Genomic DNA, 180993 nt, shown 5'->3' with positions numbered 1-180993 from the left:
CACCGATGGTCTCGATACGCAGGAGCACCACTCGTTCCTCGCCGCTCCCACTACTCGACCAGCATCACGTCGAACCACGAGCCCCCGAACCCAGCGATCGAGTAGCCCGACCCGCGAGGAACGAACAGCTCCGACGATCGAGTAGTCCGACCCGCGAGGAACGAGCAGGGGCGGACGTATCGAGATCAGATCTCCACTCGTCGACTCACTCCCGCCATGGGGTCGCGTCGCGGTGCATGAAGTCCTTGCGGCCCAAGGTCGAGATGAGGTCCCAGTCACCCTTGATCAGCGCCTCACGCTTTGCACGCGACCACCCCTGGACGCGCTTCTCCGCGGCGAACGCGTCGCTTACTCGGGCGAAGGCGTGGGCATAGACCAGCTCGACCGGCCGTCGGCGCCTGGTGTACTCCGAGCCGTCACCGGCCCGGTGCTGGTGGAGCCGGGCGTCGAGGTTGCGGGTGCTGCCGACGTAGTAGCTGCCGTCCGAGCACCTGAGGATGTAGAGGTAGGCCATGTGGTCAGTGCAACGGTACTGGCGTTCGACGTCGACCGACGGTCCACAGGCCAGCTCGTGGTCTCGATACGCAGCCACGACGCTCGTTCCTCTCGCGCGGCCGCTACTCGACCAGCGGAAGCTCGCGATGGTGCGGCCCTGCGGGCACACGCCCTGCGACGGCGGTGCAACACCGGGCGTTGCATGATGGGCGTGACCCGCGTCATACGCTCTGGAGGCCCTCGTGATCGTCCCGTTCAGCATCCGCGACTTCCTCGACCGCGCCGTCACGGTCTACCCCGACCGGGTGGCGGTCGTCGACGAGCCCGACCAGCCTGCGGCGTCATGGGGTGAGCTGACGTACGCCGAGGTGATGCGGCTCGCGCAGGCGCAGGCCGCGCGGCTCGACGAGCTCGACGTCCCGGTGGGTGGTCGCGTGGCGATGGTGTCGCAGAACGCCGCCCGGCTGTACACGTCGTTCTTCGGCGTCTCGGGCTGGGGACGCGTGTTCGTGCCGGTGAACTTCCGTCTCGCACCGGCGGAGGTCGAGTACATCGTCCAGCACAGCGGTGCCGAGGTCGTGATCCTCGACCCGGGCCTGGAGCACCTGCGCGACGCCTGCTCCGCGGCCAAGCACGTGTTCATGGTCGGCGAGGACGACGAGGCGGTCTGGGGCTGGAGCCCCGCCCCCGGCGGGGGTGCCGGGCAGCGGGCGGCGGAAGGTACCGGGCAGCGGCCGGAGCACGGCGCCGAGCCCCGCGCGTGGGAGCCCGACGAGAACGCCACCGCCACGATCAACTACACGTCGGGCACCACGGCACGGCCCAAGGGCGTGCAGCAGACGCACCGCGCCCTCTGGACGAACGCCACCGTGTTCGGCTGGCAGGCCTCCGTCAGCGACCGCGACGTCTACCTCCACACGCTGCCGATGTTCCACTGCAACGGATGGGGCCAGGTGTACGGCGTCACCGGCATGGGCGCCAAGCACGTGGTGCTCCGCCAGGTCGACGGCGCCGAGATCCTGCGCCGCATCGAGGACCACCAGGTCACCTACCTGTGCTGCGCCCCCGCCGTGCTCTCCGCGGTGCTCGACGCCCTGAAGGACTGGGACGGTCCCACGGGGCGCGACCGCGTGCGCTGCGTGGTGGCCGGCGCTCCGCCACCCACCCGCACGATCGAGCGCGTGCGCGAGGAGCTGGGCTGGGAGTTCATCCAGATCTACGGCCTCACCGAGACCGCGCCACTGCTCACGATGAGCCGGATGCGCGAGGAGTGGGACGACCTCGATCCCACCGAGCAGGCCCGCAACCTCGGTCGCGCCGGTGCCCCCGCGCTGTCGACGTCGATCCGCGTCGACGACTCCGGCGAGCTGCTCGCCCGCAGCAACACCGTGCTGGAGGGCTACTGGGAGAACCCCGACGCCTCCGCGGAGTCGCTCGCCGGCGGGTGGTTCCACACCGGTGACGGCGGCGCGTTCGAGGACGGCTACGTGACGATCGCCGACCGCAAGAAGGACGTCATCATCTCCGGCGGCGAGAACGTCTCCTCGATCGAGGTCGAGGACGCCCTCGCCTCCCACCCCGCCGTGCGTGAGGTGGCCGTGATCGGCATCCCCGACGAGAAGTGGGGCGAGCTGGTGACCGCCCTGGTGGTGGTCGATCCCGACGCCGACGTCGACGAGGCCGGACTCATCGCCCACACGCGCGAGCACCTGGCCGGCTACAAGTGCCCCAAGCGCATCGAGTTCCGCGAGGAGCTGGCCCGCACCGCCACCGGCAAGCTGCAGAAGTTCAAGCTGCGAGCCGAGTTCTGGGAGGGTCAGGAACGCCAGGTCAACTGACGTCCGGCGGACCGCCGGCCGCGAGCCGGCGCAGGTCCACCGGGCCCCATGCCTGCTCGACCCACAGTCCGACGAACACCGCCCGCACGAGCGCGACCGTGGCTCCGGCCAGCCGGTCGAACTCGCCGTCCTCGACGTCGCCGAACGTCAGGGTGATGAGCACGTCATCGATGGCGCCGATGATGCGCAGTGCCGTCTCCTCGTCGAGGTCGACCATCCCGGTGCGGTCACCGCCACCTGCGAGCCGCTGCAGCATCGCGGCGTAGCGGTGCTTCATCTCACGACGCAGCGCCACGGCATCGGCTCCCAGACCGTAGAGGTCGACCAGGTGCGCCCGGGCGAGCAACGGCCGATCATGCACGTTCTTCAAGAAGACCCGCAGAGCAACCTCGGCGCCCGCGAGCCGGTCCGGAGCCGCCAGGACCTCCTGCTCCAGCTCCAGCACCCACCGAGCGTGGAACCGGTCGGCGTGGTCCATGAGGCACGCCGCCTTGTGCGGGTAGACCTCGTAGAAGGCTCGCTTGGACATGCCGGCCGAGGCCACGATGTCGGCCACGGCGATCTCGCCGAAGGGCCGCCGGGCGAGCACGTCCTCGAGACCGGCGAGGATCCGTTGCCTGATGTCGGCCGTCCTCGCGAGGCTCGCGTCCTGGTCCTGCACCGTTCCCCCACCCGCTCTTCCTGGAAGTCCGCTTGACATCGGTACACGCGCGTACCATCCTGGGTACGCAAGCGTACCAAGAGTTCGCCCCGACGTGCGTGGCGTGCGACTCGAGTCCAGGGGCGAGTCGCGCGCCGGCCGGTTCGGTGAATTCTTCTCGTTCGCCGGACTGGCACCAAACTTGCGCATAGGCTCCTCACGCCCGCCGATCGTCGGGCACCACCCGACATCCAGGGGCCCCCTTGTCCAGCTCGTCGCGTCCTGCCCTGCACCTGTTCGGCCGCATCGGGGTGACCGCGGTCGCCGCGTTCGCCACCGTCGCCACCTCCGCGCCAGCGGCCCTGGCCGCCGAGGGCGACCTGGCCCCGGAGACCTCCGAGCCGACGTCGACCGACGCGCCCACAGATGTCGAGATCGCCCCGGTCGAGCAGGACGACGCCCCGGCCGAGGAGACCCCCTCCGAGGAGCAGACCGCCGAGGAGACCCCCGCCGAGCAGTCGGCCGAGGAGCAGCCCGCGGCGTCGGCCGACGAGCAGGCCGAGGACGTCGACCCCGCTCCCACGGACGAACCGTCGGCCGCGGAGGAGGTGGAGTACGGCGCGCAGTCCTTCACCGTCACCTTCACCCTCGACCCCGACGGCTACCACAAGCCCCAGACCGGCCGGGGTGCCGACATCGGGATCTACGAGGGCGACGTCTACCTGCGCACCCTCTCGTGCCTTGTCTACCTCGACGCGGCCGACGCCGGCAAGAAGGCCACCTGCCTCGCCGACGACGGCTCGAGCACGTTCGAGCTGGGCCCCGGCGAGCGGGCGGAGGTCACCGGGTACGAGGACGATGGAACGTCGCGCACGATGACCGTCGAACCCTGCCCGGCCGCCGAGTGCTCCGCCGAGCCCACGTCGGTCGACTTCCTGGTCCAGGGACCGGCGCCCATCGCTCAGAACCGCTCCCTGCAGGCTCGCCCCGGCGAGCCGGTGACGCTCGACGTGTTGTCCTTCGACAACACCGGCGACCCCGACACCGTGGTGACCGTCTCCCAGCCCGGCCACGGCTCGGTGCGCGTGACCGACGACGAGCTCCAGCGCCTGGTCTACACGGCGGCGGAGGACTACTCCGGGCCCGACTCCTTCGCCTACACGCTGACCAACACCAACGGCAGCAGCACGGGCGAGGTGACGATCGCGGTGTCCGAGGACGCGGTGACGCCGGACTTCGGCACGCGCAAGTACCGCATCGGCACCCAGGTCGCGAGCGGCGCCTTCGTCCCGGAGGGCACCACCACCGTGGGCAGCACGATCACCATCACCACCTACCCCGCCGGCGGTGGCGCACCCGAGGTCGAGACGTGCACGACCTCGACCGGCTCGACCGGACCGTTCATCCCGACCGACGGGCCGTTCTTCCCGCCGTTCGAGCTCGCCGCGGTGGCCGAGGGCCCCACCGGCCTCAGCTCGTGCCCGGGCGACATCACCGGAATCGGGTCGTTCCTGCGCCTCTACACCGCTCCTGCCGGGGCCCGCGTCGAGATCACGCAGTCGGCCGTCCCCGACGGCCAGGCGCTGCTGCCCGACCCGCGCACGGTCGTCATCGAGCCGTGCGACCTGAACCTGACGCCCAGCTGCGGCACCGAGGAGGTGACGTTCACGGCGACCGGCTCCATCCTGCCGGTGACGCGCCCCGACACGGCCACCGCCGAGCAGGGCGGCCCCGCCATCGAGGTGGACGTCCTGGCCAACGACGACAGCGAGGACCCGGACACCGGTCTCGAGGTCACCCCGCTGCCCGAGGGCCGCGGCACGGTCGAGGTCGTGGGCGCGGCCGAGACGCCCGTGCCCGAGCCGACCGACGGCGTCGGCACCCTGGCCGTCCCCTCCGCCGGCACGCTGCGCCTGCGCTACACCCCGCCGACGGGATTCAGTGGGACGGTGCCGGTGCAGTACGCCGTGACGAACTCCAACGGGTCCACGACGGGCACCCTGACGATCACCGTCGAGGCGACCGAGCCGGTCGACCCCGGACCCGTCGACCCGGGCCCCGTCGACCCGGACCCCGTCGACCCCGATCCCGTCGATCCCGGCACCGACGGTGGCGACACCGGCAGTGGCGACACCGACGGTGGCGACGTCGCACCGGCCGCGGCAGCTCGCGACGACGCGAGCAGCACGACCGCCTCACGGACCGGCGTGCTGCCGCGCACCGGAGGACCCGATGCGGCCCTCGCGCCCCTGGGTGCCCTGCTGGTCGCCGCCGGTGCCGCCGCACTGACCCGGGCCCGCCGCCGACCTGCCGCCTCGCGTGGCCACTGAGGGGCCGCCACCGGGAGAGCCGGCGTGGCCGTACTGGTACGTCCGTGCCCTCGGTCCGGGCTCTGCGCCGCTGTGGTCCGCCGTGCTGCAGTCGGGGCGGCACGGCGACGGGACGCGCCTCGCGCTGCCGGAGGACGAGGCGCTCGCCGAGATCGAGGGTGAGCCGCTCGTCGCGAGGGCCCAGCACGGTCCCGCCGGGACGGTCGAAGCCATCGAGGTCACCGCGGAGGCCGCACCCAAGGCACCTCCGCTGTGGTTCGCCGAGCTTCCTGAGCCGAGCAGCAAGCCGCCCGCCACGGTCCTGCTCGCCTTCACCGGCCACGGCGTCCCACCCGGCGGCCTCCTCGACCGACAGGCTCTCCGCCGAGTCGACGTGACGAGCGAGGACCAGCTCGGGGCCTACCGCTGGTACCCGTCGTCGGGCTTCGTCGACCAGATCTACGTGACCCCTCGGTGGCGGCGCCGCAGCATCGGGACGGCTCTCGTCGCCGCCGCCTCGAGCCTGGTGCTCGCACGCGAGTGGCCGCGCATGTGGAGCGACGGCCAGCGGACGGCGGACGGCGACCGGATGCGGGCCGCCTCGCGCTGGACCGACCGGACGGACGATCTCACCCACCTGATGCCGCCGATGACCCCGTTCGACGAACGCTGACGGCGGCGGCCGCACGCCCTGCTGCGCGTGGGGGCCTGTGGTCGGCCGCGCTCAGACGACGAGACGCAGTCGTCGCGACGACCGGCCGACCGTGAGCCGCTGGCCGAACGACAGCGTCACTGCATCGGCCTCGATGCCGTCGCCGAAGCACACCAGCGCGTCCGACTCGACCGTGACGACGAGCGATCCCTCCGCCTCGAGGACACCCTCGGTCACCGTGACCCCCGTGGCCGGCGACGGCCACGCCTCCCGGACGAACCAGCACAGCCTGGCGTCGGTCGCCGACGGCAGGTCGAGCGGGCTGCGGCGCTCCTCCCACGCCGAGCGCAGCCAGCCGGTGGCCCCCGTCCCGGTGCCGACGAGGATGCCCGACGACGACTGCCGCTCCACCTGGTCGCCGCACTGCAGCACGTAGCGCGCCGACTGGTGGCCTGCGTGCCCGACGAACACCTCGTTGAGGGCCGAGATCATCTGTCCGTCGTCGGTCCGGGCCTGCACCATCGTGCGTTCCTGGACCTGCCGGTCCGCGCGCGCGAGGGCCGCCAGCACGGTCACGACGTCCTCGGGCCGGTGCGGGACGAGGACGCCAGGGTTCCAGGCGGGTTCGGGGTTGACGCCCACGACCGGCTGCCCGTCGAGGTACTTGGCCGCGTTCGCCACGAGCCCGTCCTGGCCGACGGCGACCACCACGTCCTCGGGGCCGAAGACGAACCGGTCGAGCTCGCCGCGCTCCACCTCCGCACGCCGCCAGTGCAGCGGGATGGCCGCCGAGACGGCCGAGCGCGCCCGGGCGAGGGCCTCGTGGCGGTGCTCCACCTCGACGATGTCGCGGTCGCGGGAGGCCAGGAAGAAGGCCGCCTGCTCCCGCGTGGCGTGACGTGCCACGAGCTCGTCGAGCTCGGACCGCCGGTGGACGACGACGGCCCTGGGCCGCAGCGTCACGCCGGACCGGGCTCCTCGGCCGCCGCCCGGTCGTCACCGTCGCGGTCACCGAGCCGGTCCAGCAGCGGCGCGAGCAGCTCGGGCGTGACGGTCAGGTGGGTGAGCGGCGGCAAGTTGCCCGCGAGCTCACGCGCGGCGATCGCGAGGATCCGACCCTGGTCGATCTGCGCGTACGACGCGAACGCGGCGGACTCCGCCTCGGCGCGCGCCTCGCCCACGGTGCGCTCCTGGTCGGCCTCGGCACGGGCGAGGACGCCCTGGCGCTCGGCCTGGGCGGCCGCCGTGATGCGGTCGGACTCGGCCTGCTCGGTGGCGCGCCTGCGCTCGTTCTGCCCGCGCTGGGCCACGAGCTCCTCCTCGCGGCGGGCCAGCTCGATCTGGTTGGTCAGCTCGTTCTCGGCGATCGCGCGTTCCTTCTCCACCGCCATGGCGCGCCGCTCGAAGGTGGCTCGGTCGGCCTGCTGCTGCACCGCCTCGCGGGTGGGCGTCTGGAGGGCGCGCTCGAGGTCGGCCTCCGCACGGATGGCGACGACGCGGACGTCGGTGACCGCCAGGCCGCGCTCGACCAGGCGCTGGTCGCCGGCCAGCTCGTCGGCCACGCGCTGACGCACCGGGGAGATGCCGTGCGAGAGCGCGTCGGTCAGCGAGGTGCTCGCCAGGTGGTCGAGCGCCGGCTGCTGCGCCAGCTCGGTGAGCAGACCGCCCAGGCGCTCGAGGGGGCGCGCGTTCCAGGCACCGGTGCGCGGATCGATGCCGAAGTCGATGCGGGTCGCGGCCACGGCCGGGTCGACCACGCGGTAGGTCACCGTCGCCTGCACCGAGACCACCTGGAAGTCACTGGTCCGGGCGGTGAACTGCAGCGCCTGCTCGCGGTCGTCGAGCGGCACCTCGGCGAGCGCGGCGGTGCTCGGACGGAACCAGAAGGAGATGCCGGCTCCGGACTTCGTCGGTCGTCCCCCGCTCAGCTTGAGCACGAACGACGTCGGGTCCGACCTCAGGTGGTTCAGGAACGGACGTCGGGTGATGTCGGCCATGGGTGCCCCTCGCTGTCGGCTCGACTCGGCGCGCCCAGTCTGCCGCACCCGGTCCTGGGCGATGCTCCCGGTTCAGAGAGGGCGCAGGCTGGTGACCTGCCAGGACCCGGAGTCCGACCTCTTCGCCGTGACGGCGAGCTGGGCGGCCGACACGTTCGCCTGGTCCTCGCCGGCCCGGCGGCTCGACTGGTCGACGTAGACGAGCAGGCTCGCCCGGTCCCCCTCGAGCTCGGTGACCCCGGCGGCGCTGACCTTGGCGGTGAGCACCAGCTTCTGCCCCGGCGCCTGCTTCTGCAGGGCGGCGAAGAGCGTCTCGTACTCGCTGCGCGCCTTGCCCGCGAGCATGGTCCTCGCCGACTCCTCCGTCGGCGTCGGGTCGGCGTGGTCGTAGGTGAGCACCCGCTCGAGCGCGACCGCGACCTGCGACTGGACCTCCGTCGTGCCCTTCTCGTCGACGAGGGCGGCGTTGTCCCCCGCCGGGCCCGACGTCAGGTCGACGTACTGCCACCACCCGACACCGCCCGCCACGAGCGCGAGGACGGCCACGGCGACCACGACGACCCGCTGCGCGCCCCTCATGAGACGTCCACCGCGAGCTGCTGGAGGTCGCTGACCTTCCACGTGCCGCCGGAGCGCTGGAGCGTGGCGGTGAAGCGGTTGCGCTTGACGACCGGCTCGGCGTCGACGTCCGCGCCGTCGCGGACGGTGGTCTCGACCGACGCGATGACCTCGGCGGTGGCACCGTCGACGTCGAGCACCGCTGCCTCCACCACGCGACCCTTCGAGATCTTGCGCTGGTCGGCGAGCAGCTCACGGTCCTTGGCGTCCAGCCCGGCGAACTGGTCGTGGAGCGTGCCGGTGGTGACGGCCTTCCAGCCGTCGAGGCCGGCCTGGACGTCGCGGTAGTCGAGGCTGTTGAGAATGGCGACGTCGCTCGTGGTCGCGATCAGCACCGCGTCCCGCGTGCGCGCCAGCTGCAGGTCCTCGCTGTGCGCGGCGGTCCACCACGCCACCGACCCGCTCAGGGCGACGACCAGGCCCAGCGCCACCAGCACCCAGCCGAGGACCCACGGCTCCCGCTTCTGCGTCCCCGGTGCCGGCGGGCCGACCTCGTCCGGCGGCACGGCGTCGTCCGTCATCGACTGCTCCCCCACGTCCTCGCGCTCGGCGAGCGCGTCCTTCGTGATCATCGTGCACCACCCATCAGGTCGGACAGCGAGTCGGCCATGCGGACGTCGGCCGTGACGGCCGGGCCGTCGGGTGCGGTCGCCACCGACGCCAGGCGTCGGGGCGTGCCCTTCGGTCCGCGGACGTTGGAGGCCTTCGCCGACGAGCGGCAGCCGGCCTGCAGGTTGAAGGAGGAGCCACCCGACGTCTGCGACCCCGGCCGCGGCGTGGTGCCCCCGTAGCCCGTGGTGCACGGCAGCGGCGAGAAGTACGACTGCGAGAGCGCGAGGTTGATCCCCCGCGAGCCGGTGACCGTCCACCCGATGCTGAACGCCTTGGGTGCGGTCACCAGCGCGTCCTGGACGCCCCCGGCGTTGATCCCGAACACCTGCGCGGGGGTCACCAGGTTGGCGAGCACGACTCCGAGCGGTCGGCCGACCTCCTGGAACAGCACGTCGATCTCGCGAGCCGCGGCGGGCGTGTTGTCGATGAGCCGACGCAGGTCCCCGTCGGAGGACTCGAGCGTGGAGGCGATGGTGGCGAGGTCCGCGCTGAACGAGCGGATGCTCTGCGACGACGCCTCCTGCGTGCGGAGCACCCGGTCGGAGTTCTCGATCAGGCCCCGCGTGGCGACGAAGTTCCGGTCGGCCGCCGCCTGGAACTCCTGCGAGCTCTCGAGCAGCGAGCCGAAGTCGAGCGCGACGCCCTGGGAGGCGTCGTAGCCCTCGTCGATCACCGACGTCAGCGCCTCCTCGGGCACCGAGGACACGAACTTCTCCCCGGACCGCAGCACCCGGTCGATGCCCGGAGGCTGGGACTCCTCGCCCGCCGACAGCCGGTCGCCGTCCGCCAGGGCGGCTCCCCCTGTGGTCCCGCCCTGCAGGTCCACGTACTGCTCGCCGATGGCGGAGCGGTTGACGACCTTGGGTGCGGCGTCGGCCGGGATCCGCGGGGCGTCGCCGTCGATGGACATCGTGATGCGCACGCCCTCGTCGGTGGCCTCGAGGCTGTCGACGCGGCCGACAGGCACCCCTCGGTAGGTGACCTGGCCGTTCTCGAAGGCACCTCCTGCGGAGGGCAGGGCCGCCGTCACGGTGTAGCCGGTGGAGAACGGGTTGATGCCCACGTACGTGGCGCCGAGGTAGGAGGTGGCGACCAGCCCGAGGACCACGAAGGCCACGATCTGGGCTCTGATGCGTCCGGTCAGCATCACTGCTCACCCTCTCGAGGAGTCGTGGTCGGATCGACCGAGGGCGACGGGGAGGGCGACGGGCTCGGCGAGCCGTCGGGGGTGGGCACCGTGGCGCTCGGCACGGGGATCGTCGGTGCGGGTGACCCCGGGGCCGGGGACGACGTGGGCGGCAGCAGGCTCGGCGGCACGTCCTGCTCGTCCTCGGCCCCCTCGAGCCGCTCCTCCAGCAACGCCTTCGGATCGAGTCCCTTGCGACGCACGCCGCTCATCGGGTCGTCCGGGTAGTTCGGGTCCTCGACCTGCGCCCAGGCGCACCCCGCCGCCTCGCATCCCGCGGGCAGGGTCCGGAAGTTCGTCTCGATGAAGGCGTTCACGTAGTCGCCCTCGATGGCCCCCATGACCGAGTCCGGGAAGGGGTACGTCAGCAGGATCTCGAGCGACTCCGGGAGGTCGCGCCCGGCACGTGCCAGGTTCTCCAGGATCGGGTCGAGCGCCTTCAGGTCGGCGACGATGTCGTCCTGCGAGGCGTCCAGCGTCTTGACCGTCACCGTCGAGAGCCGGTCGAGGGCCGACAGCATGGCCACGAGGTCCTCGCGCTGGTCGACGAGCACCTGCATGCCGGGCGACAGTCCCTCGAGGGCCGAGACGATCTTGTCCTGGTCGGCCTCCAGGTTCTCCGACAACCGGGCGAGCCCGTCGATGGCCGCGGTGATCGACTCCTTGCGGTCGTCGAGCGTGGTGACGAACGTGTCCATCTCCCGGAGGAACCCCCTGATCTCCTCCGGACGACCCGTCGACACCTCCTGCAGCTCGCGCGAGATCTCCTGGAACTGGCCGATGCCGCCACCGTTCAGCACCATCGACAGCGACCCGAGCACCTGCTCGACCTCCGCCGCCTGGGACGTGTCGGCCAGACCGAGCCGGGTCCCGTCGGCGATCGGCTGGCCGGCCTGGGGCGTCTGCGGCCGGACCAGGGCGACGTACTTCTCACCGAGCAGCGACGTCTGCTGCAGACGGGCGACCGTGCCGGCCGGAAGCTGCGCGTCGCGGTTGACGAGCAGCGTCACCCGGGCGCTGCGTCCGTCCGGGTTGAGCCGGATGCGGTCGACGCGGCCGACCGCCACGTCGTCGACCTTGACGCTGGACTGGGGCACGAGGTCGAGCACGTCGTCGAAGTCGGCCGTGATGCGGATCGGCTCGGAGCCGACGTCGACGCCGCCGGGCAGCGGCGTGTCGTAGACCCCGCCGCCGAGCACGCCACAGCCGGACAGCGCGGCGAGACCGGCCACCACCGCGGCCACCAGCAGGCGCCTCATCGGCCCTCCCCTCATCGGTTCACCTCCGGGAGCAGGGCGGGTGCGTCGCCGCCGTCCTTCCAGATCGAGGCCTCGTTGAGGTTGCCGCGACCGGTGAGCGCCTTGAGGTCCGGGTCGTACGCCCGCAGGAAGTTCTGCAGGACGAGCGGGACCAGCCGGACGGTCTCCTCCAACGCCTCGCGCTGGTTGACGAGCACCCGGGTCGGACCCTGCAGGTTCTCGACGCTGGTCCTCAGCGCGCCGCGGTTGTCGCGGATGAAGTCGTCGACCAGGGCGAGCGCCTCACCGAGGTTGTCGATCGCTCCTGCCAGGTCCCCGCTGCTGTCGGCCAGGTAGTCGTTGACCTCGGCGAACTGCCGGTTCACGTCGGCCACGGCGTCGTCGTTCTCCACGAGCATGTCGTTGAACTCCCTGACGTTCGAGATCGTGGCGAACAGGTCGTCGCTGGAGTCCGCGAGGGTTCCCGAGGCGTCGCCGAAGTCGCCGATCAGCTGGTTGATCTTGACGCCCTGGCCCCGCAGGTTGCGGTCGGCCACGTCGAGGAAGCGCGACAGCGCGCCGTCGCGGTTGGCGCCGTCGGGACCGAGCTTCTCGCTCACGTCGGTGAGGCTCGCGTAGAGGTCGTCGATCTCGACCGGCACCGCGGTGCGCTCCATCGGCAGCACGGCGCCGTCCTCCAGCGTCGGGCCGCTCGTGTGCGGCTTCGTCAGCTGCACGAAGCGGTCGGACACGAGCGTCGGCGCGACGATGACCGCGGCCGTGTCGGCGGCTGCGGCCTGGCCCGGGTCGAGGCGCATGGTCACGGTCACGCCGGCGGGGCCGGGCGCGACGTCGGTGACCGTGCCGACGGGCACGCCGAGCATCTGCACGTCGGAGCCGGCGTAGAGACCCACGCTGGACTCGAAGACGGCCTGCACGGTGGTGCGGTCGCGCGCAGCGGTCGCGCGCCAGCCGACGACCGCCACGACGGCGAGCGCGGCCACGAGGGCGATGACGAGGGTCCGGCGTCTCACTGGCCCCCTCCCTTCTTCGGTGCGCAGTCACGGGCGACGTCGTTGCGCAGCTCGGGTGCGCCGCTGGCGTCGAACAGTCCGCAGATGTAGGCGTCGACCCACGGGCCGTTGCCGGTAGCCGACGCGAGCGTGCGGTAGTACGGACCGAGGCGCCGCAAGGAGGCCTCGAGCTTGCTCTGGTTGGCCTGGAGGATCTCGGCCACGTCGTCGAGCTTGGCGAGGGCCGGCCGCAGCTGCTCCTCGTTGTCGCGCACCAAACCGGTGAGCTGGGTGCCCAGCCGCTCGGTGCCGTCGAGCAGCGCCTGCACCGTCTCGCGACGGGACGCGAGCTCCTCGAGCAGGCTGCTGCCGTCCTGCAGGAGCTTCGCGAACTCGGCGTTGCGGTCCTTGAGGGTGCCGCTGACCTCACGCGTGGAGGCCAGCAGCGCGGCGAGCTCGTCGTCGCGCTTGGCCACGACGCGCGAGAGGTCGGTCAGCCCGGCGACGGACTCGCGCACCGCCTTCGGCGTGTCCTCGAAGGTGTCGGACAGGACCTCGAGGCTGGTCTCGAGCTGGTCGGTGTCGATCTCGCCGATCGTGTCGGAGAGGTCGGAGAACGCCGCGTTGACGTCGTACGGCGTGCTCGTGCGCTGCAACGGGATGGGCCCGTCGATCTCGCCGGCCCCGAGCGGGTCGACGGCCAGGAACTTCTGGCCCAGCGTGGTCTTGACCTTGATCGCCGCCCGCGACTGCGGTCCGACCCGCACGTCCTTGGCGCGGAAGGTCACGACCACCGTGTCGCCGTCGAGCTCCAGCCCCGTCACCTCGCCGACCTTGACCCCGGCCACGCGGACCTCGTTGCCCGGCTTGAGCCCACCGGCCTCGGCGAACTGCGCCTGGTAGGTGCTTCCGCCGCCGATGATCGGCAGGGCCTGGGCGTTGAAGGCGAGCAGGAAGACGATGGCCATGGTCAGCAGCCCGACGACGGCGATCACGACGCGGTTGCGCTCCGCGAACGCCGTCGGGAAGCGGGGAGCCTTGCGTGTCCGGGTCATGCGGTGCACCTCTTCGCGACGGGCTGGGCACCGAGGTCGCCGAAGTAGCCCTCGGGACGCGGGATGACACCCGTGATCTCGCACTCGTAGAAGTTGATCCAGGACCCGTACGACGCCGTGCGTCCGATGCGGTCGAGCTTGCCCGGCAGCGTGTCGAAGAAGCGGTTCAGCACGTCCTCGGCGTCGGCCAGCTCCCCGGACAGCGAGCCGAGCGAGGCGATGGAGTCCTTGAGCGGGCGGCGGCCCTCCTCCAGGAGGTCGGCGACGCTGCTCGTGAGCCGGCCCATGCCGTCGAGGGTGTCGCCGATGGTCTCGCGGTCCTCGGCGAGACCCGAGACGAGCTGCTGCAGCGTGATGATGGTCCGGTCGAGCTCGTCGGACCGCCCGTTCACCGTGGTGAGCACCGACGTGAGGTTGTCGATCAGCTCGCCGATGACCTGGTCCTTCTCGGCCAGGGTCGACGTGAGGCTGGCTGTGCTGGAGAGCAGCCCCTCGACGGTGGCGCCCTCGCCCTGGAACACGGCGATGATCTGCCCGCTGAGGGCGTTGACGTCCTTGGGGTCGAGGAACTGCATGAGCGGCTGGAAGCCGTTGAACAGCATGGTCAGGTCGAGGGCCGGCCGCGTCTCCTCCAGGCCGAACGTGTGACCGGTCGGCAGCGTGTCGGTGTCCGCGACCTCCGGCGGCTCGAGCGAGATGTACCGCTGCCCGACGAGGTTGCGGAAGCGCAGCTGGGCGGTGGTCCCTCGGGGCAGCCGCACGGCGTCCTGGACGGTGAACTCGACCCCGGCCACGCGGTTGTCGTGCACGGCCACCTCGGTCACCGTGCCGACCTTCACCCCGGCCATGCGGATGTCGTCGCCGCGGTTCAGGCTCGTGGCGTCGGAGAACAGCGCCGTGTAGCTGCTCGACGAGCCGGGCGTCGAGTTGCGGATGGTCCCGGCCAGCGCCACGGTCGCGAGCACGGTGACGACCGTGAACACCAGGCTCTTGAGGACGAGCGTCTTCATCGCAGCTCCACCTTCGTGCCGCGCAGCGTCGGACCGACGAGCAGGCTCGCCCAGCGCGGGTAGTCCTGGGGGCTCATGCCCTGGCTCGGCGCGACCAGCTCGGCGATGAGCTGGTTCTCGGCCGGTGAGTTCGCCTCGCCCAGGCCCGCCGACGCGACCGCGGACCCGCGCGGGTCGTAGGCGGGCGGCTGGATCGCCTCGGGCTCGGACGCGGTGGTCGCGGACGACGCCCGCGCGGCGGCTCCGGTGGGGACGTAGGGGCACGACGGCTTGCCGCCGCCGCTGAACGAGGGGGTGTCGCGCCCGGGCTGGTAGCCGCTGCGCGGCGGGCTGACGTTCAGCACCACCTTCAGACCGGGCTGGTCCGTGCCCTTGCCGAGCACCCGGTCCATCCGCGGGATGAACTGACGCGCCGACCGCAGCAGGCACGGGAACGTGCGGGCGTAGGGTGCCGCGGCCTCGAGCGCCTTGCGACTGTCCTCGGCCAGGATCTCGATGGTGCTCGCGTTGCCGGCCACCCAGCCACGGCTCTCGTCGGCCGACGCGATGACCCGCTCGTACACCTCGGTGAGCGCCTGGCCCTTGGCCACGAGGGTGCCCGAGGTGGTCGTGAGGTCGTCGAGCGCCGTGAGCAGGTCGGGAGCGGCGTCGGCATAGGTCTCGGCCACGGTGCCGAGCCGGTCGAGGTCCTCGGCCAGCAGCGGCACGCTCGGCTGCAGCCGCTGCACGTACTCGCCCCACGCCTGCAGCGTGTCGCCCAGCTCGCCACCGCGGCCGCGCAGCATCGTCGCGAGCTCGTTGAGGGTGGACTGCAGCTTCTCGGGCTGGATGGACTGCAGCAGCGGGAGCAGCTCGTCGAGCACCTTCTGCAGCTCGATCGCCTCCGCCGACGCGTCCTGCTCGATGACCGCACCCGCCTGCAGGTGGCCGCCGGCCGGGGCCGTGGTCTGCAGCTCGACGTAGCGCTCGCCGAACAACGTCTTGGGCAGCAGCCGGCCTGTGGTGTCGGGCGCCAGCCGCTCCAGGACCTCGGGCTGGAGCGCGAGCGTGAGGACGGCTCCGTCGTCGGCCGTGGTGATCTTCGAGACCTCGCCCACCGGGACGCCGTGCAGCTTCACGTCCGATCCCTTCTGCAGGGCGTTGCCGATCGCGTCGGTGCGCAGCTCCACGTCGGAGCTCGGCACGAACGCCCTGTTGTAGGCGAGCACCGCGCCCCCGACGAGCGCCACGACGACGAGCCCGTAGCCCAGGCCGAGCAGCACGTCGACCCAGCGCGGAGCGCCCCGGCGCGCGCTCATCCGGCGATCCGCACGGTCGTGGTGGTGCCCCACAGGGCCATCGACAGGACGAGGTCGAGCACCGCGACGGTGACGATGCTGCGGCGCACGGCCGTGCCGACCGCGATGCCGACGCCGGCAGGCCCGCCCTGCGCCATGAACCCGAGCCGGCAGTGGATGAGGATGATGAGGACGGCGAAGACCAGCACCTTGGCGAACGACAGCAGGATGTCGATCGGCGGCAGGAACAGCGAGAAGTAGTGGTCGTACGTGCCGGCCGACTGCCCGTACAGGTGGACGGTGACCATCCGGGCGCCGAAGTACGACGTGAGCAGGCCGATCACGTACAGCGGGATGATCGCGACGAAGCCGGCGACCACGCGGGTGGTGACGAGGTAGGGCACGCTCGGCACCGCCATGACCGTGAGGGCGTCGACCTCCTCGTTGATCTTCATGGCACCCAGCTGCGCGGTGAAGCCCGAGCCGACCGTGGCCGACAGCGCGAGCGCGGCCACGAGCGGCGCGATCTCGCGGGTGTTGAAGTAGGCGGAGATGAAGCCGTTCAGGGCCGACGTGCCGATCTGGTCGAGGGCCGCGTAGCCCTGCATGCCGACCACGCTGCCGACGAAGAGCGTCATGCCGAGCATCACGCCGATGGTGCCGCCGATGACCGCGAGAGCCCCCGAGCCGAAGCTGACCTCCGACAGCAGCCGGAGGATGTCGCGCGGGTAGCGCCGGACGGTGGCCGGGATCCAGGCCAGCACGCGTCCGTAGAAGCGCAGCTCGGCGCCGGCCGCGGCGACGGCGTCGATCGGCCGGTCCCACCAGCGGGCGGGTCGGTCGTCGATGCCGAGCTCCTCGGGCGTCGGCTCGGGCCGGGGCGTGCGCCCTCCGGCTCCGGGCCCCTGGGGCGGTGCGACCGTCATGTCAGGCTCCCTTGCCCGGGACGAGCTGCAGGTACAGCGTGGTGATCACGAAGTTGACGAAGAACAGCAGCAGGAACGTGATGACCACCGACTGGTTCACCGAGTCGCCCACGCCCTTCGGGCCGGGAGCGGTGTTGAGCCCCCGGTGGCAGGCCACGATGCCGGCAATGAAGCCGAACACCACGGCCTTGAGCTCGCCGACCCACAGGTCCGAGATCTGCGCCAGTGCCGTGAAGCTGGACAGGTAGGCGCCGGGCGTGCCGCCCTGCACCATGACGTTGAAGACGTAGCCGCCGACGACGCCGACCACCGACACCAGGCCGTTGAGCAGGATGGCGGCACCGATGCAGGCGAGCACGCGCGGCACCACGAGGCGTTGCACGGGGTTCACGCCGATCACCCGCATCGCGTCGATCTCGTCGCGGATGCGGCGCGAGCCGAGGTCGGCGCAGATGGCTGCACCACCCGCCCCGGCGATCACGAGGCTCGTGACGATCGGAGCCGCCTGCTGGACGACCGCGAGCACGCTCGCCGCACCCGTGAACGACTGGGCGCCGACCTGCACCGTGAGCGTGCCGAGCTGGAGGGCGATGACCGCCCCGAACGGGATCGCGACGAGGATCGCGGGGATCCACGAGACGCTCACGACGAACCAGAACTGCTCGAGCGCCTCGCGCGCGGCGAAGGGCCGGCGGAACGTGGCGCGGGTGGTGTCGAGGGCGAGGGCGAAGACGTCGCCCGTGGCGGTCAGCGACCGCGCGACGGCACCCGGCGTCGGGTTCGGCGGGACTCGGTGGGTGTCGTCGTCGTCGGCCACGTAGAGCGGTGCGTTGCCCGCGCTGACCCGCTCACGGTGACGCACGGAGCTGGGTCGAGCACCCCCCGAGCGGGGCTCGAGCTGGCGGGGCAGCACCTCGATCGCGCGGGCTCCGCCGTGGCGCAGGGGGCCACCCGTGCCGTAGTCCACCGGCTCGTCGAAGAGGTCGATCGTGCGGTGGTCGTTCTCCTCGCTCATGCCGATCGGACCCTCTGGGTCGCCGCTCATGAACTGGCTGACGACCGGGTGGTCGGTGAGCAGGAACTCCTCGCGCGGACCGAACATGACGAGCTCGCAGCGGTAGAGCATGCCGAGGTTGTCGGGCAGCGTGCGCGCCAGCTCGATGTTGTGGGTGACCACGAGCATCGTGGCGTCGGTGGCGGTGTTCACGTCCACGAGCAGCTGGGCGAGGTTGGAGGTGCGCACCGGGTCGAGGCCGGAGTCGGGCTCGTCGATGAGGATGATCTCGGGGTCGGTCACGAGCGCGCGGGCCAGGCCGGCCCGCTTCTTCATGCCGCCGGAGATCTCGCCGGGCACCTTGTGCTCGGTACCGAGCAGGCCCACCATGTCGAGCCGGTCGAGGACGACCTGGCGGATCTCCTCCTCGCTCATGCGGGTGTGCTCGCGCAGCGGGAAGGCGACGTTGTCGTACACGTTCATCGAGCCGAAGAGCGCACCGTCCTGGAACAGCACGCCGAACTTCTTGCGCAGCTCGAGGCGGTGGCCCTCCTTGACCGACACCATGTCGACGCCGTCGATCAGCACCTCGCCGCGCTCGGGGTCCACGATGCCCATGAGGGACTTGAGGAAGACGGACTTGCCGGTTCCCGAGGGCCCGAGCAGCGCGGTGATCTCCCCCGGCGGCAACGTGAGGGTGACGTCGTGCCAGATGTTCTGGCGCCCGAAGGACTTGGTCAGTCCCCGCACCTCGACGCTTCCGCCCATGCTCTTCGCCCCTCCGTCGTCCTGCAGGCCCGACGCATCCTGGGTGCGTCACGACCGTGGCCGACCGTAGGTGTGTCGCAGGCCACGCCGCCAGGCCCAGGGCCACAGAGAGTGCCTGCCGGTCATTTCTTGTCAGCCGCGTGACAACTTTCGGCGGGCCCGCGCGGCGGCGGCCCGCGAGACGTCGCGCCGCTACCGATGAGTCGCACCCTGGGAGCCGGGCACGAGCGCACGACCCGTGTCCGGAGCGCGCCCTAGCGTGGGCTGGACACCCCGTTCCGGGCGCAACGACGAAGGGACCCTGCATGGACGGTGACCACGCCCGACCCCGCTGGCTGCACGAGCCGTGCCCGTCCTGGTGCGCCTCGACGCACCGGGAGGACGACGCACCGGAGGATCGTCACCACGAGGGCACGCCCCACTACCTGCCCGTCGTGCTCGGCGTGCGGGAGCAGGGCAGTGCCCGACCGCGTCCGCTGGCCACCGACCTGCTGGTCGTGCGCACCCGGCGCTGCGGGGAGCCCGAGGAGTGGGTCTTCGTCGGCGAGCCCGACCAGCAGCGTCAGCACCTGGTGCTCGCCCCGGACAGTGCGCGACGGGTCGCGACGGCTCTCCAGGCCCAGCTCGACCGGTGACCGGAGGGACCGCCGGATGCTACTCATCGGTCTGTCGACCGATGAGTCGCACTGCGCCACGCTGCACGCGTGAGTCAGCCACTGCAGCAGATCCTCGGCCAACGCCTGCGCCGGCACCGTGAGTCCCTCGGCCTGAGCCAGGAGAAGTTCGCCGAGCAGCTCGGCTACCACCGCACCTACCTCGGATCGGTCGAGCGCGGCGAGCGGAACCTGACGCTCGTCAGCCTCGAGCACCTGGCCGCGCGCCTCGACGTCGACCCGTTGGACCTGCTGCGCCCCTGACCGGCTCCCCGACCCGCGCAGGAAGTTGTTACCCGCGTCACAAGTTCCCGATCGATTCCGTGCCGTCGGTACGTCCAGCCTGGACGCGCCCCGCACCCGATCGTTGACTGTGCTCGAGGGAACGTCCGCGCGGCCTCGGGCTCGCGGCACGAGCAAGGGGGAGACACATGACTGCAGTGGCACACGAGCGCGACGCCCGTCCGACGGAGTCCGGCCGGGACCGCCAGCTGCTGCGGGAGGTCCTGGGCCTACCGCAGATCGACGCCGCGGTCGTGGCCGGCTACCGACCGCGCTCGGTGGAGCTGACCCGACGCATCGTCAGCCGCATCCGGGAGGAGGTCGCAGGGTTCTCGGCCGACGCCGATCCCGTGATCCACAAGGGCATCGACGAGGCGATCACCCGCGCGGTGGCCGTCTTCGTCGACACCGTCGCCGGAGCGCCCACCTACGGCACCGAGATCTACACCTTCTACCGCTGGCTCGGCAGCTACCAGGCGGCGGCCGGCCTCAACCTCGACGCGATGCGCGCCGCCCACCACATCGCCACCCAGGAGTCGTGGACGGACGTGCGGCTCGCGGCCACGGCGCTCGGGCAGTCGGCCGAGGTCGTGGGGGCGCTCGGCGACGGCCTCATCGCGTACCAGAAGGCGCTGTTCGAGCACGCCTTCACGGGGTTCGTGGAGACGAGGGCCCGCGCGACTCAGGCGCGCGAGCAGGGTCGCGCGGCCATGCTCGTGGCCCTGCTCGACGGCACAGGTCCCGACGGCCTGCGCGAGGTCGCGGACCGATGTTCCTGGGTCCTGCCCGAGCAGGTCGTGGTGGCCGTGACCGCTCACGACACCGTGTCGACGTCGTTGGTCTCGGCGTGCCAGGAGGCGCTGTCGGGCGTGCGCCAGGACCGCCTCATCGTGGTGGCCGATCCCGCCACCACGACGCGTCTGGCCCGGACGCTGGCCGATCGCACCGGGCACGACGTCTCGCTCTCGTGGGCGGTGGCGCCCGACGAGGTGCACCGCGCCGTCCGCTGGACGAGCCGCGGGCTGTCGCTGCTCGAGGACGGCGTGATCGAGCCGCCGGCCGACCACGTGCTCGACTGCGAGCAGCACCAGTCACGCCTGTGCGAGCACGCCGACCCGACCCTGCGGCGGCTCGCCGACGAGAAGGTGCTCGCCCCACTGCTGGGCCAGTCGCCGAAGCGTCGCATCGCGCTGGCCGAGACGATGCTGCTGTGGCTGCAGACCCGCGACAGCGCCCCGGCCCTCGCGGCCCGGTTGGGCGTGCACGACCAGACGGTCCGGCACCGCCTGCGCCGGCTGCACGCGCTCTTCGGCTCGCGCCTGGACGAGCCGACCCAGACCCTCGCCCTGCTGTCGGCCCTGGAGTCGAGCATCGTGGCGTGGCGGCGCGCGGTGTAGCTGCTGAGTGCATCTCCAGCGCGCGAGGTGGCGCGAGCCCCGGAGGCTGTCGTCTCGGCAGATCGGATGGCGTTCCCGGGCTCGCGCCACCTTCATGATACCGATCGGTAGCGGCCTGGGAAGGGCTTCGTCCCCAGGCCGCCCCGCGTCCTCGTCAGCTGATGTTGATCGCACCGTCGGGTGAGGTGAGCTGGAGGTTCATGGTCAGGTTCATCGCCTGGCCGTTCTGCACCCACCCGAGGCATCCTCGGACCTTCGACACCGTGAGGTTGCCGGTGAACCCGGTCTCCTCGATGGCGAGGCGCTGCGTTCCCTCGTCGAAAGTGAACCGTGCCGAACCGGTCACGGTGTACTCGCAGACCGCGTACGACGACACGATCGTGACGTCGTCGAGGCGGCCGCGCACCTGGTCGGTGGAGCCGGACGTGGCTGATCCCGTCACATGCAGTGTCGCTGGTGCCGTCAGCCTCGTGTTCATGGCGCCGAGGGGCCACGTGCATCCCTGGAACGACATGGCTCGAACGGTGAGGACATCGGTGACGCCCGTCCCGCCATGCACCTCGGAGACCGGACTCGACGGGATCTTCGCACTGGTACAGCCCCACGCGAGCGCAGGCGCCGCCCACGAGACGGACCCCTGAGTCGTCGCGCTGAACGGGTGAGCACTGGGAGCACTGGTGCCTCCGACGGCGACTGTCACGCTGTTCCCCGTCGCTCCGGCCGGGCCGACGCCGACGGCCAGGCACAGGGCTGCGGCGGTGCCGGCGAGGAGCCGGCGCACAGTGATGTTCCTCATGGTTCTCCTTCGATGCGTGGGCGATGCACGTCGGCCCCGCGCCCAGGGGGACGCGGGGCCGACGAGGTCAGGGCGTCACTCCGCGACGACGCCGTTCGTCACGGTGATGTCGACGGTGTTGCCGGAACCGGGCACGAGGCTGTTGATCAGCGGCGTGTTGATGCCGCAGTTCTCGAACTTGCCGATCGTGTAGGTGCCGACGAGCTCACCGCCGTTGATGAGGTCGAAGCCCTCGTCCGGACGCGTGCCGACCGGGATGGACACGGGCGCCTTCGTCTTGCACTTGCTGCCCGCGAAGGTCGGGAACCCGGCGACCTTGATGTCCGACAGCTTCACGTAGTAGGTCGCCGTGGAGCTCACCTGGGCCTGCGTCTGGGTCAGGTTGATGTGGCCGGTGAGTGGGGCCGCCTCGATGAAGTCGACCTTGGCCTTCACCGGGAGGAAGCCGGCGATCTTGAACTCCGTCGACGTGCCCGGCAGCGGCAGCGATCCGGTGAAGTCGCCGGTGTCGATGTCGAGGTCGGTGCGCAGCGTGGTGGGGCCGAGGGCGACGTCGGAGTTCGTCTTGGCGATGTGGGAGGTGCCCTGGGCGTCGTAGGTGATCGTGACGATGGTGGCCGCGTGAGCCGCGACGGGGACGAGCGCGACGGCGGCGCCGGCAGCGGCCACGGCGGCGCGCTTGCGCCAGCGGGGCGCGAGGGTGATGGACATGGGTGCTCCTTGAGGACTGGTGGTGCGAGGGGTGGTCGTTCGGGTGAGGTCAGGGACGGGTGGGGCCGAGCGTGGGCTCGGCCCCACCCGTGATGGCCCGCCGTGTGGTGCAGCAGGCCGGGACGCGTCAGCTGACGTTGATCGCGCCGTCGGGCGACGTCACGTTGAACGTGCCCGTGAAGTTGGCCGCCTGGCCGTTCTGGACCTGCCCGAGGCAGCCGACCACGTTCGACACGCGGAGGTTGCCGGTGAAGCCCGTCTCGCTGACCTGCAGACGCTGCGTCGACTCGCTGAACGTGCCGTTGGCCTTGCCGGTCACCGTGAAGCGGCAGACGGCGTTGGCGACGTTGGCCGTGATGTTGTCCACGTGGCCGGCGACGACGTCGGAGGTGCCGGACGTGGCCGCGCCCGTCCCGTGCAGCTTCCACGAGCCCACCGTGGTGACCGTGAGCGTGCCGCCGGGACCGGTGCAGCCCGCGAAGTTGATCTTGTTGATCGCGGCGATGTCGACGATGCCGGTGCCGCTCGCGACGCTCGAGACCGGCGAGGTCGGCACGTTGGCGCTCGCGCAGCCCATGGAGAGCGTCGGCACCGCGAAGCTGAGGGCACCGGACGAGGCTGCCGTGATGGTGTGCGTCCCCGAGGCCGAGCTGCCGCCGACGGCGACGGTGTAGGAGCTGCCGGTGGCGAGGGCCGGGCCGGCCGCCGCCACTGCGGCGAGGGCAAGGGCTGCGCCCCCGATGGCTGCGTTCTTGATCTTCATGTCGTGCTCCGATCTGCCGAAAGGTTGAGTGACGTGCGTCACCGCCTCAGTAGGCCCCTCGCCACCCCCTGTCCAGCAAGCCACCGCGGTCGGCACCGGTCACATCGAGCCCGAAATTGTCACTCGCATGACAATTTCGTCCGTCGTGCGATGGGCTCCCTCCTCCTGGACATGGGGTCAGCACCCGTCGCCTGTCGATGTCCGCCACGGAACTCTTGTCATGTCGGTGACAAGTTCCGACGGCGGCCGGCCTTCGATCCGTCAGGGCCTTGACCGCCGACGACGAGGCGATCGACGCTGCTCTCCATGACCACTCGGCGCAGACTTCGCGGCTCCGTCCTGATCGTGACGTCCTGCCTGCTGCTCCTGCTGTGCGCCGTCGTGGGGGCGGACGCGGAACCGCAGCGCGAGGGACAGCAGCCGGGCCTGCCGTTCGTGCCGTGCGAGGACATGCCCGAGAACCCGTGCCCGTCGGAGGACTTCGCCGACACCTACCAGTGGATCAACTTCGTGCAGCTGGGCATGACCGGATCTCCGAAGGCGCGGCAGTGGGCACGCATCCCCCTGGCGGTCATGGGCAACGTCGCACTGCTCGGCTACGGCCAGAACCTCTCCAATCCACCTGAGTACTACTCGGGAACCGACTTCTTCTTCGAGCTTCGTACCTTCTTCGTCTCTCCCCCTGGAAGCGAGCACAACTACGGACTCTCGCCTCTCATCCCGGTCCGCACGGTCGCGTTCGGGTCGATCCCGGTGCAGATCGACCTGCAGATCGAGCAGCGGCGCGACGCGAACGGCCTTCCGTACCCGCTGAAGGCGTCGGCGAAGGACAACATCCGCTACGGGCTGGGCGATCCGTCCGGACCGACGCGCATCGAGGTGTTCCCGGCGAGGCTGGAGGACAGCGTCCTCGTGCGGGTGCGAAGGGTGCAGGTGGACGGTGTCGACATCAGACTCGGGTCCACCTGCCGGACCTCCTCGCCGGCCCGGCTCAAGATCGAGAGCGAGTACATCGAGGACGTCTCGGCCGACGGCGCCTTCCAGTTCGAGCGCTTCGACCCGAAGGACGGCTTCTACGGTCTCGCCGGTGGCACCCTCGCGGGCGCCATCGACATCCCGTCCTTCACGGGGTGCGGCACTGATGGGCAGGACGACCTGTCGCCGTTGTTGACGTCGGCGATCTCCGGTCCGGGCAACCCGGTCGAGGTCGTGGTCGGCGAGATGTCGTGCATTCAACCGTCCGAGGACGGCTCGCGCCTCATGCCCCCGGCACCCGGGGCGACGACGCCGGAGTCGATCAACTGCCAGAAGTTCAGCCCGAACCCCAACGTCAAGCCCGTTCCCGACGAGCTGCCGTTCCCGGCCGAGGCGCCTCGGATCACCGGAGGATAGGCGTCGGCGAGGGCACCTGGACGCCACCCCGTCGTGACATGGTCGCGCGGCACGCTGCGGACGCCGGGTCCCCGCCATGACGTTGCGCCGGGACGACTGCGCCGCCAGTCCGAGCGAGGGCGCACGCCTCGTCATTTCTTGTCACGCGCATGACAAGAACGGGACGTGCGCGGGCCGGCGGCTCGTCCAGGAGGCCCGGCGTGCGGCACAGTCGCGGCGGGGGCGCGGTCCGCGGTGGACCGATCGACGCACGACGGGAGGGTCGAGACCTGCGCATCGCGACGCACCACTTCGTGCTGCTCCGCTCGCTGCCCACGGACGTTGACGCCGACCCGGCAGCGGGGTAGAACTCGGTGCAGCCACACGAGTCATCGGATCGGGGAGCCGGCGATGGAACCTGGACCGCACGGGTCCGCGCGATGACGCTGTTCGCGGACCGTTCCACGTCCGACCTCGTCGCCGCCCACGCACGCCGCGTGCGTCGCGTCGTCCCGACCCTCACCACCGAGATCATCGACGCCGTGTGCGAGCGCGTGCCGCAGTTCGCGCGCCCGACGAGCCGCGCCGTGGCCGCCGAGGCGGTCTCGACCGCACTGCACCGCTTCCTCGACGAGCTCGACGGCGCCCCCCACCGCGACCGGGGCGTGGACGACGTCTTCCGCTCCCTCGGGCGGCGGGAGGCCCGGGCGGAGCGGACGCTCGACGAGTTCCAGGTCGGGCTGGCCGTCGCCGTGCGCATCGGCTGGGCACGCTTCCAGGAGCTGGCCGAGGACGGGACGACGTCGGCCCTCGTCTCCGACGGGCTGCTGGCGTTCGTCGGCCACCTGCAGCGGCAGGTCGAGGCCGGGCACGAGGAGGCACGTCGACAGCGGGCTGCCGACCCGAACCGCGCCCGAGCGGCGCTGGCCGAGCAGCTGCTCACCGGGACCGTCCAGCCCGGGACCGACGAGGTCTGGCCGATCCCGGCCTCCATCGTGCTGGCCGTCGCCGAGCTCGGTGGCGAGCGTCCCGACCTGACGGTCCTCGCGCAGCGCGCCCTCCTGGTGCGTCACGACGAGACCGTCGTGGCGATGGTCGACTCCGCCGACCGCGCCTGCATGACCAGCGCCCTGGTGGACGCCGGCGTCACGCGGGTGGCCGTGGGCTGGGAGGTCGAGCCCGCGGACGTCCCGTCGGCGTTCCGGTGGGCCCGGCGTGCACTCGACCTCGTGCGCCGCGGCGTCGTCCCCGACGCGCAGGTGGTCGACTGCCGGGAGCATCGCACCCAGATCTGGCTGCACGCCGAGCCGACCCTGCGCCAGCAGCTGGGCCAGGAGCTGCTCCGTCCCCTCTTCGCGGAGACCCCCAACTCCCGCGAGATCCTCTCCGAGACCCTGCTCGTCTGGCTCGAGACCCGCGACAGCGCGCCCGCCATCGCCGCCCGCCTCGGCGTCCACCCCCAGACCGTCCGCTACCGCTGGAAGCGCATCAACGAGCTGTTCGGCGAGGCCATGCACGACACCGAGTTCCTCGTGCAGCTGACCATGCTCCTCAAGGCCAGCGTGCCGCTGTGGAAGGCCGGCGACCAGAGCGACTTCGAGCGGTTCCGGGCGGAGGACGCGTCGTGACCGCGCACGCGGCAGCCGCCTCGTTCTCCGCGCAGGCGTCGCGTCGTTGCCTGGTGCTCACGTTCGCCGTCGGCCTGGTGCTGACCGCAGGCACGGTCGGCGTCTCGATGGTCCCCGACCTGCGCTTCCAGGGCTGGCCGTGGACGCTCGTCGGGGTCGCCGCCCTCGCCTTCGTCCTGGCCGCGCCCGTGCACCAGCGGTCCCTGGCCGAGCTGGCGAGCCGGCGACCCGGGGCTGCCACGCTCGGCAGCCTCGGCCTGGTCGTCGCGCTCGTCGTCACCCTGTACGAGGCGCTGGCCGAGGAGCGGCCCACCACGGCGATCGCCGTCGTCGCCTCCGCAGCGCTGCTCAGCCTCGTGTCGCTGTGGCGAGGCGACGAGAGCATCGTGGACGCACCCGCCTGGTTCGTCCTGTCCGTCGTCGCCGCGGCCACGGTGGCCGCCGCGGTCTGGGCGGTGGTCGAGACGCCCGGTCGTGGTATCCAGGTCGCCGCCCTCGTGCTCGTGTCCGCCGGACCGGCCGGTCTGGTCGCTGCCGGGCCGGCGGCCCTGCGGGTCGCGCGCCGCCGCATGGCCCCGCACGACGTCACCTTCCCCCACCCGGCGGCGCTTCCCCAGGTGGCGGCCGCCGACGTCGCCCTCCTCGACAAGGACGGCACCGTGACCACCGGTGCCCTGCGGGTGACCTCGATCGATCCCGTGGAGCCCGACCACGAGCGCAACCTGCGCTGGTTCGCCGGCGCCCTCGAGCACGAGCAGGAGGGGCGCGTGGCACGCGCCGTCTCGCGACTCTCCGGTCGCGGTCGGGTCACCGAGCTGCAGCGCCACGGCGACGTCGGCGTGTCGGGCCGGGTCGACCGACACCCCGTGCGCGTCGGTGATCTGCCCTGGCTCGGCCTGCCGGCCCAGGAGGGCGTCTGGACCACCGTGGGCGTCGAGGTCGACGCACGCGTCCTCGGCACGCTGACCGTGGGTGACGACGTCCGGGCCGACGCCACCGAGGGCGTCCAGGCCCTGCGCGACCTCGGCCTCGAGATCGCCCTCCGATCCCCTGACACCGACGCCCGCACGCGCGAGGTGGCCGCGCAGGTGGGCATCGACGACGCCGCCGGTGACGTGGACGCCGACGGCCAGCGCGCCACCGTCGCCGCGTGGACGGACGCCGGTCGACGGGTGCTGCACGTGAGCACCGGCTCGACCCTCACGTCCGACCTGGGTCTGGCCGACCTCGACGTCGGCCGGGTGGCGCGGGCCGTGGGGGCCGCCCGCGGCGCGGTCGAGGCGGCTCGTCGTGGTCAGTCCGTCGCCCTGGCCTGGAGCGTGCTGGCCGGCGCGGTCGCGGCCGCAGGGCTGCTCGGTCCCGGTCTGGCCGGCATCGCCGCCGGCGTCGGCGTCGCCGCCACCGTGGTCGTGGCAGGCGGTTGAACCTCGACGGGTCTTGTCATGCGCGTGACAAGAATCGGCCGTGTTGGCGGCACCGGTGCCGTCGTGCGTTGACGCGGTGCATGGACCGCTGTGACGGTGCAGCCATGGCGTCGACGGGAGCGGTGCGACCCTCCCTCCCGCACCACCCGTCGAGTGGCCTCCCTGACGGGGCGGGGTTGCGCGGCCGGCTCGAGAAGCTGGTGCGCAGCTCCGTCCCGCGCGCGACCGACGCGTGGGTGGACCTCGCTCTCGCCTGCGCCGACGCCTTCGTCACGCACGGCGGCGACCCGGTGACCGCCGGTCGCAGCGTCGCCGCCCGCTGCCTCCACTTCGGCGAGACCCAGGCCCAGGCCGGGATGACCGACGACGAGCTGACCGCCGTCGTCCAGGCCGTCGGACGTGGCCTGCGGCGACACGTCATCCCGGCCGTGGTCCGCGAGCAGGACCTCCCCGACGTCGAGACGTTGTCGCGCGCCGTGCAGGAGCTGCTGCTGCGCATCGTCGGCCACGTCCGCCGGGGCATGCAGGCGGTGCTGCGCCTCCACGCCCTCAGCCCGGCCCACCGTCGGCGAGCCCTCACCTCCGCGCTCTTCGGCGGGTCCGACGGACCGGGCCTGCGCGGCCTGGCCATCGCCTGCGGCATCGACCCGACCGCCCGCCTGACTCCCGTCGTCGCGACGGCCTCGGGCGCGGTCCTCGACGCCGAGCTGCGCGGACACGACGACGTCCTCGCCGCCCCTCGACCCGAGGAGGCAGCCGTGCCGGCGGCGTGGTCCGACGACCGGGTCCGCAGCCTCGCCGGCGTCGACGTCGCCCGGGGACCATCGGTCGACCTCGTCTCACTGCCCGAGGCGGTCCGGCTGGCCCGCGCCACGGCCGCCGTCGCCGAGCCGGGTAGGCCAGTGACCGCGTCGGTCGACGTGCTCGCCCGGCTCGTCGTGGCGTCGTCGCCGGTGCTCGTCGACCTGCTCGTCGACAGGCGGCTGGCCGCGTTGGCGGACCTGCCCGCGTCGCGTCGGATCTCCCTCGCGAGCACCCTGCTCACCTGGCTGGAGCACGGCCGCCCGGCCAACGAGGTCGCCCGCCTCATGGGCGTGCCGGCCCAGACGGTGCACACGCGGCTGGGCACCGCCAAGCGTCTGCTCGGCGACCCGCTCACCGACCCCGACGTCCGTCTCGAGCTGCTGATCGCGCTCCGCGCGGCCGTCCCCCGGTGGGAGCTCGAGGCCCGCTGACCCGACCGCTCAGCGAGCGGGGCGGCGCCAGATCGAGATCTGCGCCTGCTGCGCCAGCACCGGCAGGTTCTGCACGGTGCCGAGCGCGTGGTGCGCCGCGGCGAGCTCGGTCTGCAGCTCGGCCACCTTCTGCTGGAGGGCCATCACCTGGTTCTCCAGGGCGATGACCCGCTTGACGCCCTCGAGGCCGAGGCCCTCGGCGCTCAGCTGGGCGACGGTGCGCAGCAGCTCGATGTCACGCAGCGAGTAGCGGCGGCCGCCGCCGCCGGTGCGGCCGGCCTCGACGATGCCGAGCCGGTCGTAGGTGCGCAAGGTCTGCGGGTGCAGGCCCGAGAGCTCTGCCGCGACGCTGATGACGAAGACCTTCGCCTCGGGGCCGGGTGGGACGAACGGGCTTCCCGTCATGAGCTGGGCACCTCCTCGAACAGGCCGTCACGCGGGGTGGCGGCGCCGCGCGCCTCACGCAAGGCCTCGACCGCCGCGCGCTGGGCGTCGTCGAGGCTGGTGGGAACCTGCACCTCGACGGTGACCAGGAGGTCGCCGCGTGTGCCGGCCTTGGTGGTCGCGCCCTTGCCCTTGGCGCGGAACGTGCGACCGGTGGGCGTGCCCTCGGGCACCTTCAGGCGCACGGGCGGGCCGTCGAGCGTCGGCACGCTGATCTGCGCGCCGAGCACGGCCTCGTCGAACGCGATCGGCACCGTGATCGTCAGGTTGTCGCCCTTGCGGCCGAACATGGTGTGCGGCTCCACGTGCACGACGAGGAACAGGTCGCCGTCGGGAGCACCGCCCTCGCCACGACCGCCCTTGCCCTTGAGCCGGATCTTCTGGCCGTCCTTCACGCCTGCCGGGACGCGCACCTGCAGGGTGCGGCTCGACGGCGCGCGGCCGCTCCCACGGCAGGTGGTGCACTCGTGCTCCACGACCAGGCCGCGTCCGCGGCACTGCGAGCACGGCTCGGTCATCGCGAAGACGCCGCCGGAGGCCCCGGTCTGCATGCCGCTGCCCTGGCACTTGGTGCACACCTTCGGCACCGTGCCGGGCTTGGCGCCCGTGCCGTGGCACGTGGGGCACGCCTCGTCGCTGGTCATGCGCAGCGGGAGCGTGGCGCCCTCGACCGCCTGGGCGAAGGTGATGGTGGCCTCGGTCTCGAGGTCGTCGCCCCGACGGCCCTGCGGCTGCCGACGTCGGCCGCCGCGCGACCCGCCACCGCCGAAGATGCCGCCCAGCAGGTCGCTCAGGTCGAAGTCGGCGGTGGTACCGCCGCCGCCGTAGGTACCTCCGGGCTGGCCGAAGCCGCCGCCACCGAAGCCGCCCTTGAACTGGCCGAACAGGGTGCGCTGCTCGTCGTACTGCTTGCGCTTCTCGGCGTTCGACAGCACGGCGTAGGCCTCGGAGACCTCCTTGAAGCGCTCCTCGGCGGCCTTGTTGCCGGGGTTGGAGTCGGGGTGGTTCTCGCGCGCGAGCTTGCGGTAGGCCTTCTTCACGTCGGCGGTCGACGCGTCCTTCGACACGCCCAGCGCCTTGTAGAAGTCCTTGCTCGCCCAGTCACTCGGGTTGCTCACGGCTCACCCCTTCCTCTCCTGATCGATCGGTGGTCCGGTCGGGCAGCAGCACACGGCTGCTGCCCGACCGCCTTCACTCGTCCTCGTCGCTCGCCGGCGGCGCCTCGCCCGAAGCGGGCTCGACCACGCCGACCTGCGCGTGGCGCAGGACCTCGTCGCCCATCCGGTAGCCCGTGCGGACCACGGGACCGACCGACGTGACCTGCACGTCGGGCGACTCGCCGGCTGCGAAGAGCGCCTCGTGCAGACGGGGGTCGAACACGTCGCCCTCGGCACCGAAGCCCTCCAGCTTGTGCGCCTTGAGCGCCTGGTGGAGCGCGTCGGCGACGGCCTTGAAGCCGCCCGTCAGCTCACCGTGCTGCTCGGCCCGACCGATGTCGTCGAGCACCGTGAGCAGCGAGCGGAGCACCGCGGCCTCGCCCTGCTGGCGCGACTGCGCGCGATCGCGCTCGACCCGCCTGCGGTAGTTGACGTACTCGGCCTGCAGCCGCTGCAGGTCCGCGGTGCGCTCGGCCAGCTGCTGCTCCGGCGTGGGCTCCGCAGCCTGCTCGGGCTCGGTCGGCTCCTCGGCTGCTGCCTCGTCCACGACCTCCTGCTCGTCCGCGGGGACCTCGACGGCCTCGTCGACAGCCTCGTCGACGGGGGCCTCCCCGGAGGTCTCCTGCGAGACCTCCGGGTCAGCGCCCTCGGCGGGGCCGTCGGGCCCAGCCGTCACTTCTTCTCCTCGTCGTCGACGATCTCGGCGTCGACGACGTCGTCGTCGGAGTCGGTGCCGGCGTCGGCGTCACCCGTGGGTGCGTCGGTGCCGGCGGCCTGCTGCTCCGCGGCGGCCGCGGCGTACATCGCCTCGCCCATCTTGGAGCTGGACTCGCCGAGCTTGGTGACGGCGGCCTGGACGGCGTCGTTGTCGTCACCCTCGAGCGCCGCCTTGAGCGCGTCGACGTCGGCCTGGACCTCGCCCTTGACGTCGTCGCCCACCTTGTCGCCGTTCTCGGCGAGGAACTTCTCGGTGGTGTGCACGAGCGCCTCGGCCTGGTTGCGCGTCTCGACGGACTCGCGACGCTTGCGGTCCTCCTCGGCGTACTGCTCGGCGTCCTTGACCATCTTGTCGATGTCGTCCTTGGACAGCGCGCTGCCGCCCGTGATGGTCATGGACTGCTCCTTGCCGGTGCCGCGGTCCTTGGCCGACACGTTCACGATGCCGTTGGCGTCGATGTCGAACGTGACCTCGATCTGCGGGACGCCACGCGGCGCCGGGGGCAGGCCGGTGAGCTCGAACGTGGCCAGCAGCTGGTTGCCCGCCGCCATCTCGCGCTCGCCCTGGTACACCTGGATCGCCACGGACGGCTGGTTGTCGTCGGCCGTCGTGAAGACCTCGCTGCGCTTGGTCGGGATCGTCGTGTTGCGCTCGATGAGCTTGGTCATGACGCCGCCCTTGGTCTCGATGCCGAGGCTCAGGGGGGTGACGTCGAGCAGGAGCACGTCCTTGACCTCGCCCTTGAGCACGCCGGCCTGGAGCGCGGCGCCCACGGCGACGACCTCGTCGGGGTTGACGCCCTTGTTGGGCTCCTTGCCGCCGGTGAGCGTCTTGACGAGCTCGCTCACGGCGGGCATGCGGGTGGAGCCACCCACGAGGACGACGTGGTCGATCTGGTTCACAGAGATGCCGGCGTCCTTGACGACGTTGTTGAACGGCGCCTTGGTGCGCTCGAGCAGGTCGGCCGTGATCTTCTCGAACTCGCTGCGGGACAGCGTCTCGTCGAGGAAGACGGGGCTGCCGTCCTGCACGGTGATGTAGGGCAGGTTGATCGACGTCGAGGACGAGCTGGACAGCTCGATCTTCGCGCGCTCGGCGGCCTCGCGGATGCGCGGCATGGCCATCTTGTCCTTGGTCAGGTCGATGCCCGTCTTGGACTTGAAGGTGCTGACGATCCAGTCGACGACCGCGTTGTCCCAGTCGTCACCACCGAGGTTGTTGTCGCCGCTCGTGGCCTTGACCTCGATGACGCCGTCGCCGATCTCCAGCAGGGACACGTCGAACGTGCCGCCGCCGAGGTCGAAGACGAGGATGGTCTGCTCGTCGCCCTTGTCGAGGCCGTACGCGAGTGCGGCAGCGGTGGGCTCGTTGATGATGCGGCTGACGTTGAGGCCGGCGATCTCACCGGCCTCCTTGGTGGCCTGGCGCTGGTGGTCGTTGAAGTACGCGGGCACGGTGATGACCGCGTCGGTGACCGTCTCGCCCAGGTAGGCCTCGGCGTCGCGCTTCAGCTTCTGCAGGATGAAGGCGCTGATCTGCTGGGGGTTGAACGACTTGCCGTCGACCTCGGTCTTCCAGTCGGTGCCGACGTGGCGCTTGACCGAGCGGATCGTGCGGTCGACGTTCGTGACGCCCTGGCGCTTGGCGACCTCGCCGGCCAGGACCTCGCCGTCCTTCGCGAACGCGACGACGGACGGGGTGGTGCGAGCGCCCTCGGCGTTCGCGATGACGGTGGGCTCTCCGCCCTCCAGGACGGCGACGACGGAGTTCGTCGTTCCGAGGTCGATTCCGACGGCTCGTGCCATGGGGGTTCCTCCTGCTGATCGGGTGCTGCTGCGGGGTTCGTGAGCTCGGGGATTCGTTGCCGAAGTGCTGGCAACTGACTTGAGTCTGATCGTATCAACCTTGGTGGAGCCCGCAGTATTCCGCCCTCACCCACCCATCGCGCGGCCTCTCCTCGCCGGTCGAGTAGCCACCATCGCGAGGAACGAGCAGGTGGTGGCGTATCGAGACCACCCGGCAACGACTCGACGTCACCCACAACCACGGGGAGCAGCGCCGAGGCGCCGACTCAGAGCTCGACGTCGACCGCCGCCACGACGTCGGCGACGCGGTCGGGGCCGCCCTGGAACTGCCAGTAGAGGTTCGTGTGCGCCACGACCTCGGCGGGAGAGGGCGCTCCGTACGCGGTGAGGTCCTCTGTGGTGTGGGCGTCGGAGACGAGCGTGACGTCGTAGCCGCGAACGAACGCGCCGTGCAACGTGGCCCGGATGCACGCATCGGTCTGGGCGCCGGTGACGACGACCCGTCCCGCGCCGCGTTCGGCCAGGACAGTCTCGAGCTCGGTGGCCTCGAAGGCGTCGCCGTAGTCCTTGTGCACCACCGGCTCGCCGGCGCGTGGCTCGAGCTCGGGGACGATCTTCCACCCCTCGGTGCCGGTGGCAGGACCGTCGTCGTCGGCGAGAGAGTCCTGCACCCACACGACCGGCACGTCGGTGGACCTGGCTCGCTGCACGAGCTCGGCGATCCGCCCGACCACGGCATCACGCTCGTGGGCGTTCTCGACGACGCCGTTCTGCACGTCGACGACGAGGAGGGCGGTGCATGACCTGTCGGGGAACTGGCTCATGTCCCGACGCCAGACCCGCGGGACGACGTTTCGGAGCGCCCGGATGCAGATCAGACCGTGGGTGGAGGCGTGGCGCTGCGGGAGCACCTAGGGTCGGGCGGGTGAGCACGCCAGCGGACCGTCCGGGCGGTCGTCGACCGTGGCGGCTGGGTCCGCGCGCCACCCAGTGGTTCGACGCCGCGCTCGTCGCCGGGCTGCTCCTGCTCGTGGCCGCGACGCTCGGGATCGATCAGCCGCTGTACGTCACCGCGCTCAGCGGGCTGCAGGTGGTGCCGCTCGTCTGGCGTCGCCAGCGCCCGGCCACGGCCTTCGCGCTGGTCTGGGTGTTCAGCGGCGTGCAGGCACTCGTGCACGACTACCCCGCGATCGGGCAGCTCGCCTACCCCGTCGCGCTCTACTCGCTCGCCCGCTTCGGCCGCCCGCGTGACTCGTGGATCGGGCTGGCGCTGAGCGCGGTGGCCACCGGGGTCGCCACGTACGTGTGGGTCATGGCCGGTCGCAACGACCCGGTGCTCATGGAGATCCAGGGGCCTGTCGGCCCGCGCGACTTCGTGCCCTACGCGCTGAGCATCGGGGCGATCGTGATCGCCGCCTGGGCCCTCGGCACGCAGGCTCGCCTGCGACGCGCGTACGAGGCGGCGCTGATGGAGCGCGGTGAGCGGATGGCGGCCGAGGCGGAGGAACGCACGCGCGCCGCGGCCGCCGAGGAACGCACCCGGGTGGCGCGAGAGATGCACGACGTCGTCGCGCACGGCATCACCGGCATGATCGTGCAGGCCGACGGTGCGCGCTACGCGGCGGAGCAGGACCCGGCCGTCGCGGTGCGCACGCTCGGGACCGTGGCGGCGACCGGCCGCGAGGCGCTCACCGAGATGCGACGCCTCCTCGGCCTGCTCCGTGGGACGTCGGACCCCGAGCTCGTCCCGCAGCCGGGCCTGCGCGAGCTGCCCGCCCTTCTGGCCGCCGACGTCGAGGCCGGGCGTGTGCGGGCCACGCTGCCGGACCCGACGCCCACCGTTCCCGACGGCGTGGCGCTGACCGTGTTCCGCGTGGTGCAGGAATCGCTCACCAACGTGCGCAAGCACGCCGGCCCCGACGCGACCGCGGACGTCGAGGTCCGCGAGGACGGTGCCGACCTCGTCGTGACGGTCGCCGACGACGGCCGCGGCGCAGCAGGGTCGCCGACGTCGGGCGGCCTGGGGCTGGTCGGCATGCGGGAGCGTGTGGCGGTGCACGAGGGCACGCTCGACGTCGGCCCGGCGCCCGGCGGCGGCTGGCAGGTGCGTGCGAGGATCCCCCGGTGAGCGACGCGACCGCACCCACCCGCGTGCTGCTCGTCGACGACCAGCAGATGGTGCGTGCCGGGTTCCGGATGCTGGTCGACAGCCAGCCCGACCTCGAGGTCGTGGGCGAGGCGGGCGACGGCCAGGCGGCGCTGGACCTCGTCGGCGAGGTGGCTCCCGACGTCGTGCTGATGGACGTGCGCATGCCGGTGATGGACGGCGTGGAGGCGACGCGTCGGATCCTCCAGGACGACCGCGAGACCGCGCCCCGGGTGATCGTGCTGACCACCTTCGACCTCGACGAGTACGCGTTCGCTGCCCTGCAGGCGGGGGCGTCGGCGTTCCTGCTGAAGGACGCGGCACCCCCGGACCTGCTGGCCGCCATCCGAGCCGTGCAGGCCGGTGACGCGGTCGTAGCGCCGTCGACCACTCGGCGCCTGCTCGACCACTTCGTGCAGCCGTCGGGCTCGCGCAGCGTGGTGAGCGAGGCGACCACCCGGCGGCTCGCGGAGGTGACCGACCGCGAGCGCGAGGTGCTCGGCCTCATCGCCCGCGGCCTGACCAACCCCGAGATCGCCGCGACCCTCGTCGTGTCCGAGGCCACCGTGAAGACCCACGTCGGCCGACTGCTCGCCAAGACCGACTCCCGCGACCGCGTCCAGCTCGTCCTGCTCGCCCTCGAGGCGGGGCTGGGGTAGGCGAGGCCGCCGGGGGACGCACGATTCTGCGTTCGTGCGCAACGGCCCGAACGATGCTGCGTTCACGTCCGGATCCCGTCGCGTACGCAGCATCGTTCGTGTTCTGCCGCGCGAAGGCAGAACCTTGCGTCCTCCTCGAGTAGGGAGGTAGGCCTCGCACCCCACACGGACCCGATGAGGTGCGAGATCTACCGCCGACCCCGCGATTCGGTGCGAGACCTACCTCCGACGGCCGCGACGCGGCCCAGCGTCCACCCACGGGATGACGCCAGGACCATCCCTCGCTCCGACGACTCGGGGGGTGCCTGATCCATAGCGTCGTCGGCATGACGATCACAGCACAGGCAGCCGTCGCGACCGCCGCGTCGGCGCGCGACCTGACCAAGACCTACGGCACCGGCCCGGCGGCCGTGCACGCCCTCGACGGTGTCTCCCTCGACCTCGCGCCCGGACGCTTCACCGCGATCATGGGGCCCTCGGGCTCGGGCAAGTCGACGCTCATGCACTGCCTCGCCGGGCTCGACCGGCCGACGCACGGGACCGTCTCGGTCGACGGCGTCGAGCTGACCAGCCTCGACGACGACCGACTCACCCGGTTCCGCCGCGACCACCTCGGCTTCGTGTTCCAGGCGTTCAACCTTCTGCCGATGCTGACCGCCCGGCAGAACATCGTGCTGCCGTTCGAGCTGGCCGGCCGACGCATCGACGCGAACGTGCAGGACGACATCGACACCGTCGTCGGGGTCCTCGGGCTCGGCGACCGGCTCGACCACCGTCCGAGCGAGCTGTCCGGCGGGCAGCAGCAGCGCGTCGCGATCGCCCGCGCGCTGGTGAGCCAGGCGTCGATCGTGTTCGCCGACGAGCCCACCGGCAACCTCGACAGCAGCGCCTCGGCCGAGGTGCTCGCCTACCTGCGGCGTTCCGTGCGCGAGCTGGGCCGCACGGTCGTGATGGTCACCCACGAGCTCGACGCCGCCGCCTATGCCGACGACGTCGTGGTGCTGGCCGACGGTCGAATCCGCTCCCACCTCGTGGACCCGTCGCGGGCCGAGCTCGCCTCGGTGCTGGCCGCCCGTCCCGACGCCGACCTGACGCGACCCGAGGGAGGCGCCCGATGAGGACCGTGATGCTCGCGTCGCTGCGCACCCACACCCGCCGCTACGTCGCGGCGCTGCTCGCCGTGACCATCGCCGTCGGCTTCGTGGTGGCCACCAACGCGATCGCCTCGGCGGCCAAGTCCGGCCTCTCCGCGGGGATCGACGAGGCCTACCGCGGCGCCGACCTGGTCGTCGGCGACGACTACGGGATCGCCACCGAAGACGTCACCCCCGTCCTGGAGACCGCGGCGCGCCAGGGGGACGCCGCGACGGTCATCGGGTCGTCGTTCGAGCCTGTCACCCACGACGGCATCGGCCTCGGCTCGGACACGTCCATCGGCACGGTGAGCACCGACGAACGGCTGCTGCGCCAGCGCATCGTCAGCGGTCGGGCCCCGACCAGCGACGACCAGGCGCTCGTGGACGAGCGCACCGCCACGGCGGCGCGACTCGGCGTGGGCGACGAGCTGGTCGTGGGCAAGGGCGAGGAGGCGAGCACCGTGACGGTCGTCGGCATCGCGAAGCCGTCGTCGTACCTCGCGGCCGACGTCTACGTCCCGTGGGGCACCCTGTCGAAGCTCCCGTCGGCCTACCCCGACGCCGTCGTCTACGACGTGCGCGGCGGTGACACCGCAGCCGCCACGTCCGCGCTCTCCCGAGCGGTGGACGCGGAGGTGCGCGACCGCGCCGCGTACGTGGACGCGCGCGTGATCGCCGTGAACCAGGGCGTCGACGTGATCAGCTACGTGCTGCTGCTGTTCGCCGCCATCGCCGGCTTCGTGGCGGTCCTGGTCATCGCGAACACCTTCACCATCCTGTTCGCGCAGCGCACCCGCGACCTCGCCCTGCTGCGCTGCGTCGGCGCGACCCGACGCCAGGTCGTCCGCTCGGTCCGCGTCGAGTCCCTCGCCGTGGCGTTGGTCGCGTCGACGGTCGGCGTGCTGGCCGGCGCCGGGGCGGGCTACGGCATCGTCGCCGCGGTGCGCGGGGTGACCGGAGGTCGTCTGCTGGGGACCGTCTCGTTGTCTCCCACCTGGATGGTCGCAGCCTTCGTCGGCGGCATCGTCGTGACGGTCACGGCGGCCTGGCTGCCGACCCGACGCGTGGTGCGGGTCAGCCCGCTCGCCGCGCTCCGGCCGATGGACGCGGACGTCCGCACCCGTGCCGGCAAGGGACGTGTGGCCCTGGGTGTCGCGGCCGTGCTCGCCGGCTCGGCGGCTCTCGCCCTCGCGGTGCAGCAGACGTCCATGCCGCCCCTCCTGGCCGGCGGCATGCTGTCGTTCGTCGGCGTGCTGCTGCTCGGACCCGTGCTCGTGCCGGCGATGCTGGGAGTGGCCGGACGTCTCCTGGGCCGCACCGGTCTCGCCGCCCGCCTCGCCACGGCCAACGCGGTGCGCAACCCGCGCCGCAGCGCCGCCACCACGGCGTCGTTGCTCGTCGGCGTCACCCTGACCACGGCGGTGCTCACCGGCATGGCCAGCGCCCGCGGGGCGATGGACGACGAGATGGAGAAGCAGTACCCGGTCGACGTCGCGCTCACCGGTGACGGACCCGTCTCGGCCGGCACGCTCGAGTCGGTGCGAGCGACTCGCGGCGTCCAGGATGCCGAGGCCGTGCCCGGCGTCCGCGCGACGCTCGACGGTGTCGGGGAGGTTCCCGTGCTCGCGCCCGACGCCGCCGCCTCGTCGGTGGCGCGAGGTCGTGGGTTGGTCGAACCCGGTCGCCTGCAGGTGTTCATCCCGCCGGACGTCTCGGCCGACACCGAGACCGGGTTCCCCGAGACGATGACGCTCGAGCGCGCCGGCCGCACCGTGGACGTCGAGCGGGTGCTCGTGGGCAGCGAGTGGGGGCGGTCCGTCGTGGCCGGGCCCGGCGTGCTGGAGGCCCTCGGCGGCAGCATCGAGCCGCAGGCCGTCTGGGTGCGAGCCGACGACGGCGCGGACGTCGACGAGCTGAGCGGCAGCCTGGGCGCCGTCGCCCGCGACGGTGACCTCGAGCTCACGAGCACCCTGGAACAGCGGGGGTGGGTCGAGAAGCAGCTCGACGTGCTGGTGTGGTCGGTCCTCGGCCTGCTGGCCGTGTCGGTCGGCATCGCCCTGGTGGGCATCGCCAACACCGTCGGCCTGTCGGTCCTGGAACGCGGCCGTGAGCACGCGCTGCTGCGCGCCCTCGGACTCACCAGGCGCCAGCTGCGACGCATGCTCGCTGCCGAAGGTCTACTGCTGGCGCTCGTCGCCGCGGTCCTGGGCACGGCGGTCGGCGTGACCTACGGCTGGCTCGGGACGCTCGCGGTCGTGCGGACGGCCGTCTCCGACGTCTCCCTCGTGACGCCGTGGGACCAGCTGCTGGCCGTGGTGGTCGTGGCCGCCCTGGCGGGCCTCGCCGCCTGCGTCCTGCCCGCCCGACGGGCGTCGCGGGTGGCTCCGGCCGAGGGCCTGACGCTCGAATGAGGCATCGGCGTGACGGAGGTCCCGGAAGGTCCGGGACCTCCGTCACGGATTCGAACGTGTGCTTGTTTCTTGTCTGATCTGTCCTATAGAATGAGGGTAGACCAGCAGGAGGAAGCATGAGCGTCGCCGCACTCGACACCCACCCGGTGCCGGCATGCGTGCGCAACGCCCGCGAGTCGTTCTCCGCCTTGCCCACCGCCGCGTGGGACGGACTCGAGACCGGCGAGGTGCGCCGTCTGATCGGCGAACTGTCCCGGTTGGAGTCTCAGGTCGCGGCGCACAAGATGGCCGCCGCACGGGTGCTCGAGAAAGCCCGCACGGCCGCCCAGAACGGTGACGGCCCTCGAACCGGGACCGGCACGTCGACCGGGGCGACGATCTCGATCGACTTCGGTGGGGACCGCAGTGGCGCCGACGCGCTGGTGAACACCGCCGAACGGATCGAGGAACAGACCACCCTCACCGAAGCCGCCCTCGCGGCAGGCGAGATCACGATGAAGCAGGCCGACATCCTCTCCCGCGCCCTCGCGAAGCTGCCCGAGGACGTCACCAGCGAGCAGCGCCTGATGTGTGAGAAGACCCTGCTCAAGGACGCACAGAAGCTGACCCTGAAGGACCTGCGCCGCAGGGCCGCCCGGATCACCGAGACCTACCGCAAGACCGTCAACGAGGTCGACGCCGACGAGGACGAGATCCTCCGCCGCCGCGAGGATGAGGCCCGCAAGAAGACCAGCTTCTCGATGTGGGACAACAACGACGGCACCGTCACCGGACGTTTCACCCTCCCCGAAGCCCAGGGCGCCATGCTCAAGACCGCGCTCGACGCTTTGGCTGCGCCGCACCAGAAGGTCGGAACCGTCAACGCCGCGACCGGCGAGCACGACGAAGTCGGCTTCGGGCAGACCTACCCTCAGCGCCTCGGGCACGCGTTCGCCACCCTCGTCGAGCACCTCCCCGCCGACCAGCTCCCCAGCAACGGTGGCGTCAGCGCCGTCGTGACGGTGAACCTGGACCTCGACACCCTGGTCGGAGGCGTGAAGGCCGCCGGGCTTTCGGACGGCACCCGGATCAGTGCCGGTGAGGCGAGGCGACTGGCGTGCTCGGCACAGATCGTCCCCATGGTCTTGAATGGCAAGCCGCTCCCGCTCGACCTCGGCTCGGCCAATCGGTACTTCAACCGCAGCTCGCGCCGAGCCATGGAGAAGAGAGACGGCGGATGCACGACACCCGGGTGCGACCGCGACGCCAGGTGGACCGAGGCTCACCACCTGAATCCTCACGCGATCTCCAAGACCACCGACATCCGCGACGGGGCACTGCTCTGCCCGTTCCACCACCACCGAGCCCACGACCAAGGCTGGATCGGACGGATCAACCCCGACGACGGCCACGTCGAGTGGAAGCTCCCCGGCTCCGACACCTGGCAACGCAACACCCGCTGGCGACCCTGAACCCCGTCCCATCACGACACCCCGACCACTGGTCGGGGCATCCGTGCTGCCCGGCTGCCACTAAGCCGCCTGGAGTGGTCTCGATACGCCTCCCCTCGCTGGCGCTCGTGGAGGCACTCGACCATCACCCACCTCGCTGGTCGAGTAGCCGTCCCGGCGAGCGCCAGCGAGCTCGGGACGGCGTATCGAGACCACGCACCAGCGATGTCGACACGCAGGGCGGCTACCGCTGAGCCGCTCAGAGTGGTCTCGATACACCTCCCCTCGCTGACGGTCGTGGAGGCACTCGAACACCACGTGTTGAGCCGCCTGGAGTGTCTCGACTCGACCATCGGCAGCCGGCAGGGTCGGACGAACCCGGTCATCGGTCGAGCTGTGACCACCAGTCCGGCACGAGCCGGCCGTAGATCGCCGTGAACGCCGCCGCGTCCGGGTCGGGCAGGTCGATCCACGACCGGATGACGCCGACCGTCCCGAGCGCGATGAGGCGTAGGGCCGCGTCGGCGACGACGTCCGGGTCGGCGCCGGGGACCTCGGTGGGCAGCGAGAGGCGGCCCTGCTCGAGCAGCTGCCGCGAGGACCCGAGGAAGTGCTCGCCGAGCATGGCGTGCAGACCTCCGGCTCCCGCGTCGTCGGCCAGTCCGCGGCGGTACACGGGCAGGTGCCTCAGGACGTGCTCCAGGACCCGTCGTGTCGTCTCCACCACGGCCGCGTCGGTGCCTCGGCCGGGGTCGTGGAGGAGATCGGCGCGCAGGCCGTCGAGCTCGGCGAGGAGCGCGGCACGCAGCAGTCCGTCCGGCGTGGAAGCGTGCTCGTAGAACGTCGAGCGATGCACGTCGGCACGGCGGGCCACCTCGGTGACGCTCAGCTGCTCGACGGGCGTCTCGGCCGCGAGGGCAAGGACGGCAGCGAACAACCGGTCACGGCTACGTCGGGCTCTCGCGTCCATGGAACCCCTCCTCACCGACGTCGCCGGGACTGCCCCGGTCTCGTTCGTCACACCGCTGGGCAAGTCTATCCGACAGTTGTAGGATGAAATTTGTCCGACAGGTGTCGGACAGAAAGTGAGGACATCATGGCCACCTACGACGTCGCGGACCGTTCCGCGATCGTGACTGGCGCCGGCTCCGGCATCGGCCGGTCCGTGGCCCTGCTGCTCGCCGCGAACGGAGCCTCGGTGCTCGTCCACGACCTGCGACAGGACTCGGCCGACCAGGTCGTGAAGGAGATCGAGACCACCGGCGGCACCGCGCGCGCCTTCGTCGGCGACGCCGCCGACCCCGCGGTCGCCCAGGCCGCCGTCGCGGCAGCCCAGGAGATGGCACCGCTGCGGATCGCCGTCAACAACGCCGGCATCGGCGGTGCCGCCGAGCCCGTCGGCAGCTACCCCGTCGACAGCTGGGAGAAGGTCGTCAGCGTCAACCTCAACGGCGTCTTCTACGGCATGCGCGCACAGATCCCCGCCATCACGGACGCCGGCGGCGGCGCGATCGTCAACATGGGGTCGGTGCTCGGCTCCGTCGGCATCGCCGGCTCCTCGGCCTACGTCACCACGAAGCACGCGCTCGTCGGCCTGACGAAGAACGCAGCACTCGAGCACAGCGCCGACGGGGTCCGCGTGACGGTCGTCGGCCCCGGCTTCATCAGCACCCCGCTGCTCGAGGCCAACCTCGACGACGACGCGCAGGCCGCCCTCGCCGCCAAGCACGCGACAGGCCGCCTCGGCACCCCCGAGGAGGTCGCGTCGCTCGTGGCCTTCCTCGCCTCGGACGCGGCCACGTTCGTGACGGGCAGCTACCACCTGGTCGACGGCGGGTACGCGGCCCAGTAGGCAGCGCTGCCCGGGCCGGCGTCGCACCCTCGACCGGGCCCACGATCGCCGGCACGACGTCTCGTCATCCCCTGGAGAGGCGTCGTGCCGGTCCCGCCGTCACGCGTCGCCGCGTGCTCGCAGGACGTGGACCGCCTTCGCGTCGGAGTCCCAGTGGCGCAGGGCGGCAGGAGCGCCCACCAGCTCGGGCGGGATCCCGGCCAGGAGGTCGAGCGCGTGCGCGAGCTGCTCGTCGTCGAGACGACGGGCGAGCGTGACGTGCGGCGTCCAGCGGCCCGGCAGCGTGAGGTCGGGCCGGCCGGGCGCGTCGGCCATCGCCGCGTCGACGATCGCGTGAGTGGCCAGCAGAGCCGCGCTCGGGATCACCACACGCGAGACCACGGCGGACCGTCGTCCCCTGAACACCAGCAGTCCCCCGAGCCGGATCTCGTCGGGCAGCTCGACGTCGGCAAGGCGCTCGATCGTCGCCTGGCTCAGCGCCGACGCGACACCCAGCGTGACGTGCGGGGCGTTGGTGAGCCCCAGGTGCAGCGCCTGGCTCGGCAGCCCCGCCGCCGACAGCAGGTCCCACTCCCCGCGCACGGCGGCGTCGAGGTCCTCGTCGAGCGTCAGCTCGATGGTCTGTGGCACGGTCCCGTCCTCTCCGGACCGACCGTAGTTCAGCCGGCCCAGAAGCCGCGGCCGGGCCAGCCGCCGAAGCCGCCGTCGAACCCAGCGCCACCGCCAGTGCCACCGCGGCGGGAGCCGAGGTAGGACTCGACGACCGCGACGCCGAGGTCGTCGAGCTCCGGAGCCACGACGGTGCCGTCGACCTTGCGCGCCATCTGGTCGATGAAGCGGGCCAGGCCCGGGTCCTCGCCCAGCCTGAAGAAGGTGGTCTTCGCGCCCAGGCGCATCGACGCCTCCAGCTCGCGGACGCTCAGGGCGATCGTGACCGGGTGGGGCGGGTAGCTGAAGAACACCTCGCCCGACGACTCCAGGTGCGACGTCGGCTCGCCGTCGGTGACGATCAGCAGCACCGGCTGGGCATTCGGGTGCTTGCGGAAGTGTCGGTTGGCGAGCAGCAGGGCGTGGTGCAGGTTCGTGCCCTTGGCGTACTGCGCGTCGAGAGCGGTCAGCTCCTCGATCTGCATCGACTCGGCATGCCGGCCGAACGAGATCAGCTCGAGCGCGTCGCCGCGGAACCGGGTGCTGATGAGGGTGTGCAGCGCCAGCGCCGTGCGCTTCATGGGCACCCAGCGGCCGTCCATGGCCATCGAGAACGACGTGTCCACGAGCAGCGCCACGCAGGCCTGCGTGCGGTCCTCGGTCTCCTGCACCTCGACGTCGCCGATCTGCAGCCGCACGCCGTCGCGGGCCATGGACGCCGCGGTCCCACCCTCGCCGACCGTGCGCACCACGGCGTTCGTGACCGTGCGGGTGACGTCCCACGGCTCCGTGTCGCCGAAGGCCCACTCGCGGGTGGCGCCCGACCGCTCGCCGGCCGCACCGGCATGGCGGGTGTCGCGCTGGCCCTGGCGACCCGACATCGACTCCGCGACGTCGCGCAGCAGCGCCTTGCCCAGCTGGCGCATGGCCTTGGGGGTCAGCCGCAGGGCACCGTCGGTGCCGCGCTGCACCACGCCGGAGTCGCGCAGCGCCTTCTCCAGCTCCTTCAGCGTGCGCAGGTCGACCGATGCCTCGTCGCCGAGCTGGCGCGAGAGCGCGTCGAGGTCGACGTCGTCGAGGTTCGACCCGCGGTAGGACTGGGCCAGCTGCTCGGCCAGGGCGTCGAGGTCGGCGAGGTCCTGGAAGACGCCCGTGCCGTCGCCCAGGCCCACCCCCTGCTCCCCGTCCATGGGGGTGGAGCCACCCCAGTCCTCGCCCGGCCGCAGGGACTGGAGGTTGCCGTCGAGCCGGTCCAGCGCCTCCATCAGCTGGGGCGAGCCGAACGCCTGCGCCGACATCTGCATGAGCTCCTGGCGCTGCTCCGGCGTCATGGAGTTGAGCATGCGCTGGGCCGCGGCGGACCGTTGGGCCATCGTGTCGAGCAGCTCGTCGAGGTTCGACGGGTTCTCCGGGAAGTGCTCGCCGTGGCGCGCCATGAAGTCGTCGAAGTCCTGCTGGGTGTCCACACCCTGCTGACGCTTCTCGAGCAGCCCGTTGAGGTCGTCGAGCATCTCGTTGACGGCCTCGCGGTCGGCGTCGGTGGCGTTCTCGAGCGCGCTCTTCATGCCCGCGAAGCGCTGGTCCAGCAGCTCACGCCCGAGCAGGTCCTTGATGCGTTCGTAGTCCTCGCGGGCCTGCGTGGACTGCCAGTCGTAGCCGTTGAGCTCGCTGACCGCAGCGGCAGGTGAGGGCGGGAGGTTGTCGAGCGTCAGCTCGGCGAGCGCCCGGTCGCCGTCGTCGAGGTCGACGTCGCGGGCCAGCTGCTTGCGTTCCTCGAGGACCGCGCGGTCGAGGAGCTCCTTGACCTCGGCCAGGGTGCCGTCGAGGTTGTGCTTCTGCATGAGCTCGCGCCGCTTCTCGGCCACCCGGCGGGCCAGGTCGTCGAGACCACGCTGGTCGGCGCCTCCACGACGCAGGAACTCCTGCAGGGCGTGGTCGGGCGAGTACCCGGCCATGACGTCCTCGCCGATGGCCTCGAGCGCCTCGCTGAGGTCGACCGGCGGGGCCAGCGGGTCGGGGCCGTCGACGTACGCCCCGTACCGGGAGGCACGGGACAGTCGACGGTTCTGGCGACTCACGCCGTCACCCGTAGACCGTCTCGCCGCCGGCGGTGTCCTTGCTGATGCGGCGGGCCAGGAAGAGTCCCTCGAGGGCCAGCTCGATCGCGCCGGCGCGCTCACCGTCGTTGCCCCCACCCTCGAGCCCTGCGCCGACCCGGTCGCAGACCTGGTCGTAGAGGTCGGACTCGCCCAGCACCGGCAGGCCGGCGAGGAAGTCGCGGGCGCTCACCTGCTCGCCGGTGGCCACCAGCGAACCTCCCTCGAGCGCCTCGACCAGCAGCCCGAAGTCGATGCCCGTGAACAACCCGCGGACGGTCTCCGCGGTGGCGGTGCGCAGGAGGTGGTCGAGGACGAGGTCCTCGCGACCCTCCTCGCCGGACTCGAACTCGATCTTGCCTCCGAGCACGTCGACCGCGGTCTCGAGGTCCACCGGACGGGCCACGGCGTCCGGCTCGCCCTGCCGGGTGGCGCGGTGCAGCGCCGCGGCCGCGATGGTCTCGGCCCCGGCGATGGCGAACCGGGCGCTCACGCCGCTGCGCTGGTCGACCGCCGACGACTCGCGCAGGGCCCGCGTGAAGCGGGCCAGCACCTCGACCAGCTGGTCGGGGACGGTGGCGACGAGATCGGCCTCCTGCTTGATCACGGCGATCTCGTCGACCAGCTGCGTGGGGTAGTGGGTGCGGATCTCGGCACCGAACCGGTCCTTCAGCGGCGTGATGATGCGGCCGCGGTTGGTGTAGTCCTCGGGGTTGGCGCTGGCCACCACCAGGACGTCGAGCGGGAGCCGCAGCACGTAGCCGCGGATCTGGATGTCCCGCTCCTCCATCACGTTGAGCATCGCCACCTGGATGCGCTCGGAGAGGTCGGGCAGCTCGTTGATGGCCACGATGCCGCCGTGGCTGCGCGGGATGAGCCCGAAGTGGATCGTCTCGGGGTCACCGAGGCTGCGCCCCTCGGCCACCTTCATCGGGTCGACGTCGCCGATGAGGTCGGCCACGCTCGTGTCGGGCGTGGCCAGCTTCTCGGCGTAGCGGTCGTCGCGGTGTCGCCACCGGACGGGCAGGTCGTCGCCCAGCTCCTCGGCACGTCGGAGGCTGGCGACGGTGATCGGCTCGTAGGGGTGCTCGCCCAGCTCGGACCCGTCGATGACCGGCGTCCACTCGTCGAGCAGACCGACGAGCGTGCGCAGGATGCGGGTCTTGCCCTGGCCCCGCTCGCCGAGGAGCACGACGTCGTGGCCGGCGATGAGGGCGCGCTCCAGCTGGGGGATGACGCTGTCCTCGAAGCCGTGCAGGCCTGGCCACGGGTCACGACCCTCGGCGAGGGCCGCGAGCAGGTTGTCGCGGATCTCCACGCGCAGCGGCCGGTGCACGTGGCCGGAGGCGCGAAGCGCCCCCACGGTGGTGATGTCGGGGGCGGGGGTGGTGGCAGTCATGGGGTCCTCACGCGTCGATGCTGGACAGGTCGCCGTAGCGGTCGCCCTGGACGGCGTCGCGCGGGACCGCGGACTCCAGGTCGGCCACGACGTCGGGAGTGAGCTCGACCTCGAGCGCGCCCGCGTTCTCCTCGAGGTAGGCCACGCGCTTGGTGCCGGGGATGGGCGCCACGCCCACGCCGTCGCGACCCGAGCGGCTCAGCACCCAGGCGAGCGCCAGCTGGCCCGGCGTGCAGCCCAGCCCCTCGGCGATCTCGCGGATCCTCGCGACGAGCCTCAGGTTGGCCTCGAGGGCCTCGCCCTGGAATCGCGGGAAGTACGACGTGGTGCGCGAGTCGGCCTCCTCGAGGTCGGACTCGGCGGTGATGGCGCCGGTGAGCAGGCCACGGCCGAGCGGCGAGTACGGCACCAGGCCGATGCCGAGCTCGCTCAGCACGCCCCAGATCTCGTCCTCGAGGTGACGCGTGAACAGGGAGTACTCGGTCTGCAGCGCGGTGATGGGGTGCACGGCGTGGGCCCGACGGATGGTCTCGGCCGACGCCTCGGACAGACCGAGGTGGCGCACCTTGCCGGCCTGCACGAGCTCGGCCATGGCGCCGACGGTCTCCTCGATCGGCACGGTCTTGTCGACGCGGTGCTGGTAGTAGAGGTCGATCGTGTCGACGCCGAGCCGCTGGAGCGAGGCGTCGCAGGCGGAGCGCACGTAGTCGGGCTTGCCGTTGACGCCGAGCCGGGTGCCGTCGGGCAGCCGCTCGTTGCCGAACTTGGTGGCGAGCTGGACGGCGTCGCGTCCCTGGGCGCTGGAGGCGATGGCCGCACCGACCAGCTCCTCGTTGACGAACGGGCCGTACATGTCGGCCGTGTCGAGGAAGGTGACACCGAGGTCGAGCGCGCGGTGGATCGTGCGCGTGGCCTCGACCTCGTCGCGGGTGCCGTAGAACTCGCTCATCCCCATGCAGCCGAGTCCGAGCGGGGAGACGTCCAGGGGCGAGGTGGTGCCGAGCGTGGTGTGCGTCGTGGTCATGACACCAGTCAACTCCGCCCGCACAAGGTTGCACCTCGGGACGATCGCGCGCTCAGGCGCGGGACGACCTCATGCCGGCCCGGTGCTCGAGCGCGTCGTCGGCGAGGAATGCGGCGTACTCGGTCGACTCGACCGGGACCAGCGCCACCCGGCCCTCGGCGTCGTGGTGCAGGCCCCACCCGTAGCGCTTGACGAGGGGCGAGGCCCGCAGGCAGGCCTGGCCCTTGGCGAAGAAGGTGTCGCGGTCGATGCCCCGACGCTCGCCCTGCGAGGCGTGCACCACGTCGTCGGACGTGTGCGCGTAGGGGGCGTCGGCGAGCATGTCGTACTGGATGCGGGCGACGCTCGGAGTGGCGCGCTCGGGAGGGACCTCGGCGACCGTGGCCGGGCAGTCGGGCGCGACGGCGATGAAGGTGTCGGTGTAGTTCGTCGTGTGCTGGGCCATGGGGCGCTCCTGGATCGTCCTGCTGCCATCGTGCACCGGCGCGCCGACGGAAATCCAGCGTCGCGGTCAGGCTCGCGCCGAGGGCGCCCAGGCGGGGTCGCGTCCGATGAAGGCGACGAACCGGTCCTGCACCGACGCGTCGTCGGGCACGGGCACGGCCGGGCCGTACTGACCGGACGCGCGCAGCATCTCCTCGATCGGCCGCATGCCGGCGAGCATGGCGGCGCAGCGGTCCGCGTCGAGGTCGACGTCCTGGCCGCTCGCCCGCGCGAGGTCCCAGGTGTGCATGAAGACGTCGGCCGTGTAGAACTGCGCGACCGCCTGGTCGAGCGGATGGGTGCCGGCGTGCGGGTGGGTGAACGGGCGGTCGGCGTCGGGACCGTCCAGCAGGTGCTGCACGGCATCGGCGTGGGCGCGCCAGGCCCCGGCGGGGGTGCCGGGCCGCGGGCGGCGGACAGCACCGGCGGGGGTGCCGGGCCGTGGGCGGCGGACAGCACCACCAGGATCGTCGCTCGGCAGGTCGACGTCGAGCGCGACTCCCCCGCCGGCGAGGAAGGCCGGGAACCAGGTGACGAGGTGGTCGACGACGTCGCGCGCCGCCCACCCCTCCACCGGTGCGGGTGCGTCCCAGTCGGTCACGCCCTCGACGACGGTCGTGAAGTCGGCTGCGACCCGGCGGTGGTCCTCGGCGGGTCCACTCACTCGGGAACCGCTCACCCCAGGGCCCCGTCGGCGAGGAGTGCGTCGAGCTTGGCGTAGCCGTCGTTCACGCCGACGTCCATGCCGCTGCTGAGCATCCCGTCGCGGGCCTCGAAGGAGCCGACGAGGCTGGTGGCGTGCATGCGCGTGCGGCCGTCGCCCAGGTCCTCGAACGTCATGGTGTCGAGCGAGACGCCCTCGGGCATGCCCTCCCAGGTGAACGTCTGGACGAGCCGGTCGTCGGACACGTGGTGGAAGCAGCCGTGGAAGCCCTGTCCGGCGTGCTCGTAGCGGTAGCTGCCGCCGGTGCGCCCGTCCCAGTGGTCGATCGTGGTCACGTAGCCGTTCGGCCCGATCCACCGGACGAACAGCTCCGGGTCGGTGTGTGCCCTGACGAGCTGGGCCGCGGTGGCGGCGAAGTCGCGGGTGATGTGGATGGCCGGGACCGTGGGGTCGGCCTCGATGGCGGCCTCGGCCTGCTGCTGGCGCGTGCTGGTCATGATGCTGCTCCTTCGGTGGTGGTGGTGCCGTCGGTGGCACCGTCCTCGGTGGTCCCGTTCAGGTCGGCGAGCACGGCGTCGAGCCGCTGGTAGCGCTGCTCGGCCTGGCGCCGGTAGCGCTCGATCCACTTCTCCATGAGGTCGAACACCTCCGCCTCCAGTCGGACCGGTCGGGTCTGGGCCGCGCGGCCCTTGGTGACGAGCCCGGCGCCCTCGAGCACCTTGAGGTGCTTGGAGACCGCCTGGAGGCTGACGTCGTAGGGCTCGGCGAGCTCACCCACGGTGGCGTCGGCGACGGCGAGCCGGGCGACGATGTCGCGTCGGGTCGGGTCGGCGAGCGCCGCGAACACCTGCGAGAGCTGGTCGGCCATCGGAGATCCTTTCTCAACCATGTGGTTGATCACAACGTAGACCTGCTCCTCAGCCTTGTCAACCATCCGGTTGATCTCGGGTGCGCGATACTGCCTGCATGAGCCCCGACGACGTCGACCCCCTCCTCGCCGGTCGCGGTGGTCTCTCCTACGCCGAGCTCGACGACTGCGCCCGCCGCCTGCGCGGCCTGCTGGTCGCCACCGCCGAGCGCCAGATCGGTCGCCCGCTCCTGCACGAGTTCGAGATCGACGTCGACACCGACGGCGCCCTGCAGCTGAGCCCGCCCGACGGCTACCGCCGACCGGCAGCGGGCGCGGTCACCGTGCGCGTGGTCGTGCAGTCACGCACCTCCACGGCCGCGCGCCTCGGCCTGCGGGTGACCGTGTGGCCCGCGCTCGGCGGCGCCGACGTCGTGGACCTCCTCGTCGTCCGCGAGGGCGTCGAGTCCATGGAGGGCTCGGCCGAGGGGCACCGGCTCGAGGTCCGCATCGACGAGATCCACCCCGAGCCCACCGAGGCGCTGCAGCGCCGGGTGAACGACTTCGTCGCCCGCCAGGTGGCGCTCGTGGTGAGCGACCTCAACATCGCGATGCAGCGACGTCTGTCGAACCCCGACTGGGACGGTGGCGAGCTCGGCTGAGGCCCGCTCGGGGGCTGGACGTGCGACGCCCCGCGTGCGCGGCTAGGTTCCGGGCATGCGCCGCCTCCAGCCTCACCCCGTCCAGCACCGTCCCGTCCGGTCCGCCCTCGTCGCCTCGGTGGCCGCTCTGGTGCTCGCCGCCTGCGGAGGGGGCGACGGCGGGTCCGACGACCCCGACGCCTCGAGCTCGGCGTCGAGCAGCGACTCGGCCGCCACCTCCGACGTCGAGCCCGCCTCGGGCGACACGATCGAGGCCGACGGCTTCAGCTACACGGTGCCGGAGGGCTGGGAGAAGAACACCGACCTGCAGGGCACCGCGATCACCCTCGCGCTCGACTCCACCGACAAGGACGGCTTCGCCGACAACGTCAACGTGGTCACCGACCCCACCATCACGAGCCTCGAGGGCGACGACCTGGCGGACGCCATCACGAACGCGCTGGAGCAGGCCGACGTCACGGAGATCTCCGTGCGCGAGCCGTTCGTCGTCGACGGCCAGGAGGCCGTGCACACGACGGGCCTGTTCAACCTCAACGGCAACGAGTACCGGGTCGACCAGTACACGCTCACCGTCGACGGGACGGGCTACGTGATCACGTTCTCGCACAACGCGGACCAGTCCGAGTCCGAGCGCGACGACGTCGACCACTCCATCCTGGCGTCCTGGTCCTGGGCCTGACCCTCAGGCGTGCGCGGCGCACCGTGACGAGGCCGCCGCGCACGACGGGCAACGCACCATCTGCCGCACGCAGGCCAGGTCGGCGCAGTCGACGACGTCGCGGCTGGCGGTGCCGCACGTGTCGCAGCGTCCCACCACGGTCGCGTCGGGGCTGAACTCGACCGTGGTGCGCGCGTCGAACACGTACATCGACCCCTCCCACAGACCCCCGTCCCCGAAGGTCTCGCCGTAGCGGTGGATGCCGCCGTCGAGCTGGTACACCTCGCCGAACCCGCGGCTGCGCATGAGCGGGGTGAGGACCTCGCACCGGATGCCGCCCGTGCAGTACGTGACGACCGGGCGGTCCTTCAGGTCGTCGTAGGCGCCGGAGTCGAGCAGCTCCACGAACTCGCGGGTGGTCTCGACGTCGGGTCGGACGGCACCGGCGAACCGGCCCACCTCCGACTCGATCCTGTTGCGTCCGTCGAACAGCACGACGTCGTCGCGCTCGGCCACGAGGTCGTGCAGCTGGGCGGGGGTCAGGTGCGTGCCGCCGCCGACCACACCCTGCGCGTCGACCTGGACCTCGTCGGGGGTTCCGAAGGTGACGACCTCGTCGCGCACCTTGACCGACAGCCGCGGGAAGAGCGCCGTGGTCACGCCGTCGTCGAGCGCGCGTCCGGCCGACCACTTGACGTCGGCTCCACGGAACGGCGCGTAGTCGCGCAGGCCCCGCACGTACCTCTTGAGCACGTCGAGGTCGCCACCGAGCGTCGCGTTGATGCCGTGCGGTGACACGATCACCCGGCCGCGCAGACCGAGCGAGCCCGCGAGCTGGCGCTGCCACACCTGGATCGCCTCGGGGTCGGGCAGCGGCGTGAAGACGTAGAACAGGATCACCTTCGGCACGGCCACGCCGTCGATTGTCCCCGAGCCGATCGACGCGTGGCACGCTGGACGGGTGACCGCGCTGCACGAGCTCGACGCCCACGCCATGGCCGACGCCCTCGCGCGGGGCGAGACCACGTCGCTCGAGCTGGTGGAGCACCACCTGCGCCGCATCGACGACCACGGGGCCGCGCTCGGTGCCTTCGTGACCGTGACCCACGAGCGCGGCCTCCAGGCGGCACGCGACGCCGACGCCACCCGACGTGCGGCGTCGCCCGAGGCCCTGCCGCCGTTCCTCGGCGTGCCGACGGCGTTCAAGGACCTGACGTCGACGGCCGGTGTGCGCACCACGCTCGGCTCGCGGCTCATGGCCGGCCACGTCCCCGACGTCGACGCCCACGTGGTCACGCTCGTGGAGCGGGCCGGGTTCGTCAGCCTGGGCAAGACGAACACTCCCGAGCTGGGTCTCTCCTCCTACACCGACAACGACGTGGTCGGGCCGGCGCGCACGCCGTGGGACCTCGACCGGACGGCCGGCGGGTCCTCCGGTGGGGCGGCAGCGGCGGTCGCCGCCGGGCTCGTCCCGCTGGCCCAGGGCAGCGACGGCGGTGGATCCATCCGCATCCCGTCGAGCTGCTGCGGGGTGTTCGGGTTCAAGCCGAGCCGCGGACGCGTGAGCGCCGGACCCGTCGGCTCGGACTGGAGCGGACTCGCCGGCGACGGCCCGATCGCCCGCACGGTGCGCGACGCGGCGGCCCTGCTCGACGCCATGGCCCACCCGATGCCCGGCGACCTGCGACCGCTCCCCGACCCCGTCGAGCCGTTCGCCGCCTGGGCCGGTCGACGGCCGGGTCGGCTGCGCATCGCTCGCTGGGTCGACCCCTACCTGCCCGGGCTCGAGGCCTCGGCGGGGTCGGTGGCGGCCTGGGAGCACGCCACCGAGGTGCTGCGCGGGCTCGGCCACGAGGTGGTCGACGTCGAGAACCCGTTCCCGCCCGAGCTGGAGCCGCAGTTCAACGTGGTGTGGTCGAGCGGCATGGCGGCGGCCCCGATCCCGGAGGAGGGTCTCGACCTGCTGCGCGGCACCACCCGCTACTGGCTGGAGCGCGGTCGCACGCACAGCGCCGCCGACCTGGCTCGCGCGATGCAGTTCCTGGAGGCCACCACGCGCGACGTCGTCACGTCGATGTCCGGGTTCGACGCCTGGCTCACGCCCACCCTGGCCCTGCCTCCCCAGCCCGTCGCCTGGTTCACCGAGTCCGGCGACCCGGCGGAGGACCACCGTCGCGAGCTGGCCTTCACGCCCTACACGGCCGTCTACAACATGGCCGGGGTCCCCGCAGCGAGCCTGCCGCTCGTCGAGGTCGACGGTCTGCCCGTCGGCGTCATGCTCGCAGGACGCCCCGGCGAGGACGGACCGCTCTTCTCCCTGTGTGCGCAGGTCGAGGAGGCCGACCCGTGGAACCGGCGTCGTCCGCCACGTCCTCCCGTCCACGACTGAGCGAGAGACCGGGCGACGACGTCCTCGCCTGCCCTCCACCGAGGACGGGCCGCCGGCTCACTTCACGGTGGTGGTCCGCGCCGACGTCCTCGTGACCGTCGTGTAGCCGGACTTCCGTCCGGTCACCTTGACGGTGAGCCGCTTGCCCTTCACGCCCCTCGTCGGCACGTAGGTCGACCTCGTCGCCCGGTAGATCGCCTTGCCGTTGGCGTACCAGCGGTAGGAGAACGTGGTTCCGCTCGTCCAGGTCCCGCGGAGGGCGGACAGTCGACGGCCCACCTTCACGGTGCCGGAGATCCTCGGCGTCGAGTGGGTGAGCGTCCCCGGGACCACCGCAGCCGTCGAGGCCGACGTCCGCGAGATCGGGAGCAGCCCGAGGAGCGACCCGGTCACCCGGACCGACACGCGCTTGCCGCGGTGCGACGCGGCCGGGACGAACGTCGGCGCCGTCGCCCCGGTCACGGTCGCACCGTCGAGCCGCCACTGGTAGGCGAACGTGACGCCCGGCGTCCAGGTCCCCGTCCGTCCCGTGAGCCGGGACCCGACCTTGGCGACACCCGAGACGAGCGGCGTCGCGGACACGACCGTTGCGGGAGGAGCCGTGACGCCGTTCGCCACCGTGACGGTGGCGGCGGTCGAGGAGATCGCGTCGACGCGGACCGTCACCGAGCCCGACACGTACGACTGTCCGGCCCTCCACGCGCCCTGGCGCACCGTCCCGTCCAGACGCGGTCGCAAGGACGTCACGCCGGTCCCGTCGGTGGCCCGGGTGCTCACCGTGACCCCGGTGGGGTACTTCCTCGTGCCGCTGACCCACACCGAGCCGGTCGCCTCGCGGGCGTAGTAGCTCGACGCGTCGCGGCCCGTCGCCGGCCGCCACTCCACCCAGTGGCTCGTGCCGCCGGAGCGGACCTCCAGACCTCGCAGGCCGGAGGTCGAACCGCGCGCGGCGAGGGTGCGGGTGACCGCCGTGCCGGACGGAACGACCTCGACCTCGCCGGAGCCCGCCAGTCCGAGCTGGGCGCGGTACTCGGTGTCGAGCGCGGTCGTGCCCGAGCCGGACACGGCGAGCCCCATGGGGCTGTAGAGGTCCCAGTACTCCACGGACTCGAGGTTGGCGTGGCGCAGGCCCAGGTTGTGACCGACCTCGTGCACGAGGGTCGGCGTGAAGACGCGCGAGGACTCCGTGAGGGTCACCAGTCCGCCGTCGGCCACCGATCCGCCGATCGTGCCCACGCCGGTGCCGTCGCACTGGTCGTCGACGACCACCACCAGGTGGTTGCCCTCCGCCGAGAAGTCGACCGTCGGGAACCGCTGCATGGCCTCGCTCCACAGGCCGCTGACGTCGTCGAACCCGCACCGGTCGGCGCGGGCGGACGAGTACCGCACCGTCCCCGCCCGGGAGAAGGTCGCCCCGGCCTCCTGCGACCACCAGGTGAGTCCCGCGGCGATCCTCGACTCGATCGTGCTCGTGGCGTCGACGCTGCCGCTGTTGGCCACGATCGCGACGTAGGCGCGGTGCGCGCCCGTCGTCGCGGTGGTCTCGCTCCGGTCGAACACCGCGGTCGCCACGTCGACCGCCTGCGTGACGGTGCCGTCGAGCGCGGACTCCAGCGAGGCGCTCTCGACCAGCTCGGCGACGACCGGGGCGCCGGCGAGGTCGAGCTCCTCCAGCGCCTCCTCACCGCCCGCGAGGGCCTCGAGGTCGACCGGGACGACCGACCCGTCGTCGGTCACCAGCACCGGCTCGCCGACCTCGGCGCCCACGTGGCCACCCTCCCCGTGGCCGTCGGACTCCGCCCGCTCGACCACGACCTCGCGCAGCACACCCTCGACCGTCGCGGTGGGCTCCCCCTCCAACGCGGGGTCGGTGTACACGACCTCGTCACCGCTCGAGCTGATCGTCGGCTCCTGCGCCGACACGCTCCTCGGTACGGCCACCAGCACGGCGGCGACCAACAGCGCTCCCACAGACATGGCGACACGACGCATCGCGGGGCCCTCCCAAGCTCCCTCGACCTACACTCCCGCCGTCAGCGTAGGACCAAAGTCACACGAACGGAGGGACTTGCGGCGCACTGGGGCGAACGCACCAGTCCCGCGTACGAGCCGTCGCGACGCGCCGCGTCAGTCGCGCGCGGTGAGGATGATCGGGTCGCCCTCGGTGACCGCGATGGTGTGCTCGCTGTGGGCTCCGCGGGAGCCGTCGGCGCTGCGGATGGTCCAGCCGTCGGGGTCCATGACGATCTCGTCGGTGGTCTGCAGGAACCACGGCTCGATCGCGATGACGAGCCCCGGGTCGAGCCTCACGCCGCGCCCCGCCCGGCCGTCGTTGGGCAGGTGGAGGTCGCCGTGCATGGTGCGGCCGACGCTGTGGCCACCGAACTGGGTGTTGACCTTGAGTCCGTGGGAGCGCGCGACGTCGCCGATGGCGGCGCTGATGTCACCCAGCCGGTTGCCGGCGCGGGCCGCGCCGATGCCCGCCTCGAGGGCCTCCTCGGTGGCGGCGATGAGCGCCAGGTCCTCCTCACGCGGGGTGCCGACCACGACGCTCACGGCGGAGTCACCGACCCAGCCGTCGACCGAGACCGCGAAGTCGAACGTGACCAGGTCGCCGTCGCGCAGCCGGTAGCGGTGCGGCAGCCCGTGCAGGACCGCGTCGTTGACCGACGTGCACACGACCTTGCCGAAGGGCCCGCGGCCGAACGAGGGCGCGTAGTCGATGTAGCAGGACTCGGCTCCGCGCTCGCGGATCATGCGGTGCGCGAGCGCGTCGAGGTCGAGCAGGTCGACCCCCACGTCGGCGGCGTCCACGAGGGCCGTGAGGACCTCGCCGACGAAGCGCCCGGCCGCACGCATCTCGTCGACCTGGTCGGGGGTGCGGAGCTCGATCGCCATGGGATCGAGCGTAGTCCGCCGGACCACGGGCCCGGGCCCTAAGTACCGTCACCTCCTGTTCACCCAGGGTCCACGTCGGCGTCCGGCGGCGCTCCTACCGTCATGGCGTCGAAGGGGGGCGGCCCGACGCTCCCCCGCTCTGGAGGACTTCCGTGACGATCACGCCCGAACGCCCCTTGCTCCCCGTCGTGACCCTCCCCACCGAGGGTGCCGCCGGAACCTGCCCGCCCGAGGCGCCCTGCGCGTCCGGACGCGCCGCCCTCACCTGTCGCTACCGCTGCGGCGACGCCTGCGCCCACGACGCGCCCAACACGTCGGACAACGAGACGTTCGCCGACGTGATGGCTCGTGCGGCCAGCCGCCGCGGCGTGCTGCGCGCCGGTGCCGTGATCGGCGCCGCCACGGCCGCCACCGCGGCGTTCGCAGGGCCGGCCGCCGCCGTGCCCACGGCCCCCGCCACCAAGGGCCCCAAGGGCAAGCCCGGCCCCGCCCCCAAGGGCAAGGGTCCGTACGGCCTGCGCTTCGAGCCCGTCGCCCCCAACACCGCCGACGCCGTGACGGTGCCGGCCGGCTACCGCCAGGACGTCGTCATCCGCTGGGGCGACCCGCTGTTCAAGGACTCCCCGCGCTGGTCGGTCGACCGGCAGAGCGCCGCCGCTCAGCGTCGCCAGTTCGGCTTCAACAACGACTTCCTCGCGCTCCTGCCGCTCTCGCGCGGCACGCAGCTGCTGGTCGCCAACCACGAGTACACGAGCGAGGAGCTCATGTACCCCGGCTACGACCCGGCCAACCCGACGCGCGAGCAGGTCGAGACGTCGTGGGCCGCGCACGGCCTGTCCGTGGTGGCGGTCCGGGAGACCCGCAACGGGTCGCTGGAGCCGGTCGTCGGGCACCAGCTGAACCGCCGCTTCCACACCCAGACGGAGTTCCGGCTCACCGGTCCCGTGGCCGGCCACCCGCTCGTGCGCACGAAGGCCGACCCGCGTGGTCGCACCGTGCTCGGCACCCTGAACAACTGCGCCGGCGGCACCACGCCCTGGGGCACGTGGCTGACGGCCGAGGAGAACTTCAACCAGTACTTCGCCAACGCCGCCACGGTGACCGACCCGACGACCGCGGCGCGACTCGCCCGCTACGGCGTCGCCGGCACCGCGAGCGAGCGCCAGTGGGAGAAGTTCGACGACCGCTTCGACCTCGCGAAGGAGCCCAACGAGGTCAACCGCTTCGGCTGGATCGTCGAGGTCGACCCGTACGACCCCCGCGCCGTCCCGCGCAAGCGCACCGCCCTGGGCCGCTTCAAGCACGAGGCCGCCCAGCCCCGCATCACGAAGGACGGACGGGTCGCCGTCTACATGGGCGACGACGAGCGCTTCGACTACCTGTACAAGTTCGTCTCGCGCGACCGCATGAAGAAGGGCCGGTCCGCGTCGGCCAAGCGGCACAACGACACGCTGCTCGACCACGGCACCCTCTACGTCGCGAAGCTGACCGGCGACTCCCCCACGTCGCAGATCGACGGCACGGGCACGCTCCCGAAGGACGGCGAGTTCGACGGCTCGGGCACCTGGATCCCGCTCGTGAGCGGCACGAAGTCGTTCGTGAAGGGCTTCACGGCCGAGGAGGTGCTGCTGTTCACCCGGCAGGCCGCCGACGTCGCGGGCGCCACCAAGATGGACCGCCCCGAGGACGTGGAGCCGAGCCCCGTGAGCGGCAAGGTCTACGTGGCCCTGACCAACAACTCGAACCGAGGTGCGGCGGGCAAGGCCGGTGCCGACGAGGCCAACCCGCGCAACGCCAACAAGAACGGCCACGTGCTCGAGCTGACGGAGCACCGCAACGACAGCGGCGCCACCCGGTTCGCGTGGAGCCTGCTGCTGGTGTGCGGCGACCCGAACGACCCGGCCACGTACTTCGGCGGCTACGACAAGAGCCAGGTCTCGCCGATCTCCTGCCCGGACAACGTGACGTTCGACCGGCACGGCAACCTCTGGGTCTCCACGGACGGCAACGCGCTCGGCTCGAACGACGGGCTGTTCGGCGTGGCGGTGGAGGGTCGCGACCGCGGCCTCACCCGCCAGTTCCTCACCGTCCCGCTCGGGGCCGAGACCTGCGGGCCGGTGGTGCAGAGGCACCGCGTGCTCGTCTGCGTCCAGCACCCGGGCGAGAAGGACGGCGCGTCGGCGGACGCCCCGGCGTCGCACTGGCCCGACGGCGGCTCGTCGGTCCCGCGTCCCTCGGTGGCCGTGGTGTGGCGCAAGGACGGCCGCGAGATCGGCGTCTGACGCACGGCACGACACGCGCACGACGACGGGCCCCGACCATGGCGGTCGGGGCCCGTCGTGGTGCGTGCGTGGGTCAGGACAGGGAGCGGCGCGCCGACGACAGCTGGTGGCACACCACGGCGGCCACGAGCGCGGCCGTCCCGAGCGTGGCCAGCGCGGGGGCGCCGAAGATCCGACCGGCCTCGGCAGCGGTGACCGCGGAGGCGAGGGCGGCGCCGCCGACCAGCGACGCGCCGGCCGAGGCGTGCACGAGCGGGGTCCGCTGCTGCGAGGTCACGCTCGCCCACGCCTGGTAGCAGATCCCGGCGATGACGACGGCGGCGACGACCACGACCACGCGACCGGGCACGACGAAGCCGTCGGGCCAGGCGGCGTCGCCCAGCACGTCGGTCACGTAGAGGGCGAGCAGCACCAGCTCGGCGAGGGCGGGCACCACGAGGCCGGGTCCGATCTTCATGGCCGCGACCCTACCGAGCGACGCCGGCCCACTCCTCCCCTCCCCGCCTTCGCGTTTCGACGCGTTCGCGTCGGTCTCGCGCCGAGGAATCGACGCGAACGCGTCAGAACGCGGGGGCGGGGAGGGACGGGTCAGGCCTCGAGGTGGCGGCGGTAGCGCTGCATGCCGGAGATCCAGCGGTCCGGGTCGGCGGCCTTCTGGGCCCACATGGTGGCGACGTCGGGGTGGGGCAGGGCCTGGAAGCGGCCGGCCTCCACGGCGTCGAGGATCGTCGCCGCGACCTCGGCCGGCTCGAGCGCGTTGCCCGCCGACGTGACCGCGCGCATCCCGAGGGTCGCGTCGGGGTCGTCGCTCGTCTCGCCCGACTCGAGCATGGCCGTGCGCACACCCATGGGGCAGGCGCAGGTGACCTGCACGCCGCGGTCGCCGTAGGTGGCGGCGAGCCACTCGGCGAAGCCGACGGCCGCGTGCTTGGTCACCGAGTAGGTCGGCGAGCCCAGCTGGGTGAGCAGGCCCGCGGCGGACGCGACACTCACGAAGCACCCCGCCGGACCGCTCTCTGCGGTCGCGCCCTCGACCCACCCGGGCACCAGTGCCCGCGCGGCGGCGACGTGGCCCATGACGTTGACGTCCCACGACGCGGCCCAGTCCTCCGGGGAGGCCTCGAGTCCGAAGCCGCGGAACACGCCCGCGTTGGCGACGTAGAGGTCGACCGGCGTCGGGGCGCTCTGCAGCACCGCGTCGACGCCGATCTCGCTCGTCACGTCGGCAGCGCGGCGGTGCACCCGGTCACCGAACTCGTCGACCAGGGCGTCGGCGGCGGCGTCGAGCCGGTCGCCGTCGAGGTCGGCCAGCACGACCGAGCCCGCACCACGCTCGAGCAGGGCCCGGGCCACGGCGAGGCCGATGCCGCCGGCCGCCCCGGTGACGACGGCCGACGCTCCCTCGATCCTCATCGAGCAGTCCTCATCGTGCCGCGTACTTCTTCAGCTCGGCGCGGGCGAGCGAGGCCTTGTGCACCTCGTCGGGTCCGTCGGCGAAGCGCAGGGTGCGGATCCCGGCGAACATCTCCGCGAGCGGGAAGTCCTGGCTGAGCCCACCGGCGCCGTGCACCTGGATGGCCTTGTCGAGGATCCACTCCACCGTCTGCGGGGTGGCGATCTTGATCGCCTGGATCTCCTTGTGGGCGCCGCGGTTGCCCACGGTGTCCATGAGCCAGGCGGTCTTGAGGGTCAGCAGGCGCAGCTGCTCCAGCTTGACGCGCGACTCGGCGATCCAGTCCTGGACCACACCCTGCTGGGCGATCGGCTTGCCGAAGGTGGTGCGGCTGAGCGCACGCTCGCACATGAGCTCGACCGCACGCTCGGCCAGGCCGATCGAGCGCATGCAGTGGTGGATGCGGCCGGGCCCCAGGCGCGCCTGGGCGATGGCGAAGCCCTCGCCCTCGCCGCCGATGAGGTTCGTGGCGGGCACGCGGACGTCGGTGAACCTCAGCTCGGCGTGGCCGCCGTGGTCGCGGTCGTGGAAGCCGAACACGTGCATGCCGCGCACGACCTCGAGCCCGGGGGTGTCGCGGGGGACGAGGATCATCGACTGCTGGCGGTGGCGCTCGGCCGACGTGTCGGTCTTGCCCATGACGATGAAGACCTGGCAGTTCGGGTTCATCGCGCCGGTGATCCACCACTTGCGGCCGTTGATGACGTACTCGTCGCCGTCACGCACGATCGACAGCTCGATGTTGGTGGCGTCCGACGAGGCCACGTCGGGCTCGGTCATGGCGAACGCGGACCGGATCTCGCCGGCGAGCAACGGCTTCAGCCACTGCTCCTTCTGCTCGTCGGTGCCGAACATCGTCAGCACCTCCATGTTGCCCGTGTCGGGCGCGGCGCAGTTGATGGCCGCCGGAGCGAGCTGGATGGACCGGCCGGTGATCTCGGCGAGCGGGGCGTACTGCAGGTTCGTCAGACCGCCCTCCTCCGGGTGGCCGGCGAGGAAGAAGTTCCACAGACCGCGCTCGCGCGCCTCGGTCTTCAGGCCGTCGAGCACGGCCGGCGGGTCCCAGCGGTCCTCGTCGTACAAGGCCTTGATCTGCTGCTCGGCCTCGTGCTCGGCGGGGTAGACCTTCTCGTCCATGAAGGTCTCGAGCTTCTGGATGAGCTCGGTGGTGGTCTCGTCGAAGGCGAAGTGCATCTCAGGCACCGGCCATGACGTAGATGACCTCGGCGATGCATACCGGCTTGTCGGAGCCTTCGCGCTCGACGACCACGTTGACGATGCCCTGGGTGCCGATCGGGATGTCGCGGGTCTCGACGAGGGTCGCGGTGGCCCGCAGCCGTGAGTCGACCGGGACCGGGGCGGGGAAGCGCACCTTGTTCGCGCCGTAGTTCATGCCGAACGCCAGGCCCTGGATCGAGTAGATCTGCTCGACGAAGACCGGCAGCAGCGAGAGCGTGAGGTAGCCGTGCGCGATGGTGCCGCCGAACGGGCCCGACGCGGCGCGCTCGGGGTCGACGTGGATCCACTGGTGGTCGCCGGTGGCGTCGGCGAACGTGTTGATCTGCTCCTGGGTGACGGTGACCCAGTCGCTGGTGCCGAGCTCCTCCCCGGCGGCTGCCTTGAAGGCGTCGAGACTGTCGAACACGCGGACCATGGGGGTACCTCCGGAAGTGGCGTCGGCTAAGCGCTTGCTTAGTTCGCACCCTAGTGCGTGACCCAGGTCCTGGCTAGACCGCCACGAGGAGCACCACCGGGACGGCGGCGAGCAGGGCCCCGCCGACCGCGACGGCCACGTCGAGCCGGGTCCACGGCGCCGGCTCGGCCCACGACCGGCCGTGGGCCGACGCGAAGCCGCGCGCGTCCAGGGCGATGGACTGGCGCGACGCACCGCGCAACGAGGAGACGAGCAGGGCGAAGACCAGGCCGCCGCCGTAGCGGGAGCGGGCGACCGGGCCACCGGCCGGTCCCGCGCCCCGGGCCCGGCGCGCTCGCACGAGCTGCTGCCAGGTGACCAGCAGACCGGCGGCCTGCTGCAGCGCCGACGTCACCGCCACCACGGGCCGCGCCGGCAGCCGGAGGTTCTGCGCCAGGTGGTCGCCGAGCCGGGCCGGGTCGACGAACACCGCCACCACGGCGCCCGGCCAGGCGAGCACCACGATGCGCAGGCCCGCGGTGAGGGCCAGCGTCTCGTCGTGCCCGCCGAGACGCCACGTGGAGTAGGCGACCGTGAGGCCCGCGAAGGCCGCGAGCGCCAGGCACAGCAGCGTGTACCGCACCGACGGCACCACCATCAGGAGCACGACGGCGTAGGCCGCCACGGTCACCAGGGCGATCGGCAGCGTCCGCACGGCGAGCGACCCGGGCACGGCAGCGACGCCCACCACGGCGAGCGCCAGCGGGTTCACGCGCAGCAGGAGCGACCGTCGACCGGTGGGAACGGTCTGCCGGGTCGTCATGCGAGCCGCCCCGCGTCGAGCCGGTGGACCCGGTCGGCGAGCGCCACGAGTTCGGCGTCGTGGCTGGCGGCCGCCGCGACGGCCCCGGCGTCCGCGGCGGCACGCCACCAGCCGGCCACCGCGGCCCAGGTGAGCCGGTCCTGGCCGACGGTCGGCTCGTCGAGCAGCACCGAGCCGGGCCGGTGCGCCAGCGCGGCGGCGAGGGCGAGCCGTCGCTGCTCACCACCGGAGAGCCGGTAGGGGTTCCGGTCCGCGTGGGCACCGAGTCCGAGGTGGTCCAGCACCGCGTCGACGTCGGCGGCTCGGCCGAGCCGGCCCGCGGTGAAGGCGACCTCGTCGCGCACCGTGGTGGTGAGCAGGCCGTGCTCGGGGACCTGCGGCACCCAGCCCGACACGGCCGCCAGTGCCGACGACCGCATCCGGTGCAGCGGCTCGCCCGCGCGCTCGACCGCTCCCGAGGTGGGGGCCTGCAGACCGGCGCACGCCGCGAGCAGCGTGGACTTGCCCGCCCCCGACGGACCGACGACGGCGTGCGCGGCGCCGTCGACCAGGCGCAGGCCGACGTCGTCGAGGGCGCGGGTGCGGGTGGTGCCGCGCCACGAGCGACGCACCAGCTCGACCGTGAGCCGCTCGACGTCGAGCGGCACCGAGCCCTCGTCCGGGGCCACCAGCCCCCGGTCCGGGAGCACCGGGACAGGAGCCGCGAGCCCGGGCATCCAGACCCCGGCCGCGCCGAGGGACTCACGGTGCGCGGCCACGAAGGTGGTCGGGTCCGTGTCGGCGAGCACGCCACCGTCACGGCCGAGGACGACCACCCGGTCCACGAGGTCGAGCCAGGGTCCGATGCGGTGCTCCACCACCACGAGCGTCGCGCCCGTCGACGCCACGGCGTCGGTGACCGCCCGTCGGACCTCGGCGGCCGAGGCCTCGTCGAGCATCGAGGTCGGCTCGTCGAGCAGCAGCAGACCGGGGCGCAGCGCGAGGGCACCGGCCAGGGCCAGACGTTGGGTCTCTCCGCCGGAGAGCGCGTCGGTGGGGTGCTCACGACCGTAGGGCAGGCCGACCGCGTCGAGCGCCGCGTCGACCCGGCGCCACGTCTCGTCGTGGTCGAGACCGAGGTTCTCGGGCCCGAAGGCGACGTCGCGGCCCACGCGGGCCGACACCACGGCGTCGCCGGGCTGCTGCGTCACGAGACCCCGCACGCCCTCGGCGCGGACCGATCCCGAGAGGTCCCCGGGCACGGACTCGCCCAGCGCACCGGCGAGCGCCAGCAGGAGGGTCGACTTCCCGGCGCCACTCGGCCCCGCGAGCAGCACCCGCTGGCCCGCGGGGACGTGCAGGTCGAGGTCGGCCACGACGGGTCGGGCGTGACCCACCGGCCGCCACCCGAACCCGTCGAGGCGGACCTCGACGGGTCGGGTGGTGGTCAGGGCGGTCAGGCCTGCACGCCCTCTCCGGCGGCGTCGCGACCGGCGCCGAAGGAGTCGAGCGCCCCGGTGCCCGCGAGCGAGCGGACGAGCATCCAGCCGAGCAGACCGGCGACGACCGCTCCCGACACGGCGAAGAAGCCGAGGTGGGCGACCTTGTAGGCGAGGCCCCAGTCGACGTAGTAGAAGTTCCACTCGTAGACGGAGGCGAACACGGCCGACAGCACGCCCGCGAGGACGGCCACGCCGAGACCCCACCGGCGGTAGCGACCGAGGGCGAAGCCCAGCTCGGCGCCGGCGCCCTGCACGAGGCCCGAGAGCAGGACGGTGAAGCCCCACTCGGTGCCGCCGAGCACGAACATCGAGATCGCGGCGGCCACCACCTCGGTGCCGAACGCGGCACCCGGCCTGCGGATGACCAGCCCGCCGACGACCCCGGCGAGGAGCCAGCCGCCGCCGAGCAGCGCGCCGGCCGGCGGGTAGCCGATCGTCGCGGCCAGGTCGAGGAGGCCGTAGAGCTTCCCCCAGGCCCAGAAGATGACCCCGAACGCGACACCGAGCGACGCGATCGTGACGAGGTCGATGGTGCGATAGGACAGACGTGCCCGACCCTCGGTCGGTGTACGCGTGGATGCAGAACTCATCGTGACTCCCTTCGCCGGTGCTAACCGGAGCAGGTTCAAGGGTCTGCGGCTGATCCGCACTCTCAGCGCCCTCTGCGGCGGCGCTCCCCTGTCGTGGTGACGCCAGCCTAGCCGTCCACGGGCCACCGCGCCCAGCCCGTCCGGGCCGTGAGCCGGGGTCAGGCCAGGAGGTCCGCGCGTCCGAACATCGCCGCGGTCTCGCGGGCCGTCGGGTGACCGGCGTCCGGGTCGGCGCCGGCCTCGAGCAGGACCCGCACCACCGCGTCCTCACCCTTGAACACCGCACCGGCCAGCGGGCTCTGGCCGCGGTCGTTCAGCGCGTCGACGACGGCGCCGCGGGCGGTGAGCGCGGCCACCGTCCCCGCATGCCCGTGGTAGGCCGCGAGCATGAGCAGCGTGTTGCCCGAGGCATCGGTGAGCTCGACCGGGACGCCCGCGTCGACGTGCTGCACCAACCGCTCGGTGCGACCCTCGCGGGCGTCGTCCAGCAGGTCCTGCGCCAGCGCCACGGCCCGCGGGTCGAGGGCGTCTCGGTCGGGGGCGGTGGGGTCGTCCGACGTGTCCATCCCTCGACCGTAGGGCGGGGTGACGGCCGTCGCAGGTCGGCCTACGCTCGAGGCATGACCGTGGCTCGCGACCTCCTGCTCGTGGCGCTCGACCCGGAGTCGGGCAAGGTACGGCTGCCGTCGATGGCCGCCGAGCCCGCGCTCGGTGGCGCGGCACTCATCGACCTCGTGCTGCTCGGTCGCCTCGAGCTCGTGGGCACGGGACGGAAGGCCCGCGTGGCCGTCGCCGACCGCACACCCGTGGACGATCCCGACCTGCAGGCCGCCTTCGAGCGCGTCTGGCAGAAGGGTCACCAGGCGCCGAAGGCGATCGTGACCCGCCTGGGCAAGAAGCAGCGCAAGGCCGTGCTCGCGTCCCTGGAGGCCGACGGGCTCGTGCGGGACGAGCAGCGCCGCGTGCTGGGCATCCGGCTGGAGCGGTACGAGCTCGTCAGCGTCGCACGACGCGACCAGCTCGTCGGCTCCATGCGGCAGGTGCTCCTGCACGACCAGCCCGCCGACCAGGTCACGGGTCCGCTCGTCGGCCTGCTCCTGGCCGCCGACCAGCTCGGCCTCGTGGTCGAGAAGCGGGAGAGGAAGGCCGCGAAGGCGCGGGCCAAGGTCGTCGCCGACGGCGACTGGGCCAGCGAGGGCGTCCGCAAGGCGATCCAGGACGCCCAGGCCGCCATGACCGCCGCGATGACGGCCAGCATCGCGGCCTCCACCACCGCGTCGAGCTCCTGACGAGGGCCGTCCCGCCGGGGCGACACGGCTCACGCCCACGCGTGAGGGAGGATGAGGCCATGGCGTCCGTCCGCACCCCTGACCCCAATCCCGGCTGGCTCTCCGAGATCGCGCTCGACGAGACCCGCTCGCGCGTGCCGATCCTCTACGTCGAGGGGATCCCCGTCCGGGTGGACGCCCACGGCCAGGTCGAGCACCTGGGTCTGCTGCTGCGTGGTTCACCCACGACCGGGGCCATGACGCGCACCTTCGTCTCCGGACGCGTCACCCACGGCGAGTCGGTGCGCGACGCGCTGCTGCGCAACCTCGAGAAGGACCTCGGTCCCACCGCCTTCCCGCAGCTGTCGGCGTCGATCGTGCCGTTCACGGTGGCCGAGTACTTCCCGCTGCCGGGTGTCACGCCCCTGCACGACCCCCGCCAGCACGCGGTGGCGCTCGTGTACGTCGTGCCGGTCACGGGTGAGTGCAACCCGCGCCAGGACGCCCTCGAGCTCAGCTGGATGACGCCCGAGCAGGCCCTCGACCCGGCCGTCCTCGACGAGATGGAGGGCGGGCGCGGGATGCTCGTCCGGCAGGCCCTCGCCCACGTCGGCGCCCTGGCCTGACCCCCCTGCCGGCACCGGTCGGCACGGGCGGACCATGGTCCGGTGACCACCCCGAACCGATGGTTGATGCTCGCCGTCGGCATGCTCGCGCAGGCGTCGGGGACGGTGGCCGCGAACGCCGCCGTCTTCCTCATCCCCTACCTGCACCTCGAGCGGGGACTCCCCCTCCCGCAGGCCGGCGCGCTGGCGTCCGCCTCGCTGCTCGGCACCACGGTCTCGCTCGTGGCGTGGGGCGTCGTCGTCGACCGGTGGGGTGAGCGACTGACCCTGACGCTCGGTCTGGTGGTCACGACCGGCGGCACCGTCGCCGCCGCGTTCGTGGACGGCTACCCGGCACTGGCGGCGTGCTGGTTCGTCGCCGGGGTGGGCGTGGCCAGCTCCAACGCCGCGAGCGGTCGGCTCGTGGTGGGCTGGTTCCCGCCCGAGCGCCGCGGCACCGCCATGGGGGTGCGCCAGACCGCGCTCCCGCTCGGGGTCGGGGCCGCGGCGGTCTTCGTTCCGACGACGGTGCAGGCCACCGACCTGCGCACGACGCTGCTGTGCATCGCCGCTCTCAACGCGGTGGTCCTCGTGGCCTGCGCCCTGCTGGTGGTCGATCCACCACGACGGTCCCGCGCCGACGCCGACGACGCGGGCGAGACGGGCAGCCCCTACCGGGGCGACGTCACGCTCGTGCGCATCCACGCCGCGTCGGCCCTGCTGGTCGTCCCGCAGTTCACCGTGTGGACCTACATGCTCGTCTGGCTCATCGACGAGCGCGGCTGGGCCGCCGGCGCAGCCGGTGTGCTCGTGGCGTCCACCCAGCTGCTCGGCTCGGCCGGCCGCATCGGGGTGGGCTGGTGGTCCGACCGGGTGGGCAGTCGCATGGGACCCATGCGGATCGTCGCGGTCGGGGCGGCGCTGACGATGCTGGCGCTCGGCGTGCTCGAGCCGACGCCCCTGGCCGTCGTCGTCATCGTCGTGGCCACGGTCGTGACCGTCGCCGACAACGGTCTGGCCTTCACCGCCGTGGCCGAGCGGGCCGGGCCGTGGTGGTCGGGCAAGGCGCTGGGCGTCCAGAACACCGGCCAGTACCTGGTGAGCGCGGCCGTCCCGCCGGTCGTCGGGCTCACCGTGGCCGGGCTGGGCTACGGGTGGGCGTTCGCGCTCGTGGCCCTCTTCCCGCTCGTCGCGATCCCGCTCGTCCCGCGCGACCGATGACGAACGACTCACACCACGCCGACAGGACAAGGCGGCGCCGCCCGGGATAGCCTTTACCTACCCACCGGTAACCGACCGCTGACCTGCCCGACCTTTGGGTGGCCTTACCCCGCGGACCCGCTCGCGAGGGGCTACTGTCAGCCCAACTGTCACGGTCGTCGCCCCAAGGATTGAGGCTCCATGCAGCTCGTCGCGATCATCGTCTCGTTGGCCGTCACGGCCATCACGATCCCCGTCACGGTCGTCGCCGTGCGCCGGATGACCGCCGTCATCCGTGCCGGTGGCCCGGCACCCGGCCGCACGAACGACCCCGCCGCGCGCACGGTGAACATGCTCAAGGAGACGTTCCTCCACACGCGCATGCTCCAGTGGAGCTGGATCGGCGCCCTGCACTGGTTCGTCTACCTCGCGTTCCTGGTGCTCGCGACGGCCGTCGCCCAGGCGTTCTTCCAGCTGTTCGACCCGGAGTTCGTCTGGCCGATCATCGGCCACTTCTTCCTCTACGAGTGGATCAGCGAGGCCATCGGCCTGCTCGGCGCTCTCGCGATCATCCCGCTGGCGGTCTACCGCCAGGTCAAGCACCCCAAGCGCCTCCAGCGCCAGAGCCGGTTCTTCGGCTCGCGGATGGGTCAGGCCTACTTCGTCGAGTTCATGGTCTTCCTCGAGAGTGCCGCGATCCTGTTCATCCGCGGCGCCGAGTACAACCTGCTGCAGGCCCGTGGCGGCGAGGACGCCGAGTACGCCACCGGCTTCCACTTCCCGATCGCCCAGTTCTTCGGCAACCTCTACCCGACGGGCGCCGAGAACATCGACACCCTCGAGAACATCATCGTCGTCATCGCGATGATCAAGGTGACGTCGGCGATGATCTGGCTGCTCGTCATCTCCACCAACCTGACGATGGGCATCGCCTGGCACCGCTTCACCGCCTGGCCGAACATCTGGTTCAAGCGCGAGTCCGACGGTGGCACGGCCCTCGGCGGCCTCGAGCCCATCCGCATCAACGGCAAGGCCCTCGACATGGAGGCCATGGAGGACCTCGAGGAGGAGGACTTCGAGAAGCTCGGCGTCGGCAGGGTCGAGGACTTCTCCTGGAAGGGTCTGCTCGACTTCACGACCTGCACCGAGTGCGGTCGCTGCCAGAGCCAGTGCCCCGCCTGGAACACCGAGAAGCCGCTCAGCCCCAAGCTGCTGGTCATGGGCCTGCGCGAGCACGCCTACGCCAAGATCCCCGCCCTGGCGATCCCCGAGGACGAGCGCACCGAGGAGCAGCAGAAGGAGGTCGAGCGTCCGCTCATCGGCGACGAGGAGATGTACGGCGTCATCGACCCCGACGTCCTGTGGTCGTGCACCAACTGCGGCGCGTGCGTGCAGCAGTGCCCCGTCGACATCGAGCACGTCGACCACATCGACGACATGCGCCGCTTCCAGGTGCTCGTGGAGTCCAACTTCCCGGCCGAGCTCAACAACATCTTCAAGGGCCTGGAGCGCAAGGGGAACCCGTGGGGCATGAACCCCAAGCACCGCATGGACTGGGCCAAGGACCTCGACTTCGAGGTCAAGCAGGTCGGTGTGGACGTGGAGAGCCTCGACGAGGTCGAGTGGCTGTTCTGGGTCGGCTGCGCCGGCGCCTTCGAGGACCGTGCCAAGAAGACCACGCAGGCCGTGGCCGAGCTGCTGAACACCGCCGGCGTCGACTTCGCCGTCCTCGGTGACGGCGAGACCTGCACCGGCGACCCCGCGCGTCGAGCCGGCAACGAGATCGTCTTCATGCAGCTGGCCATGGAGAACGCCGAGGTGCTCAAGGAGACCAAGGCCAAGAAGGTCGTCTCCACCTGCGCCCACTGCTTCAACTCGCTCAAGAACGAGTACGCCGAGTTCGGCGTCGAGCTCGAGGTCGTGCACCACACGCAGCTACTCAACCGCCTCGTGCGCGAGGGCAGGCTGACGCCGGTGGCCGGCAAGGCCGGTGCCGCCGCAGCCGAGCCCGAGAAGACGATCACCTACCACGACCCCTGCTTCCTCGGTCGTCACAACCAGGTCTACGAGGCGCCGCGCGAGCTGCTCAGCGTCATCCCCGGCGCGAAGTTCGCCGAGATGCCGCGCAACTCCGAGCGCTCCTTCTGCTGCGGCGCCGGTGGCGCGCGCATGTGGATGGAGGAGAACCTCGGGTCGCGGATCAACGTGAACCGCACGCAGGAGGCCGTGGCCACCGGTGCCGACCAGATCGCCGTGGGCTGCCCGTTCTGCCGCGTCATGCTGTCGGACGGCCTGACCGCCCAGCAGGCGGCCGGCGAGGCCCGCGAGGAGGTCGAGGTCCTCGACGTCGCACAGATGCTGCTCGCCGCCGTGAAGCGGGCTCCCGAGCCGACGGCCGAGGAGTCCGCCGACGTCGTCGACGAGGCCGAGGCGGCCACCGCCGCGGCCGCGGCGGCCGGGTCCTCCGACCAGGCCACGGACGCCGAGCCCGACGCGACCGACCAGGCCGACGACGCCTCGATCAGCGACACCGAGGACGCCGCGCCGGCCGCGGACGCCCACGAGGAGCCCGAGGCGACCGACGTCCCCGACGACGAGCCGCAGGACGAGCCCGCCACGACGTCGCGCGAGGAGGACGTCGAGGTCGCCGCCAAGCACAACATGGACGTCGACGAGTTGGGTCGGGCCGCGGACACCTCCGGCGACGCCGGCCAGGCACCCGGTGCGGACGAGGCCGAGACGGACGGCGCGAAGGCCTCGACCGAGAGCGACGAGTCCGGGGACGAGACGCCCGCCGCCGAGACGTCGAAGGCCGACGAGACCGGCGCCGACGGTGACGAGTCCGAGACCGAGAAGGACGAGCCCGTCCAGGTCGACGCTCCCCCGCAGCCGGCCAAGCCCGCCACCGACGACAAGGCCGAGGAGGGTGGGGACGAGCCGAAGGCCGAGTCCACCACCTCGTCCGACGGTGCACCCGAGCCCGACCCGGAGCCCGAGCCCGGCGACACGACCGACCCCGAGGTCGAGACCGTCCCGAGCAATGGTGCTGGGGGCGACGACGAGGCCAGCCCGGCCACCGCCGACGAGCCCGCACCCGCCGAGGACGAGCCCGTCGACGGTGGTGTCGTCGAGCAGGGGGCGCGCGAGGAGGAGGCCGACGCTGCCGACGTGGAGGCCAAGGCCGACACCGACGGAGCCGCCGCTGCTTCACCCGAGGCACCGTCGGAGGTCGTCGCCGTCGAGGACGCGCCGAACGCCGACCCGGAGTCCGACGACGTCGCGCCGCTGAGCGACGCGAACCCGTCGGGCACGGACGTCTCGACCGCGGCCACCGACGCGGCCAAGGACGAGGAGCCCCAGGGCGAGGACGAGCCCAAGGCCTGACGCACGACCGATCCCAGCCGAGAGGGCGCCCGCACCACGCGGGCGCCCTCTCGTCGTCTTCGTCCCCGTGCCACGCCCCGACAGGCGGACGGGCGCCTTCGCACGGTGCCGGCCGCGGGAGGTAGGTGGCCCGCGCAACCCCGGCACCCCGAGGTAGGTGACACGCGGATACGCGCCTCCTATCCGCGTGCCACCTACCTCTGACGAGTCGATTCCGCGCGCCACGTACCTCTGACGAGTCAGGGCCGGGGGGCGAGGGCCTGGTCGACGGCGTCGCCCAGGGACCCCTGCCAGGCCGGGCCGTGACCGGGGGCGATGGTGTCGGCGTCGAGGGCGCGCAGCCGCTCCAGCGAGCGCTCCGCCTGCACACCGTCGGCCGTGAAGAAGCCGGGCAGCTGCTGGGGGCCGCGCCGACGCGAGATCGCGTGGCCCGTCACCAGGGCGTCGCCGGTGACCAGCACGCCGGCCGCAGCGAACAGGTACGCCGCGTGGCCGCTGGTGTGGCCCGGCGTGTGCACCGGGACCGGGGCGCCCGGCACGTCGAGCGGCGCACCGTCGGTCCACGCGCGGGCGTGTTCGAAGGTGGGGTGCGACGTCGCGCCCAGCCGAGAGATCCGGGCAGCCCACAGCGCCGTCCGCGGGCGCCAGGCCCGACGCGCGACGTCGAGGGTGGTGGCCGACTCGACCCGCTCCCCCGTCGCGTTCGGCACCTCGTCGGCGTGCATCAGCACCGGCACCCCGTGGTGCTCCCACCAGCGCGCGACGCTGCCGACGTGGTCGACGTGCGCGTGCGTCACCAGCACGGCCGAGACGTCGCCGGGCACGAGTCCGAGCTCCCGCACCGACGCGTCCAGTCGGTCCGCGTCCCCGGGGTAGCCGGTGTCGACGACCGTCAGGGCGTCGCCGTCCTGCACCAGCACCCAGTTGACGTCCGTGCCGCCGGAGAGGTGCACCCCGTCACCGATCTGCGTGAGCATACGCCGACGCTACCCCCGCAGGCGTCAGCCTCGGCAGCCCCGAGTCGGGACCTTCGTCCCCGTGACCCACCTCACGGTTGCTCGTTGCAACCTGTACCCGCGTACCAGTCGAGGAGCCACCGTGCGTCGAGCCGTCCTGACCGCCCTGTCCGCCGCCCTCGTCCTGGCCGGGCTCGCCGCCGCACCCACCGCCACGGCTGCTGCCGCGCCGTACACCGTCACCTCGCTGTGGTTCCGCGTGACCGTCGGGGAGAAGAACGACCAGAAGTGCACCATCGTGGCCGACCAGTACCTGCCCCGCACGGCCACGGCGAGGAAGCCGGTGCCGGCCATCCTCACGACCAACGGCTTCGGCGGGTCCAAGGACGACCAGGCCGGTCTCGGGAAGCTCTTCGCGTCGCGCGGCTACGCCGTGATCAGCTACTCCGGGCTCGGCTTCGGCGGCTCGGGCTGCCCGATCTCCCTCGACGACCCCGCGGTCGACGGCAAGGCCGCCAGCCAGATCATCGGCTACCTCGGCGGCGCCACCGGCACGGCCTACCTCGACGCCGGCCTGACGAAGAAGGCGCCCGCCCTGACGGTCGTGAAGCGCGACGCGAGGAACCAGCTCGGGACGGTCTCGCGGAACGACCCCCGCGTGGGCATGGTCGGCATCTCCTACGGCGGTGGCATCCAGTTCGCCACCGCGGCCATCGACCCGCGCCTCGACACGATCGTCCCCGGCGCCACGTGGAACGACCTCAGCTACTCCCTCTCGCCCAACAACACCTCGCAGACGGGGGTCAGCTCGGCCACTCCCGGTGCGGCCAAGCTCGTCTGGGCGCTCGGCTTCGTCGGCAAGGGCGCGCTCGACGGCTTCACCGGAGCGCCGCAGGACCCCTCACGCATCGCCGGCTGCCCCAACTTCGTGGCGTTCGTGTGCCCGGCCGTGGTCACCGCCGGCGTCACCGGGACGCTCGACCCGGGCACCGTCCAGGAGCTGCGCAGACGCTCCGTGGCCAGCTACGTGAAGCAGGTGCGCATCCCCACGCTCCTGCTGCAGGGTCAGTCGGACACGCTGTTCAACCTCAACGAGGGCACGGCCACCTTCCAGGCGCTCCGGAAGCAGAAGGTGCCCACCAAGCTCGTGTGGATCAACGGCGGCCACTCCGGCCCCAACGCACCCGGCGAGATCGACTTCGACGCCCCGAGCATCGCCGGCCAGCACCTCACCGCGCGCCTCAGCGCCTGGTTCGACCACTACCTCAAGGGTCAGAGGACCGACACCGGGCCGCTGTTCTCCTACTTCCGCGACTGGGTCCCCTACACCGGCAACGCCCGTCCGGCGTACGCGACGAGCTCGACGTTCCCCATCGGCTCACGCACGCCCTTCTACCTCTCCGGCAAGGAGCTCACCCGCTCGAGGGGCGCCGTGGCGAAGGGGGCGCAGACGCTGCTCACGGGACCCGCCGGCGCACCCACCTCCCTCGGCACGATCGACGTCGTCGGCTCACAGCTGCCGATCGCGCTGCCGGAGCTGGACCTGCCCGGGACGTCCGCGAGCTGGACCACCCCCGCCCTCACGGCACCGCTGACGGTCGTGGGCTCCCCCACGCTCGACCTGTCCGTCACGGCTCCCACCGCGGCTCTCACGCAGGCCCTCGACGCCGGCAAGGTCGTGGTCTTCGTGAAGGTCCTCGACGTGGGCCGCGACGGCAAGGGCACCGTCGTGCGCGACCTCGTCGCGCCGGTGCGGGTGCCCGACGCCGGGCAGCCGTTCACCGTGACCCTCCCCGGCATCGCGCACCGCTTCGCGAAGGGTCACGCCCTGCGCCTCGTGGTCGCCGGCGGTTCGGTCAACTACCGCGGCGGCCTCGTCTCGGCGCCGGTGACGATCACGACCGGATCGGCGAACCAGGTGCTCACGCTGCCGCTCGTCTGAGCAGGTCAGGCGCAGCCGACGGCACCGAGCGCGGCGAGTCCCACCCGGTCGCCCGGGCCCCAGGCGTCGCGCGGGCTGCTCGGGTGCATCAGCTCTCCGAGGTCGTCGACGTGGTCGAGGCCGAGCACGTGGGCCAGCTCGTGCATGAGCACCCCGGTCGCGACGTCGCCACCGTTCCCGCGGCGCACCAGGTCGGGGGCGTCGAGCATGATCTCGCCGGTCACGTAGGTGCGCCGGTCGTCCCGCTCGACCCAGGTGCTGCCGCCGAGACCCCCCACGCGACCCTCCAGCTCGGCGACCTCGTCGGCGTCGGTCCAGCTGATCTGCACCGGACGCCAACCCTCCCCGTCCTCGGGATCGTCCTCGTGGGCGAGCGGCGGGTCGGTGGTCGTGCCGACGACCTGCAGGTCGAGCCCGCTGGTGTCCTCCACCTCCGCCACGGCCCTCCGGAGCACCGCGTCGGCGTCGTCGGGGGCGCGTCGCTCGTTGACGACGATCCGCACGGGCGTGCACGGGTCGTAGGCCACCGGCGTCTCACCGTCGGCCTGCGTCTGCAGGAATGCGTACGAACCGCCCCCGGGAGCCGTGCGGGTCTCGCCGGACGTGGCGGAACCCCGGTCGGGGAAGACCGTGCCGGTGGACTCCGGGGCGATCACGATCCACGCCATGAGCACGCCGAGCAGCCCCAGCAGCACGCTCACCGCGAGGACAGCACGCGAACGCGGGTCCCGCCGCCACGAGACGCCCTGTCCTGTCACCCGGACAGGATGACACCGCATGGCCAACGGGTCAGGGCGAGTGGTGGCGAGCGACGCTCAGCGCGGGACGAGCGGCACGCCGTCGGCGCCGGCGACGAAGGTGTAGCCGGAGGCCCCGGGGGAACGCTCGAGGATGCTGACGAACCAGTCACCGGGCCCCGGCGCCGCCACGGTCACCCGGTCCGGAGCAGCGTCGTGGTCGGCGTACGTCGTGACGACACCGCCCCGGAAGTCGCGAGCGTCCTCGGGCGAGCGGTAGTAGGCCACCACGTACACGCGGTGACCGGCCGCGGCCACGTGCTCCGTGCCCTCGACGATCACCCGCCGCCGATCGCGGCGCGAGCGCGGTCCCCGGACGTGGCGGCGTCGAGCCGGCAGCGCGAGCGACATGATCCCCTCCCTCGTGAGGCCGATCCCTGGGCGGTCCCACGGATCGATGAAACCTCAACCATCCGCGTTCTGGCCAGCGATTCTCGAAGATGTGTCACGAAACCGCAATAAATGGCCCGATAGGACTACTGATTCCGCACCTTCCAGGCGAGTTCGCGCCGGATGCTCACTGCGGGGGTCGCGCGCCGAGCGCGGCGATGCACCGCTCCGCGGCCGACCGGCCGGCCTCCAGGGCCGGCACCGGGTCGTGCCGACGCACCCACACCGACAGGAACCCGGCCGCGAAGGCGTCGCCGGCTCCCGTCGTGTCCACGACCGACGTGCGGGGCGCGGTCAGCTGCTCGCGCACGGGTGCACCGTCGACGGACCCGATGAAGGCCGCGCCCATCGAGCCCAGCGTCACCACCACCGCCCCGAAGCGACCCGCCAGGGCGTCGAGGTCGATCTGCGGACCGCGCGCGTCGACGAGGACGCGCGCCTCGTCGATGTTGGGGAACGCGAGGTCGGCGCCGTCGACCCAGTCGAGGAACGTCGCCCCGCCGCACGCCCGCAGGAACGACACCGTGCTGGGGTCGATGCTGACCCCGGCGCCTCGCGCCCTCGCCTGCGCCACGAGCCCGAGGGCCATCGACCGGGTGCCCTCGTCGAAGAACGAGTAGCCGGTGAGGTGCAGCCAGGTCACGCCCTCCCAGACCTCGGGCGGGACGTCGGCCGCCTGCAGCCGCGTGTTCGCACCCCGGTCGACGAACATCGTCCGCTCGCCGACCTCGTCGAGCTGCAGCAGGATGGTGGCGGTCGGCAGCTCGGGGTCGGCCGCCAGGCGGGCATCCACGCCGTGCGCCTGCAGGGCCGCCGCGTGGCGCTCCACCGCGTCGGCGCCGACCCGGCCCACGAACCGCGTCGGGACGCCGAGGCTGCCCAGCCACGCCGCCACGTTGGCCGCCGAGCCGCCGGGTGCCATCCGGATGGTCGCAGGCGTGTCGCTGGCCGGGGTGACCTCGGCGAGCGGCTGCACGCTGATGTCGTCGACCACGTCGCCGACGACCAGGATCGTCATCGGCTACAGCGCGGCCCAGGCCGACGCGATGTCGGCCGCCACCCTGATGTTGTTCTCGACGATCCGCAGGTTCACGGCCAGGCTCTCCCCGTCGGTGAGCTCGACGATGGTCGAGAGCAGGAAGGGGGTGACCTCCTTGCCCTCGATGCCCTTCTCCTCGCAGCGGCGCAACGCCTCGGCGAGCACCCGGTCGTGCAGGTCGGGGTCGAGCTGCTCGGCGACGGGGAGCGGGTTGGCCACGACGATCGCGCTGCACAGCTCCAGCTGCTCGCGCGACTCCATGACCGCGGCGACGGCGGCGCCGTCGGGCACCGTCCAGTCCAGCGGCTCACCGGACGACCGCAGCCAGAAGCTCGGGAACTCCTGCGTGCCGTAGCCGAGCACCGTGATCCCGAGGGACTCCATCCGCTCCAGCGTCGCGCCGATGTCGAGGACCGACTTCACGCCCGCGGAGACGACCGTGATCGGCACCTCCGAGAGCGCCTTCAGGTCGTTGGACTCGTCGAAGGTGCTGCCGGCCCCGCGGTGGACCCCACCCAGACCGCCGGTGGCGAACACCCGGATGCCCGCGTGGTCGGCGATGAACGACGTCGCTGCCACCGTCGTGGCACCGCTGCCACCGCGAGCCAGCACCACGGGCAGGTCGCGCATGCTCAGCTTGGCGACGTCCTCGGAGGCGACCCGCTCCAGCTCGGCGTCGGTCAGCCCGGCCTTCAGCTGGCCGTCGAGCACCGCGATCGTGGCCGGGACGACACCGCGGTCGCGCAGCATCTGCTCGAAGTGCCGTGCGGCCACGAGGTTGTCGGGGCGGGGCAGGCCGTGGGAGATGATCGTCGACTCCAGGGCCACGACCGGACGCCCGGCCGACAGTGCCTCGGAGACCTCGGTGCTGATCGAGAGGGGTAGGGACATGGGGGATCGCCCTCGGCTCTAGATGCGCGTCTGGTGGAAGTTGGCGTGGGACCGCGACGCCGTCGGGCCGCGCTGACCCTGGTAGCGGGACCCGTACTTGGCCGATCCGTACGGGTTCTCGGCCGCCGAGGACAGCCGGAAGAAGCAGAGCTGGCCGATCTTCATGCCCGGGTAGAGCTTGATCGGCAGCGTGGCGACGTTGGCCAGCTCGAGCGTCACGTGGCCCGAGAAGCCAGGGTCGATGAAGCCGGCCGTGGAGTGGGTCAGCAGGCCGAGCCGACCGAGCGACGACTTGCCCTCGAGGCGGGCCGCGACGTCGTCTGGCAGCGTCACGAGCTCGTAGGTGGACCCGAGGACGAACTCGCCCGGGTGCAGGACGAACGTCTCGTCGCCCTCGACCTCGACGGGGCGCGTGAGGTCGGACTGGTCGGCTGCCGGGTCGATGTGCGGGTACTTGTGGTTGTCGAACACCCGGAAGAACTTGTCGAGCCGCACGTCGATGCTCGACGGCTGGATCATGGAGCGCTCGAGCGGGTCCAGGCCCACGCGTCCCGCATCGATCTCGGCCAGGATGTCGCGGTCGCTCAGCAGCACGGCAGCAACGTAACCCATCGCGGGAGCGCGGGCGACCAAGGCGCCCGGTCCCGGACGGGGCGGGGCGACGCGCGGCGTCGTCAGGGCGCGAGGGGCCGCTGCAGCTCGGCGACCCAGCGGCCGTCGGCGCACAGCGTGCGCGTGTGCTGCAGGTGCGCCCGCTGGGCGAGCCAGGGGACGGCGTCCAGACCGACCACGGCCCACGGGAACGGCTCGCCGAGGGTGCCGTCGACGCGCAGGCGGCGCGACTCCTGCAGGATCCCCCCGTGCTCCTCGACCTCGACCAGCACGGTGCCGCCCGGCACGACGAGCTCTCCGACGCGGCGCAGCAGCCGGTCGGGACGGCCGCCGATGCCGATGTTGCCGTCGGCCAGCAGCGCGTGCTGCCAGCCGCCCTCCCCGGGCAGTCGCTCGAACAGGTCGCGCCGCAGCACGAGGGAGCCCCGCGCGCGGGCCAGCCCGATGGCCGAGCGTGAGCTGTCGACCCCGAGCGCGTCGAGGCCCCGGGCCAGCAGCGCCTGCACGAGCCGACCCGGACCGCAGCCGAGGTCGAGCGTGGGTCCGACGCACGGGTCGACGAACAGCGTCAGGTCGGCGGCGTCGGCGTCGGCGGCCCAGCGGTGGACCGCCAGGCGCTCCTCGGCACCGTCGTCGTCGACGAAGTGCGAGTCACCGGACGTGAAGACCAGGTCGAACAGCGAGTCGTCGAGCGTCATGCCACCGCCTCCGCGCAGCGGGCGACGGCCGCGGCGAACCGCGAGCCGGGCACGTCGGCGGCGACGCGCTGGGCGTCGGGCCACTCGTCGACGTCGAGCAGCGGGCGGAGCAGGTGCACGTCGCCGCCCAGCGCCTCGACCGTCCGGGTGCCCGTGTCGTCGCGCGACATCGGCACCGCGCGCAGCGCGTCGGCGTGCGTGGGATCAGGCAGACCGAGAAGCCACCAGCCGCCGTCCTCGGCCGGGCCCAGCACCTGCGTGCCGTCGCGGACGAGCTCGCCCGCGGTGACCAGGTCGTCGGAGGTGACCTGGGGGGTGTCCATGCCGATCTGCACGGTGCCCCACGCGGGACCGGAGGCCGACAGCACGCCGGCGGCGTCGGCGTGGGCGTGGGCCAGGCGGGCACCGAAGTCGTCGCCGCGCTGCAGCACCACGGTCACCCGGGCCAGTGCGTCCTGGACGGCACGCGACCGTGCGGCCTGCTCGAGGTCACCGGTCAGCGCGACCACGACCGGCCAGCCGGTCACGTCGTGGGCGGACGAGACGGCGTCGAGGGTGTCGAGCAGTGCGGCGGCGGCCACGTCGGCGGCCCGCTGCGGGCCGGCCACGCGACCGAGCCGCGTCTTGGCCAGACCCGGCACGGGCGCCTTGGCCACGACGAGCAGCACGGGGACGATCGTTCCGCTGTTCATCGCAGCACCTTCGCGAAGTCCTGCACCACGCGCGCGGTGCCCTTGACGGAGCCCGAGACCTTCGAGCGGGTCCCGGCGGCGCGCGGGCGGTAGTCGATGTCGAGCTCACGGACGGTCCAGCCGGCGCGCGAGGCCTTGACCATCAGCTCGAGCGGGTACCCGAAGCGTCGGTCGCGCACGTCGAGGTCGAGCAGGTCCTGGCGGCGGCACACCCGCATGGGCGCGAGGTCGTGGATGCCGAAGCCACTGGATCGGCGGATCCACGTGGCCAGGACCAACGTGCCGGCACGGGCGTGCCACGGCCACACGCCGCGGGCGACGGGCCGACGTCGGCCCACCGCCATCGTCACGCCGCCGTCACGTACGGCGTCGAGCAGGGGGAGCAGGTCGACGAGCCGCATGGAGTCGTCGCCGTCGATCACGCCGACGTACTCGGCGGTGGCGGCCTCGATGCCCGCGTGGACAGCGGCCCCGTACCCGGGTCGGGGCTCGTGCACGACGCGCGCGCCGAGCTCGCGGGCCACGTCGGCGGTGCCGTCGGTCGAGCCGTTGTCGACCACGATCGGGCGGAGTCCGGCGGGGAGGTCACGCAGCACGAGGGGCAGCGCAGCGGCCTCGTCACGGCACGGGATCACGACGTCGCACGCCCCGAGGTGATCCTGCATCCCCCGAACCTAAGCCGCGCAGGGCCCGCTCGCACGTCAAGGGGTCCTGCGACAGGCGCTCGACCACCTTCCCCCGGGACAGCCATGCGCCCCCTGGGTTCGCCGGATAGCGTGGCGCCATGCTGGCCCGCCCCCGCACGGCCGTGCTCTCGGCACTGGTCGGCCTCGTGCTGGTGACCGCCGCGATGGCGGTCCCGGCCGTCCTCTCCGACGACGTGCGCGTGCACTGGCCCCCGCTCCACGCCTTCTGGGGCCCGCGGTTCGATCCCCTCCTCCTGGTCGCCGTCGCGACGGCCGTGCTGCTCTGGTCGGCGCTGCCCCGGGCGTGCCGCGATCTCCCGTGGCGCGTCGTCGTGGTGCTCGCGACCGTCTCGTCGTGGCTCTGGACGTGCGCGCTCGGGCTCAGCGACGGGCGCTACGGCTTCAGCCGCGTGTACGGGCGCAAGAGCGAGTACCTGCACGACGCGACGGAGGTCCGCGACGTCCCCGCCGCGCTGCACGACTTCGTCGAGCGCATCCCGTCGGCCGCGGTCGACAACTGGCACACGCACGTGGCCGGGCACCCTCCGGGAGCGCTCCTGTCGTTCGTCGCGCTCGACCGCGTCGGGATCGACGACCCCTTCTGGGTCGCCATGGTCGTCGTGACGATCGGCGCCACGTCGGTGGCGGCGGTGCTGCTGACCCTCGACCTGCTCGGCAGCCGCGACCTGGCCAGGCGCGCTGCTCCCTGGCTCGCCCTGGCCCCGTTCGTCGTGTGGGCGGGGGTCAGCGCCGACTACTACTTCGCCGCGGTGGCGGCCTGGGGCCTGTACCTGCTCGCCCGGGCCGCGGTCGCGGTCGGACCCCGGTCCTGGGCGCTCGGGGTCGGGGCGGGGCTGCTGCTCGGGTGGTGCGTGTTCCTGTCGTACGGGCTCGTGCTGCTCGGCATCCTCGCCCTGGCCGTCCTCTGGCTGGCGCACGCCCGCGCCGCGCCGCGCCCGGGTGCGGGCTGGCGGGTGCTGCCGTGGGCCGTCGGCGGGGCGCTCGTCGTGACGGCGGTCTTCTCGGCGTACGGGTTCCACTGGTGGGAGGCCTACCCGGTGCTGCGCGAGCGCTACTACGAGGGCATCGCCTCCGAGCGCGCCTACGGTTACTGGGTCTGGGCCAACCTGGCGGCGTGGACCTTCACCGCGGGTCTCGCCGTGTGGGCCGCGTTCCCTGCCACCGTCGACGCCGCTCGCCGTCGCGTCCCGCTCGCCGTGCTGGCCGGCGCGGGCGTGGCCACGATCGTCGCGGCCACCCTGTCGGGCATGAGCAAGGCCGAGGTCGAGCGCATCTGGCTGCCGTTCACGATCTGGGTCGTCGCGATCCCCGCCCTCCTGCCGGACCGCTGGCAGCGCCCTCTCCTCGCCTCCCAGCTGGTCCTCGCCCTCCTCGCCCAGACCCTGCTCATCACCCGCTGGTGACGGCCGAGCCGTCCCCCGTCTCGGACAGGTGCGGGGCGGTTCGGAGCCCGCGGATGCCCCGCAGGTGTCCGAAACGGGGGGCGTAGACCCTCAGCGGCGACGGAGCGGGTCGGTGGCCAGGCGGGCGATGCCGTCCTCGGGCGCGATCTCGGCGCGGAAGCCGAGACCCTCGGCGGCCTTGTCGGGCGAGGCGAGCACGTGCCGGACGTCGAAGACCCGCGCGTCGCCCGTGACCTCCGGCTCGGGTCCGTCGACGGCGCGCGACAGCACCTGCGCCATCTCGCCGATCGTGAACGGTCGCCCCGACGCCACGTTGTAGGCCGTCACGCCCACCGGGTGCTGCGCCACCTGCTCCACGGCCAGCGCGTTGGCCAGCGCCACGTCGTCGACGTGCACGAAGTCGCGCACCTGGGCGCCGTCCTCGAACACGCGCGGCGCCTCGCCCCGCTCGAGCGCGGAACGGAAGATCGCGGCCACTCCCGAGTACGGGGTGTCCGCGGGCATCCCCGGCCCGTACACGTTGTGGTACCGCAGGGCGACGGCGTGACCGGACTGCAGCGTGCACCACGCGTCGGCGAAGTACTCCTGCGCGATCTTGGACGCCGCGTACGACGTGCGCGGTCGGATGGGCGCGTCCTCGGTGACCCGGCGCCACGTCACGTCACCGCCGCACACGGGGCAGCGCGGGTCGAAGCGGCCGGCCGCCAGGTCGTCCTCGCGGCGCACCGCGGGCGGCACGTCGCCGTGGTCGGGGCAGTCGTAGCGCCCGTCGCCGTAGACGACCATCGACGAGGCGAGCACGAGGTCCTGGACCCCTGCGCGGGCCATGGCGGCGAGCAGGCGTGCCGTGCCGAGGTCGTTGTGCTCGGCGTAGCCGGGCAGGTCCTGGGCGTCCACGCCGTTGCCGACCATGGCCGCCTGGTGGCACACGACGTCGACGTCGGCCAGCACGTCGTCGAGGTCGTCGGTGCGCAGGTCGAGCAGGTGCACGTCGGCGGGCGCGTCGTCCCGGGCGTTCGGTCCGTGCGCCATCGGCAGGTACGCGTCGAGCGCGACGACGTCGTGGCCGCGCTCGGCCAGCCGCAGCGCGATCCGCGACCCGATGAACCCGGCCGCGCCGGTCAGCAGGACCTTCACGGCAGCTCGAAGGGCAGGCTCATGCCGTCCACGGCCGATGCACAGGCGCAGTCACGCTCGCCGATCGAGCCGACGACGCCGGCCAGCGTCGACTTGAGGGTGTCGGTGTGCTCCCGGAACACCTGGAACACCGCTTCCATGCTCACGGAGTCACTCGCGTCGACCCCGGCGTCGTGGTCGGTGACCAGCGCCACCGTGGCGTAGCAGAGCGCCAGCTCACGAGCCAGGATCGCCTCGGGGTGGCCGGTCATGTTGATGACGGCCCAGCCGTTCTCGGCGTACCAGCGCGACTCGGCGCGCGTGGAGAACCGCGGGCCCTCGATCACGACCATCGCGCCGCCGTCGGTGGGGTCGTGGTCGGCGAGACCCTCGAGCAGGTGGCCACGCAGGCGGTCGCAGTAGGGGTCGGCGAAGGAGACGTGCACCGCGCCGGTGTCGTAGTACGTCTGGGTGCGCGCGGTCGTGCGGTCGACCAGCTGGTCGGGGACCACGAAGCTGCCCGGGCCCAGCTCGGGTCGCAGACCGCCCACGGCGCAGGGGGCGAGCACCTGGCGGACGCCCAGCGAGCGCAGCGCCCAGAGGTTCGCGCGGTACGGGACCTGGTGCGCGGGGAAGCGGTGGTCGGCACCGTGTCGCGGCAGGAAGGCGACCGTCCGGTCCCCCACGTGGCCCACCGAGATCGGCGCCGACGGCGCGCCGTAGGGGGTGTCGACCTCGACCTGCTCGGGGTCGTCGAGGAACGTGTAGAAGCCGGAACCGCCGATGACGGCGACGTCGGGTGTGGTCATGGCCCCACCCTTCCAGCGCGCGGCGGCGCACGCACGCGGTGGGGTCGAGGAGGGGCCGTCGGACCCTCGCGGGTCGCGCCGGACCGGACTACCGTGGCGACATGTCAGAGACCCCCGGCCCCGAGAACTCGTCGATCGACGTCACGGTCAAGCCCTCGGGCGCGGGGTGCGTGGAGTGCCTCGCGGAGCCCGACGGGTGGTGGGTGCACCTGCGGCGCTGCGCGCAGTGCGGCCACATCGGCTGCTGCGACAGCTCACCCGCCCAGCACGCCACGGCGCACTTCCGCGAGTCCGGGCACCCGGTCGTGCAGAGCTTCGAGCCCGGCGAGGACTGGTTCTGGGACTACGCGTCCGAGACCGCCGCGCGAGGTCCCCGGCTGGCCGACCCGCAGTCGCACCCCGGCGACCAGACCGCGCCCGGTCCGGCCGACCGCGTGCCCGGCGACTGGCGCGACCGGATCCACTGACGAGTCGACCCCGATCAGTCCGCAGTCGACGGATCCTGAGGGGACTCCGTCGCGGCGGCCCACCGGTCGGCCCACTCGACGAGCGGGTCCGCCAGCCGGAGCAGGTCGACACCGAGAGGCGTGAGCCGGTAGCCGCCGTCCCCCCGCTCGATGAGCTGGGCCTCGCGGAGGTCCGCCAGACGCTGGTTGAGCGTCGAGGGCGAGATCCGCAGGTCGGTCGCCTGGATCTCGCGGAAGGTGCGGGGTCCATCGCGCAGGGCCCACAAGCAGGTGAGTGCCCACCGCCGGCCGACCAGGTCGAACAGAGCCATGACAGGAACACCCGTCGACGACCCCCGGACGGCGCGCCCGGGAACCGGGCGGCGGCTGCCGACGGGGCCGGGCTCGGTGGAGTGAGTCACACCATGACCGTAGAGGATTGCGGCGCTACGTTTTCCGTAGCAGACTGTCGTCATGCCGACTCCGTCCGTCACCGCCGCCCGCACCACCGCCGGACCACCGTCGTCACGCGCCATCCTCTGGACCTTCGTCGCCGGACTCGTCTCGACGGGCATCCACTACACGCACAACTTCCTCTACGCCTCGGACTACCCGCCCGCCGGTCCGTTCGTCAGCGACCTCGCGTACCAAGCCGGCATCCTGCTCTTCTGGCCCACGCTCACGTTGTGGGGCGCCTGGGGGGTGCATCGCTACGGCCAGGGTCGGATCCGCGCCGCACTCGTCCCCCTCGCCGCCTGGACGATGCTGGGAACAACCAGCCCCGGCCACTTCCTCGGCGGCGTCCCGGACATCCCCGCGTACGCGATGTTCACCATCTCCACGGACTTCGCCACCGGCGTGGTCATGCTCGTGCTCGTCGGACAGGCGGCCGGCGCCTTGGTGCGTCGCACCGACGTGCGCGACACGGCGGCATAGGCGCCGGCCGCACGTCGGCGGCACGTCGGCGGCACGTGTCGCGGCGTCAGCGCGTACCGACGCCGCCGATGCTGAGGACCTCGACCGCCGGGGCACCGCAGCATCCGCCGTCGGAGGCTGCCTCGTCGTCGAACGTGCCCGCGCCCCCGCACACCCCGGTGTCCGGGAGCGTCAGCTCGACGCGAGCCGCCGCCTCGTGGTCGCCGGCGAGGGCCGCCGCGACCGACCGGGTCTGCTCGAAGCCGGTGAGCGCCAGGAACGACGTGGCGCGTCCGTAGGACTTCATGCCGACCGGGTAGTACCCGACCTCGGGCTGGGCCAGCTCGGCCACGCCGTGCGGGTAGACGGTGCCGCACGAGTGCTCGTTGGGGTCGATGAGCGGGGCGAGGGCGCGCGGTGCCTGCAGCACGGGGTCGAGGTCGAGGCGCAGCTCGTCGGTCCACCGGAGGTCGGGGCGGAACCCGGTGAGGGCGAGGACCTCGTCGACTCCCGCGACGACCTGCCCGTCGAACGCGACGAGGTCGAGGCGGTCGTCGTCGCGTCGCCGGACCTCGGCGGTGCGGAAGCCGGTGCGGGTGGTGACGGGGCCACGGTCGACGGCGGCCCGGGCCAGCTGCCCGAGGGCGCCGCGCTGGGGCAGCTCGTCCTGGCCCGACCCGGCGAAGGCCGCACCCACGCAGCTGCGGCGCACGAGCCAGGTGATCGTCGTGCCGGGCTCGCTCTCGGCCAGTGCCGTGAGCGCCAGCAGGGCGCCCTTCGCGGAGGCTCCGGTACCGGCGACCACCACGTGCCTCCCGGCGAACCGGGAGCGCTGGACCGCCTGGTCGAGGTCGGGCACGCGGTAGCCGATGCGGTCGGCACTTTCGCGCTCGCCGAGGGCGACCACGCCGTCGCCGCCCAGAGGGTTCGGCGTGCCCCAGGTCCCCGTGGCGTCGACGACGGCTCGGGCCGCCAGGTGCTCGGTGCCGGCGGAGGTGCGCAGGTGGAGGGTGAACGCCGACCGGTCCCGGCCCGAGCTGACGAGGCGGTCGCGACCGTGGCGGGCGACGGCCGTGACCCGGGTCCCGTAGCGCACGGCCGGAGCGAGCACCTCGGCCAGCGGGCGGAGGTAGTCCTCCACCCAGCGGGCGCCCGTCGGGTAGCGGTCGGGGTGCGGCGGCTCCCAGCCCTGCTCGAGCAGGAGCTCGCGGGCGACCGGGTCGACCAGCTCGCGCCAGGGCGAGAACAGCCGCACGTGGCCCCACTCGGCGACCGCGGCGCCGGGGCCCTCGCCGGCCTCGAGCACGAGGTGCGCCACGCCACGACTCCTGAGGTGCGCCGCCGCGGCCAGGCCGATGGGCCCCGCTCCCACGACGACGACGGGCAGGTCGGACGGTGCGGTGCTCATGTGTGCTCCTTCGGCTGTCCATCGACAAGTATCGATGTATAGACCCTACCCATCCATCGATGGATGTCAATGGATGGTGGATCTCTCACGCCAGCGAGGCGATGAGCTCCTCCACGCGGCCACGGATCTCGTCGCGGATGGGTCGCACGGCGTCGATGCCCTGGCCGGCGGGGTCCTCGAGCACCCAGTCCTCGTACCGCTTGCCCGGGAAGTAGGGGCACTCGTCGCCGCAGCCCATCGTGATGACGACGTCGGAGGCCTCGACGGCCGAGTCGGTCAGCTTCTTCGGCTGCTCGCCCGCGATGTCGATGCCGACCTCGGCCATCGCCTCCACGGCCACCGGGTTGATCGCGTCGCCGGGCATCGAGCCGGCCGACAGCACGTCGATGCGGTCGCCGGCGAGGTGGGCGAGGAAGCCGGCAGCCATCTGGGAGCGGCCGGCGTTGTGCACGCAGACGAACAGGACGCTGGGACGTCCGCTGCCGGTCGGGTTCTGGTCGTTCATGGCTGGTCTCCTTCGGAGGTCAGAGGTCGAGGTCGCGCAGGAGCGCGATGATCCGGCGCTGCAGGTCGTCGCGGACGTCCCGGACGGCGTCGAGGGTGGCGCCGTCGGGGTCGGCGACGTCCCAGTCCAGGTACCGCTTGCCGGGCAGGACCGGGCAGGTGTCGCCGCAGCCCATGGTCACGACCACGTCGGCCGCGCGCAGCACCGTGTCGGTGAGCGGCTTCGGATAGGCGGTGCTCAGGTCGATGCCGCGCTCCGCGAGCACGGCGATCGCCTGCGGGTTCAGCTCACCGGTGGGCGCCGAGCCGGCCGAGCGCACGTGCACCCGACCCGGAGCCAGGTGCTCGGCGATCGCCGCGGCCATCTGCGAGCGGCCCGCGTTGTGCACGCAGACGAAGAGCAGCTCGGGGACACCTCTGCTGCTGACGCCGTCGGCCTGGGCCTTCGCGGCCAGCAGCTCGGTGGCGTAGCGGCGCACCAGGATCGGCAGGTAGGTCTGCACCGTCGCGTGCGGCTCGAGCGCCTCCCGGGCCTGTGCGACGGCGGCGGTGACGACGTCGGGGGTGAAGGTGCCGTCGAAGGCGTAGGCCAGGTCGTCGGCGATGGCGGCCGGCGTGGTCTCGTTCATCGGTTCACGTCCTGGGAGGAGAAGAAGCGGCGCGCCCAGAGGGCGACGTAGACGAGGCCGACGAGCACGGGGACCTCGATGAGGGGACCGACGACGCCGGCGAGGGCCTGGCCCGACGTGACCCCGAAGGTGCCGATGGCCACGGCGATCGCCAGCTCGAAGTTGTTGCCGGCGGCGGTGAAGGCGAGGGTCGCGGTCTTGGCGTAGCCGAGGCGCAGCGCGTGGCCCAGCACCATGCCGAGGGCGAAGGTGATCGCGAAGTAGGCCAGCAGCGGCAGGGCGATGCGCACGACGTCGAGCGGGCGGCTCGTGATGGCGTCGCCCTGGAGCGCGAACAGCACGACGATCGTGAACAGCAGGCCGTAGAGGGCCCAGGGGCCGATCCGCGGCAGGAAGGTCGACTCGTACCAGTCGCGGCCCTTCGTCCGTTCGCCGATCGTGCGGGTGGCCCAGCCCGCGACGAGCGGGATGCCGAGGAAGACGAGCACGCTGACGGTGATCGACCAGATGGAGAACTCCGCCGACGTGGTCTCGAGGCCGAGCCAGCCGGGAAGGGTCTGCAGGTAGAACCAGCCGAGGGCGGCGAAGGCGAACACCTGGAAGACGGAGTTGACCGCGACGAGCACGGCCGCCGCCTCGCGGTCGCCGCAGGCCAGGTCGTTCCAGATCAGCACCATGGCGATGCACCGGGCGAGGCCGACGATGATGAGGCCCGTCCGGAACTCGGGCAGGTCGGGGAGCATCAGCCACGCGAGGGCGAACATGAGGGCCGGGCCGACGAGCCAGTTGAGGACGAGGGAGGCCACCAGGAGCCGCTTGTCGCCGGTCACGCGCGAGGTCTCGTCGTAGCGGACCTTCGCCAGCACCGGGTACATCATCACGAGCAGGCCGATCGCGATCGGCAGCGAGACCGAGCCGATCGAGACCGACTCGAGGGCCTCGTCGAGACCGTCGATCGTGCGGCCGAGCACCAGGCCGACGACCATCGCCAGGACGATCCACACCGGCAGGAAGCGGTCGAGCCTCGACAGCCTCGCGATCACGTCCTCGTCGGTCGACGCGTTCTCCATCGCCGTGCGGTCCACTCGCTGCTCCTCGGGTCGGCATCCGACGCAGTCGAACCTGCATCGACGTCGGTCTATGTACAGGTCACCGTAGCGGTCGCTCCATGACGTTGTCAGGCTCGGGGCGGGCCGCGGCGGTGAACATCGGGTGAACGCGCCGAGGGTGCGCGCGGACCGGCCCGGGGTCACCGCGACTGGGGCATACTCGCCTCATGGCCCAGACCCTCCCCGCGCCGCCGAGCGGCTGTGGAACGCCGCTGACGTCGGCACCCATCGAGCGTGACGAGGCCGTCGAGCTGGCCCGCACGTTCAAGGCCCTGGGTGACCCGACGCGAGTGCGACTGCTGTCGCTCGTGGCCGCGCACGAGGGTGGCGAGGCGTGCGTCTGCGACATCACCGAGCCGGTCGGGCTGAGCCAGCCCACCGTCTCGCACCACCTCAAGGTGCTGGTGGAGGCGGGCCTGCTGGCACGCGAGCAGCGCGGCACGTGGGCCTACTACTCGCTCGTGCCGGGTGCGCTCGCGCGCGTGGCCGGCGTGCTCTCCGACGCCGACGTCGACGCGACCGTCTGACCCGCCTCCCCGTGCAGCGCTCGGAGATCACGCTGGTCCCCCTGACGGAGCGCCACTGGCCGCAGGTCGAGAGGATCTACGCCGAGGGCATCGCCGCGGGCAGCGCGACGTTCGAGACCGAGCCGCCGTCGTGGCGGGACTTCGACGCCTCCCGCCTGCCCGGCCATCGGCACGTGGCCCTGCGCGGCGACGATGACGTGGTGGGCTGGGTCGCCTGCTCCCCCGTCTCCACCCGCGCCGTCTACGCCGGCGTGGTGGAGCACTCGGTGTACGTCGCCGCGTCGGCGCGGGGCCTCGGCGTCGGCGGCCTGCTGCTCGGCGCCCTCGTCACCTCGACCGAGGCGGCCGGCATCTGGACCATCCAGTCCAACGTGTTCCCCGAGAACGAGGCCAGCCTCCGGCTGCACGCCGCCCACGGCTTCCGCGTCGTCGGCACCCGCGAACGCATCGGCCGGGCCACGGTCGGCCCGCACGCGGGACGGTGGCGCGACACGGTGCTGATCGAGCGGCGGAGCGGCCGCGACGGAGGCTGAGGGACGTCCGGTCGACCCGGGTCACCACACCCCCGCCGCGGCGCCGGCGGCAGCGGCGGTCCTGCCTACCGTCCCCGGCCGGCAGGCTCCCGCCTGACCACCGGGTACCCGCCCATCCCCAGCGGGCGACTGACCCACCGAGCGAGCACGTAGTGCACCGATGCCGCGACCAGGAACGACGGCACGGAGGCGGTCGTGTAGACGAACAGCGCGCTCGGGACGTAGTCGATCGGGTGCAGGAGCGAGCTGTAGGTGAGCGCGCCGGCGACCACGGCGACGAAGGCCATGACGTTGACGCCGCCCCAGTAGCCGTAGACCGACTCCCCCACCGGTCGGTACAGCTCCCGCACGTCGATGCGGGTGCGCCGCAGGACGAAGTAGTCCACGATCTGCACGCCGCACAGCGGGGCCACGACGATGGCGCCCCAGGACAGGAAGCGTCCGTAGTTGTCGTACACGGTGGCCGGGAAGCACACCAGCACGGCGGCCGGGCCGAGGATCGCGAGCCCCATGACGGGCCACGGCAGGGCCTTGAAGAAGCGCCCGCCCCCCGAGCGCAGCGCCACCATCGACCCGTACCCCTGGGACAGGATGGCGGTGAGGTTGGCCAGGCCGATGGCCACGAGGGCGATCGAGCCCAGGACCACGCCGCCGAGCGGGATCATCCAGTCGGTCGGCTCGGTGCTCTGCAGGCTCAGCGCGGCGAGCACACCCACGACCGCGGCCAGCACGGACGCGAGGAACACCCCGAGCCAGTTCGGCCAGAAGGCCGCACGGGGACCGGTGCTGAGGCGCGCCAGGTTCCCGAGGTTCGGCCACCAGGCGAAGCCGCCGGCGATGCCGAGCTCGATGGCGAGCATGAAGTTCGTGCGACGGTCCGGCTCCTGCCCGAGGGACGGGAGCTCCGAGATCGTCGACCACGGCGTGCGCGTGAGGATGATGACGACCATGCCCACCAGCACGACGATGAGCACGGGCGCCACGACCGCGCTCACCCGCTCGACCGAGACCGGACCGCGGGCGAGGATCGCCCACGCCACCACGATCGCGACCATCGCGGCGACGGTCACCGCAGGTCCGGCGTGTCCCATCGACGTCCCGAGCACCCGGTTCAGGAGGTTGACGACGCCGTGGCCGAGCATGATCGCGAGGACGGCCGCCCAGGCCGCCGCGAAGATGGTGGACACGGCCACCATCACGACTCGCGCGCCGTTCGTGCCGAACACGCTGCGCAGGAGGATGAACTGCTCGATGCCGTACTTGGCGCACGGCAGGACCGGCGCCAGCGACACCAGCAGGATGCTGACCGCGTACCCGACCACGATGCTCGCGATCGCCTCGCGGACGCCCACGTAGTAGGCCACGGCCGCGCCCTGCAGGAACGCCCACGTGGCGATCGCGAGGCCGACGTTGACCCACGTGTACTGCCAGAAGCCCCAGATCCGCTCCGACCGCACGAGCGGCAGGTCGCTGAGGGTGGCGTCCTCGCCCGTGGTCGCGTCGCCGGGCCGGCCGGTCGTGGTGCTCACAGGGCCCACCACAGCAGGAGGGCGGAGACCACGACGCCGACCACGAGCAGCCACACGAGGTCGCTGACGGGCAGGTCGTCCTGGAGCATCTCGTCGGCTCGCGGACCCTCGAGGATCTCGAGCCGGCGCTCCAGCTCGGCTCCCTCGGGCTCGTTCGTTCGTCCCGTGTCGGTCACGTCGTCTCCTCGTGGTCGAGGCGGTGCGGCCGAGGTCGCGTCGCCTGCATGATGGTCCGGGCCGTCTCGCGGCCGGACCGGATGGCCCCGTCGATGTAGCCGTTCCACCGAGCGGACTGCTCGGTGCCGGCGAAGGACACCCGCCCGGCGGGCGAGCGCCAGCCGTCGGCGCCGTGCTCGAACCAGGTCCCGGGCGACGGGACGGCCGCGTACGCACCCTCGGCGAGCTCGTCGTCGGGCCAGCAGGTCGTGAGCACGTCGTCGGGGCGGTCGGCCTCCGGGCCGAGGGCGGCCACGAGCGGCGCCAGGATCGCGGTGCGACGCTCGGGCTCCTGGAGTCGCGACCAGGCACGGTAGGCGTCGCCGTAGACGAAGGCGGCGATGACGCCGCGCGATCCGTCGGCCGGCGAGTTGTCGAACGTGTACGAGACGGGCGACCCGTCGTAGGCGACCAGCTGGCCCGACAGGCCGGCCTCGCGCCAGAACGGCGTCGGGTAGACCACGTGCACCTTGGCGACGTCGCCCATGGGGCTGCGCGCGACCCAGCGTCGGCGCGCGGCCGGCAGCGTCGGGTCGAAGACGATCCGGGCCTGCGCCGCGGTGGTCCCGGTGACGACGACCCGGTCGGCCACGACGTCGCCGCCCGAGGTCCGCACCGTCACCCCGTCGGGACCGTGCGCGATCTCCCGGACCCGGAGGCCGAGCCGCACCCGGTCGCCCAGGTGTGCCGCGACGGCTCGCGCCGGGGCCTGGGCGCCGTCGACGAAGCGGCTGTCCTGGGCGCAGTCGAGGGTGCCCAGCAGCTGGCCGAGCCCACCGGCGGACCGGATGTAGAACAGGACGTGGAACAGCGAGACGTCACGCGGCTCGCAGGCCCACACGCCGCGGAGCACCAGTCGCATCCGGTCGCGCGCCTGCTCCTCGGAGATCTCGTCGCGGATCCAGCTCTCGAAGGTCGTCGCGTCCCAGTCGGGAAGCTCCGGGGTGCCGAGCGGGTCGTCGAGGTCGATCCTCTCCGCCATCGCGTCGAGGCGGGCCTCGGCGTCGGCGTACTCCGCCGCCCCGAACCCGTCGACGTGCTCCTCGGAGGTGAACGGCTCCGCGACGCCGCCGGGCCAGAGCTCGACGTGCCGGCCCTCGTCGTAGGACCGAAAGGTCCCGCAGCCGAAGCGGGCGGCCAGGCCGAGCAGCTCGGTCTGGGTGGGCCCGACCCACTGGCCCCCGTGGTCGATCACGACGGAGTCGTGCTCGCGCGACCACACCCGACCCCCGACCCGGTCGGCCGCCTCGAGGACCTCCACGTCGATGCCCGCGTCCGCGAGCTCGAGCGCGGCCGCGAGCCCGGCGTACCCGGCTCCCACCACGACGACCTTCATGGGCGCTCCTCCTTCGTCGAGCCAGGCTCCGTCGTCGGACCGGTCGTGATCGTGCACGGTCATCCCCTCATCCCACCCGCAGGGCCGGCAAGGTGCCGAGCAGCCCGGTGGCCTCGGCCACGATGGTGTCGACGACCTCGCGGACGGAGGCCACCTCGGTGACCAGGCCCTGGGACTGCCCGGCCCACCACATGCCGCCGTCGAGGTCGCCCTCGCCGAGGACCTCGCGACGCCCCCGGACACCGGACGCGAGCTCGGCCACGTCGTCGAACGTGGCGCCCGGGCGCGACCCGATGGCCCGGATCTCCTCGGACACCGCGTTGCGCGCCACCCGCGCGGTGTTGCGGAGCTCGCGGAACACGAGCACCGTGTCGCGCTCGTCGTTCGCCACGATCTGCCGCTTCACGTTCTCGTGGATCGGCGCCTCGGTGGTGGCCATGAACCGCGTGCCCATGTTCGCCGCGCAGGCGCCCAGCGCGAGGGCCGCGACGAGTCCGGCGCCCGTGGCGAGTCCACCGGAGGCGATCACGGGCACGTCGAGCGCCCTGGCCGCCGCGGGGATGAGCACGAGCCCCGGGACGTCGTCCTCACCCGGGTGCCCGGCGCACTCGAACCCGTCGATGCTGATCGCGTCGACGCCCTTGCGCTGCGCCGACAGCGCGTGCCGCACGCTCGTCGCCTTGTGGATGACCTTGATGCCGGCGGCGTGGAAGTCGGGCAGGTGCGGCTCCGGGGACGAGCCCGCCGTCTCGACGACGGTGATGCCGGACTCGACGATCGCGGCGCGGTACTCGTCGTACGGAACGGGCTCCCGCGTCGGCAGGATCGTCAGGTTCACGCCGAACGGCCCGTCCGTCAGCTCGCGCGTCCGGGCGATCTCGGCGGCGAGCGCCTCCGGCGTCGGCTGCGTCAGCGCGGTCAGGAACCCCAGCGCGCCGGCCTCCGCCACGGGGGCGATGAGCTCGGCGACGCCGAGGCCGGTCATGCCCCCGCAGACGAGGGGGTGCTCGACCCCGAACATCTCGGTGAAGTCGGTGCGGATCATGGGGTTCCTCGTTCCGGTGTCAGAGGTTGCGGGAGATGACGAGGCGCATGATGTCGGAGGTGCCTTCCTCGATCTCCTCCAGCTTCACGTCGCGCATCCACTGCTCCACGGGGTACTCGCGGGAGTAGCCCCAGCCCCCGAGCGTCTGGACGGCGGCGTGGGTCACGAACATCGCGGTCTCGGACGCCTGCAGCTTGGCCATCGCGGCCAGCCCGTTCACGTTCTCGCCGGCGTCGAGGCGCCGGGCGGCGTGGAGGGTCATCAGCCAGGCCGACTCGATGCGCGTGGCCATGTCGGCGAGGCGGAACGCGACCGCCTGGTGCTCGATGATCGGCTTGCCGAACTGGGTGCGCTCGCGGGCGTACGCGAGGGCGTACTCGTAGGCGGCACGGGCCGCACCGGTGGCCGCGGCCGCCAGGACGACACGGGAGACGTCGAAGGTCTCCATGAGGCCGCTGAAGCCCTGTCCCTCCTCGCCGAGCCGGTTCTCCTCGGGCACGAAGGCGTGGTCGAGGAAGACCTCGCGGCAGACGATCGCCCGCTGGCCCATCTTCTTCATGGGCTCGCCGAAGGTCATGCCGGGCGTGTCCTTCTCCATGAGGAACGCCGTGACGCCGCGGGAGCGCAGGGTCGTGTCGGTCTTGGCGAAGACGACGTACTGGTCGGCCAGGCCGGCGTTGGAGATCCATGCCTTCTGGCCGGTGATGGCATAGCCGCCGTCGACCTTCTCGGCGCGCGTGACGATCGACGCGGCGTCGGAGCCGGAGCCCGGCTCGGTCGTCGCGAGCGCGGTGAAGAGCGGCGTCGGGCCCGTGAGGGGGCGGAGCCACCGCTCCTTCTGGTCCTCGCTGCCGAGCGCGAGCAGGGGGTCGGCGAAGAAGCCGTTGGAGCACACGAAGTTGCCGATGCCGGGATCGCCCCAGCACAGTGCCTCCTGCACGAGGCACTGCGTGAACACGTCGGTGTAGCCGCCGCCACCGAACTTCTCCGGGAGCATGAAGTCGGTGATGCCGATCTTCGCCGCCTTCTCGAACACGTCGACCGGCGACTCGGTGTCGGCCTCGTCGACCGCCCGGCCACGGGGGCGGATCTCGTCGGCGGCGAACCTGCTGACGAGCTCGACGATGTCGCGCTGGTCCTGGGTGAGCGGCCAGTACTCGACGGTGGGCTGAGGCATCTCGGAGCTCCTTGTGGTGGTGGGGTCGTGGGTGGGGGTGGCTAGCGCTGGACGGTCGTCAGCTCGGTGAACTCGTGGAGGGCCTCGGGACCCAGCTCGCGCCCGAAGCCCGAGTGCTTCCAGCCGCCGAACGGCGACTCGACGGAGAACTCGGCGTCGTTGACGAGCACCTGTCCGGTCTGGAGCCGGGCGGCGATGGCGAAGGCACGGTCGTCGTCGTCGCACCACACGGCTCCGGACAGGCCGTACCGCGTGGCGTTCGCGAGGGTCACGGCGTCGTCGTCGTCCCTGGTGCCGTGCACGACGAGGACCGGGCCGAAGATCTCCTCGCAGCTCGCGGGGTCGTCCGGGGCGAGGCCGCTCAGCACCACCGGGCGTCGGTAGTGCCCCACGGCGGGGGTCTCGGTGCGCCGTGTGGCGACGTGCGCCCCGCGGGCGACGGCCGCAGCGACCAGCTCGTCGACCCGCTCGAGCTGGGCGGCGCTCACGAGCGGCCCGAGCTCGGTGCCAGGGTCGGTGGGGTCGCCGACCACCATGGCGTCGGCGTGCGCGCCGGCGATGCGCACGGCGTCGTCCAGCCGGTCCGCCGGCACCAGGAGCCGCGTCAGCGCACTGCACGTCTGACCGCTGTTGAGCATGCAGGACTCCACGGTCGCCCGGACCGCGTGCTCCAGGTCGACGTCTTCGGTCACGATGCTGCTCGACTTCCCCCCGAGCTCGAGCGAGACCCGCGCGAGGTTCGCGACGGCCGCTCCGGCGACCTGCCGTCCCACCTCGGTCGAACCGGTGAACGAGACGACGTCGACGCCGGGGTGGGCGACGAGGGGTGCGCCGACGTCCGCACCGGTACCCGGCACGAGGTTGAGCACACCCGCGGGAAGCCCTGCGACGAGCGCTGCCTCGGCCACCGCGTAGGCGCTGAGCGGGGTCAGCTCGGACGGCTTGTGCACCACCGTGCATCCGGCCGCCAGCGCCGGGCCGAGCTTCGTCGCGAGCTGGAACAGCGGATAGTTCCAGGGCGTCACGAGTGCCGCGACGCCGGTGGCTCGTCGCAGCAGGACCGCGCTCCCGCGGCGCTCGTCAGCCAGGAGGCGGGCGTGGTCCGCCACTGAGCGGAGCACGTCGAGCGCGGCGTGGACGTGCCACCGTCGGGCCGTCGTGATCGGTGCGCCGACCTCGGCGACGGTCAGGTCCACGAGTCTCTCGGCGTCGCTCTCGAGCACCTCGACGAGGCGATCGAGGTGGGCGGCGCGCTCGCCAGGCGCCAGCTCCGACCACGCCGGCAACGCCGAACCGGCCGCGGCGACGGCGGCGTCGACGTCGTGGCGAGTCGCGAGCGCCGTCGTGCCGACGACCGAGCCGTCGGCGGGGTTCACCACGTCGGTCGTGGACGAGACCGGGCGCCAGGACCCGCCGATGAGCACGTCGTCGCGCCTCATCGGTGCGCTCCGGGTCGCTCGAGCGTGACGAGCGCGTCGACGGCGACGGCACCCTTGGGCGAGACCCGCAGCGGGTTCACCTCGAGCTCGAGGAGGTCCGGGTCGGCCGCGACGGCCTCCGACACGGCGACGACGACGTCGACGAGGGCGTCGACGGAGGCGGCGGGGCGACCCCGCCAGCCGTCCAGGAGGGCCCGGACCCGCAGCGCGTCGACCATACGGAGGGCCGTGCTGCGGTCGACCGGGGCGAGCTCGGTCGTGACGTCGCGCCAGAGCTCGGCCTCGGTGCCGCCGGCCCCCACGGTGACGACCGGGCCGAAGTCGCGGTCTCGGCGGGCCCCGACGATCATCTCCACGACGTCCGTGGCGCCGTCCATCTGCTCCACGACGTACTCGCCGTCGCCGAGCCGACGGTGCATCCGCTCGAAGGCCACCGCCAGGGCGTCGGCGTCGCCCAGCCCGAGGACGACCCCGCCGTGCTCGGACTTGTGGGCGAGCCACCCGGCCTTCAGCGCACAGGGACCCACCAGGGTCTCGGCGGCGGCGCGCGCGCCGGCGACGTCGGTGACCCGCACCGCGTCGGGGACGGCGACGCCGAGCTCCCGGAGCAGGGTGCGAGCCGCCCAGTACCCGCCGCCCGGGTGCAGCGCACGCGGCGCGACCTGAGGGAGCTCGCGCCCGACGTCGTCGGCCAGGCGGTGCGCGTAGGCCAGCGACCTGACGGCGGGATCAACCGCTCCGTACGTCGGGATGTGGTGCTCCCACATGCGATCGACGGCCACCGAGCCGGCGCTCATGGTGTGCACCACGAGCGGGACCGAGGACCCGTCGACCAGGCGACCGAGACGGTCGACCACGTCGACCTCGGCCGACTCCAGGCTCGGGGTGTCCTGCCCGTAGCACCCGAGGTAGCCCGACAGCACGATCGCGTCGACCTCCCCGGACCGGGCCAGCTGCTCGCAGATCACGGCATACGTCTGCAGGTCCGCCTCGCCCGCGCCGGCCAGGTCGACGGGGTTGGACACCGCGGCACCCGCCGGGAGCAGCGCGGCCAGGGTCTGCTGGAGCTCGTCGCCGAGGACCGGCGTGTCGAGGGAGAGCGAGAAGCAGCGGTCGGCGGCCACGCCGCCCTGTCCCCCGCTGTCGCTGACGACCGCGACCCGCCGGCCCTGTGGCAGCGGGGCCACGCTCAGGTGGCGCGCGGCGTCCACGAGCTCGGTCGGGGTCAGCACGCGCACGGCACCCGCGGCGCGGCACGCGGCGTCGACGAGCTCGAGGGCGGACGTCATGGAGCCGGTGTGGCTGGCGGCGAGCCGTCGGCTGCCCTCGCTCGCACCGGCTGCGAGGACCAGGACGTGCTTGCCCGCGGATCGCAGGCGGCGCATCGTCGCGACGAGGTCCTGCCCGCCCGCGAAGCTCTCGAGGTAGAGGGCGACCGTGCGGGTCTCGGCGTGGGTCGCGAGGTCGCCGAGGAGCTCGCTGGCCGTGACGTCGAGCTGGTTGCCGACGGACACGAAGCGGGAGACCCCGATGCCGGCGCGGGCGGCGAGGTTCGCGATCTCCGAGCCCAGCTGGCCGCTCTGCGAGACGATCGCCAGCGACCCGGCCGTGAAGTGGCCCCAGGCCAGCTGCAGGTCGCTGCCGGCGTCGAAGAGGCCCAGGCTGTTGGGGCCGACCATCCGGGCGCCGTGCGCCTGCAGGGCCGAACGGATCCTGTCGTCGTCGGCCACCCCGGCGGTGATCGCCAGGAAGGCGCGCGAGCCTGCCGCGAGCGCCTCGTCGAGGACGGTGGGCAGCGACGCCGCCGGGACGCAGAGGACCACCAGCTCGGGAGCGGCCGGGAGCGAGGCGACGTCGCGGAACGTCCGCTCGCCCTGGACGACGTCGGACGACCGGTTCACCAGCCACACGTCCCGCCGTGCCCGCCCCTCGAGGGCGCCTCGAGCGAGCCAGTAGCCCCACTTCGCCTGGTCGTCGGAGGCCCCGACGACGGCGACGGATCGCGGGTCGCGGAACGACGACAGGGAGCGGGCGGACGACTCCGGGACGGTGGGCACAGGCACTCCAGCTTCTTCGCGATGCTGCGGCTCGACGAGGAGGTCGGCGCCGCGTGACGTGCGCCACGTTAATAGTTGACTGGCGCGTCAGTCAATAACTTTTCGACAGAAGTTTCCGCCCGCCCAGCACGTGCCGGGCGGGAGGACGCAGGCGCGTCAGCCGGCGGCGAGCAGCAGGTCGACGGTGCGCCGACAGGTCGCGCGCATGTGGTCGACGGTCATCGTGGGCGACCCCATGAGTGCCTGGATGGTGAGTCCGTCGAGCAGCGCCACCAGGACCGTGGCGTGGGACCGGGCCGTGTCGGCGTCGATGCCGTCGACGCGGCCGAACACCGACTGCACCCGCGCCGCCCAGTCCTCGTAGGCGCGGTTGTGCACCTCGGCGAGCTCGTCGTCCCGCAGTGCGGCGGCCCACCACTCGATCCAGACCCGCCACGACTCGGTGGTGGTGTCGTCCGCCGGCAGGTAGGTGTCGACCAGGGCGTGCAGCGTGCTGCGGACGTCGGCGTCCTCGTCGGCGAAGATCGCCGCCCGCCGCTCGAGCGACTGGGCCGCGTTCTCCTCGAAGGCGGCCCGGATGAGGTCGACCTTCGTGTCGAAGTAGTAGTGCACGATGCCGCCGGAGACCCCAGCCCCCTTCGCCACGTCGGAGACCCGCAGCCCCACGACGCCACGCTCGGAGATCTGCTGCAGGGCCGACCGGAGGATCTGCTTCTTGCGGAGCGCCTCGACGTTGGGCCGTGCCATGGGTGTCCCCCTCGGTGGACCGGCGGCGGGTGCCGCCGTGCGTGTCGGGACGACGATAGTGCGCGGAGTACCGCGCGGGTCCGCCAGAGGCGGCGTCAGCGGACGGTCGAGGCCGTTCGGCGCGATGGAGCCGATGACGGGATCCCTCGCGGGGCGCCTTCGGCGCGGAGGGGGGCCCGACTCGATTCCCGTCATCGGCGAGAGGCCGCTCCGCGGCGTGGAGCCGATGACGGGAATCGAACCCGCGTGTCTTGCTTGGGAAGCAAGCGCTCTGCCATTGAGCTACATCGGCCGGTGACGTCAGGGTACCCAACCGACGGGCGAGCGGCGACGATGGGAGCGTGCCCGCCCCGCCGTCAGCCCGCATCCTGGCCGCGGTCGACGCGCTCCGGGTCGAGCCGGGGATGCGGGTGCTCGAGATCGGGTGCGGTCCCGGTGCGGCCGCCCGCGAGGTCGTCCGACGCCTCGGACCCGACGGCTTCGTCCTGGCCACCGACCGCTCCGCGACCGCCGTCGACCAGTGCCGACGTCACGCTGTCGCGGAGGTCGCGGCCGGTCGGCTCGACGTCCGGCAGGTCGCCGTCGAGGACCTTCTGCTCGAACCCGGCGAGGCGCCGTACGACCTCGCGTTCGCGCTGCGGGTGGGCGCCCTCGACGGCCGTCACCCCGCTCTCGCGCCGCGAGCCCTCGCCCGCGTCACGGCCGCCCTCGTGCCTGGCGGACTCCTCCTCGTGGGCGACGGCGCCGACCTGCGCGACCCCCGCGGCTGACGCGTGAGACCGCTCACCTGACCTGCGCGATCACCCGACCGTTGCTTCACTTGGTGATCGTGACGACGTTCGACTACTCCAACCTGAGCGATCGGCCGCCCGGGCCGGTGGTCTCGAAGCTCGCGCTGGTGCTCCCCGGCGTGCGCAGCGTCATGGGCCAGGTGGAGCCCTACGCGCGGTGGTGGGAGGACAACAACCGTCGCGCACTCGGCTCGGGCCGGCCGTTGTGGGTCGCGCTCGGCGACTCCATGACCCAGGGCATCGGCGCCAGTGCTCCGGACCGCGGCTGGGTCGGCCAGATCGCGGCCGACCCGCCCCGGAGGATCCGCGACGCCGCCGTGCTCAACCTCGCGTTCAACGGTGCACGCGTGCTCGACGTGCTCGAGCGGCAGCTCCCGGCGCTGGACCAGGTCCGCGCGCAGGGCCACGAGATCGCCCTCGTCACCCTGCTCATCGGCAACAACGACCTCATGAGCCCCAAGTGGAGCAGGCTGCTGCCCTCGGCGATCGAGACGCTGCTCGACGCCGTGCCGCACGGAACCGTCGTCGCGACCCAGCCCGGTCTGCAGCGCTCCGCCGCACGCTTCAACCGGGCCGTCGACGCCCACGAACGGGCCGGGGAGATCGTGATCGCCGACTTCCGGGTCCCCCACATGCGCGACTGGCGCGGACGCCTCGCCGAGGACCGGTTCCACCCCAACGACCGTGGCTACGCCGGCATGGCCGACGTCATCCGGCACGCTCTCTGAGGCGTCCCGCCGGTACGGTCGCCGCATGTCCTACGTGCTGCTGGAGTCCGACGGTCCGCTGCGGACCATCACGCTGAACGACCCGGAGCGGCTCAACGCGCTCGACTGGCCGCTGCTCGACGAGCTGCGTGAGGCGGTGGCCACCGTGGCCGCCGACGAGGAGGCCCGCGCCCTCCTGGTGACCGGCGCCGGCCGGGCGTTCTGCTCGGGCGCCAACGTGGGCAACCTGTTCGGCGACCGCACCCGGCCCGTCGACGAGCTGCGTGACCACCTGATGAAGGTCTACGCCTCGTTCCTGCCGATCCGTGACCTCACCATCCCGACGATCGCCGCGGTCCACGGGCCGGCCGTCGGCGCGGGCCTCAACATCGCGCTCGCGTGCGACGTGATCGTGGCCGGCCCCAAGGCGGGGTTCGGACCGACCTTCACGCAGATCGGCCTGCACCCCGGCGGCGGCTGCACCTGGATGCTGACCCAGCGCATCGGCTCGGCCAACACGGCCGCCGCGCTCTACGCCGGCGACGTGATCGGGGCCGACGACGCGCTGCGGCTCGGCATCGCCCAGGAGCTCGTGGACGACGCGCCGTCCCGCGCCCGGGAGCTGGCGCTGGGTTGGTGCGAGCGCAACCCCGCGCTCATGGCGCACGTGAAGGAGTCGGTGCGCGTCGCGTCGACGTCGGACCTCGTCGCGTCGCTCGAGGTCGAGGCGCAGTTCCAGGCCGAGTCGCTCTCGAGCCCGGAGTTCGAGCGCTTCGCGGCGCGCTTCGCCAAGGACTGACCTCTCACCACGCCTCACTCACCCTGGTTCTCCCCCACTCACCATGGCGGGCCCGCCATGGTGAGTGGGGGATTCCTGGGGTGAGCTCGCGATTCCCATCACGTGATGGGAATCGCTGATCCGGTGGGGCTCCGGGAATCTGCGATCAGGCGGCGCCGTGGGCGTCGGCGACGAGCCGCGCCTCCTCGCGGAGGGCCTGGACGACGAGGCGGACGGAGGGGCGCTCGAAGCGGTCGGGACGCAGCACGGCGGAGATGTCGCGGCGGGCGCGGACGCCGATGAGCGGGCGGGTGACCAGGCCGTTGCTGTGCTCGCGGGTGGTGAAGCGCGGGAGGATCGCCAGGCCGTGGCCGCCGGCGACCATCGCCTCCACCACCCCGTTGTCGGCGAACCTCTGCGCCACCCGCACCGGCTGGCCGGTGGCGACCACCACCTGCTCCAGCACCCGGTCGAACGGGTAGCCGGGCGGGACCCCGATCCACGTCTCGTCCACCACGTCGCGGGGCGACAGGCTCGCCTTCCGCGCGAGCGGGTGGTCCTCGGGCAGGGCGACGTCGAGCGGCTCGCTCATGAGCGGCACCACCTGCAGACCGCGCTCGTGCCACGTGGCCGAGGTCGTCGGCGCGTCCGACAGCACCACGTCGTGGTCGGCGGTCAGGTCGCCGGCCGCCTCGGGGTCCTCCAGGTCGGTGCACACCAGCTCGACGTCGGGCCGCTCGGCCATGCGGGTCAGCAGACCCGGCAGCAGCATCTCGCCACCCGTCGGGAAGGTCACGAGGGTGACGCGGCCCGCCGGCTGCTCCATGAAGGCGCGCCAGTCCCCCTCGGCGCGCTCGATGGCCACGGCGATGTCGGTGGCCGCTCGGGCCAGCGCCCGCCCCGCCTCCGTCAGGGCGACGCCGCGGCCGGCGGCCTCCACGAGCGGGTAGCCGGCCTCCTTCTCGAGCGCCTTCAGCTGCTGGGAGACCGCCGACGGTGTGACCCTCATCGCGTCGGCGACGGCCCCGACGGAGCCGCGCTCCGACAATTCCCTGAGAACCATGAGGCGTCGCACATCCATGTAGAGATGCTACACGTTACGTGTAGTTCTCTTCGCTTGTCCTTGACGATGAGCAGGGTCATCCTGAGAGGGAAGAACCACCCCCCGACCCTCCCGAGGAGGCCCCCACCATGCTCGCTCTCTCCGTGCTCGGCGCGATCGTCGTCACCATCGGTGTCACCAAGACCGCCTACCTCGTCGCGACCGACGGCTACGGCCGCATCCCGACCATCCGTCGCTTCTGACGTGGTGCCGGTCCGCCGCCCGCGGCCCGGCAACCCCGCCACCCACTTCTGACCGCACGACGTCCGCGGCCGGGTCCCGACGCCCCGGCCCCGCGGCCTGCAGGTCAGCAGCACTCGCAGCCACCGTCCACCCCCGGGACGGTGGCTGCGTAGTCTTCACGGCGTGAGCCGCCTCGTCGTCGGGTTCGACCTCGACATGACGCTCGTCGACTCCCGCCCAGGGATCGGCGCCACCTACCGGGCCCTGGCCGCCGAGACCGGCACCCCCATCGACGTCGACCTCGTGACGTCCCGCCTGGGTCCGCCGCTCGAGCACGAGCTGGCGAACTGGTTCGCGGCCGAGGACGTCCCGGCTGCCGCCGACCGCTACCGCGCCCTCTACCCCGAGCTGGCGATCCCCCGCGTCGAGCTGCTCCCCGGCGCGCGCGAGGCGGTGCAGGCCGTGCTCGACGCCGGCGGCGAGGCGTTCGTCGTCACCGGCAAGAACACCCACAACGCCCGCCTGCACCTGCAGCGCCTCGACGTCGAGCTCGACGTCGTCGGCGACGTGTGGCGCGAGGGCAAGGCCGACGTCTTCCGCGAGCGGGGCGTCGCGGCGTACGTCGGCGACCACGTGCACGACATGGACGCCTGCCGCTCGGCCGACGTCGTCGGCATCGCCGTGCCCACCGGCCCCTGCACCGCCGACGAGCTGCGCGCCGCCGGCGCCACCCACGTCGTGCCCGACCTGCACGGCGTCGTGGACCTGGTGCCGTCGCTCACGGCCTGATCCGCACCGCAGCGCACGTCCGTCCCTCGGGGGCGTGTCCAAGAACATCGTGCGAGGTGGGCCGAATGACTTGTGTCGAGCCCCTGATCTGCGGATACTTAAGTTACCAGCCGGTAGCACTCACGAGTAATCCTCGAGCACCGGACCCCTGAATGCGTGCACCGCACGCGCCCCCGACCCAGGAACAGGCAGTCATGAGCCACTACAAGAGCAACCTGCGTGACGTCGAGTTCAACCTCTTCGAGCTGTTCGACCGCCAGGACGTCCTCGGCGCCGGCGTGTTCGAGGAGATCGACTTCGACACCGCCAAGAGCATCCTCGGCGAGGTCGACCGCCTCGCCCGCGAGGACCTCGCCGCGTCCTTCGACGACGCCGACCGCAACCCGCCGGTCTACGACCCCAGCGCCATGACGGTGACGATGAACCCCGCGTTCGTCAAGAGCTACCAGGCCTGGATGGACGCCGAGTGGTGGCGCCTGCAGGTCCCCGAGGAGCTCGGCGGCCAGCGCACCCCCGCCTCCATCATCTGGGCCACCGCCGAGTTCGTGCTGGGCGCCAACCCGCCCATCTGGATGTACGCCGCCGGCCCCGCCTTCGCGCGGATCGTGTTCGAGAACGGCACGGAGCGGGACAAGAAGATCGCCGGCCACATGGTCGAGCGTCAGTGGGGCGCCACCATGGTGCTCACCGAGCCCGACGCGGGCTCCGACGTCGGCGCCGGCCGCACCAAGGCCTTCCCGAACGAGGACGGCTCCTGGAACATCGAGGGCGTCAAGCGCTTCATCACCTCGGGCGAGCACGACATGAGCGAGAACATCATGCACCTCGTGCTCGCGCGCCCCCAGGGCGTCGAGGGTGCCGGCGGCCCCGGCACCAAGGGTCTGAGCCTGTTCCTCGTGCCCAAGATCCACTTCGACCACGAGACCGGCGACCTGACCGGCGAGCGCAACGGCGTCTACGTCACGAACGTCGAGAAGAAGATGGGCATCAAGGTCTCCACCACGTGCGAGGTCACCTTCGGCGACCCGTCCACCGGTGGCGGCGAGCCGGCGAAGGGCTGGCTGCTCGGCGAGGTGCACAACGGCATCAGCCAGATGTTCCGCGTCATCGAGAACGCCCGCATGATGGTCGGCGCGAAGGCCATCGCCACGCTGTCGTCCGGCTACCTCAACGCGCTCGAGTACGCCAAGGAGCGCGTCCAGGGCGCCGACCTCACGCAGGCCTCCGACAAGACGGCCCCGCGCGTGACGATCACCCACCACCCCGACGTGCGCCGCTCGCTCATGACGCAGAAGGCGTTCGCCGAGGGCCTGCGCTCGCTCGTGTTCTACACGACCACGTGGCAGGACGCGATCATGCAGAAGGAGGAGTCCGGCGAGGACGCCTCCCTCGAGGAGTCGGTCAACGACCTGCTGCTCCCGATCGTCAAGGGCTACGGCTCGGAGCGCTCCTGGGTGCTGCTCGGCACCGAGTCGCTGCAGACGTTCGGCGGCTCGGGCTTCCTGCAGGACTACCCGATCGAGCAGTACGTCCGCGACGCCAAGATCGACACCCTCTACGAGGGCACCACGGCGATCCAGGGCCAGGACCTGTTCTTCCGCAAGATCGTGAAGGACAAGGGTCGTGCGATCGGCTACCTGGCCGAGCAGGTCGGGGAGTTCGTGAAGAGCGAGGCCGGCAACGGTCGCCTCAAGGTCGAGCGCGAGCTGCTCGCGACGGCCCTCGACGACGCCCAGGCCATCCTGGGTGCCGCGTTCACCGACCTCATGGCCAGCAACCCGGCCGACGAGAAGGGTGACGTCAAGAACCTGTACAAGGTCGGCCTGAACACGACGCGCCTCGTGTACGTGCTGGGCGACCTGGTCGTCTCGTGGCTGCTGCTGCGCGGCGCCGAGGTGGCGCTGGCCCGGCTCGACGAGGGCGTCACCGGCTCCGACAAGGCCTTCTACGAGGGCAAGGTCGCCGCGGCGTCGTTCTTCGCGCGCACCGTGCTGCCCCGCCTGACGGCGGAGCGCGCGATGGCCGAGAACGTCGACGCCAGCATCATGGAGCTCGACGAGGCCGCGTTCTGAGCGCCTGAGACTCGACCCGCCTCACGACGAAGCCCCCACCCGGTCCGGGTGGGGGCTTCGTCTGTCCTGTCCGCCGCCCAGGGGCGGCCAGATGCCGTCTCACCAGTTGATGAGCGCACCCGTGATCGTGTACGGCGCGAAGTCCGTCGACAGCAGGACGAACAGCGCGAGCGCGCCGCCGGCGAGCGCGACGTTCTTGTTGAACGCGACCATCTCCATCTGCTTGGCCTGGCCGTCGCTCTCCTTCCAGAACGCGTGCATCAGCACGGCGGTCACGAGGAGCAGCACGGCCAGCCCGAGGGCACCGATGTCGCCCCAGATGCCGAGCAGCACCGACAGGCCGCCGGCGAGCAGCGCGACGCCGCTGATCTGCACGAGCAGCTTGGCGTTGGAGAGACCGCGCGACTCGGCGTAGCCGGCCATCGCGCCGGTGGCCGTCAGGTGGCCGACGCCGGACCCGATGACGAGGTAGGCGAACAGGATGCGGGAGATGAGGAAGACCTCGTCCATGGCGGACTCCTAAAGAAGGTGAATGTTCAACCATCGTCCTCGTTCGACGTGTCGCGGTCAAGCACCGACGCGCGTGGTCACGCCGGCACCTCGCCCGAGGTGTGCCAGAGTGAGCGCGTGCGTCTGACCAACCCGCTCTGGTACCTCGCGGCGCTCTTCGTGGTCCTCGGCGGGTGGATGGTCGGCACGATCGTCGCGGCCGGCTCGTGGGACCACGTGCGCGACGCGACGCTGGAGTCCGTCACCGAGCGCGTCGACGCCGGCGGCGGGTCGCTCGCGGTGTTCACCGACGTCCGCCAGCCCGAGCGCGACGTGACCTGCACGGCCACCCCGCCGGGCAAGAGCGCGAAGCCGGTCGAGCTCGAGAAGGCACCGATCGACCTGACCGTCGCGCGCGACGGCTCCACCTGGTACCTCATCGCGTTCGAGCCCGAGGGCCGTGACGAGGTGGCCGTCCGGTGCACCCCGCGCGACCGCGCCGCCGACGCCGCCACCTACCGGGTGGCCGTCGCCGAGGGCGTTCTCGACCGGGCCCGCCTGGGCGCCGGCCTCACCTGGATCGCCACCGCGGTGGGCGTCGTGCTCGCCGTGCTCACGTGGTGGTCCCGACGCAAGCGCCACCAGGAGGACTGAATGCTCCAGACCTACATCGACGCCTGGCTCGCCAGCGCCCGCGACACCCTCGCCCTGCTCGAGGACCTCGACGACGCGCAGTGGTCGTCGCCCACCGACCTGCCGGGCTGGACGGTCGCCGACGTCGCGGCCCACCTGGCGCACCTCGAGGCGGTGACGGCCGGGCACGTGGTCGACGAGGCGCCGACCACCGCCTCGCCGGGCGGTCTCGCGTCGGCCTACACCGAGGCCGGCGTCGAGGCACGCCGCGGACTCTCCCGCGAGCAGGTGCTGACCGAGCTCCGTGCCGGCATCGACGCGCGGGCCCGGAGCCTGGGCGACGCGCCTCCGACCGACCCCTCGGCCCGCGCCGACCACACGCCGGCCGGCGTCGGCTGGACGTGGGACACGATGCTGCGCAACCGCACGGTCGACATCTGGTGCCACGAGCAGGACGTCCGCCGCGCCGTGGGCCGGCCGGGCAACCTCGACTCGCCCGCCGCGGTCGTCACCACGCACACCTTCTCCTTCGCGATGCCGTACGTGCTGGGCAAGAAGGTCGGTGCCACCGCGGGCACGTCGGTGCTGTGGGACCTCACCGGCCCCCTCGCCATGCAGGTGGGTGCCACGGTCGGCGACGACGGTCGAGCCCGCCCCGGCGTCCCCGGGTCGCCGTCGGCCACCCTGACCCTGTCGTCGGACGCCTTCGCCATCCTGGCGGCGGGCCGACGCGGCCCGGGAGCGGTGGACGTCGGGGTCGCCGGCGACACCGACCTCGCCCACCGCGTGCTGGAGCAGATGGCCGTCACCTTCTGACGCCCGACAGCGTCAGCCGCGCAGCGCGTCGACGTCGTCGAGCAGCTCGCGCCAGCCCAGGCGCAGCCGGTCCCACTCGTCCTCGCAGAGGTCCGCCCGGTCCTGGGTGAGCGGCTCGTCGTCGACCAGGTCCTCCCAGGTGTCCGGGTCGGACCCGTACAGGTAGCAGAGGTAGTTGACCGCCCGCGCGGCGTCGGAGGAGTGCTCGTCGTCGGGGTCGGCCTCGTAGGCCGACGCGAGGATCTCGTACTCGAAGGCCGATGACAGGAGCGCGTCGGTCGACGCCTCGTCGCCGGACTCGGCGAGCCGCCAGGCGGCGAACTGGTCGGCCACGTCCTCCTCGCGCCCCGTGAAGGGCAGGTCGAGCAGGTCGATCAGGGCGTGCCCGGCCTCGTGGAAGAACGTCTCGCGCCAGATGCCCCGGAGCGTCTCGTCCACGTCGTCGGCGTCCGCGTCCTCCAGCTCGTCGCGGCTCGACTTCACGTCCTGCAGGCAGAGCTCGACGAGTGCCTCGCCACGGAGGTAGCCGGTGCCGTCCTTGCAGGACGTCACCTCGACGGTCAGCTCCCGCGGGAGGGCCACGACGGACCGCAGGTCCTCCGCGGCCTCCTCGAGCACTCCGCTCTCGCGCACGTCGTCCTGCCAGCCGCGCCAGGCCTTGGACACGTCGGGATAGGTGACGACGACCCTCGCGCCGGCCCCCGCGTCCCCCACTGGGGCCGACGACACCTCCTCGACGGAGGAGGACCCGAGGACGAACCCTGCGACGGCTGCGACGACCACGGACACGACGACGAGGACCCTGCTCACGAGCGGATCATAGGTCCGGCGCGGCTCGCCGGGGGCCGCTACCGTTCATCCCATGAGCTGGAGCGCGCAGGACATCCCCGACCTCACCGGCACCCGAGCGGTCGTCACCGGCGTCACGGGCGGGCTCGGCTTCCACACGGCCCTCGAGCTGGGCCGCAAGGGCGCCGCCCTCGTGGTGACCGCACGGAACCCGAAGAAGGCCGACGCCACCGTCGCGCGGCTGCGGGCCGAGCTCCCCGACGTCGACCTCGAGACGCTCGCCCTCGATCTGGCCGACCTGGCCGACGTCGAGCGCGCCGCCGACGAGCTCACGTCGCGCCACGACCGAATCGACCTGCTGGTCAACAACGCGGGCATCATGATCCCGCCGAAGAGCGCCACCGCCGACGGCTTCGAGCTGCAGATGGGCACCAACCACCTCGGGCACTTCGCCTGGACCGGGCGCCTGTGGCCCGTGCTGAAGGCCAGCGACGCCCGCGTGGTCACGATCTCCTCCCTCGCCCACACCGGCGCCAAGGGCGTCGACCTGCGAGCCCTCACGCCCGAGGGATCGCCGCGCCGCTACCGCCGCTGGCAGACCTACGCGGAGTCCAAGCTGGCGAACCTGTCGTTCGCCCTCGAACTCGACCGGCGCGCGAAGGCCGCCGGCCTCGGCGTCGTCAGCGTGGCGGCGCACCCCGGCTACGCCAACACCGAGCTCCAGCAGACCGGCCTCAAGATGGGCAACCCGATGCTCGGCTTCGGACTGCACCAGATCAGTCGCGTGGTCGGTCAGTCGGCCGCCGCCGGTGCCCTGCCCTCGCTGAGGGCGGCGACCGACGAGAGCTTTACCGGCGGCGAGTACGTCGGCCCGAACCTGCTCGGTCAGATGCGCGGCAAGCCCGTGCTCGTCGGCATGACCCGCTGGGCACGCGACGAGCAGCTGGCCGACAACCTGTGGACCGCCTCCGAGATCGCCACGGGCGTCCCGTTCGACGTCGCCTGACCGGTTCGGCTAGGCGAGGCCGTCGCGCCAGCGCTCGCGGGCGTCCGGGTCCTCGGCGAGCAGCTCCGCCCGCGTGCGCCGACGGTAGCGCCAGATCTGCACGATGCCGACGGCCCACAGCACGTACTGCACCGACATGGCCCAGCGGAACGACTCGGCCGAGTAGGCCGTGCTGGAACCGGGCGTGCGCCAGTCGAGGACCAGGCCGATGGCCACGACCAGCAGCAACGAGGCGACGAAGCCGCCCTGGTTGATGATGCCCGTCGCGGCGCCCAACCGGTTGGGAGGATTGAACGATCGGCCGAGGTCGAAGCCGATCATCGACGCGGGTCCGCCCACGCCCACCACGACCACGAGCACCACGAGCAGCCAGGCCGGCGCGTCGCCCGGCCACACCAGCACGACCGTCCACACCGCGACGACCGCCCACACGATGCCGAGCACGATGCTCGAGCGCTGCCACGGGTCGCGGGTGATGGCCCAGGCCAGCGTCGGCCCGGCCACCATGACGGCGAGCACCAGGATCGTCAGCAGGGCGCCTGCCTCGGCGGGCGTGCGGCCCTCGCCGCGCACGAAGAACGGGTAGCCCCACAGCAGGCCCAACGTGGTGGCGCTGAACTGGGTCGTGAAGTGCACCCAGAACCCCAGGCGGGTCCCGGGGTGGCGCCACGACGCCGCCAGGCTGGAGCGGACCGTCGTCCACGACAGCGGGGCGCCGAGCACCCGCGGCGAGCCGGGCTCGTCGTGCACCACGAGCAGGAGGGCGGCGAGCAGGACGATGCCGAGCGACGCCGCCGACAGGTAGGTGGTGGTCCAGCCGAGCTCACGCAGCGCCCACGTCATGGGAGCGGCGGCCACGAGAGCTCCCATCTGGCCGAGCACGCCCGTGAGCTGGGTGACGAGCGGGATCCGCCGCGACGGGAACCAGGTGTTCACGAGCCGGAGCACGCACACGAAGGTCATCGCGTCGCCCAGCCCCACGAACACGCGGGCGACGAGCGCCACGGCGAACGTGTCGGCCAGGGCGAAGGTCACCTGCGCCGCGGTGAGCACGAGGACGCCGATGGTGAGGATGCGGCGGGGACCGAACCGGTCGAGCAGCAGACCCACCGGGATCTGCATGCCCGCGTAGACCACCAGCTGCAGCATGACGAACGTCGATAGCTGGGCGGCCGAGATGCCGAACCGCTCGCTCGCGGCGAGTCCCGCCACCGCGAGCGACGAGCGGTGGAAGACGGCGAGGAAGTACAGGGAGAGCCCGACGAGCCAGACCGCCACCGGCCCTCTCCTGCTCGTCGCTCCGCTCACTCGCCCCAGTATGCGCTCGGTGTCGGTCCGCGCCGGGGTCGGCTCGGGCGGTTGCGGATCCGTGCGCGGTCCCTAGCGTGGCTCCCATGCTGACCTTGGTGGACTGGCGGGTGCGCGTGGCCGCGCTCTACGAGCAGGTGCGCGCCGATCCCGACCATGAACGGGGTCATGCGACGTGGCGGAGCGGTCGCGACGAGCTGTTCCGCAGCCACCCCCAGTCGCCGCTGCCGGCGCGCGACCCGCTGCGCGAGACCGGGCTGCCCTACTGGCCCTACGACCCCGCCTGGCGGTTCGAGCTGCCGCTGCTGCCCGCGCCGACCGATGCCGTGGACCCCGACGAGCGGGTCGTCGACGGCGGGGGCGACGGTGACGTGACGATGCGGCGCACCGGGCAGCTGGCCCTGCCGTCGGGCTCGACGCTCGACGTGTGGACGCTCCAGCAGTACGCCGGCGGCATCTTCGTGCCCCTGCGGGACGGCACGTCGGGCCGGGACTCAGGGGCTGGGGCGTCGTACGGTGCGGGCCGCTACCTGCTCGACACCGCCAAGGGCTCCTGGCTCGGCGGGGGTGCCGGGCCACGGGCGGCAGAGGGCGCCGCCGGCGCACCCGACGAGCGTGACGACCACCTCGTGCTCGACCTGAACTTCGCGTACCACCCGTCGTGCCGCTACGACGACCGCTGGCGCTGCCCCCTCGCGTCGCCGGGCAACATGGTCACCGACGTCGTCGAGGCGGGCGAGCGCCTCCCCTGACCCTCGCCCTCAGAACGTGAGGGCGAGGGCGGGGTCGCGCAGGAGCGCGGCGACGTCGGCCAGGAACTGGGAGCCCTGCTGGCCGTCGACGACGCGGTGGTCGAAGCTGACCGCGAGCGTCGTGACCCAGCGCGGCTCGATCCGCTCGTCGGCACCTGTGCTCGACGCCGCCCACGGCCCGGCACCCCCGCCGGGGGTGCCGACCACCCACGGACGACGGTCGATCTGGCCGACGCACAGGATGCCGGTCTCGCCCGGGTTGAGGATGGGCGTGCCCGCATCGACGCCGAACACGCCGACGTTGGTGATCGTGAACGTGCCACCGCTCATCTGCGCCGGCTGGGTGCGGCCGGCACGGGCCGTGGCGGTGAGGTCGCCCAGCGCCTGCGCCAGCTCGACCAGGCTCATCCGGTCGGCGCCCGGGATGTTGGGCACGACTAGACCGCGGTCGGTGGCGGCCGCGACGCCGAGGTTGACCGAGCCCTTGAGCACGATCTCCTGCGCCTGCTCGTCCCAGCTGGCGTTCAGCTCGGGCGTGCGGGCCAGCGCCAGGCAGACGGCCTTGGCCACGACCAGCGTCGGCGAGACCTTGACCTCGCGGAAGCGCCGGTCGGCCTTGAGCCGCTCGACCAGCTCCATCGTGGCGGTCACGTCGAGCGTGACCCACTCGGTGACGTGCGGTGCCGTGAACGCCGAGCTGACCATGGCCTGGGCCGTGGCCTTGCGGACGCCCTTCACGGGGATGCGGGTGTCGCCCTCGGCGGACCTGACGGGTGCCGGCGCGGCGGGTGAGGTCGACGTCGGCACGGTGACCGGCTCCGACCTGCGTCCGGCGATGAACGCCTCCACGTCGGCGCGGGTGACCACGGGGCCGTCGCACGGGACCGTGGTGAGGTCCACGCCGTGGTCCTTGGCCAGCTTGCGCACGGGCGGCTTGGCCAAGGTGCGCATCTCGACCCGCTGCGCAGGGGCCGTGTCATGGCCGGTGGCCGGCTCGGGCGCGTTGGAGGGCGCGGTGGGCACGGCCACGGAGCCGACCGGCTCGGCGTCACCCTTGCGTCGACGTCGGCGCGTGGACGCGGTGCGCACCCCGTAGCCGACGAGCACGGGCTCGCGCTTGTCCTCCACCGCCGGCTCCTCGACGTCGCCCTCGACCGGGCGCTCGTCGGTGAGGTCGCGAGCGTCGTCGGGCACGACGGCTCCCGTCGGGCCACCGATCGCGATGATCGGCGTGCCCACGGGCACGGTCGTCCCCTCGCGCACCAGCAGGGCCGTCACCTCGCCCGCGAACGGGCTGGGCAGCTCCACGACCGACTTCGCGGTCTCGATGTCGACGATCACCTGGTTCACCTCGACGACGTCGCCCACGGCGACGTGCCAGGTGAGCACCTCGGCCTCGGTCAGTCCCTCGCCCACGTCGGGCAGCCTGAACTCACTCATCAGATGTCTCCCGCTCTCAGAACGCCATGGCGCGGTCGACGGCGTCGAGCACACGGTCGAGGTCGGGCAGGAACTCCTCCTCCACCCGACTGGGTGGGTAGGGCATGTCGTAGCCGGTCACGCGCAGCACGGGCGCCTCGAGGGAGTAGAAGCACTCCTCCTGCACGCGGGCCGCGATCTCGGCACCGAGGCCGAGCGTGCGTGACGCCTCGTGCACCACGACGGCGCGGCCCGTGCGACGGACCGACTCGTGCACGGGGCCCAGGTCGAGGGGGCTGAGGGTGCGCAGGTCGATGACCTCCAGGTCCACCCCGTCCTCGGCGGCGGCCTCGGCCGACTCCAGGCACGTGCGCACCATGGGTCCGTAGGCCAGCAGCGTGGCGTGGCGGCCGTCGCGCACGACCTGCGAGGCGTGCAGCGGGGTGCTCTCCTGGCCGACCGGCCCGGCGTCCCAGTAGCGACGCTTGGGCTCCATGAAGACGACGGGATCGTCGCTGGCGATCGCCTGCTGGATCATCCAGTAGGCGTCGTGGGCGTTCGACGGGCTCACCACGCGCAGCCCGGCGGTCAGGCAGAACTGCGCCTCGGGGCTCTCGGAGTGGTGCTCGACCGCGCCGATGCCGCCGCCGAACGGGATGCGGATGACCGCCGGCATCGTCACGACGCCCTGGCTGCGGGCGTGCAGCTTGGCGACCTGGCTGACGATCTGGTCGTAGGCGGGGTACACGAAGCCGTCGAACTGGATCTCCACGACCGGGCGGTAGCCGCGCAGCATCATGCCCACCGCGGCGCCGACGATCCCGGACTCCCCGAGCGGGGTGTCGATCACCCGGTCCTCGCCGAAGTCCTTCTGCAGGCCCTCGGTCACGCGGAAGACGCCGCCGAGCGGGCCGACGTCCTCACCCATGACGACGACCTTGGGGTCGGACTCCATGGCGGCCCGCAGGCCGGCGTTGATGGCCTTGCCGAGGCTGAGCCGCTGGCCGACGGCCGACGTCCTCTGGCTCGTGCTCGTGCTGGTGCTCATGCCGCACCGCCCTCGGTCTCGAACGACGCCCGGTAGGCGAGGTACTCGGCCTTCTGCTCGGCCAGCTCGGGGTGCGCGTCGGCGTAGACGCCGTCGAACAGCGCGCCGAGGTCGGGCTCGGGCAGGGAGCGGCAGGCCTCGCGCAGGTGCGCACCGAGGTCCTCGGCCTCCGTCTGCAGGTCGGTGAAGAACGACTCGGGGGTGTCGACCTCGCGCAGGTACGTCTCCACGCGGGTCAGCGGGTCGCGGTGCTTCCACGCCTCCACCTCGGCGGTGTCGCGGTAGCGGGTGGGGTCGTCCGACGTCGTGTGCGCGCCCATCCGGTAGGTGACCGCCTCGACGAGCGTCGGTCCCTCGCCGTCGCGTGCTCGCTGGAGCGCCGCCTGGGTGACCGCGTGCACGGCCAGCACGTCGTTGCCGTCGACCCGCACGCCACCGAAGCCGTAGCCGGCGGCGCGCTGCACCAGCGGCACGCGGCTCTGGCGGGCCGTCGGCACCGAGATGGCCCAGTGGTTGTTCTGGCAGAAGAAGACGACCGGTGCGTTGAACGACGACGCCCAGACGAACGCCTCGTGCACGTCGCCCTGGCTGCTCGCGCCGTCGCCGAAGTAGGCGAGGGCAGCGGCGTCGCGGGTCTGGTCGCCCGTGCCGACGACGCCGTCGCGCTGCAGGCCCATCGCGTAGCCCGTGGCGTGCATGGTCTGGGCGCCGATGATGATGCTGTAGAGCGCCATGCCGGTCTCGGCGGGGTCCCAGCCGCCGAGCTCGACACCGCGGAACAGGCCGAGCAGCTTGGCCGGGTCGATGCCGCGGCACCACGCCACGCCGTGCTCGCGGTAGGTGGGGAACGCGAAGTCCTGCGGCGCGAGCGCGCGGCCGGAGCCGACCTGCGCGGCCTCCTGCCCGAGGCACTGCGCCCACAGGCCGAGCTCGCCGTGGCGCTGCAGGGCGTGCGCCTCGTGGTCGATGCGGCGGACGAGGAGGAGGTCGCGGTACATCGCGCGGATGCTCTCGTCGTCGCCCTCGAAGGCGTAGCGCTCGTGCTCGACCCGACGACCCTCGGGTGTCAGCAGCTGGACGAGCTCGGTGTCGACGGTCGAGGGCGTGGTCACTCGCCGCGACCCGTCGTCCTTCGTGGACGTGGTCGGGGTGTGCAGGGGTACGGTCATGCGCTGTTCCTCTCGCTGCCGGCGCGGGGTCTCCACGTCGGTGGGGCGGTACGGGACCGCTGACCCGCAGTGGTGGCGCGGGCGTGGCGGTCGGTCGTGGCGTGACCGCAGTCACATCACGACGCCACGGTAACGCGTCGGGCCCACGTCGGCCAAGCCCCGCGGTCCCCGTGGGGCGCACGTTCATCGGATCGTCACCGGACGCGACCGGGGCCTTCCTAGACTTCGGGGGTGGACCACCCCGTGATCCTCCTCGCGAGCAACGACCACGCGTCGCTGCTCGACGACGAGTTCCGCCGCTACCACCGCGACTACGACGTGCGGATCGCTCGCACGTGCGCCGACGCCACCGCCCTGCTCGAGCGGCTGTGCGCCGACGGCCGCCAGGTCGCGCTCGTGGTGCAGGACGCGGCCCTCCCCGACGCCGACGTGTGGACGTCGTTCGCCACCTGGCGTCGGGTGGTGCCCACCGCGCGTCGGCTCGTGACCGTTCCCTGGGACCGCTTCCTCGACGAGGGCGACCGGCTCCGCCCCGGCCTCGCGCACGGCAAGTTCGACGGCTACCTGCTCATGCCACGGGGCCTGCGCGACGAGGAGTTCCACGGCGCCGTCGGGGAGCTGCTGTCGGACTGGGGGTCCACCGTGGCGGCACCGGAGGTCGAGACGATGCGGATCGTCTCGGGCCCGTCCAACCCGCTCACGGCCGCCGTGCGCGACTTCGCCCAACGCATGGGCATCCCCACGGGGGTGCACCACCCCGACAGCGACGTCGGCCGCGCGGTGCTGGCCGAGCTCGTCGAGAACGGCGGCGAGCCCGGGGAGCCGGTGGTCGCCAGCGTGTACCGACCACCCTTCGTGCCGACGTCGGTGCGCGAGGTCGCCCAGGTCATGTACGGCGGACCCGGCGAGACGGTGGTCGACGACGTCGTCGACGTCGCGGTGGTCGGCGCCGGACCGGCAGGCCTGGCCGCCGCCGTGTACGCGGCGAGCGAGGGGCTCAGCACCGTCGTGCTCGAGAGCGAGGCCATCGGCGGGCAGGCCGGCACCAGCTCGATGATCCGCAACTACCTCGGCTTCCCGCGCGGCGTCTCCGGCATGCGGCTGGCGCAGCGCGCGCGGTCGCAGGCGATCCGGTTCGGGGCACGGTTCCTCACCGGGTGGGAGGTCGACGCGCTCCGGCCGTGCGTCCCGTCGGCCCCGCACGCCGAGCGTGAGCACGTCATCACCACGGTGGGCGGCGGACAGGTGCGCGCGCGGTCGGTCGTGATCGCGACGGGCGTCGCCTACCGCCACCTCGACGTCGAGTCCGTGGAGGAGCTCGTGGGTCGCGGGGTGCACTACGGGTCGGCGATGACCGCGGCGCAGGAGGTCGAGGGCCAGCCGGTGGTCGTGGTGGGCGGCGGCAACTCCGCCGGGCAGGCGGCCATCCACCTGGCCCGCTTCGCGTCGTCGGTGACGATCGTCGTGCGCCGCGACCTCGGCGAGACGATGTCGCAGTACCTCGTCGACGAGCTCCGCTGGAACGAGCGCGTCTCGGTCCGGGTCGGCGTGGAGGTCGTCGACGGCGGCGGCGCGGGGCAGCTGGAGTGGCTCGACCTGCGCACCAACGCCACGGGTGAGGTCGAGCGGGTCGTCGCGGCCGGGCTGTTCCTGCTGCTCGGCGCGCGCCCGACGTGCAGCTGGCTGCCGCCCGAGGTCACGCGGGACCCCAACGGCTTCGTGCTCACCGGTCGCGACGTGCCGAAGGAGGCGTGGCTCGGCCCCGGTGGCGTGCCCGGCCCCTGGTCGGCCGAGGCGATCGTCCCTCCGGAGACACTCGCCACCACCGCCCCCGGCGTCTTCGCCGTCGGCGACATCCGCGCCGGGTCGATGAAGCGCGTCGCCGCGGCCAGCGGCGAGGGCTCGTCGGTCGTCCCGCTCATCCACCGCTGGCTGGCGCCGTAGGTCCGGTCGTCGTCCTGCGGCTGGGGCTGGACCTGCGGCTGGGCTGCCTCGGCTGGGGCCGGACCTGCGGCTGCGTCGCTTTCGCTGGGTCTGGTCCTGCGGCTGCGTCGCCTCGGCGGGGTCCGGACCTGCGGCTGCGTCGCCTCGGCTGGGGCTGGACCTGCGGCTGCGTCGCCCCGGCTGGGTCCGGACCTGCGGCTGCGCTGCTCCGGCTGGGTCTCGGCTCGGTCTCCGAAAGGGCCTCGACCGTCGGATGGGCTCCCGCTCGGCCGAGCCCGGGTGCCGCGGCCGGTCCTGGGTCGTCAGAGGTAGGTCTCGCACCGAACCGGGCCGTCAGAGGTAGGTCTCGCACCTCAAACCGCCCGGGTGCGGTGCGTCACCTACCTCCCACTGCCCAGGCCTAGTGAGAGGTAGGTGGCCCGCGGAATCGGCGCGTCAGAGGTAGGTGAGCCGCGGAATCGGCTCGTCAGAGGTAGGTGAGCCGCGGTATGGAGGTCCGTATCCGCGCGCCACCTACCTCCGCCCGGCGGATAACGCGCGCTACCTACCTCTGACGGCCCCGACCGACACACGACGAGGCAACGAGCCGGCCAGGACACCCCGAACGCACCATCGACGTCCCCGTGCCCCGAGCACCCAGGCCGAGCGCGCACCCCACCGCCGGTCGAGGCCCCTTTAGGAGCGCAGGACCACTCACCCCCACAGCAGCGCAGCGATGCGGCCGACACCGACCGCCTCCCGAGAACCTCCGCCAAGCACCCACCCCGCCGCCGGTCGAGGCCCCTCTCGGAGCGCAGGTCGACGCGGAGCCGAGGCAGCGCAGCGGTGCGACCGGCACCGACCGAGCCCCGAGAACCTCCGCCAGGCGCGCACCCCGCCGCCGGTCGAGGCCCCTCTCGGAGCGCAGGTCGACGCGGAGCCGACGCAGCGCAGCCGCAGGGCCAGACCCAGCCGACGCAGCGCAGCCGCAGGACGGGACCCGGCTACCGCCCCGTCAGGTGCCGCGCCGCGGCGTCGAGCAGGCGCTCGTTGGCCGCGTCGGTGCCGACGCTGATCCGCACGCCGCCGCCGTCGGCCACCGGGCCGGGGAAGGGACGGACCGAGACGGGCCACAGGGCCTCGGCGAGGGCGGGCCCGTCGTCGGTGGGCAGCCACACGAAGTTCGCCTCGCTGTCGGGGACCGTCCAGCCCTGGCCGCGCAGGCCGTCGAGCAGCGTCGCACGCCCGGCGACGACCGACTCGACGCGCTCGGCCAGCTCGTCGCGCGCCTCGAGCGACGCGACCGCGGCCGCCTGCGCGACGTCGGTGACGCTGAACGGGGGCGTCGCCTTGCGAGTCGCCGCAGCCACGTCGGCGTGGCCCACGAGGTAGCCGACGCGCAGGCCGGCGAGCCCGTACGCCTTCGAGAAGGTGCGCAGGACCACCACGTTGTCGAACCGAGCCTGCAGCTCCAGACCACGTGCGGCGGCCGGGTCGCGCACGAACTCCAGGTACGCCTCGTCCACGACCACCAGCACCGACGGGGGCAGGGACTCGACGAAGCGCTCCAGCTCGCCATGGCCGACGACCGGGCCGGTCGGGTTGTTCGGCGTGCAGACGACGACGACCTTCGTCCGTTCGGTGACCGCTGCGGCCATGGCGTCGAGGTCGTGCGTGGCGTCCGCGCGCAGCGGCACGCGCACGTGCGTGGCCCCCGTGACGGTGACGGCGATCGGGTACGCCTCGAACGAGCGCCAGGCCGTCACCACCTCGTCGCCCGGACCGCAGTAGGCGTCGAGGAGCGAGAACAGCACGGCCACCGAGCCGGTGCCCGCGGCGAACGCCTCGGTCGGGCGGTCCAGGTGGGCGGCCAGCGCGTCGTGCAGGAGCGCGACGCCGGCGTCGGGGTAGCGGTTGACGCGAGCCAGCTCGGCCGCGGCGCGCTCGACGACGCCCGGCAGCGGCGGGAAGGGGTTCTCGTTGCTCGAGAGCTTCAGCTCGTCGAGCTCGGCGGCGCGGCCGGCCTTGTAGCCGGGGATGGCGTCGACGACGGAGCGCGGCAGCGGGACGGTCATGGGCCGAGGGTAGCCGCGCGCCGCTGGACCGCGATGATGCTGTCGTGACCAGCGCCCGCCTCCCGCAGCCCGTGCGGTCGCCCGTCGTCGGCTACGCGCTGGTCCTCACCGCGGCCGTCCTGTTCGGGCTCAACGCCGGCGCCTCCCGCATCCCCCTGCGCTCGGGCACCGACGAGGCCACGTTCACGACGGTGCGCATCACCGGGGCGCTGCTCGTGCTCGTCGTCATCGCCCTCGTCGTCGACCGGTCCGCCCTCCGCCTGCCCGCCGTGCGCCGCCTGCCGCTGCTGATCGGCCTCGGTGTCGTCGGCATCGCCGGGCTGCAGGGGTTCTACAACGTCGCGATCAACCGGCTGCCGCTCGGCATCGCCCTGCTGCTGGAGTACACCGGCCCGGTGCTCGTGGTGCTGTGGGTGCGCTTCGCCCGACGCGAGCCCGTGCACGCCCGGATGTGGCCGGCTCTGGGGCTCACCCTGGTCGGGCTGGCGGTCGTGAGCCAGGTCTGGTCGGGCCTGGTGTTCGACGGGCTGGGCGTGGTCATGGCGCTGCTGGCGGCGGGCTGCTTCGCCGCCTACTTCCTGCTCGGCGAGGACGGCGGTGTCTCGGCCGAGCCGCTGCACCACATCCTGTGGGCGTTCGCGATGGCCGCGGTCCTCATGAACGTGGTCGCACCCGTCTGGAGGGCCGACGCACTGGGCGCGGACGCGTCGATGCTCGGCCGACTCTCCGACCTCACGGTCCCGGCGTGGGTGGCGATGGGCTGGGTCGTGGTGCTCGGCACCGTCACGCCGTTCTTCCTGCTGCTGCTCGCGCTGCGCGCCCTGCCGGCCACCGTCGTGAGCGTGGTGGCCATGCTCGAGCCCGTCGTCGCGAGCGTCGTCGGATGGGGCTGGTACGCCGAGTCGCTCACCGCCGTGCAGCTGGGCGGCGTCGTGCTGGTGCTGGTCGGGATCGTGCTGGCGCAGACCGCCCGGCGCGACCACCCGGACGAGCTGCCACCCCTGACCTAGCCGCACGGTTCTCCCCGCTCCCGCACGGGAAGCAACCCGTGCAGACGGAGGTTTCCCGTGCGCGGCCGCAGATTCCCAGGTCGACCTGGGAATCTGCGGGACGGGAGGGGCGGAACGCGTTCCGCGGCGAATCGCGCCGGGAGCGGGGCCACTGCCATGATCGACGCATGCTCTCTCGACTTCTCACCTCCTGGGTGCTCGGCGCGGCGGCGCTGGCCACGGCCGCGTGGCTGCTCGGCACGCACATGAGCATCGGCACGGCGAGCGACACGACGTCGGACCGGCTCGTCACGCTCGCGGTCGTCGCGGCCATCTTCGCCGTCGTGAACACGTTCATCGCGCCGATCATCAAGGTGCTGTCGCTGCCGTTCATCATCCTCACGCTGGGGCTGGCGCTCGTGGTCATCAACGCCGGCCTGCTGCTGCTGACGTCGCGCATCGCCGACTCCCTCGACGCCCCGTTCTTCATCGACGGCTTCTGGTGGGCGGTGCTGGCGTCGATCGTGATCTCGATCGTCAACGCCGTCCTCGGCGCCTTCGCGGGTGACTGAGCGCATGAGCGAGCGACCCCTGCGCGTCGAGGTCACCTGCCTGGGCAACATCTGCCGCTCCCCCATGGCGCACGTGGTGCTCGAGCAGCGGCTCGCCGACGCCGGCCTGGCCGACGACGTCGTGGTCACGTCGTCCGGCACCGGTGGGTGGCACGAGGGCGAGCCGATGGACGAGCGCGCCGCCACCGCACTGAGCGCCGCCGGGTACGACCCGACCCGGCACCGCGCCCGCACGTTCACGACCGACACGTACGCCGAGGCAGACCTCATGCTCGCGATGGACGCCCGCAACCACGCCGACATGACCGAGCTCGCCCCCACCGTGGCCGACGCCGAGCGCGTGCGGATGTTCCGCTCGTTCGACCCGGAGGCCGCGCCGGGCGACGACGAGGTCGAGGACCCCTGGTACGGCGGGGCCGAGGGCTTCCAGCAGGTGCTCGCCATGGTCGAACGGACCAGCGACGCCGTCGTGGCCGCCGTACCGCGGCTCCGTGCCGACCTCACCGGGTAACCTCGCGGCCATGGCACGGATGACGGGGACGGCAGCGCGCGCGGAGGCGCTCATCGGGCACGGGGTGGTCGCCACGACCCCCGTGGCGGGTGGCGACATCTGCACGACCACCCGGCTCCGGCTGAGCGACGGCCGCACCGCGGTCATCAAGACCCGCCCGCAGGCCCCCGCCGGGTTCTTCGCCCGCGAGGCCGCCGGGCTGCGCTGGCTGGCCGAGGTGTCCGACGGGGTGAAGGTGCCTGACCTGCTGGGTGCCGACGACGAGTGCGTGGTGCTGGCCTGGGTCGAGCCCGGAAAGCCGACCGTCGAGGCGGCCGAGCGGTTCGGCCGCGCCCTGGCCCGCACCCACGCCGCCGGGGCGCCCACGTTCGGCGCCGACGTCGACGGCTTCATCGGGCTCGCCCCGCTGCCCAACCGTCCGCTCGAGACGTGGCCGGAGTTCTACGCGTCGCGCCGGGTCATGCCCTACGTGCGTGCCGCGGTGCAGCGCAAGGCGCTCACGAAGGAGCAGGCCGGCACCATCGAGCGCACGATGGGCCGCATCCGCGAGATCGCCGGGCCGGCCGAGCCCCCCGCCCGCATCCACGGCGACCTGTGGTCGGGCAACGTCGTGTGGGGCACCGACGGACAGGCCTGGGTCATCGACCCGGCCGCGCACGGCGGGCACCGCGAGACCGACCTCGCCATGCTGGCGCTGTTCGGGCTGCCGCACCTGCAGCGGGTGCTCGAGTCCTACGAGGAGCAGGCCCCGCTCGCCGACGGGTGGCAGGCCCGCGTCCCGCTGCACCAGCTGCACCCGTTGCTCGTGCACGCCGTGCTGTTCGGCGGCACCTACGGCGCCCGCGCCACCGCCGCCGCGCAGGCCGCGCTCCACCCGCCCACCGACTGACCGCACCCGCGGTCCGCCGAAGGACTCGACGGCGAACTCAGCCGATTCTCACCAGGGTTGGGCACACTGGACCCATGCGCATCCTGGTGGTCGACGACGACCGCGCCGTCCGTGACTCGCTGCGGCGCTCGCTGGAGTTCAACGGCTACACCGTCGAGCTCGCCTCCGACGGCGCCGAGGCGCTCGCCGTGGTGCCCCGCACCGACCCCGACATCATCGTCATGGACGTCATGATGCCGCGGCTCGACGGCCTCGAGGCCACCCGCGCGCTGCGCAGCGCGGGCAACGACGTGCCGATCCTCGTGCTCACCGCGCGCGACGCCGTGAGCGACCGCGTCGACGGTCTCGACGCCGGCGCCGACGACTACCTGACCAAGCCGTTCGCCCTCGACGAGCTGCTGGCCCGCGTGCGCGCCCTGCTGCGCCGCTCGGCCCGCCAGGCCGAGCTCGAGGCCGACGAGCAGCCGCTGGAGTTCGCTGACCTGACCCTCGACCCGGTCACCCGCGACGTGACCCGCGGCGAGCGCGCCATCTCCCTGACCCGCACCGAGTTCGCCCTGCTCGAGCTGTTCATGCAGCGCCCGAAGCGCGTGCTGGAGCGGTCGTACATCCTCGAGGAGGTGTGGGGCTTCGACTTCCCCACCACCGCCAACTCGCTCGAGGTCTACGTCGGCTACGTGCGCCGCAAGCTCGAGGCCGAGGGCGAGGCACGACTCCTCCACACGGTGCGCGGCGTGGGCTACGTGCTGCGCGAGACGCCGCCCTGATGACGGCCTCGTCCCCCGACGCCTCCCGTCCCTCCACGACGAGCGTCCGTCCCTCGGGGGCCGGCGCGGCGAGCGGTGACACCTCGCCCGCCGAGGGAACCTCGCGGACGACCGGCGTGGTCGACGCGGCCAGGCGGCGGATCCACCCGTACACCGCGCGGGCGTCGCTGGCCCTGCGCGTCGCTCTGCTCACCACGGGCGCGGTCGCCGCGGTGCTGGCCGTCGCGAGCGCCACGGTCTACATCACGGTGCGGGCCGAGCTGGAGGGCTCGCTCGACGCCTCGTTGGTGAAGCGGGCCGACGCGGCCGTGTCGGCCGGCTACTCCCCGTCGTCGATGTCGGCGGCCGACGTCGACCTGCTCTCGGTGTTCGGGATCCGGTTCATCTCCGTCGAGGGCGGCAAGATCTTCACGGCGCAGACCCGCTCGAACGTGCCCTACGACCAGCGCGAGATCGCCGTGTCGCTGGGCGAGGAGACGACGTCGCAGCGCACGGCCCGCATCGGTGGCGTGCCGTACCGCATCGTGGCCGTCCAGGCCGGTCCCGGGCAGGCCCTGGTGCTGGCGCAGTCGATGGAGTCGACCCAGCGCTCGCTCGACCGGCTGCAGGTGATCCTGCTGCTCACGAGCGCCGTCGGCATCCTCGTGGCCGGCGTGGCGGGCTGGGTGGTGGCCACCAACGGGCTGCGGCCGGTCCGCCGGCTCACCGCCGCCACCGAGCGCGTGGCCCGCACCGCCGAGCTGAAGCCGATCGAGGTCACCGGCTCCGAGCACGACGAGCTGGCCCGGCTCACGTCGTCGTTCAACCAGATGCTCATGGCGCTGGACGCCTCGCAGCAGCGCCAGCGCCAGCTCGTCGCCGACGCGGGCCACGAGCTGCGCACCCCGCTCACGAGCCTGCGCACCAACATCGAGCTGCTGGGCCAGGCCACCGAGCGGCAGGACCGCACCCTCAGCCTGGAGCAGCGTCGCGAGATCATGGACGACGTGCGGGCCCAGCTGGGCGAGCTGACCAACCTGGTCGGCGACCTGGTCGAGCTGGCGCGCGACGAGCCCCTGCACCGGGCCCCCGAGCCGCTCGACCTGGTCGACGTGGTGGAGCAGGCGCTGGAGCGGGTGCGACCCCGCTCGACCGGCCTGACCTTCGACGTCCGCCTGAAGCAGTGGGACGTGATCGGCGAGGCCCACGTGCTCGAGCGTGCCGTGACGAACCTCCTGGACAACGCGGTCAAGTGGAGCCCGGACGGCGGCAGGGTCACCGTGGCCCTGCACGAGGGCGTGCTGACCGTCCGTGACGAGGGTCCGGGCATCGCCGCGGAGGACCTGCCGCACGTGTTCGACCGGTTCTTCCGCTCCACCGAGGCGCGCACCATGCCGGGGTCGGGGCTGGGTCTGTCGATCGTGCAGCAGGCGGCGGTGCGCCACGGCGGTGCCGTGCACGCGGAGTCGCCCGAGAGCGGCGGCACGGTCGTCACGTTCTCGCTGCCGTCGGCGGCCGAGCGCGGCGACGACACGCCGCTCTGACCTGCGGCGTCACGCCACAGGAACCGCGATCTTCTTCCGTCGCTCACACGCGCCGCTCAGCGCGCTCTCAGTGATCGGGGAGAATGTTGTTCCATGACCGACCAGAACGATCCCTTCGCCGATCGCCCCTACTCCCCCCCGACGCAGCGCGGGGCCGGCGATGCGCCCTCCTCGGGCGCGGAGGGCACCCCTGGCGCTGCCCCCGAGCAGCACCTTCCCCAGCAGCCCGCCGACGCTCAGATCACGCCCGAGCAGGCGACCGGTGAGCCGCAGCCCGGTGGCCACCCGGCCGACCACGAGCCGACGGTGCAGACCCCCGTCGAGCAGGGCTCGACCCCGGACCGCACCGCTGAGCAGCCCACCACCGGGCAGCCCACGACCGAGCAGCCCGCGGCCTCGACCCCCGACCGCACCGGCACCCCGGTCCCCCCGGAGTACGCGCACCGCTACGAGGCACCCGCCGCCCCCGCGGCCGGCCACCCCGGCGCCGAGCCCACCGTCGTGCTCCCGGCCGGGGCCGGTGGCGGCCAGCAGCCGCCCTTCGCCGAGCACACCGCGGCGGCGGACAAGCCCCGACGTCGACCCCGCCGTGCCGTGGCCGGCGTCGCCGCCATCGCCCTGCTGGCCGCAGCCGCCGGAGCCGGCGGCGCCGCCCTCTACGACCAGCTCGGTGCCGGCGACTCCGGCACGAGCCCGGTGGTCAGCTCGCTCGACTCGACCAGCGGCAGCGACCAGGCCACGAGCGGCCAGGTCGAGAAGGTCGCGAAGGCCGTGCTGCCGTCCGTGGTCCAGATCAACGTGTCCGGTGGTTCCGAGGCCGGGTCCGGGACGGGCATCGCCATCAGCAGCGACGGCAACATCCTGACCAACAACCACGTCGTGGAGGCGGCCGCCGAGCAGGGCACGATCACGGTGGCCTTCAGCGACGGCACCACGTCCAAGGCCACGATCGTGGGCCGCGACCCGAAGACCGACCTCGCCGTGGTCAAGGTCGAGCGCGACGGCCTCACCCCGGCCACGTTCGGCAAGTCGTCCGACCTCGCGGTCGGCGAGGAGGTCGTGGCGATCGGCTCGCCCTTCGGTCTCGAGAGCACCGTCACGAGCGGCATCGTGAGCGCGCTGAACCGTCCCGTCTCCTCCTCCGACGGCTCGGGCCAGAACACCACCGTGTTCCCCGCCGTGCAGACCGACGCCGCGATCAACCCGGGCAACTCCGGCGGACCGCTCGTCGACCTCGAGGGTCGCGTGGTGGGCATCAACTCCGCCATCCGCTCGGGTGGCACGACCACCGCGAGCGCCGGTTCCATCGGCCTGGGCTTCGCCATCCCGATCGACCTCGCCAAGAGCGTGGCCGACCAGCTGGTCAAGGGCGAGAAGGTCGAGCACGCCCTCATCGGCGTCACCGTCCGTCCTGCCGTCGACAGCGACGACATCACCGGCATCGGCGCCGAGATCACCGAGGTCAACCCCGACAGCGCCGGCGCCGAGGCCGGTCTGGAGCAGGGCGACATCGTGACCGCCATCAACGGCCTTCCCGTCGGCAGCTCCGACGCGCTGGTGGCCGGCATCCGCGGCTACCGCCCCGGCGAGAAGGTCACGCTGACCTACCTGCGCGACGGCAAGAAGGCCGAGGCGGAGGTGACCCTCGCCTCCGACGGTGGCGAGACGAGCGACTGACGCTCCCCCGAACGGCGGCGCGCCCCTCCCCCCGAGCACTGCGCCGCCCTGCTCCTCCCCGGAACGCGGCACCTGCGTCCGGGGAGGAGCCATGTCTGGCGGCATCTCAGGCCTACCTGTCCGAAAACCGCGCGACGTCGAGGTCCTGCCAGCCCTAGCGTGGACGCATGACCGTCTCCCCCGTGACCGAACGCGTGACCGAGCGGGACTGGTCGGTGGCCGCGCTCGCCGTCACCGTGGTGCTGTGGGCGTCGGCGTTCGTCGGCATCCGCGCCGTGGCCGACGTCTTCGAGCCCGGTCCGTTGAGCCTCGGTCGGCTGGTCGTGGGAGCGCTCGCGCTCGTCGTGATCGCCCGGCCGTGGCGTCACCGCCTGCCGCGCGGGCGCACCCTCGGTCTGGTCGTCGTCTACGGCGTGCTGTGGTTCGGTGCCTACAACGTGGCCCTCAACGCCGGGGAGACCTACCTCGACGCCGGCACCGCCGCGCTCGTCGTGAACATCGGGCCGATCCTCATCGCGCTGCTCGCCGGGATCGTGCTCAAGGAGGGCTTCCCGCGTCCGCTCGTGGTCGGCATGGCGATCGCCTTCGCCGGCGTGGTGCTCATCGCCACCAGCACGCGCCACGACACGGCGGTCGAGACGGCCAGCGCCACCGGTGTGCTGCTGTGCGTCGCCGCCGCGGTGCTCTACGCCGTCGGCGCCCTGACCCAGAAGCCGACGCTGCGGACCGTCGCGCCGGCCATGTCGGTGTGGATGGCGTGCACCATCGGCGCCGTGGTCTGCCTGCCGTTCGCGCCGGGCCTCGTGGACCAGCTGGGGTCGGCGTCCAGCGGTGACGTGGCGTGGCTCGTCTACCTCGGGGTCTTCCCCACCGCCATCGGCTTCACGACCTGGTCGTACGCGCTGCGCCGGCTCAGCGCCGGCTCGGTCGCGTCGACGACGTACCTCGTGCCGGCCGTCGCGACGCTCATCTCGTGGGCGCTCCTGGGCGAGGTGCCCGCGCCCCTCGCGTTCGTGGGTGGTGCGCTCTGCCTGGCCGGCGTGGCCGTCACGCGCGTGCGTCCCCGAGGTGCGGCCCGCGCCTGACCACCACAGGCTGGACCCATGGCGAACATTCAGGTCGGCGACCGGGTCAGCTGGGACAGCCCGCAGGGCCGCACGCAGGGCAAGGTCGTGGAGCGCAAGACCAAGGACTTCCAGCTCGACGGACGCCAGTGGCGGGCCAGCGAGGACGAGCCGAAGCTCGTCGTCGAGAGCGAGAAGACCGGCGCGAAGGCGGCCCACGAGCCGTCGGCGCTGAACAAGCTGAAGAGCTAGCCGGGCGACCCCCGGCCGGGCCCTCCGCTCAGCCGAGCAGGTCGAGGACCAGGTCGCGCAGGATGGCGAACCCTCGCTGGGTCAGCACCGACTCGGCGTGGAACTGGATGCCGTGGAAGTGCGGACCGGCCACGTGGTGGATGTCGCCGGTCGCCTCTTCCCGCTCCACGGAGACGCCGGCGGGCAGGCCCGCCGCGCCGACGCGGGCCACGAACGTGTTGTAGAAGCCCACCGTCTCCGGTCGGCCCAGCACGTCGAGGCGCGACTGCGTGCCCTGGAAGACGATGTCCTTGAAGTCGACGTCGAGGCCGAGGTTGCGGCTCAGCACCTGGTGGCCCAGGCACACCGCGAGGAACGGCTGCTCCGAGGCGAGCAGGTCGACCACCACGTCGTCGAGGACCGCGATCTTGGCGTCGCCGACGTCGCGCGGGTCGCCCGGGCCCGGACCGACGACCACGAGGTCGTACTCGTCGAGCGCACGCCCGCCCTCGACCCAGGCGCGGTAGGCGTCGTGACGCACGACGTCGGTGCTCATGCCCAGCACGCCGAACACGTGCGACAGCATGTTGACGAAGTCGTCCTCGCCGTCGACCACCACGACCCTGCGTCCCTGCAGCGACGGCTCGGGCGCGGCACCGGACTGGTCCGACAGCCAGAACTGGCTGAGCCGGGCGTTGCGCTCGCCGAGGGCGATGAGCACGTCGTCCTCGCGGGTGAACGCGTCGAACGTGTCGGGCGCGCCACCCGTGGCGGGGGCCGGCGCGTCGACGAGGCCGAAGGCGCTCAGCACGCCCGAGGCCTTGGCCCACGTCTCGGCGGTCTCGTAGTCGGGGTCGGAGTCACGCACGAGCGTGGCCCCCGCGGTGACCTTCAGGTTGCCCTCGAGGTCGACGTCGGCGGTGCGGATGAGGATGGGCGCGTCGGCGCGCTGCAGCCCGTCGGCGTCGCGGCCCACCAGGGCGGCCACCGACGCGTAGTAGCCACGGCCGTGCGCCTCGTACTGCTCGATGAGCCGGCAGGCGTTCTCCACGGGGCTGCCCGTGACCGTGGCGGCGAACATCGAGTCGCGCAGCACGGCGCGCACGTCGCGGTCGGTGCGACCGGCGAGCAGGTACTCGGTGTGCACGAGGTGGCTCATCGGCTTGAGGTACGGCCCCAGCACGAGACCCCCCTCGTGGCAGATGTCGCACATCATCTTGAGCTCCTCGTCGACGACCATGAAGAGCTCGTAGATCTCCTTCTCGTCGCGCAGGAACTCCAGCAGGGCCGACGTCTTCTCGGCGTGGGTCGTGAGCCCCTTGGTGCGGAACGTGCCGCTGATCGGGTTCATCCGCACCTGGCCGGCCTCGACGCTCACGTGCCGCTCGGGACTCGCGCCGATGAGGTAGCGGTCGCCGGTGAAGATGCAGAAGGTCCAGAACGCACCGCGCTCGCGCTCGAGCAGGCGGCGGAAGACGGCCAGCGCGGCGTCGTGGCCCCAGTCGGCGACCTTGGCCCGGTAGTGCCGCCCGATCACCAGGTTGGCACCCTCGCCGCGCCCGATCTCGTCGTCGATGATCTGGCGCACCATCGAGGCGTAGTCGGCGTCGGACGTCTCGAAGCCGCCGCGGTCGGCCAGCTGCACGCCGCCGTCGGGCAGCGTCGGCAGCAGGTCGGCCAGCGGGACCTCGTGGAGGACGTCGGCGCTCACCACGCGCAGGGGCGTGCCGTCGTCGTGCGCGGCGAACCCGCGCTCGCGAGCCTGTCGGAACGGCACCAGCACCAGGTGGTCCCAGACTCCGCCACCAGCCGCCCCCGGCCCGGCACCCCCGCCGGGCCGGTCCGGGACACCGGCCGACAGGGGCACGTCGGCCAGGTCCTCGACGTCCTCGAAGGCGCCACCGAGGAGGGTCACCGTGTCGCTGTCGCGCACACGGATCAGCGCGAACGCGGCCTGCTGCTGGAGCTCGCCGACGAGCGGGTGGGTCATGGTGTCCGGTTCCTGAGCTGGTCGAAGGGGCGGTCGCCTCGGCCGGGGCCGGGACGGAGAACGCCCAGACCGCTCGGCTGAGGGGTCTGGGCGTGGGGTCGCGTGACAGGCCTCCTCTAGCGGAGGCGCCACCAGGTCATGGCCTGTGGACGAGCGGGGCGTGGTGTCACCCGGGCAGCGTAGCGTCTTGAGGGACTGATACCACGCAGATACCATCGGAGCATGGCCATGACGTTGCGACTCACCGACGAGCAGGACGCAGCCCTCACCCGGCTGGCGAACGCCCAGGGGATCAGCAAGAACGAGGCGGCGGCGAGGGCCATCGAACGCCAGCTCTCGGAGACCGAGCGCGAGCGCGACTTCGTGGCGGCCCTCGACGACACGCTCGCCCGCTACCCCAGCACCATCAAGCGGCTCGGCGAGTGACCCGCTTCCTCACGCTGCGAGAGGCGCTGAGGATCGCCGAAGCCGTGATCGGCGAGACTCCCCTGGTGCGCGACATCGGTCTCGTGGAGTCGGCGCTCGCACGGCCACGCACCTCGATCTTCGGTGACGACGCCTATCCGAGCCTCGACGAGAAGGCCGCCGCACTGCTGCAGTCGCTCGCCACGAACCATGCCCTCGTCGACGGCAACAAGCGCCTGGCCTTCGCCTGCACCTCCACGTTCCTGACCCTCAACGGTGCGCCGCTCACCCTCGACGACCAGAATGCGGCGTACGACCTCGTCATCGCCGTCGCCACCAGCGAGCTCACCGAGGTCGAGGACATCGCTCGAGCTCTCCGGGAGGGACTGTGAACGACCAGCCTGTCGACGTGGACATCGACGTCGACCTGATCCGCCGCGACCTCGCGCAGCTCGTCAGCTACCCCAGCGTGGGCGGCAGCGAGTCCGAGGCCTCCGTGCAGCGCTGGTGCGCCGCGACCCTGCAGGGCCTGGGCCTCGACGTCGACCTGTGGCCGATCGACCTGGCCGCGCTGCGCGCCGACCCCGACTACCCCGGCGAGGAGGTCGAGCGCGACGAGGCGTGGGGTTGCGTCGGCACCGGCGGGGGGCCAGGGGCCCCGAACCTCGTGCTCAACGGTCACGTCGACGTCGTGCCGCCCGGCGACCCGGACTGGTGGACCGCCCACGACCCCTGGTACCTGCAGGAGGCCGACGGCCGCTGGTACGGCCGCGGCACGTGCGACATGAAGGGTGGCGTCGTCGCCATCCTCGCGGCGGTGCGCGCCGTGGGTGACCGGTTGACCAAGCCGTTCGCGGTGCACGTGGTCGTCGGCGAGGAGGACGGCGGCATCGGCACCTTCGCCACCCTGCGGCGGGGCCACACGGGTCTGGCCTGCCTCATCGCCGAGCCGACGGCGGGTCAGATCGTCTCGGCCAACGCCGGGTCGCTCACGTTCCGGATCGAGCTGCGCGGCCGGGCCACGCACGGGTCGCGCGCCGGGCACGGCGTCAGCGCGGTCGACCTCTTCGAGCGCGTTCACGCGGCACTGCGTCGACTCGACGCCGAGCGCAACGTCGACCCGCCGGCACCGTTCACCGACCGCCCGTGGCCCCTCTCGGTAGGCATCGTGCAGGCCGGCGACTGGGCCAGCACCGTGCCCGACCTGCTCGTCGCGGAGGGCCGGTTCGGGGTCATGCCCGGCGAGTCCTTCGCCGACGCCGTGGCCACCTTCGAGGCGGCCGTCGCCTCCGTGGACGACCCGTGGCTGCGCGAGCACCCGCCGCAGGTCACGTGGCCCGGCGGTCGGTTCGCAGCCGGCTCGCTGCCCGACGCCCACCCGTTCGGCGACTCGGTCCGAGACGCCGTGGTGGCCGCCGGCGCCGAGGCGCCGCCGTTTGTGGGCGCCCCGTACGGCTCCGACCTGCGCCAGTACGCCGCGGCCGGCATCCCCACCGTCCAGTTCGGACCCGGTCACATCGAGCACGCCCACGCCGTCGACGAGTACGTGCCGATCGACGAGGTCGTGCTCAGCGCCCGCGCCTACGCGCACCTGCTCCTGCGCCACTGCTCCTGATCTGCGGGGTGGGCGGTAGGTGACGCTCCGAACGGAGCGGCCAGCGGTAGGTCTCGTACCTGATCCGGCCGGTTTGGGGTGCGTCACCTACCTCTGACGGCACGGTTCGTCAGTCCTGGACGGCCTTCGCCACGGTGACGCAGGTCGTCGACCAGTCGCGGTCCTCCGTCGTGAGCGGGCGGCCGAGACGCTGGGCGTCCTGCACGGCCCACAACGCGTTGTGCATCATGCGGACGACCACCCAGTCGCGCGCCCGGTCCTCGTCGAGTCCGGCGGCGTCGACCACGGCGTGGAAGCGGCGGCGGACCGCGAACCGGACGTCGCGAGCGGCCAGGACCTCGTCCCAGCGGTTCCACAGCAACGGGGCCGGCTCGTAGTGCGGGTCGCCGCTGATGCCCTTCGGGTCGATCGCCAGCCAGGGTTCACGCGGGTCCGCCTCACCCGCCGCGCCACGACGCGAGGCGAGGACGTTCGCGTCGTGCAGATCCGTGTGCACGGCCACGCCGTCCGTGTCCGGGTCGGCCGCCAGGTCACGCCCGAGCGAGACGGCCTGCTGCACGAGACGTCGGGGCGCCGGGACCGTGGCCTCCGCCGCGGCGAGCTCCTCGGTCCAGCGGGCGACCAGCGACGACAGCGCGACGAGCCGACGCGGCGCCGGCCGGTGCAGCGTGGCGTACAGCCCGGCGACCACCTCGCACGCGTCCAGCACCGGGAGCGACGACAGTGCGGCGGGGCCGGCGCGCTCCAGCAGCAATGCCCCGCGGGCCGGGTCGGCGCGGAGCATCCGCACCGCACCTCGGCCGTCCCACGTCGACAGCGTCAGGTGCTCGTGCCGGGTCTCCTCGTCGACGAACCCGACCTTGAGCACGGCCTCGACCCCGTCGGCGGAGCGCACCGGCAGAACGAGCGCGCACTCGCCGTGCATCGCCTCGCCGTCGCGCCGCACCGTCCACTCCTCCAGCAGCGTCTCGACGGTCCGGGGCAGGGCCTCCACGAACGCGGCCCACTCCGGCCCGCGGTCGGCGAAGGCCAGGACGTCCGGCGGGAGCGCGATCACGCCACCAGACAACCACCCGGCGCCCACCGCGGGTCACGGCTGGACGGGCGCCTCCGGGTCCTCCTCGTCGGCGGTCGGGTCCTCCGTGGGATCCGGCTCGGCCGGCGTCGGGGCCGACGTGAGCGGCAGCGGCGTGTAGTCGCCGACGTCGATCACGCCCGCGGGCGTGAAGGTGACGACCTGCAGACCCACCGGCGCACCGTCGGCGTCGAAGGTGACGATCGTGACCTGGGCGTCGCGACGCAGGCTGCTGCCCAGCGCGATCGGCAGCACCGCGCCGCCGGTCGAGCCGGTGGTGAGGCGCGTGGTCGTGGCGCCGCCCGGACCGGCGATCGCCTTCGGCCCCACCTGGTAGTGCAGGTGGCCGGTGAGCACGAGGTCGACGCAGCCGCTGCCGGCGACCTCCTTCGCCGACGCCCACGAGTGCACCGCGAGCACGCCCACCCGCTCGCCTCGTTCGTCGGACTCGCACGCCACGTCGCGCAGGGCGGTGTCCTGGTCCGACAGCGCGGAGTCGCGGGTTGCCGCGTCCTCGGTGTAGCCGGTGATCTTCGTGCCGCGCGGGTCGGTCTCGCCCAGGAAGCGCACCCCGCCGACCTCGACGGGCTCGGCGTCGAGCACGGTGAAGCCGTTCTTGCGCATCTGCTCCACCGTGGGGTCGGCGTCGTGGTTGCCGCCGACGGCCACGACGTCGAAGCCGTCGAACTCGCGGGCGAGGGAGTTGATGCTGAAGTTCTCCCACTCCCCGCCCTGCGACGTGTCGTCGCCGAGGTCGATGAGGAGCTCCGCCTGCGCCTGGTCGGCGATGCGCCGCGCGACCGGGTCCATGCCGATGTTGTCGTGCCGGTCGGTGACGACCAGGGCCGTCTTCTCGCCCTCCTCGGGCCGGCGCACGCTCACCTGCTGGGCCTGCTCCTCCAGCGCGCCGTAGAAGCTGACCGAGTCCTGGTAGAGGTAGAGCGCACCCTCCACGAGGGCCCGGCTGCTCGTCGTGGCGCTGCCCTGCGCCAGCTCGAGCCGGTCGAGCACCGGGTCGGCCGGCAGCTGGGGGAAGACCTCGCGCACGCTCGACCACGTCTGCTCGGGAGCGTCGTCCTGGCGCTCGGGAAGAGTCACCAGCACCAGGGAACCGACCACCACGACCGACGTCGCGACCGCACCCGCAACCTGGCCGCGCGACGGCTGCACGGCGTCGCGGCGGATCCGGCGACGTCGGTCCTCGCCGACCGCCCGCCACGCCAGCACCACCACGGTGACGGCCAGCACGCCGACACCGACACCCCGCAGCGCCGCCTCGGCAGCCATGTCGGTCACGGCCGCCGTGACCTCGCGGATCTCACCCTGGGGCTGCGCCGCGATCGCGGCGTCGCGCTGCAGCAGCTCCTCCAGGCCGACGGCGTCGGAGTCGCCCAGGCGGATGTCGACACCGAGTCCGACGGGTGCGTCGACGTCGACCCGGGCCTTCGGCAGCAGCGGTCCGAAGTCGAGGGTCGCGTGGCCGTCGAACGCCGGGCTGACCACCGCCTGGTGCGCGCCGATCGTGAGGTGCCGCTCGCTGTGCACGAACGTCGAGGACGCGACGGGGAGACCGGCCAGCACGGCCACCGCCAGCAGGGCCACTCCGACCAGGATCCTTCGCACGGCACCACCCTAGGAGGGGCGTGCCGGTCCCACGGGCCTCGGCCATCCGTTTCGGACAGTTCCGGGGCACTTTCAGGGTCCGAACCGCCCCGGAAGTGTCCACAACGGAGGGACTCAGGAGACGCGGGAGAGCCAGGTCTGGGTGGTGCCGACGGTGGTGAGCAGCTGGGTGGCGCGGGTCAGCACGACGTAGAAGGTGCGCCAGCCGGCCTCGGACTCGGCGACGATCGCGTCGGGCTCGACCACCACCACGGCGTCGAACTCCAGGCCCTTGGTGTCGAGCCCGTCGAGCACCCGCAGCCGGTCGTGGGCGGCGAGCTCGCCGGCCAGCCGCTCCCGCAGACGGGGCAGGTCGGCGCGGGCGGCCACGACCGCCACGGTGCCCTCGACCCGCTCGAGCATCGTGGCGACCTCCGCGGCGGTCGCGTCGAGCAGCGCTGCGTCGGCCACCCACTCGTGGCGCGGCGACTCCCCCGTCTTGCGCACCGCCTCGGCGAGGTCGGCACCGGGGATCGCGACCTGGGCCACGTCGGCTGCGAGCTCGTAGATCTCCGCGGAGTTGCGGTAGTTGGTCGACAGCCGGAACCGGTGCTCGGGCTTGCCCTCCAGCGCGGTGGACCGGGCCGCCGCCGCCTCCTCGGGGTGCGGCCACGACGACTGGGCGGGGTCGCCGACGATCGTCCAGCTGGCGTACCGGCCGCGACGTCCGAGCATGCGCCACTGCAAGGGCGACAGGTCCTGGGCCTCGTCGACGAGCACGTGGGCGTAGCCGTCGTCGTCGATGCTGGTGGTGGAGCGCAGCTCGTTCTCGACCTCGCGCTCACGTCGCTCGAAGCTCATCAGCTGGCGCGGGACGTCGTGGTCGTCGTCGTCCTCCGGCGGGACCTCGCCCACGAGGTAGCGCAGCTCGTCGATGAGCGGCACGTCCTCGATGGCCGGCACGCCCGCCTGCCACGACGCGACCATGGCGTCGAGCTCCTCGGCCGAGAAGGCCCCGTTGGCCAGCTCGCGCACCCGCCGGGGCAGGGTGCGCCACAGCTCGACGGCCTCGACGGGCGGCCACCAGGCCTCCACGAAGTCGACGTAGCGGTAGTCGGTCGTGAGCGTGTCGAGGAAGCCCTCCTCGCCCTTCTCGAGCGCCCGCTCGCCCTCGACCTGCTGCCACAGGGCGCGCGCCACGGCGGCCGGGGCCTTCGCGTAGGCGCGGTTGCGCGGCAGGTTGGCCAGCAGCCCACGCCGGATGTTCGCCAGCTTCTTGGCGTCGAGGACGAGCACGTCGTCCTTGTAGAAGTAGCGGAACGACGTGGGCTCGCCCGGCTGGGGCGATGTGGCGAGCCGGCGCAGCACCGGCAGCATGCGCGACGACCCCTTTGCGGCGGCGGCCTTGGGCTCGTCGTGCTGCAGCGCCCGCAGCCCGTCGACGACCTCGCCGAGCGAGCGCAGCGTCACGGCCGTCTCGCCGAGGCTCGGCAGCACCCGCTCGATGTAGTTCATGAACACCGACGAGGGTCCGACGACGAGCACGCCGCCGGACTCGAAGCGCCGACGATCGGTGTACAGCAGGTAGGCGGCGCGGTGCAGCGCCACGACGGTCTTGCCGGTGCCCGGGCCGCCGCCGATGATCGTGGCGCCGCGGCTGGGCGCCCGGATGGCCTCGTCCTGCTCCTTCTGGATGGTCGCGACCACGGAGTGCATGGTGCTGTCGCGGGCGCGCGAGAGGCTGGCCAGCAAAGCACCCTCACCCACCACGACCATGTCGTCGGGGGCGTTGTCGCCGTCGAGCAGGTCGTCCTCGACCCCCACCACGGTCTTGCCCGAGCTGCGAAGCACCCGGCGACGCACGACGCCGGAGGGCTCCTGCGCGGTGGCCTGGTAGAACAGCGCCGCCGCAGGGGCGCGCCAGTCGATGAGCAGGATCTCGCGGTCGGCGTCGCGCACGCCGATGCGGCCGATGTAGCGCGCCTCCCCCTCGAGCAGGTCGAGCCGGCCGAACACCAGTCCGTCGTGGGCGGCGTTGAGCGCCGTCAGCCGGCGCGTGGCCTGGAAGACCATCGCGTCACGCTCGACGAGGCCGCCCTCGTTGCCGACGTGGCCACGCGCGAAGCCCTCGGTGACGAGCGACTGGGCCACCTTCGTCGACTCGTCGAGTCGCCCGTAGACGACGTCGACGTACGCCTGCTCCGCCGCGATCTCGGCGGCGGCCTGCTGCTCGGAGGACACGCTTTCCTCGGCTCTCGTGGGTCTTTCTGCGAACTCCCCATCCTAACGACCTGCGCGGCCAGGAATTCCCGCAACCCGGACCACGACCGCGATCCGGGCGGATCGGCGGCCACGGACAACTTTCCGGCGGCTGCGCGCATCTCCGCCTCCACACCCACCAGGAGGACACCATGGACCACGCACGCTCCACTCACGGACGAGGACGCCACATCGCCCTCGTCGCCGCACTGCTCGCCCTCGCGGCCCTGCTCGTCGCGCCCACCGGTGCAGCGCAGGCCGCCGCCACGGTGACGGTCAAGGGAACCGTCACCGACACGCACGGCTACCCGCTTCCGGGCATCGACCTCACCCTCAAGGAGGTCGGTATCGATGACGGCCCCCGACTGGTCGCGAAGGGTCGGACCGACGAGGCCGGGCGGTACACGCTCAACAAGGTCCCGGCCGATCCCGCGATCAAGTACTTCATGGAGATCGAGGACCGCACCGGTCACCACCAGACGACCTACCTCTCCGGGCTCACGGTGACGAAGGACATCACGCGCAACGTCCGGCTGGCGTCGGCCGGTTTCATCGAGGGGACGGTCTCCGTCCGCGACGGCGACGGCCCCGTCATGTCGGCACGCTTCGTGCGGGCGACGGCCATCTCCGACGACGACGTCAACTTCGCCGCCACGCTGGCCACGTCGGCCGGACGCTACCGGCTCGGGGGGCTCGCCCCGGGTCGTTACAAGGTCCAGCTGCGGGACACGCGCGGGCAGCTCCAGGGTCTCTGCTACGACCAGGTGGCCTGGGACGAGAACGAGACGTGCAGCCAGCCGGTGACGCTCGTGACCGTCCGGGCGGGCCGGACGACGACCCTCGAGCCGCAGCTGATCGACCAGCCCGAGGTCAACCCCTGAGGCGGGACGGACGGACGACCCGGTAGGGGGGTCGCGCGGCGCCTCGCGGCCGGAGCTCGGTCGCGAGGCGTCCCTCAGGACTTCCGGCGCTGCAGGAAGGCGGTCATCGCCTCGCGCGCCTCGTCGCTGCCGAACAGGCGCGCGGACTGCTCGGCCACGTCGGCACCCAGCGCGTCGATGCGGGCCACGAGGTCGTGGTTCAGCAGCCGCTTGGTCTCGCGCAGCCCTTGCGGATAGCCCTGCACCAGGTCGGCCAGGACCGACCCGACCGCGTCGGCGAGGTCGGCGTCGGGCACGGCCCGGGTGACCAGGCCGGCGGCCTGCGCCTCCTGGGCGTCGAAGGTGCGGCCGGTGAGGAACAGCTCGGCCGCGGCCCGGTCGGAGAAGCGCTCGAGAAGCGTGAGCGAGATGACCGCGGGCGCCAGCGCCAGCCGGACCTCCGTGAGGGCGAAGGTGACCGACTCCGCCGCGACGACCACGTCGGCTGCTCCCACGATGCCGAGGCCCCCGGCCCGCACCGGGCCGGCCAGCTCGACCACGACCGGCGTCCCGGCGGTCGCGATCTGGCGCTGCAGCGCAACGATGGCCCGCGCACCCTCCTCCATGCCGCCGCTCGCCGCCTCCGAGAGGTCGGCCCCCGAGCAGAACACGCGGTGCGCGGACCGGACGAGGATCACGCGCACGTCGGCATCGGCGTCGGCGCGCTCGAGCCGCTCGGCCAGCTCGGTGACCAGCTGCCGGCTGAGCGCGTTGCGGTTGTGCTCGCTGTCGAGCGTGACGGTGGCGACCGCGTCGGCCACCTCCAGGTGCACCAGCTCACTCATGACGTCTCCTCGGTCGACGGTGGTCTCGATACGTTCGGGTCCTCGCTCGACGGGGTCTCGATACGTGCGGGCTGGCTCCTTCGTCGCACCCCGCACTACTCGACCAGCGATCACCGTCGGTCGAGTAGCGGCGACGGCGAGCGCCAGCGAGCGCGTCGATGCGTATCGAGACCACCATCGCAGTGATCAGTAGGACTTGGGCAGGCCCAGGGAGAACTGGGCCACGAAGTTGAGCGCCATCTCCTTGGACACGGGGGCGATGTTGCTGAGCCGCGACGAGGCGACGGCCTGCACGAGGCCGTACTCGAGCGCCAGGCCGTTGCCGCCGTGGGTCTGGATGGCCTGGTCGACGGCCTTCGCCGCGGCCTCGCCGGCGGCCACCTTCGCCATGTTGGCGGCCTCGCCCGCACCCATCAGGTCGCCGGCGGCGTAGAGCGCGGCAGCCTTCTGGGTGAGCAGGCGCGCCATCTCGACGTCGATGTGCAGGCGGGCGAGCGGGTGGCTGATGGCCTGGTGGGCGCCGATCGGCTTGCCCCACACCTCGCGCTCCTTGGCGTAGGCCACGGCCTTGCGGATCGCCCAGCGGGCCGTGCCGGTGGCCATCGACGCCGCCATGATCCGCTCGGGGTTGAGACCCGCGAAGAGCTGCTCCAGACCGGCGTCCTCGTCGCCGACCAGGGCATCGGCGGGCACACGCACGTCGTCGAAGAACAGCGTGAACTGCTTCTCCGGGCTCACGACGCCCATCTCGATCTGCTGCTTCGTGAAGCCCTCGGCGTCCGTGGGCACCATGAACAGCGCGGGCTTGAGCTTGCCGGTGCGGGCGTCGGAGTAGCGCGCGACGACCAGCAGGTGGCTGGCCTCGTCGACGCCGGAGATGTAGGTCTTGGTGCCGTTGAGCACCCACGTGCCGTCGTCGTCCTTCCGGGCGTTCGTGACGATGTTGTGGGAGTTGGAGCCGGCGTCGGGCTCGGTGATGGAGAAGGCGTACGTGGCGGTGCCGTCGGCCAGACCGGGCAGCCAGCGCTCCTTCTGCTCCTGCGTGCCGTACTGCGCGATGGTCGTGCCGACGATCGCCGGGCTGACCACCATGAGCAGCAGCGGGCAGCCGGCCGTGGCCAGCTCCTCGCACACGGCCGCGAGGTCGCCGATGTCGCCGCCACCACCGCCGAACTCCTCGGGGATCGAGACGCCGAGGTAGCCGTTCCTTCCGGCCTCGGCCCACAGCTCGGTGGTCTTGCGTCCCTCCGCCGCGGTCTCGTGGAAGTACTTCTCGCCGTACTTGGCGCCCAGGGACGCGACGGCCTTGCGCAGCTCCTGGCGCTCCTGGGTCTCGGTGAACTGGCTCATGGGAGGTTCCCTTCGATGGTTTCGATGACGGCGAGGACCGCACCGGACTCGACCTGCTGGCCCGCCGTGACGGCGAGCTCGGTCACCACGCCGTCGACGGGCGCGGTGATGGTGTGCTGCATCTTCATGGCCTCGAGGACGACCACGACGTCGCCCTTCGTGACCTGCTGGCCGGCCTCGACGCCGACCTGCACGACGCTGGCCGGCATCGGGGCGAGGAGAGAGCCTTCGGCGACGACGTCGGCCGGGTCGACGAACGTGGGGACGACGTCGAACGACAGCGACCCGGCGGGTCCGTCCACGTCGACCGTCTCGTCGGCCACGGCCACGCGGTACGTCTCGGTGACGCCGCCGACCAGGAGCACCGCGTGCGACGGGGAGGCCTCGACCACGTCGGCCAGGTCGCTCACGAGCCGCCCACCCTCGGCGCGGTACTCGACGACGACCTCCTCCTCGCCGACTCGGAGCCGTCGCGTGCGCGGCTGGCTGGGCACGTTGCGGAACGCGGTGGGGATGCGGCCCAGCACGGGTGAGGACGTCGACGCGGCGCGCGCCTGCGCGAGCGCGGCCGCGAGGGCTGCTCGCTGCACCGCGGCGTCGTCGAGGAGGGGCTTCGTCCAGTCGCCGATCCGCTCGGCGAGCAGGGCGGTGTGCACCCGGCCGGCGACGAACTCCTCGTCGGCCAGGACGCCGCGCAGCAGGCCCACGTTGGTGGTGAGGCCGTGCACGCGCGTGCGGCGCAGGGCGTCGTCGAGACGTCGGACCGCCTGGGTGCGGTCGTCGCCGTGGGCGACCACCTTGGCGATCATCGCGTCGTAGAAGTGCGTGACGACCGAGCCGGACTCCACCGCCGAGTCGGTGCGCAGACCTGGCCCGCTCGGCACCTCGAAGGTGCGCAGCGTGCCGGTCTGGGGAGCCCAGTCGTCGCCGGCGTCCTCGGCGTAGAGGCGCACCTCGATCGCGTGGCCGGTGGGTCCGGTCGGCTCGTCGGCCGGCAGCGCGTGACCCTCGGCGACCGACACCTGCAGCGCGACGAGGTCGATGCCGAACACCTCCTCGGTGACGGGGTGCTCGACCTGCAGGCGGGTGTTCATCTCCAGGAAGAAGACGCGTCCGTCGTCGGCGTGGCCGTCGGACACGAGGAACTCCACGGTGCCGGCGCCGACGTAGCCCACCGCCTCGGCGGCGTTGCGAGCCGCGGTGTGCAGGGTGCGGCGGACGGCGTCGCTGAGGTTGGGCGCGGGCGCCTCCTCCACGACCTTCTGGTGCCGACGCTGGATCGAGCAGTCGCGGTCGCCGAGGATCCAGGTGGTGCCGTGCGTGTCGGCCAGCACCTGCACCTCCACGTGGCGCGCCGTCGGCAGGTACGGCTCGACGAACACGGTGTCGTCGCCGAACGCCGACGCCGCCTCGGCCGCGGCGGCCGTCAGCTCGCCCTCGAGGTCCTCGGCGCGCTCGACCACGCGCATGCCGCGTCCACCGCCGCCGGCCGACGCCTTCACCAGCAGCGGGAAGTCGCCGGGCTGGGCGGTCTCGGGCTCGATGCTGAGGATCGGCACGCCCGCCTCGGCCATGATCTCCTTGGCGCGGATCTTGCTGCCCATCGCGTCGATGGACTCCGGCGTGGGGCCGATCCAGACCAGGCCGGCCTCGGCGACGGCGCGCGCGAAGTCGGCGTTCTCGGACAGGAAGCCGTAGCCGGGGTGGATCGCGTCGGCACCGGCCCGACGCGCGGCGTCGATCACGAGGTCGGCGCGCAGGTACGTCTCCGTCGGGCTGTTGGCTGCCCCGGCGGAGGCCGATGGATCGCGGAGCGGCACGGCCACGTCGGCCTCGGCCACGAACGGCGCGGTGGCGTCGGCGTCGGAGTGCACGGCGACGGTGCGGATGCCGAGGTCACGGCAGGTGCGGAACACCCGGCGCGCGATCTCCCCTCGGTTGGCCACGAGGACTGAACGAATCATCGGTTCTCACTTTCGAGAGCAAGCATGGGCCGAGCGCAGCGAGGCACGCGCCCGTGCGAAGCACGGCTGCGACGGAGTCGCAGGAGCGGCGAGGGACGAGCCGCGCGCGTCACAGCCTGAACACCCCGTAGCCGCGGGCGCCCTCGACGGGTGCGGTGTGGATCGCGGAGAGGCAGATGCCGAGGATCGCGCGGGTGTCGCGGGGGTCGATCACGCCGTCGTCGTAGCCCATGCCCGACGTGAAGTAGGCGAGGGACTGCTCCTCGATCTGCTGCTCGACGTAGTCCTTCACGCCCTGGAAGCCCTCGGCGTCGAACACCTGGCCCTTGGACTCGGCCGACTGGCGGGCCACGATCTCCATGACGCCGGCCAGCTGCGCCGGACCCATGACGGCCGACTTCGCACCGACCCAGCTGAACATGAACCGCGGGTCGTAGGCGCGGCCGCTCATGCCGTAGTGGCCGGCGCCGTACGAGGCACCCATGACGACCGACAGGTGCGGGACCTTGGAGTTGGAGACGGCGTTGATCATCTGCGCGCCGTGCTTGATGATGCCGCCCTGCTCGTACTCCGCGCCCACCATGTACCCGGTGGTGTTGTGCAGGAAGAGCAGCGGCGTGTCGGTCTGGTTGGCCAGCTGGATGAACTGCGCGGCCTTCTGCGCCTCGGCGCTGAAGAGCACGCCCTGGGCGTTGGCCAGGATGCCGATCGGGTAGCCGTGCAGCTGCGCGTACCCGGTGACCAGGCTCGAGCCGTACAGCGGCTTGAACTCGTCGAACTCACTTCCGTCGACGAGCCGGGCGATGACCTCGCGCGGGTCGAACGGGACCTTGAGGTCGGTCGGCACGATGCCCAGCAGCTCCTCGGCGTCGAGCACGGGCTCGGCGTAGTCGGTGCGGGGGGCGGCGCCCTTCTTGCGCCAGTTGAGCCGGCGCACGATCTGCCGACCCAGGCGGATCGCGTCGTGCTCGTCGACGGCCAGGTAGTCGGCCAGGCCCGAGGTCTTCGCGTGCATCGAGGCGCCACCGAGGGACTCGTCGTCGGACTCCTCGCCCGTGGCCATCTTCACCAGCGGCGGACCGCCGAGGAACACCTTCGCTCCACCGTCGACCATGACCACGTAGTCGCTCATCCCGGGGATGTAGGCGCCACCGGCGGTCGAGTTGCCGAACACGAGGGCCACGGTGGGCCGCCGGTCCTCGCTGGCGCGGGTGATGTTGCGGAAGCTCGCGCCGCCGGGGATGAAGATGTCCTTCTGCGTCGGCAGGTCGGCGCCGCCGGACTCGACCAGGTTGATCGTCGGGAGGCCGTTCTCCTCGGCGACCTGCGCCGCGCGGAACCCCTTCTTGACGGTGACCGGGTTCGACGAACCGCCCTTCACGGTGGGGTCGTTGGCGACGATCATGCACTCGACGCCCTCGACGACGCCGATGCCGGTGACGATCGAGCCGCCGACGGTGAAGTCGGTGCCCCAGCCGGCGAGCGCGCCCAGCTCCAGGAACGGGGTGTCGGCGTCGAGCAGCAGCTCGATCCGCTCGCGGGCGGTGAGCTTGCCACGGGTGTGGTGGCGCTCGACGTACTTCTCCCCGCCACCGGCGAGCGCCTTGGCGTGCTGCTCGCCCAGGTCGGCGACACGCTCCAGCATCTGGGCGTGGTTGTCGGCGAACGTCGCCGTCGTCGGATCGATCGTGGTCTTCACAGCACGTCCTTCGTCTCGGCCGGTCCAACGCGGTCCACTCCCCTGCGGAATCCCCCACTCACCATGGCGGGGACGCCAGGGTGAGTGAGGGAGAACCGAGGTGAGCTCGCGATTCCCATCAGGTGATGGGAATCGCTGGTCCGGGGGTCGGGGGTGGTGGTCATCAGTAGCCCAGGAGCTTCGCGGACAGGTCCTTCATGACCTCGGTGGCGCCGCCGCCGATGCCGAGGATGCGGGCGTCGCGGTAGTGGCGGTCGATCTCGGACTCGCGCATGTAGCCCATGCCGCCGAAGATCTGCACGGCCTCGTGCACCACGTGCTCGACGGCGGCCACCGAGACGTTCTTGGCGGTGACGGCGTCGAGGATGAGCGACGGGTCGGTCTTCGGCGTCTCGAGCGAGCGCTCGAGCGCCTGCCGGGTGAGGGCGCGCGCGGCGGCGGTGCGGGCGTGCATCTCGACGAGCTTGTGGCGGATCACCTGCCGGGCGATGAGCGGCTTGCCGAACGTGTCGCGCTCGCGGGCGTACGCCACGGCGAGGTCCAGCGCGCGCTGGGCGGTGCCGTACGCCTGCACCGCCAGCCCGAGCCTCTCGCCCACGAACTGCTGCATGACGAGGTAGAAGCCGCCGTTCTCCTCGCCGACCAGGTTCTCGACGGGGACGCGCACGTCCTCGAAGGCCAGCTCGGCGGTGTCGGAGCAGTGCCAGCCCATCTTCCGCAGGCTCTTGCTCACGGTGAAGCCGGGCGTGTCCTTGTCGATGACGAGCAACGAGATGCCGGCGTGCCCCTCACCACCGGTGCGGACCGCGGTGGTCACGAAGTCGGCCCGGACGCCCGACGTGATGAACGTCTTGGCGCCGTTGACGACGTAGTGGTCGCCGTCGCGCACGGCGCGGGTGCGGATGTTCGCGACGTCGGACCCGCCGCTCGGCTCGGTCACCCCGAGCGAGCCGATCTTCTCGCCGGCCAGCGTGGGCCGGACGTAGGCGTCGATCAGCGCTGGGTCACCGGCGTCGATGATGTGCGGCACCGCGATGGAGTGGGTGAACAGGCTGGCCTGCAGACCGGTCGAGCCGCCTGCGGCCAGCATGGCCTCGGTGACGACGCACGCGTCGACCGAGTCGCCGCCCGCGCCACCGACCTCCTCGGCGTAGCCGACCGCGAGGAACCCGGCCTTCGCGGTGGCGGCGTGCAGCTCGCGCGGGAGCTGCCCGTCGTCCTCCCACTGCGGCAAGTGCGGCACGATCTCGCGCTGGGTGAACTGCTCGACGGCCGTGCGCAGCGCCTGGCGCTCGGGGGTCGTCCACAGGTCCGTCATGGTCGGGCTCCTTCGAGGAGGGTCAGGGGGACGGCGGTCACGCGGGCGCGCAGCCACTCACCGAGGGCCTTCGCCTGGGGGTCGAGCCGGGTCGACGACGACACGCCCTCCCCCAGCAGCCCGTGGATCACGATGTTCACGCCGCCGAGGTTCGGCAGCGGGTGCACGTCGACGTCGAGGTCGGCGGCCTCGGGCAGCATCGCCTGGACCCAGCCGGGGTTCACGACGCCGAGCAGCCACGCCACGGCGTCGTCACGTCGGGGGTGCTCCGCCGGGACCCACAGCCCGACGTTCGCGTCGCCACCCTTGTCGCCCGAGCGTGCGTGGACGAGCTCGCCGAGCGGGACGGCGCGGGTGTCGCCGAGGTCGGGTGCCGGCGCGGGTCGGGTGGACGAGCCCTGCTCCGGATCTGCTGTGCCGGTCGGCGGGGCGATCTCCTCACGCCTTCCGTCGGGGTGCACGACCACGTGAGGCACCTCGGACTGCGGCACGTAGGCCGGGCGGTAGACGCCGAAGGGCGCGCCGCGGCCGGGCGGGGCGGTCAGGGTGAAGCCGGGGTACGACGCCAGGGCCACGTTCACGAACGCGTCGCTGAACGTGCGACCCACCGGCTCGGGCCGGGCGCTCTTGGCCACGCAGCGCAGCAACGAGGTGGCGGCGGCCTGCGTGGGCGGGTCGAAGACGTCGGTGCGGTCGAGCGTCCACACCAGCTCGTCGGGCGGGTCGGACTGCAGCGCGTCGGTGACCTGGCGGCGCACCCAGGCGGCCTTCGCCTCGATGTCGAGCCCGGTGAGCAGCAGCTCCACGCTGTTGCGGAAGCCACCGATCAGGTTGAGGCAGACCTTGGTGGTGGCCGGCGGAGGCGTGCCGCGCACGCCCGCGATGCGCACGCGGTCGGGGCCGTCCTGCGTCAGCTCCACGGTGTCGAGGTGCGCGACGACGTCGGGGTTGAGGTACGCCGGACCCTGGATCTCGTAGACCAGCTGGGCGGTGACGGTGTCGACGGTGACCGCGCCACCCACCTCCCGCCCCTCGGCCCCCCGCCCCTCGACCCCGGCGTGCTTGGTGACGACGCTGCTGCCGTCGGCGGCGACCTCCGCGATCGGGAAGCCGAGTGGCGCGGACGTGTCGAGGCTGCGGAACCCGCTGAAGTTGCCGCCCGTGGCCTGCGTGCCGCACTCGATGACGTGACCCGCCACGAGCGCGCCCGCGAGGGCGTCGAGGTCGTCGCGACCCCACCCGTGGGCGTGGATCGCCGGGCCCATCACCACCGAGGCGTCGGTGACGCGACCGGTGACCACGACGTCGGCGCCGGCCTCGAGCGCGGCGGCGATGCCGAACGCCCCGAGGTAGGCGTTGACGGTGAGCGCGTCACCGGGCAGGTCCAGCTCGGCCCCGCGGGCCTTGAGGTCGTCGCCCTCCACGTGGGCCACCCGCACCTCGAGGCCCTGGGCCGTCGCGATCTCGCGGATCCGGTCGGCGAGCCCGGCGGGGTTGAGCCCGCCGGCGTTCGTGACGACCTTGACACCCTTCTCGAGCGCGAGCGCGAGTCCGTCCTCGAGCTGGCGCACGAAGGTCTTGGCATACCCGGTGGACGGGTCCTTCATCTGGTCCTTGCCGAGGATCAGCATGGTCAGCTCGGCCAGGTAGTCGCCGGTGAGGTAGTCCAGGTCGCCTCCCTCGAGCATCTCGCGGAAGGCCGACAGCCGGTCGCCGTAGTAGCCGGAGCAGTTGCCGATCCGGGCCGGCCGGTCGAGGGTCATGCGTCCCCGCCGTCGGTGCCCCGCTCGGCCAGGGGTCGGGGGTCGTTGCCGGGCAGCCCGGCGAACGCCTGCACGATGTCGAGCCAGTGGTCGGCGTCCGCGCCCTCGGCGCGCACGTCCACGTCGTCGCGGTGCCGACGACGAGTGGCGAGCAGCGCGAAGTCCCACGCGTCGCCGGTCACCCGCTGCTCGGCGTCCTCGGGACCCCAGGTCCACGTGTCGCCGCCGGGCGCGACGAGCTCCACCCGCACGTCCGACGTCGGCAGCTCCTCGCCCCGCATCAGGTGGGCGAAGCCGCGGGTGCGCACGCCGATGTGGCACACGTGACGCACGCGGTCGGTGCGCGGGACGTCGACGCCGAGCGCCTCGGCCACGTCGTGCGCGTGGGCCCACGTCTCCATCACGCGAGCCGTGGCCATCGACGTGGGGCTCATGGGCGGGCCGAACCACGGCACCTTCTCGCCGGCGGGCACGGCGCGCAGCGCCTCGGCAAGCCGGCGCCGACCGTCGCGCCACTCGTCGATCAGCGTCGGGACGGGCTTGGCGGCCCAGCTGTTCGCGCCGTCGTCGACGAAGCCGCTGGGGTTCTCGGCCGCGGCCTTCATCCCCGCGCCGAAGGCCTCGGGGTCGGTGAGCGCCGAGAGCGACGCCTGGTCCGTCCAGGCCAGGTGTCCCACCTGGTGCGCCACCGTCCATCCCTCGGGCGTGGTGACGGCGCCCCACTCCTGGACCGGCAGGTCGGCGACCCAGCCGTCGAGCTGGTCGCTCTCGGCCGCGAGGTCGGTCAGGACGGCGGCGAGCCGGTCGTCGGGTTCGGTCGGCGGCATGTCAGCGCTCCAGTCCGGCGTCGAGGGTGACGGCCCAGGCGTCGAGCACGGCGGCTCGACGTCGGCTGTCGTCGGTGAGGGTGCCCGCGAGGCCGAGGCCGCGCAGCAGGTCGAGCGTGGCCTGGACGAGGGCCCGGTTGCTGCCGCGGTCCTCGTCGACGCCGAGCAGGTCGACGGCGTAGGCGTGGGTCTCGCGGCCGACGCGACGCTCCAACGGGCCGACGGCTCCGCGCAGCTCGGCGTCGGTGCGGGCGGCCACCCACAGCTCGAGCGCGGCGAAGAACACCGGCGACGTGAACTGCTCGGCCAGCACGTCGAGCACGGCCCGGGTGCGGCCGACGTCGGGCAGGGCACGCACCGCGTCGGCCATGGCGTGCCGGCGGCGCTCGGTGAGGTGCTCCACGGCGCCGACCACGAGTGCCTGCTTGCTCGGGAAGTGGTGCAGCTGCGCACCCCGGCTCACCCCGGCGCGCTGCGAGACGACCGTCGTCGAGGTGCCGGACCAGCCGAGCTCCACGAGCGAGTCGACCGTGGCCTCCATGAGCCGAAGCCGCATGGCAGCAGTCCGCTCGGCCTGCGGGGTGCGGGTCGTGGTCACCAGCACATCCTGCGCCGCGACACAACAAACAGTCAAGTCTGTTTGTTAGTTCTCCCGGTCTCGTCCCCCGTCCTGGGACGCACGCCCAGGAACAGGTCCAAGGGCCCAGGACCCAGGCGGTGCGCCGTCGATAGCCTTCGACGGCACACATCCCCCTGGAGGACCCCCCCCATGAGCGACGACACCCCCACCAGCCCCCAACCCACGGCGCAGCCCACACCGCCTGCGGACGGGGCCGCCGACGCCACCGTCGTGCAGCCCGCGGCGACCGGGACCGAGGGCGCGGCAGCCGGGTCCGGTGGCGCCGGCAAGAAGATCGGGTTCGGCATCGCCGGTGCCCTGGCCGTGGCCGCGATCGGTGGCGGCGCCTACGCCTTCACGCAGCTCTCCGGCGGCGGCGCCCAGCCCCACGACGTGCTGCCCGCCGACACCGTCGCCTACGTGCGGCTCGACCTCGACCCGTCCGCCAGCCAGAAGGTGGACCTCTTCCGCCTGGCCAAGCGCGTGCCGGACCTGTCGAAGGAGCTGGGCATCGAGGACGAGGACGACGACCTGCGCAAGCTGGTGCTCGAGGACGCGCTTGGCGACTGCAAGGACGTCGACTACGACCGCGACGTCGAGCCGTGGCTCGGTGAGCGCATCGGCCTCGGCATCGGCTCGAACTTCGAGGACGAGGAGGAGGTCATCCGCATCGCGGTGCAGGTCAGCGACGAGGACGCCGCGAAGAAGGGCATCGCCAAGCTCTTCGCCTGCAACGACGAGGAGTACGGCATCGGCTTCCTCGACGGCTACGCGATCGTCACGCCCTCCCAGAAGAGCGCCACCGCCGCCGTGAAGGCCGCGGAGAAGAAGCCGCTCGCCGACGTCGAGCAGTTCACCGCCGCGCAGGACGCGCTCGACGAGCAGGGCGTCATGTCCGGCTGGGTCGACGTGAAGAGTGGCGTCGAGGCCGCGAAGAAGGCCGGGATCGACGAGGAGCTCGGCGGCGACGCGGCCGAGCTCGACCAGATCACCGACGAGGTGAGCAGCGTGGCGTTCGCGCTGAGCGCGTCGTCCACCTCGCTGCACTTCGACGCCGTCGCCCGACAGGGCGACGAGCCGAGCGAGGTCCCCGAGATCCGCGGTCTGGGGGCCCTGCCCGAGGACACCGTGGTGGGTCTGACCGTCCCCGGCGGCGGCAAGGCCGTGGAGGAGAACTGGGATGAGCTGAAGAGCGGCGTGCAGGACTTGCTCGAGCTCGGCCCGGCGCTCGGCTTCGTGCCCGGCCTGTCCGGCGGCGCCGCCGCTGGTCCGGTCGGGCCGCCGGTGGAGTTCGACGCGGACGCCTACGCGGCCGACCCCGAGGGCTACCAGCAGGAGTACCTCGACCAGCTCGAGCAGCAGTCGTCCGGCGGCGGCCTCGGAAGCTCGCAGGCCCCCGACGTCGAGGACACGCTGGCCGAGATCGAGCAGACGCTCGACGTGACGCTGCCCGAGGACCTCGTGACGCTGCTCGGTGACGCGTTCACCGTGTACGTCGGCTCCGAGGGTCTGGAGACCCTCGCGAGCGCCCAGGGTCCGTCCGACCCGTCGGAGGTGAGCACCGGGCTGGTCATGGAGGGCGACGAGGCGAAGGCCTCCGACCTGGCCGGGCGCCTCGTGGCGACCGTCCAGAAGCTGGCCGGCGTCGAGATCGCCACGGCCGACGGCGACGACGCGGTCTCGCTGGCCACGTCGCCCAAGGTCGCCGAGTCGCTCGTGAAGGACGGTGGCCTCGGCGACTCCGACCGGTTCTCCTCGGTCATCGACGAGGACGCGAAGGGCGGCGGCCTGTTCGTCGACGTGAGCACCATCCTCGACACCGTCGAGAACGCCGAGCCCGACCTGGCCGAGGACGAGGTGTTCACGGGCCTGCGCAACATCGAGGCCGTCGGCATCAGCGGCACGCGCCCCGACGACGGGTACCGCGGCTTCTCGCTCGCCGTCGCGTTCACCGAGAAGAAGTAGCACCGGCACGCACGGCTGGACAGGAGACGGGGGTGCGGCGAGGCTGACGACATGACGTCGTTCGTCTCCCACACCTCCGTCGACTGCGCCGACGCCTACGCGCTGAGCGAGTTCTGGAAGCAGGTCCTCGGCTACGTCGACGTCGAGGGCGACCCCAACGAGCCCGGCCACGAGGAGTGCATGATCCTCGACCCGGAATCGGGCCACCATCTGCTGTTCATCGAGGTGCCCGAGGCCAAGGCCGTGAAGAACCGGATCCACCTCGACCTGCGACCGCGCTCGGGGACGCAGGCCGACGAGGTGAACCGGCTGGTCTCGATCGGCGCGACCCAGGTCGCCGACCTGCGGGGGAAGTACGGCCCCGGGACGGGCTGGGTGGTGCTGGCCGACCCGGAGGGCAACGAGTTCTGCATCCTGCGCTCCGAGGCGGAGAACGCGGCGCGCGACGTCGACTGAGCTCCGTCGACGTGTGCCCTAGGCGCCCGGTCGGTCCCGCAGCACCGTCACGCGGTGCAGGAGCGGGGTCCAGCGCGGTCGGTCCACCGTGGTGAGGGCAAGACCCGCGCACACCACCACCGTCGCGGCCCACGCGCCGGTCAACGTCACCGTGACGGCCTCGTGCAGGTCGCGCGGCAGCACGTTGATCGTCAGGACGACCAGCGCCACCACCACCAGACCCGCGAGGGAGAGGTCGATCGCACGACCCACCGCGTCGGTCCACGACGCCTGCCGGCGGCTCCCGAGCCAGGCCGCGATGGCCAGCAGCACCACGAGGCTCACCAGGTCGATGCCGCGCGCCAGCGACACGAGCGGCAGCAGCATGATCGCCGCTTGGAGCCAGCGTGGACGTCGGATCACCAGGGCATCTTCCCAGGCGCGGAGATGACCTTGGTCCATCATCTCGATGAAAAAACCTGAACATGCCTCCAAGCACGGGCCACAGGTGGTCAGATGAGCATCGACATCCCTCACGAGCGAAAGAGCCGACCGTGCGCCGACTCCTCCTGTCCCTCCTCGCCCTTCCGCTGCTGCTGGTCGGGCTCGCCGCCCCCGCGAGCGCCGCGGCCGCGATCACGACCTTCACCGTCAACGGCTCCACGGGCTCGGTCGACGTCGAGCCCGACGACGACCTCACCATCGCCTGGGCGGCGACGGGCGACGAAGCGCTGACCGTCACGGCCTCCGGCGACTGGGACGGTGAGCTCGACCCCTCCGGAACGACGGCCTTCCCCGGCCCCGCGGCCGGCCAGACCTTCACCTTCACCCTGACGGCGAACGACGGTGACGACGTCCCGGCCACGCAGACCATCACCGTCACGGCCGAGGACGACGAGCCCGAGGGATCGACGCCCCCGCCGGTCGTCGTCGCGAGCTGCCTCGTGACCGTCCCGGAGTCCGACGACTTCACCTACGAGCTGGTCTACGACGGCGACCCCGACGACACCGAGGAGATCGAGTCCGGGACGTACACCGTCTCGGAGCTGACGGCCGACGGCCTGTTCGAGATCGAGATCGTCGCGGTCCCCGGCGACGGCGTCGTCGTGGCCCCGGGTGCGCCCACCTCGTTCGAGGTCCCCTTCTCCGAGGAGTGCCTCCGCCCGGCTCTGCTCGAGGCGACCGGCGGTCAGTGCAGCTTCGAGGTCGAGAACGTCTCCGACGCCACCGTCACGGTCCTGTACGGCGACCCCCGGGCCGAGGACGCCGACGACGTGTTCACGCTCGCAGCCGGCCAGTCTCGCACGGTGCGCACGCAGCGGGAGTCCCTCATCGTCGTCGGGGTCGAGGACGTGGAGGACGACGACACCGGCTTCCAGATCATCCCGCTCGAGGTCTCCCAGGACGGTTGCGGCGGCGAGGCGGCTGCGGGTGACAGCGACGGATCCGGACCGCGTTGGCCGGTCCCGGTCAACGCGCCCGCCGCCGGCGTGAGCGCCGCCGGCGTCACGACGGGTTCGGGCGGCGCGCCCTGGCTCCTCGCCGGACTGGTCATCGCCGGCGGTCTGGCCGCAGGAGCCGTGCGCAGGCGTGCCGCGTCCTGATCGTCGCCTGGTCGTCGCCGCCGTCGCGCTCGCCCTGAGTGCGGCGGCGGTCGTCGGCTGGGTCGTCCTGCGCGACGGCAGCACCGACCCCGGGCCACGTCCGGCGGCGTCGGCCACCGCCACGGCCTCGGCGAGTCCCCGCTCCCTCGACGACTCCTCCACCGGGTTCGTCCCCGACCGGATCGAGATCGACGCGATCGACGTCGCGGCGTCCGTCGTCGACCTCGGCCGCTCCGCGGACGGGTCGCAGGAGGTGCCCGAGGCCCTCGACGTCACGGGCTGGTGGCGCGACGGCAGCCGGGTCGGTGGTCCGGGCAGTGCCGCGATCGTCGGGCACACCTCGTCGTCCGGTGGCGCGGTCTTCGACCGGCTCGGTGAGCTGGAGCCGGGCGACCGCGTGGGTGTGGACGGAGCGGACGGCGAGCGGGCCGACTTCGTGGTTCGGCGGGTGGAGACCGTTCCGGTCGAGGACTTCGCGCGCGTGGCGTCGAGGGTCTACGCCCGCAGCGGACCCCGACTGCTGGCGATCATGACGTGCGGCGACTTCGACGGCAGCGCGTTCACGACCACCGTCATCGCCTGGGCGACCCCCGACCGCTCCTGACGAACCGGCGGCGTCAGCCGGGCTGGAAGAACCAGCGCCGCCGACCTCCGCCGACCAGCTCGCCGTCGAGGACGTCGTCGTCCTGCGGTGCGGACCGCTCGTCGACGACCTCGCCGGAGATCGTCTCCTCGTGCTGCGGGTCGTCGTGCTGGGTCGGATCGGCCTCGTGCTCGGTGGTCGAGGCCTCCCCGACCGCGCGCCGGGCGAAGTCGGCGGCGAGCCGCAGGGCCTGCCGGCTCTCGGGCAGGGTGTCGGCCAGGACCGGGAACGCGTGCACCTGACCACGCCACAGGTGCGTCTCGACCTCGACGCCGCGCTCGGAGAGCATCAGCGCCATGGCCTCCACCTCGGGCCGCAGCATCTCGTCCTCGACCGCCACGAAGAAGGCGGGCGAGCTGATGTGGTCGACGGCGTCGAGCGGCGACACCTCGCCCTCGATGACCGCGCCTTCGGGGACCCACCGCTTGCGGATGAGCGCCACGCGACCGATCGGCAGGTAGGCGTCGCGCACGCGGGAGACCCGGGCGACGCCCTCCTTGTCGATGCGGTCGGGGTCGAGGCTCAGCAGCGGCGAGAAGGTGAGCAGCGCCGCGGGAGCCGGCAGACCACGGCGGTGGGCCAGCTCGGCGATCTTCATGGTCAGGTAGCCACCGGCGGAGTCGCCCGCGACGACGATCTTGTCGGGGCGGTCGCTCATCTCGACGAGCGCCTCGTAGGCGGTGATGGCGTCGTTCACCGAGTCGGCCACCGACCCCTCGGGCAGCTGCACGTACTCGACGGAGATCACGGTGGCACCGGTGTAGAGCGCGAGCCGCTCGCAGATCCGCCGGTGGGTCTCGATGCCGCACGAGAAGAACCCGCCGCCGTGCAGGTAGAGCACGGTCATCTCGCTCTCCGGCCCGTAGCGGTGCGTCATGGACTCCACGTGCACGCCACCCAGCTCGAACGAGACGGGCTCCACGTAGCGCGAGCGCGGGCCGCGGGCCGACAACCGGTCGAGGGAGCGCAGGGTGGTGAGGGTGCGGTCGTTGAGGGGTGCCAGCCGCAGGAGCGGCTTGAAGACGAGCCGTGCGGTGCGGCCCAGGAACCGGCTCTTGAGGCTGACCGACTCGTGCACCACGGCCTCGTCGTAGACCACGCGCATGGGACGGGAGCCGAGCGGAAGCACGTTCCTCGCTCGTTCGGCGACCGCCACGACCGGCGGCAGCGGACGGGTCCGGGTGGTCTCGTCAGCGGTCGGCGACGAGCCGCCGGGCAGGAGCAGGTCGCGCAGGCGACGTGCCAACGAACGCAGGGACATGCCTCCACCGTACTCCCGGTATGGGTTCGCGGCCAGGAGCCCCGTCACACCCGGACGGGATGTTTGCGCAGGTCAGCGCACGTGCACGCCGAGCCGGGCGAGGAGATCACTCCGCCTGGAAGCGGGCGTCGACCTCCACACGGATCACGATGTCGGCCGGCACGAGGTCGAGTGCGGCACCGCCTGCGTCGGCCGAGGCCAGGGCGAAGGCACGGGGCTCGCCGTGCCCGGGATCGCCGGGCCGGTCGAGCATGCCGGGGTCGGCCAGCTCGAGCGCGGTCACCCGGCCCCGTCGCACCGCGTCGGCGTAGGACTGGGCCTTCGTGACGGCGTCGTCGACCGCCGCCTTGCGCACCTCGGCCTCGTGGACCCGTCGACTCTTGACCCCGAGGTCCCACTCGAGGCCCTGGACCTCGACCCCGGCCTGGCCCGACCAGTGGTCGACGAAGCCGCTGAGCCGCTCGAAGTCGACGAACTCGGCGAGCACCTGCACCTGGGCGCTGTGCACCAGGTCGTCGGAGCGACGGTCGTCGACCCACGGGTGCCGGCTGAACACCCGCACCTGGTCGCTCGACCACGTCCGCACGGCACCGAGGCTCACGAGCTCGCCGAGCTGCGAGCGCAGCGGCTCCTGCAGCGCCACGGCGCGGTCGCGCACGTCCTGGCGGTCGGCACCCTCGACCACGACCTCGAGCCGCACGAGGGCGCGCTCGGCCGGGAATCGCCCCTCGGCGGAGCCTCGGACCGTGATCTGCACACCCATTCCCCCATCGTGCCGTTCTGGTGGTGCCTGCGCGTCCTTTCGCCGAGACCGGACGGCGGCCTTCTCCTTCGGAAGAGGCACGACCGCCCGAACTCTGACGCGTGCCGCGTCGCGCAGGCCGATCGGCCCGTCCTCACGGGGGCCGCGCTGGCGAACCCGAGGGTTCCCTCACCCTAGGATGGAGCCATGGTGACCCTCGCCGAGCTGCAGGTCCGAACCCTCGGCCCGACCACCGTTCCTTCGCCCCTCGCCCAGTACGTGGGTGGGCGCGCGACCAACGAGTACTACGTGGGCGAGGACGACCGGATCCTCTTCGACGACACCATCTCGTTGATCCAGCAACGCGGCCTCCCGCTCGAGGAGCTGCCCTCCTTCGAGACCGGTGGCCCCCGGGACAAGCTCTTCTTCGACCCCGCCACCGTGCGGGTCGGCATCGTCACCTGCGGTGGCCTGTGCCCAGGGCTCAACGACGTGATCCGGGCCCTCGTCATGGAGCTGCACGAGCACTACGGCGTCAACGACGTGATCGGCTTCCGCAACGGCTACGCCGGCCTCGTGCCCGAGAACCTGCTCGAGCCGGTGCAGCTCACCCCCGGGTTCGTCGCCAACATCCACGAGCGTGGTGGCACGGTGCTCGGCTCGTCGCGCGGTGCACAGGACGTGAAGACCGTCGTCGACACGCTCCAGCTGCGCGACATCGACATCCTGTTCGTCATCGGGGGCGACGGCTCGATGCGCGGCGCCCACCGCATCGCCGAGGAGGCCCTCGCGCGCGGCGCGCAGATCGCGGTCGTCGGCGTGCCCAAGACGATCGACAACGACATCCCGCACATCGGCCAGAGCTTCGGCTTCCAGACCGCCTACTCGCGGGCCGCGCAGTCGATCAAGGCCGCCAAGATCGAGGCCGAGGCCTCGCTCAACGGCGTCGGCCTGGTGAAGGTGATGGGCCGCCACGCCGGCTTCATCGCGTGCTACTCGGCGCTCGCCGGTCACGACGCCGACTTCGTCCTCATCCCCGAGGTGCCGTTCGAGCTCGAGGGTGACAACGGGCTGCTCGAGCACGTGCGGCGCAAGGTGCAGGCCCAGGGTCACGCCGTGCTGGTGGTGGCCGAGGGTGCCGGCCAGGAACACCTGCCCAGCCACGACGAGACCGACGCCTCGGGCAACGCCCGCCTGGCCGACATCGGTCGTCTGCTGCGCGAGCGGATCACCGACGACTTCTCGTCGCGGGGCGCCGAGGTGCTGTTCCGCTACTTCGACCCCGGCTACTTCATCCGCTCGGTCCCGGCCGAGCCGGCTGACTCCGTGTACTGCTCCCGCCTGGCGCAGACCGCCGTGCACGCGGCGATGGCCGGTCGCACCGACATGGTCGTCGGGCGACGTCGGCACCGTTTCGTGCACGTGCCCATCCCCTACGTGACGCACCGGCCCCACCACGTCTCGCCCGACGGCGATCTCTGGCTGAGCGTGCTCGAGTCCACCGCGCAGCCGTTCGACATGCGCTGAGTCGACGACTCAGCACGAGGCGCGGGTGTAGCCGATCTCCGTGGGGAACGGCTCGAACTCGCAGGGCTGCGATCGGCCGTCGGGGCGCCAGCCGTGCCGCTCGTAGAAGCGGCGGGCTCGGGTGTTGGCCTCCAGGACCCAGAGCCGGTCCACCGACTCCGGCACCGACGCGAGCACCTCGGCGGCCAGGCCGGTGCCGCGGTGGCGGGCCACGACGCCGATGTGGCGCAGCGTGGTCGTGTCGTGCGCCAGGTAGCCCACCGCCACCTGGTCGACCACCACGAGCCATGCGCGGACGGCAGTGTCGGCGAGCACCTCGACCCAGCGGTCGCGCACTTCGGTCCACGGGTACGGGCCGTCGAACACGTGGGCCAGGGCGTCGGTGTTCGCCGCCTGCTCGACCGAGGCCAGCAGACCCTCGTCGCCGGGGACGGCGGGGCGCAGCTCCATGCCCCGATCGTCGCACGGTCCGGATGGTGAGACCTCTTCTCATCCCTTGGAGGACCTGTCACCGTGGAGGTCCATCGACACCCCGCGCCCCACCTCAGGAGATCCCATGAGCGATCAGTGGTCGTTCGAGACCAAGCAGATCCACGCAGGCCAGACGCCCGACCCCACCACCGGTGCGCGGGCCCTGCCGATCTACCAGACGACGTCGTACCAGTTCCGTGACACCCAGCACGCCGCCGACCTGTTCGCGCTGGCCGAGCCGGGCAACATCTACACGCGCATCATGAACCCCACCCAGGGCGTCGTCGAGGAGCGTCTCGCGGCCCTGGAGGGCGGCGTCGGAGCCCTTCTGTTCGCGTCGGGCCAGGCCGCCACCACCGGCGCCCTCACCAACGTGGCCGAGGCCGGTGACCACATCGTGGCCTCCGCCAGCCTCTACGGCGGAACCGACTCGCTGCTGCGCCACACCTTCCCGAAGCTCGGCATCCAGGTGACCTTCGTCGAGGACAACAACGACCCCGCCGCCTGGCGGGCCGCCGCGCAGGAGAACACCAAGGCGTTCTTCGGCGAGACCATCGGCAACCCGAAGGGCGACATCCTCGACCTCGAGGCGATCAGCGCGGTCGCCAAGGAGGTCGGCGTCCCGTTCATCGTCGACAACACCGTGGCCACGCCGTTCCTGCTCAACCCGCTCAAGCACGGTGTCGACACGGTCGTGCACTCGGCCACCAAGTACATCGGCGGCCACGGCACCACGATCGCCGGCGTCGTCATCGACGGCGGCACGTTCGACTACGCCGCCCACGGCGACAAGTTCCCCGGCTTCACGACCGCCGATCCCAGCTACCACGGTCTCGTGTTCGCCGAGGCCCTCGGCCCGGCGGCCTACATCGCCAAGCTGCGCGTGCAGTACCTGCGCAACGTCGGCGCTGCCCTCTCGCCGTTCAACGCCTTCCTCATCGCCCAGGGCCTCGAGACCCTGAGCCTGCGGATGGAGCGCCACATCGAGAACACCCGCAAGGTCGCCGAGTGGCTGACCGCCCGCGAGGACGTCTCGAAGGTCACCTGGGCCTCGCTCGACGGCAACCCCTACAAGGAGCTGGCCGACAAGTACACGCCCCGAGGCTCCGGTGCGGTGCTGACGTTCGAGCTGCCGGGCGGCGTGGACGCCGGGCGCCGGTTCATCGACTCGCTCGAGCTGTTCAGCCACGTGGCGAACATCGGTGACGTCCGCTCGCTCGCCATCCACCCGGCCAGCACCACGCACTCGCAGGGCACCCCGGAGGAGCACGCCGCCACCGGCGTCACCCCGGGCCTGGTGCGTCTGGCCGTCGGCATCGAGGGGATCGACGACATCCTCGCCGACCTCGAGGCGGGACTGCGCGCGGCCAAGTGACCTCACCTCACCTGACCGACCAGGATCTCCCTTCCGTCACCGGCGCGTGGCGTGAGGGAGATCCTGTCGGTTCCCGACAGTTCGTCGACGTCGGCGACCTGACGCTCGAGTCCGGCGCCGTGCTGCCCGACGTCCGGCTCGCGTACGAGTCGTGGGGCACGTTCACGGGCGACAACGCCGTGCTGGTGCTGCACGCCCTGACCGGCGACAGCCACGTGGTCGGTCCCGTCGGCGACGGGCACGCGAGCCCGGGCTGGTGGGACACGCTCGTGGGCCCTGGCCGCCCGATCGACACCGACCGCTACTACGTGGTGGCGGCGAACATCCTCGGCGGCTGCCAAGGGTCGTCGGGCCCGTCCTCGGCGGCACCCGCCGACGGCGAGCCCTGGGGCGGCAGCTTCCCCGACCTCACCGTCCGCGACCAGGTGGCGGCCGAGGTCGCGTTCGCCGACCGGCTCGGGATCGACCGCTGGTACGCGGTCATCGGTGGCTCCGCCGGTGGCATGCGAGCCCTGGAGTGGGCCGTCACGCATCCGCAGCGCGTGGAGCGGCTGTTCCTGCTGGCGACGTCGGCGCAGGCGTCGGCGGAGCAGATCGCCCTGTCGTCGACGCAGCAGGCGGCCATCACCGCCGACGCGCACTTCCACGACGGCGACTACTACGGCGCTCCCCTGGGTCCGACCGCCGGCCTCGACGTGGCCCGCCGCATCGCGCACGTCGCCTACCGCAGCGAGGCCGAGCTGCAGGAGCGGTTCGGACGGACGGTCCAGGACGACGGCCGGTTCGCCGTCGCGTCGTACCTGGAGCACCACGGCGTCAAGCTCGTCCGGCGCTTCGACGCCAACTCCTACCTGGTGCTCACCCGCGCGATGGACAGCCACGACGTCGGCCGTGACCGTGGCGGGGTGGCGGCCGCCCTGGCGCGCATCACCGCCCGCACCGTGGTGGCCGGGATCGACACCGACCGGCTGTACCCGATCCATCAGCAGCAGGAGCTGGCCGACCTGATCCCCGGTGCCGACGGACTCGACGTCGTCACGTCGCTGCACGGACACGACGGCTTCCTGGTGGAGTTCGACCAGGTCGGCGCCCTCGCCGCAGCCCTCCTCGCCCGGTGACTAGAGGCCGACGGTCTCGGCCAGCGCCGCCACGTGGACGTCGAGGAAGGCGGCGGTGTCGGTCAGGGTGTCGGGTCCGTACTGGCCGAAGACGTCGAACGCCACGGCTCCGACGACGGCTGACCACAGGCCCATCCCCCGCGCCAGGTTGGTCGCGGGCAGCGTCAGCCCGTACTCGGCCCTGATCGACTCCAGGTCGGTGCGGACCGATCGCGGCAACGGTCCCGGAACCTCACGAAGCCGTCCGGCGAGGTGCGCCCGCTCGAGGACGCCCGCCAGGGCGACCACCACGCGGGTGCCCGGCTCGTTCGTCACGGTCGCCGGGGCCGCGTAGCCGGGGACCGGCGTGCCGTAGAGCAGCGCGAAGCGGGAGGGCTCACGCCGACCCCAGGTGCGCATGGCCTGGGCCGCTGCCTGCAGCTGACCGGTCCCGGTGCGGCGCGCGGCCGCCGAGACCGCGTCCTCCACCTCGGACCCGAGCTCGTCGTAGGCGTCGACGATGAGCAACGTGAGCAGCGCGTCGCGGTCCTTCACGTAGCGGTAGACCGCCGACGACACCATGCCGAGCTCGCGGGCGACGGCCCGCAGCGAGAGCTCGGCCGGGGTGACGTGCGAGAGCTGCTCGCGGCCGATCCGGACGATGTCGCGCAGGGTCTGCTCGCGGGCGAGCTCGCGGGGAGTGGGCACCCGTCCACCCTATGTCGTGGATAGCACAATGTCGACAACGCGAGCAGTGCTCTTGACATCCCGCGGCGCGGGGCGCACTGTGAACACAACAGAGAGCACTGCTCTCGTTTTGGACAAACAGGAGACATCATGTGCACCCTCGTCATCGGAGCCGGCCAGGTCGGCCCCCACGTCGCTCTTCAGCTCGCCCGTCGCGGCGAGTCCGTCCGCGTCGGCACCCGTTCCGGGTCCGGCCCCGAGCACCCGCTCGTCGAACGCGTCCGGCTCGACGCCACCGATCCCGCCGACCTCGACCGCGCGTTCGCCGACGTCGACGTCGTGCACCTGTGCCTGCACGCCTCGGCGTACCGGCCCGACGTGTGGGAGCGCGAGCTGTACCCCTTGGAGGCCGGCGTCCTTGCCGCAGCGGCGCGGCACGGCGTGCACGTCGTGTACGTCGTGTACCCGGAGAGCGTGTACGCCTTCGACACGTCGGGCGTCCTCGGCGACGATCTCCGCATCGCGCCCCGATCCGCGATGGGACGCATCCGCGCCGAGCTGCTCGCGCGTCGCGCAGCGTCACCGGCTCGGACCACGAGCGTGGTGGCATCGGACTTCTACGGTCCGGGGGCGTCCATGGCGCACGGCGGCGACCGCATGAGGGAGCCGGCGGCGGAAGGACGCACGGTCCGCCCGCTCGGTCGCGTCGACCTCCCCCACGCGTGGACCTACCTGCCCGACCTGGCGTCGGCGATGATCGCCGCCACCGAGCTGCCGGCCGCGCCCGACCGGGTCGTCCTCGCCCCCGTCGTCCACGCCACCCAGCGTGAGCTGGCCACGGCGTACGCCGTCGCGGCTGGGCACACGTCGGCCCGCGTGCGGCCCGTCCCCGCCTGGGTGCTGAAGGCCCTGGCCCCGGTCAGCGCGGACATGCGGGCCATGGCCGCGATGTCCTACCTCTTCACCGAGCCGCTGCTCGTCGACGAGCAGACGAGCGTCGAGCGGCTCGGCATCGCCGCGACTCCCCTCGAGGCCGCCGTCGGCGCGTCCGTCGCTGTGCCGTGACCCCGTGTCGGAAGGACGTCAGTCGTCCTTCGGCGGACGGCCGGGACGGCGCGGGGCCGCGGCACCCTTCGGCATCCGCCCGGCGTCCTTCAGCGCCCCGCGCAGCAGGTACTCGATCTGCGCGTTCGTGCTCCGCAGGTCGTCCGACGCCCAGCGGGCGAGGGCGTCGTGGACCTGCGGGTCCAGCCGCAGCAGCAGCTTCTTGCGCTCGGTACTCACGAGGTGGGGCTCACGGGGTCGGGCTCACGGGATCGCGGACATGGTCGAGGTCACCCTCTCAGGAGTACAGCGAACCGGTGTTGACCACGGGCTGGGCGTCGCGGTCGCCGCACAGCACGACGAGCAGGTTGCTCACCATGGCGGCCTTGCGCTCCTCGTCGAGCTGCACGAAGTCCTTGGACTCGAGCCGCTCCAGCGCGGACTCGACCATGCCCACGGCACCCTCGACGATCTCCTGTCGCGCGGCCACGATGGCGCCGGCCTGCTGACGACGCAGCATCGCCTGGGCGATCTCGGGGGCGTAGGACAGACGGTTGATCCGCGACTCCACGATCCGGACGCCGGCGGACCGGACCCGCTCGTCGACCTCCTCGGACAGCCGGCCGGTGATCTCGTCGGCGTTCTCGCGCAGCGACAGTCGACCGGCGGCGTCGTAGGGATAGCTGCCGGCGATGTGGCGCACGGCCGCCTCGGTCTGGATGGCCACGAACTCCACGAAGTCGTCGACCTCGAAGCTGGCGCGCGCGGTGTCCTCGACCCGCCACACGACGATCGCCGAGATCTCGATCGGGTTGCCGTCGGCGTCGTTCACCTTGGCCGTGCCCGTCTCGTGGTTGCGGATGCGGGTGGAGATCTTGGTGCGGCCGGTCAGCGGGTTCACCCAGCGCAGGCCCTCCGTGCGGACGGTGCCGGTGTAGGAGCCGCCCAGGATCTGCAGCACGCGCGCCTCGTTGGGCGCCACGAGCGTGAGCCCGCAGGACGCCGCGAACGCGACGAGGGCGATCAGCACGCCGACGACGATCAGCGGGATGGACTCCTGCACCGCTGCGAGCACCACCAGGCCGACGCCGGCGAGGAACCCGACGATCGACGCGATGGCGATCGTGGCTCCCCCGGTGCTCCAGGCCTCGCGCTCGGCGATGGTCGGCTTCTCGTCGGCCAGCGGCGTCTCGACGGCCGAGGCGGGCTCGGGGACGACGGGTGCGCTCATGATGCTCTCCTCCCAGCTCCCCGGGTCGTCCGGAGTGCTATGAAAGTGATATCACATTATCGGCCGTGGCCCCAACCCCGTCAGACCAGCTTGCGCACGATCCCGCGCGGAGCGTGCTTCATGACCTGGCCGACCGCCGCCCAGGGCCAGCCCGGCGTGGCCGCGGTGTCGACCTCCTTCTGGATGGCCTTGACCATCGAGCGCACACCCGTCTCGGTGTCGACCATGAGCCTCTGCTCCTGCTCGACCTGCTCGTTCATCTCCGAGGCGATGTAGCCGGGGAACAGCGTGGTCACGGCGATGTCGACACCCTTGCGCCCCACGAGGTCCATGCGGATCCCCTCGGCGAGGTGCGCGATGCCGGCCTTCGTGGCGGCGTAGGAGGTCATCGACGACGGCATGCCGCGCATGGCCGACATCGACGAGATGACCACCAGGTGGCCGGCCTTGCGCTCGTAGAAGTGCTCCATCGCGGCCTCGCACTGGGCCATCGCGGCGATGAAGTTCGTCTCGGCGGTCTCCTTGTTGGCCGCGAACATCCCGGTGCCGATGCGGCCGCCCTTGCCGAGGCCCGCGTTGACGATCACCCGATCGAGCCCGCCCAGGTCGCCGATGGCGGCCTTGAAGACGGCGAAGACCTGGTCGTGGTCGTTCACGTCGAGCGCGTGCACGACCACCTGCACCTCCGGGTGCGCCGCAGTGATCTCGGCGGCGAGGGCCTCGAGGCGGTCCACGCGCCGCGCGGTCAGGGCGAGGTTGTGGCCCTGGGCGGCAAGCTGGCGGGCCATCTCGGCGCCGAGGCCCGAGCTGGCCCCGGTGATGAGGACGTTGGTGCGCACGTCAGTCCTTCCGAGCCATGCGGGTGGCCGCCTTGGCCATCTCGCGGTAGTACAGCGGACGCAGGAAGCGCTTCGCGGTGTACGCGATCCTGCCCTCCCGGTCGGTCAGCACGATGTGGCGACCCTTCTCCACGTCGGCCAGCACGACCGTGGCGATGTCGGCCGCGGTGCGCTTCGAGCCGTCGATCAGCTTGGCCGCAGAGGCCTGCGCCGACTCGTCCTTGCCGCGCATGGAGGCGGTCAGGTTGGTCTTGAAGAAGGTCGGGCAGACCACGCTCACGGCGATCCCGTACGGCTTGAGCTCGTGGAACAGCGTCTCGCTGAGGGCCACGACCCCCGCCTTGACCGCGTTGTACTCGCTCATGCGCGGCGGGTGGATCAGTCCGGCGGCCGAGGCGGTGTTGACGATGGTCGCGGGTCCACCCTGCTGCTTGAAGACCGGCACGAAGGTGCGGCAGCCCCGCACGACGCCGAGCAGGTTGATGTCGACGATCCACTGCCACTGGTCCATCTCGGACAGCTCGATGCGGCCACCTGCGGCGACGCCGGCGTTGTTGAACAGCACGTCGAGGCCGTCCCAGGTCTCGACGACGTGGTCGCGGACCGTCTGCCAGTCGACGTCGGAGGTGACGTCGAGCCGGCGGTACTCCACCGTGCCGGGCCCGGCCTCGGCGAGGGCCTGCACGGGAGCCGGGACGTCGGCGTGCACGTCGGTCGCGAGCACCCGGCAGCCACGTTCGGCCAGCTGGGTCACGAGGGCGAGGCCGAGACCGGAGGCGGCACCGGTGACGAGCACACGAGTGCCCGGAGCGAAGTTCGTCATGGTCAGATACTAACGGTATCCGAAATCGAGGGACAGCCCCGCGGGTCGCCCTCGACCGGCTCGACGACCATCCGGCCACGGACGTGCCGCGGCTTCGTGCACAGGTGTGGACGGCCCTGTGCACGAATCACACCCATGTTGTTCACAGGTGTGGGCAAACCTGGGGAGAACTACACGCGTGTCATTCGTGCCGCAGCGTTCCGGATGACGTGACGCAGGTCTCGTCGGGGGCGCAACCTAGCGGTTCGACGACGCGCCCACCAGAGCCGTCGGAGCCCCCCGGAAATGGCCCGTGACCCCCAGTCCTTGCCGACGTTGGAGGAATCTGACAGTCCTCTCACGTCCCGCACAGGAGCCGTCCGATGCCCCATCGCCCCTCCCCCCGCCACCGCGACCCGCTTCGAGGCGCGCGTCGGCGGCGCCTCGGTGTCCTCGGCGCGAGTGCCGTCGTGCTGGCCGGAGTCCTCCCGACGCTGGGTGCACAGGCTGCCGTCTCCGGCCTGACCGCGGGTCAGGAGATCTCCGGGATCGTCGCGGTGAACGAGGCGCGGGGCGGCGACAACAACTGCATCGCCCAGGACCGCAGCTCCTCCCGCCTGAGCGTCACGCGGGTGGCCGACGGCCAGGTGGTGCACACGGCGTCGCGCAACGGGTCCGGGGCGCTCAGCAGCACCTGGGACACGCTCGGCCAGCCGCTCGGCAGCTACCGGGTGCAGTCGTGGACACGCGACTCGCGACGTTCCGGCTTCGCGAACCTGGGCTGCACGGCCCAGAGCGAGGTGCAGGCCTCCAACCTCGTGGTCACCCTGCGCAACCGCGCCGCGGTGCGGGTGAGCACCCCCGCCTCCGTGGTGAGCGGCGAGGACCTCGCCGTCTCGGTGACGACGTCGGTGCAGGCGAACGGCGTGACCGACCGTGCGCTGGGTGGTCGCAGCGTGACGGTGACCGTCGGCGACGACGAGCGGACCGTGACGACCGACGCCCAGGGCCGCGGCAGCGTGGTCGTGGACCTGCCCGACCTCCCGCGCGGCACCCTCGAGGTCTCCGCCTCGGTGGCCGACGACGCCTCCTACCTCGGCCTCGACGGCTCCACCAGCACGACCGTCGCACGTCGCAGCACCGCGCTCCGCTACGACGGCACCACCCGCGTGCAGCCCGGCAGGAAGGCGACGCTCGCCGCGGTCCTGACCGACGTCACCCCTGGAAGCGCCCGTGCCGGCGAGCCTGTGACCGACCTCCCCGTCGCTCTGTCGATCGGGGACGACACCAGCGACGCCACCACCGACGCCGAGGGCGTGGCCCAGCGCACCGTCACCGTCGAGGGACAGAGCCGGGTCGAGCCCGTCGCCGCCGTCTTCGCGGGAACCGAGATCTGGGGCCCGTCCCGCGACGACGTGAAGCTCTACGTCGGCGATGCGGCCGCGGAGCCCGCCGCCGAGGAGCACGGCCTGATCGGCGGTCTGACCCGACTGCTCGGCGGAATCGTCGCCGACCTCGGAACCGCGGTGGGTGGACTGACCGGCAGCCTGCCGAACTCCGGGGCAGCCGTCGACCCGCTGCTCGAGCAGCTCGCGGCGCAGCTGGGCGACCTCGGGGACGAGGTCGGGCGGATCGGTGACCCGCTCGACGACACGGTCGACGCCGTGATCGACGGCGTCACCGCCGGCAGCCCGCTGGCCGACCTCGCCGACGCGGCGCGCTTCCGCTGGCGGGCCGTGCTCGCCCAGCCCGACGGCACCCAGCGGGCCCGCGAGTTCGCCGCCGTCATCGGCGTCCCGCAGTACCTCGACGTCACCGGCGACGGCAAGCCCGACGTGCTCGCCCGCGTGACGCTCGAGGGCACCACGCCGGTCATCACGACGCTGCGTGCCGACACAGAGGGCACGCCGTTGCCCCTGAGCCTGCAGGCCGTCGTCGGACTGCCCGGCGACGCCACCCGCTACCGGTTCGGCTTCGACGCCCGCACCAGCGACGCCCCGCGCGAGTTCCGTGCCGCGGTCGTCCTGGCCCCGGGCGGCGCCGCGCTCGAGGTCGCCTCGAGCGGCACCGCTCCCCTGGCCGTCACCGGTGCGATCGTGCCCGAGCAGGCGGAGCCGTCGGACGAGACGCCCGTGGCCTCCGGTGACGACGTCGAGCTCGACGACGCCCCGCTCGAGGCGCCGCAGGACCTCGCACCCCGGGAGCAGCGCTTCGGCATCAGCTTCGACCACGCGCCCGAGGCGGCGCGCCTGGCACTGTCGCTCGGCGGCACCCAGCAGGTGGCCGGCACGTTCACGACGCAGCGGCCCACGGAGATCGGGATCCAGTTCACCGAGGACGGCGGCAGTGACGAGGTCATGGTCGTCGACGGGACCTTCCGCTCGGTCGACGGCGAGGTCGGTGTCGGTCTCACCGGCACCGAGGAGACGGGGCTGAAGGCCTCCGTCACCAGCGACGTCGAGCTCGAGGACGTCACGCTGCGGGCGCAGACCCTGGCGAAGGGCCGCACGGCCCAGGACGTCCGCCTCAGCCTGCAGGAGGTGCCGACGTCGATCGACTTCACCCTCGGTGCCGACGGCGCCGGCGGTCTCGAGGCGAGCGGCCCGATCGGGACGTTCGCGGCGGGCTACAGCCGCGGCGGCGAGATCGTCACGCTCGACGACCCCAGCTACCTGCGCCTCGTGGACGAGGGCGGTCACGACTCCGTCGCGGTCCGCCTGCCGGGGTTCGAGGGGATGACGATCGACCTGCAGGAGACGATCTCCCTCGGCCTGACCATCGCGCCGACACCGCTGCGGGCCCTGGTGACGCAGGAGACGCTGACGCTCGACGCCCGGATCGAGGACGCCCCACGCACGTTGACGCTCGGGCTCTCCGACGACGGCGGCGTCTCGGTCCGAGGTTCGGACCCCATCGAGTCGGTGACCGTGGATGCCACCGACCAGAGCGGTCGACTCCTGGGCGCCGACCAGCTGGACCTGCGCCTGACGGACGTGCCCGAGCTGCTCGCGGTCGAGGTCGGTGACGACGGCGTCAGCTTCGACACCGGCGGCAAGGCGGTGGGCCTCGTCGAGGTCGACGCGCACTCCGGCACGCCGCTGGAGCTGCCGGCCGACAAGGACGGCCTGGCGCTGCGCCAGCGTGAGGACGACACCCGGCTCGCTGCCCGGGTGAGCGGGCTGCGGGCGATCAGGGCCTCGCTCGGCGACCAGCCGGACGTCCTGCTCGACACCGTCGCCGGGAGGGTCTTCGAGATCTCGCTCGACGACGGGGGCGACCCGGTCACGGCGACGATCGACCACCTCCAGCCGAACATGACGCTGCGCCTGGTGGAGGCCGAGGGGGCGACCCGCCTCGAGTACGCGGCCGACGCCAGCACGAACCGTCTGTCCTTCGACCTCGGCGGGCTCTCCGGCTCCATCGCCGGACCCCTGCCCGCGAGGCTGCGGGTGTGCATGGCCGAGGACGAGGCCTGCCTGCCCGGCGCCGGGATCGACGACCCGGGCATCGGGTCGGTGCAGTTCGACGCGAGCGAGTACACGACGCTCGACCTCGTCGACTCCGCCGGTGGGCTGTCGGCCAACGGCCTGCGGCTGCAGCGGCTCGACCTGACCGGTGACCTCGACGCCGACGACGGAGGACCGGTCTACCTGAACACGACGTCGTTCGGCGGCGAGTGCGGGACCGCAGGGTGCGAGCACCCGATCCGCGGCGGGAACGTCGTGGCCGAGCTCGGCTCGGCACGGCTGACCTTCACCCCGGGCAACGGGTTCTCGGCCGTCGACGCCAGGACCGACCTGGAGACGACGAAGCTCTTCGGCCAGACGACGGGTGTCCGAGCGACGGGCGGCACCGGCATCGTCCGGTGCGTGTCGGCCACCGCGCTGCAGGTCCGGGTCGAGGTGATCGGCATCCCGATCACGCTCAACCTGCGTGACGCGATCTGCAACGTGAACCGCACGCCGCGCTGACCGACCACCACGCCGACCACGCCCCCTCGCCCCCACGGGCAGGGGGCGTGGTCGTGGTGCGGGTGCTCAGCCCGTGAGCGACGCGGTGCGCAGGGCGACCGCGACCACCACGGCCACCCAGAGACCGGTGAACGCGAGGACCTGCACGAGGGTGCGGCGTTCGCGTGGGGCGTACGCGAAGACGAGACCGAGCAGGCAGCCCGCCACGAGACCACCGAGGTGACCCTGCCAGCTGATGTTGCCCGTGAAGCTGATCGCTCCGTTGATCGCCAGCAGCACCAGCAGGCCACGCACGTCCTGACGGGCCTTGAGCAGCAGCACCAGGGCCATGCCGAAGAGGCCGAAGACCGCTCCCGAGGCGCCGGCGGTGCCGCCGAGCGGGTTCGACAACCACATGACGAACACGCCCGAGACGACCGCCGTCGTCACGTACGCGGCGATGAACCGCACCGTGCCGAGCGCACGCTCCACGAACGGCCCGAACAGGTACAAGGCGTACATGTTGAAGGCGATGTGCAGCACCGACAGGTGCAGGAACGCCGAGGTCAGGAGCCGCCAGTACTGGCCCTCGGCCACGCCGAACGGCCACATGGTGCCCTGCTGGTACAGCTCGCTGCGCAGGTCACCGGTGGCCATCTGCAGCACGTACAGGGTGACGTCGACGACGATGAGCGTCATCGAGACGATGCCCTCGCGCGCCTGCACGGCGCCGCCGGCGACGGTGCGCGGAGCGCGGACGGCCTTGGCGCCCTTGTTCACGCACTCCGGGCACTGGAAGCCGACCGACGCGTCGCGCATGTCGTCGGGGCAGATCGGCCGCTCGCACCGCTGGCACGAGATGTAGGCCTCGCGGTCAGGATGCCGGTAGCACCGCTGCGCGCCGTCGGCGCGCGGTTCGTCCACGGGTCAGCCGCGGTCGATCGTGACCTTCTCGATCACCACGGGGTCGACCGGACGGTCGAAGCCGTCGGTCGGCACGGCCACGATGGCGTCGATGACCTTCTGGCTCGCCTCGCCGTCGACCTCGCCGAAGATCGTGTGCTTGCGGTTGAGCCAGTCGGTGGGCACCACGGTGATGAAGAACTGCGAGCCGTTGGTGCCGGGCCCTGCGTTGGCCATGGCGAGCAGGTAGGGCTTGTCGAAGCGCAGGTCGGGGTGGAACTCGTCCTCGAACGTGTAACCGGGACCGCCGGTGCCGGTGCCGAGCGGGTCGCCGCCCTGGATCATGAAGTTGCTGATGATGCGGTGGAAGGTGAGTCCGTCGAAGAACGGGCGGGTGGCGACCTGGCCGGTGGCCGGGTCGAGCCACTCCTTGGTGCCCTCGGCCAGACCGACGAAGTTCTCCACCGTCTTGGGGGCGTGGTCGGGGAACAGACGGATGACCACGTCGCCGTGGTTGGTCTTGAAGGTGGCGCTCAGGGGGGAAGACACGTCGTTCCTCACTTGGTCGTGCGGGGCGGGACCCTTCCATCCTTCCACGCCCCGGCAAGCAAGCCACGCCGACGCTCCGCACGGCGGGAGACGGACCTGGCGCTACCGTGAGTCCATGCGAGAGCACCCCCTGCGCCTGGTCCTTGTCCTGCTCGCCCTGGCGGCGGGCGTCGTGGTCGCCCGCAACCTGACGGCCGACCGGGGCGGGGTCTACGACCCGGCCGGCGACGCCCGATGAGCGCCGCCGCGGGCTCCGACCTGCGGGTGGAGGTGACCCGGGTCGACGGGATCGCCGTCCTGACCTTCAGCGCGCCGCCGGTCAACCTGTACTCCCTGGAGCTGCACGACGCGTTCGACGTCGCGCTCGACGAGGTCGAGGCGGACCCGCCGCGCGCGCTGCTGGTGCGCGCCGAGGGCAAGCTCGTCTCCGGCGGGGTCGACGTGGCCCAGTTCCACGCCCGCACCTCGCAGGCCGACACCAAGGTGCTCTACGACCGGATGCTCGAGCTGCCCGAGCGGATCGCCGCCCTCGACGTGCCCACCTTCTTCGCGGCGCACGCCCTCACCCTCACGTGGGCCCTCGAGGTGGCGCTGGCCTGCGACATCGTCCTCGCCAGCGAGAAGGCGAAGTTCGGGCTCGTCGAGCGCGTGATCGGCCTGACCCCCACCATGGGCGGCACGCAGCGCCTGGCCCAGCGGGCCGGCGTGGCCCGGGCGAAGGAGGTCGTCTTCACCGGCGAGCTCTTCGACGCCGCCACCTTCGAGCGCTGGAACGTGGTCAACCGGGTGCTGCCCGTCGAGGGCTTCGAGGACGCGGTCCTCGACCTGGTGCGGCAGGTGGCCGTCGGCCCGACCCAGGCCTTCGGCGCGGCCAAGCGGATCCTGCGGGTGCACGAGTCGTCGGGCGTGCCCGGTGCCGTCGCGGCCACCACGCGCATCGCCTCGGAGCTGTTCGAGACCGAGGACCTGCAGCACGGGATGGCCTCGTTCCTGGAGAACGGCCCCGGCAAGGCGACCTTCACCGGTCGCTGAGCCGTCCCGTCAGGCGGTGCCGGGGGCGTCGGCCTCCGCGCGCAGCACGCGCGTGGTGCGGCGCTCGGCCCAGAAGCTCACGAAGGGCACCGTGGCCAGGAGCATCGTCGTGACGGTGAACGCCGGCTTCCAGCGGTGACGGCTCGACAGCAGGGCGATGAGCACGAGCAGGACCATGAAGAGGAGCCCGTGGACCTGGTCGATGACCAGGAAGACGTCCTGGTTGCGGCGCCACCACGAGCCGGGCTCGGTGAGGATCTTGCCGAAGAATCCGGCGAACACGACGAGCAGGTTCACGCCCACGACCCAGGCGAGGATGCGGTAGGCGACAGCGATGCGACTCACGGAGCCAGGTTATCGGCGGGCTGGTCGTCGGGTCGGTCGGCGGGTCGCTCCGGTGGTGCGGCGTCGTGGCGGGCACGCGCCTCGTCGACCTGGTCGCGGCACATCCGCCACCACATGACCACGGCGAACAGGCCGAACACCCACCACTGGAGGGCGTAGGCGAGGTTCTTCAGCCCCACCGTCCATGAGACGTCGGGGTCGGGCGGTTCGACGGGGGTCCAACCCTGCGCCAGCGCACCGTCGGGCGCGGGCGTGTCCAGGAGCCCGTAGCCGGACCAGAGCCGGTACGGCAGCTCGTTCAGCAACGAGGGCGTGGTGATCGCCGTCGTCGTGCGTTCGCGACCGAGGGGAGACCCGCCGCCCTGGCTGGGCTGGAGCACCACCGACAGCTGCTGGCGACCCTCGGGGACCGCCGGGATGACGGCGTCCCGCTCGGCCGACGGGTCGGCACGTCCACGCACCACCAGGAGCGCGCCGTCGGAGCCGTCGACGACGAAGGGAGCGACGAGCCACACGTCGCCGCGCGTCATCTCGCCCCGCACCCAGAACTGCTCGTCCACCGGCCCGAACCGTCCCTCGACGGTCACGCGCCGGTCCTGCAGGTCGGTCCGGAACGGCTGGCCCAGCCCCCACACGTCGACGATGGGAGCCGGCGCCGCAGCGGCGGACTCGCGCGCCGCGTCACCCTGGCGCGACTCGTACGCGCCGAGCTGCCAGAACCCGCCCGCCACGCACGCCGCCAGCGCCACCAGCGCGAACAGGTGCAACGGCGTGAGCCGCAGCCACAGCCGCGCGGTGGACGGCCTGGCCGCGGACGTCACGATCAGGAGGTGAAGGGCGTGAGGTGCGGGTAGAGCGGGAACCGCTCCGCGAGCGTCGTGACCCGCTTGCGCAGGCCCTCGACGTCGATGTCGCCCGGCTTGAGCGCCTCGGCGATGACGTCGGCGACCTCACGGAACTCCTCGGCACCGAACCCGCGGGTGGCGAGTGCGGGCGTGCCGATGCGCAGTCCCGACGTGATCATCGGCGGCCGCGGGTCGTTCGGGACCGCGTTGCGGTTGACCGTGATGCCGACCTCGTGGAGCCGGTCCTCGGCCTGCTGGCCGTCGAGCTCGCTGTTGCGCAGGTCCACCAGCACGAGGTGGACGTCGGTGCCGCCGGACAGAACCTGCACGCCGGCCTCACGGGCGTCGTCGGCGAGCAGCCGCTCGGCCAGGATCTGCGCGCCCTCGATGGTGCGCTGCTGGCGGTCCTTGAAGTCGGGCTCGAGCGCCATCTTGAAGGCGACGGCCTTGGCGGCGATGACGTGCTCGAGCGGGCCGCCCTGCTGGCCGGGGAACACCGCGGACTGGAGCTTCTTGACCAGCTCGGGGTCGTTGGACAGGATCACGCCACCGCGGGGACCACCGAGCGTCTTGTGCGTGGTGCTGGACACGACGTGCGCGTGCGGCAGCGGCGACGGGTGCAGGCCGGCCGCGACCAGGCCCGCGAAGTGCGCCATGTCGACCCACAGGTAGGCGCCCACCTCGTCGGCGATCTCGCGGAACGCGGCGAAGTCGAGCTGGCGGGGGTAGGCCGACCAACCGGCGATGATGACCTTGGGCGAGTGCTCGCGGGCGAGGCTGCGGACCTCGTCCATGTCGACCAGACCGGCGTCGTCGACGTGGTACGGGACGACCTCGTACAACCGGCCGGAGAAGTTGATCTTCATGCCGTGCGTCAGGTGGCCGCCGTTGGCGAGGTCCAGACCCATGATCGTGTCGCCCGCGCGGGCGATCGCGTGCAGCACGGCGGCGTTGGCGCTGGCGCCCGAGTGCGGCTGGACGTTCGCGTAGTCCGCGTCGAACAGCTGCTTCAGCCGGTCGATCGCGATCTGCTCGACCTCGTCGACGACCTCGCAGCCGCCGTAGTACCGCTTGCCCGGGTAGCCCTCGGCGTACTTGTTGGTGAGCACGCTGCCCTGCGCCTGCAGCGCGGCGACGGGGGCGAAGTTCTCCGAGGCGATCATCTCGAGCGTCGTCTGCTGGCGCTCCAGCTCGGCGTCGAGGAGACGCGCGACGTCGGGGTCGAACGCGGCGAGCGACTGGTTCAGGTCCATGCCCCCAGGGTAGTGGGCGTCCTCGAAGGGCGGGGGAGTCCGGGTGTGACGTGGGCGGGGGGTTGCGGCCTGCGTTCGTTCGTCTTGTCCTGCGGCTGCGCTGCCTCGGCTGGGTCATGTCCTGCGGCTGCGGTGGCTCGGCTGGGTCTGTCCTGCGGCTGCGCTGCCTCGGCTGGGTCTTGTCCTGCGGCTGCGCTGCCTCGGCTTCTCGTCGACCTGCGCTCCGAAAGGGCCTCGACCGGCGGTCGGGTGCGCGTTCAGCGGAGGTTCTCGGGACTCGGTCGGTGTCGCCGCACGGCTGCGCTGCTGTGAGAGCGAGTGGTCCTGCGCTCCGAAAGGGCCTCGACCGGCGGTGGGGTGCGCGCTCGGCCTGGGGTCTCGGGCCGCGGGTGCGCCGATGGTGCGTTCGGGGCGTCCTGACCGTCTCGGTGCCTCGCCCCCGTGTCGTTTGGGGCCGTGAGAGGTAGGTGGCGCGCGTTATTCGCCGGGCGGAGGTAGGTGGCGCGCGGATACAGACCTCCATACCGCGGGCCACCTACCTCTGACGCTCCGATTCCGCGGGCCACCTACCTCTCACCCGGCTGGGGCAGTGGGAGGTAGGTAACGCACCCCATCCGGGCGATTTGAGGTGCGTCACCTACCTCTGACAGCCCGGTTCGGTGCGAGACCTACCTCTGACGGCCCGGTTCGGTGCGTCACCTACCTCCGACGGCCCAGGACCGACCCGCAGCACCGGAGCTGGGCCGAGCGGGAGCCCATCCGCCGGTCGAGGCCTTTCGGGGACCGAGCCGGGACCCAGCCGAGCCAGCGCAGCCGCAGGACACCACCCAGCCGAGCCAGCGCAGCCGCAGGTCAAGCACCACCCAGCGAACGCAGCCGCAGGCCAGGACTCAGCCCAGCCGGACCGAACAGCCAGCCGAAGGAGGGGTCAGTCGCCGGAGAGGCGGTGCTTCTCGGCGAGCACCGCGGCCTGGGTGCGGCGCTGCAGGCCCAGCTTGGACAGCAGCTGGGAGACGTAGTTCTTGACCGTCTTCTCGGCGAGGTACATCTCGGTGGCGATCTGGCGGTTGGTCATGCCCTGGCCGATGAGGCTGAGGATGCGGCGCTCCTGGGCCGTCAGCTCGGCGAGCGGGTCCTTCGGCGCGGGTGCGTTGCGGATCCGGTCGAGGACCTGGGCGGTGACCGCGGGGTCGAGCAGCGACTGGCCGTCGGCCACCCGGCGGACGGCGTCGACGAGGTCGTTGCCGCGGATCTGCTTGAGCGCGTAGCCGGCGGCGCCGGCCATGATGGCGGAGAACAGCGCCTCGTCGTCGTCGAACGACGTCAGGATGATGACGTTGACCTCCGGGTGCGCGGCCCGGACGTCGCGGCACACCTCGATGCCCGACCCGTCGGGCAGGCGCGCGTCGAGCACCGCCACGTCGGGCAGCAGCGTCGGGATGAGCTCGAGCGCCTCGCCAGCGGTGCCGGCCTCGCCGATGACGGTCAGGCCCTCCTGCGCCTCCAGGAGGTCGCGGATGCCGCGTCGGACGATCTCGTGGTCGTCGAGCAGGAAGATCCGTACGGACTCGCTCATGTGGGGGTTCCTTCGTTGGCGGGGATCACGGCATCGACTTCGGGACGCTCCAGCGGACCTGGAGGCCGCCGTGCGACGGCTCCAGGAACTCGCACCTGCCGCCCAGGTTCTGGGCGCGGTGCCTCATGTTGCGCAGTCCGTTGCCGAACGGCTGGTCGGGATCGAGCCCGAGTCCATCATCGGTCACGGTGAGCACGATGTCGTCGGTGACGTCGAGCTCGATCGCGACCTCACCGGCGTGGGAGTGCCGCACGACGTTCGACAGGATCTCCTTGAGCACGGCTGCCAGCTGCTCGGCCGCCATGTCGGGCACCACGCTCTCGACCGGTCCGATGGTCTCCACCGTCGGGCGGTAGCCGAGCATCCGCTCGGCCTCGCCGACGATGGCGTCGATCTCGAGCCGCAGGTTGGCCGGCACCGTGGGAGAGCTCAGGTCGAAGATCGTGCGACGGATCTCCTTGATGGTCTGGTCGAGCCCGTCGACGGCGTCGGACAGTCGCGCCCCGACCGCCGGCGGGACCGAGGCGGAGGCGCTGTCGAGCGAGAGGCCGATGGCGAACAGGCGCTGGATCACCAGGTCGTGCAGGTCGCGGCCGATGCGGTCGCGGTCCTCGAAGATCGCCAGCTTGGCCTGGGTCTCGCGGGCCCGCACCACCTGCATGACCAGGGCCGCCTGCTGGGTGAAGCCGTTCGGCAGCTCGGGGTCGAGGGCCCACGTGGACGACATCTGCTCGGAGAACCACCCGATGACGAGGACCGCCGTCCCCTCCTCGAAGTGCAACGGGTGCGCCTGCACCGTCTGCAGCCCCGGGAGCGCGGCCAGCGTGTCGTCGTCGATGCGCTCGTCGTGCAGGGCGTCGGCGATGACCACCGCCTGCCCCGACCGGACGACCTCGCGCAGGAACGGGATGTCGGGACGGATTCCCACCGGGTCGGGCTCGATGCCCACCGCGGCCGTGACCACGAACGGCCCGTCGTCGTCGGGCACGACGAGGGCAGCAGCCCCGGCGCCGGCGACGTCGCGGACCCGCTCGACGATGAGCTGGCTGGCGGCCTGGCGGGAGATGGGGCGCAGCAACGCCGTGGCGACCTCGGAGGTGGCGCGCAGCCACCGACGCTGCTGCTCGCTCTGCTCGAACAGCCGAGCGTTCTCGATGACGACGCCCGCGGCCGACGCGATCGCGACCGCGACCTCCTCGTCCTCCGGCGTGAACCCGCCGTCACCCTGCTTGTCGGTGAGGTAGAGGTTGCCGAACACCTGGTCGTGGACGCGGATCGGCACGCCGAGGAACGACGTCATGTCGGGGTGGAGCCGCGGGAACCCCGCGCTCTCGGGATGGTTCTTGAGGTCGTTGACCCGCAGCGGCTCGGGCCGGTCGATCACCAGGCCGAGCAGGCCCTGGCCCTGCGGGAGGCGGCCGATCATGTCCTGGTGCTCGGCGTCGAGCCCGTGCACGGCGAACGTGCCGAGGCGGTGCGAGGAGCGACCGTCGAGCACGCCGAGGAACCCGTAGGTGGCGCCGACGAGCTCGCTGGCGGAGTCGACGATGCGCTGGAGGACGTTGTCGAGGGAGAGGTCCTGGGACAGCGCGACGACAGCGTCGAGCAGGCTGCTCTGACGCTCCGACCCCACTCCGCTCTTCTTCATCGACGACTCCCTCCCGAGGGAGGATAGTGCTGTGGCCGCTCCCACGGAGGGGGTTGAGCCGAACCTGATGGACACATGTCTGCGAGAGTCCCCAGCGGCCCGATCATGACGCGAGGCCGCGCGCACCGACCGCGTCGTCATCGAAACGCAACCTGCACGCCCTTCCAGCGGGCGCGAGCCACCACTAGCGTGCCGAGAAGTCCATGATCCGCGCAACCATCGCGCGTGGCACACCTGCTCAGGAAGGCAGCGCATGCACATCCATCGGGGGGCAGCGGTCCTCGCTGCGACGACACTGGCCGGGGTCACCCTGGCCGCCTGCGGCGCAGGCAACTCAGGCGACAAGAAGGTCGGCATCCTCGTCGGCACCACCGACAAGGTCGTCTCGATCGACCCGGCCGGTGCCTACGACAACGGCTCGACGCAGATCCAGACCCAGGCCTACCAGTACCTGCTGAACTTCCCGGCGGGCAGCACCGAGCTCACGCCCGACGCCGCCGAGAACTGCGACTTCGAGACGCCGACCGAGTACGTCTGCACCATGAAGGACGGACTGACGTTCGCCAACGGCAACGAGCTGACCGCCTCCGACGTGGCGTTCTCGTTCAAGCGGATCGTCGACATCAACGACCCGAACGGTCCGGCGTCGCTGCTCGGGGCCATGAAGAGCGTGGAGGCGCGCGACGACAAGACCGTCGTGTTCACCCTCGCGGCCCCCAACGACGTGACGTTCCCGCAGGTGCTCGTGACCTCGGCCGGACCGATCGTCGATGAGGAGACCTACCCCGCCGACAAGGTGCTGGACGACGACGCCGCCGTCGAGGCCCAAGGCTTCTCCGGTCCGTACACGATCGGGTCGTACACGAAGAACGAGCTCGCCGAGTTCACCAAGAACGAGAAGTACGACGGCGCCTACGGCGAGCCCGAGAACGACGCGGTCACCCTGACCTACTACTCGGACTCCAACAACCTCAAGCTCGACGTCCAGAACGGCAAGATCGACGTGGCGTGGCGCTCGCTCACCCCCACCGACATCGCCAGCCTGGAGAAGGCCGACGGCGTGGAGGTGCACCAGGGCGACGGCGGCGAGCTGCGCTACATCGTGTTCAACCTCAAGACGATGCCCGGCGAGGACGACGAGCAGAAGACGGCGATCCGCCAGGCCATGGCCAGCTCGATCGACCGCGCCGAGCTGTCGGAGCAGGTCTACAAGGGCACGTTCACGCCGGCCTACTCGGCCGTCCCCGACGGTCAGCCCGGCGCCACGGAGCCGTTCAAGGAGCTCTACGGCGAGAAGCCCGACACGGCCAAGGCCAAGAAGTTCCTCGACGACGCCGGCGTGGACACGCCCGTCGACCTCAAGCTGCAGTACAACCCGGACCACTACGGCTCCAACTCCGACCAGGAGTACGCCATGGTCAAGCGGCAGCTGGAAGCCACGAAGCTCTTCACGGTGGACCTGCAGTCCACCGAGTGGAACACCTACTCCGAGGAGCGGGTGAAGGACGCCTACCCGATGTACCAGCTGGGCTGGTTCCCGGACTTCCCGGACCCGGACAACTACCTGACGCCGTTCTTCGCGCCGAACAACTTCCTGCAGTCCCACTACGAGGACGACACGACGACGAAGCTGCTCGACACCGAGCGGACGCAGGCCGACGAGGCCGAGCGTGAGAAGACGCTCGCGCAGGTCCAGGAGCGGGTCGCCCAGCAGGTGCCGATCCTGCCGCTGCTGACGGGTGCCCAGGTGGCCGTGGCCGGCGACGACGTCGAGGGCGTGGACGACACGCTCGACGCGGCGTTCAAGTTCCGCTTCTCGTCGCTCTCGAAGGGCTGACGCACACGGAGGGGTGGGCCGGACCGGACCTCGGTCGGGCCCACCCCCTTCCGCGTGCGCCCTCCCGGGTGACACCAACCCGGTGACACCGCCCGTGTGACACCGCACGTCCCTGCACGACCCCACTCCCCGAGGAGTCCCATGTCTTCCGCCGAGGTGCTCGCCGCAGGCGAGCCGCCCGCCACCCCGTCATCGGGGCCCGCGCCCGCTCGACGTCGGGGGCTGCCGCCCCTGGCGCGCTACCTGCTGGTGCGTCTGGCCCTCGTGGTGCCGATGATCTGGGTGCTCGTCACCCTCGTGTTCGTGCTGCTGCGGGTGATCGGCGACCCGATCACCGCAGCCCAGGGCGGACGCCTGACCCCCGACCAGATCGCCCAGCGCAAGGCCGACGCCGGCCTCGACCGACCCATGCTCGTGCAGTACTGGGAGTACGTGTCGGGCCTGGTGCGCGGCGACTTCGGCACCACGCTCACCGACAACCAGCCGATCTCGCAGATCCTCAAGGTCAACGGCGCGGCGACCCTCGAGCTCACCCTCTACGCCCTGGTGGTGGCCTTCGCGATCGGCATCCCGCTGGGCCGGCTCGCCGCCCGCTACCGCGACCGCCTGCCCGACGTGACCCTGCGGCTGTTCGCGATCGTCGCCTACGCGGCGCCGGTGTTCTTCGTCGGCCTGCTGCTCAAGCTGGCGTTCACGCCGTTCGGCTGGCCGTCGTCGGGGCGGGCCTCCACGACCACGCTGCTCACCCTGCAGGACGTGAAGCCGCGGACGAACATCCTTCTCGTCGACGCCATCTTGTGGGGTGACCCGGGCTACGTGCTCGAGGTCCTCCAGTACGCGCTGCTGCCGGCGCTGGCACTCGGTCTGCTGACCGGAGGCGTGTTCCTGCGGCTCGTGCGCATCAACCTGCTGCAGACGCTGCGCGCCGAGTACGTGACCGCGGCCCGCGCCCGAGGGATCTCCGAGGGTCGTGTGGTGCGCAAAGTCGCGTTCCGCAACGCGCTCGTGCCCGTCGTCACCGTCATGGGCATGCAGATCGCCATGCTGCTGGCGGGCGCCGTGCTCACCGAGACCACCTTCGAGTGGAAGGGCATCGGCTACATGCTCGCCGAGTACCTGAAGGCGCGCGACTTCCTGGCCGTGCAGGGCATCGTCACGCTCATCGCGCTCGTGGTGTGCCTGGCCAGCTTCCTCATCGACGTCATCGTGGCGCTCGTCGACCCGAGGGTGCGGTTCTGATGGCGCGGGCGAGGAACCTCGTGCCCGGTGTGGTGCGGCAGAGCCACGGCCTGCAGCGCTTCATGCTGCTCCTCGGCTTCGCGATCGTGATCGCGTTCGTCGTCGTCGCCGTGCTCGCGCCGTGGATCGCGCCGTACGGCTTCAACGACGACCGCGGTGCCGACGGCGTCGTGTTCGGCACGCAGCAGGCACCGTCGGCCGCGCACTGGTTCGGCACCAACGTCGGCGGCACCGACGTGTTCTCGCGCGTCGTCTACGGCACCCGCACCGCGGTCATCGTCATCGCGCTGGCCGTGGTGCTGTCGAGCCTCGTCGGCGTGCCGCTCGGTCTGGTCTCGGGCTACCTCGGTGGCTGGCTCGACCGCGTGCTCGTGCTCGTGATGGACGCGCTCTACGCCTTCCCGTCGCTGCTGCTCGCCATCGTCGTCTCGATCGTGCTCTCCGGGGGGTCGAGCGGGGCGTTCGGCGGCATCATGTCGGCCGCCATCTCGATCACCGTGATCTTCGTGCCCCAGTACTTCCGGGTGATCCGCAACGCCACGCTGTCGGTGAAGACCGAGCCGTACGTCGACGCCGCTCGCGTGGTGGGCGTGCGGACGCCGCGCATCATGTTCAAGCACGTGTTCAGCAACGTCGCGCAGAACCTGCCGATCATCGGCACCCTCAACGCCTCCGAGGCGATCCTCACTCTCGCCGGCCTGGGGTTCCTGGGCTTCGGCATCGAGCCGTCGGCCGCCGCGGAGTGGGGCTACGACCTCAACAAGGCGCTGCCCGACGCCACCAACGGCATCTGGTGGACGGGCGTGTTCCCCGGCCTGGCGATCGTGCTGGTCGTGCTGGGCGTGACGCTCGTGGGCGAGAGCCTCAACGACGTGCTCAACCCGCTGCTGCGCACGCGCGGTGGCGACGGCGGATCCGGCACCACCGAGTCCGAGATCGAGCTGGACGAGCAGGCCTTGGCCGAGCTCGACGCGAGCGGTGGCGTCGAGGAGGTGCCCGACGACGTCAGGAGGGCCGCGGTCCTCTCGCTGGGGGACCTCACCGTCTCGTTCGCGACCGACGGTGGAGCCGTGCGTGCCGTGCGCGGCCTGTCGTTCGACGTCGCGCCCGGCGAGGTGCTGGCCGTGGTCGGCGAGTCCGGGTCGGGCAAGTCGGTCACGGCCCGTGCGGTGCTGGGCCTGCTGCCGTCGACGGCGACGGTCTCGGGATCGGCGATCCTTCGGTCGGGTCTGGACCCGTCGAGGGGCGGGCCGGCGGTGCTGCCCGGCGACGAGCGAGAGGACAGCCCGGCGGGGGTGCCGGGCCGTGGGCGGCAGACTGGCACCGAGCGCGAGCTCGTCGGACGCAGCGCGAAGGACCTGCGGCCGATCCGCGGCGACGAGGTCTCGATGGTGTTCCAGGAGCCGTCGACCGCCCTCGACCCCGTGCGCACCGTCGGCTGGCAGATCGTCCAGGGCATCCGCGCCCACCGCGACGTCAGCGCCAAGGCCGCCCGCGAGCGGGCCGTCGAGCTGCTCGAGATGGTGGGCCTGCCCGACCCCGAGCAGCGTGTCGACTACTACCCGCACCAGCTGTCGGGCGGGCAGAAGCAGCGCGTCGTCATCGCGATGGCCATCTCGTGCGACCCCGACGTGATCGTGGCCGACGAGCCCACGACCGCGCTCGACGTGACCGTGCAGGCGCAGATCCTCGACCTGCTGCTCAGCCTGCGCGACCGGCTGGGCACCGCGATCGTGCTCATCACCCACAACATGGGCGTCGTCGCCGACGTGGCCGACCGCGTCGTGGTCATGTACCGCGGTCGGCTCGTCGAGACCGCGCCCGTCGACCGGCTGTTCGCGGCCCCCCGGCACCCCTACACGCGGGCCCTGCTCGACGCGGTGCCCCACCTCGGCCGCGAGGACGGGCCGTCGCTCGTGTCCGAGGACGCCGACGTCGTGCTCGACGTCGACGACCTGGTCGTGCAGTTCCCGGGCCGCCTCGGCCAGCCGGCGTTCACCGCGGTCGACCACGTGTCGCTGCAGGTGCGTCGCGGCGAGGTGCTCGGGCTGGTGGGCGAGTCGGGCTCCGGGAAGTCGACGATCGGGCGCGCCGCGGTCGGGCTGCAGCAGCCCACCAGCGGGACGATCTCGGTGTCGGGCACCACGGTGTCGGGACTGTCGGACGCGCGGCTTCGCCCCCTGCGGTCGCGCTTCGGCTTCGTGTTCCAGGACCCGGCGGCCTCGCTCAACCCCCGGATGAGCATCGGGGACTGCATCGCGGAGCCGCTGCGGGTGCAGACCGACCTGTCCTCCGCCGACGTGGACGCGAAGGTCGCGTCGCTCCTGGAGTCGGTCGAGCTGCCCGCGTCGTACGCGACGCGGTTCGGCCACGAGCTGTCCGGTGGCCAGCGCCAGCGCATCAGCCTGGCCCGCGCCATCGCGCTGGATCCCGACCTGCTGATCGCGGACGAGCCGACGTCGGCGCTGGACGTGTCGGTGCAGGCGCGGGTGCTCGAGCTGTTCGCCGAGCTGCAGCAGCGGGTGGGCTTCGCGTGCCTGTTCATCAGCCACGACCTGGCCGTGGTCGACTCGCTCGCGAACCGCGTGGCGGTGCTCCAGCACGGTCGTCTCGTCGAGGTCGGCCCGCGCGAGGACGTGCTGCGTCGTCCGCAGCAGGACTACACCCGCCGCCTCATCGCGGCCGTCCCCGTCCCCGACCCCGTCGAGCAGCGGGCCCGCCGCGCGACCCCCACCCCCTGACCCGACCCGGTGGGCCACCCCGCCCGCCGCGTGCCCGCGATTCCCATCACTTGATGGGAATCACGAGCTCACCTCGGGAATCCCTCACTCACCCCGGCGTGCTCGCCAGGGTGAGTGAGGGATTCCCGAGGTGAGTGGCCGGGGCGGCAGCTCGGACCTGCGCCACGAGCACGGGTCAACGCTCCGGGTGGCTCAGTCCCGGTCGGCGGGTGGAACGCCGCACCCCGGGTGACACTGGAGCGATGAAGCCGCTGACCTCTGCACGCTCGACCCTCGGAGCGACGATC

At 72.3% G+C, this 180993-nt stretch carries 170 protein-coding genes, 1 tRNA gene, 1 pseudogene and 1 riboswitch (1 of these 173 only partly in view); of the genes and pseudogenes, 68 read left to right on the top strand and 104 right to left on the bottom strand.

Annotated features, from left to right (window positions below; translation table 11 throughout):
• Positions 1–205: 205 nt before the first annotated feature.
• Complete coding sequence (locus RQG84_RS05610) at positions 206–514, bottom strand: GIY-YIG nuclease family protein (RefSeq protein WP_311209221.1); 309 nt, start codon at positions 512–514, stop codon at positions 206–208.
• Positions 515–737: 223 nt separating this feature from the next.
• Between RQG84_RS05610 and RQG84_RS05605 the strand changes: the two genes are divergently transcribed.
• Positions 738–2333, top strand: a complete 1596-nt coding sequence (locus RQG84_RS05605; protein ID WP_311209220.1) for an AMP-binding protein — start codon at positions 738–740, stop codon at positions 2331–2333.
• Here RQG84_RS05605 and RQG84_RS05600 read toward each other — a convergent pair.
• A complete protein-coding gene (locus tag RQG84_RS05600; protein WP_311209219.1) occupies positions 2326–2994 on the bottom strand; it encodes a TetR/AcrR family transcriptional regulator in 669 nt (222 codons plus the stop codon). The genes RQG84_RS05605 and RQG84_RS05600 overlap by 8 nt on opposite strands.
• A gap of 242 nt (positions 2995–3236) precedes the next feature.
• On the opposite strand from RQG84_RS05600, the gene RQG84_RS05595 reads away from it, so the two are divergent.
• Complete coding sequence (locus RQG84_RS05595; protein ID WP_311209218.1) at positions 3237–5303, top strand: Ig-like domain-containing protein; 2067 nt, start codon at positions 3237–3239, stop codon at positions 5301–5303.
• Positions 5293–5955, top strand: a complete 663-nt coding sequence (locus RQG84_RS05590) for a GNAT family N-acetyltransferase (protein ID WP_311209217.1) — start codon at positions 5293–5295, stop codon at positions 5953–5955. The genes RQG84_RS05595 and RQG84_RS05590 overlap by 11 nt, the downstream gene beginning before the upstream one ends.
• Positions 5956–6006: 51 nt before the next feature.
• Here RQG84_RS05590 and RQG84_RS05585 read toward each other — a convergent pair whose 3' ends face one another.
• The 13 genes and pseudogenes from RQG84_RS05585 to RQG84_RS05525 all read right to left on the bottom strand — a co-directional run.
• Positions 6007–6897: a hypothetical protein gene (locus tag RQG84_RS05585; protein ID WP_311209216.1), complete on the bottom strand. Its 891-nt coding sequence runs from the start codon at positions 6895–6897 to the stop codon at positions 6007–6009.
• Positions 6894–7931 (bottom strand): SPFH domain-containing protein, encoded by a 1038-nt coding sequence (locus RQG84_RS05580; RefSeq protein ID WP_311209215.1) that lies wholly within the window; start codon positions 7929–7931, stop codon positions 6894–6896. Before RQG84_RS05580 ends, RQG84_RS05585 begins: the two co-directional genes overlap by 4 nt.
• 72 nt (positions 7932–8003) lie before the next feature.
• Complete coding sequence (locus RQG84_RS05575) at positions 8004–8510, bottom strand: hypothetical protein (protein WP_311209214.1); 507 nt, start codon at positions 8508–8510, stop codon at positions 8004–8006.
• The gene (locus tag RQG84_RS05570; RefSeq protein WP_311209213.1) at positions 8507–9121 is read right to left on the bottom strand and encodes a hypothetical protein; all 615 of its coding nucleotides are present in this window, start codon (positions 9119–9121) and stop codon (positions 8507–8509) included. Before RQG84_RS05570 ends, RQG84_RS05575 begins: the two co-directional genes overlap by 4 nt.
• Complete coding sequence (locus tag RQG84_RS05565; RefSeq protein ID WP_311209212.1) at positions 9118–10308, bottom strand: MlaD family protein; 1191 nt, start codon at positions 10306–10308, stop codon at positions 9118–9120. Before RQG84_RS05565 ends, RQG84_RS05570 begins: the two co-directional genes overlap by 4 nt.
• Entirely contained in the window at positions 10308–11606 is a 1299-nt protein-coding gene (locus RQG84_RS05560) for an MCE family protein (protein WP_311209211.1), read from the bottom strand. The genes RQG84_RS05565 and RQG84_RS05560 overlap by 1 nt, the downstream gene beginning before the upstream one ends.
• An 11-nt stretch (positions 11607–11617) precedes the next feature.
• Positions 11618–12619 carry an MCE family protein gene (locus RQG84_RS05555; protein WP_311209210.1) on the bottom strand — a complete coding sequence of 334 codons (1002 nt, stop codon included), beginning with the start codon at positions 12617–12619 and terminating at the stop codon, positions 11618–11620.
• Positions 12616–13653 (bottom strand): MCE family protein, encoded by a 1038-nt coding sequence (locus RQG84_RS05550; protein WP_311209209.1) that lies wholly within the window; start codon positions 13651–13653, stop codon positions 12616–12618. Before RQG84_RS05550 ends, RQG84_RS05555 begins: the two co-directional genes overlap by 4 nt.
• The gene (locus RQG84_RS05545) at positions 13650–14663 is read right to left on the bottom strand and encodes an MCE family protein (protein ID WP_055962914.1); all 1014 of its coding nucleotides are present in this window, start codon (positions 14661–14663) and stop codon (positions 13650–13652) included. Before RQG84_RS05545 ends, RQG84_RS05550 begins: the two co-directional genes overlap by 4 nt.
• Positions 14660–15961 (bottom strand): MCE family protein, encoded by a 1302-nt coding sequence (locus tag RQG84_RS05540; RefSeq protein WP_311209208.1) that lies wholly within the window; start codon positions 15959–15961, stop codon positions 14660–14662. Before RQG84_RS05540 ends, RQG84_RS05545 begins: the two co-directional genes overlap by 4 nt.
• Positions 15958–16866, bottom strand: coding sequence for an ABC transporter permease (locus tag RQG84_RS05535; RefSeq protein WP_082480360.1), 909 nt, complete (start codon positions 16864–16866; stop codon positions 15958–15960). Before RQG84_RS05535 ends, RQG84_RS05540 begins: the two co-directional genes overlap by 4 nt.
• A gap of 1 nt (position 16867) precedes the next feature.
• Positions 16868–17617 (bottom strand): ABC transporter permease, encoded by a 750-nt coding sequence (locus RQG84_RS05530; protein ID WP_082480430.1) that lies wholly within the window; start codon positions 17615–17617, stop codon positions 16868–16870.
• Between the two features lie 414 nt (positions 17618–18031).
• Positions 18032–18628 (bottom strand): annotated as a pseudogene (locus RQG84_RS05525) (ABC transporter ATP-binding protein); the annotation flags it as partial.
• Positions 18629–18933: 305 nt separating this feature from the next.
• Between RQG84_RS05525 and RQG84_RS05520 the strand changes: the two are divergent.
• The 3 genes from RQG84_RS05520 (at position 18934) to RQG84_RS05510 (ending at position 20960) form a co-directional block, all read left to right on the top strand.
• Positions 18934–19263 carry a DUF6907 domain-containing protein gene (locus RQG84_RS05520; RefSeq protein WP_311209207.1) on the top strand — a complete coding sequence of 110 codons (330 nt, stop codon included), beginning with the start codon at positions 18934–18936 and terminating at the stop codon, positions 19261–19263.
• Between the two features lie 69 nt (positions 19264–19332).
• Positions 19333–19545: a helix-turn-helix domain-containing protein gene (locus RQG84_RS05515; protein WP_055962904.1), complete on the top strand. Its 213-nt coding sequence runs from the start codon at positions 19333–19335 to the stop codon at positions 19543–19545.
• 167 nt (positions 19546–19712) lie between these two features.
• Positions 19713–20960: a helix-turn-helix domain-containing protein gene (locus RQG84_RS05510; RefSeq protein WP_311209206.1), complete on the top strand. Its 1248-nt coding sequence runs from the start codon at positions 19713–19715 to the stop codon at positions 20958–20960.
• 154 nt (positions 20961–21114) lie between these two features.
• On the opposite strand, the gene RQG84_RS05505 is transcribed toward RQG84_RS05510, so the two are convergent.
• From RQG84_RS05505 to RQG84_RS05495, 3 genes are all read right to left on the bottom strand, one after another.
• Positions 21115–21402: a hypothetical protein gene (locus tag RQG84_RS05505; protein ID WP_311209205.1), complete on the bottom strand. Its 288-nt coding sequence runs from the start codon at positions 21400–21402 to the stop codon at positions 21115–21117.
• Positions 21403–21831: 429 nt separating this feature from the next.
• Positions 21832–22467 (bottom strand): hypothetical protein, encoded by a 636-nt coding sequence (locus tag RQG84_RS05500; RefSeq protein WP_055962894.1) that lies wholly within the window; start codon positions 22465–22467, stop codon positions 21832–21834.
• Positions 22468–22594: 127 nt separating this feature from the next.
• Positions 22595–23230, bottom strand: coding sequence for a hypothetical protein (locus RQG84_RS05495; protein ID WP_311209204.1), 636 nt, complete (start codon positions 23228–23230; stop codon positions 22595–22597).
• Positions 23231–23536: 306 nt separating this feature from the next.
• On the opposite strand from RQG84_RS05495, the gene RQG84_RS05490 reads away from it, so the two are divergent.
• The 4 genes from RQG84_RS05490 (at position 23537) to RQG84_RS05475 (ending at position 28888) form a co-directional block, all read left to right on the top strand.
• Positions 23537–24622 (top strand): hypothetical protein, encoded by a 1086-nt coding sequence (locus RQG84_RS05490; RefSeq protein ID WP_311209203.1) that lies wholly within the window; start codon positions 23537–23539, stop codon positions 24620–24622.
• A 419-nt stretch (positions 24623–25041) separates the two neighbouring features.
• The gene (locus tag RQG84_RS05485) at positions 25042–26229 is read left to right on the top strand and encodes a helix-turn-helix domain-containing protein (RefSeq protein ID WP_311209202.1); all 1188 of its coding nucleotides are present in this window, start codon (positions 25042–25044) and stop codon (positions 26227–26229) included.
• Positions 26226–27653, top strand: a complete 1428-nt coding sequence (locus tag RQG84_RS05480; RefSeq protein WP_311209201.1) for an HAD family hydrolase — start codon at positions 26226–26228, stop codon at positions 27651–27653. The genes RQG84_RS05485 and RQG84_RS05480 overlap by 4 nt, the downstream gene beginning before the upstream one ends.
• A 104-nt stretch (positions 27654–27757) precedes the next feature.
• Positions 27758–28888, top strand: coding sequence for a helix-turn-helix domain-containing protein (locus RQG84_RS05475; RefSeq protein ID WP_311209200.1), 1131 nt, complete (start codon positions 27758–27760; stop codon positions 28886–28888).
• A gap of 9 nt (positions 28889–28897) precedes the next feature.
• On the opposite strand, the gene RQG84_RS05470 is transcribed toward RQG84_RS05475, so the two are convergent.
• The 5 genes from RQG84_RS05470 to RQG84_RS05450 all read right to left on the bottom strand — a co-directional run bounded on the left by RQG84_RS05470 (position 28898) and on the right by RQG84_RS05450 (position 33836).
• Complete coding sequence (locus RQG84_RS05470) at positions 28898–29293, bottom strand: heat shock protein transcriptional repressor HspR (protein WP_055962855.1); 396 nt, start codon at positions 29291–29293, stop codon at positions 28898–28900.
• Entirely contained in the window at positions 29290–30450 is a 1161-nt protein-coding gene (dnaJ, locus tag RQG84_RS05465; protein WP_311209199.1) for a molecular chaperone DnaJ, read from the bottom strand. Before dnaJ ends, RQG84_RS05470 begins: the two co-directional genes overlap by 4 nt.
• 73 nt (positions 30451–30523) lie before the next feature.
• Positions 30524–31165 (bottom strand): nucleotide exchange factor GrpE, encoded by a 642-nt coding sequence (gene grpE / locus RQG84_RS05460; protein WP_311209198.1) that lies wholly within the window; start codon positions 31163–31165, stop codon positions 30524–30526.
• Positions 31162–33012: a molecular chaperone DnaK gene (dnaK, locus tag RQG84_RS05455; protein ID WP_055962845.1), complete on the bottom strand. Its 1851-nt coding sequence runs from the start codon at positions 33010–33012 to the stop codon at positions 31162–31164. The genes grpE and dnaK overlap by 4 nt, the downstream gene beginning before the upstream one ends.
• 266 nt (positions 33013–33278) lie before the next feature.
• Positions 33279–33836, bottom strand: a complete 558-nt coding sequence (locus RQG84_RS05450) for a cysteine hydrolase family protein (RefSeq protein WP_311209197.1) — start codon at positions 33834–33836, stop codon at positions 33279–33281.
• Positions 33837–33937: 101 nt separating this feature from the next.
• Here RQG84_RS05450 and RQG84_RS05445 point away from each other — a divergent pair, with 101 nt between their 5' ends.
• From RQG84_RS05445 to RQG84_RS05425, 5 genes are all read left to right on the top strand, one after another.
• Positions 33938–35140 (top strand): sensor histidine kinase, encoded by a 1203-nt coding sequence (locus RQG84_RS05445; protein WP_311209196.1) that lies wholly within the window; start codon positions 33938–33940, stop codon positions 35138–35140.
• Entirely contained in the window at positions 35137–35817 is a 681-nt protein-coding gene (locus tag RQG84_RS05440; protein ID WP_311209195.1) for a response regulator transcription factor, read from the top strand. Before RQG84_RS05445 ends, RQG84_RS05440 begins: the two co-directional genes overlap by 4 nt.
• A gap of 326 nt (positions 35818–36143) precedes the next feature.
• On the top strand, positions 36144–36935 hold the full coding sequence (locus tag RQG84_RS05435; protein ID WP_311209194.1) for an ABC transporter ATP-binding protein: 792 nt from the start codon (positions 36144–36146) through the stop codon (positions 36933–36935).
• Positions 36932–39364 carry an ABC transporter permease gene (locus RQG84_RS05430; RefSeq protein WP_311209193.1) on the top strand — a complete coding sequence of 811 codons (2433 nt, stop codon included), beginning with the start codon at positions 36932–36934 and terminating at the stop codon, positions 39362–39364. Before RQG84_RS05435 ends, RQG84_RS05430 begins: the two co-directional genes overlap by 4 nt.
• A 116-nt stretch (positions 39365–39480) precedes the next feature.
• On the top strand, positions 39481–40815 hold the full coding sequence (locus RQG84_RS05425) for a DUF222 domain-containing protein (protein WP_311209192.1): 1335 nt from the start codon (positions 39481–39483) through the stop codon (positions 40813–40815).
• Between the two features lie 361 nt (positions 40816–41176).
• On the opposite strand, the gene RQG84_RS05420 is transcribed toward RQG84_RS05425, so the two are convergent.
• Positions 41177–41764: a TetR family transcriptional regulator gene (locus RQG84_RS05420; protein ID WP_311209191.1), complete on the bottom strand. Its 588-nt coding sequence runs from the start codon at positions 41762–41764 to the stop codon at positions 41177–41179.
• A 126-nt stretch (positions 41765–41890) separates the two neighbouring features.
• On the opposite strand from RQG84_RS05420, the gene RQG84_RS05415 reads away from it, so the two are divergent.
• Entirely contained in the window at positions 41891–42646 is a 756-nt protein-coding gene (locus tag RQG84_RS05415; RefSeq protein WP_311209190.1) for an SDR family NAD(P)-dependent oxidoreductase, read from the top strand.
• 99 nt (positions 42647–42745) lie between these two features.
• On the opposite strand, the gene RQG84_RS05410 is transcribed toward RQG84_RS05415, so the two are convergent.
• From RQG84_RS05410 to RQG84_RS05375, 8 genes are all read right to left on the bottom strand, one after another.
• On the bottom strand, positions 42746–43276 hold the full coding sequence (locus RQG84_RS05410; protein WP_311209189.1) for a 2'-5' RNA ligase family protein: 531 nt from the start codon (positions 43274–43276) through the stop codon (positions 42746–42748).
• Positions 43277–43305: 29 nt separating this feature from the next.
• Positions 43306–45372, bottom strand: coding sequence for a VWA domain-containing protein (locus tag RQG84_RS05405; RefSeq protein WP_311209188.1), 2067 nt, complete (start codon positions 45370–45372; stop codon positions 43306–43308).
• Positions 45373–45376: 4 nt separating this feature from the next.
• Positions 45377–46789 (bottom strand): AAA family ATPase, encoded by a 1413-nt coding sequence (locus RQG84_RS05400; RefSeq protein ID WP_311209187.1) that lies wholly within the window; start codon positions 46787–46789, stop codon positions 45377–45379.
• A 7-nt stretch (positions 46790–46796) separates the two neighbouring features.
• Positions 46797–47813 carry an aldo/keto reductase gene (locus RQG84_RS05395; protein WP_311209186.1) on the bottom strand — a complete coding sequence of 339 codons (1017 nt, stop codon included), beginning with the start codon at positions 47811–47813 and terminating at the stop codon, positions 46797–46799.
• 52 nt (positions 47814–47865) lie between these two features.
• Positions 47866–48258: a DUF6157 family protein gene (locus RQG84_RS05390; RefSeq protein ID WP_311209185.1), complete on the bottom strand. Its 393-nt coding sequence runs from the start codon at positions 48256–48258 to the stop codon at positions 47866–47868.
• A gap of 66 nt (positions 48259–48324) precedes the next feature.
• Positions 48325–48960, bottom strand: a complete 636-nt coding sequence (locus RQG84_RS05385) for a maleylpyruvate isomerase family mycothiol-dependent enzyme (protein WP_311209184.1) — start codon at positions 48958–48960, stop codon at positions 48325–48327.
• A gap of 11 nt (positions 48961–48971) precedes the next feature.
• The gene (locus tag RQG84_RS05380) at positions 48972–49457 is read right to left on the bottom strand and encodes an SRPBCC domain-containing protein (RefSeq protein ID WP_311209183.1); all 486 of its coding nucleotides are present in this window, start codon (positions 49455–49457) and stop codon (positions 48972–48974) included.
• Entirely contained in the window at positions 49454–49828 is a 375-nt protein-coding gene (locus RQG84_RS05375; protein WP_311209182.1) for a metalloregulator ArsR/SmtB family transcription factor, read from the bottom strand. Before RQG84_RS05375 ends, RQG84_RS05380 begins: the two co-directional genes overlap by 4 nt.
• Positions 49829–49926: 98 nt before the next feature.
• Here RQG84_RS05375 and RQG84_RS05370 point away from each other — a divergent pair, with 98 nt between their 5' ends.
• Together RQG84_RS05370 and RQG84_RS05365 are read left to right on the top strand one after the other, a co-directional pair.
• Positions 49927–50469: a hypothetical protein gene (locus tag RQG84_RS05370; protein ID WP_311209181.1), complete on the top strand. Its 543-nt coding sequence runs from the start codon at positions 49927–49929 to the stop codon at positions 50467–50469.
• A 55-nt stretch (positions 50470–50524) separates the two neighbouring features.
• Positions 50525–51148 (top strand): hypothetical protein, encoded by a 624-nt coding sequence (locus RQG84_RS05365; RefSeq protein WP_311209180.1) that lies wholly within the window; start codon positions 50525–50527, stop codon positions 51146–51148.
• 3 nt (positions 51149–51151) lie between these two features.
• On the opposite strand, the gene RQG84_RS05360 is transcribed toward RQG84_RS05365, so the two are convergent.
• A complete protein-coding gene (locus tag RQG84_RS05360; protein WP_311209179.1) occupies positions 51152–52042 on the bottom strand; it encodes a rhodanese-related sulfurtransferase in 891 nt (296 codons plus the stop codon).
• A gap of 46 nt (positions 52043–52088) precedes the next feature.
• Between RQG84_RS05360 and RQG84_RS05355 the strand changes: the two genes are divergently transcribed.
• A complete protein-coding gene (locus RQG84_RS05355) occupies positions 52089–53516 on the top strand; it encodes an amidase (protein WP_311209178.1) in 1428 nt (475 codons plus the stop codon).
• Between the two features lie 57 nt (positions 53517–53573).
• Here the strand turns inward: RQG84_RS05355 and RQG84_RS05350 are convergent, their stop codons facing one another.
• A complete protein-coding gene (locus tag RQG84_RS05350) occupies positions 53574–55508 on the bottom strand; it encodes a zinc-dependent metalloprotease family protein (protein WP_311209177.1) in 1935 nt (644 codons plus the stop codon).
• 135 nt (positions 55509–55643) lie between these two features.
• Positions 55644–56414, bottom strand: a complete 771-nt coding sequence (map, locus tag RQG84_RS05345; protein ID WP_056556620.1) for a type I methionyl aminopeptidase — start codon at positions 56412–56414, stop codon at positions 55644–55646.
• A 152-nt stretch (positions 56415–56566) separates the two neighbouring features.
• On the opposite strand from map, the gene RQG84_RS05340 reads away from it, so the two are divergent.
• Positions 56567–58696 carry a PhoX family phosphatase gene (locus RQG84_RS05340; protein WP_311209176.1) on the top strand — a complete coding sequence of 710 codons (2130 nt, stop codon included), beginning with the start codon at positions 56567–56569 and terminating at the stop codon, positions 58694–58696.
• Between the two features lie 73 nt (positions 58697–58769).
• On the opposite strand, the gene RQG84_RS05335 is transcribed toward RQG84_RS05340, so the two are convergent.
• From RQG84_RS05335 to RQG84_RS05300, 8 genes are all read right to left on the bottom strand, one after another.
• Positions 58770–59153, bottom strand: coding sequence for a hypothetical protein (locus tag RQG84_RS05335; RefSeq protein ID WP_311209175.1), 384 nt, complete (start codon positions 59151–59153; stop codon positions 58770–58772).
• Between the two features lie 131 nt (positions 59154–59284).
• On the bottom strand, positions 59285–60109 hold the full coding sequence (locus RQG84_RS05330) for an SDR family oxidoreductase (protein ID WP_311209174.1): 825 nt from the start codon (positions 60107–60109) through the stop codon (positions 59285–59287).
• A gap of 10 nt (positions 60110–60119) precedes the next feature.
• Positions 60120–61343 carry an acyl-CoA dehydrogenase family protein gene (locus RQG84_RS05325; RefSeq protein ID WP_056579633.1) on the bottom strand — a complete coding sequence of 408 codons (1224 nt, stop codon included), beginning with the start codon at positions 61341–61343 and terminating at the stop codon, positions 60120–60122.
• A gap of 1 nt (position 61344) precedes the next feature.
• A complete protein-coding gene (locus tag RQG84_RS05320) occupies positions 61345–61803 on the bottom strand; it encodes a MaoC family dehydratase (RefSeq protein ID WP_055962769.1) in 459 nt (152 codons plus the stop codon).
• 73 nt (positions 61804–61876) lie between these two features.
• On the bottom strand, positions 61877–62605 hold the full coding sequence (locus RQG84_RS05315) for an energy-coupling factor transporter transmembrane component T (protein WP_311209173.1): 729 nt from the start codon (positions 62603–62605) through the stop codon (positions 61877–61879).
• Entirely contained in the window at positions 62602–63981 is a 1380-nt protein-coding gene (locus tag RQG84_RS05310) for an ABC transporter ATP-binding protein (RefSeq protein ID WP_311209172.1), read from the bottom strand. Before RQG84_RS05310 ends, RQG84_RS05315 begins: the two co-directional genes overlap by 4 nt.
• Before the next feature lie 59 nt (positions 63982–64040).
• Positions 64041–64676: an ECF transporter S component gene (locus tag RQG84_RS05305; RefSeq protein WP_055962763.1), complete on the bottom strand. Its 636-nt coding sequence runs from the start codon at positions 64674–64676 to the stop codon at positions 64041–64043.
• Positions 64666–64776: riboswitch (TPP riboswitch) on the bottom strand. (Overlaps the previous gene by 11 nt.)
• Before the next feature lie 58 nt (positions 64777–64834).
• On the bottom strand, positions 64835–65242 hold the full coding sequence (locus tag RQG84_RS05300; protein WP_311209171.1) for an ankyrin repeat domain-containing protein: 408 nt from the start codon (positions 65240–65242) through the stop codon (positions 64835–64837).
• A gap of 54 nt (positions 65243–65296) precedes the next feature.
• On the opposite strand from RQG84_RS05300, the gene RQG84_RS05295 reads away from it, so the two are divergent.
• The 4 genes from RQG84_RS05295 to RQG84_RS05280 all read left to right on the top strand — a co-directional run bounded on the left by RQG84_RS05295 (position 65297) and on the right by RQG84_RS05280 (position 71133).
• Positions 65297–65965, top strand: coding sequence for a GPP34 family phosphoprotein (locus tag RQG84_RS05295; protein WP_311209170.1), 669 nt, complete (start codon positions 65297–65299; stop codon positions 65963–65965).
• A 59-nt stretch (positions 65966–66024) separates the two neighbouring features.
• The gene (locus RQG84_RS05290) at positions 66025–66570 is read left to right on the top strand and encodes an NUDIX hydrolase family protein (protein WP_055962753.1); all 546 of its coding nucleotides are present in this window, start codon (positions 66025–66027) and stop codon (positions 66568–66570) included.
• Between the two features lie 42 nt (positions 66571–66612).
• Complete coding sequence (locus RQG84_RS05285; protein ID WP_311209169.1) at positions 66613–67770, top strand: MFS transporter; 1158 nt, start codon at positions 66613–66615, stop codon at positions 67768–67770.
• Positions 67771–67950: 180 nt separating this feature from the next.
• Positions 67951–71133, top strand: a complete 3183-nt coding sequence (locus RQG84_RS05280; RefSeq protein WP_311209168.1) for a heterodisulfide reductase-related iron-sulfur binding cluster — start codon at positions 67951–67953, stop codon at positions 71131–71133.
• A 239-nt stretch (positions 71134–71372) separates the two neighbouring features.
• On the opposite strand, the gene RQG84_RS05275 is transcribed toward RQG84_RS05280, so the two are convergent.
• A complete protein-coding gene (locus tag RQG84_RS05275) occupies positions 71373–72110 on the bottom strand; it encodes an MBL fold metallo-hydrolase (RefSeq protein WP_311209167.1) in 738 nt (245 codons plus the stop codon).
• Between the two features lie 121 nt (positions 72111–72231).
• Between RQG84_RS05275 and RQG84_RS05270 the strand changes: the two genes are divergently transcribed.
• Positions 72232–74031: a CocE/NonD family hydrolase gene (locus RQG84_RS05270; RefSeq protein WP_311209166.1), complete on the top strand. Its 1800-nt coding sequence runs from the start codon at positions 72232–72234 to the stop codon at positions 74029–74031.
• 5 nt (positions 74032–74036) lie between these two features.
• Here RQG84_RS05270 and RQG84_RS05265 read toward each other — a convergent pair whose 3' ends face one another.
• The 8 genes from RQG84_RS05265 to RQG84_RS05230 form a co-directional block, all read right to left on the bottom strand.
• Positions 74037–74732, bottom strand: coding sequence for a matrixin family metalloprotease (locus tag RQG84_RS05265; protein WP_311209165.1), 696 nt, complete (start codon positions 74730–74732; stop codon positions 74037–74039).
• A gap of 114 nt (positions 74733–74846) precedes the next feature.
• On the bottom strand, positions 74847–75179 hold the full coding sequence (locus RQG84_RS05260; RefSeq protein WP_311209164.1) for a hypothetical protein: 333 nt from the start codon (positions 75177–75179) through the stop codon (positions 74847–74849).
• A 166-nt stretch (positions 75180–75345) separates the two neighbouring features.
• Positions 75346–76236 (bottom strand): sugar kinase, encoded by an 891-nt coding sequence (locus RQG84_RS05255; RefSeq protein WP_311209163.1) that lies wholly within the window; start codon positions 76234–76236, stop codon positions 75346–75348.
• A gap of 3 nt (positions 76237–76239) precedes the next feature.
• Positions 76240–77148, bottom strand: a complete 909-nt coding sequence (locus RQG84_RS05250) for a pseudouridine-5'-phosphate glycosidase (protein WP_311209162.1) — start codon at positions 77146–77148, stop codon at positions 76240–76242.
• Between the two features lie 18 nt (positions 77149–77166).
• Positions 77167–77742, bottom strand: a complete 576-nt coding sequence (gene dcd / locus RQG84_RS05245) for a dCTP deaminase (protein WP_055962728.1) — start codon at positions 77740–77742, stop codon at positions 77167–77169.
• Positions 77743–77822: 80 nt separating this feature from the next.
• A complete protein-coding gene (locus RQG84_RS05240; protein ID WP_311209161.1) occupies positions 77823–78458 on the bottom strand; it encodes a class I SAM-dependent methyltransferase in 636 nt (211 codons plus the stop codon).
• Entirely contained in the window at positions 78455–79150 is a 696-nt protein-coding gene (locus tag RQG84_RS05235; RefSeq protein WP_311209160.1) for a DUF2064 domain-containing protein, read from the bottom strand. Before RQG84_RS05235 ends, RQG84_RS05240 begins: the two co-directional genes overlap by 4 nt.
• Positions 79147–79815, bottom strand: coding sequence for a glycosyltransferase family 2 protein (locus RQG84_RS05230; RefSeq protein ID WP_311209159.1), 669 nt, complete (start codon positions 79813–79815; stop codon positions 79147–79149). The genes RQG84_RS05235 and RQG84_RS05230 overlap by 4 nt, the downstream gene beginning before the upstream one ends.
• 119 nt (positions 79816–79934) lie before the next feature.
• Between RQG84_RS05230 and RQG84_RS05225 the strand changes: the two genes are divergently transcribed.
• Positions 79935–81260 (top strand): hypothetical protein, encoded by a 1326-nt coding sequence (locus RQG84_RS05225; protein WP_311209158.1) that lies wholly within the window; start codon positions 79935–79937, stop codon positions 81258–81260.
• Positions 81261–81350: 90 nt separating this feature from the next.
• Here the strand turns inward: RQG84_RS05225 and RQG84_RS05220 are convergent, their stop codons facing one another.
• Positions 81351–82397, bottom strand: coding sequence for an NAD-dependent epimerase/dehydratase family protein (locus RQG84_RS05220; RefSeq protein WP_311209157.1), 1047 nt, complete (start codon positions 82395–82397; stop codon positions 81351–81353).
• Positions 82394–83185 carry an S-methyl-5'-thioadenosine phosphorylase gene (locus RQG84_RS05215; RefSeq protein WP_311209156.1) on the bottom strand — a complete coding sequence of 264 codons (792 nt, stop codon included), beginning with the start codon at positions 83183–83185 and terminating at the stop codon, positions 82394–82396. Before RQG84_RS05215 ends, RQG84_RS05220 begins: the two co-directional genes overlap by 4 nt.
• Positions 83186–83286: 101 nt before the next feature.
• Between RQG84_RS05215 and RQG84_RS05210 the strand changes: the two genes are divergently transcribed.
• Positions 83287–83652: a UBP-type zinc finger domain-containing protein gene (locus tag RQG84_RS05210; protein WP_311209155.1), complete on the top strand. Its 366-nt coding sequence runs from the start codon at positions 83287–83289 to the stop codon at positions 83650–83652.
• Between the two features lie 14 nt (positions 83653–83666).
• Here RQG84_RS05210 and RQG84_RS05205 read toward each other — a convergent pair whose 3' ends face one another.
• Entirely contained in the window at positions 83667–83963 is a 297-nt protein-coding gene (locus tag RQG84_RS05205) for a helix-turn-helix domain-containing protein (RefSeq protein WP_311209154.1), read from the bottom strand.
• Positions 83964–84105: 142 nt separating this feature from the next.
• Between RQG84_RS05205 and RQG84_RS05200 the strand changes: the two genes are divergently transcribed.
• A complete protein-coding gene (locus tag RQG84_RS05200) occupies positions 84106–84567 on the top strand; it encodes a hypothetical protein (RefSeq protein WP_311209153.1) in 462 nt (153 codons plus the stop codon).
• Between the two features lie 46 nt (positions 84568–84613).
• Here RQG84_RS05200 and RQG84_RS05195 read toward each other — a convergent pair whose 3' ends face one another.
• The 4 genes from RQG84_RS05195 to arsB form a co-directional block, all read right to left on the bottom strand.
• Positions 84614–85954 (bottom strand): NAD(P)-binding domain-containing protein, encoded by a 1341-nt coding sequence (locus RQG84_RS05195; RefSeq protein ID WP_311209152.1) that lies wholly within the window; start codon positions 85952–85954, stop codon positions 84614–84616.
• Positions 85955–86039: 85 nt separating this feature from the next.
• Positions 86040–86459 (bottom strand): arsenate reductase ArsC, encoded by a 420-nt coding sequence (locus RQG84_RS05190; RefSeq protein WP_311209151.1) that lies wholly within the window; start codon positions 86457–86459, stop codon positions 86040–86042.
• A 19-nt stretch (positions 86460–86478) separates the two neighbouring features.
• Positions 86479–87087, bottom strand: coding sequence for an arsenate reductase ArsC (locus tag RQG84_RS05185; RefSeq protein ID WP_311209150.1), 609 nt, complete (start codon positions 87085–87087; stop codon positions 86479–86481).
• Positions 87084–88157: an ACR3 family arsenite efflux transporter gene (arsB, locus tag RQG84_RS05180; RefSeq protein ID WP_311209226.1), complete on the bottom strand. Its 1074-nt coding sequence runs from the start codon at positions 88155–88157 to the stop codon at positions 87084–87086. The genes RQG84_RS05185 and arsB overlap by 4 nt, the downstream gene beginning before the upstream one ends.
• A 206-nt stretch (positions 88158–88363) precedes the next feature.
• Here arsB and RQG84_RS05175 point away from each other — a divergent pair, with 206 nt between their 5' ends.
• On the top strand, positions 88364–88723 hold the full coding sequence (locus tag RQG84_RS05175) for a metalloregulator ArsR/SmtB family transcription factor (protein ID WP_311209149.1): 360 nt from the start codon (positions 88364–88366) through the stop codon (positions 88721–88723).
• An 11-nt stretch (positions 88724–88734) separates the two neighbouring features.
• Entirely contained in the window at positions 88735–89256 is a 522-nt protein-coding gene (locus RQG84_RS05170) for an N-acetyltransferase family protein (protein WP_311209148.1), read from the top strand.
• Positions 89257–89321: 65 nt separating this feature from the next.
• Here RQG84_RS05170 and RQG84_RS05165 read toward each other — a convergent pair whose 3' ends face one another.
• From RQG84_RS05165 to RQG84_RS05125, 9 genes are all read right to left on the bottom strand, one after another.
• Positions 89322–90785, bottom strand: coding sequence for a cytosine permease (locus RQG84_RS05165; protein WP_311209147.1), 1464 nt, complete (start codon positions 90783–90785; stop codon positions 89322–89324).
• Complete coding sequence (locus tag RQG84_RS05160) at positions 90782–90961, bottom strand: hypothetical protein (RefSeq protein WP_311209146.1); 180 nt, start codon at positions 90959–90961, stop codon at positions 90782–90784. Before RQG84_RS05160 ends, RQG84_RS05165 begins: the two co-directional genes overlap by 4 nt.
• A complete protein-coding gene (locus RQG84_RS05155) occupies positions 90958–92400 on the bottom strand; it encodes an FAD-dependent oxidoreductase (protein ID WP_311209145.1) in 1443 nt (480 codons plus the stop codon). The genes RQG84_RS05160 and RQG84_RS05155 overlap by 4 nt, the downstream gene beginning before the upstream one ends.
• A 4-nt stretch (positions 92401–92404) precedes the next feature.
• Positions 92405–93382, bottom strand: a complete 978-nt coding sequence (locus tag RQG84_RS05150; RefSeq protein WP_311209144.1) for a nitronate monooxygenase — start codon at positions 93380–93382, stop codon at positions 92405–92407.
• Positions 93383–93401: 19 nt separating this feature from the next.
• Positions 93402–94559 carry an acyl-CoA dehydrogenase family protein gene (locus tag RQG84_RS05145; RefSeq protein ID WP_311209143.1) on the bottom strand — a complete coding sequence of 386 codons (1158 nt, stop codon included), beginning with the start codon at positions 94557–94559 and terminating at the stop codon, positions 93402–93404.
• Positions 94560–94600: 41 nt separating this feature from the next.
• Positions 94601–95998, bottom strand: a complete 1398-nt coding sequence (locus RQG84_RS05140; protein WP_311209142.1) for an aldehyde dehydrogenase family protein — start codon at positions 95996–95998, stop codon at positions 94601–94603.
• Positions 95995–98061, bottom strand: coding sequence for an acetate--CoA ligase family protein (locus RQG84_RS05135; protein WP_311209141.1), 2067 nt, complete (start codon positions 98059–98061; stop codon positions 95995–95997). Before RQG84_RS05135 ends, RQG84_RS05140 begins: the two co-directional genes overlap by 4 nt.
• 150 nt (positions 98062–98211) lie before the next feature.
• On the bottom strand, positions 98212–98802 hold the full coding sequence (locus RQG84_RS05130; protein WP_056573942.1) for a TetR/AcrR family transcriptional regulator: 591 nt from the start codon (positions 98800–98802) through the stop codon (positions 98212–98214).
• 218 nt (positions 98803–99020) lie between these two features.
• A tRNA-Gly gene (locus tag RQG84_RS05125) sits at positions 99021–99094 on the bottom strand.
• A gap of 49 nt (positions 99095–99143) precedes the next feature.
• Here RQG84_RS05125 and RQG84_RS05120 point away from each other — a divergent pair.
• The 3 genes from RQG84_RS05120 to RQG84_RS05110 are packed head-to-tail and all read left to right on the top strand — an operon-like array spanning position 99144 to position 101099.
• Positions 99144–99572 (top strand): class I SAM-dependent methyltransferase, encoded by a 429-nt coding sequence (locus RQG84_RS05120; RefSeq protein ID WP_311209140.1) that lies wholly within the window; start codon positions 99144–99146, stop codon positions 99570–99572.
• A 59-nt stretch (positions 99573–99631) separates the two neighbouring features.
• Complete coding sequence (locus RQG84_RS05115; RefSeq protein WP_311209139.1) at positions 99632–100321, top strand: SGNH/GDSL hydrolase family protein; 690 nt, start codon at positions 99632–99634, stop codon at positions 100319–100321.
• A gap of 25 nt (positions 100322–100346) precedes the next feature.
• Positions 100347–101099 carry an enoyl-CoA hydratase gene (locus RQG84_RS05110; RefSeq protein ID WP_311209138.1) on the top strand — a complete coding sequence of 251 codons (753 nt, stop codon included), beginning with the start codon at positions 100347–100349 and terminating at the stop codon, positions 101097–101099.
• Between the two features lie 145 nt (positions 101100–101244).
• Here RQG84_RS05110 and RQG84_RS05105 read toward each other — a convergent pair whose 3' ends face one another.
• Positions 101245–102159: a LysR family transcriptional regulator gene (locus RQG84_RS05105; RefSeq protein ID WP_055962690.1), complete on the bottom strand. Its 915-nt coding sequence runs from the start codon at positions 102157–102159 to the stop codon at positions 101245–101247.
• 387 nt (positions 102160–102546) lie between these two features.
• On the opposite strand from RQG84_RS05105, the gene RQG84_RS05100 reads away from it, so the two are divergent.
• The gene (locus RQG84_RS05100) at positions 102547–103152 is read left to right on the top strand and encodes an HAD hydrolase-like protein (RefSeq protein WP_311209137.1); all 606 of its coding nucleotides are present in this window, start codon (positions 102547–102549) and stop codon (positions 103150–103152) included.
• 194 nt (positions 103153–103346) lie between these two features.
• Positions 103347–105224, top strand: coding sequence for an acyl-CoA dehydrogenase (locus tag RQG84_RS05095; protein WP_311209136.1), 1878 nt, complete (start codon positions 103347–103349; stop codon positions 105222–105224).
• A 99-nt stretch (positions 105225–105323) separates the two neighbouring features.
• On the opposite strand, the gene RQG84_RS05090 is transcribed toward RQG84_RS05095, so the two are convergent.
• On the bottom strand, positions 105324–105734 hold the full coding sequence (locus RQG84_RS05090) for a DoxX family protein (protein WP_311209135.1): 411 nt from the start codon (positions 105732–105734) through the stop codon (positions 105324–105326).
• Positions 105735–105851: 117 nt separating this feature from the next.
• Between RQG84_RS05090 and RQG84_RS05085 the strand changes: the two genes are divergently transcribed.
• Positions 105852–106367, top strand: coding sequence for a hypothetical protein (locus tag RQG84_RS05085; protein WP_311209134.1), 516 nt, complete (start codon positions 105852–105854; stop codon positions 106365–106367).
• Complete coding sequence (locus RQG84_RS05080; RefSeq protein ID WP_311209133.1) at positions 106368–107162, top strand: maleylpyruvate isomerase family mycothiol-dependent enzyme; 795 nt, start codon at positions 106368–106370, stop codon at positions 107160–107162.
• A gap of 12 nt (positions 107163–107174) precedes the next feature.
• Here the strand turns inward: RQG84_RS05080 and RQG84_RS05075 are convergent, their stop codons facing one another.
• Positions 107175–107972: a DUF4344 domain-containing metallopeptidase gene (locus RQG84_RS05075; RefSeq protein ID WP_311209132.1), complete on the bottom strand. Its 798-nt coding sequence runs from the start codon at positions 107970–107972 to the stop codon at positions 107175–107177.
• A 52-nt stretch (positions 107973–108024) separates the two neighbouring features.
• Between RQG84_RS05075 and RQG84_RS05070 the strand changes: the two genes are divergently transcribed.
• On the top strand, positions 108025–108957 hold the full coding sequence (locus RQG84_RS05070; RefSeq protein ID WP_311209131.1) for an oxidoreductase: 933 nt from the start codon (positions 108025–108027) through the stop codon (positions 108955–108957).
• Between the two features lie 9 nt (positions 108958–108966).
• Here RQG84_RS05070 and RQG84_RS05065 read toward each other — a convergent pair whose 3' ends face one another.
• Positions 108967–110235: an MFS transporter gene (locus tag RQG84_RS05065; protein ID WP_311209130.1), complete on the bottom strand. Its 1269-nt coding sequence runs from the start codon at positions 110233–110235 to the stop codon at positions 108967–108969.
• Positions 110236–110351: 116 nt separating this feature from the next.
• Here RQG84_RS05065 and RQG84_RS05060 point away from each other — a divergent pair, with 116 nt between their 5' ends.
• On the top strand, positions 110352–111017 hold the full coding sequence (locus RQG84_RS05060) for a DUF1684 domain-containing protein (protein WP_311209129.1): 666 nt from the start codon (positions 110352–110354) through the stop codon (positions 111015–111017).
• Positions 111018–111026: 9 nt separating this feature from the next.
• On the opposite strand, the gene RQG84_RS05055 is transcribed toward RQG84_RS05060, so the two are convergent.
• Genes RQG84_RS05055 through pdhA form a run of 3 tightly spaced genes read right to left on the bottom strand, consistent with a single transcriptional unit; the run spans position 111027 to position 114653 of the window.
• A complete protein-coding gene (locus RQG84_RS05055; RefSeq protein WP_311209128.1) occupies positions 111027–112457 on the bottom strand; it encodes a dihydrolipoamide acetyltransferase family protein in 1431 nt (476 codons plus the stop codon).
• A gap of 16 nt (positions 112458–112473) precedes the next feature.
• On the bottom strand, positions 112474–113484 hold the full coding sequence (locus RQG84_RS05050; RefSeq protein ID WP_055962655.1) for an alpha-ketoacid dehydrogenase subunit beta: 1011 nt from the start codon (positions 113482–113484) through the stop codon (positions 112474–112476).
• The gene (gene pdhA / locus RQG84_RS05045; protein ID WP_311209127.1) at positions 113481–114653 is read right to left on the bottom strand and encodes a pyruvate dehydrogenase (acetyl-transferring) E1 component subunit alpha; all 1173 of its coding nucleotides are present in this window, start codon (positions 114651–114653) and stop codon (positions 113481–113483) included. Before pdhA ends, RQG84_RS05050 begins: the two co-directional genes overlap by 4 nt.
• A 231-nt stretch (positions 114654–114884) precedes the next feature.
• Between pdhA and RQG84_RS05040 the strand changes: the two genes are divergently transcribed.
• A complete protein-coding gene (locus RQG84_RS05040; protein ID WP_311209126.1) occupies positions 114885–116597 on the top strand; it encodes an FAD-dependent oxidoreductase in 1713 nt (570 codons plus the stop codon).
• Between the two features lie 983 nt (positions 116598–117580).
• Here the strand turns inward: RQG84_RS05040 and hisC are convergent.
• The gene (gene hisC, locus RQG84_RS05035; protein ID WP_311209125.1) at positions 117581–118651 is read right to left on the bottom strand and encodes a histidinol-phosphate transaminase; all 1071 of its coding nucleotides are present in this window, start codon (positions 118649–118651) and stop codon (positions 117581–117583) included.
• A gap of 44 nt (positions 118652–118695) precedes the next feature.
• Between hisC and RQG84_RS05030 the strand changes: the two genes are divergently transcribed.
• The 9 genes from RQG84_RS05030 to RQG84_RS04990 all read left to right on the top strand — a co-directional run bounded on the left by RQG84_RS05030 (position 118696) and on the right by RQG84_RS04990 (position 126895).
• Entirely contained in the window at positions 118696–119661 is a 966-nt protein-coding gene (locus RQG84_RS05030; RefSeq protein ID WP_311209124.1) for an EamA family transporter, read from the top strand.
• A gap of 167 nt (positions 119662–119828) precedes the next feature.
• Entirely contained in the window at positions 119829–120212 is a 384-nt protein-coding gene (locus RQG84_RS05025) for a phage holin family protein (RefSeq protein ID WP_055962641.1), read from the top strand.
• Positions 120213–120216: 4 nt separating this feature from the next.
• Complete coding sequence (locus tag RQG84_RS05020) at positions 120217–120723, top strand: low molecular weight protein-tyrosine-phosphatase (protein WP_055962638.1); 507 nt, start codon at positions 120217–120219, stop codon at positions 120721–120723.
• A 10-nt stretch (positions 120724–120733) separates the two neighbouring features.
• Positions 120734–121612: a fructosamine kinase family protein gene (locus RQG84_RS05015; protein ID WP_311209123.1), complete on the top strand. Its 879-nt coding sequence runs from the start codon at positions 120734–120736 to the stop codon at positions 121610–121612.
• Between the two features lie 74 nt (positions 121613–121686).
• Positions 121687–122379 carry a response regulator transcription factor gene (locus tag RQG84_RS05010; protein WP_055962632.1) on the top strand — a complete coding sequence of 231 codons (693 nt, stop codon included), beginning with the start codon at positions 121687–121689 and terminating at the stop codon, positions 122377–122379.
• Positions 122379–123902: a HAMP domain-containing sensor histidine kinase gene (locus RQG84_RS05005; RefSeq protein ID WP_311209122.1), complete on the top strand. Its 1524-nt coding sequence runs from the start codon at positions 122379–122381 to the stop codon at positions 123900–123902. The genes RQG84_RS05010 and RQG84_RS05005 overlap by 1 nt, the downstream gene beginning before the upstream one ends.
• A gap of 93 nt (positions 123903–123995) precedes the next feature.
• A complete protein-coding gene (locus RQG84_RS05000; RefSeq protein WP_311209121.1) occupies positions 123996–125579 on the top strand; it encodes a trypsin-like peptidase domain-containing protein in 1584 nt (527 codons plus the stop codon).
• 167 nt (positions 125580–125746) lie between these two features.
• Positions 125747–126664, top strand: coding sequence for a DMT family transporter (locus RQG84_RS04995; protein WP_257728517.1), 918 nt, complete (start codon positions 125747–125749; stop codon positions 126662–126664).
• A gap of 18 nt (positions 126665–126682) precedes the next feature.
• Entirely contained in the window at positions 126683–126895 is a 213-nt protein-coding gene (locus tag RQG84_RS04990; RefSeq protein WP_257728518.1) for a DUF2945 domain-containing protein, read from the top strand.
• A gap of 28 nt (positions 126896–126923) precedes the next feature.
• Here RQG84_RS04990 and RQG84_RS04985 read toward each other — a convergent pair whose 3' ends face one another.
• Entirely contained in the window at positions 126924–128864 is a 1941-nt protein-coding gene (locus RQG84_RS04985; RefSeq protein ID WP_311209120.1) for an anthranilate synthase family protein, read from the bottom strand.
• A gap of 222 nt (positions 128865–129086) precedes the next feature.
• Between RQG84_RS04985 and RQG84_RS04980 the strand changes: the two genes are divergently transcribed.
• Genes RQG84_RS04980 through RQG84_RS04970 form a run of 3 tightly spaced genes read left to right on the top strand, consistent with a single transcriptional unit; the run spans position 129087 to position 130884 of the window.
• Complete coding sequence (locus RQG84_RS04980; RefSeq protein WP_311209119.1) at positions 129087–129290, top strand: CopG family transcriptional regulator; 204 nt, start codon at positions 129087–129089, stop codon at positions 129288–129290.
• Positions 129287–129661 carry a type II toxin-antitoxin system death-on-curing family toxin gene (locus tag RQG84_RS04975; RefSeq protein ID WP_311209118.1) on the top strand — a complete coding sequence of 125 codons (375 nt, stop codon included), beginning with the start codon at positions 129287–129289 and terminating at the stop codon, positions 129659–129661. The genes RQG84_RS04980 and RQG84_RS04975 overlap by 4 nt, the downstream gene beginning before the upstream one ends.
• Positions 129662–129678: 17 nt before the next feature.
• The gene (locus tag RQG84_RS04970) at positions 129679–130884 is read left to right on the top strand and encodes an ArgE/DapE family deacylase (RefSeq protein WP_311209117.1); all 1206 of its coding nucleotides are present in this window, start codon (positions 129679–129681) and stop codon (positions 130882–130884) included.
• 109 nt (positions 130885–130993) lie between these two features.
• On the opposite strand, the gene RQG84_RS04965 is transcribed toward RQG84_RS04970, so the two are convergent.
• The 3 genes from RQG84_RS04965 to RQG84_RS04955 form a co-directional block, all read right to left on the bottom strand.
• Positions 130994–131941: an aminoglycoside phosphotransferase family protein gene (locus RQG84_RS04965; protein ID WP_311209116.1), complete on the bottom strand. Its 948-nt coding sequence runs from the start codon at positions 131939–131941 to the stop codon at positions 130994–130996.
• Between the two features lie 33 nt (positions 131942–131974).
• Positions 131975–133582, bottom strand: a complete 1608-nt coding sequence (locus RQG84_RS04960) for a metallophosphoesterase (protein WP_311209115.1) — start codon at positions 133580–133582, stop codon at positions 131975–131977.
• Positions 133583–133696: 114 nt separating this feature from the next.
• The gene (locus RQG84_RS04955; RefSeq protein ID WP_311209114.1) at positions 133697–135802 is read right to left on the bottom strand and encodes an AAA family ATPase; all 2106 of its coding nucleotides are present in this window, start codon (positions 135800–135802) and stop codon (positions 133697–133699) included.
• 170 nt (positions 135803–135972) lie between these two features.
• Here RQG84_RS04955 and RQG84_RS04950 point away from each other — a divergent pair, with 170 nt between their 5' ends.
• Complete coding sequence (locus RQG84_RS04950; RefSeq protein ID WP_311209113.1) at positions 135973–136701, top strand: carboxypeptidase-like regulatory domain-containing protein; 729 nt, start codon at positions 135973–135975, stop codon at positions 136699–136701.
• A 74-nt stretch (positions 136702–136775) separates the two neighbouring features.
• Here the strand turns inward: RQG84_RS04950 and RQG84_RS04945 are convergent, their stop codons facing one another.
• From RQG84_RS04945 to RQG84_RS04910, 8 genes are all read right to left on the bottom strand, one after another.
• Complete coding sequence (locus RQG84_RS04945) at positions 136776–137525, bottom strand: enoyl-CoA hydratase-related protein (RefSeq protein WP_311209112.1); 750 nt, start codon at positions 137523–137525, stop codon at positions 136776–136778.
• Between the two features lie 186 nt (positions 137526–137711).
• Positions 137712–138875, bottom strand: a complete 1164-nt coding sequence (locus RQG84_RS04940) for an acyl-CoA dehydrogenase family protein (protein ID WP_055962600.1) — start codon at positions 138873–138875, stop codon at positions 137712–137714.
• A complete protein-coding gene (locus tag RQG84_RS04935) occupies positions 138872–140839 on the bottom strand; it encodes a biotin carboxylase N-terminal domain-containing protein (protein WP_311209111.1) in 1968 nt (655 codons plus the stop codon). The genes RQG84_RS04940 and RQG84_RS04935 overlap by 4 nt, the downstream gene beginning before the upstream one ends.
• 109 nt (positions 140840–140948) lie before the next feature.
• Positions 140949–142538, bottom strand: coding sequence for an acyl-CoA carboxylase subunit beta (locus tag RQG84_RS04930; RefSeq protein WP_396135231.1), 1590 nt, complete (start codon positions 142536–142538; stop codon positions 140949–140951).
• A 163-nt stretch (positions 142539–142701) separates the two neighbouring features.
• Positions 142702–143856, bottom strand: coding sequence for an acyl-CoA dehydrogenase family protein (locus RQG84_RS04925; protein ID WP_311209110.1), 1155 nt, complete (start codon positions 143854–143856; stop codon positions 142702–142704).
• Positions 143853–145619 (bottom strand): acyclic terpene utilization AtuA family protein, encoded by a 1767-nt coding sequence (locus RQG84_RS04920; protein ID WP_311209109.1) that lies wholly within the window; start codon positions 145617–145619, stop codon positions 143853–143855. Before RQG84_RS04920 ends, RQG84_RS04925 begins: the two co-directional genes overlap by 4 nt.
• Positions 145616–146446 (bottom strand): TIGR03084 family metal-binding protein, encoded by an 831-nt coding sequence (locus tag RQG84_RS04915; protein WP_311209108.1) that lies wholly within the window; start codon positions 146444–146446, stop codon positions 145616–145618. The genes RQG84_RS04920 and RQG84_RS04915 overlap by 4 nt, the downstream gene beginning before the upstream one ends.
• Position 146447: 1 nt before the next feature.
• Positions 146448–147044, bottom strand: a complete 597-nt coding sequence (locus RQG84_RS04910; RefSeq protein ID WP_311209107.1) for a TetR family transcriptional regulator — start codon at positions 147042–147044, stop codon at positions 146448–146450.
• A 171-nt stretch (positions 147045–147215) separates the two neighbouring features.
• Here RQG84_RS04910 and RQG84_RS04905 point away from each other — a divergent pair, with 171 nt between their 5' ends.
• Both RQG84_RS04905 and RQG84_RS04900 read left to right on the top strand, forming a co-directional pair.
• A complete protein-coding gene (locus tag RQG84_RS04905) occupies positions 147216–149030 on the top strand; it encodes a DUF3352 domain-containing protein (protein ID WP_311209106.1) in 1815 nt (604 codons plus the stop codon).
• Positions 149031–149081: 51 nt separating this feature from the next.
• Complete coding sequence (locus RQG84_RS04900) at positions 149082–149486, top strand: VOC family protein (RefSeq protein ID WP_311209105.1); 405 nt, start codon at positions 149082–149084, stop codon at positions 149484–149486.
• Between the two features lie 18 nt (positions 149487–149504).
• Here RQG84_RS04900 and RQG84_RS04895 read toward each other — a convergent pair whose 3' ends face one another.
• Positions 149505–149888 carry a hypothetical protein gene (locus RQG84_RS04895; RefSeq protein WP_311209104.1) on the bottom strand — a complete coding sequence of 128 codons (384 nt, stop codon included), beginning with the start codon at positions 149886–149888 and terminating at the stop codon, positions 149505–149507.
• Positions 149889–150019: 131 nt separating this feature from the next.
• Here RQG84_RS04895 and RQG84_RS04890 point away from each other — a divergent pair, with 131 nt between their 5' ends.
• Together RQG84_RS04890 and RQG84_RS04885 are read left to right on the top strand one after the other, a co-directional pair.
• Positions 150020–151069 (top strand): hypothetical protein, encoded by a 1050-nt coding sequence (locus RQG84_RS04890; protein WP_311209103.1) that lies wholly within the window; start codon positions 150020–150022, stop codon positions 151067–151069.
• Positions 151056–151673, top strand: a complete 618-nt coding sequence (locus RQG84_RS04885) for a class F sortase (RefSeq protein WP_311209102.1) — start codon at positions 151056–151058, stop codon at positions 151671–151673. Before RQG84_RS04890 ends, RQG84_RS04885 begins: the two co-directional genes overlap by 14 nt.
• Positions 151674–151686: 13 nt before the next feature.
• Here the strand turns inward: RQG84_RS04885 and RQG84_RS04880 are convergent, their stop codons facing one another.
• Both RQG84_RS04880 and RQG84_RS04875 read right to left on the bottom strand, forming a co-directional pair.
• Entirely contained in the window at positions 151687–152973 is a 1287-nt protein-coding gene (locus RQG84_RS04880; protein WP_311209101.1) for an alpha/beta hydrolase, read from the bottom strand.
• A gap of 106 nt (positions 152974–153079) precedes the next feature.
• Positions 153080–153736, bottom strand: coding sequence for an SIMPL domain-containing protein (locus RQG84_RS04875; RefSeq protein WP_311209100.1), 657 nt, complete (start codon positions 153734–153736; stop codon positions 153080–153082).
• Between the two features lie 186 nt (positions 153737–153922).
• Between RQG84_RS04875 and RQG84_RS04870 the strand changes: the two genes are divergently transcribed.
• Positions 153923–155242: an ATP-dependent 6-phosphofructokinase gene (locus RQG84_RS04870; protein WP_056574022.1), complete on the top strand. Its 1320-nt coding sequence runs from the start codon at positions 153923–153925 to the stop codon at positions 155240–155242.
• 9 nt (positions 155243–155251) lie between these two features.
• Here the strand turns inward: RQG84_RS04870 and RQG84_RS04865 are convergent, their stop codons facing one another.
• The gene (locus RQG84_RS04865) at positions 155252–155692 is read right to left on the bottom strand and encodes a GNAT family N-acetyltransferase (protein WP_311209099.1); all 441 of its coding nucleotides are present in this window, start codon (positions 155690–155692) and stop codon (positions 155252–155254) included.
• Positions 155693–155798: 106 nt separating this feature from the next.
• Here RQG84_RS04865 and RQG84_RS04860 point away from each other — a divergent pair, with 106 nt between their 5' ends.
• On the top strand, positions 155799–157088 hold the full coding sequence (locus tag RQG84_RS04860) for a bifunctional o-acetylhomoserine/o-acetylserine sulfhydrylase (RefSeq protein ID WP_257728539.1): 1290 nt from the start codon (positions 155799–155801) through the stop codon (positions 157086–157088).
• Positions 157085–158206 (top strand): homoserine O-acetyltransferase, encoded by a 1122-nt coding sequence (locus RQG84_RS04855; protein ID WP_311209098.1) that lies wholly within the window; start codon positions 157085–157087, stop codon positions 158204–158206. The genes RQG84_RS04860 and RQG84_RS04855 overlap by 4 nt, the downstream gene beginning before the upstream one ends.
• On the opposite strand, the gene RQG84_RS04850 is transcribed toward RQG84_RS04855, so the two are convergent.
• Complete coding sequence (locus RQG84_RS04850; RefSeq protein WP_311209097.1) at positions 158207–158893, bottom strand: TetR/AcrR family transcriptional regulator; 687 nt, start codon at positions 158891–158893, stop codon at positions 158207–158209. It abuts the gene before it with no gap.
• Between the two features lie 129 nt (positions 158894–159022).
• Here RQG84_RS04850 and RQG84_RS04845 point away from each other — a divergent pair, with 129 nt between their 5' ends.
• Positions 159023–159937, top strand: a complete 915-nt coding sequence (locus RQG84_RS04845; RefSeq protein WP_311209096.1) for an NAD-dependent epimerase/dehydratase family protein — start codon at positions 159023–159025, stop codon at positions 159935–159937.
• A gap of 18 nt (positions 159938–159955) precedes the next feature.
• Here the strand turns inward: RQG84_RS04845 and RQG84_RS04840 are convergent, their stop codons facing one another.
• The 4 genes from RQG84_RS04840 to RQG84_RS04825 all read right to left on the bottom strand — a co-directional run bounded on the left by RQG84_RS04840 (position 159956) and on the right by RQG84_RS04825 (position 162809).
• Positions 159956–160156, bottom strand: coding sequence for a hypothetical protein (locus RQG84_RS04840; RefSeq protein ID WP_055962552.1), 201 nt, complete (start codon positions 160154–160156; stop codon positions 159956–159958).
• Between the two features lie 58 nt (positions 160157–160214).
• Complete coding sequence (locus tag RQG84_RS04835; RefSeq protein ID WP_311209095.1) at positions 160215–161147, bottom strand: SPFH domain-containing protein; 933 nt, start codon at positions 161145–161147, stop codon at positions 160215–160217.
• Positions 161148–161227: 80 nt separating this feature from the next.
• A complete protein-coding gene (locus RQG84_RS04830; protein ID WP_311209094.1) occupies positions 161228–161986 on the bottom strand; it encodes an SDR family oxidoreductase in 759 nt (252 codons plus the stop codon).
• A 1-nt stretch (position 161987) separates the two neighbouring features.
• Complete coding sequence (locus RQG84_RS04825) at positions 161988–162809, bottom strand: SDR family NAD(P)-dependent oxidoreductase (RefSeq protein WP_311209093.1); 822 nt, start codon at positions 162807–162809, stop codon at positions 161988–161990.
• Between the two features lie 362 nt (positions 162810–163171).
• Here RQG84_RS04825 and RQG84_RS04820 point away from each other — a divergent pair, with 362 nt between their 5' ends.
• Positions 163172–166759, top strand: coding sequence for a hypothetical protein (locus tag RQG84_RS04820; RefSeq protein ID WP_311209092.1), 3588 nt, complete (start codon positions 163172–163174; stop codon positions 166757–166759).
• Positions 166760–166825: 66 nt separating this feature from the next.
• On the opposite strand, the gene RQG84_RS04815 is transcribed toward RQG84_RS04820, so the two are convergent.
• Positions 166826–167662 (bottom strand): rhomboid family intramembrane serine protease, encoded by an 837-nt coding sequence (locus RQG84_RS04815; protein ID WP_311209091.1) that lies wholly within the window; start codon positions 167660–167662, stop codon positions 166826–166828.
• A gap of 3 nt (positions 167663–167665) precedes the next feature.
• Positions 167666–168190, bottom strand: coding sequence for a peptidylprolyl isomerase (locus RQG84_RS04810; RefSeq protein WP_055966091.1), 525 nt, complete (start codon positions 168188–168190; stop codon positions 167666–167668).
• Between the two features lie 115 nt (positions 168191–168305).
• Between RQG84_RS04810 and RQG84_RS04805 the strand changes: the two genes are divergently transcribed.
• Positions 168306–168428 carry a hypothetical protein gene (locus RQG84_RS04805; protein WP_311209090.1) on the top strand — a complete coding sequence of 41 codons (123 nt, stop codon included), beginning with the start codon at positions 168306–168308 and terminating at the stop codon, positions 168426–168428.
• A complete protein-coding gene (locus RQG84_RS04800; RefSeq protein ID WP_311209089.1) occupies positions 168425–169222 on the top strand; it encodes an enoyl-CoA hydratase/isomerase family protein in 798 nt (265 codons plus the stop codon). Before RQG84_RS04805 ends, RQG84_RS04800 begins: the two co-directional genes overlap by 4 nt.
• Before the next feature lie 9 nt (positions 169223–169231).
• Here RQG84_RS04800 and RQG84_RS04795 read toward each other — a convergent pair whose 3' ends face one another.
• From RQG84_RS04795 to RQG84_RS04775, 5 genes are all read right to left on the bottom strand, one after another.
• Positions 169232–169567 carry a DUF3817 domain-containing protein gene (locus tag RQG84_RS04795; protein WP_311209088.1) on the bottom strand — a complete coding sequence of 112 codons (336 nt, stop codon included), beginning with the start codon at positions 169565–169567 and terminating at the stop codon, positions 169232–169234.
• The gene (locus RQG84_RS04790) at positions 169564–170388 is read right to left on the bottom strand and encodes an SURF1 family cytochrome oxidase biogenesis protein (RefSeq protein WP_311209087.1); all 825 of its coding nucleotides are present in this window, start codon (positions 170386–170388) and stop codon (positions 169564–169566) included. The genes RQG84_RS04795 and RQG84_RS04790 overlap by 4 nt, the downstream gene beginning before the upstream one ends.
• 2 nt (positions 170389–170390) lie before the next feature.
• Positions 170391–171665: a serine hydroxymethyltransferase gene (gene glyA, locus RQG84_RS04785; RefSeq protein WP_311209086.1), complete on the bottom strand. Its 1275-nt coding sequence runs from the start codon at positions 171663–171665 to the stop codon at positions 170391–170393.
• 928 nt (positions 171666–172593) lie between these two features.
• Complete coding sequence (locus tag RQG84_RS04780; protein ID WP_311209085.1) at positions 172594–173241, bottom strand: response regulator transcription factor; 648 nt, start codon at positions 173239–173241, stop codon at positions 172594–172596.
• Positions 173242–173266: 25 nt separating this feature from the next.
• Positions 173267–174889 carry a GAF domain-containing protein gene (locus tag RQG84_RS04775; RefSeq protein WP_311209084.1) on the bottom strand — a complete coding sequence of 541 codons (1623 nt, stop codon included), beginning with the start codon at positions 174887–174889 and terminating at the stop codon, positions 173267–173269.
• A gap of 253 nt (positions 174890–175142) precedes the next feature.
• Here RQG84_RS04775 and RQG84_RS04770 point away from each other — a divergent pair, with 253 nt between their 5' ends.
• From RQG84_RS04770 to RQG84_RS04755, 4 genes are all read left to right on the top strand, one after another.
• The gene (locus RQG84_RS04770; protein WP_311209083.1) at positions 175143–176726 is read left to right on the top strand and encodes an ABC transporter substrate-binding protein; all 1584 of its coding nucleotides are present in this window, start codon (positions 175143–175145) and stop codon (positions 176724–176726) included.
• Between the two features lie 141 nt (positions 176727–176867).
• Complete coding sequence (locus tag RQG84_RS04765) at positions 176868–177965, top strand: ABC transporter permease (RefSeq protein ID WP_311209082.1); 1098 nt, start codon at positions 176868–176870, stop codon at positions 177963–177965.
• Positions 177965–180706, top strand: coding sequence for a dipeptide ABC transporter ATP-binding protein (locus tag RQG84_RS04760; RefSeq protein WP_311209081.1), 2742 nt, complete (start codon positions 177965–177967; stop codon positions 180704–180706). Before RQG84_RS04765 ends, RQG84_RS04760 begins: the two co-directional genes overlap by 1 nt.
• A gap of 242 nt (positions 180707–180948) precedes the next feature.
• Positions 180949–180993 carry the 5' portion of an oxygenase MpaB family protein gene (locus RQG84_RS04755; RefSeq protein WP_311209080.1) on the top strand. The gene runs 822 nt beyond the window's last position, so 45 of the gene's 867 nt are visible here — the first part of the coding sequence; its start codon is at positions 180949–180951; the stop codon falls past the right edge of the window.

Source organism: Aeromicrobium sp. WCS2018Hpa-31 (genome assembly GCF_031843905.1).
In the GTDB taxonomy this organism is placed as follows: Bacteria; Actinomycetota; Actinomycetes; order Propionibacteriales; family Nocardioidaceae; genus Aeromicrobium.
Note: the sequence above shows the minus strand (reverse complement) of the source record. Positions and strands in the feature narration are given on the sequence as shown.

Excerpts from the sequence above, each read along its gene's own strand:
- RQG84_RS05610 (WP_311209221.1), bottom strand. The coding sequence starts at position 514 with ATGGCCTACCTCTACATCCTCAGGTGCTCGGACGGCAGCTACTACGTC.
- RQG84_RS05580 (WP_311209215.1), bottom strand. The coding sequence starts at position 7,931 with ATGGCCGACATCACCCGACGTCCGTTCCTGAACCACCTGAGGTCGGAC.
- RQG84_RS05575 (WP_311209214.1), bottom strand. The coding sequence starts at position 8,510 with ATGAGGGGCGCGCAGCGGGTCGTCGTGGTCGCCGTGGCCGTCCTCGCG.
- RQG84_RS05570 (WP_311209213.1), bottom strand. The coding sequence starts at position 9,121 with ATGATCACGAAGGACGCGCTCGCCGAGCGCGAGGACGTGGGGGAGCAG.
- RQG84_RS05565 (WP_311209212.1), bottom strand. The coding sequence starts at position 10,308 with ATGCTGACCGGACGCATCAGAGCCCAGATCGTGGCCTTCGTGGTCCTC.
- RQG84_RS05560 (WP_311209211.1), bottom strand. The coding sequence starts at position 11,606 with ATGAGGCGCCTGCTGGTGGCCGCGGTGGTGGCCGGTCTCGCCGCGCTG.
- RQG84_RS05550 (WP_311209209.1), bottom strand. The coding sequence starts at position 13,653 with ATGACCCGGACACGCAAGGCTCCCCGCTTCCCGACGGCGTTCGCGGAG.
- RQG84_RS05545 (WP_055962914.1), bottom strand. The coding sequence starts at position 14,663 with ATGAAGACGCTCGTCCTCAAGAGCCTGGTGTTCACGGTCGTCACCGTG.
- RQG84_RS05540 (WP_311209208.1), bottom strand. The coding sequence starts at position 15,961 with ATGAGCGCGCGCCGGGGCGCTCCGCGCTGGGTCGACGTGCTGCTCGGC.
- RQG84_RS05535 (WP_082480360.1), bottom strand. The coding sequence starts at position 16,866 with ATGACGGTCGCACCGCCCCAGGGGCCCGGAGCCGGAGGGCGCACGCCC.
- RQG84_RS05520 (WP_311209207.1), top strand. The coding sequence starts at position 18,934 with ATGGACGGTGACCACGCCCGACCCCGCTGGCTGCACGAGCCGTGCCCG.
- RQG84_RS05510 (WP_311209206.1), top strand. The coding sequence starts at position 19,713 with ATGACTGCAGTGGCACACGAGCGCGACGCCCGTCCGACGGAGTCCGGC.
- RQG84_RS05500 (WP_055962894.1), bottom strand. The coding sequence starts at position 22,467 with ATGTCCATCACCCTCGCGCCCCGCTGGCGCAAGCGCGCCGCCGTGGCC.
- RQG84_RS05495 (WP_311209204.1), bottom strand. The coding sequence starts at position 23,230 with ATGAAGATCAAGAACGCAGCCATCGGGGGCGCAGCCCTTGCCCTCGCC.
- RQG84_RS05490 (WP_311209203.1), top strand. The coding sequence starts at position 23,537 with ATGACCACTCGGCGCAGACTTCGCGGCTCCGTCCTGATCGTGACGTCC.
- RQG84_RS05485 (WP_311209202.1), top strand. The coding sequence starts at position 25,042 with ATGACGCTGTTCGCGGACCGTTCCACGTCCGACCTCGTCGCCGCCCAC.
- RQG84_RS05475 (WP_311209200.1), top strand. The coding sequence starts at position 27,758 with ATGGCGTCGACGGGAGCGGTGCGACCCTCCCTCCCGCACCACCCGTCG.
- RQG84_RS05470 (WP_055962855.1), bottom strand. The coding sequence starts at position 29,293 with ATGACGGGAAGCCCGTTCGTCCCACCCGGCCCCGAGGCGAAGGTCTTC.
- dnaK (WP_055962845.1), bottom strand. The coding sequence starts at position 33,012 with ATGGCACGAGCCGTCGGAATCGACCTCGGAACGACGAACTCCGTCGTC.
- RQG84_RS05450 (WP_311209197.1), bottom strand. The coding sequence starts at position 33,836 with ATGAGCCAGTTCCCCGACAGGTCATGCACCGCCCTCCTCGTCGTCGAC.
- RQG84_RS05435 (WP_311209194.1), top strand. The coding sequence starts at position 36,144 with ATGACGATCACAGCACAGGCAGCCGTCGCGACCGCCGCGTCGGCGCGC.
- RQG84_RS05430 (WP_311209193.1), top strand. The coding sequence starts at position 36,932 with ATGAGGACCGTGATGCTCGCGTCGCTGCGCACCCACACCCGCCGCTAC.
- RQG84_RS05425 (WP_311209192.1), top strand. The coding sequence starts at position 39,481 with ATGAGCGTCGCCGCACTCGACACCCACCCGGTGCCGGCATGCGTGCGC.
- RQG84_RS05420 (WP_311209191.1), bottom strand. The coding sequence starts at position 41,764 with ATGGACGCGAGAGCCCGACGTAGCCGTGACCGGTTGTTCGCTGCCGTC.
- RQG84_RS05415 (WP_311209190.1), top strand. The coding sequence starts at position 41,891 with ATGGCCACCTACGACGTCGCGGACCGTTCCGCGATCGTGACTGGCGCC.
- RQG84_RS05400 (WP_311209187.1), bottom strand. The coding sequence starts at position 46,789 with ATGACTGCCACCACCCCCGCCCCCGACATCACCACCGTGGGGGCGCTT.
- RQG84_RS05395 (WP_311209186.1), bottom strand. The coding sequence starts at position 47,813 with ATGACCACGACGCACACCACGCTCGGCACCACCTCGCCCCTGGACGTC.
- RQG84_RS05390 (WP_311209185.1), bottom strand. The coding sequence starts at position 48,258 with ATGGCCCAGCACACGACGAACTACACCGACACCTTCATCGCCGTCGCG.
- RQG84_RS05380 (WP_311209183.1), bottom strand. The coding sequence starts at position 49,457 with ATGACCAGCACGCGCCAGCAGCAGGCCGAGGCCGCCATCGAGGCCGAC.
- RQG84_RS05375 (WP_311209182.1), bottom strand. The coding sequence starts at position 49,828 with ATGGCCGACCAGCTCTCGCAGGTGTTCGCGGCGCTCGCCGACCCGACC.
- RQG84_RS05370 (WP_311209181.1), top strand. The coding sequence starts at position 49,927 with ATGAGCCCCGACGACGTCGACCCCCTCCTCGCCGGTCGCGGTGGTCTC.
- RQG84_RS05365 (WP_311209180.1), top strand. The coding sequence starts at position 50,525 with ATGCGCCGCCTCCAGCCTCACCCCGTCCAGCACCGTCCCGTCCGGTCC.
- RQG84_RS05350 (WP_311209177.1), bottom strand. The coding sequence starts at position 55,508 with ATGCGTCGTGTCGCCATGTCTGTGGGAGCGCTGTTGGTCGCCGCCGTG.
- map (WP_056556620.1), bottom strand. The coding sequence starts at position 56,414 with ATGGCGATCGAGCTCCGCACCCCCGACCAGGTCGACGAGATGCGTGCG.
- RQG84_RS05335 (WP_311209175.1), bottom strand. The coding sequence starts at position 59,153 with ATGAAGATCGGACCCGGCCTCGTGGTGCCCGCCCTCGCCGAGCTGGTG.
- RQG84_RS05330 (WP_311209174.1), bottom strand. The coding sequence starts at position 60,109 with ATGAGGATCGAGGGAGCGTCGGCCGTCGTCACCGGGGCGGCCGGCGGC.
- RQG84_RS05325 (WP_056579633.1), bottom strand. The coding sequence starts at position 61,343 with ATGCACTTCGCCTTCGACGAGACCACCACCGAGCTCATCCAGAAGCTC.
- RQG84_RS05320 (WP_055962769.1), bottom strand. The coding sequence starts at position 61,803 with ATGGTCCGCGTGTTCGACAGTCTCGACGCCTTCAAGGCAGCCGCCGGG.
- RQG84_RS05315 (WP_311209173.1), bottom strand. The coding sequence starts at position 62,605 with ATGACGACCCGGCAGACCGTTCCCACCGGTCGACGGTCGCTCCTGCTG.
- RQG84_RS05305 (WP_055962763.1), bottom strand. The coding sequence starts at position 64,676 with ATGAGTTCTGCATCCACGCGTACACCGACCGAGGGTCGGGCACGTCTG.
- RQG84_RS05300 (WP_311209171.1), bottom strand. The coding sequence starts at position 65,242 with ATGGACACGTCGGACGACCCCACCGCCCCCGACCGAGACGCCCTCGAC.
- RQG84_RS05295 (WP_311209170.1), top strand. The coding sequence starts at position 65,297 with ATGACCGTGGCTCGCGACCTCCTGCTCGTGGCGCTCGACCCGGAGTCG.
- RQG84_RS05290 (WP_055962753.1), top strand. The coding sequence starts at position 66,025 with ATGGCGTCCGTCCGCACCCCTGACCCCAATCCCGGCTGGCTCTCCGAG.
- RQG84_RS05280 (WP_311209168.1), top strand. The coding sequence starts at position 67,951 with ATGCAGCTCGTCGCGATCATCGTCTCGTTGGCCGTCACGGCCATCACG.
- RQG84_RS05275 (WP_311209167.1), bottom strand. The coding sequence starts at position 72,110 with ATGCTCACGCAGATCGGTGACGGGGTGCACCTCTCCGGCGGCACGGAC.
- RQG84_RS05260 (WP_311209164.1), bottom strand. The coding sequence starts at position 75,179 with ATGTCGCTCGCGCTGCCGGCTCGACGCCGCCACGTCCGGGGACCGCGC.
- RQG84_RS05255 (WP_311209163.1), bottom strand. The coding sequence starts at position 76,236 with ATGACGATCCTGGTCGTCGGCGACGTGGTCGACGACATCAGCGTGCAG.
- RQG84_RS05250 (WP_311209162.1), bottom strand. The coding sequence starts at position 77,148 with ATGTCCCTACCCCTCTCGATCAGCACCGAGGTCTCCGAGGCACTGTCG.
- RQG84_RS05240 (WP_311209161.1), bottom strand. The coding sequence starts at position 78,458 with ATGACGCTCGACGACTCGCTGTTCGACCTGGTCTTCACGTCCGGTGAC.
- RQG84_RS05235 (WP_311209160.1), bottom strand. The coding sequence starts at position 79,150 with ATGAACAGCGGAACGATCGTCCCCGTGCTGCTCGTCGTGGCCAAGGCG.
- RQG84_RS05230 (WP_311209159.1), bottom strand. The coding sequence starts at position 79,815 with ATGCAGGATCACCTCGGGGCGTGCGACGTCGTGATCCCGTGCCGTGAC.
- RQG84_RS05225 (WP_311209158.1), top strand. The coding sequence starts at position 79,935 with ATGCTGGCCCGCCCCCGCACGGCCGTGCTCTCGGCACTGGTCGGCCTC.
- RQG84_RS05215 (WP_311209156.1), bottom strand. The coding sequence starts at position 83,185 with ATGACCACACCCGACGTCGCCGTCATCGGCGGTTCCGGCTTCTACACG.
- RQG84_RS05210 (WP_311209155.1), top strand. The coding sequence starts at position 83,287 with ATGTCAGAGACCCCCGGCCCCGAGAACTCGTCGATCGACGTCACGGTC.
- RQG84_RS05205 (WP_311209154.1), bottom strand. The coding sequence starts at position 83,963 with ATGGCTCTGTTCGACCTGGTCGGCCGGCGGTGGGCACTCACCTGCTTG.
- RQG84_RS05200 (WP_311209153.1), top strand. The coding sequence starts at position 84,106 with ATGCCGACTCCGTCCGTCACCGCCGCCCGCACCACCGCCGGACCACCG.
- RQG84_RS05195 (WP_311209152.1), bottom strand. The coding sequence starts at position 85,954 with ATGAGCACCGCACCGTCCGACCTGCCCGTCGTCGTCGTGGGAGCGGGG.
- RQG84_RS05190 (WP_311209151.1), bottom strand. The coding sequence starts at position 86,459 with ATGAACGACCAGAACCCGACCGGCAGCGGACGTCCCAGCGTCCTGTTC.
- RQG84_RS05185 (WP_311209150.1), bottom strand. The coding sequence starts at position 87,087 with ATGAACGAGACCACGCCGGCCGCCATCGCCGACGACCTGGCCTACGCC.
- arsB (WP_311209226.1), bottom strand. The coding sequence starts at position 88,157 with ATGGAGAACGCGTCGACCGACGAGGACGTGATCGCGAGGCTGTCGAGG.
- RQG84_RS05175 (WP_311209149.1), top strand. The coding sequence starts at position 88,364 with ATGGCCCAGACCCTCCCCGCGCCGCCGAGCGGCTGTGGAACGCCGCTG.
- RQG84_RS05155 (WP_311209145.1), bottom strand. The coding sequence starts at position 92,400 with ATGACCGTGCACGATCACGACCGGTCCGACGACGGAGCCTGGCTCGAC.
- RQG84_RS05150 (WP_311209144.1), bottom strand. The coding sequence starts at position 93,382 with ATGATCCGCACCGACTTCACCGAGATGTTCGGGGTCGAGCACCCCCTC.
- RQG84_RS05145 (WP_311209143.1), bottom strand. The coding sequence starts at position 94,559 with ATGCCTCAGCCCACCGTCGAGTACTGGCCGCTCACCCAGGACCAGCGC.
- RQG84_RS05140 (WP_311209142.1), bottom strand. The coding sequence starts at position 95,998 with ATGAGGCGCGACGACGTGCTCATCGGCGGGTCCTGGCGCCCGGTCTCG.
- RQG84_RS05130 (WP_056573942.1), bottom strand. The coding sequence starts at position 98,802 with ATGGCACGGCCCAACGTCGAGGCGCTCCGCAAGAAGCAGATCCTCCGG.
- RQG84_RS05110 (WP_311209138.1), top strand. The coding sequence starts at position 100,347 with ATGTCCTACGTGCTGCTGGAGTCCGACGGTCCGCTGCGGACCATCACG.
- RQG84_RS05105 (WP_055962690.1), bottom strand. The coding sequence starts at position 102,159 with ATGGATGTGCGACGCCTCATGGTTCTCAGGGAATTGTCGGAGCGCGGC.
- RQG84_RS05095 (WP_311209136.1), top strand. The coding sequence starts at position 103,347 with ATGAGCCACTACAAGAGCAACCTGCGTGACGTCGAGTTCAACCTCTTC.
- RQG84_RS05090 (WP_311209135.1), bottom strand. The coding sequence starts at position 105,734 with ATGGACGAGGTCTTCCTCATCTCCCGCATCCTGTTCGCCTACCTCGTC.
- RQG84_RS05080 (WP_311209133.1), top strand. The coding sequence starts at position 106,368 with ATGCTCCAGACCTACATCGACGCCTGGCTCGCCAGCGCCCGCGACACC.
- RQG84_RS05070 (WP_311209131.1), top strand. The coding sequence starts at position 108,025 with ATGAGCTGGAGCGCGCAGGACATCCCCGACCTCACCGGCACCCGAGCG.
- RQG84_RS05060 (WP_311209129.1), top strand. The coding sequence starts at position 110,352 with ATGCTGACCTTGGTGGACTGGCGGGTGCGCGTGGCCGCGCTCTACGAG.
- RQG84_RS05055 (WP_311209128.1), bottom strand. The coding sequence starts at position 112,457 with ATGAGTGAGTTCAGGCTGCCCGACGTGGGCGAGGGACTGACCGAGGCC.
- RQG84_RS05050 (WP_055962655.1), bottom strand. The coding sequence starts at position 113,484 with ATGAGCACCAGCACGAGCACGAGCCAGAGGACGTCGGCCGTCGGCCAG.
- pdhA (WP_311209127.1), bottom strand. The coding sequence starts at position 114,653 with ATGACCGTACCCCTGCACACCCCGACCACGTCCACGAAGGACGACGGG.
- hisC (WP_311209125.1), bottom strand. The coding sequence starts at position 118,651 with ATGACCGTCCCGCTGCCGCGCTCCGTCGTCGACGCCATCCCCGGCTAC.
- RQG84_RS05025 (WP_055962641.1), top strand. The coding sequence starts at position 119,829 with ATGCTCTCTCGACTTCTCACCTCCTGGGTGCTCGGCGCGGCGGCGCTG.
- RQG84_RS05020 (WP_055962638.1), top strand. The coding sequence starts at position 120,217 with ATGAGCGAGCGACCCCTGCGCGTCGAGGTCACCTGCCTGGGCAACATC.
- RQG84_RS05015 (WP_311209123.1), top strand. The coding sequence starts at position 120,734 with ATGGCACGGATGACGGGGACGGCAGCGCGCGCGGAGGCGCTCATCGGG.
- RQG84_RS05010 (WP_055962632.1), top strand. The coding sequence starts at position 121,687 with ATGCGCATCCTGGTGGTCGACGACGACCGCGCCGTCCGTGACTCGCTG.
- RQG84_RS05005 (WP_311209122.1), top strand. The coding sequence starts at position 122,379 with ATGACGGCCTCGTCCCCCGACGCCTCCCGTCCCTCCACGACGAGCGTC.
- RQG84_RS05000 (WP_311209121.1), top strand. The coding sequence starts at position 123,996 with ATGACCGACCAGAACGATCCCTTCGCCGATCGCCCCTACTCCCCCCCG.
- RQG84_RS04995 (WP_257728517.1), top strand. The coding sequence starts at position 125,747 with ATGACCGTCTCCCCCGTGACCGAACGCGTGACCGAGCGGGACTGGTCG.
- RQG84_RS04990 (WP_257728518.1), top strand. The coding sequence starts at position 126,683 with ATGGCGAACATTCAGGTCGGCGACCGGGTCAGCTGGGACAGCCCGCAG.
- RQG84_RS04985 (WP_311209120.1), bottom strand. The coding sequence starts at position 128,864 with ATGACCCACCCGCTCGTCGGCGAGCTCCAGCAGCAGGCCGCGTTCGCG.
- RQG84_RS04980 (WP_311209119.1), top strand. The coding sequence starts at position 129,087 with ATGGCCATGACGTTGCGACTCACCGACGAGCAGGACGCAGCCCTCACC.
- RQG84_RS04950 (WP_311209113.1), top strand. The coding sequence starts at position 135,973 with ATGGACCACGCACGCTCCACTCACGGACGAGGACGCCACATCGCCCTC.
- RQG84_RS04945 (WP_311209112.1), bottom strand. The coding sequence starts at position 137,525 with ATGAGTGAGCTGGTGCACCTGGAGGTGGCCGACGCGGTCGCCACCGTC.
- RQG84_RS04940 (WP_055962600.1), bottom strand. The coding sequence starts at position 138,875 with ATGAGCCAGTTCACCGAGACCCAGGAGCGCCAGGAGCTGCGCAAGGCC.
- RQG84_RS04935 (WP_311209111.1), bottom strand. The coding sequence starts at position 140,839 with ATGATTCGTTCAGTCCTCGTGGCCAACCGAGGGGAGATCGCGCGCCGG.
- RQG84_RS04925 (WP_311209110.1), bottom strand. The coding sequence starts at position 143,856 with ATGACGGACCTGTGGACGACCCCCGAGCGCCAGGCGCTGCGCACGGCC.
- RQG84_RS04920 (WP_311209109.1), bottom strand. The coding sequence starts at position 145,619 with ATGACCCTCGACCGGCCGGCCCGGATCGGCAACTGCTCCGGCTACTAC.
- RQG84_RS04915 (WP_311209108.1), bottom strand. The coding sequence starts at position 146,446 with ATGCCGCCGACCGAACCCGACGACCGGCTCGCCGCCGTCCTGACCGAC.
- RQG84_RS04905 (WP_311209106.1), top strand. The coding sequence starts at position 147,216 with ATGAGCGACGACACCCCCACCAGCCCCCAACCCACGGCGCAGCCCACA.
- RQG84_RS04900 (WP_311209105.1), top strand. The coding sequence starts at position 149,082 with ATGACGTCGTTCGTCTCCCACACCTCCGTCGACTGCGCCGACGCCTAC.
- RQG84_RS04880 (WP_311209101.1), bottom strand. The coding sequence starts at position 152,973 with ATGTCCCTGCGTTCGTTGGCACGTCGCCTGCGCGACCTGCTCCTGCCC.
- RQG84_RS04875 (WP_311209100.1), bottom strand. The coding sequence starts at position 153,736 with ATGGGTGTGCAGATCACGGTCCGAGGCTCCGCCGAGGGGCGATTCCCG.
- RQG84_RS04870 (WP_056574022.1), top strand. The coding sequence starts at position 153,923 with ATGGTGACCCTCGCCGAGCTGCAGGTCCGAACCCTCGGCCCGACCACC.
- RQG84_RS04865 (WP_311209099.1), bottom strand. The coding sequence starts at position 155,692 with ATGGAGCTGCGCCCCGCCGTCCCCGGCGACGAGGGTCTGCTGGCCTCG.
- RQG84_RS04860 (WP_257728539.1), top strand. The coding sequence starts at position 155,799 with ATGAGCGATCAGTGGTCGTTCGAGACCAAGCAGATCCACGCAGGCCAG.
- RQG84_RS04845 (WP_311209096.1), top strand. The coding sequence starts at position 159,023 with ATGTGCACCCTCGTCATCGGAGCCGGCCAGGTCGGCCCCCACGTCGCT.
- RQG84_RS04835 (WP_311209095.1), bottom strand. The coding sequence starts at position 161,147 with ATGAGCGCACCCGTCGTCCCCGAGCCCGCCTCGGCCGTCGAGACGCCG.
- RQG84_RS04825 (WP_311209093.1), bottom strand. The coding sequence starts at position 162,809 with ATGACGAACTTCGCTCCGGGCACTCGTGTGCTCGTCACCGGTGCCGCC.
- RQG84_RS04820 (WP_311209092.1), top strand. The coding sequence starts at position 163,172 with ATGCCCCATCGCCCCTCCCCCCGCCACCGCGACCCGCTTCGAGGCGCG.
- RQG84_RS04805 (WP_311209090.1), top strand. The coding sequence starts at position 168,306 with ATGCGAGAGCACCCCCTGCGCCTGGTCCTTGTCCTGCTCGCCCTGGCG.
- RQG84_RS04800 (WP_311209089.1), top strand. The coding sequence starts at position 168,425 with ATGAGCGCCGCCGCGGGCTCCGACCTGCGGGTGGAGGTGACCCGGGTC.
- glyA (WP_311209086.1), bottom strand. The coding sequence starts at position 171,665 with ATGGACCTGAACCAGTCGCTCGCCGCGTTCGACCCCGACGTCGCGCGT.
- RQG84_RS04780 (WP_311209085.1), bottom strand. The coding sequence starts at position 173,241 with ATGAGCGAGTCCGTACGGATCTTCCTGCTCGACGACCACGAGATCGTC.
- RQG84_RS04775 (WP_311209084.1), bottom strand. The coding sequence starts at position 174,889 with ATGAAGAAGAGCGGAGTGGGGTCGGAGCGTCAGAGCAGCCTGCTCGAC.
- RQG84_RS04770 (WP_311209083.1), top strand. The coding sequence starts at position 175,143 with ATGCACATCCATCGGGGGGCAGCGGTCCTCGCTGCGACGACACTGGCC.
- RQG84_RS04765 (WP_311209082.1), top strand. The coding sequence starts at position 176,868 with ATGTCTTCCGCCGAGGTGCTCGCCGCAGGCGAGCCGCCCGCCACCCCG.
- RQG84_RS04760 (WP_311209081.1), top strand. The coding sequence starts at position 177,965 with ATGGCGCGGGCGAGGAACCTCGTGCCCGGTGTGGTGCGGCAGAGCCAC.